Origin of the sequence: Nonomuraea sp. NPDC049625 (assembly GCF_040675285.1) — a bacterium.
GTDB lineage: Bacteria > Actinomycetota > Actinomycetes > Streptosporangiales > Streptosporangiaceae > Nonomuraea > Nonomuraea angiospora_A.
Window position 1 is genome coordinate 282,805 of sequence record NZ_JBFAOQ010000007.1, and the last position, 225,372, is coordinate 508,176.

207 protein-coding genes, 2 tRNA genes and 1 pseudogene (2 of these 210 cut by a window edge) are annotated in these 225,372 nt (G+C 70.5%); 113 read left to right on the top strand and 97 right to left on the bottom strand.

Features of this window, described 5'->3' with window-relative positions:
- Nucleotides 1-297: the 5' end (the start) of a carbohydrate-binding protein gene (locus tag AB0J87_RS30385; protein WP_363970573.1), read on the bottom strand. 1,260 nt of this gene lie to the left of the window's left edge; only the first 297 of its 1,557 coding nucleotides appear in the window; the start codon lies at nt 295-297; its stop codon lies beyond the left edge, outside the window.
- A 303-nt stretch (nt 298-600) separates the two neighbouring features.
- Here AB0J87_RS30385 and AB0J87_RS30390 point away from each other — a divergent pair, with 303 nt between their 5' ends.
- Complete coding sequence (locus AB0J87_RS30390; RefSeq protein ID WP_363970575.1) at nt 601-1,821, top strand: MFS transporter; 1,221 nt, start codon at nt 601-603, stop codon at nt 1,819-1,821.
- A 12-nt stretch (nt 1,822-1,833) separates the two neighbouring features.
- Here AB0J87_RS30390 and AB0J87_RS30395 read toward each other — a convergent pair whose 3' ends face one another.
- Nucleotides 1,834-2,238 (bottom strand): hypothetical protein, encoded by a 405-nt coding sequence (locus AB0J87_RS30395; RefSeq protein WP_363970577.1) that lies wholly within the window; start codon nt 2,236-2,238, stop codon nt 1,834-1,836.
- Between the two features lie 112 nt (nt 2,239-2,350).
- Between AB0J87_RS30395 and AB0J87_RS30400 the strand changes: the two genes are divergently transcribed.
- Nucleotides 2,351-3,196, top strand: coding sequence for an NAD(P)H-binding protein (locus tag AB0J87_RS30400; protein ID WP_363970578.1), 846 nt, complete (start codon nt 2,351-2,353; stop codon nt 3,194-3,196).
- A 261-nt stretch (nt 3,197-3,457) separates the two neighbouring features.
- Here the strand turns inward: AB0J87_RS30400 and AB0J87_RS30405 are convergent, their stop codons facing one another.
- Nucleotides 3,458-4,078: a hypothetical protein gene (locus AB0J87_RS30405; RefSeq protein WP_363970581.1), complete on the bottom strand. Its 621-nt coding sequence runs from the start codon at nt 4,076-4,078 to the stop codon at nt 3,458-3,460.
- A 118-nt stretch (nt 4,079-4,196) separates the two neighbouring features.
- Between AB0J87_RS30405 and AB0J87_RS30410 the strand changes: the two genes are divergently transcribed.
- Nucleotides 4,197-4,979, top strand: a complete 783-nt coding sequence (locus AB0J87_RS30410) for a neutral zinc metallopeptidase (RefSeq protein ID WP_363970583.1) — start codon at nt 4,197-4,199, stop codon at nt 4,977-4,979.
- 57 nt (nt 4,980-5,036) lie between these two features.
- Complete coding sequence (gene pip, locus AB0J87_RS30415) at nt 5,037-5,996, top strand: prolyl aminopeptidase (RefSeq protein WP_363970585.1); 960 nt, start codon at nt 5,037-5,039, stop codon at nt 5,994-5,996.
- Nucleotides 5,997-6,264: 268 nt separating this feature from the next.
- Here pip and AB0J87_RS30420 read toward each other — a convergent pair whose 3' ends face one another.
- Entirely contained in the window at nt 6,265-6,975 is a 711-nt protein-coding gene (locus AB0J87_RS30420) for a TetR family transcriptional regulator (protein WP_363970587.1), read from the bottom strand.
- Between the two features lie 81 nt (nt 6,976-7,056).
- Here AB0J87_RS30420 and AB0J87_RS30425 point away from each other — a divergent pair, with 81 nt between their 5' ends.
- The gene (locus AB0J87_RS30425) at nt 7,057-8,166 is read left to right on the top strand and encodes an FAD-dependent monooxygenase (protein WP_363970589.1); all 1,110 of its coding nucleotides are present in this window, start codon (nt 7,057-7,059) and stop codon (nt 8,164-8,166) included.
- Nucleotides 8,167-8,172: 6 nt separating this feature from the next.
- On the opposite strand, the gene AB0J87_RS30430 is transcribed toward AB0J87_RS30425, so the two are convergent.
- Both AB0J87_RS30430 and AB0J87_RS30435 read right to left on the bottom strand, forming a co-directional pair.
- Complete coding sequence (locus AB0J87_RS30430) at nt 8,173-8,973, bottom strand: maleylpyruvate isomerase family mycothiol-dependent enzyme (protein WP_363970591.1); 801 nt, start codon at nt 8,971-8,973, stop codon at nt 8,173-8,175.
- Between the two features lie 5 nt (nt 8,974-8,978).
- Nucleotides 8,979-10,169, bottom strand: coding sequence for a Cmx/CmrA family chloramphenicol efflux MFS transporter (locus tag AB0J87_RS30435; RefSeq protein WP_363970593.1), 1,191 nt, complete (start codon nt 10,167-10,169; stop codon nt 8,979-8,981).
- A 272-nt stretch (nt 10,170-10,441) separates the two neighbouring features.
- On the opposite strand from AB0J87_RS30435, the gene AB0J87_RS30440 reads away from it, so the two are divergent.
- Nucleotides 10,442-11,029, top strand: coding sequence for a TetR family transcriptional regulator (locus AB0J87_RS30440; RefSeq protein WP_363970595.1), 588 nt, complete (start codon nt 10,442-10,444; stop codon nt 11,027-11,029).
- Nucleotides 11,026-11,673 carry a haloacid dehalogenase type II gene (locus AB0J87_RS30445; protein WP_363970597.1) on the top strand — a complete coding sequence of 216 codons (648 nt, stop codon included), beginning with the start codon at nt 11,026-11,028 and terminating at the stop codon, nt 11,671-11,673. The genes AB0J87_RS30440 and AB0J87_RS30445 overlap by 4 nt, the downstream gene beginning before the upstream one ends.
- On the opposite strand, the gene AB0J87_RS30450 is transcribed toward AB0J87_RS30445, so the two are convergent.
- From AB0J87_RS30450 to AB0J87_RS30460, 3 genes are read right to left on the bottom strand one after another with little or no spacing between them, the layout of a single operon-like run.
- The gene (locus tag AB0J87_RS30450; protein ID WP_363970599.1) at nt 11,663-12,136 is read right to left on the bottom strand and encodes a VOC family protein; all 474 of its coding nucleotides are present in this window, start codon (nt 12,134-12,136) and stop codon (nt 11,663-11,665) included. The genes AB0J87_RS30445 and AB0J87_RS30450 overlap by 11 nt on opposite strands.
- A 30-nt stretch (nt 12,137-12,166) precedes the next feature.
- Nucleotides 12,167-12,958 carry an alpha/beta fold hydrolase gene (locus AB0J87_RS30455; protein ID WP_363970601.1) on the bottom strand — a complete coding sequence of 264 codons (792 nt, stop codon included), beginning with the start codon at nt 12,956-12,958 and terminating at the stop codon, nt 12,167-12,169.
- 37 nt (nt 12,959-12,995) lie between these two features.
- The gene (locus AB0J87_RS30460) at nt 12,996-13,748 is read right to left on the bottom strand and encodes a PIG-L family deacetylase (protein ID WP_363970603.1); all 753 of its coding nucleotides are present in this window, start codon (nt 13,746-13,748) and stop codon (nt 12,996-12,998) included.
- A gap of 58 nt (nt 13,749-13,806) precedes the next feature.
- Here AB0J87_RS30460 and AB0J87_RS30465 point away from each other — a divergent pair, with 58 nt between their 5' ends.
- Together AB0J87_RS30465 and AB0J87_RS30470 are read left to right on the top strand one after the other, a co-directional pair.
- Complete coding sequence (locus AB0J87_RS30465) at nt 13,807-14,538, top strand: TetR/AcrR family transcriptional regulator (protein WP_363970605.1); 732 nt, start codon at nt 13,807-13,809, stop codon at nt 14,536-14,538.
- On the top strand, nt 14,535-15,947 hold the full coding sequence (locus tag AB0J87_RS30470; RefSeq protein WP_363970607.1) for an MFS transporter: 1,413 nt from the start codon (nt 14,535-14,537) through the stop codon (nt 15,945-15,947). The genes AB0J87_RS30465 and AB0J87_RS30470 overlap by 4 nt, the downstream gene beginning before the upstream one ends.
- A gap of 298 nt (nt 15,948-16,245) precedes the next feature.
- Here the strand turns inward: AB0J87_RS30470 and AB0J87_RS30475 are convergent, their stop codons facing one another.
- A complete protein-coding gene (locus AB0J87_RS30475) occupies nt 16,246-17,178 on the bottom strand; it encodes a DUF5996 family protein (RefSeq protein WP_363970609.1) in 933 nt (310 codons plus the stop codon).
- A 14-nt stretch (nt 17,179-17,192) separates the two neighbouring features.
- Nucleotides 17,193-17,954: an MBL fold metallo-hydrolase gene (locus AB0J87_RS30480; RefSeq protein ID WP_363970611.1), complete on the bottom strand. Its 762-nt coding sequence runs from the start codon at nt 17,952-17,954 to the stop codon at nt 17,193-17,195.
- A 79-nt stretch (nt 17,955-18,033) separates the two neighbouring features.
- Here AB0J87_RS30480 and AB0J87_RS30485 point away from each other — a divergent pair, with 79 nt between their 5' ends.
- Entirely contained in the window at nt 18,034-18,432 is a 399-nt protein-coding gene (locus AB0J87_RS30485) for a MerR family transcriptional regulator (protein WP_363970613.1), read from the top strand.
- 9 nt (nt 18,433-18,441) lie between these two features.
- Here AB0J87_RS30485 and AB0J87_RS30490 read toward each other — a convergent pair whose 3' ends face one another.
- Nucleotides 18,442-19,626 (bottom strand): hypothetical protein, encoded by a 1,185-nt coding sequence (locus AB0J87_RS30490; RefSeq protein WP_350725879.1) that lies wholly within the window; start codon nt 19,624-19,626, stop codon nt 18,442-18,444.
- A 113-nt stretch (nt 19,627-19,739) separates the two neighbouring features.
- A complete protein-coding gene (locus AB0J87_RS30495) occupies nt 19,740-21,374 on the bottom strand; it encodes a phospholipid carrier-dependent glycosyltransferase (protein ID WP_363970615.1) in 1,635 nt (544 codons plus the stop codon).
- Nucleotides 21,375-21,451: 77 nt separating this feature from the next.
- Between AB0J87_RS30495 and rsmI the strand changes: the two genes are divergently transcribed.
- A complete protein-coding gene (rsmI, locus tag AB0J87_RS30500; protein ID WP_363970617.1) occupies nt 21,452-22,300 on the top strand; it encodes a 16S rRNA (cytidine(1402)-2'-O)-methyltransferase in 849 nt (282 codons plus the stop codon).
- A 52-nt stretch (nt 22,301-22,352) separates the two neighbouring features.
- Complete coding sequence (locus AB0J87_RS30505) at nt 22,353-23,897, top strand: phospholipid carrier-dependent glycosyltransferase (protein ID WP_363970619.1); 1,545 nt, start codon at nt 22,353-22,355, stop codon at nt 23,895-23,897.
- Here AB0J87_RS30505 and AB0J87_RS30510 read toward each other — a convergent pair.
- Nucleotides 23,833-25,308: a hypothetical protein gene (locus AB0J87_RS30510; RefSeq protein ID WP_363970621.1), complete on the bottom strand. Its 1,476-nt coding sequence runs from the start codon at nt 25,306-25,308 to the stop codon at nt 23,833-23,835. The genes AB0J87_RS30505 and AB0J87_RS30510 overlap by 65 nt on opposite strands.
- A 171-nt stretch (nt 25,309-25,479) precedes the next feature.
- Here AB0J87_RS30510 and AB0J87_RS30515 point away from each other — a divergent pair, with 171 nt between their 5' ends.
- Together AB0J87_RS30515 and metG are read left to right on the top strand one after the other, a co-directional pair.
- Complete coding sequence (locus tag AB0J87_RS30515; RefSeq protein ID WP_363970623.1) at nt 25,480-26,700, top strand: glycosyltransferase family 2 protein; 1,221 nt, start codon at nt 25,480-25,482, stop codon at nt 26,698-26,700.
- A gap of 87 nt (nt 26,701-26,787) precedes the next feature.
- Nucleotides 26,788-28,569, top strand: coding sequence for a methionine--tRNA ligase (gene metG / locus AB0J87_RS30520; protein ID WP_350725869.1), 1,782 nt, complete (start codon nt 26,788-26,790; stop codon nt 28,567-28,569).
- On the opposite strand, the gene AB0J87_RS30525 is transcribed toward metG, so the two are convergent.
- Both AB0J87_RS30525 and AB0J87_RS30530 read right to left on the bottom strand, forming a co-directional pair.
- The gene (locus tag AB0J87_RS30525) at nt 28,514-29,749 is read right to left on the bottom strand and encodes an FAD-dependent monooxygenase (RefSeq protein WP_363970625.1); all 1,236 of its coding nucleotides are present in this window, start codon (nt 29,747-29,749) and stop codon (nt 28,514-28,516) included. The two genes, metG and AB0J87_RS30525, sit on opposite strands and share 56 nt — an antisense overlap.
- 46 nt (nt 29,750-29,795) lie before the next feature.
- On the bottom strand, nt 29,796-32,999 hold the full coding sequence (locus tag AB0J87_RS30530; protein ID WP_363970627.1) for a BTAD domain-containing putative transcriptional regulator: 3,204 nt from the start codon (nt 32,997-32,999) through the stop codon (nt 29,796-29,798).
- Between AB0J87_RS30530 and AB0J87_RS30535 the strand changes: the two genes are divergently transcribed.
- Both AB0J87_RS30535 and AB0J87_RS30540 read left to right on the top strand, forming a co-directional pair.
- Nucleotides 32,998-33,873: a TatD family hydrolase gene (locus AB0J87_RS30535; protein ID WP_363970629.1), complete on the top strand. Its 876-nt coding sequence runs from the start codon at nt 32,998-33,000 to the stop codon at nt 33,871-33,873. The two genes, AB0J87_RS30530 and AB0J87_RS30535, sit on opposite strands and share 2 nt — an antisense overlap.
- A gap of 109 nt (nt 33,874-33,982) precedes the next feature.
- Nucleotides 33,983-34,900 (top strand): ubiquitin-like domain-containing protein, encoded by a 918-nt coding sequence (locus AB0J87_RS30540; RefSeq protein ID WP_363970631.1) that lies wholly within the window; start codon nt 33,983-33,985, stop codon nt 34,898-34,900.
- Between the two features lie 3 nt (nt 34,901-34,903).
- Here the strand turns inward: AB0J87_RS30540 and AB0J87_RS30545 are convergent, their stop codons facing one another.
- Nucleotides 34,904-36,091: a hypothetical protein gene (locus tag AB0J87_RS30545; RefSeq protein ID WP_363970634.1), complete on the bottom strand. Its 1,188-nt coding sequence runs from the start codon at nt 36,089-36,091 to the stop codon at nt 34,904-34,906.
- Entirely contained in the window at nt 36,091-37,950 is a 1,860-nt protein-coding gene (locus AB0J87_RS30550) for a protein kinase (RefSeq protein ID WP_363971082.1), read from the bottom strand. Before AB0J87_RS30550 ends, AB0J87_RS30545 begins: the two co-directional genes overlap by 1 nt.
- 70 nt (nt 37,951-38,020) lie before the next feature.
- Here AB0J87_RS30550 and rsmA point away from each other — a divergent pair, with 70 nt between their 5' ends.
- Both rsmA and AB0J87_RS30560 read left to right on the top strand, forming a co-directional pair.
- Nucleotides 38,021-38,881 (top strand): 16S rRNA (adenine(1518)-N(6)/adenine(1519)-N(6))-dimethyltransferase RsmA, encoded by an 861-nt coding sequence (gene rsmA / locus AB0J87_RS30555; protein WP_363970637.1) that lies wholly within the window; start codon nt 38,021-38,023, stop codon nt 38,879-38,881.
- Nucleotides 38,882-39,464: 583 nt separating this feature from the next.
- Complete coding sequence (locus AB0J87_RS30560) at nt 39,465-40,244, top strand: NlpC/P60 family protein (RefSeq protein WP_363970639.1); 780 nt, start codon at nt 39,465-39,467, stop codon at nt 40,242-40,244.
- On the opposite strand, the gene AB0J87_RS30565 is transcribed toward AB0J87_RS30560, so the two are convergent.
- Nucleotides 40,217-40,975, bottom strand: coding sequence for an arginase family protein (locus AB0J87_RS30565; RefSeq protein WP_363970641.1), 759 nt, complete (start codon nt 40,973-40,975; stop codon nt 40,217-40,219). The genes AB0J87_RS30560 and AB0J87_RS30565 overlap by 28 nt on opposite strands.
- A gap of 429 nt (nt 40,976-41,404) precedes the next feature.
- Nucleotides 41,405-42,307 carry a 4-(cytidine 5'-diphospho)-2-C-methyl-D-erythritol kinase gene (locus AB0J87_RS30570; RefSeq protein ID WP_363970643.1) on the bottom strand — a complete coding sequence of 301 codons (903 nt, stop codon included), beginning with the start codon at nt 42,305-42,307 and terminating at the stop codon, nt 41,405-41,407.
- A gap of 805 nt (nt 42,308-43,112) precedes the next feature.
- On the opposite strand from AB0J87_RS30570, the gene AB0J87_RS30575 reads away from it, so the two are divergent.
- On the top strand, nt 43,113-44,945 hold the full coding sequence (locus AB0J87_RS30575) for an ABC-F family ATP-binding cassette domain-containing protein (RefSeq protein WP_363970645.1): 1,833 nt from the start codon (nt 43,113-43,115) through the stop codon (nt 44,943-44,945).
- A gap of 609 nt (nt 44,946-45,554) precedes the next feature.
- Here AB0J87_RS30575 and AB0J87_RS30580 read toward each other — a convergent pair.
- Nucleotides 45,555-46,061, bottom strand: a complete 507-nt coding sequence (locus AB0J87_RS30580) for a MarR family transcriptional regulator (protein ID WP_363970647.1) — start codon at nt 46,059-46,061, stop codon at nt 45,555-45,557.
- Nucleotides 46,062-46,118: 57 nt separating this feature from the next.
- Here AB0J87_RS30580 and AB0J87_RS30585 point away from each other — a divergent pair, with 57 nt between their 5' ends.
- The 4 genes from AB0J87_RS30585 to AB0J87_RS30600 are packed head-to-tail and all read left to right on the top strand — an operon-like array spanning nt 46,119 to nt 49,927.
- Nucleotides 46,119-46,889, top strand: a complete 771-nt coding sequence (locus AB0J87_RS30585; RefSeq protein WP_363970649.1) for a trans-aconitate 2-methyltransferase — start codon at nt 46,119-46,121, stop codon at nt 46,887-46,889.
- Nucleotides 46,886-47,224, top strand: a complete 339-nt coding sequence (locus AB0J87_RS30590) for a glyoxalase (RefSeq protein ID WP_350725844.1) — start codon at nt 46,886-46,888, stop codon at nt 47,222-47,224. Before AB0J87_RS30585 ends, AB0J87_RS30590 begins: the two co-directional genes overlap by 4 nt.
- 52 nt (nt 47,225-47,276) lie before the next feature.
- The gene (locus AB0J87_RS30595; protein ID WP_363970651.1) at nt 47,277-48,755 is read left to right on the top strand and encodes a CYTH and CHAD domain-containing protein; all 1,479 of its coding nucleotides are present in this window, start codon (nt 47,277-47,279) and stop codon (nt 48,753-48,755) included.
- On the top strand, nt 48,752-49,927 hold the full coding sequence (locus tag AB0J87_RS30600; RefSeq protein ID WP_363970653.1) for a cytochrome P450: 1,176 nt from the start codon (nt 48,752-48,754) through the stop codon (nt 49,925-49,927). The genes AB0J87_RS30595 and AB0J87_RS30600 overlap by 4 nt, the downstream gene beginning before the upstream one ends.
- Before the next feature lie 24 nt (nt 49,928-49,951).
- Here AB0J87_RS30600 and AB0J87_RS30605 read toward each other — a convergent pair whose 3' ends face one another.
- The 4 genes from AB0J87_RS30605 to AB0J87_RS30620 form a co-directional block, all read right to left on the bottom strand.
- Nucleotides 49,952-50,782, bottom strand: coding sequence for an NUDIX hydrolase (locus AB0J87_RS30605; RefSeq protein WP_363970655.1), 831 nt, complete (start codon nt 50,780-50,782; stop codon nt 49,952-49,954).
- Nucleotides 50,775-52,835, bottom strand: a complete 2,061-nt coding sequence (locus tag AB0J87_RS30610; RefSeq protein WP_363970657.1) for an RNA degradosome polyphosphate kinase — start codon at nt 52,833-52,835, stop codon at nt 50,775-50,777. The genes AB0J87_RS30605 and AB0J87_RS30610 overlap by 8 nt, the downstream gene beginning before the upstream one ends.
- 188 nt (nt 52,836-53,023) lie before the next feature.
- Entirely contained in the window at nt 53,024-53,974 is a 951-nt protein-coding gene (locus AB0J87_RS30615) for a TetR family transcriptional regulator (RefSeq protein ID WP_363970659.1), read from the bottom strand.
- Between the two features lie 52 nt (nt 53,975-54,026).
- Nucleotides 54,027-54,965 carry a fatty acid desaturase gene (locus tag AB0J87_RS30620; RefSeq protein ID WP_363970661.1) on the bottom strand — a complete coding sequence of 313 codons (939 nt, stop codon included), beginning with the start codon at nt 54,963-54,965 and terminating at the stop codon, nt 54,027-54,029.
- Nucleotides 54,966-55,265: 300 nt separating this feature from the next.
- On the opposite strand from AB0J87_RS30620, the gene AB0J87_RS30625 reads away from it, so the two are divergent.
- The 12 genes from AB0J87_RS30625 (at nt 55,266) to AB0J87_RS30680 (ending at nt 66,651) form a co-directional block, all read left to right on the top strand.
- A tRNA-Gln gene (locus AB0J87_RS30625) sits at nt 55,266-55,337 on the top strand.
- Between the two features lie 126 nt (nt 55,338-55,463).
- Nucleotides 55,464-56,915 (top strand): bifunctional UDP-N-acetylglucosamine diphosphorylase/glucosamine-1-phosphate N-acetyltransferase GlmU, encoded by a 1,452-nt coding sequence (gene glmU / locus AB0J87_RS30630; RefSeq protein ID WP_363970664.1) that lies wholly within the window; start codon nt 55,464-55,466, stop codon nt 56,913-56,915.
- Between the two features lie 64 nt (nt 56,916-56,979).
- Entirely contained in the window at nt 56,980-57,957 is a 978-nt protein-coding gene (locus AB0J87_RS30635) for a ribose-phosphate diphosphokinase (RefSeq protein WP_350725830.1), read from the top strand.
- Between the two features lie 167 nt (nt 57,958-58,124).
- Nucleotides 58,125-58,739 carry a 50S ribosomal protein L25/general stress protein Ctc gene (locus AB0J87_RS30640; protein ID WP_363970667.1) on the top strand — a complete coding sequence of 205 codons (615 nt, stop codon included), beginning with the start codon at nt 58,125-58,127 and terminating at the stop codon, nt 58,737-58,739.
- 63 nt (nt 58,740-58,802) lie between these two features.
- Complete coding sequence (pth, locus tag AB0J87_RS30645) at nt 58,803-59,387, top strand: aminoacyl-tRNA hydrolase (protein ID WP_350725826.1); 585 nt, start codon at nt 58,803-58,805, stop codon at nt 59,385-59,387.
- Between the two features lie 108 nt (nt 59,388-59,495).
- Entirely contained in the window at nt 59,496-60,935 is a 1,440-nt protein-coding gene (locus AB0J87_RS30650; protein WP_350725824.1) for a sugar transferase, read from the top strand.
- On the top strand, nt 60,935-61,699 hold the full coding sequence (locus AB0J87_RS30655; protein WP_363970670.1) for a 3'(2'),5'-bisphosphate nucleotidase CysQ: 765 nt from the start codon (nt 60,935-60,937) through the stop codon (nt 61,697-61,699). Before AB0J87_RS30650 ends, AB0J87_RS30655 begins: the two co-directional genes overlap by 1 nt.
- Before the next feature lie 20 nt (nt 61,700-61,719).
- Entirely contained in the window at nt 61,720-62,634 is a 915-nt protein-coding gene (cysD, locus tag AB0J87_RS30660; protein WP_350725820.1) for a sulfate adenylyltransferase subunit CysD, read from the top strand.
- Complete coding sequence (cysN, locus tag AB0J87_RS30665; protein WP_363970672.1) at nt 62,634-63,896, top strand: sulfate adenylyltransferase subunit CysN; 1,263 nt, start codon at nt 62,634-62,636, stop codon at nt 63,894-63,896. Before cysD ends, cysN begins: the two co-directional genes overlap by 1 nt.
- A gap of 87 nt (nt 63,897-63,983) precedes the next feature.
- A complete protein-coding gene (locus AB0J87_RS30670; RefSeq protein WP_355197432.1) occupies nt 63,984-64,880 on the top strand; it encodes a sulfotransferase in 897 nt (298 codons plus the stop codon).
- Nucleotides 64,877-65,758, top strand: coding sequence for a glycosyltransferase family A protein (locus AB0J87_RS30675; RefSeq protein WP_363970675.1), 882 nt, complete (start codon nt 64,877-64,879; stop codon nt 65,756-65,758). Before AB0J87_RS30670 ends, AB0J87_RS30675 begins: the two co-directional genes overlap by 4 nt.
- Nucleotides 65,755-66,651 carry a WecB/TagA/CpsF family glycosyltransferase gene (locus AB0J87_RS30680; RefSeq protein WP_363970677.1) on the top strand — a complete coding sequence of 299 codons (897 nt, stop codon included), beginning with the start codon at nt 65,755-65,757 and terminating at the stop codon, nt 66,649-66,651. The genes AB0J87_RS30675 and AB0J87_RS30680 overlap by 4 nt, the downstream gene beginning before the upstream one ends.
- Here AB0J87_RS30680 and AB0J87_RS30685 read toward each other — a convergent pair.
- The 6 genes from AB0J87_RS30685 to AB0J87_RS30710 are packed head-to-tail and all read right to left on the bottom strand — an operon-like array spanning nt 66,641 to nt 73,067.
- The gene (locus tag AB0J87_RS30685) at nt 66,641-67,525 is read right to left on the bottom strand and encodes a sulfotransferase (RefSeq protein WP_363970679.1); all 885 of its coding nucleotides are present in this window, start codon (nt 67,523-67,525) and stop codon (nt 66,641-66,643) included. The two genes, AB0J87_RS30680 and AB0J87_RS30685, sit on opposite strands and share 11 nt — an antisense overlap.
- The gene (locus AB0J87_RS30690; RefSeq protein WP_363970681.1) at nt 67,522-68,787 is read right to left on the bottom strand and encodes a polysaccharide biosynthesis C-terminal domain-containing protein; all 1,266 of its coding nucleotides are present in this window, start codon (nt 68,785-68,787) and stop codon (nt 67,522-67,524) included. Before AB0J87_RS30690 ends, AB0J87_RS30685 begins: the two co-directional genes overlap by 4 nt.
- Entirely contained in the window at nt 68,775-69,620 is an 846-nt protein-coding gene (locus tag AB0J87_RS30695) for a sulfotransferase domain-containing protein (protein ID WP_363971084.1), read from the bottom strand. The genes AB0J87_RS30690 and AB0J87_RS30695 overlap by 13 nt, the downstream gene beginning before the upstream one ends.
- Before the next feature lie 5 nt (nt 69,621-69,625).
- Entirely contained in the window at nt 69,626-70,522 is an 897-nt protein-coding gene (locus tag AB0J87_RS30700) for a hypothetical protein (protein WP_363970683.1), read from the bottom strand.
- Nucleotides 70,519-71,799, bottom strand: coding sequence for a hypothetical protein (locus AB0J87_RS30705; protein ID WP_363970684.1), 1,281 nt, complete (start codon nt 71,797-71,799; stop codon nt 70,519-70,521). The genes AB0J87_RS30700 and AB0J87_RS30705 overlap by 4 nt, the downstream gene beginning before the upstream one ends.
- Complete coding sequence (locus AB0J87_RS30710) at nt 71,796-73,067, bottom strand: Wzz/FepE/Etk N-terminal domain-containing protein (protein WP_363970686.1); 1,272 nt, start codon at nt 73,065-73,067, stop codon at nt 71,796-71,798. Before AB0J87_RS30710 ends, AB0J87_RS30705 begins: the two co-directional genes overlap by 4 nt.
- Nucleotides 73,068-73,390: 323 nt before the next feature.
- Here AB0J87_RS30710 and AB0J87_RS30715 point away from each other — a divergent pair, with 323 nt between their 5' ends.
- The gene (locus tag AB0J87_RS30715; protein ID WP_363971086.1) at nt 73,391-74,401 is read left to right on the top strand and encodes a hypothetical protein; all 1,011 of its coding nucleotides are present in this window, start codon (nt 73,391-73,393) and stop codon (nt 74,399-74,401) included.
- Here AB0J87_RS30715 and AB0J87_RS30720 read toward each other — a convergent pair.
- The 3 genes from AB0J87_RS30720 to AB0J87_RS30730 all read right to left on the bottom strand — a co-directional run bounded on the left by AB0J87_RS30720 (nt 74,346) and on the right by AB0J87_RS30730 (nt 77,222).
- Nucleotides 74,346-75,221, bottom strand: coding sequence for a sulfite exporter TauE/SafE family protein (locus AB0J87_RS30720; protein WP_363970688.1), 876 nt, complete (start codon nt 75,219-75,221; stop codon nt 74,346-74,348). The genes AB0J87_RS30715 and AB0J87_RS30720 overlap by 56 nt on opposite strands.
- Nucleotides 75,218-76,432 (bottom strand): adenylyl-sulfate kinase, encoded by a 1,215-nt coding sequence (cysC, locus tag AB0J87_RS30725; protein ID WP_363970690.1) that lies wholly within the window; start codon nt 76,430-76,432, stop codon nt 75,218-75,220. Before cysC ends, AB0J87_RS30720 begins: the two co-directional genes overlap by 4 nt.
- 70 nt (nt 76,433-76,502) lie before the next feature.
- Nucleotides 76,503-77,222 carry a methyltransferase domain-containing protein gene (locus tag AB0J87_RS30730; RefSeq protein WP_363970692.1) on the bottom strand — a complete coding sequence of 240 codons (720 nt, stop codon included), beginning with the start codon at nt 77,220-77,222 and terminating at the stop codon, nt 76,503-76,505.
- Nucleotides 77,223-77,392: 170 nt separating this feature from the next.
- Here AB0J87_RS30730 and AB0J87_RS30735 point away from each other — a divergent pair, with 170 nt between their 5' ends.
- From AB0J87_RS30735 to AB0J87_RS30825, 19 genes are all read left to right on the top strand, one after another.
- On the top strand, nt 77,393-77,647 hold the full coding sequence (locus tag AB0J87_RS30735) for a signal peptidase I (RefSeq protein WP_350725795.1): 255 nt from the start codon (nt 77,393-77,395) through the stop codon (nt 77,645-77,647).
- A 92-nt stretch (nt 77,648-77,739) separates the two neighbouring features.
- Nucleotides 77,740-81,228, top strand: coding sequence for a transcription-repair coupling factor (gene mfd / locus AB0J87_RS30740; protein WP_363970694.1), 3,489 nt, complete (start codon nt 77,740-77,742; stop codon nt 81,226-81,228).
- 29 nt (nt 81,229-81,257) lie between these two features.
- Entirely contained in the window at nt 81,258-81,860 is a 603-nt protein-coding gene (locus AB0J87_RS30745) for a SurA N-terminal domain-containing protein (RefSeq protein ID WP_363970696.1), read from the top strand.
- A 3-nt stretch (nt 81,861-81,863) separates the two neighbouring features.
- Nucleotides 81,864-82,802 carry a MazG family protein gene (locus AB0J87_RS30750; RefSeq protein WP_355197407.1) on the top strand — a complete coding sequence of 313 codons (939 nt, stop codon included), beginning with the start codon at nt 81,864-81,866 and terminating at the stop codon, nt 82,800-82,802.
- 103 nt (nt 82,803-82,905) lie between these two features.
- Nucleotides 82,906-84,183: a phosphopyruvate hydratase gene (gene eno / locus AB0J87_RS30755; protein WP_363970698.1), complete on the top strand. Its 1,278-nt coding sequence runs from the start codon at nt 82,906-82,908 to the stop codon at nt 84,181-84,183.
- A gap of 83 nt (nt 84,184-84,266) precedes the next feature.
- Nucleotides 84,267-84,683, top strand: a complete 417-nt coding sequence (locus AB0J87_RS30760) for a septum formation initiator family protein (protein ID WP_350725786.1) — start codon at nt 84,267-84,269, stop codon at nt 84,681-84,683.
- Nucleotides 84,673-85,161, top strand: a complete 489-nt coding sequence (locus tag AB0J87_RS30765) for a DUF501 domain-containing protein (protein WP_355197405.1) — start codon at nt 84,673-84,675, stop codon at nt 85,159-85,161. Before AB0J87_RS30760 ends, AB0J87_RS30765 begins: the two co-directional genes overlap by 11 nt.
- Nucleotides 85,152-86,099, top strand: coding sequence for a Ppx/GppA phosphatase family protein (locus AB0J87_RS30770; RefSeq protein WP_350725782.1), 948 nt, complete (start codon nt 85,152-85,154; stop codon nt 86,097-86,099). The genes AB0J87_RS30765 and AB0J87_RS30770 overlap by 10 nt, the downstream gene beginning before the upstream one ends.
- Before the next feature lie 173 nt (nt 86,100-86,272).
- The gene (locus AB0J87_RS30775) at nt 86,273-87,385 is read left to right on the top strand and encodes a hypothetical protein (protein ID WP_363970700.1); all 1,113 of its coding nucleotides are present in this window, start codon (nt 86,273-86,275) and stop codon (nt 87,383-87,385) included.
- Between the two features lie 98 nt (nt 87,386-87,483).
- Nucleotides 87,484-87,810 (top strand): PadR family transcriptional regulator, encoded by a 327-nt coding sequence (locus AB0J87_RS30780; RefSeq protein WP_355197401.1) that lies wholly within the window; start codon nt 87,484-87,486, stop codon nt 87,808-87,810.
- Nucleotides 87,807-88,697 carry a hypothetical protein gene (locus tag AB0J87_RS30785; RefSeq protein ID WP_363970702.1) on the top strand — a complete coding sequence of 297 codons (891 nt, stop codon included), beginning with the start codon at nt 87,807-87,809 and terminating at the stop codon, nt 88,695-88,697. Before AB0J87_RS30780 ends, AB0J87_RS30785 begins: the two co-directional genes overlap by 4 nt.
- An 18-nt stretch (nt 88,698-88,715) precedes the next feature.
- Nucleotides 88,716-89,510 carry a uracil-DNA glycosylase gene (locus AB0J87_RS30790; protein WP_355197397.1) on the top strand — a complete coding sequence of 265 codons (795 nt, stop codon included), beginning with the start codon at nt 88,716-88,718 and terminating at the stop codon, nt 89,508-89,510.
- A 95-nt stretch (nt 89,511-89,605) separates the two neighbouring features.
- Nucleotides 89,606-90,922: an NAD(P)/FAD-dependent oxidoreductase gene (locus tag AB0J87_RS30795; protein WP_363970704.1), complete on the top strand. Its 1,317-nt coding sequence runs from the start codon at nt 89,606-89,608 to the stop codon at nt 90,920-90,922.
- A gap of 80 nt (nt 90,923-91,002) precedes the next feature.
- Nucleotides 91,003-91,515, top strand: coding sequence for an ACT domain-containing protein (locus tag AB0J87_RS30800; protein ID WP_350725772.1), 513 nt, complete (start codon nt 91,003-91,005; stop codon nt 91,513-91,515).
- A gap of 16 nt (nt 91,516-91,531) precedes the next feature.
- Nucleotides 91,532-92,107 carry a peptide deformylase gene (locus tag AB0J87_RS30805; protein ID WP_363970707.1) on the top strand — a complete coding sequence of 192 codons (576 nt, stop codon included), beginning with the start codon at nt 91,532-91,534 and terminating at the stop codon, nt 92,105-92,107.
- A gap of 49 nt (nt 92,108-92,156) precedes the next feature.
- Nucleotides 92,157-92,229, top strand: a tRNA-Leu gene (locus AB0J87_RS30810).
- A 519-nt stretch (nt 92,230-92,748) separates the two neighbouring features.
- On the top strand, nt 92,749-93,540 hold the full coding sequence (locus tag AB0J87_RS30815) for a Bax inhibitor-1/YccA family protein (RefSeq protein WP_350725768.1): 792 nt from the start codon (nt 92,749-92,751) through the stop codon (nt 93,538-93,540).
- Between the two features lie 168 nt (nt 93,541-93,708).
- Entirely contained in the window at nt 93,709-93,942 is a 234-nt protein-coding gene (locus AB0J87_RS30820) for a DUF4287 domain-containing protein (RefSeq protein ID WP_185068609.1), read from the top strand.
- 65 nt (nt 93,943-94,007) lie between these two features.
- On the top strand, nt 94,008-94,415 hold the full coding sequence (locus tag AB0J87_RS30825) for a PPOX class F420-dependent oxidoreductase (RefSeq protein ID WP_363970710.1): 408 nt from the start codon (nt 94,008-94,010) through the stop codon (nt 94,413-94,415).
- Nucleotides 94,416-94,722: 307 nt separating this feature from the next.
- On the opposite strand, the gene AB0J87_RS30830 is transcribed toward AB0J87_RS30825, so the two are convergent.
- The 3 genes from AB0J87_RS30830 to AB0J87_RS30840 form a co-directional block, all read right to left on the bottom strand.
- Nucleotides 94,723-95,937, bottom strand: a complete 1,215-nt coding sequence (locus AB0J87_RS30830; RefSeq protein ID WP_363970712.1) for an acetyl-CoA C-acetyltransferase — start codon at nt 95,935-95,937, stop codon at nt 94,723-94,725.
- 45 nt (nt 95,938-95,982) lie between these two features.
- Nucleotides 95,983-97,341, bottom strand: coding sequence for a PQQ-binding-like beta-propeller repeat protein (locus tag AB0J87_RS30835; RefSeq protein ID WP_363970714.1), 1,359 nt, complete (start codon nt 97,339-97,341; stop codon nt 95,983-95,985).
- 89 nt (nt 97,342-97,430) lie between these two features.
- The gene (locus tag AB0J87_RS30840; protein WP_363970716.1) at nt 97,431-98,438 is read right to left on the bottom strand and encodes an SGNH/GDSL hydrolase family protein; all 1,008 of its coding nucleotides are present in this window, start codon (nt 98,436-98,438) and stop codon (nt 97,431-97,433) included.
- Nucleotides 98,439-98,584: 146 nt separating this feature from the next.
- Here AB0J87_RS30840 and AB0J87_RS30845 point away from each other — a divergent pair, with 146 nt between their 5' ends.
- The gene (locus tag AB0J87_RS30845) at nt 98,585-99,955 is read left to right on the top strand and encodes a cystathionine beta-synthase (protein WP_363970718.1); all 1,371 of its coding nucleotides are present in this window, start codon (nt 98,585-98,587) and stop codon (nt 99,953-99,955) included.
- Here AB0J87_RS30845 and AB0J87_RS30850 read toward each other — a convergent pair.
- Complete coding sequence (locus tag AB0J87_RS30850) at nt 99,952-100,809, bottom strand: NAD(P)-binding domain-containing protein (protein ID WP_363970720.1); 858 nt, start codon at nt 100,807-100,809, stop codon at nt 99,952-99,954. The two genes, AB0J87_RS30845 and AB0J87_RS30850, sit on opposite strands and share 4 nt — an antisense overlap.
- Before the next feature lie 64 nt (nt 100,810-100,873).
- On the opposite strand from AB0J87_RS30850, the gene AB0J87_RS30855 reads away from it, so the two are divergent.
- Nucleotides 100,874-103,972 carry a BTAD domain-containing putative transcriptional regulator gene (locus tag AB0J87_RS30855; RefSeq protein ID WP_363970722.1) on the top strand — a complete coding sequence of 1,033 codons (3,099 nt, stop codon included), beginning with the start codon at nt 100,874-100,876 and terminating at the stop codon, nt 103,970-103,972.
- On the opposite strand, the pseudogene AB0J87_RS30860 reads toward AB0J87_RS30855, so the two are convergent.
- A pseudogene (locus AB0J87_RS30860) lies at nt 103,895-105,001 on the bottom strand (histidine kinase); the annotation flags it as partial. The gene AB0J87_RS30855 and the pseudogene AB0J87_RS30860 overlap by 78 nt on opposite strands.
- A 108-nt stretch (nt 105,002-105,109) precedes the next feature.
- Here AB0J87_RS30860 and AB0J87_RS30865 point away from each other — a divergent pair.
- Together AB0J87_RS30865 and AB0J87_RS30870 are read left to right on the top strand one after the other, a co-directional pair.
- On the top strand, nt 105,110-105,298 hold the full coding sequence (locus tag AB0J87_RS30865) for a hypothetical protein (protein ID WP_350725753.1): 189 nt from the start codon (nt 105,110-105,112) through the stop codon (nt 105,296-105,298).
- A gap of 123 nt (nt 105,299-105,421) precedes the next feature.
- The gene (locus AB0J87_RS30870) at nt 105,422-106,561 is read left to right on the top strand and encodes a cystathionine gamma-synthase (RefSeq protein ID WP_363970724.1); all 1,140 of its coding nucleotides are present in this window, start codon (nt 105,422-105,424) and stop codon (nt 106,559-106,561) included.
- 55 nt (nt 106,562-106,616) lie between these two features.
- Here the strand turns inward: AB0J87_RS30870 and AB0J87_RS30875 are convergent, their stop codons facing one another.
- Both AB0J87_RS30875 and AB0J87_RS30880 read right to left on the bottom strand, forming a co-directional pair.
- The gene (locus tag AB0J87_RS30875) at nt 106,617-107,048 is read right to left on the bottom strand and encodes a hypothetical protein (RefSeq protein WP_350725749.1); all 432 of its coding nucleotides are present in this window, start codon (nt 107,046-107,048) and stop codon (nt 106,617-106,619) included.
- 10 nt (nt 107,049-107,058) lie between these two features.
- Nucleotides 107,059-107,286 carry a hypothetical protein gene (locus AB0J87_RS30880; protein ID WP_363970727.1) on the bottom strand — a complete coding sequence of 76 codons (228 nt, stop codon included), beginning with the start codon at nt 107,284-107,286 and terminating at the stop codon, nt 107,059-107,061.
- Nucleotides 107,287-107,322: 36 nt separating this feature from the next.
- On the opposite strand from AB0J87_RS30880, the gene AB0J87_RS30885 reads away from it, so the two are divergent.
- Nucleotides 107,323-107,745 (top strand): DUF6292 family protein, encoded by a 423-nt coding sequence (locus AB0J87_RS30885; protein ID WP_363970729.1) that lies wholly within the window; start codon nt 107,323-107,325, stop codon nt 107,743-107,745.
- 307 nt (nt 107,746-108,052) lie between these two features.
- Here the strand turns inward: AB0J87_RS30885 and AB0J87_RS30890 are convergent, their stop codons facing one another.
- On the bottom strand, nt 108,053-108,532 hold the full coding sequence (locus AB0J87_RS30890; RefSeq protein ID WP_363970731.1) for a YcxB family protein: 480 nt from the start codon (nt 108,530-108,532) through the stop codon (nt 108,053-108,055).
- A 324-nt stretch (nt 108,533-108,856) separates the two neighbouring features.
- Between AB0J87_RS30890 and AB0J87_RS30895 the strand changes: the two genes are divergently transcribed.
- Nucleotides 108,857-112,102: a BTAD domain-containing putative transcriptional regulator gene (locus AB0J87_RS30895; RefSeq protein WP_363970733.1), complete on the top strand. Its 3,246-nt coding sequence runs from the start codon at nt 108,857-108,859 to the stop codon at nt 112,100-112,102.
- Here AB0J87_RS30895 and AB0J87_RS30900 read toward each other — a convergent pair.
- Nucleotides 112,087-112,788 carry a hemerythrin domain-containing protein gene (locus tag AB0J87_RS30900; protein ID WP_363970735.1) on the bottom strand — a complete coding sequence of 234 codons (702 nt, stop codon included), beginning with the start codon at nt 112,786-112,788 and terminating at the stop codon, nt 112,087-112,089. The two genes, AB0J87_RS30895 and AB0J87_RS30900, sit on opposite strands and share 16 nt — an antisense overlap.
- Nucleotides 112,789-112,903: 115 nt before the next feature.
- Between AB0J87_RS30900 and AB0J87_RS30905 the strand changes: the two genes are divergently transcribed.
- The gene (locus AB0J87_RS30905; RefSeq protein WP_363970737.1) at nt 112,904-113,857 is read left to right on the top strand and encodes a hypothetical protein; all 954 of its coding nucleotides are present in this window, start codon (nt 112,904-112,906) and stop codon (nt 113,855-113,857) included.
- A gap of 304 nt (nt 113,858-114,161) precedes the next feature.
- Nucleotides 114,162-114,785 (top strand): hypothetical protein, encoded by a 624-nt coding sequence (locus tag AB0J87_RS30910; RefSeq protein WP_363970739.1) that lies wholly within the window; start codon nt 114,162-114,164, stop codon nt 114,783-114,785.
- A gap of 32 nt (nt 114,786-114,817) precedes the next feature.
- On the opposite strand, the gene AB0J87_RS30915 is transcribed toward AB0J87_RS30910, so the two are convergent.
- The 4 genes from AB0J87_RS30915 to AB0J87_RS30930 form a co-directional block, all read right to left on the bottom strand.
- The gene (locus AB0J87_RS30915) at nt 114,818-115,285 is read right to left on the bottom strand and encodes a GNAT family protein (RefSeq protein ID WP_363970741.1); all 468 of its coding nucleotides are present in this window, start codon (nt 115,283-115,285) and stop codon (nt 114,818-114,820) included.
- 72 nt (nt 115,286-115,357) lie between these two features.
- Entirely contained in the window at nt 115,358-117,334 is a 1,977-nt protein-coding gene (locus AB0J87_RS30920) for a hypothetical protein (protein ID WP_363970743.1), read from the bottom strand.
- A gap of 30 nt (nt 117,335-117,364) precedes the next feature.
- Nucleotides 117,365-118,078 (bottom strand): hypothetical protein, encoded by a 714-nt coding sequence (locus AB0J87_RS30925; protein ID WP_363970745.1) that lies wholly within the window; start codon nt 118,076-118,078, stop codon nt 117,365-117,367.
- A gap of 94 nt (nt 118,079-118,172) precedes the next feature.
- Nucleotides 118,173-119,564 carry a sigma 54-interacting transcriptional regulator gene (locus AB0J87_RS30930; protein WP_363970747.1) on the bottom strand — a complete coding sequence of 464 codons (1,392 nt, stop codon included), beginning with the start codon at nt 119,562-119,564 and terminating at the stop codon, nt 118,173-118,175.
- A gap of 171 nt (nt 119,565-119,735) precedes the next feature.
- Here AB0J87_RS30930 and AB0J87_RS30935 point away from each other — a divergent pair, with 171 nt between their 5' ends.
- A complete protein-coding gene (locus AB0J87_RS30935) occupies nt 119,736-120,905 on the top strand; it encodes an FIST N-terminal domain-containing protein (protein WP_192793806.1) in 1,170 nt (389 codons plus the stop codon).
- A 134-nt stretch (nt 120,906-121,039) separates the two neighbouring features.
- Here the strand turns inward: AB0J87_RS30935 and AB0J87_RS30940 are convergent, their stop codons facing one another.
- The 5 genes from AB0J87_RS30940 to hppD all read right to left on the bottom strand — a co-directional run bounded on the left by AB0J87_RS30940 (nt 121,040) and on the right by hppD (nt 125,364).
- On the bottom strand, nt 121,040-121,705 hold the full coding sequence (locus AB0J87_RS30940) for a hypothetical protein (RefSeq protein ID WP_363970749.1): 666 nt from the start codon (nt 121,703-121,705) through the stop codon (nt 121,040-121,042).
- On the bottom strand, nt 121,702-122,250 hold the full coding sequence (locus AB0J87_RS30945) for an RNA polymerase sigma factor (protein ID WP_363970751.1): 549 nt from the start codon (nt 122,248-122,250) through the stop codon (nt 121,702-121,704). The genes AB0J87_RS30940 and AB0J87_RS30945 overlap by 4 nt, the downstream gene beginning before the upstream one ends.
- 72 nt (nt 122,251-122,322) lie before the next feature.
- The gene (locus tag AB0J87_RS30950; RefSeq protein ID WP_363970753.1) at nt 122,323-123,735 is read right to left on the bottom strand and encodes a M1 family metallopeptidase; all 1,413 of its coding nucleotides are present in this window, start codon (nt 123,733-123,735) and stop codon (nt 122,323-122,325) included.
- Nucleotides 123,736-123,779: 44 nt separating this feature from the next.
- Nucleotides 123,780-124,220, bottom strand: a complete 441-nt coding sequence (locus AB0J87_RS30955) for an RDD family protein (protein WP_363970755.1) — start codon at nt 124,218-124,220, stop codon at nt 123,780-123,782.
- A 34-nt stretch (nt 124,221-124,254) separates the two neighbouring features.
- Nucleotides 124,255-125,364 carry a 4-hydroxyphenylpyruvate dioxygenase gene (gene hppD, locus AB0J87_RS30960; protein WP_363970757.1) on the bottom strand — a complete coding sequence of 370 codons (1,110 nt, stop codon included), beginning with the start codon at nt 125,362-125,364 and terminating at the stop codon, nt 124,255-124,257.
- A gap of 103 nt (nt 125,365-125,467) precedes the next feature.
- On the opposite strand from hppD, the gene AB0J87_RS30965 reads away from it, so the two are divergent.
- Both AB0J87_RS30965 and AB0J87_RS30970 read left to right on the top strand, forming a co-directional pair.
- Nucleotides 125,468-125,947: an Lrp/AsnC family transcriptional regulator gene (locus AB0J87_RS30965; protein WP_350725715.1), complete on the top strand. Its 480-nt coding sequence runs from the start codon at nt 125,468-125,470 to the stop codon at nt 125,945-125,947.
- 256 nt (nt 125,948-126,203) lie between these two features.
- The gene (locus AB0J87_RS30970) at nt 126,204-128,201 is read left to right on the top strand and encodes a transglycosylase domain-containing protein (protein WP_363970759.1); all 1,998 of its coding nucleotides are present in this window, start codon (nt 126,204-126,206) and stop codon (nt 128,199-128,201) included.
- Here the strand turns inward: AB0J87_RS30970 and AB0J87_RS30975 are convergent.
- A complete protein-coding gene (locus tag AB0J87_RS30975) occupies nt 128,198-130,150 on the bottom strand; it encodes a thioredoxin domain-containing protein (protein ID WP_363970761.1) in 1,953 nt (650 codons plus the stop codon). The genes AB0J87_RS30970 and AB0J87_RS30975 overlap by 4 nt on opposite strands.
- A gap of 158 nt (nt 130,151-130,308) precedes the next feature.
- Between AB0J87_RS30975 and AB0J87_RS30980 the strand changes: the two genes are divergently transcribed.
- Complete coding sequence (locus tag AB0J87_RS30980) at nt 130,309-131,457, top strand: hypothetical protein (protein ID WP_363971089.1); 1,149 nt, start codon at nt 130,309-130,311, stop codon at nt 131,455-131,457.
- On the opposite strand, the gene AB0J87_RS30985 is transcribed toward AB0J87_RS30980, so the two are convergent.
- From AB0J87_RS30985 to mca, 3 genes are read right to left on the bottom strand one after another with little or no spacing between them, the layout of a single operon-like run.
- Nucleotides 131,440-131,736, bottom strand: coding sequence for a GNAT family N-acetyltransferase (locus AB0J87_RS30985; RefSeq protein WP_350725709.1), 297 nt, complete (start codon nt 131,734-131,736; stop codon nt 131,440-131,442). The two genes, AB0J87_RS30980 and AB0J87_RS30985, sit on opposite strands and share 18 nt — an antisense overlap.
- Nucleotides 131,737-131,901 (bottom strand): hypothetical protein, encoded by a 165-nt coding sequence (locus AB0J87_RS30990; RefSeq protein WP_192788033.1) that lies wholly within the window; start codon nt 131,899-131,901, stop codon nt 131,737-131,739. It abuts the gene before it with no gap.
- Between the two features lie 34 nt (nt 131,902-131,935).
- Nucleotides 131,936-132,820 carry a mycothiol conjugate amidase Mca gene (gene mca, locus AB0J87_RS30995; protein ID WP_350725707.1) on the bottom strand — a complete coding sequence of 295 codons (885 nt, stop codon included), beginning with the start codon at nt 132,818-132,820 and terminating at the stop codon, nt 131,936-131,938.
- Between the two features lie 135 nt (nt 132,821-132,955).
- On the opposite strand from mca, the gene AB0J87_RS31000 reads away from it, so the two are divergent.
- From AB0J87_RS31000 to AB0J87_RS31010, 3 genes are all read left to right on the top strand, one after another.
- Nucleotides 132,956-133,375: a DUF4307 domain-containing protein gene (locus AB0J87_RS31000; protein WP_355197352.1), complete on the top strand. Its 420-nt coding sequence runs from the start codon at nt 132,956-132,958 to the stop codon at nt 133,373-133,375.
- A 108-nt stretch (nt 133,376-133,483) separates the two neighbouring features.
- Nucleotides 133,484-133,984, top strand: a complete 501-nt coding sequence (greA, locus tag AB0J87_RS31005; RefSeq protein WP_148437100.1) for a transcription elongation factor GreA — start codon at nt 133,484-133,486, stop codon at nt 133,982-133,984.
- A 122-nt stretch (nt 133,985-134,106) separates the two neighbouring features.
- On the top strand, nt 134,107-135,264 hold the full coding sequence (locus AB0J87_RS31010; protein WP_363970764.1) for a C40 family peptidase: 1,158 nt from the start codon (nt 134,107-134,109) through the stop codon (nt 135,262-135,264).
- Here AB0J87_RS31010 and AB0J87_RS31015 read toward each other — a convergent pair.
- A complete protein-coding gene (locus tag AB0J87_RS31015; RefSeq protein WP_363970765.1) occupies nt 135,261-135,437 on the bottom strand; it encodes a hypothetical protein in 177 nt (58 codons plus the stop codon). The two genes, AB0J87_RS31010 and AB0J87_RS31015, sit on opposite strands and share 4 nt — an antisense overlap.
- A 358-nt stretch (nt 135,438-135,795) precedes the next feature.
- Here AB0J87_RS31015 and AB0J87_RS31020 point away from each other — a divergent pair, with 358 nt between their 5' ends.
- From AB0J87_RS31020 to AB0J87_RS31055, 8 genes are all read left to right on the top strand, one after another.
- Nucleotides 135,796-136,317: a hypothetical protein gene (locus AB0J87_RS31020; protein WP_363970766.1), complete on the top strand. Its 522-nt coding sequence runs from the start codon at nt 135,796-135,798 to the stop codon at nt 136,315-136,317.
- A gap of 248 nt (nt 136,318-136,565) precedes the next feature.
- Complete coding sequence (locus AB0J87_RS31025) at nt 136,566-138,359, top strand: phosphoenolpyruvate carboxykinase (GTP) (RefSeq protein WP_363970768.1); 1,794 nt, start codon at nt 136,566-136,568, stop codon at nt 138,357-138,359.
- A 148-nt stretch (nt 138,360-138,507) separates the two neighbouring features.
- A complete protein-coding gene (locus tag AB0J87_RS31030) occupies nt 138,508-139,404 on the top strand; it encodes a TIGR04222 domain-containing membrane protein (RefSeq protein WP_363970770.1) in 897 nt (298 codons plus the stop codon).
- Between the two features lies 1 nt (nt 139,405).
- Entirely contained in the window at nt 139,406-140,251 is an 846-nt protein-coding gene (locus AB0J87_RS31035; protein ID WP_363970772.1) for a DUF692 domain-containing protein, read from the top strand.
- Nucleotides 140,248-140,679 carry a hypothetical protein gene (locus AB0J87_RS31040; protein ID WP_363970774.1) on the top strand — a complete coding sequence of 144 codons (432 nt, stop codon included), beginning with the start codon at nt 140,248-140,250 and terminating at the stop codon, nt 140,677-140,679. Before AB0J87_RS31035 ends, AB0J87_RS31040 begins: the two co-directional genes overlap by 4 nt.
- Nucleotides 140,680-140,801: 122 nt before the next feature.
- The gene (locus tag AB0J87_RS31045) at nt 140,802-141,302 is read left to right on the top strand and encodes a hypothetical protein (RefSeq protein WP_350725691.1); all 501 of its coding nucleotides are present in this window, start codon (nt 140,802-140,804) and stop codon (nt 141,300-141,302) included.
- A 51-nt stretch (nt 141,303-141,353) separates the two neighbouring features.
- Nucleotides 141,354-142,115: an isoprenyl transferase gene (locus AB0J87_RS31050; RefSeq protein WP_350725689.1), complete on the top strand. Its 762-nt coding sequence runs from the start codon at nt 141,354-141,356 to the stop codon at nt 142,113-142,115.
- Nucleotides 142,116-142,321: 206 nt separating this feature from the next.
- Nucleotides 142,322-143,641 (top strand): PhoH family protein, encoded by a 1,320-nt coding sequence (locus AB0J87_RS31055; RefSeq protein WP_357733111.1) that lies wholly within the window; start codon nt 142,322-142,324, stop codon nt 143,639-143,641.
- On the opposite strand, the gene AB0J87_RS31060 is transcribed toward AB0J87_RS31055, so the two are convergent.
- The 3 genes from AB0J87_RS31060 to AB0J87_RS31070 are packed head-to-tail and all read right to left on the bottom strand — an operon-like array spanning nt 143,642 to nt 146,222.
- The gene (locus tag AB0J87_RS31060; protein WP_363970777.1) at nt 143,642-144,142 is read right to left on the bottom strand and encodes a hypothetical protein; all 501 of its coding nucleotides are present in this window, start codon (nt 144,140-144,142) and stop codon (nt 143,642-143,644) included. It lies immediately after the preceding gene.
- Nucleotides 144,139-145,551, bottom strand: a complete 1,413-nt coding sequence (locus AB0J87_RS31065; protein WP_363970779.1) for a HAMP domain-containing sensor histidine kinase — start codon at nt 145,549-145,551, stop codon at nt 144,139-144,141. Before AB0J87_RS31065 ends, AB0J87_RS31060 begins: the two co-directional genes overlap by 4 nt.
- A complete protein-coding gene (locus AB0J87_RS31070) occupies nt 145,548-146,222 on the bottom strand; it encodes a response regulator transcription factor (protein WP_355197335.1) in 675 nt (224 codons plus the stop codon). Before AB0J87_RS31070 ends, AB0J87_RS31065 begins: the two co-directional genes overlap by 4 nt.
- A 347-nt stretch (nt 146,223-146,569) precedes the next feature.
- Here AB0J87_RS31070 and AB0J87_RS31075 point away from each other — a divergent pair, with 347 nt between their 5' ends.
- A complete protein-coding gene (locus tag AB0J87_RS31075; protein ID WP_363970782.1) occupies nt 146,570-147,208 on the top strand; it encodes a lytic transglycosylase domain-containing protein in 639 nt (212 codons plus the stop codon).
- 70 nt (nt 147,209-147,278) lie between these two features.
- On the top strand, nt 147,279-149,276 hold the full coding sequence (locus AB0J87_RS31080; RefSeq protein ID WP_363970784.1) for a glycosyltransferase family 2 protein: 1,998 nt from the start codon (nt 147,279-147,281) through the stop codon (nt 149,274-149,276).
- Here AB0J87_RS31080 and AB0J87_RS31085 read toward each other — a convergent pair.
- The 5 genes from AB0J87_RS31085 to AB0J87_RS31105 are packed head-to-tail and all read right to left on the bottom strand — an operon-like array spanning nt 149,266 to nt 155,433.
- Nucleotides 149,266-150,411: a tannase/feruloyl esterase family alpha/beta hydrolase gene (locus AB0J87_RS31085; protein ID WP_363970786.1), complete on the bottom strand. Its 1,146-nt coding sequence runs from the start codon at nt 150,409-150,411 to the stop codon at nt 149,266-149,268. The genes AB0J87_RS31080 and AB0J87_RS31085 overlap by 11 nt on opposite strands.
- Nucleotides 150,411-151,412: an alpha/beta hydrolase gene (locus AB0J87_RS31090; RefSeq protein ID WP_363970788.1), complete on the bottom strand. Its 1,002-nt coding sequence runs from the start codon at nt 151,410-151,412 to the stop codon at nt 150,411-150,413. The genes AB0J87_RS31085 and AB0J87_RS31090 overlap by 1 nt, the downstream gene beginning before the upstream one ends.
- Nucleotides 151,409-152,683, bottom strand: coding sequence for an MFS transporter (locus AB0J87_RS31095; RefSeq protein WP_350725671.1), 1,275 nt, complete (start codon nt 152,681-152,683; stop codon nt 151,409-151,411). Before AB0J87_RS31095 ends, AB0J87_RS31090 begins: the two co-directional genes overlap by 4 nt.
- Before the next feature lie 31 nt (nt 152,684-152,714).
- A complete protein-coding gene (locus tag AB0J87_RS31100; protein ID WP_363970791.1) occupies nt 152,715-154,637 on the bottom strand; it encodes a GAF domain-containing protein in 1,923 nt (640 codons plus the stop codon).
- A 43-nt stretch (nt 154,638-154,680) separates the two neighbouring features.
- Nucleotides 154,681-155,433 carry a 3-hydroxybutyrate dehydrogenase gene (locus tag AB0J87_RS31105; RefSeq protein WP_363970793.1) on the bottom strand — a complete coding sequence of 251 codons (753 nt, stop codon included), beginning with the start codon at nt 155,431-155,433 and terminating at the stop codon, nt 154,681-154,683.
- Nucleotides 155,434-155,670: 237 nt separating this feature from the next.
- On the opposite strand from AB0J87_RS31105, the gene trpD reads away from it, so the two are divergent.
- Entirely contained in the window at nt 155,671-156,723 is a 1,053-nt protein-coding gene (gene trpD / locus AB0J87_RS31110) for an anthranilate phosphoribosyltransferase (protein ID WP_363970795.1), read from the top strand.
- Here the strand turns inward: trpD and AB0J87_RS31115 are convergent.
- From AB0J87_RS31115 to AB0J87_RS31125, 3 genes are read right to left on the bottom strand one after another with little or no spacing between them, the layout of a single operon-like run.
- Nucleotides 156,717-158,105, bottom strand: coding sequence for a class II fumarate hydratase (locus AB0J87_RS31115; protein WP_363970797.1), 1,389 nt, complete (start codon nt 158,103-158,105; stop codon nt 156,717-156,719). The genes trpD and AB0J87_RS31115 overlap by 7 nt on opposite strands.
- A 44-nt stretch (nt 158,106-158,149) precedes the next feature.
- Complete coding sequence (locus tag AB0J87_RS31120; protein WP_363970799.1) at nt 158,150-159,874, bottom strand: protein kinase; 1,725 nt, start codon at nt 159,872-159,874, stop codon at nt 158,150-158,152.
- A 35-nt stretch (nt 159,875-159,909) separates the two neighbouring features.
- Nucleotides 159,910-161,019: a serine/threonine-protein kinase gene (locus tag AB0J87_RS31125; RefSeq protein WP_363970801.1), complete on the bottom strand. Its 1,110-nt coding sequence runs from the start codon at nt 161,017-161,019 to the stop codon at nt 159,910-159,912.
- A 747-nt stretch (nt 161,020-161,766) separates the two neighbouring features.
- Between AB0J87_RS31125 and AB0J87_RS31130 the strand changes: the two genes are divergently transcribed.
- Nucleotides 161,767-161,955: a DUF5999 family protein gene (locus AB0J87_RS31130; RefSeq protein WP_350725658.1), complete on the top strand. Its 189-nt coding sequence runs from the start codon at nt 161,767-161,769 to the stop codon at nt 161,953-161,955.
- A 204-nt stretch (nt 161,956-162,159) separates the two neighbouring features.
- On the opposite strand, the gene AB0J87_RS31135 is transcribed toward AB0J87_RS31130, so the two are convergent.
- Both AB0J87_RS31135 and AB0J87_RS31140 read right to left on the bottom strand, forming a co-directional pair.
- Nucleotides 162,160-163,812 (bottom strand): fumarate hydratase, encoded by a 1,653-nt coding sequence (locus tag AB0J87_RS31135; protein WP_350725656.1) that lies wholly within the window; start codon nt 163,810-163,812, stop codon nt 162,160-162,162.
- Nucleotides 163,813-163,838: 26 nt separating this feature from the next.
- Complete coding sequence (locus AB0J87_RS31140) at nt 163,839-164,717, bottom strand: DMT family transporter (RefSeq protein WP_363970806.1); 879 nt, start codon at nt 164,715-164,717, stop codon at nt 163,839-163,841.
- A 68-nt stretch (nt 164,718-164,785) separates the two neighbouring features.
- Between AB0J87_RS31140 and AB0J87_RS31145 the strand changes: the two genes are divergently transcribed.
- Entirely contained in the window at nt 164,786-166,192 is a 1,407-nt protein-coding gene (locus AB0J87_RS31145) for a PLP-dependent aminotransferase family protein (RefSeq protein WP_363970808.1), read from the top strand.
- 49 nt (nt 166,193-166,241) lie between these two features.
- The gene (locus AB0J87_RS31150) at nt 166,242-167,180 is read left to right on the top strand and encodes a Gfo/Idh/MocA family oxidoreductase (RefSeq protein WP_363970810.1); all 939 of its coding nucleotides are present in this window, start codon (nt 166,242-166,244) and stop codon (nt 167,178-167,180) included.
- A gap of 5 nt (nt 167,181-167,185) precedes the next feature.
- Here AB0J87_RS31150 and AB0J87_RS31155 read toward each other — a convergent pair whose 3' ends face one another.
- Genes AB0J87_RS31155 through AB0J87_RS31165 form a run of 3 tightly spaced genes read right to left on the bottom strand, consistent with a single transcriptional unit; the run spans nt 167,186 to nt 169,866 of the window.
- A complete protein-coding gene (locus AB0J87_RS31155; protein WP_363970812.1) occupies nt 167,186-168,358 on the bottom strand; it encodes an MFS transporter in 1,173 nt (390 codons plus the stop codon).
- 40 nt (nt 168,359-168,398) lie between these two features.
- The gene (locus AB0J87_RS31160; RefSeq protein ID WP_363970814.1) at nt 168,399-169,106 is read right to left on the bottom strand and encodes a DUF998 domain-containing protein; all 708 of its coding nucleotides are present in this window, start codon (nt 169,104-169,106) and stop codon (nt 168,399-168,401) included.
- 52 nt (nt 169,107-169,158) lie between these two features.
- Nucleotides 169,159-169,866, bottom strand: a complete 708-nt coding sequence (locus tag AB0J87_RS31165) for an SDR family oxidoreductase (protein ID WP_363970816.1) — start codon at nt 169,864-169,866, stop codon at nt 169,159-169,161.
- 75 nt (nt 169,867-169,941) lie between these two features.
- Here AB0J87_RS31165 and AB0J87_RS31170 point away from each other — a divergent pair, with 75 nt between their 5' ends.
- A complete protein-coding gene (locus AB0J87_RS31170; protein WP_363970818.1) occupies nt 169,942-170,493 on the top strand; it encodes a TetR/AcrR family transcriptional regulator in 552 nt (183 codons plus the stop codon).
- 74 nt (nt 170,494-170,567) lie between these two features.
- A complete protein-coding gene (locus AB0J87_RS31175) occupies nt 170,568-171,218 on the top strand; it encodes a DUF1707 domain-containing protein (RefSeq protein WP_350725641.1) in 651 nt (216 codons plus the stop codon).
- Nucleotides 171,219-171,222: 4 nt separating this feature from the next.
- Here AB0J87_RS31175 and glpX read toward each other — a convergent pair whose 3' ends face one another.
- A complete protein-coding gene (gene glpX, locus AB0J87_RS31180; protein WP_350725639.1) occupies nt 171,223-172,257 on the bottom strand; it encodes a class II fructose-bisphosphatase in 1,035 nt (344 codons plus the stop codon).
- Nucleotides 172,258-172,496: 239 nt separating this feature from the next.
- Between glpX and AB0J87_RS31185 the strand changes: the two genes are divergently transcribed.
- The 3 genes from AB0J87_RS31185 to AB0J87_RS31195 are packed head-to-tail and all read left to right on the top strand — an operon-like array spanning nt 172,497 to nt 173,934.
- Entirely contained in the window at nt 172,497-173,105 is a 609-nt protein-coding gene (locus AB0J87_RS31185) for a TetR/AcrR family transcriptional regulator (RefSeq protein WP_363970821.1), read from the top strand.
- Nucleotides 173,106-173,116: 11 nt separating this feature from the next.
- Nucleotides 173,117-173,644, top strand: coding sequence for a DUF4245 domain-containing protein (locus AB0J87_RS31190; protein ID WP_350725635.1), 528 nt, complete (start codon nt 173,117-173,119; stop codon nt 173,642-173,644).
- Nucleotides 173,645-173,664: 20 nt separating this feature from the next.
- Nucleotides 173,665-173,934: an exodeoxyribonuclease VII small subunit gene (locus tag AB0J87_RS31195; protein WP_350725634.1), complete on the top strand. Its 270-nt coding sequence runs from the start codon at nt 173,665-173,667 to the stop codon at nt 173,932-173,934.
- Between the two features lie 14 nt (nt 173,935-173,948).
- On the opposite strand, the gene AB0J87_RS31200 is transcribed toward AB0J87_RS31195, so the two are convergent.
- The 4 genes from AB0J87_RS31200 to AB0J87_RS31215 are packed head-to-tail and all read right to left on the bottom strand — an operon-like array spanning nt 173,949 to nt 177,273.
- The gene (locus tag AB0J87_RS31200; RefSeq protein ID WP_363970824.1) at nt 173,949-174,545 is read right to left on the bottom strand and encodes an MBL fold metallo-hydrolase; all 597 of its coding nucleotides are present in this window, start codon (nt 174,543-174,545) and stop codon (nt 173,949-173,951) included.
- 9 nt (nt 174,546-174,554) lie between these two features.
- Nucleotides 174,555-174,911, bottom strand: coding sequence for a VOC family protein (locus AB0J87_RS31205; protein ID WP_350725630.1), 357 nt, complete (start codon nt 174,909-174,911; stop codon nt 174,555-174,557).
- Between the two features lie 25 nt (nt 174,912-174,936).
- Nucleotides 174,937-176,160: an exodeoxyribonuclease VII large subunit gene (gene xseA, locus AB0J87_RS31210; RefSeq protein WP_363970826.1), complete on the bottom strand. Its 1,224-nt coding sequence runs from the start codon at nt 176,158-176,160 to the stop codon at nt 174,937-174,939.
- Between the two features lie 27 nt (nt 176,161-176,187).
- Nucleotides 176,188-177,273: a hypothetical protein gene (locus AB0J87_RS31215; protein WP_363970828.1), complete on the bottom strand. Its 1,086-nt coding sequence runs from the start codon at nt 177,271-177,273 to the stop codon at nt 176,188-176,190.
- 100 nt (nt 177,274-177,373) lie between these two features.
- Here AB0J87_RS31215 and AB0J87_RS31220 point away from each other — a divergent pair, with 100 nt between their 5' ends.
- Nucleotides 177,374-178,339, top strand: coding sequence for a 4-hydroxy-3-methylbut-2-enyl diphosphate reductase (locus AB0J87_RS31220; RefSeq protein ID WP_363970830.1), 966 nt, complete (start codon nt 177,374-177,376; stop codon nt 178,337-178,339).
- Here the strand turns inward: AB0J87_RS31220 and AB0J87_RS31225 are convergent.
- The gene (locus AB0J87_RS31225) at nt 178,336-178,842 is read right to left on the bottom strand and encodes a DUF6542 domain-containing protein (RefSeq protein WP_350725623.1); all 507 of its coding nucleotides are present in this window, start codon (nt 178,840-178,842) and stop codon (nt 178,336-178,338) included. The genes AB0J87_RS31220 and AB0J87_RS31225 overlap by 4 nt on opposite strands.
- 15 nt (nt 178,843-178,857) lie before the next feature.
- On the bottom strand, nt 178,858-180,123 hold the full coding sequence (gene rmuC, locus AB0J87_RS31230; protein ID WP_363971091.1) for a DNA recombination protein RmuC: 1,266 nt from the start codon (nt 180,121-180,123) through the stop codon (nt 178,858-178,860).
- A gap of 69 nt (nt 180,124-180,192) precedes the next feature.
- Between rmuC and ychF the strand changes: the two genes are divergently transcribed.
- The 12 genes from ychF (at nt 180,193) to AB0J87_RS31290 (ending at nt 196,917) form a co-directional block, all read left to right on the top strand.
- Nucleotides 180,193-181,269 carry a redox-regulated ATPase YchF gene (gene ychF, locus AB0J87_RS31235; RefSeq protein ID WP_350725621.1) on the top strand — a complete coding sequence of 359 codons (1,077 nt, stop codon included), beginning with the start codon at nt 180,193-180,195 and terminating at the stop codon, nt 181,267-181,269.
- 212 nt (nt 181,270-181,481) lie between these two features.
- The gene (locus tag AB0J87_RS31240) at nt 181,482-181,814 is read left to right on the top strand and encodes a hypothetical protein (RefSeq protein WP_350725620.1); all 333 of its coding nucleotides are present in this window, start codon (nt 181,482-181,484) and stop codon (nt 181,812-181,814) included.
- A 623-nt stretch (nt 181,815-182,437) separates the two neighbouring features.
- Entirely contained in the window at nt 182,438-183,157 is a 720-nt protein-coding gene (locus AB0J87_RS31245) for a conjugal transfer protein (protein ID WP_246554195.1), read from the top strand.
- Between the two features lie 51 nt (nt 183,158-183,208).
- The gene (locus tag AB0J87_RS31250) at nt 183,209-183,484 is read left to right on the top strand and encodes a hypothetical protein (protein ID WP_225963718.1); all 276 of its coding nucleotides are present in this window, start codon (nt 183,209-183,211) and stop codon (nt 183,482-183,484) included.
- Between the two features lie 56 nt (nt 183,485-183,540).
- On the top strand, nt 183,541-187,005 hold the full coding sequence (locus tag AB0J87_RS31255) for a TcpE family conjugal transfer membrane protein (protein WP_363970833.1): 3,465 nt from the start codon (nt 183,541-183,543) through the stop codon (nt 187,003-187,005).
- Nucleotides 187,006-187,052: 47 nt separating this feature from the next.
- A complete protein-coding gene (locus tag AB0J87_RS31260; protein WP_350725616.1) occupies nt 187,053-189,530 on the top strand; it encodes an ATP-binding protein in 2,478 nt (825 codons plus the stop codon).
- Nucleotides 189,527-191,842 carry a type IV secretion system protein gene (locus tag AB0J87_RS31265; RefSeq protein WP_363970836.1) on the top strand — a complete coding sequence of 772 codons (2,316 nt, stop codon included), beginning with the start codon at nt 189,527-189,529 and terminating at the stop codon, nt 191,840-191,842. The genes AB0J87_RS31260 and AB0J87_RS31265 overlap by 4 nt, the downstream gene beginning before the upstream one ends.
- 6 nt (nt 191,843-191,848) lie before the next feature.
- A complete protein-coding gene (locus AB0J87_RS31270) occupies nt 191,849-192,475 on the top strand; it encodes a hypothetical protein (RefSeq protein ID WP_363970838.1) in 627 nt (208 codons plus the stop codon).
- Nucleotides 192,472-193,566 (top strand): NlpC/P60 family protein, encoded by a 1,095-nt coding sequence (locus AB0J87_RS31275; protein WP_355197288.1) that lies wholly within the window; start codon nt 192,472-192,474, stop codon nt 193,564-193,566. The genes AB0J87_RS31270 and AB0J87_RS31275 overlap by 4 nt, the downstream gene beginning before the upstream one ends.
- Complete coding sequence (locus AB0J87_RS31280; RefSeq protein WP_350725608.1) at nt 193,563-193,967, top strand: (deoxy)nucleoside triphosphate pyrophosphohydrolase; 405 nt, start codon at nt 193,563-193,565, stop codon at nt 193,965-193,967. The genes AB0J87_RS31275 and AB0J87_RS31280 overlap by 4 nt, the downstream gene beginning before the upstream one ends.
- Before the next feature lie 112 nt (nt 193,968-194,079).
- Nucleotides 194,080-195,534 (top strand): hypothetical protein, encoded by a 1,455-nt coding sequence (locus tag AB0J87_RS31285; protein ID WP_363970841.1) that lies wholly within the window; start codon nt 194,080-194,082, stop codon nt 195,532-195,534.
- Between the two features lie 78 nt (nt 195,535-195,612).
- Nucleotides 195,613-196,917, top strand: a complete 1,305-nt coding sequence (locus tag AB0J87_RS31290; RefSeq protein ID WP_363970843.1) for a hypothetical protein — start codon at nt 195,613-195,615, stop codon at nt 196,915-196,917.
- Between the two features lie 54 nt (nt 196,918-196,971).
- On the opposite strand, the gene AB0J87_RS31295 is transcribed toward AB0J87_RS31290, so the two are convergent.
- From AB0J87_RS31295 to AB0J87_RS31325, 7 genes are all read right to left on the bottom strand, one after another.
- Entirely contained in the window at nt 196,972-197,724 is a 753-nt protein-coding gene (locus AB0J87_RS31295) for a succinate dehydrogenase/fumarate reductase iron-sulfur subunit (RefSeq protein WP_350725602.1), read from the bottom strand.
- Nucleotides 197,721-199,619: a fumarate reductase/succinate dehydrogenase flavoprotein subunit gene (locus tag AB0J87_RS31300; RefSeq protein ID WP_363970845.1), complete on the bottom strand. Its 1,899-nt coding sequence runs from the start codon at nt 199,617-199,619 to the stop codon at nt 197,721-197,723. The genes AB0J87_RS31295 and AB0J87_RS31300 overlap by 4 nt, the downstream gene beginning before the upstream one ends.
- Before the next feature lie 12 nt (nt 199,620-199,631).
- On the bottom strand, nt 199,632-200,417 hold the full coding sequence (locus AB0J87_RS31305) for a hypothetical protein (protein ID WP_350725598.1): 786 nt from the start codon (nt 200,415-200,417) through the stop codon (nt 199,632-199,634).
- 195 nt (nt 200,418-200,612) lie between these two features.
- Nucleotides 200,613-201,062 carry a response regulator gene (locus AB0J87_RS31310; RefSeq protein WP_350725597.1) on the bottom strand — a complete coding sequence of 150 codons (450 nt, stop codon included), beginning with the start codon at nt 201,060-201,062 and terminating at the stop codon, nt 200,613-200,615.
- Nucleotides 201,055-202,200, bottom strand: coding sequence for an ATP-binding protein (locus AB0J87_RS31315; protein WP_363970848.1), 1,146 nt, complete (start codon nt 202,198-202,200; stop codon nt 201,055-201,057). Before AB0J87_RS31315 ends, AB0J87_RS31310 begins: the two co-directional genes overlap by 8 nt.
- Entirely contained in the window at nt 202,197-203,330 is a 1,134-nt protein-coding gene (locus AB0J87_RS31320) for a fused response regulator/phosphatase (protein WP_363970850.1), read from the bottom strand. The genes AB0J87_RS31315 and AB0J87_RS31320 overlap by 4 nt, the downstream gene beginning before the upstream one ends.
- Before the next feature lie 32 nt (nt 203,331-203,362).
- Nucleotides 203,363-204,292, bottom strand: a complete 930-nt coding sequence (locus AB0J87_RS31325; RefSeq protein ID WP_363970852.1) for a LysR substrate-binding domain-containing protein — start codon at nt 204,290-204,292, stop codon at nt 203,363-203,365.
- Between the two features lie 134 nt (nt 204,293-204,426).
- On the opposite strand from AB0J87_RS31325, the gene AB0J87_RS31330 reads away from it, so the two are divergent.
- From AB0J87_RS31330 to AB0J87_RS31345, 4 genes are all read left to right on the top strand, one after another.
- Complete coding sequence (locus tag AB0J87_RS31330) at nt 204,427-205,176, top strand: succinate dehydrogenase cytochrome b subunit (RefSeq protein WP_350725590.1); 750 nt, start codon at nt 204,427-204,429, stop codon at nt 205,174-205,176.
- Nucleotides 205,176-207,098 (top strand): fumarate reductase/succinate dehydrogenase flavoprotein subunit, encoded by a 1,923-nt coding sequence (locus tag AB0J87_RS31335; protein WP_350725588.1) that lies wholly within the window; start codon nt 205,176-205,178, stop codon nt 207,096-207,098. The genes AB0J87_RS31330 and AB0J87_RS31335 overlap by 1 nt, the downstream gene beginning before the upstream one ends.
- Nucleotides 207,095-207,835 (top strand): succinate dehydrogenase/fumarate reductase iron-sulfur subunit, encoded by a 741-nt coding sequence (locus AB0J87_RS31340; protein ID WP_350725586.1) that lies wholly within the window; start codon nt 207,095-207,097, stop codon nt 207,833-207,835. The genes AB0J87_RS31335 and AB0J87_RS31340 overlap by 4 nt, the downstream gene beginning before the upstream one ends.
- 380 nt (nt 207,836-208,215) lie before the next feature.
- On the top strand, nt 208,216-209,685 hold the full coding sequence (locus AB0J87_RS31345; protein ID WP_363970855.1) for an ATP-binding protein: 1,470 nt from the start codon (nt 208,216-208,218) through the stop codon (nt 209,683-209,685).
- Between the two features lie 55 nt (nt 209,686-209,740).
- On the opposite strand, the gene AB0J87_RS31350 is transcribed toward AB0J87_RS31345, so the two are convergent.
- Complete coding sequence (locus AB0J87_RS31350; protein ID WP_363970856.1) at nt 209,741-210,388, bottom strand: helix-turn-helix domain-containing protein; 648 nt, start codon at nt 210,386-210,388, stop codon at nt 209,741-209,743.
- 94 nt (nt 210,389-210,482) lie between these two features.
- On the opposite strand from AB0J87_RS31350, the gene AB0J87_RS31355 reads away from it, so the two are divergent.
- Together AB0J87_RS31355 and AB0J87_RS31360 are read left to right on the top strand one after the other, a co-directional pair.
- Nucleotides 210,483-210,770, top strand: a complete 288-nt coding sequence (locus AB0J87_RS31355; protein WP_355197268.1) for a DUF4287 domain-containing protein — start codon at nt 210,483-210,485, stop codon at nt 210,768-210,770.
- Between the two features lie 151 nt (nt 210,771-210,921).
- On the top strand, nt 210,922-213,039 hold the full coding sequence (locus tag AB0J87_RS31360; protein ID WP_363970858.1) for an RtcB family protein: 2,118 nt from the start codon (nt 210,922-210,924) through the stop codon (nt 213,037-213,039).
- Here the strand turns inward: AB0J87_RS31360 and AB0J87_RS31365 are convergent.
- On the bottom strand, nt 213,027-213,821 hold the full coding sequence (locus tag AB0J87_RS31365) for an SDR family NAD(P)-dependent oxidoreductase (RefSeq protein WP_363970860.1): 795 nt from the start codon (nt 213,819-213,821) through the stop codon (nt 213,027-213,029). The genes AB0J87_RS31360 and AB0J87_RS31365 overlap by 13 nt on opposite strands.
- The gene (locus tag AB0J87_RS31370) at nt 213,818-215,245 is read right to left on the bottom strand and encodes a DHA2 family efflux MFS transporter permease subunit (RefSeq protein ID WP_363970862.1); all 1,428 of its coding nucleotides are present in this window, start codon (nt 215,243-215,245) and stop codon (nt 213,818-213,820) included. The genes AB0J87_RS31365 and AB0J87_RS31370 overlap by 4 nt, the downstream gene beginning before the upstream one ends.
- An 80-nt stretch (nt 215,246-215,325) precedes the next feature.
- On the opposite strand from AB0J87_RS31370, the gene AB0J87_RS31375 reads away from it, so the two are divergent.
- From AB0J87_RS31375 to AB0J87_RS31385, 3 genes are read left to right on the top strand one after another with little or no spacing between them, the layout of a single operon-like run.
- Complete coding sequence (locus tag AB0J87_RS31375) at nt 215,326-215,949, top strand: TetR/AcrR family transcriptional regulator (protein ID WP_363970864.1); 624 nt, start codon at nt 215,326-215,328, stop codon at nt 215,947-215,949.
- Between the two features lie 54 nt (nt 215,950-216,003).
- Nucleotides 216,004-216,252 (top strand): hypothetical protein, encoded by a 249-nt coding sequence (locus tag AB0J87_RS31380; RefSeq protein WP_185068507.1) that lies wholly within the window; start codon nt 216,004-216,006, stop codon nt 216,250-216,252.
- Nucleotides 216,249-216,656: a hypothetical protein gene (locus AB0J87_RS31385; RefSeq protein WP_350725575.1), complete on the top strand. Its 408-nt coding sequence runs from the start codon at nt 216,249-216,251 to the stop codon at nt 216,654-216,656. The genes AB0J87_RS31380 and AB0J87_RS31385 overlap by 4 nt, the downstream gene beginning before the upstream one ends.
- Nucleotides 216,657-216,719: 63 nt before the next feature.
- On the opposite strand, the gene AB0J87_RS31390 is transcribed toward AB0J87_RS31385, so the two are convergent.
- Together AB0J87_RS31390 and AB0J87_RS31395 are read right to left on the bottom strand one after the other, a co-directional pair.
- Nucleotides 216,720-216,935 (bottom strand): hypothetical protein, encoded by a 216-nt coding sequence (locus tag AB0J87_RS31390; protein WP_363970866.1) that lies wholly within the window; start codon nt 216,933-216,935, stop codon nt 216,720-216,722.
- Between the two features lie 85 nt (nt 216,936-217,020).
- On the bottom strand, nt 217,021-218,100 hold the full coding sequence (locus AB0J87_RS31395; RefSeq protein WP_363970868.1) for a serine hydrolase domain-containing protein: 1,080 nt from the start codon (nt 218,098-218,100) through the stop codon (nt 217,021-217,023).
- Nucleotides 218,101-218,161: 61 nt separating this feature from the next.
- Between AB0J87_RS31395 and AB0J87_RS31400 the strand changes: the two genes are divergently transcribed.
- The gene (locus AB0J87_RS31400; protein ID WP_350725569.1) at nt 218,162-218,662 is read left to right on the top strand and encodes a GNAT family N-acetyltransferase; all 501 of its coding nucleotides are present in this window, start codon (nt 218,162-218,164) and stop codon (nt 218,660-218,662) included.
- Nucleotides 218,663-218,672: 10 nt separating this feature from the next.
- Nucleotides 218,673-219,338, top strand: a complete 666-nt coding sequence (locus tag AB0J87_RS31405) for a phosphotransferase (RefSeq protein WP_363970870.1) — start codon at nt 218,673-218,675, stop codon at nt 219,336-219,338.
- Nucleotides 219,339-219,345: 7 nt separating this feature from the next.
- On the opposite strand, the gene AB0J87_RS31410 is transcribed toward AB0J87_RS31405, so the two are convergent.
- The 5 genes in view from AB0J87_RS31410 to AB0J87_RS31430 are tightly spaced (at most 48 nt apart) and all read right to left on the bottom strand, a layout consistent with a single transcriptional unit that may run on beyond the window.
- Nucleotides 219,346-219,966 (bottom strand): phosphotransferase, encoded by a 621-nt coding sequence (locus AB0J87_RS31410; RefSeq protein ID WP_363970872.1) that lies wholly within the window; start codon nt 219,964-219,966, stop codon nt 219,346-219,348.
- A gap of 48 nt (nt 219,967-220,014) precedes the next feature.
- Nucleotides 220,015-220,695, bottom strand: coding sequence for a respiratory nitrate reductase subunit gamma (gene narI, locus AB0J87_RS31415; RefSeq protein WP_363970874.1), 681 nt, complete (start codon nt 220,693-220,695; stop codon nt 220,015-220,017).
- Nucleotides 220,692-221,258: a nitrate reductase molybdenum cofactor assembly chaperone gene (narJ, locus tag AB0J87_RS31420; RefSeq protein WP_355197250.1), complete on the bottom strand. Its 567-nt coding sequence runs from the start codon at nt 221,256-221,258 to the stop codon at nt 220,692-220,694. Before narJ ends, narI begins: the two co-directional genes overlap by 4 nt.
- Nucleotides 221,255-222,862: a nitrate reductase subunit beta gene (gene narH, locus AB0J87_RS31425; RefSeq protein ID WP_363970877.1), complete on the bottom strand. Its 1,608-nt coding sequence runs from the start codon at nt 222,860-222,862 to the stop codon at nt 221,255-221,257. The genes narJ and narH overlap by 4 nt, the downstream gene beginning before the upstream one ends.
- On the bottom strand, nt 222,862-225,372 hold the 3' portion of the coding sequence (locus AB0J87_RS31430) for a nitrate reductase subunit alpha (protein WP_363970879.1). 984 nt of this gene lie beyond the right edge of the window; the window shows 2,511 of its 3,495 coding nt (coding positions 985-3,495); the start codon falls outside the window, past its right edge; it ends in the stop codon at nt 222,862-222,864. The genes narH and AB0J87_RS31430 overlap by 1 nt, the downstream gene beginning before the upstream one ends.

Sequence of the window (225,372 nt, forward strand, 5' to 3'; positions counted from 1 at the left end):
CAGGTCGGCGGGGCGGGCGGTCGTGGTCCCGTTCGCGAACCGCACGCTCAGCGTCGCCGTCCCGGCCGCGCCGGCGTTGACGGTGAACTGGGCGGAGGCGCCGGTGGCGTTGTTGCCGTTGCAGAATCCGCTGCCGGAGTAGCCGGACCAGTTGCTGTCGATGGTGCCGGTGCAGACCGCGGGCGAGGTCTCCGCCTCGTACCGCGTCGGCGCGGCCTGTGCGGCGGTCGGTGACAGTGCGACGAACGCGCCGGCTAACAGGCCGGCGCACGTGAGGATGGCTTTCAGGCGCATCATCGTTCTCCAAGGTGTCGGGTACGGAGGCGCGGGCGAAACGTCGCCACAGTAGGAAAGCGCTTTCCTCGGCGTCAATGCGCCACTGCAAACGCGTCAACCCCGAAACCATCGCCGCTGGCCAGGGATTTACCGCCGGCTCAACCGCCGGTGAAACTTTCATTCAGCCCGAGAAGCGAGGCCCTGCGGCAGGAACAGGCACTACCATGCTGCCATGCAGCACCTTTGTGCCTGACCAGCGGATGCGCCGACGACGTCATCCCTTTCCGGTCCTTCTCCGGAAGGACGCACCGCTGGAGTCACCGAGTGTTCCCTGCATGGCGCCGATCTTCCGGCGACCTCTTCACACTGCTGCGCGGCAACGCCGATTTCCGACGCCTCATCGGCGCCTGCGCGCTGAGCCTGACCGGCGACTGGTTCGCCTTCGTCGCATTGAGCGGTTTCGTCTACCACAGCACCGGCTCGCCGGGGTGGACGGCGCTGCTGTTCGCGATCAACTCCCTTCCCGGGGTGCTGCTGTTCCCGTTGATCGGCCCGCTCACCGACCGGTTCGACCGGCGACGTCTTCGGATCCTCTGCGACCTGGGCTCGGTGGTCCCGGTGGGCGGGCTGCTGGTCGCCTTCCACACCGGCTCGGTACCGCTGGCCCTGGGATGCCTGGCCGTCCTGTCGGTGCTCGCCGCGATGGCCGGTCCCATCCCCGAGGCCGCGCTGCCCAACCTCGTCACCGGCCGAGAGCTCTCACTGGCCCAGACCGTGCTCGGCAGCCTGTACTCGGCCGGCCTGCTCGTCGGAGCCGGACTGGGAGGCCTGGTCACCGCCGCCTGGGGCACCTCGGCCACGCTCCTCCTCGACGGCGCCTCGTTCATCGTCTCCGCGCTGCTCGTCGCGCGGATCGAGCGGCCCTTCTCCAGCGCCGTGTCGACGCGCCGGATCCGGATACGCGCTGACACCGCCGAACTCTGGCAATTCCTGCGAACCACCCCCGTGGCCGCGGCCCTGCTGTGGCTGACCGCGGGGCTGCGTCTCTGCTACGGAATGGTCGGACTCCTGCCCGTCTACGCCCTCGATCGCTTCCACGTCGGCGACGCGGGAGTCGGCGCCCTGTACCTGGCGCAGGGCCTCGGCGCCGTGCTCGGCCCCTTCGCGGGCAGGCGGCTCGCCGGCGGCTCGACACGTCGGCGGCTGTACGTGGCGGCGGCGGCCCTGGCCCTCTTCGGCTTCGGATACCTGGTCCTCGCCCACGTCTCCGGACTCGGCCCGGGAATGGCCGCGGCGTTCGTCGGCCACCTCGGGGTGGGCACGTGCGCGATCCTCGCCCTCAACGGCCTGCAACTGGCGACGCCTGACCATGTCCGGGGACGCGTGATGGTGCTGGTCTTCAGCCTCTCGGCGGCGTTCCAAGGCGTGTCGACACTCGCGGTCGCGCCCATGACCGCGGCCATCGGCATGGCCGACACCACCCGTCTCCTCGGGCTCCTGGCCGTCGCGTACGCGATCGTCTGGGCGGCACGCGTCCGGCGCTGACGCCGGTCCTGCTCAGGCCTGGGAGCCGGGTGGCAGGGCGAAGGGATCTTCGGGGAGGAAGCAGCCGTAGTCCTGCAGCGGCATCGGATCCTCGAGCACGATCCGCTGGAGCTCGCCTGCCGGCGACAGGCCGTCCGGACGGTCCGGCACGCGCCGGCCCGGCCGCAGCCCGCCGCGGCCGAGCGACGTCTCCGGCGCGTCCGCCGCGAGCTGCCCGAACCGGTCCAGCAGAACGTGTACGGCGTCATAGACGTCGCGGACGTTCTCGGCGGCGTCATCCTCGCCCGCCTCGGGGCAGAGGTCACGGTACGCGGCGCGGGCCGCGGCCAGGAAACGCTCCGGATCCACGATCACCACGTCCCGGCGCGTCCGTACGCTGATCGTCATGCCGGCCGCCGGAAGCGTCTGCTCATCCACCGTCCGACGGTATCCCGCCGCCCGGCCCCGGAGACTGGAAAAGGCCGGCGAGGTGTCCTGGACCTTCGGGTGCGGCCGGAATATCGCCGTCCGCGCCCGGGCTGATCCGGTCATGACCGAGATTCTGGTGACCGGGGCGACCGGGAACGTGGGCCGGCAGGTGGTGGCCGGGCTGGTGTCCGCCGGTGGTTCCGTGCGGGCGTTGGTGAGGGATGCGCGGGCGGCGCGGCTTCCAGGGGGAGTGGCGGCCGTGGAGGGGGACCTGGGTGTGCCCGGCACGCTGGAGCGGGCGCTGGCGGGTGTGGAGACGGTGTTCCTGGTCTGGCCCTTCCTCACCGCCGACGGCGCCTCCGCCATTCTGGAGGTGATCAAGAGCCGGGCCCGCCGGGTCGTCTACCTCTCGTCGTCGGGGGTGGACGACGAGGTGCAGCGGCAGGGTGACCCGATCAACCAGCTGCACGCCGACATGGAGGGCCTGATCGAGAGGTCCGGGCTGCGGTGGACCATCCTGCGGTCGAACACCATCGCCTCCAACACCCGGGGGTGGGCGGCGCAGATCCGTGCCACCGGTGCCGTACGCGGGCCGGAGATCGCCGCCACCGCGGTGATCGACCCGCGCGATGTCGCGGAGGTGGCGGTACGGGTGCTGGCCGGCGACGGGCACGACGGCGCGACGTACGTGCTGACCGGGCCGCAGGTGGTGGGCCGGGCCGAGCAGGTGCGCGCGATCGGGGAGGCCATCGGGCGCCCGCTGCGGTTCGAGAAGGTGGCCGTACAGGCCGCGCGTGAGCAGATGCTCGCGGACGGGAGGCCGCCGGCCCTGGTGGAGGCCCTGCTGGCCAGCGCGGAGGCGCGGCCGAAGTCGGAGCTGATCACCTCGACGGTGGAGGAGATCACAGGGGCGCCGGCGCGTACGTTCGGGCGATGGGCCGCCGACCACGCGGACGAATTCCGCTGACCGCAGGCCGCTTCAGCGGCACCCGCTGTACGCCGCGCGTGTCGGCGTACAGCATCGTGAACTCCCAGGAACGCGTCCACGGGGGACGGCTCGGCATCGGTGTGCGCCGGCAGAGGAAATGGTGTCCTCCTGCCGGGCGCATTCGGTTCACGCGATGCCGAGGCCGTCCGTCTTCGGTTGAGCCGGGCCGGTGCGGGGTGCTCGCCGTTCCATGTCGAAGTCCCTTCGCCCCGTCCCTCTGACGATGAGGCCAGAGGCGCGTCAGTTGCCGAGGATCTGGTTGACCAGCGACGAGACCCCGGTGGTGTCCAGGAGCGTCACGGGCTGCTCCACCGTGAGATCGCCCGGCGACTCGAACGTCCAGGTCCCGGTGGCCGGGGACCAGGTCGGGAACCAGCTGGTCGGGGACCAGGTGGTCGGGGACCAGGTGCTCGTCGTGGCGCAGGGCACCGCGCCCAGCCAGAGCGAGTCGACGACCTGCGTGAGTCCCAGGGCGGCCAGCAGCGACGAGGACGACGTGCTCGTCGTCGTCGTGCACGGCGCCGCGGGTGCGGGGCCGAGCAGCCCGTCGACCAGGCCGACGACGCCGCCGGCCTTGTACGTGGGGATGCTCTGGCTGCACGTCGTCGTCCGGTTGACCCAGGTCAGGCCGTCGACGGGGCTCGGGCGCCCGGACCACGGCGGCCCCAGCGGCGACTCGTTGAAGACCGATTCGGCCAGGGCCTGGAAGTCCTCGGTCCAGGACGACTGCCCGTTGTAGCTGACGACGTTGTTGTTGCCGCACAGGGCCGTGTCCACGGCCCCCTCTTCTGCGGCGGCCGGCCCGGCGGCCAGCAGCAGGCCGGAAGTCGCGGCGAATGCGGCAATGGCGTGCTTGTACATGGTGCTCCCTGCGGATGGTAATCCGGTTATCCGCAGAGATCATTACCCTTAGTGGTGGTTGAATTACTTCATAGTTGTATCTAGCCCTCTTTACCGGGAGGTCCTATTCTCACGACTCGTGAAACTTCTCATGTTCGCGGCGCTTACGGGCGCCCTCATGATGCCCTTAGCGGGTACCGCTACCGCCCAGGCAGCTGCATACCCCGTCAAATCCTCCCAACTAACCGCCAATCCGCTCTATAAGGCAGGCGCACTGCCGACGACCACCTGTGCGGAGCCGTCGCTCGAGCCGAACAATCGCCAGCAGGCCCGCGCCTACCTCGACGCGGTCATCGCCTGCCTGGAAACCACCTGGGAACAGCACCTCACGAACGCCGGCCTGACCTACAGGCCGGTCAAGGTGCGGCACATGGACCGGATTCCGAAGAAGTGGTGTGGCTATGACATCGAGAAACTGAATTCCCAGACCTGGTACTGCGACCGCACCGAGACACTGGTCTTCCAGCTCGGCAAGGACTGGCTCGACGAAGCCGACGACCTCTGGCTGTTCGAGACGGCGGCCTCCATGTACGGCTACCATGTGCAGAAATTGGTCGGTATCGCCAAGGCCTACGACAAATTGCCCTATGACAAAAAGACGGAGCTGTATGAGCAGCAGCGCCGCATGAGTCTCCAGAACGAATGCTTCGCCGCCGCCTTCATCAAGAGCGTCTGGCCGATCGAGGGCAGGAACCTGAGCGACTGGAACGAGCTCGTCAATTTCCGGTGGAGCGAGGACCCCGCCGAGGTGCGTGAATTCGGCAGCCGGGCCGCGGTGCGCCACTGGCTCAAGCGCGGCTTCACCTCCGGCGACCCCGGCTCGTGCAACACCTGGTCGGCCCCCTCGTCCAAGGTCGCCTGACGGTACGGCCGCGGTGGTCCACCGGGTCCACCGCGGCCGTCTCGATACGATCGTTCCATGTATCCCCCCATCGAGCCGTACGACCACGGCCTGCTCGACACCGGTGACGGCAACCTCGTCTACTGGGAGGTCTGCGGCAACCCGGAGGGGAAGCCCGCGCTCGTCGTCCACGGCGGCCCCGGATCGGGGTGCAAGACGGGGGTGCGCCGGCTCTTCGACCCGGAGCGTTACCGGATCGTCCTGTTCGACCAGCGAAACTGCGGCCGCAGCCGCCCGCACGCCAGTGACCCGTCCGTCGACCTGAGCACCAACACGACCCACCACCTCGTCGCCGACATGGAGCGGCTGCGCGAGCACCTCGGCATCGACCGCTGGCTGCTCTACGGCGGCTCGTGGGGCTCGACGCTGATGCTGGCCTACGCCGAGGCCCATCCGGCGCGGGTGTCGGAGATGGTCATCGTGGCCGTCACGACCACGCGCCGCTCCGAGATCGACTGGCTCTACCGCGGCGTCGGGCGGTTCTTCCCGGAGGAGTGGGAGCGCTTCAGGCAGGGCGTCCCCGAGGCCGACCGCGACGGTGACACCTTCGCGCTGCTGGCGGCGTACTCGCGGCTCCTGGCCGACCCCGATCCCGAGGTCCGCGCGAAGGCGGCCAGTGACTGGGTCACCTGGGAGGACGCGGTGATCTCCATGGAGCCCAACGGCAAGCCCAACGCCTACAGCGACCGCCCGGCCGAGGCGGTGATGGCGCTCGTCCGGATCTGCTCCCACTACTTCTCCAACGCCGCCTGGCTGGAGGAGGGCGTGCTGCTACGGGAGGCGGGGCGGCTGGCCGGGATCCCCGGCGTGCTGATCCACGGCCGTCTCGATCTGGGCGGCCCGCTGGAGACGGCCTGGGAGCTGGCGAAGGCCTGGCCGGACGCCAAGCTGGTCGTCGTGGACGACTCCGGGCACACCGGCAGCGGCACGCTCTCCAAGGAGTTGTCCGCCGCCCTCGACGGCTTCGCCGGGCGGTGAGGGGGCGGGACCCGCGGCTCGCGATCGTCTGGGGCGTTAGGACGGCGCCAGTGGTGACCATCGCCTCGCCGTCGGTCGATTCCGTACGGGTGAGCCGCGGGTCCGCAGGGGACAGCGCGCTGACAACCGCGTGCCCACTCGCTGACCTGCAGCAACAGTAGCTTCGCCGACTGTCCGGACACCACCGAATTAAACGCCCGTGCGCGGAGGATTCCCCCGCCGGCCACCCTGACACTGTCTCGAAAACGTCTCACATAGTGTCTCAATATTATGCGGACAGGTGGCGGTAGAGGGTGGCGCGGGAGACGCCGAGGGCTCGGGCGATCTCGGCGGCGGTGTGCCGGCCCGAGGCGTGCATGCGCCTGGCCCGCTCGATGGCCTCCGGCGTCATCGCCCCCGGCCTGCCGCGCCGGCGCGCCTCCTGCGCCGGAGGCTCGGGACGGTCCTCCAGCAGGCGTTCCACCCCGGACAGCACGGCCGGGCGGAGCATCTCCGCCGGCAGGTCGGCGAACATCACGACGGGGTCGCTGAGCATGCCGAACGCCTGCGCCGCCCGGATGCGGTCCACGTGGTCGGCGAGCGGCCCGGCGATGAGGTGCTGGGCCAGGTAGGCGGCGTCTCGAAAACGGTCGAAGACCGATCCCTCCGCGGCCAGCGCGAGGTCGCGCATCTGCAGCCTCAGCAGGTCGCGGTGCGTCAGCCAGACGTCGAGCAGGCCCTCGATCACCGCCCACCGCTTCTGGCGCTCGTCGCTCCCCGGCGCGCGGTTGGCCGCGTCGATCGCCGCCTCCATGTCGGCCAGCAGCGGCTCGGCCAGGGCCGCGATGATCTCCTTCTTGCTGGGGAAGTGGTAGAGGACCGCCGTCTTGGTCAGCTCGAGCCGCTCCGCGATCTCGCGGATCGAGGTGGCGTGATAGCCCTGCGCGGCGAACAGGTCCTGCGCCACCTGGAGGATCCGCGAGCGAGTGTCGTCCGTCACGCCGCCGATTCTAGACCTTGTCTGACCGTTGGTCGGGAGCCTATAGTCCTGAACTGACCAACGGTCAGGAGAGGCGGAGGCATGACTGAGGTTCTGGTGGTCGGGGCGAGCATCGCCGGGCAGACGCTGGCGTACTGGCTGGCCCGGCACGGGATGCGGGCCACGCTGGTCGAGCGGGCGCCGCGGCTGCGCACGGGTGGCAACGGGGTGGACCTGCGGGACGAGGCGACCGAGGTGGCCGAGCGGATGGGGATCATGCCGCGGGTCAGGGCCGTGGCGGCGGACGTGCGGGGCATGAAGTTCGTGGACGCGGCGGACCGGGCCGTGGCACGCGTGAACATGAGCAGGAACGGCGAGATCGAGATCATGCGGGGTGACCTGGTGGCGCTGCTGCACGAGGTGACCGGGCCGGAGGTGGAGTACGTCTTCGGCGACTCCGTCCGGTCGATGGAGGAGGACGGCGGCGGCGTGACGGTGTCGTTCGAGTCGGGCGCGACGCGGCGGTTCGACCTGGTCGTCGGGGCCGACGGGCTGCACTCTTCGGTGCGGCGGCTGGCCTTCGGGCCCGAGGAGGGGGCCCTGCGGCACATGGGGCACTACTTCGCGTTCGCGAACGCGGACTCCGCGCTGGGGGAGGACCGGTGGGTGACGATGTACAACCTTCCGGGCAAGATGGCGGGGCTCTACCGGTCGGGCAACCACGCCCAGGCGAAGGCGTACTTCATCTTCAGGTCGGAGCCGCTGGCCTATGACCATCGCGACGTCGGGCAGCACAGGACGCTGCTGACGGAGGCGTTCGGCGGCGAGACGTCCTGGCGGGTGCGCGAACTGCTCGACGGGGCCCTCGCCGACCCCGACTTCTACTTCGACGCGCTCAGTCAGGTGCGCCTGCCCTCGTGGTCGTCGGGGCGGGTGGCGCTCGTGGGGGACGCCGCCTACTGCGCCTCCCCGGCGTCGGGAGCCGGGGCGGAGCTGGCCGTCGTGGGGGCGTACCGGCTGGCCGAGGAGCTCGCGGGCACCTCGGACCACCGGGTCGCCTTCCGGCGGTACGAGGAGGGGCACCGCGAGCTGGTCAAGCGCAAGCAGCAGATCGGGCCGAACGTCCGCATGATGGTGCCGAAGACCCACCTGGGCATGTGGGCGCGCAACGGGCTGGCCCTGGGGATGGGCCTCGTCGCCCGGAGCTCGTAGGAGGGGTCATACGGGAGGCGCCAGGACGAAGTAGCGGTCGAGCCGGCTCTTGTCGCCGCGCACGTCGAGGCCGTCGGCCGGGATGCGGTTCCAGAGGAACAGCATGAGGTCCGACGCGCTCCCGGCCAGCTCGACGTCGAAATCGCCGCCGTCCGCCCCGGAGGACAGCCGTACGTCCGGGCCGTCGAAGTGGACCGCCCAGTCGCCCTCGCCGTCCGTGCGACGGAAGCGAAAGCGCTCGCCCGCTCCGGCGGGCGCCTGCGTCCACTCCCGCCGGGCGGGCACCATGACCTCGAACGTCTGCGTGACCGCGTCGGCCGCCACGTCCTCGTGGATCGGGCGCGGGACGCCGAGGGCGTTCTCGGCGTCCCAGCGGTGCACGGCGGCCTCGATGGTCTGCACCCGCACCCAGAACCCGACGGTCTGCTCCTTCGACCACGTCCACGCCGGATCGCCGGCGTCGCGCTCGTCGAACAGCGCCGCCAGCCGGGCCGCCCCTTCCTCGAACCAGTCGAGCACCCCGTCCGGGATCGGCCCGAGGTTGGGTGCGTGCTGCGGATCGGGCCACCCCGTGAGGTCCTGCGGCAGCCCGGCGAAGGACAGGTCGGAGCCGTCCGGCGGCCCGTCGCGCCGGTCGTCGATGATGCTGAACACGCCCCGGTGCACGGAGCCCAGGTGGATCAGCAGATCGGCGACCGACCAGCCGGGACAGGACGGCACCGGCGGCGCGGCGCCGGTCTCCGCCGCCTGCCGGGCGGCGTCCTGGAATGCTCGGACCTCTCGGTGAAAGCGCGAAGCGGGTTCCATTCCCCTCACTGTGCCCCAGCCGGCTGGTCCCGCTCCACCGACTTCGCCGATGCCGGCCGCCCGACGGCGTGGGCGACGGCGGCGGTGACCAGGGCGGCGGCCACCAGCAGGGCGCTCACCCACAGCGGCGAGCGCAGCCCGAGCCCGGCCCCGATGGTCAGGCCGCCGAGCCACGGGCCGAGCGTCGCGCCCACGTTGAGCGCCGCCGTGGCGAACCCGCCGGCCAGGGTGGGGGCGCCGGTGGCCGCGTACAGCACCTGCGAGATCAGCGTGGAGCCCACGGCGAACGAGAGCGTCCCCTGGACGAAGACGAGCACGACCGCGGGCACCGGCGCGCCGGCTGTCAGCGCGAAGAGGGCCCACCCGGCGGCCAGCGCCGGCCCGCAGATCGCCAGGAGCCGGATCGGCCGCCGGTCGGCCACCCGCCCGCTGACGGTCACTCCCACGAACGAGCCCAGCCCGAACAGGGCCAGCATCAGGGGCATCCAGGAGGACCCGATCCCGGTGTCCCCGGTGAGCAGGGGTGCGAGGTAGGTGAACGTGCAGAAGGTGCCGCCGTTCACCAGACCGCCCAGCACGAGGAAGACCAGCAGCCGCGGCCGGCGCAGCGCCCGCAGCTCCCCGCGGGCCCGCGGACCGGCCGGGCCGGGGGCGCCGGACGGCACGGACTTGAGCACCGCGACGATGGCCGGGACCAGCGCGACGGCCACCGCCCAGAACGCCGAGCGCCACCCCCACACCTCGCCCAGCAGCGCGCCGCCCGGCACGCCCGCGACGCAGGCGATCGTGACGCCGCCGAGGAGCACGGAGGTGGCGCGCCCCTTGGCGTCGGGAGGCGCGAGCGCGACGGCGGTCGCCATGGCCACCGCCAGGAACCCGGCGTTGGCCAGCGCCGCGATCACCCGCGTGCCGAGCAGCACGCCGTAGCTGGTGGTGAGCGCGCCCACCACGTGCACGACCAGGAACGTGACCAGGAAGGCCAGCAGCGCGAACCGCCGGGACCAGCGCAGGCTGAGCACCGCCATGAGCGGCGCCCCCACCACCATCCCGACGGCGAAGGCCGAGGTGAGCAGCCCCGCGGCGGGGATGGACACCTGCAGGTCCCGCGCGATGCCCGGGATGAGCCCGGACAGCATGAACTCGGACGTCCCCTGGGCGAAAACCGCCAGTCCGAGCAGGTAGACAGCGAAAGGCATGAGAGAACTCCGCGACCGTATCGAGGATCGACAAGGAAGCGGGCAGGCCGGAGGAAGGTCCTGCCCCGCTGGGGAAGTCGGCCGCATCACGAAGAACCGCACGGCTCGCGGAGAGCCCGGCGTCAGCGCGAGACAGCCACCGGATGACCGGTGGCTAGCGTTTTGACGCCTCGGGGCTGGACATGAGGGCGAACGTAGCAAGGCCGCGGAGACCTACGCAAATGATTTGCTATCTTGGACTAGTCGTTCCAAGATAGGCCGCGGAGGTGCCGATGCCGGACGTGAAGCATTTCGATCCCGACGCGGTGCTGGAGCAGGTGGAGCGCCTGTTCTGGCAGCGCGGCGCCGCCACGGGCATCGCGGAAGTGGTCGCGGCGACCGGCCTCAGCCGCTCCAGCCTGTACGCGACCTACGGCGGCAAGCAGGACCTGTACGTGCGGGCGCTGCGCCGCTACGTCGAGGAACGCTCGCAGCCGATGTTCCAGACCCTGGCCGACGACGGGCGCGGCCTGCCCGCCGTCGAGGCGTTCTTCGACCGCCTGATCCGGATCAGGTGCGTGGGCGAGCACGCGCGCTGGGGCTGCATGGCGACCAACGCCAACGCCGAAGGTGCGGACCCGGCCGTGCGCCAGGTGCTGGACCAGCACCACGACCGGCTCCGCACGGCGATGCGCGCGGCCCTGGAGGCGGCCAGGGCCCAGGGGCAGCTCGCCGACGGCCTCGACCTCGACGCGACCGCGGAGTCCCTGACCCTGCTGGCCTACGGGGTCAACCTCCGCTCGCGCGCCGGCGCGGACCCGGCAGCCCTGCGCAGGGGCGCGTCCGCCGCACTCGACTCTCTCAGAAGGGACCGGTCATGAAGCCGCAGGTAGTGATCTTCGACGTGAACGAGACGCTGACCGACATGGAGCCGATGCGGGGCAGGTTCGAGGAGGTGGGGCTGTCCGGCGAGCAGATGGGGACGTGGTTCGCGAGCGTGCTGCGCGACGGGTTCGCGCTCACGGCTGCGGGCGGTTTCGCCGAGTTCGGCCGGATCGCCGACGACGTGCTCAGGGAGATGGGCGCCGGGGACGAGGCGGTGCGCCACGTGCTGAGGGGGTTCGCCGAGCTGCGGGTGTATCCCGACGTCCCCGAGGGCATGCGGCTCCTGCGCGAGGGCGGCATCCGCCTGTTCACCATGACGAACGGGGCGGCGGCCATGACCGAGGGGATCCTGCGCCGCGAAGGGCTGTCGGACCTGGTGGAGGCCACGCTGGACGTGAGCGGCCCCCGCGCGTGGAAGCCCGCCCGCGCGGCCTACGAGTACGCGGCCGGCCAGGCCGGAGTGCGGCCCGACCAGGCGGTCCTGGTCGCGGTGCACCCGTGGGACATCGACGGGGCCCAGCGGGCCGGGCTGTCGGGGGCCTGGCTGGAGCGGCGCGGCACGCCGTACCCGAGCGTGATGAGCGCCCCGCGCCTGTCTGCCCCCGACCTGGTCTCGCTGGCGAGGCTTGTCACTGTTTAGGGAAGAAGTCCGCGCCCTGGACGTACTCCATCGCCTTCGTGAAGACGGGGTCGGTCATGCGGCGCTCCATCTCCTCGGGAGAGAGCTCCTCGACGCGCGCCTGGATCCACCACAGGTTGCCGAACGGGTCGCGCACCCGCCCGACCCGGTCGCCCCAGAACAGGTGGGTGATCTCCGTCACCGACGTCCCGCCCGCCTCGATGGCCCGGCGGTAGATGGCGTCGGCGTCGGGGACGTACAGGCGCAGGAAGGCAGGCGTGGGCGGCCAGCCGGGAGCCGAGTCGAACATCATCACCACGGCGTCCCCGATCCGCACCTCCGCGTGCCCGATGCGGCCCTCGTCGTCGGTCACCCGGGACAGCTCGACGGCGTCGAAGGCGGCCGTGAGGTAGTCGATGAGGCCCGCGGTGTCGGGCCCGATGATCCACGGCGTGACGGTGGTGTATCCCTCAGGAATGTTCATGCCCGCAGGCTATTCGGCAAGTAGGCCAGATCATGTCCTACTTGCGTTCGCGAGCAGGAAATCCAGCACCAGAGGGCTCGCGACCTCCCTGAACTCCTCGAAGTACGCGTGCCGCGCCCCGTCGATCATCCGCAGCTCCGCCCCGGGGATGCGGCCGGCCAGCAGCGGGGCGTTGGCCGCCGGGTTGAACACGTCGTCGGTGCCGTGCACCACCAGCGTGGGCGCGGCGATGGAGGGCAGCGCGGCCCAGCTGTCGTGCCCGGCGCTGGCGGCCAGGTGGCGGCGGCGCGCGTACGCGGGCATGGCCGGGTCGCCGACCGTGTGGTGGGGGCCCGGGTGGGTGGCCAGCCAGGCGGGCGTGTACATGAGCTCCAGCAGCGCCCGCTCGGCGGCCGCCCGGTCCGGCTGGGCCAGCGACCTGCGCACGTCGTTGTCCCGTTCGAGGCCGTGGACGCCGCCCGGCGAGCTGCAGCCGAGCACCAGCGACCCGACCCGCTCGGGATGGTCGGCCGCCAGCCACTGGGCCACCCGCCCGCCCATCGACGTCCCGTAGACGTGCGCCTTCTCCACGCCGAGCTCGTCGAGGACGGCCAGCACGTCGGCGGCGAACCCGCGGGTGGTGTACGGCTCGTCGGGTTTGTCGCTGCCGCCCGTGCCGCGGTAGTCGAAGGTGACGGTGCGGAACTCCCGCTCGAAGTCCGGGCGTACGGGGTCCCACCAGCGGTGCTCGTTGGCCTGCCCCTGCAGGAGGACGAGGGGTTGCCCGCCGCCGCGGACCTGGTAGGACAGCTTGACGCCGTCCACGGCTGTCGCAAATGGCATGTCTGGCATCGTAGGGGGCCGGTGAGCGGGTGCGGGTCTAGCCTGTTTTCGCCTCGACGTACCATTCGCGGCCGAGCAGCAGGCCGAAGACGGGCGCCGGGAGCCGCATGAGCACTCTCGCGACGGCGGACAACCTGCCACCACCGCTGATCTGGGAGTGGTGGGCGGCCAGCGCCCGCTGCTTCTGCCCGGCGTAGCGGCGCACGTCGATCCTGTGGGTGATGGCCTTGCCGGGGCTGTACGCCTTCGCCAGCTCGCGTTCGTCGTAGCGGAGCGGGATCCGGAGCAGGTGGATCAGGCGTACCAGCCGGACGGCGGCGTCGCGCGGGACCGTGGCCTCCAGCACGCGGGGCACCCCGGCCAGCTCGGCGGCCCGCTTGCCGACCTCGTGCACCTTGACGTGGTCGCGGTGGCCGTACCCGCCGTTGGGGTCGTAGCTGAGCAGGAGGTCCACCTTCTCCTCGCGCAGGATCGCGGCGAGCCTGGCCGCGGCCTCCTCCGTGCTCGCGCGCACGAACCGCATCCGGTCCGGCGGGTCGGGATACAGGTCCTTGCCGTGCCCGCTGTCGGCGTAGCCCAGGTGCTCGACGCGCGCCACGCCCAGCTCGGCGGTGGCGGCGCGCAGCTCGTTCATCCTGGTCGTGCCGCCCTCCGCGACGGACTTCATGACACCGTCGGTCGCGACCACGACGATCACGCGGTGGCCCTCGGCGGCGGCGCGGGCGAGCGTGCCGCCGGTCAGGAGCACCTCGTCGTCCGGATGCGCGTGAAAAGCCAGGAGTGTCGCCATAGGCGGTCACCCTATATTCCATTGACGGAGTGAGTACTCACTCCGTACCGTGATGGCCATGACGAACCCGACAGGCCGGCGACGCGCGCCGGCGATGAGCCCGGAACAGCGCCGCGAGATGATCGTCCGGGCGGCGCTTCCCCTGGTGGTGGAGTACGGCACCTCCGTGACCACCGCCCAGGTCGCCCGCGCCGCGGGCATCGGCGAAGGCACGATCTTCCGGGCCTTCGGCGACAAGGAGACCCTGCTCGCCGCCTGCATGGCGGAGGCGGCGCGGCCGGACGACACGCTCGCGCACGTGGCGGCGATCGCGCTGGACGTGCCGCTGGAGGAGCGGCTGATCGAGGCCGCGGAGACGCTGCGCGGCTACCTGGCCCGGATGGGCGCCGTGGCCGGTGCCCTGGCCGCCTCGGGCGGCCTCCGCCGCGACCCCCGCCTCCTGGGCGCACCCTCCGAAGCCTCCGGGCAGGGGAGCGGCGCGCCCTCCGACGCCCCTGGAGACGCGCCCTCCGGCGCCTCGGAAGAGGGGGGTGGCGCCTCCGAAAGGCCGCAGGAGGGCCCAGGGCGGGCCCTCTCGGGGCGGGAGGCGTCGATGGCGGCCACCCGCGAGGTGCTGTCCGGGCTGTTCGAGCCCGAGCGCGACGACCTCAGGCTGCCCCCGGAGCGGCTGGCCGAGGCGTTCCAGTTCCTGATCCTGGCGTCCGGGCGGGGCGGGTCGTCCCCGCTCACGTCCGAGGAACTGGTCGACCTGTTCCTGCACGGCGCGCTGAAGGGCGGTGAGGCCGGGTGACGGACCTCTACGAGGACCTCCCGGCCGGCAGCCGCACGGCGGTGACGTACGCCCTGCTCGGTTGCGCCTTCCTGAGCATGCTGGACGGCACCGTGGTCGGCACCGCCCTGCCGCGCATCGTCGAGCAATTAGGCGGGTCGGGCTCGTGGTACGTGTGGCTGGTCACCGCGTACCTGCTCACCTCCTCGGTGACCGTGCCCGTCTACGGCCGCCTGTCCGACCTGTACGGCCGCCGCCGGCTCCTGCTCGCCGGCCTGGCCGTCTTCCTGGCGGGATCCCTGGCCTGCGGCGTGGCGGGCTCGATGCCGTTCCTGATCGCCAGCCGGGCGTTTCAGGGCCTGGGCGCGGGCGCGCTGCTCACCCTGGGCATGGCCATGATCCGCGACCTGCACCCGCCCTCCCGCGCGGAGGGCATGATCCGCATGCAGACCCTGCTGGCCGCCATGATGATCGTCGGCATGGTGGGCGGCCCGCTGCTCGGCGGCCTGCTGGCCGACCACGCGAGCTGGCGCTGGGCGTTCCTGATCAACCTGCCCCTCGGCGCGGCCGGAGCCGCCATGATCGCCATGCTGCTGCCCGAGCGCCGGCTCCCCGGCGCCGCGCCCGGCAGGCTCGACGTGGCCGGGATCGTCCTGCTCTCCACCGGCCTGTCGCTGGTCCTGGTGGGGCTCAGCCTCAAGGGCAACACCGCCCTGGGGTGGGCCGACCCCGCCGTGCTCGGCACCCTGCTGGCCGGTCTGGCCCTGCTGACCGCCCTGGTGCGCGTCGAACGCCGGGCCGCCACCCCGGTGCTCCCGCTCCGCCTGCTGCGTCGCCGCACGTACGCCGCCCTGCTCGCCGGCGGGTTCTTCATGCAGTTCGCGGTCCTGCCCGTCGGCGTGCTCCTGCCGCTCTACCTCCAGCACGTACGCGGCTACTCGGCCACGGCCTCCGGGCTGGTCCTGCTCCCGTTCCTGATCGGGATGACCGTGGGCAACCGGATGACGGCGGTGCTGATCCTGCGTTCAGGGCATCCGAAGCCCGCGCTGCTGACGGGCGCGGCGCTGGTCACGATCGGCACGGGCGCGTTCTTCGCCCTCGGGCCGGACACCCCGCCGATCCTGACCGGGGCGTGGCTGCTGCTCGCCGGCCTCGGCACGGGTCCCGCCATGGGCGGGATCACGATCGCCACGCAGAGCAGCGTCCCGCACGCGGACATGGGCACCGCCACGGCCGGATCGGCGCTCACCAAGCAGCTCGGTGGCACCTTGAGCCTGGCCTGCACGCAATCCCTGCTCGCCGGGCCCAGGGTCACGGCCGGTGGGGTGGGGGCGACGGTGGCGTGGATCGGTGGGGTGGCGGGGGTGCTGGCGTTCGCGGCCCTCCTCGCCATGCGCGACACCGCCGTCACGGCCCCGGCCCGCTCGTAGCGACCCGCCGTACTTCGGCTGGGATCCTTCGGAGGGGAACGGGCGCGGCGGGGGAGGGAGGGGCGGCCATCTCCTGGTGGCCGGAAATTCGTGTCGGGGTGGGAATGTTCGGGGGGCAGGTGTGGTTACATAGATCGTGGCCGGTGTGTCCAGTGTCCCCGGGCCTCACCTATTGCCTTCGCGGAATACCGTTCGGCTGGAGCCGCGTTGTGCCTTTCGCCGAGAGGCGACCTGCACACCGGTTCGCATACGTTGAGCGCCCGCCCTCCTCGGAGGGCGGGCGCTCAATACTTTCCGCTCAGTACTTCCCGTAGTACGGGTCCGTGACGCCCCCAGGCGAGCTCAGCGCCTCCATGTCGACCCCGGTCAGCCGGGCCCCCGCCTGGTAGGCGCTGTCCAGGAACTCCAGCACGGACGCGACCGGATCACCCATCGCGCGCACGTCGTCGTACCGGAGGATGGCCAGGTGGCTGCCCCGGGCGGGCAGCCACTCGGCCTCGACGGGCCGCAGCGGCTCGAGTTCCAGGCCCTTGGGCTCCGGCGCGGTGTAGGAGTAGAACGCCGGCCACGGCCGCTCCTTGTCGCCGAACCAGAACCCCGCGCTGATGACCTCCCAGCTGTACGCCTCCCGCGTGACCGGGTCGGCGTCGGGCGAGACCCGGACCACGCGGCCGGTGAAGCGCGTCACGGCGATGTCGAACGTGTGCCAGAAGTGGTGCACCGGCGAGGTCTTGCCGGCGAAGTCGGCGGCGAAGCGGTCGAGCAGCTGCACCACCTGCGACAGGATCCGCCAGTAGCGGTTGATCAGGATGGGGTCGTACCGGGCGTGCAGGGTGTCGTCGGCGAACGGCGTGTCGTCGCCCAGGTCGAACGGCACGGCCCAGATCTCCGGCCGGATCCCCAGCCCCGCGAGCGTCTCGAAGAGCCGGTCGTGGAACGACGCCACCGACCGCCCGATCAGGGTGAACTCCGCGCTGCGCCCGTCGAGCACGTCCACCACCAGCCGGTGGCGCACCAGGTCGAAGTCGATGCTGAACAGCGGTTGCTCGCCCAGCCCGCCCATCGGGCGCGTGGTGAGCCCGCGCCCGGTCGGGTGGAAGGGCACCTGCCACCAGTGGTTGCGCCGGTTGCTCGACGACAACCGGATCTTCCCCACGATCTGCGCGAACCTGTGAAAGGTCTCCTTGGCCTCCGCCCACTCCGCGAGCGGCATTGCTGGGAACAGCTCCATGAGACCTATGGTAACTACCGTATGTAATGGGACAGTTCCCAAGGGTCATGCGCGGAGAAGACTGTGACGCCGTGGTCGTGTACGAGCGACCTCAGGCGTTCCTGGCTGGACAGGCGGCGCTCGGCGTCGACCTGGGCGCTGACCTGCACGAGGTCCATCAGCGGGTGCGGTTGGGGCTCGCGGTCCAGTTCGCCGTGGTAGAAGTACGCGTCCCCGGCGTGCAGCAGCCAGCGCTCGCCGTCGTTGACCGCCACCCCGGCGTGCCCGCGGGTGTGCCCGTCCAGCGGCACGAGCAGGAAGTCCTCGCCAAGCCCCGTCAGCGGCCGCACCCCGTCCACGCCCAGCCACCGGGTGCCCGTGTCCGGATAAGTCACCCATTTGGGTGAGTGAGCCCAGTGGCCCGGGCGGTAGCGGCGGTTCGGGGCCTGGGCGATGGCGTCCTCCAGCTCGACCTCCATGACGTGCACCTGGGCGTGCGGGAAGTCGGGCAGGCCGCCGCTGTGGTCCACGTCCAGGTGGGTCAGCACGATGTGCCGTACGTCGAGCGGGTCGTAGCCGAGCGCGGCGACCTGCCGCACGGCCGTCTCGTCGGGCGAGAGCAGCGGCTCGACGAGCTCCGCCCACTCGCGCTCCAGCATCTCCTCGGGCTTGGCCACGTCGTCGAGGCCCAGCCCGGCCTCGACCAGGACGAGCCCGGAGGCGGGCGTCTCGATCAGCAGCGCGTGGCACACCGCGGGCGCCGCCGGCTGCCCGTCCGGGGATTCGATCTCGCGCATGGAGCCGAGATTCAGGTGGTGAATTCGCATGCGCACTAGACTGCGACTTGAAGCGCGGTTCAAGTCAAGGGGCAAGGTCGTGGAAGACACGTTGATCGACATAGGCGAGGTGGCCAGGCAGAGCGGGCTGGCCGCGTCGGCGCTGCGGTTCTACGAGCGCAAGGGGCTCATCCAGGCGGACGGACGCAACGGCCTGCGCCGCGCGTACCGTCCCGAGACGCTGGAGCGCCTGGCGCTGATCACGTGCGCCCGGGACGCGGGGTTCACGCTGTCGGAGATCGCCGAGTTCCTGCGCGCCAGGCCGTCCGACGCGAGGTTGCGCGAGCGCATGGCGGCCAAGGAGCGCGAGGTGTCCGAGCGGGTCGCGCAGCTCACCCGGCTGCGCGACAGCCTGCGGCACGCGGTGACCTGCGACCACGACCCGCTTGTGGAATGTCCTGAGTTCAAGCAGGCCGTGGGCCGCGTGCCGCTGGGCTGAGCACGTTCGTCAGCTCGGGTTGACGTACTTTCTCGGTCGCAGGGCGTGGGCGCGCAGGGCCGCCAGGGCGGCGAGCTGGCCGGAGCGGTCCATCCGCACCGCCAGCTCGTCGCTGAAGGCCAGCCCCAGCGCGGTGAGCTGTGAGATCAGGTCGGCCACCGGCGCGGCGACGTCCTCCACGGTCGTGGTGGGATGCCAGCCCTCGCCGCCGACCACTTCCGCCACCCGCTCGCGCAACTCGGTGGGTGACATCAGCGTGCCGTCGGCGATCAGCATCAGCGCGGCCTCCCGCGCCGACACCTCGAACTCGTGCTTCCCCCTGGCCAGCAGCAGCCTCGTGACCGCCGACCACATGGCCGACTTGGACTTGAGCAGCCGCCGGCCGTAGTCGGTGATGGCCAGCTTCGTGCCGTCGCGGCTGATCGCGCCGAGCTCCCGCTCGGCCAGCTCGCGCAGCCTGAGCGCCTCGGGCGAGGGTGCCAGCCGCAGCGGCAGGCTCTCCTCCGAGGCGGCCAGGGTGAGGAGACGGTGCAACGGGGGCAGGGGCTGCGGGGTGATGGGCGCGTGCAGGCGCACCTCGAACGGCTGGGCCAGCTCGCGCCTGGCCGGGCCGCGGCCCAGCACCCAGCGGTTGAGGCGTTCGCCGTGCACCCGGTTGAGCCAGCTGTCGCCGCCCAGCTCGGAGCGGGGCTCGGTGAGCCAGCGGCGGGTCAGGGCGGTGCGGTCGACGGTCTCACCGGCGACGATCGCCAGTTCGAGGGCGGCGGAGCAGGCGAGGTGCGCGCCCAGCTCCTCGGGCCCCATGATCATGCTCCACTGCAGTTCGGGGACGTCGGGCGGGAGCACGCCCGTGGCCTCGAGCGCCTGCTGGTAGGCGCTGGTGCCGGCGTCCTCGCCCTCGCGGGCGTAGGTACGGAGGATCTGGAGGGTCGTGGGTGACACGCACAGAGCGGCGTAGCGCTCCATCCCGCCGAGCTGGAGCAGCCGGCCCAGCGAACGTGCCAGTCGTTCGTGGTCGCCGCCCACCTTGAGCGGCAACGTGTACCAGAGGAACTCGCAGACGTCGAGCTGGGTCACCGTTTCCAGCGGCTCTCCACCCGTCAGCCATTCGACGGCGGTCCTGGCCTCCTCGGCCAGCTCCGGCTGAGAGCGCTCCAACTCGGCGAGCAGGGCGGTGACATCCGGTGCACTCATGCCTCGAAGTTTGCCGTATCGACCCCGGGCCTGACGATGGCCGAATCCGGTGCGTATTGGGTCTTGCACAGCGATAACCCTAAGAAACCACTATGGGGCGGATGGTAAGCAGATCATATCCACCGTTTCTCGAACAACATGCGGGCCTTCCACTCGGTGTACGGGATGAGTTCGGCGGACAGGATCGGGTGCAGCCACCAGAAGTTGATGAGCGCGAGCAGCGTGAACGCGCCGACCACGGCGGCCCCGACGGTGCGCCGTACCGGCATCGCCCCCGTGACCGTCGGTTTCGACGACCCGATCAGCAGCCCGGCGCACAGCGTGATGGCCAGCACCATGAACGGCACCATCGGGATGGCATAGAACAGGAACATCGTACGGTTGTCGGCGACGGCGAAGTAGATCCACGGCACCAGGCCCATGGCGTACGACAGCAGCACGGCCCCCGCCCGCCAGTCGCGCGAGGAGACGTACCACGCGATCAGGGCCACCAGCGCGGCCACCGCCCCGAACCAGATCACCGGCGTGCCCACGCCCAGCACGGCCTCGGAGCAGTCCTTGACGCCGCACGTGTTCTGCTTGCCCTCGTAGTAGAAGGCGACCGGACGCAGCAGCAGCGGCCACTGCCAGGGCTCCGACATGTACGGGTGCGAGGTCTCCAGCCCGCTGTGGAACGTGTAGACCTGCCACTGGTACTTGATCCACGACCGCATCGAGTCGACCACGAAGAAGATCGGGTTGCCCGCGGAGGTGGCCTGATTCCAGTCGCGCCCGTAGCCGGTCGCGTTGGCGAACCAGCCGATCCAGGTGGCCATGTAGGTGACGAACGGCACCACGGCGAACGCCAGGAACGCCTGCGGCACGTCCTTGTTGAACGCCCCGACGTACGGATGCCGCAGCCCGACGGCCCGGCGGGCGCCGAAGTCCCACATCACGGACATGATCGCGAACGCCACGGCGAACGCCAGCCCCGACCACTTGACCGACATCGCGAAGGCCAGGCAGACCCCGGCGGCGATCCGCCACCACCTGATCCCCAGCGAGGGGCCGTGCGGCGAGAGCGGCGAGTTCTCGTACCAGGTCGCGAGCCGTTCGCGGGCCTGGTCGCGATCGACCACCAGGCAGGCGAACGCGGCCAGCACCCAGAACATCAGGAAGATGTCCAGCAGCGCCGTGCGCGAGAGGACGTAGTGCAGGCCGTCGAGGGCCAGCAGCAGGCCGGCGAAGCAGCCCAGCAGCGTCGACCGCGTCATCCTGCGGGCCACCCTGGCCAGGATGAGGATCGACAGCGACCCGATCAGCGCGGCGGCGAAGCGCCAGCCGAACGGGTTGAGCCCGAACAGCCACTCGCCCGCGCCGATCATCCACTTGCCCAGCGGCGGGTGGACGACGTAGGAGGCGCACTTGTCGAGGGTCTCGGACGTGCACGACTGCCAGATGTCGGTGTTGCCGGCGATGATCGCCTTGTCGGCGTCCTTGATGGTGGTCCGCTCGACACCCCAGGTGATCAGCGAGAACGCGTCCTTCATGTAGTACGTCTCGTCGAACACCACGGCCTTGGGATGGCCCAGGTTGATGAAGCGCAGGACGGCGCCGAAAAGGGTGACCAGCAGCGGGCCGATCCAGCCCCACAGGATGCTGCCGTGCATGGGAGGCACGAGCCGTTCGCGTACGGACATCGTCTTGGGAAGGCTGTCGCCGACCTCCGAGCTCTCGTTGGCCTGGTATGGGGAATCGGTCACCGCCATTCGGACATCGTACGGGCCCCAAGCCGATCGCAAACGCAGAAACACGGTTATTTGGGATGCCCTGCCACAATGGTCAGGTGACTGGAGACGGCAGGTTGGTGCTGGCAGGAGCCCCCATCGGCCAGGCGGGTGATGTCTCGCCGCGGCTGCGCGAGGTGCTCGGGAGCGCCGACGTGGTGGCCGCCGAGGACACCAGGCGGCTGCGCAGGCTCGCGACCGAGCTGGGCGTGGAGATCGCGGGCCGGGTGGTGTCCTACTACGACCAGAACGAGGTGGCGCGGGCCAAGGAGCTCCTGGAGACCCTGAAAGAGGGCCGCACGGTCGTGGTCATCACGGACGCGGGCATGCCGGGCGTCTCCGACCCCGGCTACCGCCTGACGCGCCTGGCGGTGGAGGAGGGCATCACGGTCACCGCGCTGCCGGGGCCGAGCGCCGTCACGACCGCGCTGGCCGTGTCCGGGCTGGCCAGCGACCGGTTCTGCTTCGAGGGCTTCCCGCCGCGCAAGCCGGGCGAGCGGGCCCGCCGCCTGGCCTCCCTGGCGGCCGAGGAGCGCACGATGGTCTTCTTCGAGTCGCCGCGCCGGCTGGCGAGCTCCCTGGAGGCCATGGCCGAGGCGTTCGGCCCCGACCGGCAGGCCGCCGTGTGCCGCGAGCTGACCAAGACGTACGAGGAGGTACGGCGGGGCGGGCTCGGCGAGCTGGCCGAATGGGCGGCGAAGGACGTCAAGGGCGAGATCACGCTCGTGGTCGCCGGATATGCGCCGGGGGAGGGCGAGCCGGACCTGGACGAGCTGGTCGCCGAGGTGGACCGCAGGGTCGCCGAGGGCGTCCAGCGCAAGCTCGCCGTCGCCGAGGTGGCCAGGCAGGCGGGCATCCCCAAACGTGAGCTGTATGACCTGGTTCACAGGAGATCCCCTACGCCATAGGGTGCGCATGGTGAGGAACTGGGGGGTTTCCGCTCAGCGACTGGTCCCGCCGATGCCGGGGACACCCATGCTGGGCTGGGCCGGGCCGATCCTGGTCGCGCTGTTCGGCGGCCTCCTGCGGTTCATCAGGCTCGACGAGCCCAAGGCCGTGGTCTTCGACGAGACGTACTACGCCAAGGACGCGTACTCGCTGATCACGCACGGCGTCGAGCGGACCATGCTCGGCGACGCCAAGGACCCGATCGCCGACAGACGCCTCATCACCGGCAACCTGGACATCTTCAAGCAATGTCCGCAGCCCGACGACTGCGCCTCGTTCGTGGCGCACCCGCCGCTGGGCAAGTGGATGATCGGCGCAGGCGAGTGGCTGTTCGGGATGGACCCGTTCGGCTGGCGCTTCGCGGCGGCGCTGATCGGCACGCTGTCCATCCTCATCATGGCCAGGGTGGCGCGCAGGATGACGCGGTCGACGCTGCTGGGCTGCCTGGCCGGGCTGCTGCTCTCGCTCGACGGCCTGCACCTGGTGCTGTCGCGCACGGCGCTGCTGGACATCTTCCTGATGTTCTGGGTGCTGGCCGGGTTCGCCTGCCTGGTGACCGACCGGGACTGGGCACGGCGACGGCTGGCGGACTGGCACGAGCGCGGCCCGATCGGCGAGCTGGGGCCGCGCCTGGGGCTGCGGCCGTGGCGGCTCGCGGCCGGGCTCTGCCTGGGGGCGGCGTGCGCGGTGAAGTGGTCGGGGATCTTCTTCCTGATCGCGTTCGCGGTCATGAGCCTCATGTGGGACCTGGGGGCCAGGCGGGCGCTGGGGCTGCGGCAGCCGTACCGGGGGGCGTTCTCGTACGACCTGCCGGGCGCGTTCGCGGCCATGGCGCTCGTACCCGCGGTCACCTTCGTGGCCTCGTGGACCGGGTGGTTCGCCACCTCCGGCGGCTGGGGGCGCAACTGGACGCAGGCCACCTCGTCCGGGCCGGGGTTCTTCGTGGTCGACTCGGTGCGGTCGTGGCTTCAGTACCAGGTGCAGGTGCTGGGCTATCACAGCAACCTGCACGAATACCACCCGTACATGTCGGAGCCGTGGCAGTGGCCGCTGCTGATCAGGCCCGTCTCGTTCCACTACCCGTCGGACATCCCGCCGTCGGCGTGCGGGGCCGACAAGTGCTCACAGGCCGTGCTCGGGGTCGGCACTCCCGCCCTCTGGTACGCCGCCGTGCTGGCGCTGGTCGGCCTCGTCGCCTGGTACGTGGCCACGCGCGACTGGCGGGCGGGGGCGGCGCTGCTGGGCGTCGCGGCCGGCTGGCTGCCGTGGTTCTACTACGCCCTCGCCGACAACCGGACGATGTACCTGTTCTACATGATCCCCGTCGTGCCGTTCATGGTGCTGGCGCTCGTGCTGGTGGCGGGGCTGGTGCTGGGCAGGCAGGACGCCCCCGCGCCACGGCGGGCGACCGGGGCCGCGCTGGTGGGGGCGTTCGCGCTCATCGTGCTGATCAACTTCTGGTGGCTCTATCCGGTGCTGACCGCCGAGACGATCACACACGCAGAGTGGTGGGCTCGGATGCTGATGCGTTCTTGGGTGACCGCCGCGCCCAAGTGACGCCGCGGCGCAGCGTGATCGCCGCGGCGACGCAGGCCAGCGGGACGGCCGGGAGCACGTACCGGTAGTCGAACTCCGCCGTCGCCGCCGGGGCCAGCAGCAGCCCCACCGCGCCGAGCCACGGCAGCGCCACCGGGCCGCCGAACTTGCGCCACCTGACCGCGACGCCGTACAGGCCGATCAGCAGGATGCCGCCGAGCATGATGCCGCGCAGGTAGAACACCTTCTGGTAGCCGCTCATGATGTCGGCCCACGGGTGCACGATGCGCGTCTCCGGCGGGCCCTGCTCGTAGCTGAACGCGTCGGTGTCGGTGCGGCCGCCCGCGTACGACGACCACTTCGGCAGCCGCTTGGGCTGGCCGCTCTCGTCCGGCTCGACGTACGGCTTGAACTCGTACATGCCGTATGTGGACGGATCGGGGAACATCGGCCGGCCCCAGTGGAACGAGCGGAAGAAGTCGCGCGTGACCACCTTGAGGTAGTCGCCGGGCTGCGACAGGATCGCCCGCGTGGCGAACGCGCTGGCCGCGTCGTTGGTGATCTCGCTCCACTTCTTGTTGATGCCCCACCGGTGCAGCACCTCGCCGGTGCCCGTGCCGTCGCCGTTGCCCTGGCCCCACAGGTACCACTGCGCGTAGTCCTTGCGCTGGCTGACCGGGTCGTTGATGCACAGCAGGAGGAGCTGGACCTCCTTGTACTTGTCGATCTTCATCTTGTTGCAGTCGGCGAAGATGGCCGTGCGCATGTAGAGGATGAGACCGTCGCTGTTGGTCATCGCGAACTTGCCGTACGCGGAGGCGAACCAGCCCATGTACGCCATCACCGGCACCGCGCAGGCCGTGATCACGGCGACGATCGGGCGCCAGCCGGTCCGCTTGACCAGCAGGTAGAGCACCACCAGCGCCAGGATCGGCAGGCCGATCGAGCGGGTCAGCCACGTCACCGCCAGCAGCAGGCCGACGACCGCGCCCGCCTGCCACGACAGCCGCCGCTTCCACAGCACCAGCGTGATGACGCCCACCACGAGCAGCGTGAACATGCTGTCGGACATCACCAGCTGCTCAAGCTGGATCTGGTACGCGTCCAGCAGCACCGGCGCCGCCGCCAGCGTGGCGCCCCACTTCGGCAGCCGGAACTTGATCCGCAGCAACGCGTAGATCAGGCAGGCCGTGGCCAGGCCCATCAGGTGCTGCGTGAAGATCACCAGTGCGAAGCTGTGGAACGGCTTGAGCAGCATGAGCCAGAAGCTGTAACCGTCGGGCCTGATCGGGTGCGGCCGCGGGTGCAGCGCCACCGAGACGTACTCGTAGGAGTCGTTGAACCACATGGCCGGGCCGTAGCCGAGCATGGTGATGAGCCGCAGCACGGCGCCAACGCCGAAAACCGCGGCGAACACTCGATGCCGGCGCACGAACGACAGCCAACGAGCTGCCCGGCCAGGAGCGGAGTGGTCCACAGGGGTAATCTCCGCGACGCTCACCATGCTGTAAAGAATGCCAGTCGTTTTTGGGTCTTGACCCGAGCACGGTTGGGCACAGGGCATGATGGTTCACTGGAAGAGTCTTAACTGAAGGGTAGACACGTGGAACTGACGGTGGTCATGCCCTGCCTCAATGAGGCGGAGACCGTGGAAGTCTGTGTACGCAAGGCGCTGGCGTGCATGGAGGAGCACGGCATCGAGGGCGAGGTCCTGATCGCCGACAACGGCAGCACGGACGGCTCACAACAGCTTGCCCGCGACGCCGGAGCCCGCGTGGTCCACGTCGACGAGAAGGGCTATGGCAACGCCCTCATGGGCGGGATCAGGGCGGCGCGCGGCAAATACGTCATCATGGGCGACGCCGACGACTCCTATGACTTCACCGCGCTGCTGCCGTTCGTCGAGCAGCTGCGCGACGGCGCCGACCTGGTGATGGGAAACCGCTTCAAGGGCGGCATCGCCCCGGGCGCCATGCCCCCGCTCCACCGCTACCTCGGCAACCCCGTGCTGTCGTTCGTCGGCCGGCTGTTCTTCCCCTCGGCCATCGGTGACTTCCACTGCGGGCTGCGCGGGTTCCGGCGCGACTCGATCCTCAAGCTGCAGCTGCAGACGGGCGGCATGGAGTTCGCGTCCGAGATGGTGGTCCGCTCCACGCTGTCGGGCCTCGACGTGCGCGAGGTGCCCACCACGCTCTCGCCCGACGGCCGCTCCCGCCCGCCGCACCTGCGCTCCTGGCGCGACGGCTGGCGCCACCTGCGCTTCCTGCTCCTCTACAGCCCGAAGTGGCTGTTCTTCTACCCCGGCGTGCTGATGATGATCATCGGCCTCGTCGCCGGGACGGCGCTGACGTTCGGCCCGGTGGAGATCGGTGAGCTGGCCTTCGACGTCGACACCCTCGTCGGGTCGTCCGCCCTGGTCGTGATCGGCTTCCAGGCGGCCCTGTTCGCCGTGTTCACCAAGGTCTACGCGGCCGAGGAGGGCTTCCTGCCCGAGTCGCCGCGCATCCGGCGGCTGATCGACATCGTGAGCCTGGAGAAGGGGCTCGTGGTCGGCGGCCTGCTGGCGCTGGCCGGTCTGATCGGCCTGGTGATGTCGCTGGTCCACTGGCAGGTGCGCAGCTTCGGCGAGCTTGACCCGCGCGAGTCGCTGCGTATCGTCGTGCCTTCCGCGACCGCTCTGGTCATGAGCTTCCAGACGATCTTCGCGGCGCTGTTCATCAGCATCCTCGGCATCCGCCGCACGCGCGAGACCTCCATCGACGTGGCCGCCAAGGCCGCGGAGGAAGCCGCGGAGGCGGTTTCCCTGGAGGAGTCCAAGCGATAGCCGTCCTCTACGGCGGGGTCCTGACGGGCCCCGCCGACACGGGGGATTCGGTCCGAGACGGACAGGGAGCCCCGTAGGCTAAGGACTATGTCCCAGCACATCTTGACCGCCGTCGCGTGGCCGTACGCAAACGGCCCCCGCCACATCGGGCACGTCTCCGGGTTCGGCGTGCCGTCCGACGTCTTCAGCCGCTACCAGCGGATGGCGGGCAACAAGGTGCTGATGGTGTCAGGCACCGACGAGCACGGCACGCCCATCCAGGTGCAGGCCGACAAGGAAGGCGTGACCGCCAGGGAGCTGGCCGACCGCTACAACCGCGTCATCGCCGAGGACCTCACCGGGCTCGGGCTCTCCTACGACCTGTTCACCAGGACCACGACGAAAAACCACTACGCCGTCACACAAGAGATCTTCAAGGGCCTCTTCGACAACGGCTATATCTTCCCCAAGACCACGATGGGGGCGATCTCCCCCTCGACCGGCCGCACCCTGCCCGACCGCTACATCGAGGGCACCTGCCCCATCTGCGGCTACGACGGCGCGCGCGGCGACCAGTGCGACAACTGCGGCAACCAGCTCGACCCGATCCAGCTGATCAACCCCAAGAGCCGCATCAACGGCGAGACGCCCACGTTCGTCGAGACCGAGCACTTCATGCTCGACCTGCCCGCCTTCACCGAGGTCCTCGGCTCCTACCTGCAGTCCAAGCAGGGCGAGTGGCGGCCCAACGTGCTGAAGTTCGCGCTCAACCTGCTCGGCGACCTGCAGCCGCGCGCGATCAGCCGCGACCTCGACTGGGGCGTGCCGATCCCGCTCGACGGTTGGCGCGACCAGCCCAACAAGCGGCTCTACGTGTGGTTCGACGCGGTGATCGGCTACCTGTCGGCGTCCATCGAGTGGGCCAGGCGCTCGGGCGACCCCGACGCGTGGCGCCAGTGGTGGCAGAACCCCGACGCCCGCGGCTACTACTTCATGGGCAAGGACAACATCGTCTTCCACGCCGAGATCTGGCCGGCGATGCTGTACGGCTACAGCGGGCAGGGCGACCGCGCCGGCACGCCGGGCTCGCTCGGCGGGCTCCAGGTGCCGTCCGAGGTGGTCTCCAGCGAGTTCCTGACGATGGAGGGCAAGAAGTTCTCCTCGTCCAGGCAAGTAGTAATTTACGTGAGAGATTTCCTGGCGCGTTACGACGCCGACGCCCTTCGCTACTACATCGCGGTGGCCGGACCGGAAAACCAGGACACCGATTTCACCTGGCAGGAGTTCGTCAACCGCAACAACGGCGAGCTGGTCGCGGCCTGGGGAAACCTGGTCAACCGGTCGATCTCGATGGCGGCCAAGAACTTCGGGGCCGTGCCCGAGCCGGGCGACCTCACCGACGCCGACCGGGCCCTGCTGGAGCGCTCGCGCAAGGCGTTCGCGCCGGTGGGCGAGGAGCTGAGCAGGTCGCGCTTCAAGAACGGGATCAACGAGGCGTTCGACGTGGTCCGCGAGGCCAACAAATACCTGGCCGAGCAGGAGCCGTGGAAGCTCAAGGAGGACCCGGAGCGGCAGAAGTCGATCCTGCACGTCGCGCTCCAGGTCGTCGACGACGCCAAGACGATGCTCACGCCGTTCCTGCCCAGCTCGTCCAACAAGGTCTTCACCATGCTCGGCGGCGAGGGCGTGTGGTCGGGCATGCCGGAGATCCGCGAGGTCGACGAGGACGGTGGCACCCCCTACCCGGTGATCACCGGCGAGTACGACGGGGCGGCCCGGTGGGAGCACCGGCCGATCAAGCCGGGCACGCCGCTCGCGCCGCCCGTGCCGCTGTTCAAGAAGCTCGACCCGAAGGTCGTGGACGAGGAGCTGGCCCGGCTGGGCGAGTGACCTCGTAGGCCCCGTAGTCCTTGAGGCTGATGGCGCCGGCGGTCTTCCTGACCGACTTCGCCATCAGCCCCTTCCACGGCAGATACGGCAGGAGCCGGTAGTTCTGGTTCATGAACCAGGCCATGAACCTGTTCTCCGGGACCATGAACTTGCTGACACCCACGGCCGACCGCTGGCACCCCTCGGCGTAGGCGCGCACCTCCCGCTCGTAGCCGGCGAAGGCGGCGCGGTGGTCGCCGCCTGCCGCGGCCAGCTCGCCCGCCAGCACGTACGCGCTCACCATCGCCAGTCCGGTGCCCATGCCGGACAGCGGCGAGGCGCAGCACGCGGCGTCGCCCAGCAGCGCCACCCGGCCGCGTGACCAGGAGTCCAGGCGGATCTGGCCGACCGAGTCGAAGTAGAAGTCGTCCGTCCGCCGCATCCTGCGCATCAGCTCCGGGACCTCCCAGCCGACGCCCTCGTACGCCCGCTCCACGAGCTCCTGCTGGCGGGCGACGTCGTGCCGGTCGTGGTCGAGTGGCGGCGAGCCGAACCAGAACACGGCCTTGGCCTCGGCGTTCCCCCTCGCGCTGTAGATCGCGGCCATCTTGCCCGGGACGTTGTAGGCGTGACCGCTGTGGTCGAGCCCGAGGTAGTTGTCGATCGTGAACACCGCCGAGTAGAGCCCCAGGTACGACAGGTAGTCCCGCTCGGGACCGAAGGCCAGGGATCGCACGTTCGAGTGCAGGCCGTCCGCGCCCACCACGAGGTCGAAGCGCCTGGCCGGGCTCCGTTCGAAGGTGACCGTCACCCCGTCCGCGTCCTGGTCGACGGCCGTGATGGAGTCGCCGAAGACGTACTCGGTGTGGGCCTGGGTGGCGTCGTACAGGATGCGGGCCAGGTCGCCGCGGAGGATCTCGATGTCGCCCGCGAACAGGTCTTCGGGCATGGCCACGAGCTTCCTGCCTGCCTCGTTGACGTTCCACATGGCGCCCATGTGGGTCTGCTCGCGTTCGACGGCGTCCAGGATGCCCATCTTGCGAAGGACGGTCAGGTGTGCCTCGCCGCGGAAGTCCACGGCGTAGCCGCCCTCACGGAGGGCGGGGGCGCGTTCGACGACGGTGGTGCGGTGGCCGTACCGGGTGAGCCAGAGGGCGAGCGCGGGGCCGGCGACGCTCGCGCCGGAGATCAGGATGTCCATGCCCCTGACCCTGCCGATCCGGTCTCACCGCGCCCTCACCGGACTCTCACCACGGGGTCGGCTGATCGGTGACGGCGGCGATGGCGCTCAGCGGTGAGCGGTCGACGACCTCGTCGGGCACCCCGGCGAGCGCCAGCGCCTCCCGGTGGGAGAGCCGGGCGCCCGCCCGCCGGGCCCGCGCGTAGGCCTGGTCGCCCAGCGCCGCCCGCACCCGCTGCGCGACCTCGGGCTCCTGGGGCAGCTCGATGCCCCGCATGGCGACGGCGGCCCCCAGCAGCGTGGCCGCCCGCTCGGCGTCGTCGTCAAGGAACGCCAGCGCGGCGAGCGCCTCGAACGCCCGGGCGGTCTCGGGCAGCGCGCCCGACTCGATCGCGCCCGCCACCGCCCGCTCGTAGGACTCTCTGGCCGTCTTCCGATCCCCTTCGGCCTCGGCCACCCGGCCCAGGCCGACGTGGAGCCGGGCCAGGTTCCCCGCCGATTTGACCCATGCGGGGTCCGACTGCCGCAGCGCCCGCTCGTACAGCTCCCGCGCCCGTGCCAGGTCGCCTTTCGCGGCGGCCACGTCACCGAGCCCGCGAAGCGCCGAGGCCAGGTACGTCGGCAGGCCCACCCGCCCCGCCAGCTCGGCGGCCCGTTCGTAGTCGGCCCGCGCCCCGGCAGGGTCGGTCGCGATGCGGTGATCGCCGCGGTTGCACAGCAGGTCGGGCAGATCCTCCTCGGCCCCGAGCTGCTCGGCCAGCGCGATCGCCTCCTCCACGCGCGCCACGGCCGTCGCGTCGTCGCCGCAGGTGCCCGCCAGCCACGAGAGCCCGTCCAGGGCCAGCGCCATGCCCCAGCGGTCGCCGAGCACCCTGAACTGGTCGAGCGCCGCCGTCAGATCGGCCTCCGCCGAGGCGAACTCCCCGGCGGTCATCTGCGGATAGGCCCAGATGAACCGGGCTATCGCCCGCTCCCACGGGTCTCCGTCCCGCGCGGCCCGCCGCAGCACCGTGAGCGCCACCGTCGGATCGATCGAACCCGCCGTGATCATCGGCCACAGGAACGTGACGAGCGGGTACCGCCGCGCCCCGGAGCCGTCGGTGACCATCGTCTCGGCGAGGTTCTTGTGGCTCTCCCAGGCGTCCCTGCCGGTGCTCCCGGCCAGCGCGGACAGCAGGCACAGCACGTACGCCTCGCCCAGCTCCGGATCCGGCGCGGGACCCGCCGCCTCCAGCAGCGCCACCGCCGGGGCGGTCGCGGCGGCCCGCATGCCGCGCATCCACAGGTACGACGACTGGGCCGCCAGCAGCCGCATGCCGAGCGCCACCTCCCCGGATTCCGCCGCCCAGCGCAGCGCCGCCTGCAGGTTGTCGTGCTCCGCGGCGAGCAGGTCAAGGTGGTGGAGCTGGTCGGCGCCGCGCAGGTGCGGGTCGGAGCGCTCGGCCAGGTCGAGGAAGTACGCGGCGTGTGCTTTCCGTACGGTGTGCGCCTCGCCGGCCAGTTGCTCGGCGCAGAACGCGCGGATGGTCTCCAGCATGCGATAACGGCCGCCGCCCGGCTGGAGGAGCGATTTGTCGGCCAGGGAAACCAGGAGGTCCTCGGCGTCCGCCAGCCCGCACACCTCGGCGGCGGCCGTGGCCGTGGCGCTGCCGGAGAAGACGGTCAGGCGCCCGGCCATGGCCTTCTCCCGGTCGGTGAGCAGCTCCCAGCTCCACGCGACGACCGCGCGCAGGGTCTGGTGCCGGGGGTCGGCCGTCCGGCTGCCGCGCGACAGCAGGCTGAACCGATCCTGGTCCGCCAGCCGTACGGCCAGCTCGTGGGCCCCGTGCGTACGCAGGCGGGCGGCGGCGAGCTCGATGGCCAGGGGGAGCCCGTCGAGTGCCGCGCAGATGCGCTCGACCGACTCGTCCGGGGTGAAACCCGGGCGCGCGGCGGCGGCCCGGTCGGTGAAGAGCCGGACGGCGTCGGCGGGGGCGAGCGGGTGCACCGGCCAGACGTGCTCGGCCGTGATGGCCAGCGGCTCGCGGCTGGTGGCGAGGACGCGAAGGTCGGGGCAGGCGGAGAGCAGGCGTTCGGCGAGCTCGGCGGCGTCGTGGACGACGTGCTCGCAGTTGTCGAGGACCAGCAGCATCGGCCGCCCGGCCAGCGCCGCGACCAGCCGGTCCGTCGGCGCGGACCGCTCTCCCGGCCCGATGGCGCGGCCGCCCAGCAGGCCGCTCTCCCGCACGCCGAGCGCGCCGAGCACGACCTGCGCGAGATCCACGCCTACCCCCGCCGCCTCTGGCCCCGCTGTGTTCGTCCTCGACGCGCCGGCGCGCGCTGAGGCCAGCTCGACCAGCACCACCTCGACCGGCTCCCGGGTATCGCCCAGCGGCGGCTCGGCGAGCGACCGGGCGACCTCGACCGACAGCCGGGTCTTGCCCGCGCCGCCCGGCCCCAGCAGGGTCACCAGGCGCGCGGAGCCGAGCAGCGCGGACACCGCCGCCACGTCGGCCTCCCGTCCGACGAAGCTCGTCAGCCTGGCCGGCAGCGCGCGCCGCACCGGCGCGACAGGATCGGCCGCCCCGCGCAGCAGGCGGCCGTGCAGGTCGGCCAGCTCGGACGACGGATCCGCGCCCAGCTCGTCCGCCAGCAGCCGCCGGGTGTCCTCGAACACCACCAGCGCCTCCGCGGGCCGCCCGTCCGCCTGGAGGGCACGCATGAGCTGGCCGCGCAGCCGTTCCCGCAGCGGGTGCCGCTCGATCAGCTCGCCCAGCTCCGCCACGACCTCCCGGTGGGTGCCGCGCCGCAGGTCTGCCTCGATCCGGTCTTCGAGCGCGGCCAGCCGCCGCTCCTCCAGGAAGGCCCCGTGCTCGGGGTCCAGGTCCGCGACCGCCGAGCCCCGCCACAGCGCCATAGATTCGCGCAGCAGCCCCGCTGCCCGGACGGGGTCCCCGCCATCTTCCAAGGCGTCCCGGCCCGCGTCGGCGAGGCGCAGGAAACGGTGGGCGTCGATGTCGTCGGGCGCGGCGAGCAGCCGGTAGCCGAGCTCGGTCAGCTCGATCGCGACCCCGTCCCGCCGCAGCCGGGACACCTGCGAGTGCAGCGCGTGTACCGCGTCGCCGTGGGCCCGGTCCCCGTAGAGGACGTCGACGAGCCGATCCCGGGTGACCACCTCCCCGGGGCGGAGCAGCAGCAGCGCCAGCAGCGCCCGCCGCGCGGGACCGCCGAGCGGCACCTCGCCCCCGTCCGCGCGCCAGGCCATGGTGCTGCCGAGGATGCCGAACCGCATGGACGCTACTTTAGAACTCGTGACCAAGCTTCCCGCCGCTCCCGAGCCGCTTTCCGCACCGGTGTTCGACAGCCACTGCCATCTCGACATCATGGTCGGCAACAGGCAGGCGTCATCCGGCGATCCGGTGGCGCAGGCCGCGCAGGCGTCGGAGGCCAGCGTTCGGAGCATCCTGGAGGACTCCAGGGCGGTCGGCGTGACGCGGCTGGTCACCATCGGCTACGACCTGAGATCCTCCAGGTGGAACGCCGACGTGGCGGCCGAGCAGGAGGGTGTGTACGCCGGGGTCGCCATCCACCCGAACGAGGCCCACGAGGCCACGGCGGAGGTCCTGGCGGAGATCGAGAGCCTCGCGCGGCGGCCGGAGGTGCGGGCGGTGGGGGAGACCGGGCTCGACTACTTCCGTGACTGGGCGAGCAAGGAGGACCAGCACGCGAGCTTCCGCGCGCACATCGAGATCGCCAAGCGCACCGGCAAGGCGCTGGTCATCCACGATCGCGACGCGCATGACGATGTGCTGAGGGTGCTGGCGGAGGAGGGCGCGCCGGACAAGGTCGTCTTCCACAGCTTCTCGGGCGACGCCGAAATGGCGAAAAAGTGTGTCGAAGCAGGATATTTCATGTCTTTTTCCGGGCCTGTGACGTACAAGAACGCCGCCTACCTCCGCGAGGCCGCCCAGACCGCCCCGCAGGAGCTCATGCTGGTCGAAACCGACGCCCCCTACCTGCCGCCGGTCCCGCACCGCGGCAAGCCCAACGCTCCCTACCTCATCCCCCTCACTTTGCGCTGCCTGGCGGAGGTCAAAGGGGTCCATCCGGATCAGTTGTGCGAGGCGATCAGTGCCAACGGAGTCATGGTCTTCGGCGAGTGGTGACCATCTTTTGATGAACCCGCGGCTGCGGGGACGAGCGCGACGCTAACGTTCGGGCGGTCCTGACCGTTACCGGAATCGGGCGGCCCGTGGCCGCACCCGGAGGTGCTTCGTGCGAGGTAAGAGGCGCGCGCCTCGTCCCCCGATCCCGTGGCGTTCGCCGTGGACGCCGGTGGTGTGCCTGGCGGGCATGGTGGCGCTGGGGGCGCTCGTGTCGGTGTCGTCCCTGGTCAAAGAGGTCGTCGTGATCGTCGACGGCAGGCAGTCGCAGGTCCGCGCGTTCGCGGGGACCGTGCACGACGTGCTCGCGGAGGCGGGGGTCTCGGTGGGGTACGGCGACCTCGTACGACCTCCCGCCCACGAGGACGTCACCGACGGATCCACCATCGAGGTTCGCCACGCCCGCCCGATCACCCTGACCCTGGACGGCCGCACCAGCCGGCACCTGGTCACCGCCACGAACGTCGGCGACGCCCTCGCCGAACTCGACCTCACCCCGGCCGCCGGCAAGCTCTCCGCGCCGCCGGACGGCGCGGTGCCGCTGTCGGGGATGGAGCTGACCGTCTACACCCGGCGCAGGGTGTACGTGGTCGCCGGCACGAGCCGGATCGCCTCGCGCACCACCGCCAGGACGGTACGCGAGGTGCTCAGGCAGAAGCGCATCCCGCTGCGCCGCGGCTACGTGGTGAACCCGCCGCTCGGCAGCTTCCCCAAGGACGGGACGGTCATCACGGTCACACCATCGCACACCGTACCGATCCGCCCGGAGGTCCTGCGGCTCAACTGGCAGGCCCTGGCCGTGTGCGCGGCTCAGGGCGACCCCCAGGCCTACAACCCGGACGGACCGTACTACGGGATGTACCAGTTCAGCCTGCCCGTGTGGCAGGCCGCAGGCGGGATGGGGATCCCCAGCACGTGGCCTGCGGAGGAGCAGACGTACCGGGCGCAGGTCCTCTACCAGCAGATGGGCAGCCGCTGGCAGACCCAGTGGCCGAACTGCGCCGACCGCCTCTTCGACCCGGTCCAGTAGGGGTCATCCCGACAGGGACACCCCGAAATCCGCGCCCTTGGTCGGCTGGATCGGCTGGAGCGTCTCGGCGTTCCGCCCGGCCACCGCCACCTTCCCGTACGGCCGCGCGTCCGGCTGCCCCACGAACAGCTTGTTGCCGCTGAACGCCACCGACCACCCGGACAGCCCGTCGCCGGTCGCCAGCTGCCGATCCTCGGCCGCGTTCTTCCAGGAGACCACCCGGACACCGCCCCCGTACGGGGCGCCGATGGCCAGCCTGCCGTCCGCCGACGCCGCCATCGAGAACCCGAACGCCTGCTTGCCCCCCTGCGTCACTCTCCGCGTCGGTTTCCTGCCGGGGTCGAGCAGCTGCACGTACCCGGGGCCGGGGGAGCTCACCGCGTACCCGGAGCCCTCGCCGTACACCACCGAGTAGCCGAACCTGTCGCCGGAGACGTCGGTCGGCGAGTCCAGCTTGAACGAGGTGATCTTGGGTGCCAGCACGTCGTCGATGAAGACCACGGACCCCGAGTCGATCTTGCCGGTCTCGACCTGGCGGCCGGCGCCGTCGTCGTTCTCGTACGGGACGCCGACGACCAGCTCGTTCTTCGGCCCGAACGCCATCGACCAGCCGAACTGGTCGCCGACCTCGCTGTTGCCCCGCACGTCGTCGGACTCCTGGCTGATCCTGCGCAACTGGCCGGTGCCCTGGCGTACGTAGATCGCGCCCACGTCGGGGAGCCGTCCCTCGTCCTCGTACGGCGCGCTGATCGCCAGCAGGTCGCCGCGCGCGGCCAGCGACCAGCCGAAGTGCGCGAACCGCTGGGGCTGGGCCGCGGTCAGCCGCTGGGGAGGCGTGGCGCCGCCGCCGTAGACGACGTACGCGGCGCCGGCGTCCTCGGTGCCGTCCACGTCCGCGTACGGCGCGCCGATCACCAGGTCGGCACAGGCGTCGGCGTCGACCTTGGCCAGCCGTACGGACCAGCCGAAGGCGTCGCCCCTGGCCAGGTCGGGAACGGTGACGGGGACGACCTTGTCGCCCGACAGCACGCTCACCGAGCCCTTCTGGTCGTCCGCGAACGGGTCGCCCACGGCGACGTCGTCCACGCCGTCACCGTCGAAGTCGGCGGCTCCGGCGCAGGCCGCCGCGCCGGTGTGCATGAGCGGTGTCCCCGTCGCGAGCATGAGCGCGATGAGCGCGGATCGGATCATCACAGCGCGACCTCGATCTGCTTGCCGTTCTCGAGCATGGTCGCCGTCAGCTTCACGGGTTTGCGGTACATCGCCAGGTCGAACACGAACGCGCTGTCCACCCGCCCGCCCGGCAGAATGGCCGGGGGCAGGGTGAGGGCGGCCGGGTCGTGTTCGCCGCCCCGGTCGTCGACCATGGTGACGACGGGCTGGATCAGCTGCCTGCGCTCGCCGCCGGGGTTGAGCATCGTCCAGCGGATCACGCAGAGCTGGCCCTGGGTGGCGGTCTTGCCCTCGTACTCCTTCAGCCCGCACTCCGGCGCCGACGCGACGATCGCGACGGGGTCGTCGAAGTTGGCGCCCAGCGCGAAGCGGCGGCCCACGTCGTTCGGGCCGGCGGTGCCGGTCGTCTGGGACGGGGTGCCGGGGGTGGCGGTGGTGGGCGTGTTGCGGGCGGAGGTGACGATCAGTACGGCCACCGTCACGACGATGGCCAGCACGGCGGCCGCGGCGGCGATGAGCCACCGGGTGCCCGTCGTCCTAGAGCCGCCGAGGGTGTCGGGTTCGTCGTTGCCCGCCAGGGTTTCGGGCGGCCGGGTGTTGTCGCCGGGCAGGCTGCCCTGACGCAGCTGCACCTGGGCTTCCGGTCCACCCGAGCGGGCCTGCTCCTTCTTCTTGGCCAGGGCTTCGGCCTGAGCCTGCTCCCGCTGCCGCGCCTGCGCCTCCCAGCGCGCGAACTCCTCCTTGGCGGCCTCTTCCTCCCTGCGCGCCAGCTCCTCGACCGACGGCTGAGGGGGCGCGCCCGCGTTCCCGAACGAGCCCGGCACACTGGGCGCACCCGAGACACCGGAGGCGCCAGGGATGCTCGGGTTGGGAGGGCTGACCGGGTTGGCCGCGTTGCCCGGGATGCTCGGGGTTCTACCAGTGGCATCGCTCGGCGGCGGTGTCGTGAAAGTAGCCGTGATATCCGGCTCATCCACGACATTCTGCGGCGGCTGCCATTCGTTGAGCATCTCGGTCGCGACCAAGGTGGGCGGATCGGCGGGGCGCGCCGGCGTACTGCCTCCCACGAGGGCGATCAGGAGATCCTGCGCCGACGGGCGCACGGTGGGGTCCATGGAGGTGGCCCGCCGTACTAACTCGTTGAGCGGCGCGGGCAGCACGCCCAGCTCGGGCGGGGCGTTCAGCACGCGCGTGGCCAGCGTGATGGGGTCGCCGCGGCCGAACGGGTGCCGTCCGTTGCCCGCGTACGCCACCAGGCAGCCCCAGGCGAAGATGTCGGCCGCCGGGCTGACCACCTCGCCGCGCACCTGCTCCGGGGCCCACCATCCGGGGCTGCCCAGCAGTTCGCCGGAGAGCGTGAACCCGGTCTCCCGGTCGAGCGCCCTGGCGATGCCGAAGTCGATCACTCTGGGCCCCGACAACGAAAGGATCACGTTCGCCGGTTTGAGGTCTCTGTGCACGAGACCGGCCACGTGGATCGCCGCCAGCGCCGCCGCGACCCCCAGTGCGACGCCGTGCAGCGGCCCCGGTTCGAGGGAGCCGTATTTCGCGATCTGCTCCGAGAGCGGGGTGCCCGCGATGTACTCGGTCACCATGTACGGACGTCCGTCCCCAGTGTTGCCGTTGTCCAGCACCTGGGCAGTGCAGAACGACGCCACCCGGCGAGCGTTCTCGACCTCCGCATGGAACCTGGCCGCGAAACCCTCCTGGTTGGCGAACTCCGCCTTGACGACCTTGAGCGCGACGAATCGACCCGTCGGTGCCCGCGCGAGGAACACGGTTCCCATCCCGCCCTCGCCGAGCCGGCCGAGCAGCCGGTACGGTCCGATTTCCCGCAAGTCCGTCGGGCGGAGCGGCGCGGCGCCCGTTGGCTCCATGAGGGACGTCCCTTCCTGTTCCACGCCATCCTCTCCTTTGGTCTCCCCAAGCGCCATCGATGGTTCTTCGATGCGAGAGACTGGTTGGATGATGAGGCTGTTGGGCCCTGCAGAAATACGTATTTTGGCGGACAAGCTAGATCTTCGTCCGACAAAAAAGCTAGGCCAGAACTTCGTGATCGACGCAGGAACCGTCCGGCGCATTGTCCGCGTGGCCGAGCTTTCGGAGAACGACGTGGTCATCGAGGTGGGGCCGGGCCTCGGCTCGCTCACCCTCGCCCTCCTGCCCTCCGCCGCGCACGTGGTGGCGGTCGAGATCGACCCGGTGCTGGCGGGCCAGCTCCCCATCACGGTGGCAGACCGCGGCGGGCTCGACAAGCTCACGGTCGTGAACGCGGACGCCATGAGGATCACCCCGGACGATCTGTCCGGGTTCGCCCCCACCGCCCTCGTCGCCAACCTCCCCTACAACGTGGCCGTCCCGGTGGTGCTCCACCTTCTCGAGGTCCTGCCGTCCCTGCGCAAGGGCCTGGTCATGGTCCAGTCGGAGGTCGCCGACCGCCTCGCCGCCGGCCCCGGCTCGAAGGTGTACGGGATTCCGTCGATCAAGGCCGCCTGGTACGCGGACGTACGCCGCGCCGGCCCGGTCGGCCGTACCGTCTTCTGGCCCATCCCCAACGTCGATTCCGGCCTCGTCTCCATGGTGCGCCGCGAGCCGCCCACGACGAGCGCGTCGCGCGAGGAGGTGTTCGCGGTGGTGGACGCCGCCTTCGCCCAGCGCAGAAAGACCCTGCGCGCGGCCCTGGCAGGCTGGGCGGGCAGCGCGGCCCAGGCGGAGGCGGCACTGAGGGCGGCCGGCGTGGACCCCTCGGCCCGCGGGGAGCAACTGGACATCACATCCTTCGCCCGCATAGCCGAACTCAAGCCCTAACCCCCTCCGCGTCCCCTCCCCACGTCCCGCGTCCCCCACCCATCCGTCACCCTGCCCACCCCCCCGTGCCGTCACCCCGTGCCGCCACCCCGTGCCGCCGCCCACCTCACCCTCCGGCCCGGCACCTCCGGCCCGGCACCTCCGGCCCGGCACCTCCGGCCCGGCACTTCCCACCTCGCCCTCTCGCCCGATACCCTGCCCCGCCCTCCGGCCCGGCACCTCACCTCACCCTTCCACCCGGGTGCCCTGACCCACCGTCCCGGCAGGTGCCCAACCAGCCGTTCTGGGATGCCCCACGGCGCCCCTTCCGTCCGGTGCCCAACCCTGCGCTTCCCTCCGGCGCCTCAACCGACTCTCCGGGTCGGCGCCCAACCAGTCCTCCCGACCGGTGCCCGACCCACCCCGCCCGGTACCCCCTCCCGGCCGGCACCCCATTCACGCGCGGTGCACAGATCCGATGCCGTCGTCCACAGCCCCACCCACCCAGCCTCCCGTTTTCCACAGAATCACGCTCGGCCCAACCCCATCTCCCGCCACCGAATGATCCTGGCCTCCACACCCACCACACGGTCAGGAGGCCACCATGATCACCCTCCCCACCTTCCTCAGGCTCACCCTCGGCGGCGTCCTCTTCGGCGGGCTCATCGCAGTCCTGACCCCCCTCCCGACCTCCGCCCAAGCAGCGGCGACCCGGTCCCGGTCCCGGCCCCAACCCAGGACCCTGACCCTCCTCCCGACCTCGGCCCAAACCACAGCGACCCGGCCCCAACCCAGGACTCTGGCCACCGTCCCCACCTCCGCCCAAACCGCAGCGACCCCACCCCAACGCAGGATCCTGACCATCAACCCCGAAGCCGTGCCCCTTCAACGCACCTCAGACGGGAGGGCCACGGATCCCGCAACCGGGCTCGATTCACTCCTACGCACCCCCGGCGGCAGGATCACCACCCTCACAAGGGGCCAGATCGCCGTCTCGGCCGCCCTGGACCAATTGGGAGTCTCCTTCTCCTGGGGCGGCGGCTCAGCGAAAGGCCCCACCATCGGCATCGGAAGGGGCGCCGGCACAAGAGGCTTCGACTGCAGCGGCCTGACCCTCTACGCCTGGTCGAAAGCCGGCATCGCCCTCACCCACTACACCGGCGCCCAGTTCCGCCAGGGCCGCAGGATCCCGTTCCGCGCGCGACGCGCAGGCGACCTGCTCTTCTTCGGCGGCGGCACGGGCGACCCGACCCATGTGGCCCTGTTCCTCCGGGATGGCCTCATGATCCACGCCCCCAGAACCGGCGACGTGGTCAGAAAGACCAACTTCCTGGCCTCGCCGTATTTCCGCTCCGCCTACCGCGGCGTCGTACGTCCAGGCTGAGCACAGACCTTCACCAGCTCGCCGACCAACCCGGAGAGCAACTCCTGATCTTCCTGTCTGGACGGCTCGTACTCCGTGAGCCCCAACCCCGCCACCTCGAACCGCTCGGCAACGGCGGCGACGAGCGAGAGCAACTGTTCAGGCTGCAGCCCACCCGGCGTAGGACACCCCACACTCCGGAAGACCAGAGGATCGAGTACATCGAGATCGATATGAACGTAGACGACAGGCTCGCACCCCTCAGGGCCGTCATCCCCGAGCGCCCCAACACCACAGCCCTCGATCGCCGCGACCAGCCCCGCGCCGTCCACCATCGGAAGATGGCGGACCCCGTGCTCCTCGACAAAGGTGGCCTCACCCGAATCGAGGTCCCGCACCCCCACAAGCACGATCCGCCCAGGCGCCACCGGCTCCCGAGCCACCAGCCCCTTGGGCCCTTCCCCGGTGAGCGCCCGCAGCACCATCCCGTGATAGGCCCCGGAAGGCGACGACTCAGGCGTGTTCAGATCCCCGTGGGCATCGAACCAGACCACCACGAGCCGATCCCCGTACCGCTCCCGAGCCGCCGCAACCGGCTCGAGCTCAACCCCGCAATCCCCGCCAACGGTGACCAGGAGCCCACCTTGAGCCTGCCCGACCGCCGCACGAACCTTCACAGCCGTCGAGCGAAGATCGTCATCAACTTCGACACAAACCCGCTGATCCGCCGCCCCCACCATCTCGGCCAGCAACCGCGCCCCTTCCCGCAGGCGCTCAGCCGTGGGAGCCCCGGACCCCCGCCACTGCCCCACCTCAACCACCGTCACCCCGGCCATCGCGGCCCCCCTCGTCACCTCAGCCTCATTGGTCACTCACGGCGGACCGGCTGCTCAGGCCGATACCCCGCAAACCAACGCTACGCGGGAGGACGAGAGTGCCACCAGGGCGGCATCCTGGACCAGGGCGTGGGCGCCAACGTTGTGTGGGTGGCCGGGGATCAGGCCAAGTTGGCGTCCTGGACCGGCCCGTGGGCGCCAACGCTACGTGGGAGGACGAGAGCCAGACCAGGGCTGCATCCAAGACCGGAGCGTGGGCGCCAACGCTATGCGAGAGGCCGAGTGCCAGACCAGGGCGACGTCCTAGACCGGGGCGTGGGCGCGCGCTATACGAGAGGCCGGGGATCAGACCAAGGTGGCGCCCTGGACCGGGCCGTGAGCAGCCACGGCCGTGTGTGCGGCGCCGGTGGTGGTCAGGCTGAGGGCCAGGTCGCGGGCGTGGAGGGCGTCGATGGCCAGGAAGGCGCACGTCGGGCCCGACCCCGAGACGATCGCGCCCAGGGCCCCGTGCTGGCGGCCGGCGTCCAGCGTGGGCGCGAGTTCCGGCCTCAGACTGAGCGCGGCCGGCTGGAGGTCGTTGCTCAGGTGGGCGCCCAGGGAGTACGCGTCGCCCGTGCCCAGAGCCTCCATCAGGGAGTCGTCCAGCTGAGGCCACGGTACCTCGGCCCCTTCGGCCGCCCTGAGCCGGTCGCACTCGGCGTAGACGCTGGGCGTGGAGAGCCCGCCGTCCGCCAGCGCGAACACCCAGTGGAACGTCCCCCCGGTGGGCAGCTCGCTCAGCTGCTCACCGCGACCGGTGCCGACCGCCGTGCCCCCGAGCAGGGAGAACGGGACGTCGCTGCCGAGGTCGCCGGCGATCTCCATGAGGTCTTCGAACGGCAGCCCCAGACCCCACAGCTCGTTGCACGCCACCAGCGCACCGGCGGCGTCGGCGCTGCCGCCCGCCATCCCGCCCGCCACGGGGATGTCCTTCTGGATGATCAGATCGACGCCGTACGTACGACCCGCGTGCTTGGCAAGCGCCCGAGCGGCCCGGATCGCCAGGTTGCTCTCGTCTGTCGGCACCTGGTCGGACCACTTCCCGTTCACCGCCACGGTGATCGACTCGGACTCCTTGGCTACCACCTCATCGAAGATCGATACTGCGTGGAAGACGTTCACCAGGTCGTGGTAGCCATCTTCCCTGAGCGGGCCGACAGAAAGCTGTACGTTGACCTTCGCGGGCACACGTACGGTCACCGAACTCATCGATCTTCTGCCACTCTCATCACTTGCCGGGGTCAAGGACACTCGATGTTATCGAGGCCCGCCGCCCTGACATGCGGTTCTCGAAAGATGACCTCGGGAACGCCCAACTCATCAACACGCAGAGTCAAGTTCATAGACATTTGCCCCAGATCCTCACTGGAGCATGGGCGTTCCCGCGATGGACGTCTCCTGTGACGAGGACGGCCCTACGACGCACGCTTCCAGCAACGGCCGCCCGATCGCGGCCTGGGCGTCTCTTGCGATGAGCGCCTCATCGCGGCGTGGACTCCTGCGACGCACGTCCCCTTCGGTGACGGATGCCCCCTGTTGGATGTGAACGCTTCCCGCGGTGGCGATGCCTCATGGGATGTGGGCGTCTCCTGCGATGTGGGTGCTTCGTGGTGGCGTGAGCGCTTTCTGCGGTGGCGATGCCTCATGGGATGTGGGCGTCTCCTGCGATGCGGGTGCTTCGTCGTGGTGTGAACGCTTCCTGCGGTGGCGATGCCTCATGGGACGTGGATGTCTCCTGCGATGGGGGTGCTTCCTCGTGACGTGAGCGCCTCCTGCGATGGCGATGCCTCATGGGACGTGGGCGTCTCCTGCGGTGACGGGTACCGACAGAGACGTGGACTTTCCCCGGGATGGACGTCTCTACGACGACCGGGACGTCTTCTACGACGTGCGTCTCGTGAGCAGGTCACGCGTGTGTACGGCTGGCCGGAAGTGCTGCCGGGCGTTACGAGGGGAGGAGGTGGGCGAATCGTCGGGCGTCGGGTGGGCGGGGAGCCGATACCCTGGGGAGGTCATGAATCTGGTCAATCTTGAGTCGGTTTCCCATGCGTACGGGCCCAAGCCGCTCCTCAGCGACGTATCCCTGGGTGTCGAGGCAGGCGAGCGCATCGGTGTCGTCGGTCGTAACGGGGGCGGGAAGACGACCCTCCTGTCCGTGATCGCGGGAGCGGTACAGCCTGACAAGGGGCGGGTCACGCATAACCGGGGCCTGCGGGTCGGGTTCCTGTCGCAGCAGGACACGCTCGACGCCGGCACCGCCGTGCGCGAGATCGTCCTCGGCGAGCGGGCCGAGCACGAGTGGGCGGGGGATCAGCGCGTACGCGAGATCCTCGCCAACCTGATCGGCGATCTCGACCTTGACGCCAGGGCCGGCGATCTGTCCGGTGGGGAGCGCAGGCGTACGGCGCTGGCGCAGCTGCTCATCGATGACCATGACCTGATCATGCTGGACGAGCCCACGAACCACCTCGACATCGAGGCCATCGCCTGGCTGGCCGGGCATCTGGCGGCGAGCAAGAGCGCGCTGGTGGCCGTGACGCACGACCGGTGGTTCCTCGACGCCGTGTCGAGCCGTACGTGGGAGGTCGTGGACGGGCGGGTCGAGCGGTATGAGGGTGGCTATGCCGCTTACGTGCTCGCGAAGGCCGAACGGGCGCGGATCGCGCAGGCCGCCGAGGAGCGCCGCCAGAACCTCATGCGCAAGGAGATCGCCTGGCTGCGCCGTGGTCCGCCTGCCCGCACGTCCAAGCCGAAGTTCCGCATCGAGGCCGCCCAGGCTCTGATCGCGAACGAGCCTCCGGCGCGCGAGACGGTCGAGCTGATGAAGTTCGCCGCGGCGCGCCTCGGCAGGACCGTTTACGACCTCGAGGACGTCACGCTGCACGCCGGCGGGCCGGACAGCGGGCCGCTGGTGCTCGACGATCTCACGTGGCAGTTCGGCCCGGGAGACCGCATCGGGCTGATCGGGGTGAACGGCTCCGGCAAGTCGTCGGTGCTGCGCCTGCTCGCCGGCACGGTGGTGCCCGACTCCGGGCGCGTGATCAAGGGCAAGACGGTACGCCTCGCGCACCTGTCCCAGGAGCTGGCCGAGCTGGATCCGGCGCGGCGGGTGCTGGAGTCGGTGGAGGAGGTACGCAAGTACCTCCAGGTCGGCAAGCGGGAGTGGACGGCCTCTCAGCTGCTCGAACGCCTGGGGTTCAAGGGCGAGGCGCAGTGGAAGGTCGTCGGCGATCTGTCCGGCGGTGAGCGGCGGCGGCTGCAGCTGCTCAGGCTCCTCATGGACGACCCCAACGTCCTGCTGCTCGACGAGCCCACCAACGACCTCGACATCGAGACGCTCAACGAGCTCGAGGACCTGCTGGACGCCTGGCCCGGCACGCTGGTCCTGGTGAGCCACGACCGCTACTTCCTGGAGCGGGTTACCGATCGCTGCGTGGCGCTGCTCGGTGACGGCAAGCTCTCGCTGCTGCCCGGCGGGGTGGACGAATACCTCGAACGCCGCGCGGCCGGCACGGCCCTGACCGCCCGCCTCGGCACCTCGGCCAACGCCACTATCGCGCAGGCACCCAGTGCCGCCGCCGCGTCGGGGGGCGTCGCGGGTACGTCCACGCCCGATGAGGGGCTGTCGGCCAAGGAGGAGCGCGAGCTGCGCAAGGAGCTCAACCGCCTGGAACGCCAGCTCGACAAGCTGAGCGACCAGGAGTCCCGCCTCCACGCGGCCATGGCCGACGCGGCCAGCGACTACGAGAAGCTGGGCTCCCTCGATGCCCAGCTGCGCGAGATCAACACCCAGAAGGACACGATCGAAGCGGAGTGGCTCGAGGTGGCCGACCGCCTGGGCGACTGAGGCTTCCCGTCACACGGGGGCGGAGTGGCTTGGGGCTGTCGATCGTGTGGGCGGCTGGGGCTTCGTGTCGCCCGACGTGGAGTGGCTCGAGGTGGTCGATCGTGTGGTTGGCTGGGGCTTCGTGTCGCCCGAGATGGAGCGGCTTGGGTTGGTCGATTGTTCGGGTGGCCGAGGCTTCGTGTCGCACGGGGCGGAGTGCCGTGGGGTGGCAGACCGCTTGGGCGACCGCCGCTTTGCGTCGCCCGAGGTGGAGTGACTCGAAGGACTGATCGCTTGGGGCGGCTGAGGCTTCGTGTCGCACGGGGCGGAGCGGCTTGGGTCGGCAGACCGCCTGGGCGACCGCCGCTTTGCGTCACCCGAGGTGGAGGCGCTTGGGGTGGTCGATCGCGTGGGTGGTTGAGGCTTTGCGTCACCCGAGGTGGAGTGGGCTCGACGTGGCTGACCGCTTGGGGTGGCTGAGGCTTGGCGTCGCCCGGGGTGAAGCGGCTGGGGTGGTCGATCGGTTGGGTGACGGACGCGCCGCAGCACACCCGCCCGATGGGCGGGCTGGAGGGCGGGTTGGGGTCGTATGAGAAAGGCCCGATGCCTGCCGGGCATAGAGCTGGTGGGCTATTGGGGAGAGTCGAAGGGGGCGAGGAGGGTGCGGAGGAGGCCTGAGAGAGCGCGCTGATCGTCGGAGCCGAGGCCGGACAGGAGCTCGTGTTCCCGCCGCAACAAGTCAGCGAAGGCCGCGTCCACGCGGGCGAGGCCCGGGTCCGTCAAGGACACCAGGACGCCGCGCCGGTCCTCGGGGTCGGGCCGGCGGCGCACCAGGCCCGCCTGGGCGAGCCGGTCGATGCGGTTCGTCATCGTCCCCGAGGTGACGAGCGTGGCCCGCAGCAGGGCGCCGGGGCTGAGCTCGTACGGCTTGCCGGCCCGCCGCAGCGCCGTCAGCACGTCGAACTCCCAGGGCTCCAGGTCGTGCTCGGCGAACGCCGCCCGCCTGGCCCGGTCGAGATGCTTCGCCAGCCGTGACACCCTAGAGAGAACCTGGAGCGGCTCGACGTCGAGGTCGGGGCGCTCCGCGCGCCAAGCCGCGACGAGGCGGTCCACCTCGTCTCTAGCATCCTCCGTCATGACACAAGAGTGTACTGTCTTGACATCGAGATATCTCTCTCGATATCAATTATCTTCATGTCAAGAGATATTTGGGACCCGGTAACGTACGCGGTCTACGCCGACGAGCGGTCGCGGCCGTTCATCGAGCTGATCTCCAGAGTGGGGGCGGTCGACCCCGATTATGTCGTGGACGCGGGCTGCGGCAGTGGTGAACTCACCGTTGAGCTGGCCAATCGCTGGCCCCGCGCTACCGTGGAGGGCTACGACTCCTCGCCCGCGATGATCACCAAGGCCCGCGGGCTGGGGTCCAGGGTGCGGTTCGCGGTGGCGGACGTGGCCACGTGGCGTCCCGACCGGCCGATGGACGTGATCGTCTCGAACGCCGTCCTGCAGTGGGTGCCGGAGCATCGCGAGGTACTGGAGCACTGGGTCGAGGATCTGGCCCCGGGGGGCTGGCTGGCGTTCCAGGTGCCGGGCAACTTCGGCGCCCCCAGCCACGTCGCCATCCACGAGCTGTGCGCCTCCCGCGCCTGGTCCGACAGGCTCGACGGCGTCCTCAGGGCGCACCCGGTCGACGACCCGATCGACTATCTGGACCTGCTCAACCACGGCGGCGCGCAGGTGGACGCGTGGGAGACGACCTACATGCACGTGCTCCAGGGTGAGAACCCGGTGCTCGACTGGGTCTCCGGCACCGCCCTGCGCCCGGTCTTCGACCGGCTCGACCCGGCCGAGCAGCGGCGGTTCAAGCAGGACCTCGCCAAGTCGCTCGCCGAGGTCTACCCGGTCAGGAGCTACGGGACCCCCTTCCCGTTCCGGCGGATCTTCGTGGTGATGCAGAAATGATCCAGGCGCTGCACCACGTCCAGCTCGCCGCGCCCAGGGGCAGCGAACCGGAGCTGAGGCGCTTCTACGAGGGCGTGCTGGGACTTCGGGAGGTGCCCAAGCCGCCTGAGCTGGCCAAACGCGGTGGGGTATGGTTCAAGGGCGAGGGTGTGGAGGTCCACCTCGGCATCGAGGACGACTTCAGGCCCGCGCGCAAGGCACATCCTGCCTTCCTGGTGGACGACCTCGACGCGTACGCCCCCGGCATGGAGCCCGACCTGCTCTTCCCCGGCTACCGGCGGATCTATCTCTCGGACCCCGTCGGCAACAGAATCGAGCTCCTGCAGGTCGTGTGATGTTCACCTCAAAGTGGCATGATGTTCCGAAATCGGACTCTTGCGAGGTGTAGTGGGCATCGAGATCGAGGACAAATTTGACGTTCCTCCCGACTACGCGATTCCGGACCTGAGCCGAGTGGCCGAGGTCGTGGGGCCGAAGAGCTACCAGCTGGTGGCTCTCTATTACGACACCGCCGACCTGCGGCTGGCCGCGCGAGGCGTCACGCTCAGGCGGCGACGAGGCGGCGACGACGCCGGCTGGCACCTGAAGCTGCCCAAAGCCAAGGGGGTACGGCAGGAGATCACCCGTCCCCTCACCCGCAGCGCCAAGGTCGTGCCCGCGGAACTGGCCGAGCTCGTCCGCGCCTACACCCGCGGTGCCCCGCTCGTGCCGGTCGCCGAGCTGGACACCCGCAGGAGCGTCACCGTCCTGCTCGACGGCGACGTCAAGCTCGTCGAGGTCGCCGACGACCGCGTCAAGGGCACGGTGTACGGGGATGAGCCCACGATCGTACGGTGGCGCGAGGTCGAGGCCGAGCTGCTCGCCCCCGATCGCCAGGGCGTTCTCGCCAAGGTCGGCAAGCGCCTCAGGAAGGCCGGCGCGACACCCTCGGCGGCCGCCAGCAAACTCGCCAAACTGCTCGAACCCGCCCCGCTCCCCAAAGCCCCCACCGAGCCGGACACGGCGGGCGAGATCGTCGTCGCCTACCTGGCCGGGCAGGTCAACGCCCTCCTCGCGCAGGATCCGCGGGTCCGCAGGGCCGAGGACGACGCCGTGCACCAGATGCGCGTGGCCGCCCGCAGGATGCGCAGCGCGCTCAAGGCGTTCAAGAGCGTCATCGCGGACACCGCCCAGGTGCAGGACGAGCTGCGCTGGCTCGGCAACGTGCTCGGCGAGGCCCGCGACCTGGAGGTGATCAGGGCCAGGTTCGCCAAGGAGCTGGCAGGGCTGGAGCCCGAGCTGGTTCACGGCCCCATCCAGACCCGACTCGGTACGGATCTGTACGAACGCGAGCAGGAGGCGTACGGCCGCATCAAGGAGGCACTCAGCGGCGACCGCTACTACACCCTCCTCAACGCGCTCGATCAGCTCGTCTCCGTCCCGAAGCTGGAGAAGGCGGCGGCCAAGCCCGCCCAGAAGAAGCTCAGCGCCATCGCGGTGGCCGGCTGGAACCGGGTGACGAAGGCCTACGAAACCGCTCAGGCCATAGAAGACCCGGAACGTCGTGAAATAGCCATGCACGACGTACGCAAGGCCGCCAAACGCGCTCGCTACACCGCCGAAGCGCTCCAACCCACTCTCGGCGCGAACATGGGCAAGCTGGCCAAACTATCCGAGAACGTCCAGGAGATCCTGGGCACGCACCAGGACGGCGTGGTGGCGCAGGAGACGCTGGCGAAGGAGGCCGAGAGCGCCCGCCAGGCAGGCGAGGACACGTTCACGTACGGAGTGCTCATCGGCATCGAGCGCAGCGCGGCCGAGCGGGCGTACGCGGAGTTCCCCAGAGTCTGGGCAGAGACGGTCGGGGCGGTTATGAAGGTTCTATGAGGAACCTTCCCACCATCCCCTTCGAACGCGGCAACCTGCTGGAGGTGCCCGCCGCGTACCGCGACCTGCGGGCCGAAGCGGGCATCGCGAAGGTACGCACCCAGACGGGCGACGAGGTCTGGCTGGTCAGCGGCTACGAGGACGCGCGCAGTCTGTTCAACGACCCCAGGCTCGGGCGCTCGCATCCCGAGCCGGACAAGGCCGCCAGGCTGTCGGGATCGGCCATACTCGGCGGCCCCCAGGGCGACATCGCCACGGAGAAGGCCGAGCACGACCGCATGCGCAAGCTGTTCATGCCGTCCTTCTCGGCCCGCAGGATGAAGGCGCTCAGCGACCACGTCGGCTCGCTCGTGGACGAGCGGCTCGACCACCTGGCCAAGCTGACGCCGCCGGTCGACCTGCACGCCGAGCTCTCCTTCCCGCTGCCCGTGCTGGTCATCTGCCGGCTTCTCGGGGTGCCGTACGAGGACAGGGAGTACTTCGGGGGCGTGTCGTTCCGCCTGGGCGACATGCTGGACCTGGAGAAGGGCCAGGCGGCGCGCGATGAGCTGAGCGCGTACATGGCCGGGCTCATCGAGCGCAAGCGGCGCGAGCCGGCCGAGGACGTGCTGTCCGACCTGGCGAACGAGCTGGACGACGACGGGAAGATCGCCGAGCTCGCCGGCGGGCTGCTGTTCGCCGGCCACGAGACCACGGTCAACCGCATCGACTTCGGCGTGCTGCTCCTGCTCGCCAACCCCGCTCAGCGCGACCTGCTCATCGCCGACCCGGGGCTGGCGCCCGGCGCGGTCGAGGAGATCCTGCGGATGGCCACGCCGAGCCTGCACGGCCTGCCCAGGTACGCCCACGAGGACATCGAGATCGGCGGCCACACGATCCGCCGGGGCGAGGCCGTGGTGCTCACCCCGGGTGCGGCCAACCGGGATGAGCGGATCTATCCGGATCCGGATGTGTTCGATATCCGCCGTCCGCCGTCCGACCCGCATCTGAGCTTCGGGTACGGCCCGCGCTTCTGCATCGGCGCCAGCCTGGCCAGGGTCGAGCTGGTGGCGGTGTTCGGCAGGCTGTTCCAGCGCTTCCCCACCCTGCGGACGGCCGTACCCGTCGAGGAACTGCCACGCAGCGAGGGGAGGATCGCCGACGGCTTCGCGAAGCTGGAGGTCACCTGGTGAGCGGCGCGGCTGCCAGGCGCTCGGTCAGGCCGCGTAGCGCTCGACGCTGACGACGTGCCCGCCCGCCCGCTGCAGCACGGCGAACGCGCCCTTGCGCAGGTGCAGGTCCTTTCCGCTCAACGTCCTGATCAGGTCGGGGAGCACCTTGCGGTGGCTGCACACGGCCGCGGGCACGGTGATCTCCCTGACCATGGCGGGTGTCTTCTGCGGGTCCTGCCCCTCCTCGCTGAGGAGGGGCTCCAGCTTGAGTTCGGCCCCGTACGGCTCCAGGGTCTGGACGCATCGGGCGCTGGGGGAGCTGATCAGCAGCTCGGGCCGGTAGGCGGGCAGCGCGGTGGCCAGGTGCGCCGCCTGCGACCGGCCGTCGGTGTCGAGCGGGCGCAGCTCGTCGTCGCCCTGCCACTCGTTCCTGGAGCCGGCCGAGCCGTGCCGTACGAGGACGAGGGGCACGGTCTCGAGCGGCGCGGCCTTCAGCGCGCGCAGCAGCCCCACATCCCATTCGTACGTCAGCAGCCGCCTGGCCTCCTCTAACGGCAGCCAGCGCAGTTCGTCCACCTCGTCATCGGGGGAGAAGCCGTCGTCGGCGGCCACCCGCGCCGTCCAGTAGTCGACCCGCTTGAGCCGCCCGGAGCTGAGGTAGTGGACCGGTGGCAGCGCGCGGCCGAGCAGCACGGTCAGCCCGGTCTCCTCCCACACCTCGCGCAGGGCGGCGGCGATCACGTGCTCGCCGGACTTCAGCTTGCCCTTGGGGAAGGTCCAGTCGTCGTAGTTGGGACGGTGGATGACGGCGACCTCGGGGCGGCTCTCCTCGCCCCTCCAGACCACGGCTCCGGCGGCGCGGAGCAGGTCAGTCATCAACGGTCCTCCAGCGGCGCGTGCTGATGAGATGGCTCTGCGGGTCCTCGCCCGGGTGGCGGGCCCACGTGCCGTCGGAGTGCAGCACCCACGCGTTCGTGGTCTCGGCCATGGCCAGGTCCATCAGCTCGATGAGGTAGGCCTTGTGCTGCGGTGAGGTCACCTTGACCAGGGCCTCGACGCGGCGGTCGAGGTTCCTGCGCATGAGGTCGGCGCTGCCGATCCAGATCTCGGGCCGGCGGCCCAGGCCGAACTCGTACACCCGGGAGTGCTCAAGGAAGCGCCCCAAGACCGACCTTACGCGGATATTTTCGGACAAATCTGGAATGCCTGGGCGGAGGCTGCAGATGCCCCGCACCCACAGGTCCACCGGGACGCCCGCCCTGGACGCCCGGTACAGGGCGTCGATGATCGGCTCGTCCACCAGGGAGTTCGTCTTGATCCTGATCCGTGCCGGGCGCCCCGCCTCCTGGTGGGCGATCTCCCGCTCGATCCTGGCCAGCAGCCCGCTGCGCATCGAGTGGGGCGCGACCAGCAGCCGCCGGTAGGCGGAGTGGTTGGAGTAGCCGGTCAGGTGGATGAACAGGTCCGTCACGTCCTCGCCGACCAGCGGGTCGGCCGTGAGCAGGCCGAAGTCCTCGTACTGCCGGGCGGTCTTGGGGTTGTAGTTGCCGGTGCCGATGTGGCAGTAGCGGCGCAGCTCGCCCGAGGGCTCCTGGCGGACCACGAGCGCGAGCTTGCAGTGGGTCTTCAGCCCGACCACGCCGTAGACGACGTGGCAGCCGGCCCGCTCCAGCTTGCGCGCCCAGGAGATGTTGGCGTGCTCGTCGAAGCGGGCCTTGATCTCCACGACCACGACGACCTGCTTGCCCGCCTCGGCCGCGTCGATCAGCGCGTCCACGATGCGGGACTCGCCGCTGGTGCGGTAGAGAGTCTGCTTGATCGCCAGGACCCTGGGGTCGGCCGCGGCCACCTCGATGAAGCGCTGCACGCTGGTGGCGAACGAGTCGTACGGGTGGTGCAGCAGCACGTCGCGCTCGCGCAGGATCGAGAAGAGGTCGTCCTCGGCGCTGATCACCTCGGCGGGCACGAACGGCCGGTAGCTCAGCTCGCCCCGGTCCAGGTCGGCGATGGCGTGCAGGCCCGACAGGTCGAGCGGCCCCTGCAGCCGGTAGATCTCGTGCGGCGCCAGCTCCAGCTCCTCGATCAGCGGTGCCAGCACCTCCGGGGTGATCGTGTCCTCGACCTCGAGCCGCACGGGCGGGCCGAACCGCCGCTTGAGCAGCTCCTTCTCCAGAGCCTGCATGAGGTTCTCGGTGACGTCCTCGTCGACGTCGAGATCCTCGTTCCTGGTGACGCGGAAGACGTGGTGCTGGAGGATCTCCATGCCCTTGAAGAGCTGCCCCAGATGGGCCGCGATGACATCCTCAAGAGGGACGAACCGGTCCTTCGAGGCCTGCACGAACCGCGGCAACTGCGACGGCACCTTGACCCGTGCGAACACCGTGTGATCGGTGGCCGGATTCCGCACCAGGACCGCGAGGTTCAGGCTGAGCCCGGAGATGTAGGGGAAGGGGTGCGCGGGGTCCACGGCCAGCGGCGTCAGCACGGGCCTGATCCGCTCCCTGAACAGCTTGCGCAGCTCCGTACGCTCCTCGCGGCCCAGCTCGTCCCACCGGACGATCTCGATGCCCTCGGCGGCCAGCTGAGGGGAGATGTGGTGGTGGAAGGCCGCGGCGTGCCGGATGGCCAGATCGTCCGCGATCGTGGCGATCCTGGCCAGCTCCTCGCGCGGCTTCAGCCCGCTCTTGGTACGCAGCAGCAGGCCCGTGGCCATGCGCCGTTTCAGGCCCGCGACCCGTACGCGGAAGAACTCGTCGAGGTTGCTGGCGAAGATCGCCAGGAAGCGCACCCGCTCAAGGAGGGGGGTCGATGGATCTTCGGCCAGATCGAGCACGCGCTCGTTGAACTGGAGCCAGCTCTCTTCGCGATTGAGAAACCGCTCCTGAGGCAGGGGCAGGTCGTTGGCGGGTTGGAACGGTTCCGCGGACATATGGCCTATATTGCCCCGTTTGGTTGAACAGAACGTTAACGCGGTCGCAACGGCTTATCCCGGAAAGTCAACCACGCTCTACCCAATCGTCACTCAAGACATCCCCCCTGTTCAAGCCCACCGCCGGACCGTCTTCCCGCATCCGTCCCTCCCGCCGACGCCTTTCGGCCCGGGGTCCTGACGGCGGATTACTCCTGGTGGTCCGCCTGTTCGAGGCGGGCGGTGCGTTCGGCGAGGCGGGCCTCGCGCTGGCGGATCTTCTCCTCGCGCTCCCGCGCCTTCTCCGCCTCCTTCAGCACCCGCTCGCGCTCCTTCTCGGCCTCCTTGAGCAGCCGTTCCCGCTCCTTGAGGTCCCGGACCCGCGCCTTCTCCGCCTCCTTGAACTCCCGCACCCGTGCCTTCTCGGCCTCCCTGAGCTCCTTGTCCCGCGCCTTCTCCAGCTCGCGCAGCTCCTTCTCGCTCGTGCGCGGCTTGGCGGGGACGGGGGCCGGGGCGGGGACGGAGACGGGCTGGTCGCGGGTCGCCGCGGTGATCGCCGGGTCGGGGTTGAGCCCGGTCAGGCCGTTCCAGGCCAGGTTGACGAGGTGGGCGGCGACCTCCTCGCGACCCGGCTTGCGTACGTCGAGCCACCACTGCCCGGTCAGCGCGACCATGCCGACCAGCATCTGGGCGTACATCGGCGCGAGCTTGGGGTCGTAGCCGCGGGCCGCGAACTCGTCGGCGAGGACGTCCTCGACCTGGCTGGCGATCTCGCTGATCAGGCTCGCGAACGTGCCGGTGCCCGAGGCGGCGTGGGAGTCGCGCACCAGGATGCGGAAGCCCTCGCTGCTCTCCTCGATGTACTGGAGCAGCGCCAGCGCGGCCCGCTCCAGTTTGATCAGTGAATGGGACGCGGCCAGCGCCTCGGTGATCATGGTGAGGAGCTTCTGCATCTCGCGGTCCACGACGACCGCGTAGACGCCTTCCTTGCCGCCGAAATGCTCGTAGACCACGGGTTTCGACACCTGTGCGGTAGCGGCGATCTCCTCGATAGAGGTCCCGTCGAACCCCTTCTCCGCGAAGAGGGTGCGGCTGATGCTGATCAGCTGCTCTCTGCGCTCGCTACCGGACATGCGCCTGCGAGATCGGGGTTCGGTCACGGTCTCCATAATGACGGCCACGGGTGCGCGGCCGTTCACCGGCTGATCTACGTCAGGCAATGCGCTTCGCCGCCAGGCGTTCGGGGGTAGGCCAGCGGACGTCGTACGCCCAGCCCAGCTTCTCGAAGATCCGGATGGACCCGGCGCTCAGGTCGATCTGGCCCTTGAGCGCACCGTGCCGGGCGCAGGTCGGGTCGGAGTGGTGCAGGTTGTGCCAGGACTCGCCGAAGGACGGGATGGCCAGCCACCAGACGTTGCGCGACTTGTCGCGTACCTGGAACTCCTCCTCGCCGAAGACGTGGCAGATGGAGTTGATCGACCAGGTCACGTGGTGCAGCAGGCCGATGCGGATGAGCGAGCCCCAGAACAGCGCGGTCAGCGCGCCCTGCCAGGACCAGGTGACGAGCCCGCCGATCACGCCGGGGAGCACGATGGAGGTGAGGGCGATCGTGCCGAACCACTTGTGCAGCTTCATGACGTCGGGGTCCTTGACGAGGTCGGGAGCGTACTTCTCGCGGTTGGTCCGCTCGCTCTCGAACAGCCAGCCCATGTGGGCGTACAGGAGGCCCTTGGACAGGGACTTGAAGCCGGGGCCGAACCGCCACGGCGAGTGCGGGTCGCCCTCCTTGTCGGAGAACTTGTGGTGCTTGCGGTGCGTGGCCACCCAGTCGAGCACGGACATCTCCAGCGACAGGCTGCCCGCGATGCCCAGCGCGATCTTCAGCGGCCGCTTGGCCTTGAACGAGCCGTGGGTGAAGTAGCGGTGCAGCCCCACGGTCACCCCGAGCCCGGAGATCACGTAGAAGACGAAGGAGATGACGATGTCCGACCAGCCGAGTCCCCATCCCCACGCGAACGGCACCGCGGCCGCGATCGCGATCAGCGGCAGTCCGACGACGAGCGTGAAGGTGACCAGTTCTGCCTTGGATCTGGGCTCGGGTTCGAATTCGGGCTTCGGTGTCGGGGCTGAACGCTCGGCGACAACGGTCATGGACGACCTCCAACGGCATGTATGAGGATGTATGTCCGGACTACGCAACCGTAACCTACGCTAGCGTAAGTAAGGAAGCCCTAAGCCGTTAATGGGGGGAACGTGACGCTCTGCAGAACAAGGTGGGTGGGGTTCGCGCCTTGCGCCTTTTAGGGCGGTCTGTTATACGGTCAGCGTGCCGCGTACCTGCCGTTACCTGGGACTTCACGCCCGAGCCGGGTGTGGGACGCAATTACGGGCGCGCGCCGGGGTTCGGGATCGGTATCGTAGGGATGTGTCGGACGCCACGTGTCCGATCTGTCCCGGATCGTCTAATCGGCAGGACAAGTGGTTTTGGTCCACTTTGTAGGGGTTCGAGTCCTCTTCCGGGAGCTGTGACCTGCTCCCCCGGCGAGAATGTTCGGGGTGCGTCCAGGTATCCTCACGGTGTCGGGAGGGTAGCGGTGCGGTAGACGTACCAAATGCCCTGATCCGTCCAGTCACAGGGAGCCTCAGTCCGTGAGTGTGCCGCGCCCGGCAGCCGTCATCGTCCTCGCCGCGGGCGAGGGTACCCGGATGAAGAGTCAGACCCCCAAGGTCCTGCATGAGCTATGTGGCCGTTCGCTGGTCAACCACATGCTCGCAGCCGCCCGCGACCTCGATCCGCAACAGCTGATCGTCGTCATCGGCCACGCGCTGGAGCAGGTCGGCGGCCACCTGGCCGCCACCAGCCCCGACGCGCGCGCCGTCGTCCAGCATGAGCAGCGTGGCACCGGCCACGCGGTCCGCACCGTGCTCGAAGAGGTCGGCGTGATCTCCGGCACCGTGCTGGTCACGTACGGGGACGTGCCGCTCATGCGCCCGCGAACCCTCGCCGAGCTGCTCGAACGGCACGAGGCCGAAGGCAACGCGGTCACCGTGCTGACGGCCAACGTGCCCGATCCGACCGGCTACGGGCGGATCATCCGCGACGAGAGCGGCGCCGTGCTGGAGATCGTCGAGGAGAAGGACGCCAGCCCGGAGCAGCGCGCGATCAAGGAGATGAACTCCGGCATCTACGCCTTCGACGGCTCGCTGCTCGCCGACGCCGTCAAGCGCGTGTCCACCGACAACGCCCAGGGTGAGGAATACCTCACCGACGTCCTGGCCATCCTGCGCGGCGACGGCCACCGGGTCGGCGCCTGCGTCGCGGGCGACTTCGTCGAGGTCGAGGGCGTCAACGACCGCGTGCAGCTCGCCGCCGCCCGCAAGGTGCTCAACCTGCGCCTGCTCGAGGACCACATGCGCGCCGGGGTGACGATCATCGACCCCGGCAGCACCTGGATCGACGTCGGTGTGCGGATCGCGCCCGACGTGGTCATCCACCCCGGCACCCAGCTCCACGGCGACACCGTGATCGAGACCGGCGCCGAGGTCGGCCCCGCCACCACGCTGACCGACACCCGCGTCGGCGAAGGCGCCGTCGTCCGCAACGCCGTCTGCGACAGCGCCGACATCGGCCCCGAGGTCAGCGTCGGCCCCTACGCCTACCTCCGCCCCGGCACGGTGCTCGGCCGCAAGTCCAAGGCCGGCACGTTCGTCGAGATGAAGAACACCAAGGTCGGCGAGCGCTCCAAGGTGCCGCACCTGTCCTACGCGGGGGACGCCACGATCGGCGACGACGTCAACATCGGCGCCTCCACCGTCTTCGTCAACTACGACGGGGTCAACAAGCACCAGACGACCATTCGCGACGGGGTGTTCGTCGGCTGCGACACCATGCTCGTCGCCCCGGTGACGGTCAATGACGGCGCCTACACGGCGGCGGGCTCGGTGATCGTCGACGACGTGCCTCCCGGCGCCATCGGCGTGGCGCGTGCGCGGCAGCGCAACATCGAGAAATGGGTCTTGCGCAGGCGCGCGGGCACGAAGTCGGCCGCGGCCGCCCAGCGGGCGCTGGCCGAGCAAGAGCAGCAGGAGAGTGGCAAATGACCGAGCTTGTTGAGGTCATCAGTAAGCACAGCAGCACGGTCATGAGACCGACGAAGGAGGTCTCATGAGCAGTATCAAACAGCCGGGCGAGAAGAACCTCATGCTCTTCTCGGGCCGGGCCTACCCTGAGCTCGCCGACGAGGTGGCTCATCACGTCGGCGTCTCCCTCACCCCCACCAAGCTGATCGACTTCGCCAACGGCGAGATCTACGCGCGCTATCTGGAGTCCGTACGCGGCTGCGACGCGTTCGTCATCCAGAGCCACACCGCGCCCATCAACAAGTGGATCATGGAACAGCTGATCATGGTCGACGCGCTGAAGCGGGCCTCCGCCAAGCGCATCACCGTGGTCATGCCGTTCTTCGGCTATGCCCGCCAGGACAAGAAGGGCCGGGGCCGCGAGCCCATCACGGCCCGGCTGATGGCCGACATGTTCAAGACCGCGGGCGCCGACCGGCTCATGTCGATCGACCTGCACACCTCGCAGATCCAGGGCTTCTTCGACGGCCCGGTCGACCACCTGTTCGCGATGCCGGTGCTGGAGAGCTACCTCAAGAACAAGCTCGACCTGGAGAACACCACCGTCGTCTCGCCCGACACCGGCCGCGTCCGGCTGTCGGAGCGCTGGGCCGACACGCTCGGCACGCCGCTGGCGTTCATCCACAAGCGCCGTGACCTCGACGTGGCCAATCAGGTGAAGGTCAGCGAGGTCGTCGGACGGGTCCGCGGCCGCACCTGCGTGCTGATCGACGACATGATCGACACCGCGGGCACCATCTGCAAGGCCGCCGACGCCCTCTACGAGCAGGGCGCCACCAACGTGATCACCGCCGCCACCCACGCGGTCTTCTCCGACCCGGCCGTCGACCGGCTGAAGAACTCCCGGATCTCCGAGGTCATCGTCACCAACACGCTGCCGCTGGCGGAGGCCAACAGGTTCGACAAGCTGACGGTGCTGTCGATCGCGCCGCTCATCGGCCGCGCGATCACCGAGGTCTTCCAGGACGGCTCGGTCACGAGCTTGTTCGAGGGTGACACCTGAGCTGTGATGGATCCGCAGCGAAGTGAGGACATCCATCACAGCCTTCCGAGCGGAGCTCGGCAGACAGCGCTGTAGACTGGCCCGGTTGCGCTCGTAACGCCTTCCGCTAGGGCGGGTGAGGGAGAGCGCCGACACCCACCAGACTCCAAGCATCCCTAGGAGATGTCATGTCCGAAGTACGTATCGCCGCCGAGCCGCGCAGCGAGTTCGGCAAGGGCGCCGCTCGCAAGATCCGCCGCGCCGACAAGGTGCCCGCGGTTCTCTACGGGCACGGCATCGACCCCAAGCACCTGACCCTGCCCGGCCACGAGGTGCTCCTCGCGCTCCGCACGCCCAACGTGCTGATCCACCTCAAGGGTGAGGGCGTCGACGAGCTGGCCCTGCCCAAGGGCGTGCAGCGCGACCCGATCAAGGGCTTCGTCGAGCACGTCGACCTGCTGCTGGTCAAGCGCGGCGAGAAGGTCACGGTCGAGATCCCGGTCAACACGGTCGGCGACGTCCACACCGACGGCCTGCTCGACCTGCAGCTCGTCGCCGTCGCCGTCGAGGCCGAGGCCACCCACATCCCGACCGGCGTCGAGGTCGACGTCGAGGGCCTGGAGGTCGGCACCGCCATCACGGCCGCGCAGCTCGCGCTGCCGAAGGGCGCCACGCTGGCCGCCGACCCCGAGTCCGTCGTGCTCCAGGTGATCGCCAAGCCGGTCGAGGCGCCGGAGGAGGCCGAGGAGGCCGCCGAGGGTGTGGTCGCCGAGGGCGAGACCGCAGAGGCTTCCGCCGAGTAACGGTCCGATTCGTGAACGGGGCGGCCGGACTCGAGCCGCCCCGTTCCGCTGTTAGGGGTGCAGATGGATCGCTGGCTGATCGCCGGCCTGGGCAATCCCGGGCCCGAATACGCGGGCAACAGGCACAACGCGGGCTTCATGGTGCTCGACGAGCTCGCCGCCAGGGCCGGCGGGCGGTTCAAGGCGCACAAGAGCAGGGCTGAGGTGTGCGAGACCAGCACCGCGATCCTGGCCAAGCCCCTCACCTACATGAACCTCTCCGGCGGGCCCGTCAAGGCGCTCTCCGACTTCTACAAGATCGGCCCGGAGCGGCTGATCGTCGTCCACGACGAGCTCGACGTGCCTTACGGCGCGCTCAGGGCCAAGCTCGGCGGCGGCGACAACGGCCACAACGGCCTCAAGTCGATCACCAAGGTCCTCGGCACCCGCGACTACCTGCGGGTCCGCTTCGGCATCGGGCGCCCGCCCGGGCGCATGGACGCGGCCTCCTTCGTGCTTCGGGACTTCGCCACCATGGAGCGCAAGGACCTGCCCTTCCTCGTGGACCGGGCGGCCGACGTCGTGGAGTCGCTGATGTCCCGCGGCCTCGAAGTCACCCAGAACGACTTCCACCGGTCTGATCTGCATATTTCGGGCCCTCCACGCTGATCGCCACATAGGTCCGTTCGCCGGTCCCCTGCCTCTCCTGCAGCTACCATCTGTGACTGTCCGTTCAGGAATGGTCACCTGGAGGCATGCGTGCGGGGTGAGGGCTTCATGGCCGTCGTCGGACCGGGCCATGTGGCCTCCTGGCGAGTCAGCCCGCGCACGCCCACCTGGGTCCGCTCCTACCGCTTCCGCGCGGTGCTGGGCGACCTCTGCGGGGCCTGGGTGGGGTCCGGGCTCGCCTTCTACGTTCGCTTCGGCGAGCTCACGCCGTACGTGCTGCCGTACCTGCTGGTCAGCCTGGCCCTGCCGGTGGTGTGGGCGTTCGCGGTGGCGCTCAACCGCGCGTACGAGCCGCGCATGCTCGGCGTCGGCTCCGAGGAGTTCCGCCGGGTCGTGCAGTCGGGCGTCGCGCTGACCGCGGGCACCGCCATCGGCTCCTACCTGACCAAGACCGACGTCGCCCGGGGCTACGTCGTGCTCGCGCTGCCGCTGGTGACGTTGCTCACGCTGCTCCTCAGGTACGCCCTGCGCCGCTCCCTGCACCGGCGCAGGGCGGCGGGGGAGTGCATGCGCAAGGTGGTCGCCGTCGGGCACGAGACGTCCGTCGAGGAGCTGGTGCGGCTGTTCCAGAAGGAGCGCTACCACGGCATGGACGTCGTGGCCGCCTGCCTGCCGGGGGGCGTGCCGGGCGACTTCGTGGGCGAGGTGCCGGTCGCCGGCGACCTCAGCGACGTGCCGATCGTGGTCGACCAGTTCCGCGCCGACACCGTGGCCGTGCTGGCCTGTCCCGAGATGGACGGGCAGGCGCTGCGGCGGCTGGCCTGGCGGCTGGAGCGCACCCACACCGATCTGGTGGTCGCCCCGGCGCTGATGGACGTGGCGGGCCCGCGCACCATGATCAGACCGGCCGCCGGGCTGCCGCTCCTGCACGTGGAGCACCCCGAGCTGGGCGGGGCCAGGAAACTGGTCAAGAACATCTTCGACCGGCTGGTCGCCACCGCGCTGCTGGTGCTGCTCGCGCCGCTGCTGGTGGGACTGGCGGTGGCCGTACGCGTGACGAGTCCGGGGCCCGCGCTGTTCAGGCAGACCAGGGTCGGCAGGGACGGGCGGCTGTTCACGATCCTGAAGTTCCGCACCATGCGGCGCGGCTCCGAGCAGCAGAAGATCACCTTGGTCAGCGACCGCGACGGCGTGCTCTTCAAGATCAGGAACGATCCCCGGGTCACGCCGCTGGGCACGCGGATGCGCCGCACCTCGCTGGACGAGCTGCCACAGCTCATCAACGTCGTACGCGGCCACATGTCGCTCGTCGGCCCCCGGCCGCCCCTGCCGGAGGAGGTGGCGCGCTACGGCGACGACGTGCGCAGACGGCTCCTCGTACGCCCCGGGATGACGGGCCTGTGGCAGGTCAGTGGTAGATCTGACCTATCGTGGGAGGAATCCGTCCGCCTCGATCTGCGTTACGTGGAGAACTGGTCCCTCACGCTCGACCTCCAGATCCTGTGGAAGACTTGGTCGGCCGTCGCCCGCGGGCAAGGAGCTTATTGATGACGATTCGCGACGACCACGCACTCGCCGCTGATCTGGCCACCGAGGCGGGCGAGCGGCTGCTGCGCATTCGCGAGCGCACCGGGTTCGGCGACTCCTCGGCCCTGCGCGCGGAGGGTGACCGGGCCTCCCACGTCTTCCTCATGGAGTCGCTGGCCAGGCTCCGTCCCAGTGACAGTGTGCTGTCGGAGGAGGCCACCCGCGAGGAGCGGCTCGACCCGCGCCGGCTCAGCGCGTCCCGGGTGTGGATCGTGGACCCGCTCGACGGCACGCGCGAGTTCGCCGAGGAGGGGCGGTCCGACTGGGCCGTGCACGTGGCGCTGTGGGAGGGCGGCAGGCTGACCGCGGGCGCCGTGGCGCTGCCCGCCCAGGGCCGCACGCTGACCACCGCGGAGCCGCCCGGGTCGCGCTCCTTCGACGGGGGGCGGTTCCGCATCGCGGTGAGCCGCACGCGCCCGCCGGAGTTCGTGCAGAAGCTGGCCTACCTCCTCGGAGCCGACCTGGTCCCCATCGGGTCCGCCGGGGCGAAGATCTCGGCGGTGCTCACCGGCGAGGTCGAGGCGTACGTACACGCCGGGGGCCAGTACGAGTGGGATTCCGCCGCGCCGGTCGCCGTCGCCCAGGCCGCCGGGGCCCACGCGAGCCGGATCGACGGCTCCGAGCTGACCTACAACCAAGCCGACCCGTCACTACCGGATATCCTGGTTTCCCTACCTGAGCTAGCGACATCGCTGCTCAGCGGGATTCGGGACCTGCACCGCTAAAACCGCCGGAGGAAGCTCCCATGCTCCAGCGCGACTACACGACGTCGCAGCTCGACGTGCTCGAAGCCGAAGCCATTCACATCATGCGCGAGGTTGCGGCCGAGTTCGAGCGTCCCTGTCTGCTCTTCTCCGGAGGCAAGGACTCGATCGTCATGCTCCGCATCGCGGAGAAGGCGTTCTGGCCCGCGGCCATCCCGTTCCCGCTCATGCACGTCGACACGGGCCACAACTTCGACGAGGTCATCGACTTCCGCGACCGCCGCTCCACCGAGCTCGGCGCGCGGCTGATCGTGGCCAGCGTGCAGGACTCCATCGACGCCGGCCGCGTGGTCGAGGAGACCGGGCGGCGCGCCTCGCGCAACCGCCTGCAGACCACCACGCTGCTCGACGGGATCGAGGAGCACGAGTTCGACGCGGTCTTCGGCGGCGCTCGCCGCGACGAGGAGAAGGCCCGCGCCAAGGAGCGGGTCTTCTCCTTCCGCGACGACTTCGGCCAGTGGGACCCGAAGAACCAGCGCCCCGAGCTGTGGAACCTCTACAACTCGCGCATCCGCAAGGGCGAGCACATCCGCGTCTTCCCGCTGTCCAACTGGACCGAGCTCGACGTCTGGGACTACATCAGGCGCGAGGGCATCGAGATCCCCTCCATCTACTTCGCCCACACCCGCAAGGTGTTCGAGCGCGACGGCATGCTGCTGCCCGACTCCGAGGTCGTGCAGCGGGGTGACGACGAGCCGCTGTTCGAGGCCGTGGTGCGCTACCGCACCGTGGGCGACATGACGTGCACGGGCGCCGTGCAGTCCACGGCCGCCACGGTCGAGGAGATCATCGAGGAGATCGCGGCCACCCGGATCACCGAGCGCGGGGCCACCAGGGCCGACGACCGCGCGTCGGAGGCCGCGATGGAGGACAGGAAGAGGGAAGGCTACTTCTAATGGACATTCTTCGCTTTGCCACAGCGGGAAGTGTCGATGACGGTAAGTCCACCCTCATCGGACGGTTGCTCTTCGACTCCAAGGCGATCTTCGAGGACCAGCTGGAGGCGGTGGAGCGCACCTCGCGCGACCGGGGCACCGAATACACCGATCTGTCGCTGCTGACCGACGGCCTGCGGGCCGAGCGGGAGCAGGGCATCACGATCGACGTGGCGTACCGCTACTTCGCGACGCCCCGGCGGAAGTTCATCATCGCCGACACGCCCGGCCACATCCAGTACACCCGGAACATGGTCACCGGCGCCTCCACGGCCGACCTGGCGATCATCCTCATCGACGCCCGCAAGGGCGTGCTGGAGCAGTCGCGGCGGCACGCGTTCCTGACCACGCTGCTGCGGGTGCCCCACCTGGTGCTGGCCGTCAACAAGATGGACCTGGTGGGCTACTCGCAGGAGCGGTTCGACGAGATCAAGGAGGAGTTCACGGCGTTCGCGTCCAAGCTGAACGTCGCCGACCTCACCTTCATCCCGATCTCCGCGCTCAACGGCGACAACGTGGTCTCGCGCTCCGAGAACATGCCGTGGTACCTCGGCACGTCGCTGCTGCACCACCTGGAGAACGTCCACATCGCCTCCGACCGCAACCTGGTCGACGTGCGCTTCCCCGTTCAGTACGTGATCCGCCCGCAGCGGGCCACCGAGCAGGCCTTCCACGACTACCGCGGCTACGCGGGCCAGGTCGCGGGCGGCGTGCTGAAGCCCGGCGACGAGGTGGTGCACCTGCCCTCGGGCCTCACGACCCGCATCGCCTCGATCGACACCTTCGACGGGCCGGTGGAGGAGGCGTTCCCGCCCATGTCGGTGACGCTGCGCTTCGAGGACGACCTCGACATCTCGCGCGGCGACATGATCGCCCGGCCCAACAACCAGCCGCAGGTGGCGCAGGAGCTGGAGGCGATGATCTGCTGGATGGCCGACGGGCTCAAGCTGACGCCGCGCTCCAAGCTGACGATCAAGCACACCACCCGTACGGCCCGTGCCATGGTGCGCGACCTGCACTACCGGCTCGACGTCAACACCCTGCACCGCGACGAGGAGGCGGCCTCCCTCGGCCTCAACGAGATCGGGCGGGTGTCGCTGCGGATCACCCAGCCGCTGTTCGTGGACGACTACGCGCGTAACAGGCTCACCGGCGGCTTCATCCTGGTTGACGAGGCCACGAACGGCACCGTCGGCGCCGGCATGGTCATCGACGCCCGTTAGGTAGATCTTTCCGGGTTCCCCGACCCTCGGTTACTCTCCGCGATAGGGTCTTCGCGTTCCGTGTTCACGACGTGAAGGCCCTTTTTCGTGACCGACCGCGAAAGCACCACCCGGGTCATCTACCTGGGCGGCCTCGGGCGCAGTGGCACCACACTGCTCGAGCGGCTCCTGGGCGAGCTGCCGGGAGTGGTCGCGCTCGGTGAGGTCGTGCACCTCTGGGAGCGGAGCGTGCTCGCGGGGGAGCTGTGCGGGTGCGGTGTGGCCTTTCCTGACTGCCCCTTCTGGCGGCAGGTGGGGGAGCGGGCGTTCGGCGGATGGAGCCCGGCGCTGGCCGGGAAGGTCCTGACGCTGCGGAGCCGGGTCGACCGCACGCGCAGGATCGCGCGGATCGCGCATCCCGACCTGGCCGAGTACGTGCAGGCCTACCGGCTCCTGTACGAGGCCGCGGGCGCGCCGGTCGTGATCGACTCCAGCAAGCACGCGTCGCTGGCCTGCTGCCTGGTGGCCGCCGGGGTGGACGTACGGATCGTCCACGTGGTCAGGGACCCGCGCGCCGTCGCCCACTCCTGGGCCAGGACGGTGCGGCGCCCCGAGGACGGGCGGCCCATGACCCGGTGGCGGCCCGCCCACACGGCCGTCCACTGGACGGCCCAGAACGCCGCGCTGGAGCTCCTGCCGGGACGCGGGGCCCGCGTCACCAGGGTCCGCTACGAGGACCTCCTCGCCGCGCCCGGGCCCACGCTCAGCTCCCTGGCGCTCGGGCTCGGCCTGGCGGAGCCGGAGCTGCCGTTCCTGGACGGCCGCACGGCCTGGCTCGGGCCCTCCCACACCGCGTCCGGCAACCCGATGCGCTTCCACGTGGGGCGGATCGAGCTGCGCCGGGACGACGCGTGGGTGACGGGCCTGCAGGACGGCGACCGCCGGGTGGTCAACGCCCTCACGTGGCCGCTCAGGGCCCGCTACGGCTATCGGGGGTTCGCATGACTCCCTCCGTAGGCGTGGTGATCCCCACCCGGGGCGACCGCCCGGCGCAGTTGCGCGAGGCGGTGGAGTCGGCGCTGGCCCAGGACCACCCCGGGCGCCTGTCCGTGATCGTGGTCGCCGACGGCGCCGCCCCTGGGGACGTCGAGGTGCCGTCCTCTGTCCCGGTCCTGCCGAACACGCTCACCCCGGGCCTCCCCGGCGCCCGCAACACCGGCATCGCGGCCTGCGACACCGACCTCGTCGCCTTCTGCGACGACGACGACGTGTGGCTGCCCGGCAAGCTCGCCGCCCAGACGCGGGCGCTCGCCGAGCGCGGCGGCGAGTTCGCGAGCTGCGGCATCGAGGTGGAGTACGGGCACCGCCGCGTGGCCCGCCTGGCCGGCTGCGACACGGTGACGGCGCACGACCTGGTCCGCTCGCGCATGGTGATGGTGCACTCGTCGACGTTCCTGTTCGAGCGCGGCGCGCTGCGGGTGGACGAGAGCGCCCCGGGCGGCCAGAACGAGGACTGGGACCTGGCCCTGCGCGCCGCCGGACGCCGGCCGATCACCCATGTGGACCGCCCGCTCGTCCGGGTGCGCTGGGGTGGATCCCACTATGTCGCCCGATGGGCGGATCGCATTGCCGGGCTCGACTGGATGCTCGCCCGGCACCCCGAACTGGCCGTGGACCCGCGCGGCGCGGCACGGGTCTACGGCCAGCTGGCCTTCGGCCACGCGGCGCTCGGCCACCGCCGCGAGGCCGTCCGCTGGGCCGTGCGCGCCATGGGGGCCCGGGCCGGGGAGCCGCGCGCCCCGATCGCCCTGGCGGTGGCGGCCGGCCTCATCTCCGCGCCGGCGGTTCTTTCCGCACTTCACCGTAGGGGGCACGGCATTTGACTCGCACCGAGACCACCACCCCGCACGTCCCGCTCCAGCGCCTCCCCGAGGCCCTGCGCCAGGACGCCACCCCGTCTCCACCCACCCACCCCGACGGGCCGCCGCGCGCGCGGGCGGCGGCGTCCGTCCGCTGGTGGGATCGGGTTCGGTTGGGCGGGATCGGGGTGGACGCGCTCACCGAGGACGAGGTGGTCCGGTGGGTGGAGGCCGAGCTGGAGGCCGGCAGGGGCGGCCGGATCGTCACCCCGAACGTCGACATCTGCCGCGCCGCCGCCACCGACCCCGCGCTCCGGGAGCTCGTGTGCACCGCCGAGCTGGTGGTGCCCGACGGGATGCCGCTGGTGTGGGCGGCCAGGCTGCTCGGCACCCCGGTGCCCGAGCGAGTCACGGGCGCGGACCTCATCTGGTCGCTCAGCAAGCTCGCCGCCCGCCGGGGCTGGCCCGTCTACCTGCTGGGCGGCCCTCCCGGCGTGGCGCGCAGGGCCGGCAAGGAGCTCACGAGCTGTCATCCCCGGCTGCAGGTGTGCGGGGTGCACGCGCCGCCGTACCACTTCGACACGACCCCCGAGGGGAGCGCGCGCGTCCGGAGGATGGTGGCCGCGGCCCGGCCGAGGGTGGTGTTCGTCGGGCTCGGGTTCCCCCGGCAGGACCGGCTCATCGCCGACCTGAGGGAGGAGCTGCCGGAGGCGTGGTTCGTGGGGTGCGGGGCGGCGATCGCGTTCGCCGCCGGCACGGTCTCCAGGGCGCCGCAATGGATGCGCAGGGCCGGGCTGGAGTGGGCGTACCGGCTGGGCTGCGAGCCGGGGCGGCTGGCGCACCGCTATCTGGTCGACGACCTGCCGTTCGCGGTACGGCTGCTGGGAGGCAGCCTGGTCACCCGCCTCACGAGGTGAGGGCGCGGACCCGGGCCGCGTCCCGCGGGCTGAGCCCCCGGGCGGCGTCGTCGAGCGCGCGGCGGGAGTCCATGGGGCGGTAGGCCGTGCGGGACAGGCCCGACCAGGCGAACCCCGTGCCCGCCCCGGACGGGCCCGTGCAGGCCCGCGTGATGCGGCGTTCGGCCGCGGGCGTCCATGGCAGGCCGGCGTAGGCGTACAGGCCGCGGAAGCCGGTCAGCGGGTCGGCGGCCAGCGACTCGTACGAGGTGACGCGGACGCCGGGCGTGCGGTCCAGGATCGCGCGGGTCGCCCGCCACAGCGCGGCCGCCTTGGCGAGGCGGTCCTGGGAGCCGACGAGCGCGCGCAGCTCCAGCAGCTCGGGGTGGTCGCGGACCAGGAGCGGCTGTTCGAGCAGCTCGTGGAAGTAGACCGTCCAGCCGAGCCGCTGCCAGCTCGCCACGAACGACACCGGATCCCGCACCAGCGCGATCACCCGGCAGCCCAGGGAGGCGGCGAACCAGCCCGCGCTCAGCACCGCGAACGGGTCGTCCAGCAGCGCCCGGCGGCCCGTCAGGCGGCCGACGGCGAAGGCGGTGCCGTAGCGGAGCAGGCGGGCCAGGTCGTACGGGGAGCGGTTCGCGCGCAGCTCGGAGAGCCAGCGGTAGCGCAGGGCCACCGTGTCGCGGAAGGCGGGCAGCCAGTCGGCGGCGTTGTCGTCGCAGATGTACTGGAACCGGTGGGTCACGGTGGCCCTGAGCACCCCCGGGCAGCGGCCGGGCGGGTGCTGCGGGTTGAGCGGCTCGTTGACGTAGACCAGGTCGCCGCCGGCGGCGAGCATCTTGCCGGTCCAGCTCGTACCGCTCCTCGGCAACCCCGTGACCAAAACCGTCATACGACTCTCCGGTGAAGGAGAGCGGGCAGGGTGTGGCGGCCGAAGGGGTGGAGGCCGTAGCGGCGGTGCAGTTGCCACAGCGGGAGGAGGTTCTTGACGAGCACGCCGCCCGACCAGCCGATGACCGCCCCGAACGCGCCGTGGACGGGGATCAGGGCCACGTCCAGCGCCACCGTGCAGGTGATCGCCACCACCAGGTTGAGCAGGCTCGTGCCCGTGTGCCCGGCGGCCGTCAGCACGACGTCCACCATCCCGCAGGCCGTCGCCACCATCATCGTCCCCGCCAGCACGAGCGCCACCGGGACCGCGGACCCGTACGTGGGGCCGAAGAGCCGCAGCAGCCACGGCGCCAGCGCCGCGTACGCCAGCCACACCGGCCACGTCAGCAGCACCAGCCAGATCGTGGCGGTCTGGTACAGCTCACCGGCCCGCGCCCGCTCGCCGTCCGCGAGCGCGCTCACCAGCCGAGCCTGTACGGCCTGCGCCAGCCCCTGGCTCGCGAGCTGCCCGACCACCTTGAACCGGGTGGCGGCCGTGTAGACGGCGGCTTGCGCGGGCCCGCCGAGCAGCGCGACGACCACGATGTCCAGCCGCTGGAACACCGCCTGGATCGCCCCCGCGACCGACCGGGGGGCCGTGTGCCGCCACAGGTCGCGGGTCGTCCCCGGCAGGTACGGGCTCCGCGGCACCCGCCCCCGCAGCTCCGCCCAGGCGATGACCGCCACCAGCGCGTACGGCGCCCCCCACGCCACCGGCAGCCACGAGACCGCCCCCGCCAGCGCGGCGCAGGTGACCAGCGCGAGCTGCGAGAAGGGCACCAGCAGCCCGTCCACGAGCACGGTGGGCCGCATGGCCCCGAACCCCCGGGTGGCGGCCAGCAGCACGTCCCCCACCACCATGACGGGCAGGATCGCGGCGAGCGGGCCCAGCCGCGGGTAGAGCACGACCGCCGCGACGCAGGAGGCCACCACACAGGGCACGAGCGCCGCCCGGATATATCCGGATATGCCGAGATAGTCGTACGTCTTCGCCCGCGCGATGAAGAACACGAGCCCGTTCCCCGCGTCCAGCTTGGCGATCCCCGCCGCCATGAGGGCCATCGCGGTGACCGTGAAGAACGCCCCGGCGTCGGCCGGACTGAACGCCCTGGTCACGACCATCACGAGCACGAACTGCGCGACCGCCCCGCAGCCCGCCCCCAGCACGCCCGCGATCCCGCCACGCCGCAGCCGCCGGTCCGCGACCGCGGTCAGCGCCGCCACGAAGGCTCCCCGCCCAGCCACCGCACCAGCCGGGCGTCGTACGGCTCGAAGTGGTCGCGCAGCTCCCGCGCCAGCGCCCGCGGCACCGGCCGTGGCAGGGGGCGGCCGTTGTGCCGCTCGAACAGCGGATAACCGAGATGCGGCACGCCCAGGAACGCCAGCACCCGGTCGTACGCGGTCTCCGGCTCGGCGAAGAACCGATGGCTGTCGAGCACCAGGATCCGTTCGCGGCCGACCAGGGCCTCCAGCCGGTCGAGCTGGTCGGCGTAGCGCCCGCGGGCCACATAGGCGTGGTGGCGGTGGGAGTGGTGCAGGGAGAAGGGCGACTCGCGCAGCGCCTCCTCGGCCCCCGCCAGCCGCTCGGGCTCCAGCTCGATCGCGTGCTCGAGCAGCGACTCCGTCTCGTAGCCCCTGGCCAGCTCGTGGGCGTGGGCCGAGCAGGCGCGCTCGACCGGATCGCGTACCAGCACGATCAGCCGCACCTCGGGCAGGTCGGCCGCGATCCGCTCACCGGCCAGCGGATGGAACAGGTAATAAGGGGACGACTCGAACGCCAGCGCCCGCGAGCCGTACCGGTGCTCGACCAGCCCGGCGCTCATCCGCAGCGGGAAGTGCGCCTGATACCAGTGCTGTCCCCGCGCGTAGCCGACGTCGAAATAGTGCACCCCCTTGTGCAGCACCGGCTTGAGCAGCAGCGGATGCTGGGCCAGCGCCCGGTACAGCGAGGTGGTGCCGCACCGCTGCGCCCCCGCGATCAGGAACGACGGCAGCACCCGCACCCCCGACGTGATCCTCCCCGTGGCGCGTGACAGCGACAGCACCGACCGTTTCATGGTCTTCACGTGAGCAGCTCCTCGTGGTCGACGACCGGGTTGAGCCAGGTGTCCGGCGGCCCGAGCGGCGCGTGCCCGTCGGCGGCGTGCCGGTCGGCCAGCGTGATGAGATAGCGCAGCGCGGTCTGCCTGGCCACCACGGCCGACACCCCCAGGGGCGCCAGCTCGCGGAAGGCCCGCGCCACGCACGCCCGCGCCGCGACCCGGGGGGACATCCTGCGCAGGGCCCGCTGGAAGAAGTGGTGCACGGCGTCGAAGCCGTAGGGCACGCCGAGCTCGTACCGCTCCCAGTCCCACACCAGCAGCCGGCCGTCGGGGGACGGGCACATGTTCCACGGCGAGAGATCCCCGTGCCAGGCCGCGCGCGGCCCGCCGGTGGCCGCGATCTCCCTGACCGCGTCGAGCAGCAGCGGCCGCGGCACCCGGCCGCGCCGCACCGGCAGCGGCGACAGCGCCAGCACCGCCAGCCCCCGCCAGCTGCCGTGGTGCAGCACGGCGGGCGGCACCACCGTGTCCAGCTCCAGGCCGGCCAGCCTGCGCAGGGCCGCCGCCTCGGCGGTGATCAGCGCGCGCGCCCGCGCGCTGTCGCCGATCTTCACGAACGCCAGCAGCCGCCCGCCCGAGCGGGCCTCCAGGACGGGCTTGCGGTTGGCCCGCGCGGCCGGCCGCACGTGCAGGACGGTCTCGACGGGCTGCCCGAAGACCTCGCCCAGGTACGTGGCGATGGACCCCTCACCCGGCACGACGACCGGGGACCAGGGATGCCACCAGCGGCGCGGCACCATGCGGCGGGGCACGGCGGGGTGCGGCAGCACGGTGTACGCCCGGGGCGACCCCGGCCCCGGATACAGCAGCCGCACGGTCTTCTCGAGATAGTCGAGCCGGATGGCGGCGTCGCTCACGTGACTTCCCCTCGGCTGTTGCGCCACAGCAGGGCGAAAGAGATGAGATAGAGGCTGAGCGGGGTGACCAGGCCGTCGTAGACGAACATGTAGAGCAGCACCAGCCCCATCACCAGCACCCCGGCCAGCCCGATCGGGCTGCGGTCGGCCCAGTGGCGCCGGATCGCGCCCGCGAAGAACGCCACGTAGAGCACGGCCCCGGTGAACCCCTGCGTGATGATCAGCAGCCAGAGCTGGCCGTCGCTGCCCAGCGGCGGGTGCCCGCAGCCCTCGCACCACTCGGTGCGGCCCGTGGTGATCGTGCGATGGTTGCCCGTGGCGTTGCGCGTGTTGCCGTACCCGATGAGCGGCGAGTGGCCGGCGGCCGCGACGGTGGCCGTCACGGTGAAGGCCCTGATGTCGTTGGAGTGCGGCCGGTCCAGCCGCTGCGCGACCAGCGGCGCGAGCGGGCTCAGCGCGAACGCCACCGCCGCCACCGCGACGGCCCCGCAGAGCGCTGCCCTGGTCCGGCCGCGCACCCGGACGATCAGGTAGGCCACGGCCAGGCCGAGCCCGATCCACAGGCCGCGGTTGAGCGAGTAGACGACGGGGATGGCGGCCAGGGCGACCACGACGGCCACGAAGGCCTTCCGCCGCCGCCCCCCGTACACCCACCACCCGACCACGAACCACACCAGCAGCACCGACACGTTGCTGCCCCACGCGTTGGCCCACTCGAACGGCGCCTCCGGCCTGGGGGAGGCGAAGCCCAGCACCTTCTGCGTCTGGGCGGCGGTGGGGTGGATGAGGTTCTGCACGAACGAGTTGGAGGCCACCCAGTCGGGCAGCAGCAGCTCCACCGGCGAGGTGAACGCGAACGACGGGACGAACACGCCGAGCAGCCCGCCCGCGACCGTCGTGACGAACAGCACGCCGAGCATCCGCACCAGGCGCAGCTGCGGCAGCTCGCGCTCGGTGAGGTTGCCCAGGTAGAGCACCATGATCAGGATGGCGGTGTAGAGCGCCAGCCGCATGGCGTAGCCGACGATCCGGCCGGGCCCGATCTCGCCGTACGTGCCCGGTGGCATCTCCGACAGCATGAGCCCGCTCACCAGGTAGCCGGCGATCAGCAGCAGCCACAGCCCGAACCCGCGCGGCACCCTGATCGGCCGGCGCCGCCACAGGATCACCGCCATCGGCACCGCCATCACGATCACCGACAGCCCGCCGAACCCCAGCGCCCACCACACCGGATAGCCGACGAGCAGCGCCGCGATCGGCCACGCGGGCCCTCTCACGTCGGCTGGCCGGGGCGCCGCGGGTGCATGGGCATGGGGGTGGTCTCGCCCAGGTCCAGCTCGCCCGTGGCGACGAGCTTGCCGAGCGGGGTGTGCGTGCGCGGCTCCAGCAGCGGCACGAACGACGGCAGCGCGTCGGTCACCGTCACCACGCCGATGACGGGTACGTCGTGCCTGGCGAGCCGCCGTACGGCGGCCGCGACGTGGACCGAGGTGGCCCGGCCGAGCCCCACCAGCAGCAGTGCCGCGTCGGCCCTGGACAGGTCGCGTACGTCGCAGCCGTCGAGCACCGTCAGGGGGATGCTGACGGCCACCGGGTCGGCGGACTCCTCCAGGTCGGGCGGCAGGATCCGGACCAGCAGCCGCTTGCCGGGACACGCGGCCACCGCGGCGCAGGCCAGCTCGTGGGCCACGCCGGGCTCGCGCGGGCTCGACAGGTCGCCCAGCACGGGCAGGCCGGTCAGCCGTTCGACGTCGGCGACCGTGCGCAGCCGGCGGTCGAGCCGGTCACGGGCGTAGGCGGCGGCCGAGCCCGCGAGCAGGCCCGCCATGAGCCCGGTGCCGAGGTAGAGGGGCAGGCTGGGCGAGCTGGGCGCGGTCGGCGGGGCGGCCTGGCTGATGATCGTGCCGGGGGTCACCGCGACCGTCCTGAGCCCGTCGTACCTCAGCGCGAGCCCGGCGGCCTGCCGGTTGAGCACGCTCTCCCGCTGCGTGGCGATCGTGTGCTCGGGAGTGCCTTTGGACAACCCGGCGAGCTGCTTGATCACCGCGTCGAGCGCGGTGTTGACCTGCTTGAGCTTGCCCAGCACCACCTGCTGCTGGGCGGTCAGCGCGGCCAGCGCGCTCTCGCGGCGATTGGCCAGGTACGCCTGGGCGTACGCGCGGGACTGGGCCGCGGCGACGCCGGCGTCGGCGGCCGTCACCGAGATCCACAGCACCGCCGAGTTGGGCGGCACCGAGACCTCGACGGGCTCCGGGGTCTCGACCCGCAGCGTCCTGGCCGCCCGCGCCGCGACCACGGCGGACTGCGCGACCTGGGCCTCGGTGTCGAGGTTGAGCGCCTCGCGCTGGCGGCTGGTCACCTGGTTGGCCGGCTCCTGCGGGCCTACCGGCATGACGAGCACCTGCGTGGTCGCGGTGTAGGCGGACGGCGTGAGCCGCATGAGCGCGAGGCCGGCGGTGCCGCCGAACACGACGCAGCCCACCAGCAGCAACCATCGCCTGCGCAGCAGCGAGAGATGCTCGTCCAGGTCCGTGCCGGAGCTCATTGGGGAGGGTCTCCTGGAATTGCGTCGAGATGTGCGCCCACTATAGGGCGGACGATTATCAGCCAAGCCTAATACCCAAGATTTTCTGCAGAACGGCACAAGGTAAAGGCAGCTATAAAAGGAAATGTCCGGAAAATTCCTTGGGTCATATACCCATCGCGAGCTGCCGAGACACGGCACACTTGCTGAAGTTCCCGGAACGGCATGGCAAGGATCCGGTTTGATAGGCGGGGGTCGTTCGACGAGGGGGTTGAAAGGCTTTGCAGCTACGGGGAATTTCTCATAACACCACCAACGCGGCGCTTATTCTGGCCGTGATCGTGATGCTGTCCGCCTGTTCCACGGCGGAGGGCTCCAATGCGCGCGCGCCCGTGGCGATCAAGGAAGCCTCGGGCTCGCCCTCCTGCACGGCCACCTCCAGGCTCATCCCGTCCTGCGGCGCCTGGTGGGGCCTCGCGCCGGAGGTCTTCAGCGGCGCCCCGCTGGATCAGGCCCTGCACAGCGCCGAGTCGCGCATGGGCGCCGCCGCCGACGTGGTGCACGTCTACCACCGGGGCAGCGAGCTGTTCCCCACGCCCGCCGAGATCAGGCTGGCCCGCGACCCGGCCAGGCCCCGGCTGCTCATGGTCAACTGGAAGCCCTCGCTCGACCACACCTGGGCCGAGATAGCCGACGGGGCGCTCGACGCCCGGATCGACCGGCTGGCCGGATACCTCAGGCGCACCTTCCCCGAGCGGTTCTTCCTCACCCTCCACCACGAGCCGGAGAACGACGTGGACGAGTCGTCGGGCTCGGGCATGCAGGCCACCGACTACGCGGCCATGTTCCGGCACGTCGTGGCCAGGCTGCGGGCCGAGGGGGTGAAGAACGCCGTCATGGTCATGACGTACATGGGGGCGCCCAACTGGGCGGCCGAGCCGTGGTTCGAGGACCTCTACCCGGGTGACGACGTGGTCGACTGGGTGGCCATGGACCCGTACGCCGACGGCAAGGTCGAGGACTTCGAGGGGCTGGTGAACAAGACCCGCAAGGAATATCCGGACTGGCCGGGGTTCTACCGGTGGATGCAGGCCCGCTTCCCCGGCAAGCCGGTCATGGTGGCCGAGTGGGGGGTGTTCGAGCGGAGCGACGACCGGGGGTTCAAGCGGGCGTTCTACGAGTCGGTGCGGCGGCAGATCAAGCGATATCCGCAGATCAAGGCGCTGCTGTACTTCGACTCGCCGCAGGCGCCGCGCGGCGACACCAGCTTCGACACCGGCTCGGGGGCCGACCGGGCGTTCACCGAACTGGCTCGGGATCCTTACTTCCGCTCGACACCCGTCCCGAGGCCGTGATCCGCCACCCCACGACCGTGACCGCGGTGGCGGCGACGAGGGCGCAGACGGTGAGGGTGTTGCTCACGTTGAGCAGCTTGAGCGCGGAGGCGAGCAGGACGATGGCCAGCAGCGCCCGGATCAGGCCGCCGGGGGCGCGCGAGGAGATCCGGGCGCCGAGGTAGACGCCCGGGATCGAGCCGATGAGCAGCGACAGCGTGAGGTCCAGCTGGAAGTCGCCGAACAGCAGGTGCCCGAGCGCGGCGGAGGCCACCAGCGGCACGGCCTGGACGAGGTCCGTGCCGACGAGCTGGTTGGCCTTGAGCGCCGGGTAGAGGACGAGCAGGGCCACGATGATCAGCGATCCGGATCCGACGGAGGAGACTCCCACGACCAGTCCGCCCACCGTACCGACCAGTAGGGTCGGAATTGGGCGCACGACGATCTCATGGGCGCTCGACGTGCCTCCCCGCGCGCCGAGCCAGCTCTTGAGCGCCATGCCGGCCACGGCCAGCAGGAGCGCCACGCCGAGCGCGTACTTGACCGCGTCGGTGACCGCGAACGCGCGGGCCAGGAACACCCCGCAGAAGGCGGCCGGCACCGAGCCCGCGCACAGCCAGCCGACCAGGCGCAGGTTGACCGTGCCCCGGCGCAGGTGCACGGCGCTGCCGACCGGCTTCATGACGGCCGAGGCGACCAGGTCGCTGGAGACCGCGGCCAGCGGCGAGACGTTGAAGAACAGCATCATCATCGGCGTCATGAGCGCCCCGCCGCCCATCCCGGTCAGCCCGACCACGATCGCGACGAAAAAGGACCCGAGGATCAGGGGGAAGTCGATCACCGAACCCAGCCTCCAGACCGCAGCGTCCCCAGGACCTGGGAGACGGCCGCGTCGATCGAAATGTGCGTGGTGTCGATCACCAGTTCGGCGTCGTCCGGCTCCTCGTAGGGGTCGGAGACGCCGGTGAACTCGGGGATGAGGCCGGCGCGCGCCTTGGCGTACAGGCCCTTGCGGTCGCGCCGCTCGCACTCCTCCAGCGGCGTCGCGACGTGCACGAGCAGGAAGTCGGCCCCGACCGACTCGACCATCTCGCGCACCTCCTCGCGGGTGGCCGCGTAGGGGGCGATGGGGGCGCAGATGGCCAGGCCGCCGTGGCGGGCGGTCTCGGCGGCGACGAAGCCGATGCGGCGGATGTTCAGGTCGCGGTCGGCCTTGGAGAACGTCAGGCCCTTGGACAGCAGGTGGCGTACGACGTCGCCGTCGAGGTAGGTCACCGTGCGGCTGCCGAGCTCAAGCAGCGCGTCGCGCAGGCCGCGGGCGATCGTGGACTTGCCGGAGCCGGACAGGCCGGTGAAGAAGACCACGAGGCCGCGGCGGTGCGGCGGGCCGGGGATGTGCACGGGGTCGGGGCCGGCCAGGTGCTCGGCGGCGCCGTAGGCGGTGGCGACGTGCTCGCGCAGCTCCAGGTCGATCTCGGGCTCCTCGCGGGGCGCCAGGGGCACGGAGACGACCATCGTGTCCTCCGGCAGCTTCTCCTTGGCCCGGAGCGCGGCGCGTACGACCGCGGGGCCCGGCTCGCCGTACGAGAGGGGGAGCAGCATGATCAGCGCGTCGAGCTCCTTGGCGGTGGCGACGATCTCGGAGAGGTCGTCGAGGGGCCCACGCATGGTGACGGCGAGCGCGGGACGCCCGCCGAGCTCCGCCCTGACCTCGGCCGGGGTGCGCCGCAGGCGCGCGAACGGGCCGTGTTCGGGCGTGCCGAGGCCCTTGACCGGCCCCGAGGTCAGTCCGTCGGGCTCCTGGGCGGCCACCGTGAGGGCGGCCAGCGGCAGGCCCTCGGGGTCGAGCAGCGTGACCTCGTCGCCGGGTGAGAGATCGGCGGACACGTGGAGCGTGACGGATGCGGGCCACGGCGTGCCGTCCGCGAGAGTGCCCCGCTCGTGCACCGCGTGCAGGTCATCGTGGCCCAGGAACCCGGTCAGCGGCTCGAAGGCGCCGGAGAGCAGCAGCTCGAGGTCGGCCAGCTCGCGCGCATCGGGGGTCCACTCCACGGCTCCAACATCCCAACTATTCCGATTGAATTGGTAGGGATGGAGTCTACCGATTGATGCAAGTGTGCCGCTAGAGGACCCGGGCGAAGTGGTGTTGCGGCTTCCTGATCACCATGGTGATCTCGTCATGGGTGGCAGGGTAGCGGCCGTTGCTCAGCTTGGAGGCCAGCGCGACCGCGGCGACGGTGAGCTTGCGCCGGCGGGCCGGGCCGCTGGTGTTGCGCTGGTCGTCGGTGATCATGAGGCCCCGGCTGAGGCAGAAGGCGTAGATGCCGTCGCTCGACGCCAGCGGCTCGTACACGCTGGGCAGCGGGCCCGGGGTGCCCGGCGTGACGAGCATGCGCCAGAACACGCGGCGCAGCAGCGACGGCGTGATCCGGTCGAGCAGCCCGTAGGCCGACTTGCGGTCGCGCATCCGCAGCAGCACCAGGCCGCCCGGGCGCAGGGACTGCAGCAGCCGGTCGAAGACCAGCTCCGAATGCTTGATGCGCTCCAGCAGGAAGGACAGCTGGATCACGTCGTACGACCTGGGCGGCAGCGGCACGGAGCGCAGGTCGCCCAGCGACCACGACACCAGGTCGGCCCGCTCCCCGAGCACCGCCCGGATGGCGGGGATCTCCTCGTCGGCCCCGGTGGCCCTGGTCTCGATCTCTTCCAGGTTGAGCGGTTCGTCGTGCGCGCACCCGGCGACCAGCACGTCGAGCCGCCTGCCTGGCAGCCCGGACCAGTGCTCGCGGACCCGTTGACCGAAGACGTCGCCCCGCTGGGCGACCGATCGCACCTCAGACATGTCACCTACAGTAATCACTCGAACGGTTTCAGTGAGCCATTTCCTCGCTAGCATCCTTCCCCGTGAACGGCGAGGTTTACGTAGGAAATGCGGGCGTAGATGCGGCCATGGACCGGGGCTGGTTGCTGGGTCATTTCAAACCCCTCGGCGACCCAAGGCACAGTGACGACGTGGAGATCAAATGGGGGGTGCACGCGCCCGGTGAGGAGCGCGCGGAGTGGGTCAAGGGGGAGGCGCGCACGGCCCTGCTGGTCCTGATCAGCGGCCGGTTCCGGGTGGAGCTGCCGGGCCGCAGCGTGCTGCTGGCCGAGCCGGGTGACTACGTGGTCTGGGGCAAGGGCGTCGACCATTCGTGGCGCGCGGAGGAGGCCTCGACCGTGCTCACCGTCCGCTGGCCGTCCGTGGCCGGTTACCGGGTCGGCTGAGCTGCGCCTGCGAGTACCCTTGGAGAGAACCCCCGCGACCTGACCCGGCCGGGGGTAGTCGTGTTGCCGTCGTGGGGCTGTGGGCGTATCTGATGAGTCTTTCCGGGCTACTTGACCTTGTTCGCGCCGACCCGAAACTGACCGCCGCTCTCGAAGAGGGCGGCGATGTCGCGCTGGTCGCGCCCGTCGCGCTGCGGCCGTTCGGCGTGGCCGCGCTGGCCACGCACGACCAGCGGGCCGTGCTGGCGGTCACCGCGACGGGCCGCGAGGCGGAAGACCTCGCCGCCGCGCTGACCAGCCTCATCGAGCCCAGCTCGGTGGCCGTGTTCCCGGCCTGGGAGACGCTGCCGCACGAGCGGCTCTCGCCGCGCAGCGACACCGTGGGGCAGCGGCTGGCGGTGCTGCGGCGGCTGGCGCACCCGATCAAGGGTGACAGCGCGGCCGGGCCGCTCAGCGTGATCGTGGCGCCGATCAGGGCGCTGCTGCAGCCCATCGTGAAGGGGCTCGGCGACCTGGAGCCCATCAGGCTGCGCGCGGGCGACGACGCCGACCTCGACGAGGTCGTCGACCGCCTGGTGACCAACGGCTACCACCGGGTCGACATGGTGGAGAAGCGCGGCGAGGTGGCCGTGCGCGGCGGGCTGCTCGACGTGTTCCCGCCGACCGAGGAGCACCCGCTGCGGCTGGAGTTCTGGGGCGACACGGTCGAGGAGATCCGCTGGTTCAAGGTGGCCGACCAGCGCTCGCTGGAGGCGGCCGAGGAAGGGCTGTTCGCGCCGCCGTGCCGCGAGCTGCTGCTGACCGACGAGGTCAGGGCCCGGGCGGCGGAGCTGGCCGAGGAGCACCCGGCGCTGGCCGAGGTGCTCGACCAGCTCGCCGAGGGCTCGCCGGTCGAGGGCATGGAGGCGTTCGCGCCCGTGCTGGCCGGCGAGATGGACCTGCTGCTCGACCACCTGCCGGTCAGGTCCGCGGTGTTCGTGTGCGACCCCGAGCGGATCAGGGGGCGGGCCGAGGAGCTCGTACGCACGTCGCAGGAGTTCCTGGAGGCCTCCTGGATCAACGCGGCGGCCGGCGGCGAGGCGCCGATCGACCTGGGCGCGGCGGCCTTCCGCACCCTGGAGGAGATCCGCGACCACGCCGACGCGCTGGGCCAGCCGTGGTGGACGATGGCGCCGTTCGGCGGCGGGGTCGAGCTCGACGCGCAGGACTCCGAGGCCTACCGGGGCGACACCGCCAAGGCGCTGGCCGACATCAAGGGCTGGCTGGCCGAGGACAAGGCAGTCGTGCTGCTCAGCGAGGGCCACGGGCCGGCCGAGCGGATGGTCGAGCTGCTCAAGGGCGTCGACGTGCCCGCCAGGCTGCGGCAGTTCCTGGACAAGGCGCCCGAGCCCAAGGTCGTCCACGTCAGCACGGGCCTGATCGAGCACGGCTTCATCACGTCCAACCTGGCCGTGCTCACCCACCTCGACCTGGTCGGGCAGAAGGCGTCCACCAAGGACATGCGGCGCCTGCCGTCGCGCCGCCGCAACATGGTCGACCCCCTCCAGCTCAAGGTCGGCGACCACGTGGTGCACGAGCAGCACGGCGTGGGCCGCTACATCGAGATGGTCCAGCGCACGGTCCAGGGCGCCACCCGCGAATACCTGGTCATCGAATACGCCAAGGGCGACCGGCTCTACGTGCCGACCGACCAGCTCGACGAGGTCACCCGCTACGTCGGCGGCGAGGCGCCCACGCTCAACCGCATGGGCGGCGCCGACTGGGCCAAGGCCAAGTCCCGCGCGAAGAAGGCGGTCAAGGAGATCGCGGGGGAGCTGATCAGGCTCTACTCCGCCCGCATGGCCTCGCCGGGCCACGCGTTCGGGGACGACACGCCGTGGCAGCGGGAGATGGAGGACGCCTTCCCGTACGCCGAGACCGGCGACCAGCTGGAGGCCATCGACGAGGTCAAGCGCGACATGGAGCGCGGCGTCCCGATGGACCGGCTGATCTGCGGCGACGTCGGCTACGGCAAGACCGAGATCGCGGTGCGGGCGGCGTTCAAGGCGGTGCAGGACGGCAAGCAGGTGGCCGTGCTGGTGCCGACGACGCTGCTGGTCCAGCAGCACATGTCCACCTTCACCGAGCGGTTCTCCAGCTTCCCCGTCACGCTCAAGCCGGTCTCCCGGTTCCAGACCGACGGCGAGGTCAAGGGCACGCTCGAAGGGCTCAGGTCGGGCGCCGTCGACGTCGTGATCGGCACCCACCGGCTGCTCAGCCCCGAGGTCCGCTTCAAGGACCTGGGGCTGATCATCATCGACGAGGAGCAGCGGTTCGGCGTCGAGCACAAGGAGGCGATGAAGCACCTGCGCACGCAGGTCGACGTGCTGGCCATGTCGGCCACGCCGATCCCGCGCACGCTGGAGATGGGCCTGACCGGCATCCGCGAGATGTCCACGATCCTCACGCCGCCGGAGGAGCGGCACCCGATCCTCACGTTCGTGGGGCCGTACGAGGAGAAGCAGATCGGGGCGGCGATCCGGCGCGAGCTGATGCGCGACGGGCAGATCTTCTTCGTGCACAACCGGGTGGCCTCGATCAACCGCGTGGCCGCGCGGCTGCGCGAGCTGGTGCCCGAGGCGCGCATCGCGGTGGCCCACGGGCAGATGAACGAGCACCAGCTCGAGAAGATCATGGTGGGCTTCTGGGAGCGGGAGTACGACCTGCTGGTCTCCACCACGATCGTCGAGTCCGGGCTCGACGTGCCCAACGCCAACACGCTGATCGTCGACCGGGCCGACAACTACGGCCTGTCGCAGCTGCACCAGCTCCGCGGGCGCGTCGGGCGGGGCAGGGAGCGCGGTTACGCGTACTTCCTCTACCCGCCGGAGAAGCCGCTGACCGAGACCGCCCACGAGCGGCTGGCCACGATCTCGCAGCACACCGAGATGGGCGCGGGCATGTACGTCGCCATGAAGGACCTGGAGATCCGCGGCGCGGGCAACGTGCTCGGGGCCGAGCAGTCCGGGTTCATCGCGGGCGTCGGCTTCGACCTGTACGTACGGCTGATGGCCGAGGCCGTGCAGGAGCAGAAGGCCAAGCTCGAAGGCGGCGAGGCGCAGGAGGAGCAGCAGGACGTCAAGGTCGAGCTGCCGATCAACGCCCACATTCCGCACGACTACGTCACCTCCGAGCGGCTGCGGCTGGAGGCGTACAAGCGGATCGCGGCCATCGCGTCCCCCGCCGACATCGACGAGGTGCGCGCCGAGCTGACCGACCGCTACGGCAAGCCGCCCGCGGAGGTGGACAACCTGCTGGAGGTGGCCAAGTTCCGGATCAAGGCGCGCCAGGCCGGGCTCACGGACGTGACGCTGCAGGGCCAGAACATCAAGTTCGGCCCGGCCAGGCTGAGGGAGTCGCAGCAGGTCCGGCTCGACCGGCTGTACAAGAAGGCGATATACAAGCAGGCGGCCGAGACGCTGCTGGTGCCGGTGCCCAAGACCAAGCCGCTCGGTGGGCAGCCGCTTCGGGATCTCGACCTGCTCAAATGGTGCGGTGACCTGGTCGAGGCGATGTTCCTCGAGCCAGCGCGGGTAAGCTAGCGGCGGTTTTCGGTCGGAAAGGGACGCACGTGAAGTCGATACGAGTGGCTGTGGCCGCTGCCGCGGTGGGCATCGCGCTTACCGCCTGCTCTTCCCCCATGCAGGCCGGCGCCGCGGCCGTGGTGGGCAAGGAGCGCATCTCGACGGGTCAGCTCAACAGGGACGCGGAGGCCTACAAGGCCGCACTGAAGCAGAACAAGCTGGACGAGACGGCGCTCGGCGTGCCGGTCAGCCAGTACGTGCTCCAGCGGCTGGCCGACATCAGCGCCGCCAAGCAGCTGATGGCGCGCAACAACGTCCAGGTGACCGACAAGGAGATCGACGCCAAGCTCCAGGACCCCGGCCAGTACCAGTCGCCCCAGATCAACCTGCTGGCCCTGGGCGTCGCGCCCAGCTACGCCCGCGAGTACGCGCGCACGGCGGTCGGGATGGCCAAGCTGCAGCAGCAGGCCGGCCAGGGCGGGCTCGACAAGCTCCGCCAGGACTTCGCCTCGATCAAGACGATCTTCAACCCCCGCTTCGGTGTGGTCAACGCCAACCCGTCGCAGGAGAACCCGTCGCTGTTCGTGGACGCCGGCAGGTTCGGCAAGGCCACCCCGCAGCAGGCGCCTCAGCAGCAGCCGCAGGGCTGAGCCGTGCCGCTGACCGTCGTCACCACCTCGCCCAGGGTCCCGCCGGGCCTGCTGAGCCATCAGGCCTGGCAGGTGCTGCGCTCTGGCCCGGTGCTGACCGGGTCCGCCGCGCATCCGCAGCTGCCCTACCTGGCGGAGGCGGGGGTGACGGTCGAGGTCGTGGAGCCCGACCCGCGCGGGCTGGCCGCGCGGGCCGTCGGCGAGAGCGTGGTGTGGCTCGCCTCGGCCTCCGAGAAGGAGGACGAGGAGTTCATGCGCGCGGTCGGGCACGCCGCGATCGCGCTGGAGGAGCCGCCGCTGATCGAGGTGGTGCCGGGCTCGTACGACCTGCCGGGGGCGCGGGTGCTCGACCTGGTCGCCGTGATGGACCGGCTGCGGACCGAGTGCCCGTGGGACCGCAAGCAGACGCACGAGTCGCTGGTGCCGTACCTGCTCGAAGAGGCGTACGAGGTGCTGGAGACCATCGAGCAGGGCGACTACCCGGCACTCCGCGAGGAGCTGGGCGACCTGCTGCTCCAGGTGGTCTTCCACGCGCGGGTGGCCGCGGACTTCGACATGGACGACGTGGCGGCCGGGATCGTCGAGAAGCTGGTGCGCCGCCATCCGCACGTCTTCGGCTCGGTACGCGCGGAGAGCGCCGACGAGGTCAACGACAACTGGGACGCGATCAAGGCGGCCGAGCGGGCCGCCAAGGGCCGGGAGTCGGTGCTCGACGGCGTGCCCATGGGGCAGCCCGCGCTGTCGCTGGCCGCCCAGCTGGTGCGCCGGGCCGAGCGGGCCGGGGCGCCCGACGCGCTCGCGGCGGCCGTCGGGCAGGGGGTGGCCCGGGAGCTGTTCGACCTGGTCCGCCGGGCCGCGGAGGCCGGTCTCGACGCCGAGGCCGAGCTGCGGGCGGCCGCCCGTACGTACCGGGACCGGGTGCGCGCCTGGGAATCGGCCTGACCCTGCGGTGCGCGGTTCGGTGTCCGGTGACCGTGCGGTCCCGCGTCCGGGTGTACCGATAGGCTCTGATGGCATATCGCCTTTCACTTAGGAGCGCAATCCCGTGGCTACCATCGAGGTCGTATACGCCCGCGAGATCCTCGACTCCCGAGGCAACCCCACGGTCGAGGTCGAGATCGTGCTCGACGACGGCAGCACCGGCCGCGCGGCCGTGCCGAGCGGGGCGTCCACCGGCCAGTTCGAGGCGGTCGAGCTGCGTGACGGCGGCAAGCGTTACGGCGGCAAGGGCGTGGAGAAGGCCGTCCTCGCCGTGACCGACGAGATCTTCGAGGAGATCAACGGCATCGAGGCCGAGGACCAGCGCATCATCGACCAGATCATGATCGACCTGGACCGCACGCCCAACAAGGCCAAGCTCGGCGCCAACGCCATCCTGGGCGTCTCGCTGGCCGTCGCGAAGGCCGCCGCCGACAGCGCCGACCTGCCGCTCTTCCGCTACGTCGGCGGCCCCAACGCCCACGTGCTGCCCGTGCCGATGATGAACATCCTCAACGGCGGCGCCCACGCCGACACCAACGTGGACATCCAGGAGTTCATGATCGCGCCGATCGGGGCGGAGACGTTCCGCGAGGCCGTGCGCATGGGCACGGAGGTCTACCACGCGCTCAAGGGCGTGCTCAAGGAGAAGGGCTACGCCACGGGCCTGGGCGACGAGGGCGGCTTCGCGCCCAACCTGCCGTCCAACCGCGACGCGCTCGACCTGATCCTGGTCGCCATCGAGCGGGCCGGCTACGTGCCGGGCGAGGACGTGGCGCTGGCGCTCGACGTGGCCGCCTCCGAGTTCCACAAGGACGGCGTCTACACGATCGACGGCAAGGGCCTGTCGGCGCAGGAGCTGATCGAGTTCTACGCGGACCTGGTCGCCAACTACCCGCTCGTCTCCATCGAGGACCCGCTCGACGAGGAGGACTGGGCCGGCTGGAAGGCCATCACCGAGGCGCTCGGCGACAAGGTGCAGCTCGTGGGCGACGACCTGTTCGTCACCAACCCCGAGCGGCTGGAGCGCGGCATCAAGGAGGGCACCGCCAACGCCCTGCTGGTCAAGGTCAACCAGATCGGCACGCTGTCGGAGACCCTCGACGCCGTGGACCTGGCCCACCGCAACGGCTACAAGTGCATGATGAGCCACCGCTCCGGCGAGACCGAGGACACGACGATCGCCGACCTCGCGGTCGCGGTCAACTGCGGCCAGATCAAGACCGGCGCCCCGGCCCGTTCGGACCGGGTGGCCAAGTACAACCAGCTGCTGCGCATCGAGGAGCTCCTCGACGACGCCGCCCGCTACGCGGGTCGCGCCGCCTTCCCGCGCTTCCGGCGCTAGTTTCGAATACGGCCGCGAGGCGGCGGCTCCGAAGTGACCACGCCGCCTCCGGGCCGTATAGGCCATAAGCAGGGGGTGTCCAAATGGCTAAGAGGCCGCAGCTGACCGGGCGGGCCGCCATCCTGGCCGTCGTGGTGTGCGCGATCGCGATGAGCCTGGCCTACCCTGTCCGCGAGTACATCAGCCTGCGCCGCAGCATCGCCGAGCATCGGGCGGAGAAGGCCAGGGTCGAGGCGGAGAAGCAGACGCTGCTGGAGCGCGACCGGCAGAGCGACGATCCCAACTGGATCAAGAAGACGGCCAAGGAACGGCTGCACTACTGCGGGCCCGGCGAGAAGTGCTACGTGGTGATGGACCAGCAGCAGATCAAGGAGCCGGCGACCGTGCAGCAGGCGCCGGCGCCGCCGCCGTGGTACCAGACGCTCTGGGAGTCGGTGGAGGCCGCCGACAAGGGCACCGGCCGCCGGGCCGTGACGGGGAAGGAAAGTGTTGGACGGTAAAGACGTCGAGACGGTGCGACTGCAGCTCGGGCGGCCGCCCAGGGGGCTGCGCGGGGTGGCGCACCGCTGCCCGTGCGGCAACCCCGACGTGGTGGAGACCGCGCCGAGGCTGCCCGACGGCTCGCCCTTCCCGACTCTCTACTACCTGACCTGCCCCAAGGCGGCCTCGGCCATCGGCACGCTCGAAGGCTCGGGGCTGATGCGGGAGATGCAGGCCCGGCTGGCCACCGATCCCGAGCTGGCCGCCGCCTACCGCGCCGCGCACGACGACTACGTCGCCAGGCGCGACGAGGCGGCGAAGGAGGAGGGCATGGAGCCGCTCCCGCGCGACATGCAGAGCACGGGCGGCATGCCGCTGCGGGTCAAGTGCCTGCACGCGCTCGTGGCGCACGAGCTGGCGGCGCCCGGGAGCAACCCGTTCGGCAGGGAGGCGCTCGACGCCCTCCCCGACTGGTGGAGTGACGGACCATGCGTGTAGCCGCCGTCGACTGCGGCACCAATTCCGTACGCCTGCTCATCGCCGACGTGGGCGACGATCTCATCGACGACGTCGAGCGGCGGATGGAGATCGTCCGCCTCGGCCAGGGCGTCGACAGGACGGGCAGGCTGGCCCCTGACGCCCTTGAGCGCACGTTCAAGGCCATGAGGGTCTACCGGGAGCTGATCGACCGGCACGGCGCCGTCAGGACCCGTGTGGTGGCCACCAGCGCGACCCGGGACGCGGCCAACAGGCAGGAGTTCGTGGACGGGGTCCGCGAGATCTTCGGGGTGGAGCCGGAGGTCGTGTCGGGGGCGGAGGAGGCCGAGCTCTCGTTCGTGGGGGCGACCAAGGGGCTGGTCCGGCTGTCGCCGGAGACCGAGATGCCGCAGGGGCCGCTGCCGCCGTACCTGGTGGTGGACATCGGCGGCGGGTCCACCGAGTTCGTGGTCGGCTCCGAGCACGCCGAGGCGGCGCTGTCGGTGGACATCGGCTGCGTGCGCCTGACCGAGCGGCACCTGAAGGACGCCGGCGACCCGCCCTCCGCGCCCGCGCTGGAGGCAGTGGTGGCCGACATCGAGGCGGCGCTCGACAGGGTCGAGGCGGAGGTGCCCGTGCAGCGGGCCCGCACGCTGGTGGGGCTGGCGGGTTCGGTGACGACGGTCGCGGGGATGGTGCTCGATCTGCCGGCTTACGACTCGGCCAGAATTCACCACTCGCGGATTTCGGCCGGGCAGGTACATGAAGTGACGCGGCGGCTGCTGGCGATGACCCATGGTGAGCGTGCCGAGGTTCCGGTGATGCACCCGGGAAGGGTCGACGTGATTGGCGCCGGCGCGCTAATTCTTGACCGGATCGTCCGTCGTTTCGCGTTTTCGCAGGTCGTGGTCAGTGAACACGACATCCTTGACGGTATCGCCTGGTCTATCGCCCGATAGCTGAAGAAATCCGGACATTTCAGGTCTATGGCCTGTGTTGAGCGTGCAATCAGTATTGTGGTTAGGTAAAGGGGCATTACGGGGGCTTTGCCATATTGCTGTGCACGGAAGGTGCCGGCGTGGCGACCGTTCCCGAGCGCGTCTCTTCCCTCAAAGGAATGGAGCACTCTCACATGAAGTCTGTTGGGTTAGCACGTAAGGCGGCGGCGTTCGGCGCGTCCGCCGCGGTGCTGGCCGCCCTGGCCGCGGGCCTGGTCGCCAGCCCCGCCCAGGCGGCGACGGCCGCCACCACCAAGGCCGCTCCCAAGGTCTCGGTGTCGACGCCCGCGGTGTCCGCGGGCGACTACGAGGGAGCCTGCCCGGTCAAGGTCAACTTCTCGGCCAAGATCAAGGTTCCCGTCCGGGGCAAGACGGAGCTGGCCTACCGCTGGCTCCACGGCGACGGGTCCAAGGGCAAGGTCAAGGTGCTCAAGCTCTCGGGCAAGGGCACCAAGTCGGTGACGGTCAGGCAGTCCATCACCTTCAAGGAGAACGTCAAGGGCTGGGAGGCCGTCCAGGTCCTCGGTCCGAAGAAGGTCACCTCGAAGAAGGGCTACTTCTCCGTCTCCTGCGAGGAGCCGAAGGACGTGGGGCGCACGCAGCTCGACGTGTCGGTGTCCGCCCGCGCATGGGCCAGCCCCGACTCGTACTCCGGTGTCTGCACCCCTGGCGACAAGATCGACTTTGTCGGCCTGATCGAGGCCAACCGCCCGACGTGGGTTCGCTACCGCTGGATTCTCAACGGTGAAGTGGCCGACTACGGCAGGGTCAAGGTCTACGACACGCGCAAGGTCGGCTTCGGCATCTCCCCGCGTCACAGCCAGCGCGGCTGGGCGCAGCTCGAGATCCTGAGCCCCGAGGGCGCCTCCTCCAACCGGGCCTACTACAAGGTCTGGTGCAAGGACGAGGCTCCGACTCCGGCTCCCGCCAAGGTCTCGGTTTCGAGTGCGTCGGTCACCGGTACCCGGACCGACATGTGCGCCGACAACCGTGGCCCCGGGGTGGACTTCAAGGCCACGCTGACCAGCACCGGCCCCACCACCGTGCAGTACTACTGGGTCGTCAACGGCGTCCGTGACCACAACACGCTCGAGCGTACGGTCAACGGCAGCCTCGACGTGACCTGGGGCATCGGCGGAGCGCAGAACTCCACCAAGACGGAGGGCACCGTAGAGCTCGTCGTCACCAGCCCGAACGCCGCGTCCTCGGGCGTCGCCTCTTACTCGGCGACCTGCCCGCCCAAGTAGGCCGCAGCCTAGGCTGATCGGACCGGGTGGCAGCCCTCGCGGGCGCCACCCGGTTTTCTCGTTGCCACTACTCCGCTTTGCACAGTAGTGTGCATTACGTGGATAGCAGCCAGCTCCTCAAGGGCGTGCTCGACCTGGCCGTGCTCGCCGTGCTCAACGAGCGCGACGGCTACGGCTACGACGTCGTGCGCCGGCTGAGGGAGGCCGGCCTGGAGGAGGTGGGCGACGCCTCGGTCTACGGCACGCTGCGCCGCCTGTTCAAGGCCGGGGCGCTGACGTCGTACGTGGTCGCCTCGGACGAAGGGCCGCACCGCAAGTACTACGGACTCAACGAGGTCGGCCGGAGCATGTACGCCACCTCGGCCAAGACCTGGACCTCGTTCTCGGCGACCATGGCATCCCTGCTCAAGGAGGGACAAGCATGACCCCCGAACAGTACGCACAGGCCGTACGGGATGCCCTGGCAGACCATCCCGAGCGCGGCGAGTTACTCGAAGACCTCGACGACCACCTGGCCGAGATCGCGGCAGAGTCGGAGCTCCCGCTGGAGGACCGGCTGGGCCCGCCCGAGGTCTACGCCGAGGAGCTGGCGGCCGCGTACGGAGACCGCCCCGAAAGCGGCGGGAAGCGCCGCATCGACCCGCGGGCGTGGGCGCTGGGCGCGCACACCCGGCTGATGGGCCAGGGGCCGTACCGGAGCTTCGTGGGCTTCCTGCCGGAGCTGCGCCCCGGGTGGTGGGTGCTGCGGGGTTACCTGCTGGCCCTGCTGCTGCTGGCGCTGACCGGCGAAGGTGGCCTCGTCCCGTCCGACCTGGCCGGCTGGGCGCTGGTCGCGGCGGGCGTCTGGATCTCGGTCTGGATCGGCAGGCGGCGCAGGGGAGGGCTGGCCGCGGGGCTCGTAGGGGCACTCAACCTGGTCGCGGCGCTGACGTTGTTCGCCGGGATGGTGGAGGCCGCGTCGCACGGTTCCGACGGGGCGCGCGTCGCCATGGCGACCCCGGAGCCGGTGTGGGTGGACGCGGCGTCGTCCAACAACGACGTCTACAACATCAAGCCGTACGCCAAGGACGGCACCCCGCTGAGCGACGTCTACCTCTACGACCAGGACGGCAAGCCACTGACCACCAACCCCGAGGACTTCGGATACACGGTCGACAGGTCGTGCGGGGAGCCCATACTCAACCGCTACCCGCTGCCGCTGATCCAGCAGGACGGGATGGCCGATCCGGACGCCGCCACCACGACGAGGTCCGCCTGCCCGACCCCGCCGCCCACTCCCACGCCCACTCCCACGCCGAAGCCCGCCAAGTGATCGGGCACCATCGGTGTCATGAGCTTCGTACCTCCTGGCACCGGCTGGCCGGAAGACCCGGCGACCGCTGACACCCCGGTCGCCCACGACCCCGCGGACGTGCGCCGCCTCGCCGCCACCAGTGACACCCTCGCGGAGCTCACGGCCGGACAGTCCGTCTGCCGTGCCTGTCCCCGCCTGGTGGAGTGGCGCGAGCAGGTCGCCGAGGCGAAGCGGCGCGCGTTCGCGGACGAGACGTACTGGGGCCGCCCGGTCCCCGGCTGGGGCGCCGAGCGCCCGCGGATCCTGCTGGTCGGCCTGGCCCCGGCGGCCCACGGGGGCAACCGCACCGGGCGGATCTTCACCGGCGACCGCAGCGGCGACTGGCTGTTCGCCTCGCTGCACCGCACCGGCCTGGCCGCGCAGGAGACCAGCACCCACGCCGGGGACGGGCAGCGGCTCATCGACACGCGGGTGGTGGCCTCGGTGCGCTGCGCGCCGCCCGCGAACAAGCCGCTGCCCTCGGAGAAGGCCGCCTGCTTCCCGTGGATGGCCAGGGAGGTGGCGCTGGTGGCGCCGTACGTACGGGTGGTCGTGGCGCTCGGCGGGTACGCCTGGCAGGCCGTGTGGCCCGCGCTCAAGGACGCCGGCTACGAGCTGCCGCGCTCCAGGCCGCCGTTCGGGCACGGGGCCGAGGTGGAGGTCCGCCACGCCGGCGCACCCGTCACGCTGATCGGCTGCTACCACCCCAGCCAGCAGAACACGTTCACCGGCCGCGTGACCGCCCAGATGCTCGACGACGTCTTCACCAGGGCCAGGTCACTGGCTGTGTGACGCGTTCCACCACCCCCGGGTTGGATTCATCAAGCGCGCTTGACGTAAGCTTGTGAATGCTTTCACAAGCACTCCACGAGGGATGGGGCCTCAGGATGAACAAGCACATCTTGATCGTCGGCGGTGGATACGTCGGCCTGTACACAGCGCTTCGGCTGCAGCGCAAACTCCAGCGTGAGCTGCGCGGCGGCGAGGCACGCATCACGATCATCGACCCCCAGTCCTACATGACCTACCAGCCCTTCTTGCCTGAGGCGGCGGCGGGTAACCTCTCGCCCCGGCACGTGGTGGCGCCGCTGCGGCGGATCCTGCCCAAGGTGCGGATCCTCAACGGCAGGGTCACCGAGGTCGACCACGCCGAGCGCACCGTCACGTTCCAGCCGCCCGAGGGCGCGCCGCGCCAGGTGGCCTACGACGTGATCGTGATGGCCGCCGGATCGATCTCGCGCACGCTGCCCATCCCCGGCCTCACCGACATCGGCATCGGCTTCAAGGCCGTGGGCGAGGCCATCGCCCTGCGCAACCGCGTGCTGCACCTGCTCGACGTGGCCGAGTCGACCGACGACCCGGAGGTGCGGCGCAAGGCGCTCACGTTCGTCGTGGTCGGCGCCGGGTTCGCGGGCGTCGAGGCGCTCGCGGAGCTCGAGGACATGGCCAAGGACTCGACGCGCTACTACCGCAACATCAAGCCGTCGGACCTCCGCTGGGTGCTCGTGGAGGCCTCGAACCGGGTGCTGCCCGAGGTCGGCCCCGAGATGGGCAAGTGGACCCTGGAGCAGCTGCGCGAGCGCGGCATCGACGTCAAGCTCGAGACCCGCCTGGAGTCCTGCACCGACGGGCACGTGATCCTCTCGGACGGCTCGGAGTTCGACGCGGAGACCCTCGTGTGGACCGCGGGCGTCAAGCCCAGCCCCGTGGTCAACGACAGCGGCCTGCCGCTCGACGAGCGTGGCCGGATCAAGTGCACCGCCATGCTCACCATCGCCGGCACGAACGACGCCTTCGCGGCGGGAGACGCCGCGGGGGTGCCCGACGTCACGAACCCCGGCCAGTACTGCGCCCCGAACGCCCAGCACGCCGTCCGCCAGGCCAAGGTGCTGGCCGACAACATCGTCCGCCACCTGCGTGGCCAGCAACTGGTCGAATACCGCCACAAGTATGTCGGATCGGTTGCCGGTTTGGGCCTGCATCAGGGCGTCGCCAATGTCTATGGCGTCAAGCTTCGCGGATTCCCTGCGTGGTTCATGCACCGGACCTACCATCTGTCGCGGGTGCCGACGCTGAACCGCAAGGTCCGTGTCGTCGTCGACTGGACCCTGGCCCTGTTCTTCAAGCGCGAGACGATCTCGCTGGGTGAGATGGAGCACCCGCGTGAGGACTTCAGGGCCGCAGTCGCGACGACCCGTCGCTAGCCCAGGAACGGCAAGCGCCCCGGCGAACCTCGCCGGGGCGTATTCGGCACCCCTGGTCGCAAGCGGAAGGGGTAGCACGGATGGGGCTCTCAGCGGTGACCGTGCTCGGCGTCGACCGGCCCGGCGTGATCGCCGCGGTCACCGGTTCGCTCGCCGATTGCGGAGCGAACATCCAGGACTCGACGATGACGTTGCTCGGCGGTCACGTGGCGATGATGCTGCTGGTGTCGGGCGATCTGGACTCGGCCGAGCTGCTGAAGCGTCTGTGCGCGCCCGATCTCGTGGTGACCGCCTCCGCCATCGAGGCCCAGCGGCACTTCTGCGAGGAGGGCGGCGGTCTCGGTTACGTACTGACCGTGCACGGGCCCGATCGGCCCGGGATCATCTCGGCCATCAGCGCCGTGCTCGCCGCTGACCGAGGCAACATCACCGGGATGAGCACCAGGCTCACCGGCCGTCTCTACGTTCTGATCGCGGACGTCGAGCTACCGAAGGAGGTGGACGTGGCGGCGCTCATGCGCAGGCTGGCGGCCGTCGGCGCCGGACTCGACTCGGAGATCACCTTCCGCCCCGTCGAACCGGACCTGCTGTGAACGGGCAGGAGGACAGATGAACGGATGGGGCGGCGAGCCTTGGGGGGCGCCCGGCGGCCGTGATGTGCTCGGCGGCCGCGTGGGAACCCCGCGCGAGGTCCTCGGCGCCCCGCACCCGCTCCTGTCCGCCGCCACCGAACCGGTCGACCCCACCGCCCCCGAGGTCGTGGCCGCCGCCGCCGATCTCCTGGCCACCCTCCGCCAGCAGACCGCCACGACCGGGCTGGCCGCCCCTCAGATCGGCCTGAGCTGGCGCCTGATCGCCTTTGACGCCGGACTCCACCCCAGGAGCCGTTCGTGGGCCGGAGAGCTCGTTCTGGCCAATCCACGCCTCGCCAGAGCGTCCCACTGGGACCCGGGGCGCGAGGGCTGCACGTCCATCACGGGGCTCACGGCAGATGTCCTCCGCGCCACCCGTATCACCGTACGTGGGCATTTGCCAGGTACGGGGGAGCCCGTCACCATCGAAGCGGACGCCTTCGAAGCCCGCTGCATTCAGCACCAACTCGACCATCTGGACGGTCTACTCTTCTTGGACAGAGTGCCTGGAGCCCTCTCACTTCACCGCAGACTTCACAGTTGTGACGCCTGATGCGAAGTTGTGCTCCTCTTAACCATGGTCTGTTTCGTATGATTGCGGCGCCCCCGTAGCCCAATGGCAGAGGCAAACCCCTTAAAAGGGTTGACGTGCGGGTTCGAATCCCGCCGGGGGCACTTGCCGTCTTCATCGCCTTTGGGTTCCTGACCTGGAGGTTTACCGCGATCGTCGGACGGGCCTGTTGCGGCCGATGTCGAGTTGTTACGGTGTCGCGCCGCCTCCGGGCGCTTCGCCCCTGCTGGAAGGGCCTCTGGGCGCCGACGCCGGACCGGTTGAGGCCGACGTGGAGCGGCCGAGTAAGCTCAGGTGGGCGTCGTTTACTTTTCGCCTTCGGCATATTGACAACGGGCTGTCTTTCTGCCTCTCCGGGCTTCTCCCGAACGTTTCTTTCTGTGAATGCTTGACTACGCCATTACTGCCGGTCTTTTCTCGTGGACGCACAGTAAATAGGACGCGCCGAGGCCCTGGGGCCGGGGCTGCGGATGATCTTGAACGGCGAGCTCGATGACCTTGGGAACTCTGGGCCGGGCACGTTCGTTGGGAAGCTGCCGAAGTCCCGAATGAACATCGATCTAACACGTCAGTTGACCAAGGTGTCGCCGCGCCCCGTAGGCTCGGCGTCACAGGAGGCAGCGATGGAGAGCAAGAACCCCGTTTTCAGCAGGTCGCGGCAGCAGTCCGCGGGCTGGGCCGGACCGTCCCCGTCCCCAGACCAGCTGCAGAACATGTACGACGCGCCGTCGTACGCGCAACCCACTCGGCCCGCGTACCGCACCATGACGCTAGACGACGTCGTCGTGCGCGGGTTTCTCACCCTCGGGGCTCTCGTCGCGGCCGCCGCCGCGGCCTGGGTCCTCAACGTCCCGCCAGTGGTCGCCATCGGCGCCGCGGTCGTCGCGCTGATCCTGGGGCTGATCGCCTCGTTCACGCAGAGCACCAACCCGGCGCTCATCCTGGGGTACGCCGTCTTCGAGGGCGTGTTCCTGGGCAAGATCAGCTCCGTCTTCGAGGGCATGATCAGCGGCATCGTGCTGCAGGCCGTGCTCGGCACGGCGTTCGCGTTCGGCGCGGTGCTGACGGTCTACTCGTTGCGGATCATCCGCGTCACACCCAAGCTCGTGAAGTTCGGCCTCGCGGCCGGCATCGCGGCGCTCGGGCTGCTGCTCGTCAACCTGATCCTCGGCTTCTTCGTCGACGGCGGCCTCGGCCTGCGCACCGACAGCCCGATCGGCTGGGCGTTCAGCATCGTCATGATCCTGATCGGCTGCTTCTTCCTGCTGCTCGACTTCGACTCGATCGAGCAGGGCGTGCGGGAGGGGGCGCCGGAGAAGTTCGCCTGGCAGTGCGCGTTCGGTCTGACGCTGAGCCTCGTCTGGATCTACCTCGAGGTGCTGCGGTTCGTCAGCTATTTCACCAGTAGTGACTGATCGTTAACGTCTGCGTCACCCCCGAGGGCTCCGCCGTTCAGGCGGGGCCCTCTCCTTGTGTGACCGAAAATCTACGTGCCGTCACAAAATGATGCCTGGTTGGGGGCTTGCCATTCGGACGCTGGTGTTGCAGGGTCGAGCAAAGGACCCTTATTCGCGGAGGTGCCCATGTCCTTGAACCACTCACCGGAGACGCAGACAAAGCTGATCGCAAGAGTCCCGTCCATAACGGGGCGCGAACTCCCAGAGTGGTTTCAAGCCATCGACAACGGCCCGGCTTTCCTGAGGTGTGACGAGCGGGCCAACTGGCTTGCCGACGAGCACGGGCTATCCCACGGCTACGCTGCCGCGATCGTGCACGAACACGAGCGGCACCGCCGTAACCGCATGGGCTTCATCTAAGCCCATCCATCCTCGCGCCCGTGCCCCAGGCGCGGGCGCGTCCTCATGGCCGTCATCATGAGGAGATGGACCTCGACAAGGCACTCGCCTTCCTCCGCACCCACCACCGCGCCGTCCTGCTCACCAAGCATCGCGACGGGCGCCCGCAGATGTCCCCGGTGACCGCCGGCGTCTCGGGCGGCCAGGTCATCGTCAGCACCCGCGAAACGGCCGCCAAGGTCCGCAACGCCCGCCGCGACCCGCACGTCTCGCTGTGCGTCTTCACGGACGGCTTCTACGGCGAATGGATCCAGGTGGACGGGACGGCCGACATCCAGTCGCTCCCGGACGCCATGGAGGGCCTGGTCTCGTACTATCGCGACATCTCCGGCGAGCACCCGGACTGGGACGACTACCGCGCCGCCATGACCCGCGAACGCCGCGTCCTCCTCCGCATCACCCCCCACCACGCCGGCCCGGACACCCACGGCTGACCCGCCTCCCCCGCCGATCGGGCGCCCGGCCGGCGGGGCGGGGTGCGGCGGTGCTCGGCGCTCAGAACGCGATGGCGGCCCACCGGATGCGTACGGCGACTGCGCGCCGGGGCGGCATGCGCGGGCGCTGCGGCATGCGCGGCGCGTGGCGTGCGGTGGGCAAGGTGGGGGAGCGTAGCCGGGCAACCATGGGCTCGCGTAGCGGCGCTCAGCCGGTGAAGGGTCAGAGGCCGTTTCCTGGAGGGCCCTCAGCCGGAGTGCGGCGGGTGGTTGCCCGGGCAGCGCGTAAAAAATGGATGGGAAGTGGTCAGAGGCGTTCGAGGATCATGGCCATGCCCTGGCCGCCGCCCACGCACATGGTTTCGAGCCCGATGCTCTTGTCGTGGTGCTGCAGGCTGTTGATCAGCGTGGACGTGATCCGCGCCCCCGTCATCCCGAACGGGTGCCCCACCGCGATCGCCCCGCCGTTGACGTTGAGCCGGTCCAGCGGGATCCCCAGATCCCGGTAGGACGGGATCACCTGGGCGGCGAACGCCTCGTTGATCTCCACGAGGTCGACGTCCTCGATCGCCATCCCCGCCCGCGCGAGCGCCTGCTTCGAGGCCTCCACCGGCCCCAGTCCCATGATCTCGGGGGACAGCCCGGTGACCCCGGTCGAGACGATCCGGGCCAGCGGCGTGATCCCGAGTTCGGCGGCCTTGACGTCGCTCATCACGATCACGGCCGCCGCCCCGTCGTTCAGCGGGCAGCAGTTGCCGGCGGTCACGGTCCCGTCGGGCCGGAAGACCGGCTGGAGGGTGGAGACCTTCTCGTACGTCGTCCCCGCCCGAGGCCCGTCGTCCTTCTCCACCACCGTCCCGTCCGGCAGCGTCACCGGCGTGATGTCCTTGGCCCAGAACCCGTCGGCCAGCGCCTTCTCGGCCAGGTTCTGCGAGCGCACCCCGAACTCGTCCTGCTCCTGGCGGGTGACCCCCTTGAGCTGGGCGAGGTTCTCGGCGGTCTGCCCCATCGCGATGTAGATGTCAGGGACGACGCCGTCCTCACGCGGGTCGTGCCACACCTTCCCGCCCTCGGCGAAGGACTTGGTGCGTGTCAGAGCGTCCAGGAAGACGGGGTTGTGCGTGTCGGGCAGCGAGTCGGAGTTGCCCTTCGTGAACCGGGACACCATCTCCACCCCGGCCGACACGAACACGTCCCCCTCACCCGCCTTGATCGCGTGGAAGGCCATCCGCGTGGTCTGCAGCGACGAGGAGCAGTAGCGCGTCACGGTCGTGCCGGGCACGTTGTCCAGCCCGAGCATCACCGACACCACCCGGGCCATGTTGAACCCCTGCTCGCCCCCGGGCAGCCCGCACCCCAGCATGATGTCGTCGATGGACGAGGGATCGAGCTGGGGCACCTTGGCCAGCGCCGCCTGGATCATCTGCACGGTCAGGTCGTCGGGGCGGATCTCCTGGAGCGAGCCCTTGAAGGCCCGGCCGATCGGGGAACGCGCGGTCGCGACGATGACTGCCTCGGGCATGGCCCCTCCTTTGTCGGGTGCTACAGATAGAACTATATTCCGGTCCTATCCGTACATGCCGGGTGCGGTGGAGGTTTGGTCGTTGATGGCGTGGATGGCCCCCTTCTCGTCGCGCCACAGCCGCCACCCGTCCTGGCTGCCGGTGAACCAGGGAGGCGGCACGACCGCACCCTTGACCTGCTTGCCGGTGGCGAGGTCGTACTCGCAGACGGCGGCCGTCGAGTAGAAGCCCGGCGCCTGCCCGCGCAGCGGCAGCGGCTTGGGGTCGGTCACGCAGAAGGACCAGCCGTGCTGCTCCTCCACCGGCACCGGCTTGCCCGAGACCAGGTCGAACGCCGTGCCCTTGGCGTCGTGCTTGAGGAAGCCCAGCTTGTCCATCCGGTCGGGGAAGGCCAGCCACCAGCCGGACCCGGGCACGTCGGCCGCGGTGACCTGCCCGACCACCCTGCCGCTCTCCGAGTCGAGCCGGGCGAAGCCGCCGTAGGCCCCCTGGCGGTCGACGGGGCGTACGACAGGGGCGTAGCCGGGGCTGCCGCTCGGATAGACGCGTACGACCGAGGGCCGCATCCAGTTGATCGTCCCGTTGGCGATCTTGACGGAGAAGAGGCCGAAGGCGGAGACCTTCTTCGTCTGGGGGTTCGTGTAGGGGGCGACGTAGCCGACCAGATTGTCGCCGGTCGCCCCGAACGCCCACCCGCCCGACATGTCGATCCCCGGGCCGAGCGCCTGCTCGATCGGCTGCTGCCACTGCAGCTTGCCGGTCTTGAGCTCGTACGACTCGATCATGGGGCTGGCGGCCAGCCTGAGCAGCAGGACCCGGCTCGGGTCCGACCACTCCACCTCGGAGATCCCCGGCAGCTTCCACAGGGTCTTCCCGGTGGCCGGGTCGAGCACCACCATGCGGGCCTTGGCCAGGGCCGTGTGCTCCGACACGCAGACGTACGGCCCGCACCGCTGCGGCCCGAACGTCGAGTGCACCGGCCTGCTCCACTTCTGCGCCCCCGAGCGGGCGTCGCGGGCGATGAGCGTGGCGTTCCAGTGGCCGCTCTTGGCCGGGTCGAGCGCGACGACCACGCCCTGGCCCGGGGACGTCTCGACGACCGCCGGGGCCGAGACGCCCATGCCGGGCAGGCGGCCGGCGATCGTGGCCGGGTAGGACCACAGCCGCTTGCCGTCCCGCAGGCCGACGGCGACGGTCTCCAGCGAGCCGTCGGGCTTCATGGAGGTGGCGGCGACGACCCCGCCCGCCACCGCCATCCGGCTGACGGCGTTGACCTGGGTGTTCTGCCAGGTCGGGAAGTTCGGGGTGGTGGCCGCGTCGCTGCCGGAGCAGGCGGCCGCGGAGAGGACTCCGACGAGGGTTCCGGCGAGGGCGACGGTCGGTTTCCAGAGGGGTCGCTGCACGGGCAATCCACTCCAAAGGGGACGAAGAGTGGCGACGCGGGCGCGCAGAGTAACCGACACTGGCACTCGTCGGGCCTTGACGGGGGACGTCAGGCGTCGTCGAGCATCTCGCCGAGCCGGGACGTCAGACGCCGGGCGTCGTTGAACGTCTCGCCGAGCCGCCGGCGGAACAACGTCGCCCACTTTCCGTGCAGGCCCGTCGCCCGTCCGTCGACCCGGGTCGCGGTGACCTCGGTGCCGGGCTCCTCCGCGGCCGTAGCCGCCGCAAGGTAGATCGGTTGTAGTGCTTCGCCGCGTGCGGGGCGCGGCTCAGGCCACAGCCCCAACGCAGCGCACACTGACGGTAGCACCGCGTAAGCGGCCTGCGCGTAACCTCGGGCAGATGGATGGAAACGATCCGGTCCGAACATTTCTGCCGGATTTGTTGCGAACTCGGGCCCCAGGAGGTCGGCGAACGCCACCGTACGGCCGCCCGCGTCCACCACCGCCACCGTCTGCGCCGCGGCGAGCTGGCGGCTCCACCGCCGCGCCACCCAGCGCAGCGGCTGCCCGATCGGCCGCACCGTGCCGAGGTCGGGACAGGTGCCCACGACCACCTCGACCCCCGCGTCGCGCAAGCGCCGCACGGCTTTGGCCAGATGGCGTACGGCGACGGCGGGCGGCGTCTGCGTGATGATGTCGTTGGCCCCCACGAAGATCACCGCGATGTCGGACTCCATGGCCAGGGCCTTGTCCACCTGGTCGCCCAGCTCGGACGAGGGCGAGCCCGACTTGCCGACGACGAGCAGGCGTACCGGGCGTTCGGCGACCGAGGCCAGGCCGTGCGCGAGCAGCGCGCCGGGGGTCTGGGCGGGGTCGGTCATGCCGAGCCCGACCGACGTGGAGTCGCCGAGCATGGCGATCTTGAGCGGCTCGCCGGGAAAGTCGCCGTACGTGCCGTCGGAAGGCGGCCCGTCCAGGCCGTGCGGCTGCCCGATGGCCCGGCGCGCGAGCAGTCCTTCGGCGACCAGCAGCCCGTACGCCGTCGCGCCGAGGGCCGTAAGCCCGCCACCTCCGAGCGCCGCGGCCGTGGCGATCTTGCGTGCCGCGCGCGCCATACCAGCTGGCCAGACCACCGTACGTGCCCTCCTAGTCGAACTCAGCGGTAGCGTTTGCTTGAAAACTAGCCGAGTGCCGGCCACCCCCACTGGATCTCGGCCACTGGCAAGCTGACCAAGCTTCGGTAAAGAAGGTGAACACCGCGGTGCGCGTTTACGATTCCCTGGTTGATCTCATGGGGAACACTCCGCTCGTCCGGCTGCACAAAGTCAACGCGGGGTTGTCCGCACAGGTGCTGGCCAAGGTCGAGTACTTCAACCCGGGCGGCTCGGTCAAGGACCGCATCGCCGTACGGATGATCGAGGCCGCGGAGGCGTCCGGCGAGCTGCGTCCGGGAAGCGTGATCGTCGAGCCGACCTCCGGCAACACGGGGGTGGGCCTGGCGATCGTGGCCCAGCAGAAGGGTTACCGGTGCCTGTTCGTGGTGCCGGACAAGGTGGCCCAGGACAAGATCTCGGTCCTGCGGGCATATGGGGCCGAGGTCGTGGTCTGCCCGACCGCCGTCTCGCCCGACCATCCCGACTCGTACTACTCGGTCTCCGACCGGCTGGCCCGCGAGGTGCCGAACGCCTGGAAGCCCGACCAGTACTCCAACGTCAACAACCCCGACTCCCACTACCACTCGACGGGTCCGGAGATCTGGGAGCAGACCGACGGCCGGATCACCCACTTCGTCGCGGGCATCGGCACCGGCGGCACCATCAGCGGCACCGGCCGCTATCTCAAGGAGGTCTCCGGCGGCCGCGTGAAGATCATCGGAGCCGACCCGGAGGGCTCGGTCTACTCCGGCGGCACCGGCCGGCCGTACCTGGTGGAAGGGGTGGGCGAGGACATCTGGCCCGCCACGTACGACACCAAGATCTGCGACGAGATCATCGCGGTGTCCGACAAGGACTCCTTCACCATGACCCGCAGGCTCGCCCGCGAGGAGGGGCTGCTGGTCGGCGGCTCCTGCGGGATGGCGGTCGTGGCGGCGCTGCGGGTGGCGGCCACGGCCGCGCCCGACGACGTGATCGTCGTGCTGCTTCCCGACGGCGGGCGCGGCTACCTGTCCAAGATCTTCAACGACGACTGGATGGCCGACTACGGCTTCCTGACCACGTCGTCCGAGGAGGGGCTGGTCGCCGACGTGCTGGCGCGGAAGGGAGCGGGGCTGCCGGAGTTCGTGCACGCGCATCCGCACGAGTCGGTGGGCACGGCCATCTCGATCATGCGGGAATACTCGGTGTCCCAGCTCCCGGTGATGAAGGAGGAGCCGCCGGTCATGGCGGCCGAGGTGGTCGGCTCCATCGTCGAACGCGATCTCCTCGAAGCCCTCTACCACGGCAGACTCTCCTCAGACGACCAGATCGGTGATCACATGTCGGCGCCACTACCCATGATCGGCAGTGGTGAACCTGTGGCCCGTGCGGTCGAAGCGCTGGAGAAGGCCGATGCGGCCGTTGTGCTGGAAGACGGCAAGCCCTCGGGCATGATCACCCGCCAGGACCTGCTCGCCTTCCTCGCGAATCACTAGGGCTTTCTGATCGACTCGATCACGGTGCCGAGCCCCTCGTGGCCCCGGCCCTCGGCGTCGGCGCGCTCGAACAACGCCTTGAGCGCGCCCGGGACCGTGGTCTCCAGCCCGGCGTCGGCCAGCGCCTCCACGGCGTGGCCGATGCCGACGGCCTGCATGTGCAGGGAGTTGAGCTCGCCCGGATACTTCCCGGCCGCGAACTCCTCGGCCAGGATCTTGGCGTACCCCATGGGCCCGTCACCGCCCAGCTGGGTGAACAGGTCCCGGGCGAACGGCAGGAACTCCGCCGGCGCGGTCCCCGCCGTGCGCAGCATCGCCATGGCGTGCATGAAGCTGGTCAGGCTCGACCAGAAGATCAGGAGCTGGGCCTGGTAGTACATCATCGCCAGGGCCCGGTCCGCCCCGACGTAGGTGACCTCGCTCAGCGCCTCCAGCGTCCCGGCGTACCGGTCGAGGACGTCCTTGGGGCCGCTGTAGAAGGTGTACGCGCCCGGCTGCCCGATCCCCGGCGGCGGCACCATGATGCCCGCCGTGATCAGCGTGCCGCCGCGCTCCTCCACCCACCGGGCCGCTCGGCGCAGCGCCTCCGGGGTGTCGGAGCTGAGGTTGACCACCACCTTCCCGTCCAGCCTGGCGTCGCCGAAGCTGTCGTACATCGCCTGGTAGCTGATCTGGCTGACCACCAGCAGCTCGCCGTCCGCCGCGCTCGCCGCCTGCCTGGCGCCCTGGGCGACCAGCGGTGCCGTCCTGCTCGCCGTACGGTTCCAGACCGCCACCTCGTGTCCGGCGGCCAGGAACGTCTCGGCCATCTTCGAGCCCATCGGGCCCATTCCCACGACTGTCACTTGACTCATGCCCGACACCCTCGGACACGCCGCTACGGAAATCCTTCGGCCCCGCCACGGGTTGAGTACTGACGTGGTGCGATTCGGGGTGCTGGGACCGCTGGAGGTCCGGGCCGAGGACGGCAGGCCCGTCCCGGTGGCCGAGCCCAAAGTACGCGCGCTCCTGGCCGACCTGCTGGCGCACGGGGGCGGGCCGGTCTCGGCGGACCGGCTGATCGACGACCTCTGGGGCGCCGCGACCGGCCGCAACCCGGTCGGCACCCTCCAGGCCCGCGTCTCCCAGCTGCGCCGGGCCCTCGGCGACCCCGGCCTGGTCGTGCACGGGCCCGCCGGATACCGGCTGGCCGCCCACGATTGCGACGCCGGGCGATTCCGCTCCCTCGTGGAGCGCCGGTCCCCTGATCCGCGCACGCGCGCGGCCGAGCTGGAGCAGGCGCTGGCGCTGTGGCGCGGGCCCGCGTACGCCGACTTCGCCGACGCCGCCTTCGCGCTCCCGGAGGCCGCGCGCCTGGAGGAGACGCGCCTCGCGGCCCTGGAGGAGCAGGCGGAGGTACGCCTGGAGCTGGGCCGGCCCGTGGACCTGGGCGACCTGGTGGCCCGCCACCCGCTGCGCGAACGGCTGGTCGCCGGCCACATGACGGCGCTCTACCGGGGCGGGCGGCAGAGCGAGGCCCTGGCCGCGTACGAGGGCCTGCGCAGGCGGCTGGGGGAGGACCTGGGGCTCGACCCGTCACCCGCGCTGGCCGACCTCCACCAGGCCATCCTGCGCCAGGACCCCGGCCTGACGCCGGCCTCCTCGGTGGCGCCCGCCACCAACCTGCCCGCGCCGCTCACCGACCTGGTCGGCCGGGAGGGGGAGCTGGCCGACGTCCGTGCGCTGCTGGCCGCCTCCCGCCTGGTGACCCTCACCGGGCCGGGCGGCGTCGGCAAGACCAGGCTCGCCCTGGCCGCCGCCGCCGACGCGGGGCCGGACTTCCCCGACGGGGTGTGGCTGGCCGAGCTGGCGGGGGCGGCCGAGCCCGCCGAGGCGGTCGCGGCCGTGCTCGGCGTGCGGGACGACGACGCCGCCCCGCTCGCGCCCAGGCTGGCAGGAGCGCTGGCGGGCAAGCGCATGCTGCTCGTCCTCGACAACTGCGAGCACCTGGTGGAGCAGGCGGCCGAGCTCGCCGCCGCCCTCCTGCGCACCGCCCCGGGGCTGCGCGTGCTGGCCACGAGCCAGGAGCCGCTGGGTGTGACGGGCGAGTCCGTACGCGTGGTGCCGCCCCTGCCCGAACCCGAGGCCGTACGGCTCTTCACGGTCCGGGCGAACGTCCCGCCGAGCGAGACCGTGGCCACCATCTGCCGGCGCCTCGACGGCATCCCGCTGGCGCTCGAACTGGCCGCCACCCGCGTACGCGCCCTCGGGGTACGGGAGCTGGCCGACCGGCTGGACGACCGGTTCAGGCTGCTCAGCGCGGGCATGCGGGACGCGCCGGCGCGGCAGCGCACGCTCCGGGCGATGATCGACTGGAGCTGGGAGCTGCTGAGCGAACCCGAGCGCATCGTGCTGCGGCGGCTGGCCGTGCACGCCGACGGGTGCACGCTGGACGCGGCCGAGGAGGTGTGCGCCGAGCCCGGCGTGGACGTGCTCGACACCGTGGCCAGGCTGGTCGACCGGTCGCTGGTGGTGCGCGTGGCCGGGCCGCGCTACCGACTGCTGGAGTCCGTGACGGCGTACTGCGTGGAGCGGCTGCGCGAGGCGGGCGAGTACGACGCGATCAGGGAGCGCCACGCCCGCCACTACACGGCCCTGGCCGAACGGGCAGACCTCAAGGGGCCCGGGCAGCGGGAATGGCTCGCCCGGCTCGACGCCGAGAGCGCCAACCTCCGGCTCGCCCTCGCGGGACCGGAGCCGCTGCGCCTGGCCAACGCCCTGGCCTGGTACTGGTTCCTGCGCGGGCGCCTGCGCGAGGCCCGCCGCTCCCTGTCGGCGGCCCTGGGGAAGCACGCCGCCTCCGGGGCGGAGGCGGCGCGGGCGTCGGTCTGGCTGGCCGGGATCGAGCTGCTGATCGGCGAGCCCGCCTCGCCGGTCCGGCGGGCCGAGCTCGACCCGGCGGGCGCGGCGCTGGCCGACTGGTTCCTGAGCCACGTCCGGTGGGCCTACGGCGACCGGCGGGCGCACGAGGTGGCGGCGGAGCGAGCGCTGGCGGCCTACCGGGAGCTGGGCGACCGGTGGGGTGTGGCGGCGGCGCTCTGCCTGCGCGGGAAGCTCGCCGTCGGCCGGGCCGACCTGGCGGCGATGGAACGCGACGGCGAGCGGGGCCTGGCGCTCTTCAGGGAGCTCGGGGATGAGTGGGGGCAGATCGAGGCCATGGACGTGCTCGACCGGGCGGCGGAGATCCGCGGCGACTACGCCAGGGCCGCCCGGCTGCGGGAGGAGGCGCTGCGGCTGGCGGAGGAGCTGGGGTTCGAGGTGTCGTTCAGGGTGGCCGCGCTGGGCCGGATCGCGATGCTGTCCGGCGACTACGGGCGGGCCGACGACCACCACGAGCGCGCCAGGCGGCTGGCGGTCGAGCAGTCGTACAAGTCCGCCGAGGAGAACGCCGTGCTCGGCCTGGCCCTGAGCGCCCGGCGGCAGGGCAGGTACGAGGAGGCGGAGTCGTACCTGCTGTCCCTGCTCGACTGGCTGCGGCAGGTGCGGGGGACGCCCGGGATCGCGTTCGTCATGGCGGAGCTGGGCTTCGCGGCCGAGCAGCGCGGAGCCGCCGCGCTCGCGCTGGCCAGGCACCGCGAGGGGTACGAGGCCGCGCGGGCGAGCGGCGATCCCCGGGCGGTCGCGCTGGCGCTCGAGGGCCTGGCGGGAGCCCTGTCGCTCGACCTGTCGCTCGACCAAGGGGGCAGGCCCGTGGAGGCGGCCAGGCTGATCGGGGCGGCCACGGCCATGCGGGCGGCGGCGGGGGCGCCCCTGCCGGCGGGCGAGCGGCTGGACGTGGAGCGGATCGGCGGGCGGCTGCGGGCCGTCCTGGGCGGCGAGGCGTTCGAGCAGGCCCTACGGGAGGGGGAACTCGGCGACCACCTCCCAGGCGCCCTCGGCGGACGGGCCCGCGTAGAGCCTGCCGCCCAGCGCCTCCACCCGCTCGGCCATCCCGACCAGCCCGAACCCGCCGCCGAGGCGCGACACCTTCGGATCTGACCCCGACCCGAAGTTCCGCACCCGCAGCACCACCACCCTCTCGAAGCGCCGCAGACCCGCCTCGACCCAGGCGGTACGGGAGGCGTGCTTGCGGATGTTCGTCAGCGACTCCTGGAGCACCCGGTGCAGGGTCGTCATGACCTCGGGCGGCAGCGTGCGATCGTCCAGCCCCTGCCCGATCTCGAACGCCACCTTCGGCCCTTCGGCGGAGAACCGCTCGGTCAGCATCCGCAGGTCGGCCAGCGTGACGCCGGGTTTGCGGGCCGCGTCGTCCTCGGTGCGCAGCACCGTGACCATGCGCCGCATCGAGGTCAGCGCCTCCGACCCGGCTGTGGCGATCGCGTCGAGCGCGGGCGCCACCGCCTCCGGCTTGGTCTCGGCGACCGTACGCGCGGCCTGGGCCTGGACCACGATGCCCGTGATGTAGTGGGCGACCAGGTCGTGCAGCTCCCTGGCGAGTTCGAGGCGTTCGGCCCGCCGTACCGAATAGACGGCCTCCGTGCGGCGCTCCTGCTGGAAGCGGAGGTAACCACCGACCCCGGCCGCCGTCGACCACCCCGCGAACAGCAGGAACGAGAACGCCAGCCCCGAATTGTGGTAATCGCGCCCGACGGCCTCGGCCAGCAGCACGATCAGGCCCACGCACGCGAGCACCGCCGCCCGCCGCACCGGCTCCACGTGCCGCAGCACGCCGATGATCAGGATGAGCAGCGATCCCGTCTCCGCCATGCCGGGCGCGCCCAACAGTTCGGTGCTGCCGATGACGATCGACGTGCTGAACGACAGGGCCAGCATGATGCTGAACCCCTCGATCCGGTAGCGGCGCCGCAGCACCACGGCCGCGATGCCGGCCGCGCCGCAGAAGGGCACGAGCCACTGGACGCCTCCGGTGAGGCCGGCCAGCACGAGGTCAAGCAGCAGCATCATGCCCAGCCAGCCGAGCATCGCGATCTCGCTCAGCCGCCGGATCCAGTACACGATGCGCTTGCTCTCCACCACGGCCTCGAGCCTAGGCCGGAAGTCGGACATCTCGTATCAGCCGTTCGGCCGAGACGGGTGGCCGGAGACCAGTCCTTCAGCGGAGGCGGGAGCCATGGGGTGTCGCCGATGCTGGGAGATGTCGGAAGGGGACAGGAAATGGTTGCCATCGGATTCGTGCTGCTGGGTCTCGGGCTGCTGGTGGGGGTGCTGCTCGCGCTGGCCGACCCGGTGCTGCTCTCCCGCATCAACGGGGAGCCCGCGGAAGGCGGCAGCGGCCGGTTCATCGAGGCGGATGTCGTACGGCTCCGGCCTCGCTCAGAGGGCCACGAGTCCAGGGCGGCCTGAGGACCCGGCTCGCGCGGGCATGGTGCGCGAGCCATCGCGGGGGCCGTTGGGGGACGGTGCCCGTGAGCGGCCCGCGATCCGGAGGGGACGGATCGCGGGCCGACTTCCATTAACGTGGCGGGTATGAGCAACGGTTTTGAGACGCTGGCCATCCACGCAGGTCAGGAGCCCGACCCCACGACGGGTGCGGTGGTGCCCCCGATTTACGCGACCTCCACCTACAAGCAGGACGGCGTGGGCGGTCTGCGTTCCGGATATGAGTACAGCCGTTCGGCCAACCCCACCAGGACCGCGCTCGAAGAGGCGCTGGCGGCGGTGGAGAGCGGCGTACGCGGGCTCGCGTTCGCGTCGGGGCTGGCCGCCGAGGACACCCTGCTGCGCACGGTGTGCAAGCCGCAGGATCACGTCGTCATCCCGAACGACGCGTACGGCGGGACGTACCGGCTGTTCGCCAAGGTTCACCAGCGCTGGGACCTGCACTACGACCCGGTCCCGCTGCACGACCTCGACGCCGTCGCCGCGGCGATGACGCAGAAGACCAAGATCGTATGGGTCGAGACGCCCACCAACCCGCTGCTCGGCATCGCCGACATCGCCGGGCTGGCCCAGCTGGCCCATGACAACGGGTCGCTGCTGGTGGTGGACAACACGTTCGCGTCACCGTACCTGCAGCAGCCGCTCCAGCTGGGCGCGGACGTCGTCGTGCACTCGACCACCAAGTACGTGGGCGGCCACTCCGACGTGGTCGGCGGGGCACTGGTGACCGTCGACCGCGGCCTCGGGGAGGAGCTGGCCTACCACCAGAACGCGATGGGCGCGGTGGCCGGGCCGTTCGACGCGTGGCTGACGCTGCGCGGGCTCAAGACCCTGGGCGTACGCATGGACCGCCACTGCGACAACGCCGAACGCGTCGTCGACCTGCTGCTCGCGCACCCGCGGGTGACCCAGGTCCTCTACCCGGGGCTGTCCGAGCACACGGGGCACGAGGTGGCGGCCAAGCAGATGCGGCGGTTCGGGGGCATGGTGTCGTTCCGCGTCGCCGGGGGCGAGGCGGAGGCCGTGGAGGTGTGCAACCGGGCGAAGCTCTTCACGCTCGGGGAGTCCCTGGGCGGGGTGGAGTCGCTGATCGAGCACCCGGGCAGGATGACGCACGCCTCGGTGGCCGGATCGGCGCTGGAGGTGCCCGCCGACTTGGTGCGGCTGTCGGTCGGCATCGAGACCATCGACGACCTGCTCGCCGACCTCACCCAGGCGCTCGCCTGAGCGGCTGCCCGGGCCTCTGGCCAGACACCCGCTCGCCTGAACGGCTGCCCGGCCTCTAGCCAGGCACCACCATCAGGAACAGGATCACCAGCCAGATCACGGACACGAGCCCGCTGATCGCGGCGATCCTCCCGATCTGCACCTTCGCGTCGTCCTCGGGGCTCTCGCTGGAGAGCGCCCGCAGGGCGGTGCGCAGGTCGCGGTCGATGATGACGAGCAGCACGGCGGCCACGATGAACAGCGTCATCGAGGCCGTCATGTACCACTTGCCGAGCAGTCCGCCGCCGAGCACCGCGCCGAGCGCCACCCCGAACGCGAACACGCCCAGGGTGCCGAGGCTGTAGATCCTCGTCATGCGCTGGATGATCTGCAGCGCGGGCACGTTCTTGTTGCGGATGACACGCGGCGCGGTCATCGTCGCGGCGGTGACCGGGCCGATGGTGAAGATCGCGAAGGCGATGTGCAGCCAGAGAAGCAGGGACGACATGCCCGAGAGACTAGTCCCCGGTGATCTCGGCAGTGGACTCGACACTCTCTTTGCTCTTTTCGGAGCACCACATGATCATTTCTGTGGCCGCGACGGCGACGACCATCAGGACGATGAGCAGAACCGTGGCTATCATGGGCACCCCTCCTTCCCCGTATCTGACGTAAATATCGTCCGTAATGACTAGACGGCTGTGCAACGGAATAAGTTCGGCGCGGGTATGGTTGGTCACTGTCATTTTTTCTTACTGTTAGGGCACAAGGGGGTGCCGTCCGTGGCCATCAGGCACGTCAAGCCGTACTCCGACGAGTGGCTGCAGCAGCCGACGAGCTATGTGCGGCAGGTCATCGGCGTACTGGGACCTGAGGTGGCGGACTGGTGGGAGGGCCCCTGCGATCCGCGTGACGCGACGCTGAAGCTCGCGGACGGGGCCGTCCTGGTCTGGGACGAGGAGAGCGGCTGGCGGCTGGGCACGTTCGTCTCGGGCGGCCGTGGGGCCCACACCGAGCTGACCGGCATCCGCTACCTGGGCCACGGCCTCCTCCCCAAACCGGAACGCGTCCCCTCGGCCCTCAGCGACGCCAGGGCGGGAGTCGGCGCCAGCTCGGCCTGGCGGCCCTGCTACCGATCCCACCGCAACTGCCACGACGGCTTCGACGTGGCCCTCGACTTCTACACCCGCCTCATCGACGCCTGATCTCCAACTGCACGGGCCTTCGCGCGGATGCGGCTAGGGGCTCCTCTTGCGGGGAGCCAAGCTCCCCCGGGCCCCCTTGCCGGGGGTCTCCCGACCCCCGGACCCCCGGCGGTCGGCCGGTTACCGTCGGGTCGTGGCGTCATCCTGGAAGCGCGCCACGCTCGATGCCGGCCTGGTGGGTAAGGCAGGTTAACCTGCTGGAGCCCGCCCTAGCGGCTGAGCAGGCACGTCGCCGGCCGTCTGGACAACGGCGAGGTCGGATTGCGGACCGGCTCGTCCATCCGTGCACCGTCGGGCGATAGCCGGCTCAAGAGGCTCCCGCATTCTGCCGTGCGGCCAGGAAGTCAATGAGTTCGGCCTGTTGCTCGCTGTTGAAGGCACGTTTGGGGAGGAATGCCGCGAGCTGCCTGTTCACGAAGAACAGCCAGAACTCTGGAGTTGTCACGACTTGTCCGAACATAGACCACTGCATCGTGGTGCTGTACTGCTCGGTTCGGCACTCGTACCCTTCGCTGGTCACCCGAATCGTCGTAGGCACGCACATGTAGGCGAGCTGCCGCGCGGCGAGCCGGCGGATCGCCAGGGTCGCCGCGAAGGGAGCCACGACCGCTGCGACGAGCATGCCCACACCCACGAAGACGGCATCGGCCCAGATGCAAGCGAGTCCTGCCACGACCAGGACCGAGGGAAGGAACCGATAGACCGCGGTGAGTTGCCGTTTGAGACCTCGGCGTAGCGCCCGCGCCACTTCGTCGGGAGCGGGTTCATATCTGATCGTGAAGTCCACCAGTACTCCTTCGCCTGAGCTGCCGATCATCATTCACTGACCAGCACCACGTCGCAAACGATCGGCATGCAGCCGGTCAACCTGGTCGGCCCCAGCCTCAGCGCGGTCGTTACCGCCGTCGTGGTCGATCGGCACCTGCGTCGCCACTGTGCCGGATCGGGAGCCAAGGACACGTGCCGTTCCCGGGCCTGGGCGCGCCACGGTGGAGCCGCCTCCCGGGACCCACGGCGGAGCCGCCCGCCGGGGCGGAGGCAGCGCCGTGGTCTACCACACCAGCCTCCCCCTTGTCGTAAGATCAGGCGACTTCATGAGGGTGGTAGGGCTGTGGACTTCCGTGTGCTGGGCCCGCTGGAGGTCGTCGGCGACGACGGGCGGTCGTGTCAGATCGGCTCGCTGAAGATGCGGGCGCTGGTGTGCGGGCTGGTGCTGGCGGAGGGCCGGCCGGTGGCCCCGAGTGCGTTGATCGACCGGTTGTGGGGCGAGGAGCCGCCGGCCGAGGCGATGGCGTCGCTGCACTCGTACGTGTCCAACCTGCGCCGCCTGCTGGAGCCCGGACGCCGGGCCAGGGCGCAGAGCCGGTTGCTGACGTTCGGGCCGGTGGGTTACACGCTGGCGATCGATCCGGAGCAGGTGGACTCGACGCGGTTCCTGCGCCTGGTCGGGCAGGCCGAGCAGGCGGCCGAGCCCGCCGAGGCGGAGCGGCTGGCGGGCGAGGCGCTGGCGCTGTGGCGCGGCGAGCCGTACCAGGAGCTGGACGACCAGGCGTATGTGACCGCCGTCAGGGCGCGGCTCACCGAGGCCCGGGAGCGGGCCCGCGAGCTGCGGGTGAGCGCGGTCATCCAGCAGGACCGCCACGGCGAGTTGCTGGGCGAGCTGGAGGCCCTGACCTACGAGCACCCGCTGCGCGAACGGCTGTGGGCGTTACGGGCGCTGGCGCTCTACCGGAGCGGCCGCCAGGGCGAGGCCCTGGAGACGTTGCGCACGGCCCGCCGGATCCTGGCCGAGGAGCTCGGCATCGACCCGGGCGAGGAGTTGCGCGCGCTGGAACGCGACATCCTCGACCAAGCCCCGGCCCTGTTCCCTCACCGGCCGCCGCAGCCGCCCGAGCCGCGGGTGGCCGAGAGAGGGATCACAGGCCGGCAGGAGGAGCTGGCCGCGCTGGACGGGCTGCTGGAAGCGGCGGCGGCGGGCCGGACGGGGTTCTCGCTGATCACCGGGGAGCCGGGGATCGGCAAGACACGGCTGGCCGAAGAGCTGGTGAGCCGGGCCCGTGCCAGGGGTTTCACGGTCGCGGTGGGGCGGTGCGCGGCGACGGAGGGTGCGCCGGCGTTCTGGCCGTGGGTGACGGTGCTGGAGCGGCTGGCCGACACGCTGCCGCCACTGCCCGCCGACGTACGCGCGAACCTGCCCGGAGTCGGCTCAGCGACCGGGACCGATCCCGAGGGCGCGAGGTTCCGCACCTACGGGGCGGCGGCACAGGCGCTGACCGCGGGCCGGCGGCCGGTGCTGGTGGTGCTGGACGACCTGCACTGGGCGGACCGGTCCTCGCTGCGGCTGCTGAGCTACCTGGCCGAGTACGTGCTGGACGGCAGGCTGGTCGTGGTGGGCACTGCACGCGACTGGCCGCCGCCGGAGGGCGCGCTGGCCGAGGCGTTCGAGGCGCTGGCGCGGCGGCAGGCGGTGCGGCTGCCGCTGTCCGGCCTTTCGCCGTCCGACCTGGCCGAGCTGACCCCGGCGGGCACGGACGTGTGGGCGATCAGGGACCGTACGAACGGCAACCCGTTCTTCGTCACGGAGCTGATGCGTTACCTCGAAGCCGGATCGGCGGGCCGCGGCACGCTGCCGCTGGGCGTGCGGGACGTCGTGCTCGGCCGGGTGAACCGGCTGCCCGAGCCGTCCGCCGAGTTGTTGCGGGTGGCGGCGGTGGCCGGGCGGGAGTTCGACGTGACGATCGTGGCCGAGGCCGCGGGGCTCGACCTGGACGCGGCGCTGGACCGGCTGGAGCCCGCCATGGCCGCCGCCCTGGTCGCGGAGGGGCGGCCCGGGCGGTTCCGGTTCGTGCACGCGCTGGTGCAGGAGGCGCTCACCGAGGTGGTGCCGGTGCTGCGGCGGGCCCGGCTGCACGCCGCCGTGGCCGCCGCGATCGAGACGCGTACCGGCGGCTCCGCCTCCGACCGGCTGGCCGCCGCCGCCCACCACTGGTTCCAGGCGATTCCCGCGGGCCACACCGCGCGTGCCTGGCGGGCGGCGTGGCGGGCGGCGGAGGAGGCCAAACGGCTGCGCGCGTACGACGTGGCCGTCGAGCTGCTGGAGCGGGCCGGCCAGGTGGCCGAGGACGACCCCGAGCTGGGCCCGGCCGAGCGGATGGACCTGCTGTTCGCGCTGGCCGAGGCCAGGTTCGGGGCGGGCGACTCGATGGGGCAGGAGGCCGAGCTGACGCGGCTGCGCCGCCTGGCCAAGCAGGAGGGCGACCGGCGGCGCTGGATCGAGGCCACGACCGGGTACGGCGGCCGCATCCTGCAACCCTGGAAGGTCTACGGCGACTACGACGCCGATCTGCTGGCGGACCTGACGGAGCTGGCCGCCGACGAAGGGCTGGAACCGTCGGCCCGGGCCCGGGTGCTGGCCTGCCTGGCGCTCCAGGCGTACTACCAGCCGGGGTGCGACCCCGTGGAGCGGGACCGGTTGAGCGCCGAGGCGGCGCGGCTGGCCCGCCAGGAGAACGACGCGACGCTGCTGGGCCGGGTGCTGTTCGCCCGCTACTACGCGCTGCTCGACCCGGACTCGGTGCGTCAGCGGCTGGAGGCGGGGGAGGAGATGGCCCGCGCCGGGCTGGAGGCGGGCGACGATGAGCTGCGTACGATCGGGCTCACCTGCCAGGGCGGCACGCTGCTGGAGCTGTGCCGGGTGCCGGAGGCCCTGGACGTGCTGGCCGAGGCGGAGCGGCTGATCGGCCGTACGCACATGCCGTATCTGCGGATCATCCTGGCCTGGCTGCGGCTGGGCCTCCTCGTCAACCGTGGCGACCTGGAGGCGGCCGAGTCGCTGCTCGCGGCCACCGCCGCCGAGCAGCGCGCCACCTCGATGTGGGGTGAGGAGACCACCACGGCCGGCGCCACGTACCAGGTCGCGTTCATGCGCCTGCGCCGCGGGGCGGCGGACGCGGTGCCGCCGCCGCAGGACATCTCGCACGAGCAGCTCGACCAGTTCAACCGGGACGGGCTGGCCCACTACCTGATGGTCAGCGGCCGGCTGGAGGAGGCGCGCCAGGTGCTCGGGCCGTGGGAGCGGCAACCGCCGATCCCACGCACGTTCGTCTACCTGTTCTGGCTGGTCGTCCGCTGCGAGACCTGGGCGGGGCTGGGCGACCGGCAGGCCTGCGCCGACCTGTACGAAGAGGCGTCCCCGTACGCCGACCGCATGGGGATCGCCGGGCTGAGCATGCTGATGTGGCCGGTCAGCCGGTCGCTGGCACAACTGGCCGAGGCGCTGGGCGACTCCGGGGCGGCGCGGCGGCACGCCGAGCACGCCGAGAGCGTGGAGCGCGAGCTGGCTCACCCCCACAGGTAGGCCGCGCGCCGCCGGTAGCGGCCGCCGGCCAGGGTGTTGAGCAGCACCATCGGCCGGGGCGAGGTCCTGCGCAGATGGGCCTCGACATCGGGCGGCAGCTCGGAGGTGATCCAGCCGACCAGCGTGATCAGCTTGCGGAAACCGTACTGCTTCATGATCGTCTTGTGCCCCTCCGCGTCCTCCTCCGGGGTGATGTGGGCCATCATCAGCGGGATCCCGTCGGTCTCCTCGTGCGCCAGGTGCGCGCCGAGCGTGTCGGCCAGCGCGCGCAGGGCGGTCATGAGCCGCTCGCGCCGCTCCTCGGACGGGCCGGCGTCGAACGCCTGGAAGGCGTCGGTGCTCTCGCGGATCCAGTGGTCGCAGGCCTCATGCTCGGCCTCCAGCGCGTCGATCGTGCCGACCGCCTGCGGCGCCCGCTCCCGCAGCCGCGGCCAGACCGTCTCGTCCTCGGCGGTGTGGTGGTGGTGCAGCACGAACAGCACCCACGCGTGGTGCTCGCGGAGGGCGGTGATGCGCCGGCGGTCGCCGAGGCGGACCCGGCCGATCGCGGTGATCAGGTGGCCGAGGTCGCGGCGGAAGCCGTAGTGCGCCAGGTACATGTTGGTCATGTCGAGCGGCCCCGGCGCGGCGGCGGCCTGACCGGGCAGCGTGATCTGCGGCACGTTCGGGTGTGCGGCGGTGCGCATTGTCGTGCTCCTTCTGGTTTGTCAGGGTGCCGTCATCGTGGCCTCCCGGTCTTGTGCGGCTCTTGAGAACCGACTCCAAGAACGGCCCAAGACACCGTCATTAGCGTGCGCGGGCATGACCCTCACGCTCCCCACCACGACGTTCCGGAGCTCCGTGGTGTGCGCCTACACCTCGCTCACCCGCGACGAGCGGCCCATCACCTGGCCCGTCACCCCGTACACCGGGTCCCGCGGCACCATCGACGTCAGCACCGGCCTGACCTATCCCGGCAAAGCCGAGCGGGCGCGCCGCGATCCGCGTGTCGCGCTGCTGTTCGAGGGCGATCCGGTGGTGCTGGTGCAGGGCCGCGCCACCGTCCGCGACGCCGACCTGCAGGCCAACACCGACCGGTACGTCCGCGAGTCCCAGGCCAAGATCCCGGACGCCTTCGCTGGGCTGCCGTGGTTCCTGGTCAAGCGCCTGACCTGGTACTTCGCGCGGATCTACATCGAGGTGACCCCTGAGCGGATCACCTGGTGGCCGGGCGGCGACCTGACCCGCGACCCGCTGACCTGGACCTGCCCGCCCGGCACCACGGCCCCCGCCTCGGACCCGGCCCCATCGGGTTCCCGCCTGCCCGGCCGCTCCGCGCCGCCCGCCGACTGGCGCCCGTACGCCCGCCGGGCCCGCGACCTGGGCCGGCCGATCGTGTCCACGGTGGCGGACGGCCGGCCCGTGACCGTGCCCGCGCGCGCCTTCACCCGCACCACGACCGGGTACGAGCTGGATCTGCCCGCCGGCGTGGCCGCCGTGCCCGGGCCGGTCTGCCTGACCTTCCACCGGCACGATCCCGGCATGCGCTGGCAGGAGAACGTCGTGCTGCTCGGCACCGCCGCCGTCCACGGCGACGGCCGGCTCACCGTCGCGATCGACCGCGCGCTGCCCGACTGGAGCCTGCCCGAGGACCGCCGCCTGCGGACCCGTTCCTTTCTCGGCCGCGGCAAGCAGCTGCGGCGCCGGCTCCGGGCCGAGGCCGCCCGCCGCGCCCAGCCGGTGCCGAAAGTCCGCCTGCGGGCGGATCATTCGTAGCGCGCCCGGCGGGCGTACCCCGGGCGGTCGGCGCATCGCCGGCCTTGGACGGCTTGCGACGGTGGCGGTGCCGCGGGCGTCAATCAGCAGCCGGGGATCGCCCCGCTGGAGATCAGCCGGCGAGGGCCATGGCCGTGGTGCGTGGCCAAGCTGCCACCAAGCCTTCGCCAAGGCCGGGGTCAAGCGCTCTCCAAGAGCGAATTCCTAGGTTCGTCATGCGACCACGACGGACGACGTGCCGTTTCGAACGGAACGCGTCGCGCCGGCAACTCGGCGCAGAGACTCGACCACGGCAAGGAGAAACATGCGAATCGCTAGATCCGCGCAGATCGTCGCGGCGGTCACGCTGGCCACGGCGGGATTGGTGAGCGTCACCGGTCCGGCCTGGGCCGGCGCGGCCTACGAAGAGTTCCAGAGCGGTAAGAGCCTCGGCGCGCAGACCAGTGGGTACGTGCCGGTGAAGTGCCCGTCCACGCTGCCGTACATCGTCGGTGTCGCCGGCGAGACGACGATCAGCTCAGAGGCGGACGCGCAGCACACGAGCCTCACCAAATTCGAGATCGACGACGCCAACCGGTCGGTGAAGGTCTACTTCTCCAATACGCAGTCATTCGAGGATGCGGCCCACCATCCGATCGATGTCTCGCTCACGGTCACCCTGGCCTGCTCGAACGAGAAACCGGCGCAGCCGCCTGTACCGATGATCAAGCACCGGGTGGATGTGAATCCGCTCGGAACAATGGGAACCTTCATCCTGTGCCCGAAGAGCCATCCCAAGCTCAGGAACGCCATAGAGATCCACGAGCCCGAGCTGGTGAATGTGGGACTCTCGGACACTCCGGGAAGTCCTGGTGCCTCTGCCAGCTGGCGCAACGATGACGCCCTCTTCTACAGGCGAGGTGTGCTTCACGCGTACTGCACGACGTGACGAGGCGGTCGGCGCGGGCACGCCGGCGCCCCTCAGGTCGTGGGAGAGAGCGGGGCCGGGGCGTGGAGGGTCAGCATGATGTGCTGGTCCTCGCCGTGCCGCACCGTGCCGGACCGCTGGAAGCCGACCTTCTCCAGGAGCCGGACCGAGCCGGTGTTGCCTTCGTACGGGTCGGCGTAGAGGGGACGGGCCTTCTCCTGCTGGAGGAAGAGCGTCAGGGCCCGGGTGCCGACGCCGCGGCCCCAGAACTCGCGGCCGAACCAGTAGCCGATGAAGCGCCGCTCCTCCTCCCACCAGGCCACGATGTTTCCGGCCAGCTCGCCGTCGACGAGGACCGCCTGCACGAAGACGGTGGGGTCGGCCAGGATCCGGGTGGCCCAGTGGTGGAGGAAGCGCTCCCGGGGGCGGGGCGGGAACCTGGACCTCCGGGCCGCCTCCGGGTCGTGCTCCTGCGCCAGGAAGACCTCCAGATCGGCCTCCACGACGTCTCTCAACCGCACGTCATCGCCTGTGGTTGGTCGCTCGCTTCGCTCGCTCATGGCGAGCGAGTCTGGCATACGGCACCGACAAACTCAGCGGGCGCGGCGCAGGCGGAGGAAGTCGCTGACCACGTACTCGCCCAGGCGCTCGGCGCTCGGCGAGAAGACGCGGCCGCCGTTCCTGCGGGCCACCTCGTCCACGAACTCCTTCAGCCGGTCGTCGGCGGCCAGCATGAAGACGTTGATCGTCGCCCGCCGCCGGGTCATCTTGTCGACCTCGGCCAGCGTGAGCTCCAGCGTCTCGTGCGACGGCGGCCACTCGAACGCCGATCTGCCGTTGCGCATGAGGTGGGCCGTGGGCTCGCCGTCCGTGACCACCAGCACCACCGGCTCGAAGTCGGGGTGGCGGTCGAGGTGGCGGCCGGCGATCAGGAGGGCGTGGTGCAGGTTGGTGCCCTGGACCATGTCCCAGTCGAGGCCCGCCAGCTCGTCGGGCTGCAGCACCCTGGCGTAGTTGGAGAAGCCGATGATCTGGACCGCGTCCTGCGGGAACTTGGACGCCACCAGCGCCTGGAGCGCCAGCGCCGTCTGCTTGGCGGCGGCCCAGGTGCCCCGCAGGGCCATCGAGTACGACAGGTCCACCAGGAGGCAGACGGCCGCGGCGGTGCGGCGCTCGGTCTCGGCCACCTCGAAGTCGTCCACCGAGAGGCGGACCCCGACACGCCCACCGGAACGGCCGGTGCCCGGGGTGGCGACGCCGCCGCTGCGCACGCCGTTCACCAGCGTGCGGACCACGTCGATGGGCTGTTCGTCACCGAAGCGCCACGGCCGGGTCGAACCCGTCAGCTCCCCGGCCGAACCCGCGTCGTGCTGGTCGTGGTCGCCGCGGCGGCCCGCGTCGAGGGAGGAGAACACGCGGCGCAGCGCCGTCTCGCCCAGGCGGCGGACCGCCTTGGGGGTGAGCTCCAGCTTGCCCCGGCGGCGCAGGAGGTAGCCCTGCTCCTCCAGCTCGCGTTCGATGCGCTTGAGCGCCTCCAGGTCGTCCACGGCCGAGCGGCCGAGCGCACGGCGTACGGCGGACTCGTCGATGTCGTCCAGCCTGGCGCCCGGGTAGTCCTGCCGCAGGGCGGTCTCCAGCTGGGTGAGGTCGGCCAGCTCCTCCAGGGCCGTGACCGCGTCGCCCATGCCCAGGGGCTCCTCGCCGGTGAGGCGTTCGGGGGCGTTCCACGCCAGGTCGGGGCGGCGGGCGTAGAGGGCCTCGCCGAGGCGGCGCATCTCGTCGGAGAGCCCGGCCTGGTCGAGGGTCTGGTTGATCAGGCCGGCGAGCTCCTCGCGCTGGCGCGGGGTCATCGAGGCCAGCATGCGCTGCGTGGCGGCGGCGCGGCGGGCCAGGATGTCGACGAGCTCCTCGAGGTTGCGCGGCTTTTCGGGGAACAAATCGCCATATTTCCCCATAAAGTCGTCAAAATCGGCCTGGGTGTGCTGGCCGCGGGAGTCCTTGTCCAGCATCTCGTTCAGGTCCGCCATCATCTGGCGGACGCGTTCCATCGCCTCGGGGTCGGGGTTGGCGAGGGCGTCCCGCAGGCCCCTGAACTGGCTGTCCAGGACCTCGCGCCGCAGCAGGTCGCGCAGCTCCTCGAACGTCTGGCGCGCCGCCGACGAGCGCCACTCGTACGTGCTCAGCTCCTGGATCGCGCTGGCCGTGTCCTCGGGCAGCCCGTCGAGCTCGGCCTCCCGCAGCCGCGCGTCGTCGGACGGGTCGGGGAACAGCTCGGCCCGCTCCTGCCCGATGGCCTTGTCGAGCAGCGCCCGCGCCTTCTCCAGCGTGCCGTCGAGCCGTCCGCGCTCGCGCAGGTCGCGCCGGCGCCGGCGCACCTCCCTGAGCATGTCGTCCAGCCCGCGGCGGTCCTGCGCGCCGGGCAGGCCGCGCTTGAGCAGGTCGCGCAGTGCGTGGACCGGCGTCGAACCGGACAGGATCGCGTCGCCCATCTCGTCGAGGGCCGCCCGCACGTCGTAGGGCGGGGCGAGGGGATCGGGGCCGTCGTGGTACTCACCATAGCGAAAGGCCATCACGCACCCACGCTAACCCGATCCGCCCGTTTACGCGTCCCCGAAGACCTCCCACACCTCGTTGACGCCGCCGGCCTCGGGGGTGTAGTCGATCTTCACCAGTACGGGGTGCTCGACCGTCTTGAGCGCCTTGGTCAGGTCCGCCGAGGTACACGACTTCTTGCCGAGCCCCTGCTTGTCGGCGTTGACCGGCTTGCCCGCCAGCCACCCGTCCCGGCAGCGCGCGGTGGCCCGGTAGAAGCTCGTGGCGTGCGTGTACCCGAGCTTGACCGTCTTTCCGCCGGTCGTGAACAGGACCGTCGTGTCGTTGACGCGCTTGAGCGTGCCGCGGGCGGTACGCGCGCCCGGCCACTCGGTGACCAGGAACTCGTTGATCTTGACGGCGTCCGTGCCCCGGTATTCGACGCGGAGCGGAACGGGCCCGCGGGCCAGCCCGTCGGTCAGATCCCCGGGTTCGCAGGCCGTCCGGCCCAGCCCCTTGGCGTCGAGGGCCACCTGGCCCTCGGTCTCCTTCAGGTCGCACGCCACCGTGACCCGGCCGAAGGAGGCGCCGGTGTAGTCGAGCCGCACCTCCTGTGCCCCGGCCACCGGCTTGAGCCGGTAGCTCCGGAACTCGCCCTTCCGCACGAAAGTGGCTGTCTTGGGGACGATCCGCAGGTGCCCCTTCCCGTCGGCCCAGGCGTACCCGTACACGACCTTGGCCGCCGTGGCCTCGGCGGAGGCGGGCACGGCGACGAAACCCATGGCAAGAGCGGTGGCACAGGCAAGCAGGCGCATGGGCGGCCTCCCGGTCGGCGTGATCAGCTATCCACTATGACGCGGAAGACCGCCGATATGTTCATGTGCGGTAGACGCTCACTCCGTCAAGGTCTTCCTTGGACAGGCGCCGCATGAGGTAAAGACCCTCCAGCGCGAACTCCAGGGCTGCTGCCGCGTGCCCCGGCGACTCCTCGCCCGCGCCCATGCCGAGCTTGGACATGACCTTCGCCAGGCCCGTGACCGGGCCCATCCGGTGGAGCAGCTCGCCGGCGGGGACCAGCTCGCCCGACTCCACCTGGGTGCCCTCGGAGAACTTGTCGATGATCGCCGACAGGTCCATGCCGCCCAGCCGGGTCCTGAACGTCTCCGCCGTGGCCCGGCGCAGCAGGTGGGCGAGGATCTCGGTCTCCCTGCCCTCCTCGCTCACCTCGAACTCCACCTTGCCCCGCAGGCTGTGGACCACCGAGGCCAGGTCGACCACGCGCGTGACGGCCTGCTCCTCGCCCTGCAGCGCCGCCCTGCGCACGGCCGAGGCCGCGGCGGTCTCGGCGGCGGCGATCGAGAAGCGCGCCGACACGCCGGAACGGGCGTCCACCGCCGTGGACTCGCGTACGAGCCGGGTGAACCTGGCGATGACCTCGATCAGGTGTTCGGGGACGTCGGCCCCGATGTCCGGCACGGACTCCTGGCGGATGAGCGTCAGCTCGTCCTCGACGGTCAGCGGGTAGTGGGTGCGGATCTCGGCGCCGAAGCGGTCCTTCAGCGGGGTGATGATCCGGCCCCTGTTGGTGTAGTCCTCGGGGTTGGCGCTGGCGATGAGCAGGATGTCGAGCGGGAGCCGCAGGTTGTAGCCGCGTACCTGGATGTCGCGCTCCTCCAGCACGTTGAGCAGCGACACCTGGATGCGCTCGGCCAGGTCGGGCAGCTCGTTGACGGAGAAGACACCGCGGTTGGTACGGGGGACGAGGCCGTAGTGGACGGTCTCGGGGTCACCCAGGGTGCGACCCTCGGCGATCTTGATCGGGTCGACGTCGCCGATCAGGTCGCCCACGGAGGTGTCGGGCGTGGCGAGTTTCTCGCCGTAGCGCTCGTCGCGGTGCTTCCACGCGACCGGCAGCTCGTCCCCCAGCTCCCGCGCGAGGGCCTGACAGCGCGTGCAGGCCGGCGCGTACGGATGGTCGTTGATCTCGCAACCTTCGACGACTGGGGTCCATTCGTCCAGCAGACCGGTGATGGTGCGGATGAGCCGGGTCTTGCCCTGGCCGCGCTCACCGAGGAGGACCAGGTCGTGCCCGGCGAGCAGGGCCCGCTCCAGGTGTGGCAGGACGGAGTCGTCGAAGCCCACGATGCCGGGGAATCGTGGCTCGCCTGCCCGCAGCTTGGCCAGCAGGTTCTCCCGGACTTCGGCTTTGACGGTGCGATGAACGTGGCCGCTCTCTCGCAACTCGCGGAGAATACGTGGCTGATGCACGGGAACGAGACTACGTCCCCCGCGAGCAATGCGGCAGAGAGTTTCGCATCTGGCGCAGATTTCGGATCTCGACCATTGCGTGACGTTTCGTGCGCGTGCTTGTCCTTTTAGTGGGGAGAATCGGGCCTAGGGAACTTTGACATGTCGAGGGAGGCGAGACTCGTGGCCGTTATGACTAGCCGCTTCGCCGACGGCCTCGCCGTGGGTTCCGACCTGGTGGGGGCCGCGGAGACCGCCGTGGGCCAGGCCCTGTCGAGGCTCAGTGGCCGGGCCGACCTGGTCTGTTTCTTCATCTGCGGCGATGATCCCGAGGACGTCGCGCGGGCCGGTGAGGCCGCTATGAGGCTCGCGCCCGACGCGCACGTGGTCGGATGCAGTGCCACGGGGGTGATCGGCGACGGACAAGGGGTCGAACTGCTGCCCGCGGTGAGCGCGTGGGCGGCGACCTTGGACGGCGCCCGGCTGACGACCTTCCAGCTGGAGACGCTGGCGGCCGAGGACAGGTTCGTGGTGGTCGGGCTGCCCGAGCGGGGCGCCGATGATCATGTGGCGATCCTGCTGGCCGACCCGTACACGTTTCCGACCGACGCCTTCGTCGAGCGCTCCGTCGATGTGCTCGGCGACCTGCCGTTGATCGGCGGGCTGGCCAACGGGTTGCAGGGACGGGGCTCCGTACGGCTGTTCGCCGACGGCGAGGTCTACACCGAGGGCGCGATCGGCGTGCTGATCAGCGGCCCGGTCAGGATCAGCACCGTCGTCAGCCAGGGCTGCCGCCCGATCGGCCCCAGCATGGTCGTCACCGCGTCGGAGGACAACCTGCTGCTGGAGCTGGCCGGGCAGCCCGCGCTGGCCCGGCTGGAGGACATCGTCAGCGAGCTGGACGAGGACGACCGCGAGCTGGTCGCCTCCGGCCTGCAGATCGGTGTGGCCATGGACGAGTACGCCGAGCGCCACGAACGCGGCGACTTCCTCATCAGGGGAGTCATCGGCATCGATCCCGAACGCGAGGCCGTGGCCATCGGCGACATCGTGGAGATCGGCAGGACCGTGCGCTTCCAGGTACGCGACGCGGCCACCGCCGACGAGGACCTGTACGACCTGCTGGACGCCCATCGGGAGCAGCTCGGCAAGGTGGACGGGGCGCTGCTGTTCTCGTGCAACGGACGGGGCTCGGCCATGTTCGGCACGGCCGACCACGACCCGGTCGCCCTGCGTGACACGCTGGGGCCCATCGGCATGGCCGGTTTCTTCGCCGCCGGCGAGGTCGGGCCGGTGGCGGGTCACAACCATGTGCACGGGTTCACGGCGTCCGTCCTGGTTTTCTCCAGCCCAGGCCCGTGACACGCGCCTGAAGGCCCGGCGACCCCGTCTGCTCGGGAGGGCCACCGGGCCTCAAGCCGCCCGGGGCGGCCTCGGGGAGGCTCCGGGCCTGCCCAGGGTCGCGCCAGGGCCGGGCCGGCCCTGGCGCGGGTGGGTTACTCGGTCGCCGAGTCGGTGCTGGGACCCTGGCCCTCGTCTCCGGTGTTGGTGTGCAAGCCACCCCCGCCGTCCTGGGCGTCGGGATCGGGCATCGCGGTCGGCTCGCAGGGCGAGACCGGCCCCTTCACTATGGTGAGCGACATCCCGAACGGCGGCTGGTCGTCGCCGGCCTTGCTCTTCGAGACGGCCATCACCAGCGTCGAACCCTCCGGCACCTCCCCCTTCTCGATCATGAACGAGGTCACGCCGCTCGACCGGCCGAAGCTCACCGCGAACTCGCCCGGACCGTTCCCGTTCGCGCCACGCGGCATCTTGCAGGTCTGCCCCTCGGGCAGGTAGTCGACGATCGCCTTGACCCCGGCGTCGGCCAGGTCCGCCTGCAGCCCCTCCGGGTCGTTGAACTTGTTGATCTGCACGGTGATCACCCCGTTGGCCCCCGTGGTCACCGCGTACGCCGGGCTGCCGCCGAGCCCGGACAGCACCACCACCGTCGCGGTGGCGGCCGCCGCCACCCCCGCCAGCGCGGCGGCCAGCCCCACGTAGCGCCGCCGGGAGCCGCCGCGCCTGGCCGGTGTCACAGTCGTCGTCACGTCGTCCTCCGCCGTTCTCGTCGTGATCTCTTCCTTGAGTGCACTGAGAAGGCGCTCCTCGAAATTGCTCATGCCTGTCCCTCCACGTACACAGGTGCCGACGGCGAAGCGACGCGTTCAAGAGCCCGTCTTGCCCGGTGCAACCTGACTCGTACGGTCACCTGCCGGATCCCCAGGACCTCGGCGACCTCGGCGACGGTGAGCTGGTCGATCGCGACGAGCTCCAGCACCGCGCGCTCGCCCTCCGGCAGGCCGCGCATGGCCTCCAGGGAGCCGCGCATCCGGCGCTCGGCGTCGATCCGCTCCTCCATCCGGACGAGGTCGTCGTCGTCCATCAGCCGCCGGCCGGCGACGCGGCCGGTCGCCCGCGCCTCCCGGGCGGCCTGCCGATGCCGGGCCGACACGACGTTGCGCGCGACGCCGTACAGCCAGGCGATCTCGGTGCCCCGGCCGGGCACGTAGGTGTGCGCCGAGTCAAGCACCGCCAGGAAGATGTCCGCCGTCAGGTCGGCGGCGAGGTGAGGGTCGCTCACCCGCCGGACCACGAAACGCATGACGGCATCGACGTGGCGGCGATAGAAGGCCTCAAAGGCCGCAGGGTCTTCGTTGAGGCGCACTGGCCTCGCTCCCTTCGTCGTTCGCCTTACATCAGTACTTGGACCGAGCGACGAGAAGCGTTTCCCCGCAGGTCAGCTGGGGCGGCGGGGCTGGAAGAGCCAGGCGTCGAAGAGTGGGCGGAGGTTTTTGCCCGACAACTGCTCGGAGAGGGCGATGAACTCCTCCGTCGTGACGTGACCGTAGCGGTGGTCGGCGGTCCACGTCTTGAGCAGCCTGAAGAAGGTGTCGTCCCCGATCGCGTCGCGCAGGGCCTGCAGCGTCATGGCGCCGCGCGTGTAGACCGACGCGTTGAACAGGTCGGAGGGCTTGGCCCGCCCCGGCGGGTAGGCCCACATCGGGTCATCGGTCGGGCGGGCGTGGAGGTCCTTGAAGATGGCCTCCGCGGTCTTCGTGCCCTTGTGCTCCTGCCACAGCCACTCCGCGTACGTGGCGAAGCCCTCGTTGAGCCAGAGGTCCTTCCAGCGCTTGAGGGTGAGGCTGTCGCCGAACCACTGGTGGGCCAGCTCGTGCGCGATGATGGTCGCGTCGGGCTCGAAGCCCCCGTAGAGCGGCTTGGTCTGGTTTTCCAGCGCGTAGCCGGCCATGTAGTCGTCGATGACGCCGCCGGTCGAGGAGAACGGGTAGGGGCCGAAGACCGTCGACCAGTAGTCGGTGATCTCGCCGGAGAGCTGGTAGAGCTTGTCGAGCGAGCTCTTGAACTTGGGATCGACGGCGGCGAACTCCGGGATGCCGCCGGGGGTGCGGCCCTGGCGCAGGTCGAACTTGCCGAGCGTGGCGGTCGCCAGGTAGGTCGCCATCGGGTGGAGCTCGCGCCACCGGTAGGTGGTCTTGTCGCCGGCGGTCGTGGGCCGGCCCTGGAGCTCCCCGTTGGACACGGCGGTCAGCCCGGCGGGCACGGTGATCGCGAAGTCGAACGTGGCCTTGTCGGCCGGGTGGTCGTTGTTGGGGAACCAGGTCTTGGAGCCGTTGGGCTCGGAGGCCACGAACGCGCCGTCCGGGGTCGGGATGAACCCGTACGTGCCCAGGTTGTCGCTGTCCTCGGCGGCCTTGGGACGCCCCGCGTAGACGACCTTGACGGTGAAGCGGGACCGGTTGCCGAGCGGGCGGGAGGGGGTCACGGTGAGCTCGTCGCCCTTCCGCCTGAACCTCGCCGCCGCGTTGTCGACGGTGACCTGGCGCACGTCGTAGCCGGCCAGGTCGAGGTTGAAGCTCGACAGGTTTTGAGTGGCGGCGGCCTGGATGGTGGTCCGCCCTTCGAGCTGTTTGGTCTTCGGGGTGTAGTCGACGGCCAGGTCGTAGTGGGAAACGTCGTAGCCGCCGTTGCCGTCCTCGGGGAAGTCGGGGTCGCCGATGCCGGCGGCGCCCGGTCGGTAGTCGGTGACGGCGGGCGGGTCGTCCGCGCTCGCCGCTCGGCCGTCGGTGGGCGCACAGGCCAGCACACTCAGCGTGGCCAGCAGTGCCACCCCGCGTCTGTCGAAACGCATTGGCAACACGCCCCTTCGGATCGTGACCAAAATCTTACGCTGAGTCAGGCATTCACCACGACCGTCCTGGCGGCCTTGTCATGGACCGCCTGTTTGCGAGCGTCGAAGAGGATCCAGCCGAGGTCTATGAGCGAGCCTACGCAGCAGACCCAGGCGAGCGCGGTCTCGACGATCTGTCTCACCGCGGCCTGCGCCACGGTGATCCGCGCGCCGTTCTCCTGCACGACCCGCATGCCGAACAGCCTTTTGCCGAGGGTCTGGCCGTTCCAGAAGGCGTGCAGGAGCCAGAAGTACAGGAAGGCCACGAGTCCGGCCAGGAAGGTGTGCTCCACCGGGTAGCGGTCCCAGGCCCCTCTGCTCCGGTCCCAGGCGTACTCCCAGCTCGACCAGGTGAAGGGGGCGGAGATGACGTTGACTATGAGCCAGTCGAGGACGCCGGCGAACAACCGTCGCCAGCGTCCCGCCAGCCCCGGTGGTGATCCCATGATGTCCTGATGACCACCACTAAGTCGGGACAAACTAAAGGTTGCCCCTTCGTTCCTGTTCCCGCTCGATCGCTTCGAACAGCGCCTTGAAGTTGCCCTTACCGAATCCCAGCGAGCCGTGCCGTTCGATCAACTCGAAGAAGACCGTGGGCCTGTCCTGCACCGGCTTGGTGAAGATCTGCAGCAGGTAGCCGTCCTCGTCGCGGTCCACGAGGATCTTCCGCCGCTTCAGCTCCTCGATCGGCGCCCGCACCTTGCCGATGCGCTCGCGCAGCTCGGGGTCGTCGTAGTACGAGTCGGGCGTGTCCAGGAACTGGACGCCGGCCGCCCGCATGTGGTCGACCGTGGTCAGGATGTCGTTGGTGGCCAGGGCGATGTGCTGCACCCCGGGGCCGCCGTAGAACTCCAGGAACTCGTCGATCTGCGACTTCCTGCGGCTGACGGCCGGCTCGTTCAGCGGGAACTTGACCTTGCGCGTGCCGTCGGCGACGACCTTGGACATGAGCGCCGAGTACTCGGTGGCGATGTCGTCACCGACGAACTCCGCCATGTTCGTGAAGCCCATCACCTTCCGGTAGAACTCCACCCACTCGTCCATCTTGCCCAGCTCGACGTTGCCGACGCAGTGGTCGATCGCCTGGAAGAGCCGCCCGCCCTTCGTCGCCGGCGGCGCCACCAGCGGCTCGGCGGCCACGTAACCGGGCAGGTGGGGGCCGCCGTAGTTGGACCTGTCGACCAGCGTGTGGCGCGTCTCACCGTAGGTGGCGATGGCCGCGATCTGCACCTTGCCGTGCTCGTCCTCCATCGTGTACGGCTCCGCCAGCCCCTCGGCCCCGTGGGCGACCGCGTACGCGTACGCCGCCTCCACGTCGGGCACCTGGATCGCCAGGTCGATCACCCCGTCGCCGTGCTCGGCCACGTGCCTGGCCAGGTCCGTGCCCGGGCGGACCGCGGCCCGGAACTCGAACGTGGCACCGCCCGAGACCAGCACGTACGCGACCTCGTCCCGGCTGCCGTTCTCGGGCCCGCGGTAGGCCACCAACCTCATGCCGAACGCGGTCGAGTAGTAGTGGGCGGCCTGCTTGGCATTGCCCACGGCGAACACGACGGCGTCCATGCCGTTGACCGGAAAGACATCATTCATATTGGCAACTCTCGATATCCCTGAGCTCAGTGCGCAAGAGTTACTTCAATCGGTGGACAATCTGCCTAGCGGCGCTCCGAGATATCCGGTAAATCTGTACAGTATGACGATCGATGAGCTGGACGCCAGGTTGATCACCCTCATGACGGAGGAGCCCCGCCTGGGGGTGCTCGAGTTCTCGCGCCGGCTCGGCGTGGCCCGCGGCACCGTTCAGGCCCGGATGGACCGGTTGATCGCCAGGGGAGTGATCACCGGGTTCGGGCCGGACGTGTCGCCGGAGGCGCTCGGCTATGACGTCACCGCGTTTGTCAGCATGGAGATTAGACAGGTCGCCGGGCACGACCCGGTGGCCGACCGGCTGGCCGCCATCCCGGAGGTGCTGGAGGTGTACACGATCACCGGCGACAGCGATCTTCTCTGCCGCGTGGTGGCGCGGACAAATGCCGATTTGCAGCGAGTTATCGATCGAATCGTTGATGTACAGGGTGTGCTCCGGACTAATTCGATCATCGCCCTGGACACCCCGGTTCCCTATCGAGTGCTGCCGTTGGTCGCCGATGTTCCGCGCCGCGGTGACCGGTAGCCGTACTATCGCTAGGGGACGAGGCACCGTTATCGATCGTTTAGCCTTGACATTCGCCCAGCGCATGAGGGGTGGACAAGGGGGGTCGAGGGTGCGGAGCGGCGGTGGCAACGGGATGCGAAAACGACGAGTACTCCGACTTCTACTGATTTCATTTGGCGCGGGAATCCTCGTACTCGTCGGGCTTTTCGCGGTCGCATGGGCGCTGACGCCTATTCCCGATTCCACGCAGAAGCAGGCCACCGCGCAGGGTTCGGTGATCTATTACCGCGACGGCAAGACCGTGCTCGCCCGCCAGGGCATCGACCGCAAGAGCGTCGAGCTGGCCAAGGTTCCCAAGCACGTGCAACAGGCGGTCATCGCGGCCGAGAACCGCTCCTTCTACGACGACGGCGGCGTCTCGGTCAAGGGCACCGCGCGGGCCGTCTGGTCCACCGTCACCGGGCAGCAGCTCCAGGGCGGTTCGACGATCACCCAGCAGCTCGTGCGCAACTACTACAGCGGCCTCAGCCAGGAACGTTCCGTCACCCGGAAGTTCAAAGAGATCCTCATCGCGATCAAGGTCGACCAGTCCAAGTCGAAGGACTGGGTGCTCGAGCAGTATCTCAACACGATCTACTTCGGCCGCGGCGCCAACGGCGTCCAGTCGGCCGCCCGCGCCTACTTCGGCAAGGACGTCGGCCAGCTCAGCGTGGCCGAGGGCGCCTACCTCGCGGCGGTGATCCAGCAGCCCAGCCGCTTCGCCGACCCCAAGGGCCCCGACCTGGCGGCGGCCCAGGAGCGCTGGAAGTCCGTGATCGACGCGATGGGCCAGACCGGCATGCTGACGCCCGCCCAGGTCGCCGCCCAGCGCTTCCCCAAGCTCGCGGCGCCGAAGAAGCCGTTCGAGCTCAAGGGGCAGGCCCAGTACATGCTGGAGCAGGTGACGGCCGAGCTCAACCGGCGCGGCTACTCCGACGAGGACATCAACGGCGGCGGGCTGAAGATCGTCACGACGTTCGACAAGAAGCTCATGCAGGCCGCCCAGCGGGCCGTCAAGGACGTGCTGCCCGACGCCACGCCCAAGAAGGTCCACACGGGGCTGGCGGCCGTCGATCCGGCCACCGGTGAGATCGTCGCGTTCTACGGCGGCAGCCCCGCGCAGTCCCAGTACGACAGCGCGTTCTCGGCCAAGGTCCAGGCCGGCTCGACGTTCAAGCCGTACACGCTGGCGGCGGCGCTCGACAACGGCTTCGACCTGTCCACCAGGGTCGACGGCAACTCGCCGATGCGCGTGGCGTCCGACCCGAAGCCGATCCCCAACGACAGCGACCGCTCCTACGGCGAGATCGACCTGGTGCAGGCCACCCAGAACTCGGTCAACACCGCGTTCGTGGACCTCGGCCAGAAGGTCGGCCTGGACAAGGTCGCCGCCGTCGCCGAGAAGGCGGGCATCCCCAAGACGCAGCTCGAGAAGCAGCAGAGCTACGCGTCCTTCCCGCTCGGCGTCTCCTCGGTCAGCGCCGTCCAGAACGCCTCGGGCTTCTCCACGTTCGCCAACAAGGGCGTGCACATGGAGGCCCACGTGGTGATGTCGGTCACAGACGCCGAGGGCAAGAAGAAGACCGTCGAGCCGGTCTCGACGCGGGTGGTCAGCGAGCAGGCAGCCGGGGACGCCACGTACGCGATGCAGCAGGTCGTCAAGTACGGCACCGGCACCGGCGCCCGGCTCTACGACCGCCCGGTGGCCGGCAAGACGGGCACCACGGACAAGTCGAAGAGCGTCTGGTTCAACGGGTTCACGCCGCAGCTCGCCGTCGCCGTCGACATGTTCAGGGAGGACAACGCCACCGTCACGATCCCCGGGTACGGCACGCAGTTCGGCGGCCAGCTCCCGGCGCAGATCTGGCGGGCGTTCATGACCGAGGCCATGGCGGGCAAGCCGGTCGAGGAGTTCCCCGAGCCGTCCGACTACGGCTGGGGCCCCGACTACTCGTCGCCCGACCAGAACCAGGACGGTCCCCAGCAGGAGTACACGCCGCCGTCCGACCCGAACGACTGGTTCGACAACACGCCCGAGCCCGACATCACCGCGCCCCCGTCCACAGACCCGCCGGTGACGGATCAGCCGAGCGACAACGGGCCGCAGCAGGACCAGCAGCAGCCCGACGAGCAGACCGGCCCGCCGTCCACGCAGCAGCAGGCGCCCGACCAGCCCACGACCGGGGGCGACACGATCAACGACGCCACCACGGGCCGCCCGCAGTCGGGTTAGCGCGCCGCGCCCAGCTCCGCCCGCAGGTCATCGACAGTCGTCACAGGCAGGCGGCAGGTGAACCCCTTGCACACGTACGCGGCAGGCGCCCCGCCGACCAGCCCGCGCCCCTCCAGCAGCTCCGGGAAGTCGCCGGGGCCGCGGGCGACCACCAGCCCCGGCACGTCGGCCAGCAGCGCCTCTCTGTGCAGCTCCGCCGTGCGCGGGTCGTCGGCCGGGCCGATCACGGCCACCTCCACGGGCCCGTCCAGCGCCGCCCGCGCCACGGCGAGGCCCCAGCCCGCGAACCTGGCGTGCCCCGTGGCCAGCACGGACACCGCGCCGAGCGCGGCCTGGGCGGCCTCCCTGTGCCGCGTGGAGCCGGTCAGGGCGCCGTAGGAGAGCAGCGCGCCCGCGGCCGCGAACTGGCCCGACGGGGTGGCGTTGTCCGTGGGGTCCTGCGGCCGCTGGAAGAGCCGTTCGGAGTCGTCGGCCGTGTCGTAGAAGCCGCCCGTGTCGTCGGCGAACCTGTCGAGCACCGTGTCCAGCAGCGAGCCCGCCAGCCGGAGCCACCTGGGCTCGCCGGTCACGCCGTACAGGGAGATCAGGCCCTCGGCCAGGTTGGCGTAGTCCTCGAGCACCCCGGCGTTGGTGCCCGCCCTGCCGTCCTTGGACGTCCGCAGCAGCCTGCCGTCCGCCACGTGCGTGCTCGCGAGCAGGCCGGCCGCGGCCGTGGCCGCCGCCACGAGGTCGGGGCGTTCGAACACCACGCCGGTCTCCGCCAGGGCCGCGATGGCCAGGCCGTTCCACGAGGCCACGACCTTGTCGTCGCGTCCCGGGCGTACGCGCTGCTCCCTGGCGGCCAGCAGCCGCTCGCGGACGCTCGCGTAGCGCGCCGGGTCGTCGGGATCGCGCGGGAGCTGCAGCACGGACGTGCCGTGCTCGAACGTGCCGGTCACCTCGAAGAGCTCCTGCGCCCAGCGCCCGTCGTCCTCGCCGAGCACCTCGCGCAGCTCCTCGGGCGTCCATACGTAGAACTTGCCCTCCACACCCTCGCTGTCGGCGTCGAGCGCGGAGGCGAACCCGCCCTCCTCGGTGCGCATCTCCCGCAGCAGCCAGTCGGCCGTCTCCAGCGCCACCCGCCGCGCGAGCTCGCCGCCGCCCGCCTTCCACCAGTGCGTGTAGACGCGCAGCAGGAGCGCGTTGTCGTAGAGCATCTTCTCGAAGTGCGGCACGACCCATTCCGCGTCGACGCTGTAGCGGGCGAACCCGCCGCCGAGCTGGTCGTACAGGCCGCCGCGGGCCATCGACCCGAGCGTCTCGCCGCTCATCTCGCGCTCGCCCGAGCGCAGCAGGAACTCCAGCACCATGGACGGCGGGAACTTCGGCGCCCTGCCGAAGCCGCCGTTGACGCCGTCGAACTCCTGGCCCAGGTTGCGCATGGCGAGCGCCAGCGTCTCCTCCTTGGGCACGGCCCCGCTGGGCAGCGTGGTGTTCGTGGTGAGCGCCTCCACCACCTTGGCGCCCTGCTGCAGCACGGACTGCCGGTCGCCGACCCACACGTTGTGCACCTCGGTGAGCAGGCGCTGGAAGTGGGGGCGCGGGAAGTAGGTGCCGCAGTAGAACGGGTGGCCCTCGGGAGTGGCGAACACCGTCATCGGCCAGCCGCCCTGGCGCGTCATCGCCTGGGTGGCCCCCATGTAGACGGCGTCCACGTCCGGCCGCTCCTCGCGGTCGACCTTGATGTTGACGAAGTGCTCGTTCATCAGGCGCGCGGTGCCGGGGTCCTCGAAGCTCTCGTGTGCCATCACGTGACACCAGTGACACGCTGAGTAACCGACGCTGATCAGCAGCGGCACGTCCCGCCGCCTGGCCTCCGCGAACGCCTCCTCACCCCAGGGGTGCCAGTCCACGGGGTTGTCCGCGTGCTGCAGCAGGTAGGGGCTCGTGGCGTCTTTCAAGCGGTTCATCAGGACCTCCACTGATCAGCCTAGTCCGCCCCCGGCCCGGGCCTCTCCCGCCGCACGGCCCGCCCGCTGCCCCGGTGCTCGGACGGGGCGCTCGCCGAACGAGAGCCGGGGGCGGCTGACTGGGGAGGCCGGGACGGGCTAGGTTACGGGGCGTGGATATGGACTTCGTCTGCGCACACGCCGGCCGCCCGGTCGGCGCCGTCACCCGCAGGGACGTGGCACGCGCCCTGCTGGCCGTTCCCTCAGGGGTGGCGCTGGTGGCGCTGCCCGACCTGCGGCGCGCGATGATGGCGGCGGGCAACCCGCTCTCCCGCCCGTTCTGGGAGTCCGCCAAGACCACGCTCAGCTCGATCGAGGCGGGTGTCGCCACGGTCGGCGACGTGCAGCGCTGGGTCGAGTCCACCGGCACCGAGCCGATCCTCATGACGCCCAGCTACTTCGTCTGGCCGGAGGAGGACGAGCGCGGGCCCGTGGCGGTGGAGATGTTCGGCCGGCTGGTCGCGTACCTGGAGGAACGGGTCGAGGCCGGTGAGATCGACCCCGACGCGCTGGCGGAAGGCGATCGGGCGGCCCGCGGCGCGTACGAGGAGCTGCAGGAGCGCTGGCTCGGCACGCCGCTGGCGGACGGCAGGGTGCCCGGGTTCGCGGTGAGCGACGAGCTGGACGAGGAGTCGTTCGCGATCTGGGACGAGGAGGAGGCGTTCGCCCTGTCGGAGCTGCGGCGGATCCTCGCCGGCCTGCCCGCGCAGCCCGAGCTGCCCGCCGGCGAGCTGGATGCGGCGGCGGCGCGCCTGCGCACGCTGCTCGCCCTGCCCGGCTACCCGGCCAACGTGCTGCGGGCCTGCGCCGGGTTCGAGGAAGGCCCGATGCCGGACGACGACGGTGAGCTGTGGCTGGCGGTGGCGGCGGGCATCGCGGGGCCGATCTCGGACCTGTCGGAGAGCGGGGACCTGCTGGAGGAGTTCGTCGACCTGGACGGGGAGCTCACCCTGGAGGACGCGACGCTGGCCAACCTCTGCGCGATCCAGCACGCCGACTGGCTGGCCGGGGTGGCGGCGCTGGCGAGGCTGGGCCCGGGGGTGCTGGCCTCGCCCGAGCGGATGGCGCGGCTCATCGCCGAGTCGGAGGACATCGACGTCGACGAGCAGGACACCGACGATCTCAACGCGACCGAGAGCCTGTTCGGCTCGGTGGTGAGCCTGTGGGGCTATCTCGGCATCGTGGACAAGGACGAGGTGCTCACTCCGCTGGGCTGGTGGGGCCTGCCCAAGGCGCTGGAACGAGCCTGGTCACGCGCTGCCGAATGAGCTGTCGACCAGGTGCTGGAACTCGGGGTGACGCTTGATGTACTTCGCCACGTAGGGGCAGAGCGGCACGACGCGCAGGCCGGTGTCGGCGCTCGCCTGGAGCGCGAACGCGACCAGCCTGCTCGCCAGCCCCTGCCCCTCGTACGCGGGCAGGACCTCGGTGTGCGTGAAGACGATCTTGGTGGGCAGCAGGCGATAGTCGGCGAATCCGGCGACCTTGCCGTCCACGAGCACCTCGAACCGGCTCTCCGTCGAGTTGTCGACAACTTCGATCGGCATCTACTCGGCCTTCTTGTCGTCCACGTCGCCCTCGTGGGGGACCTGGATCTTCGACATCTGCTTGTTCATCGACTTGACCAGGAAGTACAGGGCAAAGCCGAGGAAAGCCACGACGAGGAAGCCGAGCAGGCCCGGACTCACATCACCTGCTGCTAGAACGTTCACAGTTCCAGTCTGCCACTGGGGGAGCGTGGTCCCGTCAGTGGCAGGCGGGGGAGACGTCCTCGGCGTGGATGCCCGCGAACAGGTCGTCCTCCGGCAGCTCCGTGTCCACCAGCGAGCGCGCCAGGTGGTAGTCCTCGGTCGGCCAGATCTCCTGCTGCAGCTCGCGCGGGCAGACGAACCACCAGCTGTCGGGGTCGATCTGGGTGGCGTGGGCGATCAGGGCCTGGTCGCGGATCTCGAAGTAGTCGCCGCACGGCACCCGCGTGGTGACCGGCCACTTGGCCGGGCGGTCCTCCCAGCGGGAGATCCAGTCGGCGTACGGGGAGCCGAGGCCACGCTCGGTCATCGCCTCGTGCAGCGCCTCGAACCGCTCCTTGGTGAAGCCCATCTGGTAGTAGAGCTTCAGCGGCTGCCACGGGTCGCCCGTGCCCGGGTAGCGGTCGGGGTCGCCGGCGGCCTCGAAGGCCTCCACCGAGACCTTGTTGGTCATGATGTGGTCGGGGTGGGGGTAGCCGCCGTCGTCGTCGTACGTGATGATCACGTGCGGCCTGAACTCCCGCACGGCCGCCACCAGCGGCGCCGAGGCGTCCTCCAGCTTCTGCGTGGCGAAGGAGCCCTCGGGCAGCGCCTCGTCCTCGTTCTCCGGCAGCCCGGAGTCGACGAAGCCCATGAAACGCTGCTGCACGCCAAGGATCTCGCGGGCCCGGTCCATCTCGGCCTTGCGCACCGCGGCGATGTTCGCCACGATCTCGGGCCGATCCATCTTCGGATTGAGCACGGAGCCCCGCTCACCACCCGTGAGCGTACAGACCAGCACTTCCACACCTTCGCGCACGTAACGCGCCATCGTGGCGGCGCCCTTGCTCGACTCGTCATCGGGGTGGGCGTGGACGGCCATCAGCCTCAGCGGTGCACTCACGGGCTCGATGTCTCCTCAGTAGGGACCGGTCACTCGCCCAGAGAGGTTAGTTTCTGCTGGGCGGTCGCGAGGGCACACCCCCCGCGGGCGACAATTGTCTCGGATAACGCTCAGGGAGTGCAGGGAGATTCCGCCATGGCGACCAGAGATGTCGAGAACCAACCAGTTCTCGGCACACCCGACGACTTCCCCGACCGCCCCAAACGAGGCGGGCGGCTGGTCGTCCACGTCGTGATCGGCGTGCTGGTGGCCATCATCGCGGGTGGCTGGGGTTACGTGATGTGGTCGATGACGGCGGGCGGTTCGGAGGCGCCGTCGCAGGTGGTGACGTTCAACGTCGTCAGCGCGAATCGCGCGGAGATCACCTTTGAGGTGTACAAGCCAGACGATAGGGTGGCTGTCTGCCGGATCAGGGCGCTGGACGTCTATCACGCGGAAGTGGGCAGCAAGGAAGTAAGAATCCCGGCTGGCGGGGGTAGTAAGCAGATCAAGGAAAGCCTCGACACCAGTGGTGAGGCCACTTCCGTCCACATCCAGTACTGCAATCTCGTATAGTGAGACGTTTGGGGAAGCGTTGGAGCGGTTGACTTGTTAGCCTTTCGCAATTCAACCACACGTAACCTCAAGTGATCTCAGGGCCCCCTAGGCAAGCAAGGAGAACCCGTGGCCGACTCTCGCGATGAGAACGTCACATGGCTGACGCAGGAGGCGTACGACCGCCTGAAGGCGGAGTACGAATATCTCTCTGGCCCCGGGCGCGTCGACATCGCCAAGAAGATCGAAGCCGCCCGCGAAGAGGGCGACCTGCGTGAGAACGGTGGCTACCACGCCGCCAAGGACGAGCAGGGCAAGATGGAAGCCCGGATCTTCCACCTCCGGCAGATCCTCGACAACGCCCAGGTGGGAGAGGCCCCCAAGGCCGAGGGCGTGGTGGGCCCCGGCATGACCGTGACCATCCGGTTCGTTGGCGACGACGACGAGGTCACCTTCTTGCTCGCCTCCCGCGAAGAGAGCGGAGCGCCGATCGACGTCTACTCGCCGAAGTCCCCGCTGGGGGCGGCGATCAACGGCAAGAAGATCGGGGAGAAGGCGACCTACTCCATGCCCAACGGCCGCCAGAACACGGTCGAGATCCTTGAGGCAGTGCCGTACATCGGCAACTGACACCCCCGCAGGACGACCGCCGGGCCCACGCTGGCCCGGCGGATTTTTCGCGTGCGTCAGGGATCCGGCAGGATCTCAGCTTCCTGGTCAACTCTCGTAAGCGGAGCAACACGTACAAGCTGGTGCCGTTCATCGTGGTGGCGCTGGTCGCGGTGCTGACCGCCGACGTGCTGCTGCTCGCGCGATCCGGGCAGGACGTCGGTCCCGTACGCGCGCAGGCCACGCTCAAGCAGACGCCGCTGGCGCAGCGCCGGCCGCAACAGCAGCAGGGGCAGCAGCAACCGCCACCCGTCACCACCGTCCAGCCGGTGGAGCCGCTGAAGAAGCTGCACAAGCCCAACCTGTTCGTGCTGACCAGCAAGCCGTTCACCAACGAGCTGTTACGGAAGGTGGCCAAGCTGCGCGGGGTGCGGGCCCTGGAGCTGGCCGACGCGGCATCCGTCATGCTCGACGACAAGCGGGTGCAGACGTTGGCGGTCAATCCGTCCACGTTCCGCTCGTACACGCCGAAGGTGACCGCTTCGTCCGACGCGCTCTGGCAGAACGTCGCGGCGGGTGACGTGGCGGTCTCGTTCGTGCTCGGCAACGACGGCGGGCTCGCGCTGCACCGGCGCGTGGCCAGCCCGGCCGGGACGCTGCGGATCGGCGCGTACGCCACCACCGGGTTCGGCGCGGTGGACGCCGTCGTGTCCAAGAACGTGGGGCGGACCTTAGGACTCCCGCACGACAACGCCCTCATCGTGAGCGCCCCCGAGACCAACTCCGAGACGCTGCGCAGGGCCATCCTCAAGCGGCTGCCCAAGGGCACGCAGGTGGCCATGGTCAACCCGGTCCTCCCGCAGCCGCAGACCCCGACCCGTAGCTGGCCTTCCGGGTCGTTCATGACGGGCGAGCAGATCACCGTGGCGCTGAAGGCCGCCGCCTCCAAGCTCGGCCGGCCGTACGTGTGGGGCGCCGAGGGGCCCGACACCTTCGACTGCTCCGGCCTGGTCCAGTGGGCCTTCGCCCAGGCGGGGGTACGGATGCCCCGGGTGACGCACCAGCAGTGGGTGACCGGGCCGCAGGTTCCGCTGTCGCAGGCGCAGCCGGGCGATCTGATCTTCTGGCGCCTTGACCCGACCAATCCCGACTACATCTCCCATGTAGCGATTTATTGGGGTAACGGGAAGATGATCCAGGCGCCGCGCACCGGCGATGTCGTCAAGATCTCGCCCGTGCACACCCGCAACCTGGCAGGCGTCGTCCGCATAAGCCCAGTCGCCGCCGCCAAGGTCCGCTAACCCCCCACCCGTCCCCCGACCAGCCCGGCTCCGACCAGCCCACCCCCGTACCCGACCAGCCCGGCCCCGTCCCTGGCCAGCCCGGCCCCGTCCCTGGCCAGCCCCGGCTCCGGCCAGCCCGGCCCCGGCTGCCCGGCGCCGCACGCCGCCGACGCGCGCGCACAGCGTCCCACCTGGGCCGCGCCACGATGCTGCGGGCGGGTGGTGGCACGGCGCGCTCGGGCAACGACCGACGGCCCGCCCCCGGTGCGCGCACCCGCGCCGTGCCGTGCCGTGCCGCGCATCCCTAGGCCCACCCGCGAGGCCCGCAAGACGACGGTCCGCCCGCGCCGTGCCCCCGCGCCGTGCCCCCGCGCCCGTCGCTGGGGTGCGCGTGATCAGGCCCCCCGTGAGCACCTCGCGGCGTGGCCCTTCCGGGGCCGGTGGGGCGGGTGGGGCGGGAGGTTGGCATGAGGGGGGAGGGGGCGGTGGGGTGCGTAAACGCGGTCCCGGAGGCGTGCATTTCGCGTGCAATTGTGTAATGGTGATTACATGGCAACAGACGACGACACCGCGCAGATTCACGGCTGGTTCACCGGACGGCTGCCCGAGGGCTGGTTCACCGGAGCGCCCGAGATCGTCAGGGACCGCGAGGAGATCGCGGTGCTCGGCACCCTCCCCGACCCCCCGGACGACGTGCCGGAGGCCGAGCGGGCCGCTCTGGTCGAAGGGCTGGCCAGGAGGTTCAGGGAGGAGACGCGCGAGCGGCGGATCGAGATCGCCCGGGAGGCCGAGCGCAAGTTCCGGCAGAAGGTGTCCTGGGGTGTGGTCTGCGGCGGCGAGACTGTGATGTTCACCACACTCTCCGTGCCCGTGATGACCCGGCTGCGTCAGACGGAGCGGCAGGTTCTGGACACGCTCGTGGCCGCGGGAGTGGCCAGGAGTCGCAGCGACGCGCTCGCCTGGTGCGTACGTCTGGTCGGCAAGCACACCGACACCTGGCTCGCCGACCTGCGGGACGCGCTCCAGCACGTCGACCGCGTTCGCTCCGAGGGGCCCGACGTCAATTCCTGAGACCACGCAGCGGAAACGGGCGCGGAAATGGACTAAACCACTGGGGAAATTGGTTTAGACCATCGGAATTGGACTGGACCACTGCATGTTAATTCTCTTTTAAATCTGCTCGGGCTGGGTAGGCTCCCCCAATCGTCAGGGCCGCTGCCTGCGGCGACGGTCAAGCCAACAGGTCTATGCCAATTGGCTTTCATGCCGCTTCGTCGTTAATGATGACTGGGCCCTGAGACAGTGGAGGAGTCGCAGTCGTGTCCGTTTCCGTGGAAGTGCCCGCACCGACCAGCAATGGCGAATTGGCCGCGTGGGTGAACGAGATCGCCGCCCTGACCCAGCCGGACCGGATCGAGTGGTGCGACGGGTCCGAAGAGGAGTGGACGCGCCTGACCAACCTGCTCGTGGATCAGGGGACGTTCACGCGACTCGCCGCCCGGCCCAACAGCTTCTACGCCAAGTCCGACCCCAGCGACGTGGCCAGGGTCGAGGACCGTACCTTCATCTGCTCCGAGCGCGAGGAGGACGCGGGCCCGACCAACAACTGGATCGCGCCCGACGAGATGCGCCGGACGTTCCGGCAGCTCTTCAAGGGCTGCATGCGCGGCCGGACGATGTACGTCGTGCCGTTCTGCATGGGCCCGCTCGGCGGCGAGATCTCGCAGCTCGGCGTCGAGATCACCGACTCCCCGTACGTCGCCGTCTCCATGCGGATCATGACCAGGATGGGGGACAGGGCGCTCCGACTGATCGAGCAGAGGGGCGAGTTCGTCAAGGCGGTCCACTCCGTCGGGGCGCCGCTGGAGCACGGTCGGCAGGACGTGCCCTGGCCGTGCAGCTCGACGAAGTACATCAGCCACTTCCCCGAGACCCGCGAGATCTGGTCGTACGGGTCCGGCTACGGCGGCAACGCCCTGCTCGGCAAGAAGTGCTACGCCCTGCGCATCGCCAGCGCCATGGCCCGCGACGAGGGCTGGATGGCCGAGCACATGCTGATCCTCAAGCTCACGCCGCCGTCCGGCGAGACCCGCTACGTCGCGGCCGCCTTCCCGAGCGCCTGCGGCAAGACCAACCTCGCCATGCTCCAGCCCACGATCCCGGGCTGGAAGGTCGAGACGATCGGCGACGACATCGCCTGGATGCGCTTCGGCGACGACGGCCGCCTCTACGCGATCAACCCGGAGGCCGGCTTCTTCGGCGTCGCGCCCGGCACCGGCCAGGTGACCAACGCCAACGCGATCAAGACGCTCTGGGGCAACAGCATCTTCACCAACGTCGCGCTCACCGACGACGGCGACGTGTGGTGGGAGGGGCTGACCGAGGAGCCGCCGGCGCACCTGACCGACTGGAAGGGCCGGTCCTGGACGCCCGGCGGCGACGAGCCGGCCGCCCACCCGAACGCCCGCTTCACCACTCCCGCCGCCCAGTGTCCGACCATCGCGCCCGAATGGCAGGACCCCAAGGGTGTGCCCATCTCAGCGATCTTGTTCGGCGGTCGCCGCGCCACCGCCGTGCCTCTGGTCACAGAGTCGCTGAGCTGGGAGCACGGCGTCTTCCTCGGAGCCAACGTCGCCTCCGAGAAGACCGCCGCGGCCGAGGGCAAGGTCGGCGAGCTGCGCCACGACCCGTTCGCCATGCTGCCGTTCTGCGGCTACAACATGGGCGACTACTTCGACCACTGGCTGGAGATCGGCCGCCGCAAGGGCGCCAAGCTGCCGCGGATCTACTACGTCAACTGGTTCCGCAAGAACGCCGAGGGCAAGTTCATCTGGCCGGGCTTCGGCGAGAACAGCCGCGTGCTCAAGTGGATCGTCGACCGGCTCAACGGTGAGGCCAAGGCCGTGCCGACGGCGATCGGCCTGCTGCCGGCCGACCTCGACACCAAGGGCCTGGACCTGACCGAGGAGGACCTGCGCACGCTCCTGTCGGTCGACAAGGAAGTGTGGCGCGAGGAGGCATCGCTGATCCCGGCCCACTTCGACAAGTTCGGCTCGCATCTGCCGAAGGAACTGTGGGACGAGTACAACGCCCTGCTGGACCGCCTCGGCTGATCCCTCGTGCGGTACGGCGGCTCCGTCCGACTCGACGGAGCCGCCGACGAAATTCGAATAATCTAAATGAGCAGAACGAAACCTTTACCGCTGCCTTACGCGTCCTTCCGATAACCAGCCTTATTCGGCTGTACGGAGGGAGGCCTAAATGGACCTGTTCCTGCTGATCCTTTCGGTGGCTCTGGCCGCGACAGCCTTAACCACCGCCTCCGCATTCAAACGCGAGCAAGCCGTCTCGACGACGTCCCGTACTCGCGCCATGGGTCAGAAACTGAGCCACTACGAGATCGCCTATCTGGCGGGCGGCCCGGGGCAGGTGGCCGGCACTGCCATCGCTCTCCTGACCGGCTCGGGAGATCTGCGCGTGGCACGCGGGGGGCACGTGCACAGCGTCCACGCGCGGTCGGTGTCGCGGGACCCCGTCGAGCAGGTGGTGCTGGCCACCGTCGCCGACCGTTCCGGACTCACGGCGTCCGCGCTCAAGACCGAGGTGCGCAGGAGCCTGGCGATGGACGAGCTCAAGCGCCAGCTCACGGACGCCGGCCTGGTCCTGCCCGGCGACCGCGCCAGGCGGCTCGACCGGCTGGCCGCCGGCCTCCAGGTGGTGTCGGCGCTGGCCTTCGCGGGGGTCGTGGCGGCCGTGGTCACCGTGCTCACCGAGGGCACGAAGCCGCTCCTGGCGTTCTCGCTGATCGCCCTGGCGATCACCGGCGCCGGCGCGGCCGCCGCGATCGCCAACCGCCGGAAGTCCCGTCGGCACAAGCTGACCGCCCACGGGGTGGAGCGGCTCGGCAACGCCAGGAAGACGCACCCGCTGGGCTCGGGCGGCGGGCGGGTGCACACCGCGCTGTACGGTCCGGGCGCGCAGGTGAAGGCCGACCTGCGCGCGGCCAGGGCGGCCCGCCGGCCCAGGCGGCGGGCGACGTACGGTGGCGGATACAGCGGATCCAGTGGATGCGGCAGCGGCGGAGGAGGCTGCGGCAGCTCGTCGAGCTGCGGTGGCGCGAGCGGCTGCGGCGGCGGTTGCGGGGGAGGAGGGAGCTGACATGGCCGAGCCGGGAGCACGGCAGCGTACCGGGGTCGAGCTGGGGGTGGGGATCGGCTGGCGGGCCGAGCTGGACCTGTCCATCGAGCGGATGCCCGGCGTCGACTTCCTCGAGGTCGTCGCCGAGAACCTCAAGCCCGCCGACCTCCCCGAGTCGTTACGCGTGCTGCGCACCAGGGGGCTGCCGGTGGTCCCGCACGGGGTGTCGCTCGGCGTCGGCGGCGCCGAGCCGCCCTCCCCGGCCCGGCTCGCCCACCTGGCCGCCTGCGCGGAGGCGCTGGACGCGCCGCTGGTCAGCGAGCATCTGGCGTTCGTACGGGGCGGCGGCATCGAGGCTGGGCACCTGCTGCCCGTGCCGCGCACCCGCGAATCCCTGCGGGTCATCACCGCGAACGTGCGCAGAGCCCAGGACGCGCTGCCGGTGCCGCTCGCCCTGGAGAACGTCGCCGCCATCTTCGGCTGGCCGGACGACGAGCTGACCGAGGCCCAGTTCCTCGCCGAACTGGTCGAGCGCACCGGGGTCGGGCTGCTGATCGACGTGGCCAACCTCTACACCAACCAGTTCAACCTGGGGTTGTCGGCCACGGACGCGCTCGACGCGCTGCCGCTGGAGCACCTCGCGTACGTCCACGTGGCCGGCGGGTACGAGCACCACGGCATCTGGCACGACACGCACACCACCTCCGCGCCGGAGCCGGTGCTCGACCTGCTCACGGAGCTGTGCGCCCGCGCCACCCCGCCGGGGGTGCTGCTGGAGTGGGACGACGAGTACCCGAGCGACGCCGCCCTGGGGAACGAGCTGGCCAGGATCCGCACGGCGATGTCCGCGGCCGGGGAGCCCGGATGACGGACCGGCGCCGCTCCCCGGCCCCCGAAGCCCCGGCCGCGGTGACGGCTGACGTCCCCTCGGCGGTGGCGGGCGCCGAGGGGCTGGGGGCGGCGCGGCGGCGGCTGGCCGAGGCGCAGGGGCAGGTCGTGGCGGCACTCGTCGCCGGCGCGGAGCTGCCCCAGGGGTTCGACCAGGAGCGGATGCGGGTGCAGGCGTCGAGCCTGGTCGCCAAGCGGCGCGGCATCGTGGCCAGGATCCGGCCCGACGCCGCCGCCGCGGCCGGCTCCGACCTGCCCGCGGAGTTCGCCGCCTACGCGCGGTCCCGCAGCGAGCCGCCGCCCAGCTACCGCACCGACGCGGACGACTTCGCCGCCTGGCTGCGCGAGCGCGGCCGCATGCCCGATCCGCCGCCCAAACCCCATTGGTGGTCGCGATTCCTGCCCTGAGCGTGGCCGCAACCGGCCAGGGGTGGATCAGGGATAGCCGGTTTAGCAGGCATTCGTCCGGAAACCGTCAGAGAATGGGGGGATTGCGTTGTGTCGACGGCTCTTATCTGACCGTCACGCCAGTGGCATGCAAGGACAGCATCGGCACGCCGTACGAGGTCACCCTCGAACTGCGTCGCGACGGCACGCCGTACGGGAGCGTCGGAGAGCGGTGCGGCTGGCTGCTCGCGCGCCTGGCGCGCGGGGTGGACGAGGCCAGGCAGGGACGCGGAGCGGCCAGGCGGTGGACCGACCCCGACGACAGGTTCCCTGACGAGGACCCGGACAGCGAGCTGTTCTCCTTCCGCTACCGCACCAGAGCGGGCCTGGTGGGCGGCGGGGAGCTGCGCTGCCAGCTCAGGACCATCCCCGTGTGGCAGGCCACCAAGGGCGAGTGGCGGCTGACCAGAAGGGCGTACGTGGAGGCGTGGGGCTCGACGGGCGTGGGCATGCGGGCGGTGCTGACGTCGTCGGAGCTGTCGGTGTTCGTCCGGAGCCTCGTGGATGAGGCGGAAGGATGTCTGGAAGGTAGAGATCTGGCGAGGAATCCGCTAGACGGAGCAGGCACGGGCGATTCGCGGTGATAATTGCCTGTTGGGTCATGCGACCGAAGGCAACCGCTGGGGAGGCACTCCGTGGGCCTGCGCGATCTGGTCTACCGGCTGTATGAGCACAGGCTGGAGTCCAAGCTGTCGAAGGACATCATCCCCCGGCACGTCGGGGTGATCATCGACGGCAACCGCCGCTGGGCACGCGCGATGGGCATGCGTGACGTCGCCAGCGGCCACCGCAAGGGCGCGGACAAGATCTCGGAGCTGCTCAACTGGTGCCGTGAGACGGGCGTCGAGGTCGTCACGGTCTGGATGCTGTCCAACGACAACCTCAACCGGCCGAAGGAGGAGCTGGAGCCGCTGCTGCGCATCATCGAGGACGTGACGCAGGAGCTGGTGGACGAGGGCTGGCGGATCAGCCCGGTCGGCGCGCTGGATCTGCTGCCGGACCGGACGGCGAATGTCCTGAAAAACGCAAAGGAAGCATCATCACACCGTCCAGGCCTGATTGTGAACGTTGCAGTTGGGTATGGAGGAAGGCGTGAGATTGCCGATGCGGTGCGCTCACTGCTCCAGGAGCAAGCGAGCAAAGGGGCGAGCATCGAGGACCTCGTCGAGGTGCTCGATGTGGAGCACATCGCGGAGCATCTCTACACTCGCGGCCAACCCGACCCGGACCTTCTCATCCGGACCTCGGGCGAGCAGCGCCTGTCCGGCTTCATGCTCTGGCAGAGCGCTCACTCTGAGTTCTACTTCCACGAGGCCTACTGGCCTGACTTCCGCAGGGTGGATTTCCTGCGGGCGCTGCGCGACTACGCTGCGAGACACCGACGTTACGGTTCATGACGCGACAACGGGGCATTCAGAACGTAACGTAGTAAATGTCCGACCGCAGGCCGGACATTTCGGAGAGGGCCCGCCTTTGCACCAAGATCTGCCGAGGGGGCCGGTACCCGGCGCCGACGGCAGCTCGCGGTCGGGGATGTGGGTCCGGTCCGATTCCCGCCTCGTCTGCAGGGCGCTCGCGCTTATGGGCGCCCGGGGGAGAACGTGTGGCAGTGTCCTCGAGCAACCCTACTCACCTGTCGGCCAAGCGCACGTATGTGCTGGACACGTCGGTCCTGCTGGCCGACCCGGCGGCAATGACACGCTTCGCCGAGCACGACGTGGTTCTTCCGATCGTGGTCATCACCGAGCTGGAGGGGAAGCGCCATCATCCCGAGCTCGGCTACTTCGCCAGGAAGGCCCTGCGCTACCTCGACGACCTGCGCGTCCAGTACGGCAGGCTCGATGAGGCGATGCCCACGGGGGACGGCACGATCAGGGTTGAGCTCAATCACAGCGATCCGTCGATTCTGCCCGTCGGGTTCCGCCTGGGCGACAACGACACCCGCATCCTGACCGTGGCCCGCTCGCTGGCCGCCGAGGGCTGCGACGTGGTCCTGGTGTCCAAGGACCTGCCGTTGCGGGTCAAGGCGGCCTCGATCGGCCTGGCGGCCGAGGAATACCGCGCCGAGCTCGTACACGAGTCGGGCTGGACGGGGATGGCCGAGGTCCAGGTGACCGCGGAGGACGTCGAGGTGCTCTTCGACCAGGGCAGCGCCGACCTCGAGGAGGCCAGGGACCTGCCGGCGCACACCGGCCTGCGGCTGCTGTCGGCCAAGGGCTCGGCGCTCGGCAGGGTGCAGCCGGACAAGTCGGTGAAGCTCGTACGCGGTGACCGCGAGGTGTTCGGCCTGCACGGCCGCTCCGCCGAGCAGCGCATCGCGCTCGACCTGCTGATGGACCCGGAGATCGGCATCGTCTCGCTGGGCGGCCGGGCCGGCACCGGCAAGTCGGCGCTCGCGCTCTGCGCGGGCCTGGAGGCGGTCCTGGAGCGCCGCCAGCACCGCAAGGTGGTCGTCTTCCGCCCCCTGTACGCCGTGGGCGGCCAGGAGCTCGGCTACCTGCCGGGCACCGAGGGCGAGAAGATGGGCCCGTGGGCGCAGGCGGTCTACGACACGCTCGGCGCGATCACCTCGCCCGAGGTTATCGAGGAGGTGCTCGACAGGGGCATGCTGGAGGTGCTCCCGCTGACGCACATCCGAGGCCGGTCGCTGCACGACGCGTTCGTGATCGTGGACGAGGCCCAGTCGCTGGAGCGCGGGGTGCTGCTGACCGTGCTGAGCCGGATCGGCGCCAACTCGCGGGTCGTGCTCACCCACGACGTGGCCCAGCGCGACAACCTCCGCGTCGGCCGGCACGACGGCGTGGTCGCGGTGGTGGAGAAGCTGAAGGGCCACCCGCTCTTCGCACACGTCACGCTGACCAGGTCGGAGCGCTCTCCGATCGCGGCGCTGGTGACGGAGATGCTCGAGGACATCACGATGTGATCACTTGAGCTCGCCGCAGGTGTGCTGCCCCTCCGACCTGGAGGGGCGGTTCACGTTCTCCCGGACGATCTTCACCATCTCGTACGCCGCGTCCTGCTGGGCCGTGCAGACGATCTGCGCCATGCCGAGCCTGGTGAGCGTGCCGTCGCCCCTGACGTAGACGGTCAGCGTCGAGGTGCGGGGCAGCTGGATCTCGTCGCGCTGCACGGGGTTCAGCGAGTCCTTGATCCCCAGGTACGTGAACCCGCGCAGCGCGGTGTCCCGGCCGCCGTCCAGAGGTTGCGAGGAGGCCGCGAAGAGCGCGCCGAGCAGGCTGGCGACGGTGTCGTTCTCGACGTCGGCCGCCTCCAGGGCGAGCTTGCCGTTCCTGATCAGGAAGATCGTCTTGGACGGCGGCGGGATCTTGATGGTGGGCGCGTTCCCCCGGTCCTGGACGTCCGTGGGCGAGATGCCGCAGGCCGTCAGGGCGAGCAGGAGAGCGAGGACGAGAGCGCGGGTCATGAGTGCGGTAGCCAGACCGTGAAGAGCGTGCCGGGATTCTGCAGGCGTACGGAGATCGTGCCGCCGTGGAGGTGGACGTTCGCCCTGGCGATCGCGAGGCCGAGGCCGCTGCCCTGGCTGCGGGCCCGGCCCGCGCCGGCCTTGAAGAAGCGGTCGAAGACGTGCGCCAGCGCCTCGCGCGGGATGCCCTTGCCGTGGTCGCGCACCTTCACCTCCAGGCCGTTCTCCGTGCCTCTGGCGCTCACCATGACAGGTCGCTGCCCGTGCTTGAGCGCGTTGCCGACCAGGTTGGCCACGATGACGTCGAACCTCCTCGGGTCGAGGTTCACCGTCAAGCCCTGGGACGCCTTCACCTCCACCTGATCGGTCCAGCCGCGCACCTCCAGGCAGTCGGCGATGGCGTCGGCCACGTTCACCGGCTCGACGTTGAGCGTGGCCGTGCCCGCGTCGAAGCGGCTGATCTCGATGAGGTGCTCGACCAGCTCGCGCAGGCGCTCGATCTCCCTGAGGACCAGCCGGACGGCCTCCGCCGGCGCATCCGGCAGCCGGCCCGCCTCCTCGGAGAGCATGTCGGCCACGGCGGTCATGGCGGTCAGGGGCGTGCGCAGCTCGTGCGAGACGTCCGCCACGAACCTGCGTGACATGGCCTCCAGCGAGCGCAGCTCGGACACGCTCAGCTCCAGCGCCGCGGCCGCGTCGTTGAACCTGGAGGTCAGCTCGGCCAGCTCGTCCTGCCCGTGGACGGGCAGGCGCGTGTCCAGCCTGCCCTGGCCGAGCGCCTGCGCGGCCGCGCTCAGCCGCCTGACCGGCAGCAGCACCTGCCTGGCCGACAGCAGCGCCACGACCAGCGCGATCAGCACGATGGCGGCGCCGGCCTGGGCGAGCGTGGCCCTGAGCGTGTTGAGCTGGTTCTCGTCGCCCCGCATCGGGAAGAACGCGAACGCGCGCAGCCCGGTGGCCTGGGGAGCGCCGTCGACGTCGCGGTAGACCTCGGCGCCGACGATGAGCCAGAGCTGGTTGCGGATGACCTTGCGCTGGGTGACCACGCTCTGCTTGGCCCGGCCGTAGAGCTCGTTGGGCACGTCGCTCAGGGTCATGGGCCCCTCGGTGGAGACCAGCGTGCCGTACTCGACGATCACGCTGCGGCCCGGCCCGCTCAGCGCGGCGGCGACCCGGTCCAGCTCCTTGATGGTCGGCGCGGCCTCGCCGGGCGCGAGCTTGCCGATGGGGAACGTGATGCTGCCCAGCTCTCTGATCACGAGGTCGAGAGAGGTGTTCTCCTCGCGGGTCACGAGCGCCGTCTTGGCCAGCTCGAAGCCGATGGTGGCGACCAGCAGCGAGGCGGTGACGGCGACGAGGGTGAACGTGATGACGAGGCGGGCGCGCAGTCCCGTGGGCAGGGGGATCACGGAGGGCTGAAGCGGTAGCCGAACCCGCGCACCGTGTGGATGAACACGGGCTCGGCCGGCCTCGGCTCGATCTTGGCCCGGATCCGCTGCACGCAGGCGTCCACCAGCCGCGAGTCGGCGATGTGCGTGTGGTCCCAGACCTCGCGCAGCAGATAGCGGCGGTTGAGCACCTGGCCCGGGTGCCGTACGAGCTCCAGCAGCAGCCGCAGCTCGGTCGGCGTCAGGTGGATCTCCTTGTTGGCCAGCATGACCTTGAGCGCGCCCCGGTCGATCACGAGGTCGCCGAAGGTGATGCGATCGGAGGCGGCGGACTCGGCCCTGCGCAGGATGGCGCGGATGCGCGCGTCCAGGACCCGGGGCTCGACCGGCTTGACCACGTAGTCGTCCGCGCCGGCCTCCAGCCCGACCACCACGTCCAGGTCGTCGCCGCGGGCCGTGAGCAGGATGACGGGGAGCTGGTCGAGCTTGCGTACGCGGCGGCAGACCTCGATCCCGTCGATCCCGGGGAGCATCACGTCGAGGATCGCGATCTCCGGGCGGCGGGCCCTGATGTGGTCGAGTGCCTCCTCGCCGGTCGCGTAGGAGGTGACGGAATGCCCCTGCCGGGTCAGCGCCAGCTCGAGAGCCGTACGCACCGAGGGGTCGTCTTCAACCAGGAGGATGCCTGCCACGCACAAATTATTATTCCATGTCCCGAATGCCCGAACTAAGTCACCAAACTGTGACGTGTCACAGATGGGACACGGAAGTGGCCGAGGCAGCCTGGAAGCGGCCCCCTTCGGTTTGCGGGCCTCCGAGGGCGAGCTGTCTTTTGTGTGAGCAATATCACACTATTTCGGAAACGCCACGGTTACCAGCAAGTTAGCCAACGGGGCCCCAAGCGATTCCCGCGTTTCGGTTGCGAACCACCCCCCAGTACAGGGCAAGCTCATGGTTCGTGAGCCCTGGTCCGCAGTTGAGTGAGCGCCCGCCGAAGGAAGACCTTCCCCCGGCGCGCCGGCCCAAGAAGCGCCTGAGCGTGAAAGCGGTGGTGATCACCACCGTCTCGCTGGTGGTCGTGGTCGGCGGTGGCGGTTTCGTCGCCTACCGCGCCATGGAGAACGCCAAGAGGCCGGCCGTCACGCCGTTCACGCCCGAGCAGCTGGGCGCCATCGCGAGCGGCAGCTTCTACACGCCCGACCCCCAGAACGACGCGCTCAAGAACGCCGCCGAGCAGGCGTACAAGGCGGACAAGCTCAAGGACGGCCGGACCTCCGCGGGCAAGAACCCCGACATCGACTGGGTGGTGCCGAAGAAGGCGCCGGGCGGTGACGGGTTCCCCTCCATGAACTTCCCGCCGGGCAGCATCCCCTCGCCGGGCAGCAGCAAGGCCACCGCCAAGGCCATGCTCGCCTCCATGGGCTGGGGCGACGACCAGTGGGGTTGCCTGGAGCGGCTCTGGCAGAAGGAGAGCGGCTGGAACTCGCGGGCGATGAACCGCTACTCAGGCGCGTACGGCATCCCGCAGTCCCTTCCCGGCAGCAAGATGGCCAGCGCGGGCGCCGACTGGCAGACCAACCCCGCGACCCAGATCAAGTGGGGCCTCGGCTACATCAAGGGCCGCTACGGCACGCCCTGTGGCGCCTGGGGACACTCACAGTCGGTGGGTTGGTATTAGAGGGTCAACTTTCCCTCTTTAATCGGCAAGCCGCCGCGCCCGAACGTGCATGCGGGCCCACTCTGGCCGCATGGGTGTCAAGGTCAGCGTGATCGTCAATGTCCACAATCCGGGGGCCACCGCCGACGCGTGCATCCGCTCCGCCCTGGAGCAGACGATGCCCCCGGACGCGTACGAAGTGATCTTCGTGGACGACGGCTCCACGGACGGGATCGGCGAGCGCCTCGACACCATCGCCACGACCCGTGACAACGTGAGCGTCCTGCACCTGCCGCACACCGGGACGCCCATGCGCGGCCGCAACGTGGGCCTGGCGGCCGCCGCCGGCGACTACGTCTACTTCCTCGACCAGGGCGACCGCCTGGAGAAGGACGCGGTCGCCCGCATGTACGAGCGTGCCGTGGAGACCGACGCCGACGTGCTGGTCGGCCGCCTGATCCGCGACTTCGGGCCGCCGATGGCCGCCTTCGAGCGCGGCACGGCCCGCGCCGACATCCTGCGCGACCGCCTGCTCCAGCTGCTCGTGCCGCAGCAGCTCTACCGCCGCGCCTTCCTGGAGGAGCACGAGCTGGGGTTCACCGTGCCCGGCGGCAGGATGGCCGAGCAGGCGTTCGTGATGCGGGCCTACCTGCACGCCAAGGTCATCGCCGTGCTGGCCGAGCACGTCTGCTGCCACCTCGGCGACCGGCTCGGGGCCGAGGACGAGCCGCGGGCCATGGTCAAGGAGCTCGACGGGCTGCTCACCGACATCGAGACCTGCGTGGGCGAGGGCCGCCAGCGCGACCGCATGCAGGCCCACTGGTTCCGGTACGCCGTCCTGCGCCCGCTGCTGACCGCCCGCTTCGCCGACTCGTCGGTGGACCGGGGCCTGCACTTCCGGGTGGTGCAGGAGCTGGTCGAGCAGCGGTTCCCGGAGCGGCTCGACCGCTACCTGCCCGTCCAGCTGCGCGTGGTGGCCGCGTACGTGCGCATGGGACGCCTGGACCAGATCGTGCTCCTGTCGAACTCCTCCAAGCGCGCCGGGCTCCGCGCCGACCTGACCGAGATGCGCTGGGACGCCCACGTACTGGTGCTCGCGCTGACCGTGGAGGTCCTTTCGGGCGACGGCACGCCCGACCGGTACCGGGAGGACGGCGAGCGCCTGCACTGGATCCCGCCGCGCTCGCTGGAGACCAAGGCCCTGGACGAGAGCGTCACCGACGTCACCGAGGCGGTCGAGCGGGCCCGCGTCGAGCTGTACGTGCGCCACGCCGAGACGGGAGTGATCCACTTCCTGCCCCTGACCCAGCACGTGGAGCGCATCCAGGACGGCCGCCGCCGGATGCGCGTGCAGATCAGGGGCGAGGCCCAGCTGGACGTGACCGCCGCCGCGGTCGGCGAGCCGCTCAGGCCGGGCCAGTGGGAGGTGCACGTACGCATGTTCGGCGGCGCCAACCAGGCCAGGAGCCGGGTCGGCAGCTCGGCGGGCCCGCTCAACTGCCTGGGCGTGCTGGCCCAGCGGCCCAGGACGCGCCTGGTGGTGCCGTGCTGGACCGACCACGGCGACCTGGGCCTGGCGGTCGAGCCGCGCTCGTTCTCCGAGTCGATCGCCCTGGTGTCGCGCGGGGTGGAGGTCAAGCGGCTCGACGGGCACGCGTACGTCGTGCTGCCGGTGCCGTACGTGCCGCCGAGCGGGGGACCCCCGCTGGAGCTGGTGCTGCGCAGCACCGGGCGGCGCGGCCGCGAGGTGTGCGCGCCCGCCCTGGTCGAGGCCGGGGTGCCGGGCCGGCTCGCGGGACAGCTCGTGGCCAAGGTGCCGGTCAAGCGGATGATGCCGCCACCCGACCAGCTCGGCCCCGGTGCCTGGCTGACGTCGCTGCGCACGGCGGAGGAGGAGATCGGGCTCAGGTTCGCGCTGGAGGTGCGCAGGGGCAAGATCCTGGTGCGGCCCGCCGCCGCGGTCGATCCGGGGCGGCGCTCGCCCATGGGCAGGGACACCGTCCTGTACCGCATCGGCAGGCGGCTGCCCGGCGCGCGTCACATGGTGCGCCTGGCGCGCGCGGGCAGGCACCGCTACCTCAAGGACTGACCCAGCCCTCCAGCTCCTCGAAGGCGCTCCTGAAGGCCGGCAGCATGGGCTTGAGGCGGTCGGGGTAGACGTCCACCAGGCTGTCCAGGTGGTTGCCGCCTTCGACGCGGTGGTAGCGGAACGGCCGGTGCGGGCCGACCATCTTCGCGTAGACGTCGGAGTCGCGGGAGATCGGCAGCAGCGTGTCGAGCGTCCCGTGGATCGTGATCAGCGGCTTGGTGATCCGGCCGGTCAGCGCGATCTTCGCCACGGCCGCGTACGGCTTGCGCCGGTCGTAGTCGTAGTCCGCCGCCGCGCCCTGGTAGGACGGGTCCAGCTCCTTTTGGTAGAGCTGCTGGGTGAGCTCCCAGTAGTACTGCCGGTGGAACGGCCACAGGAACTCCGAGCCCGCCGCGAACCCGGCCGCCCGCACCCCGGCCTCGTCCGGGTACGCCTTCAGCGCGGGCGGCAGGAAGTTCAGCAGGTTGTCGCCCTTGACCCGCCAGAGCGTGCCCTCCCAGTCCACGCCGCCGTCGTAGAGCCAGCCGCGGTTCTCCAGCTGCCATCTGACCAGGTAGCCGCCGTTGGAGATGCCCGCCACGAACGTGCGCTGGGGCTTCCTGCCGTACCGCTGCCTGACGACGGCCTTGGCGGCCACCGTGAGCTGGGTGACCCGGTGGTTCCACTCGGCGATGGCGTCGCCGGGATCGCGGCCGTCCTCGTGGAAGTTCACGCCGACGTTGCCCTTGTCGGTGGCGGCGAACGCGTAGCCCTTGGCCAGCACCCAGTCGGAGATCGTGTAGTCGTTGGCGTACTGCTCCCTGTTGCCCGGGGTGCCGCCGACGACCAGGCCGCCGTTCCAGCGCTCGGGGAGCCTGATCACGAACTGGGAGTCGTGGTTCCAGCCGTGGGTGGCGTTGGTGGTGGAGGTGTCGGGGAAGTAGCCGTCGATCTGGGTGCCGGGCACGCCCGTCGGGTTGACCGTGGCGGCCGAGTGCAGCCCGGCCCAGTCGGCCGGGTCGGTGTGGCCGGTCTTCGCGGTGCCCGCCGTGGTCAGGTCGTCCAGCGTGGCCACCACGGCCTGCTCCGCGCCCGGCACCGTGAGCTGCGGGGCCGGGGTGAGCAGGCTCGCGACCAAGGTGAGCGCGACGAGCATCACGCCTCCCCGAGGTGAGCGGTCAGCAGGCGCAGGAACTCTTCGGGGTGCTCCAGGTGCGGGCTGTGGCCGCAGTCGTCGATGACGGCCTCGCGGTACGGGCCGTAGCGCTCCAGCACGGCCCTGGTCTGGGCCACCATGGGCTGGGCCGGGGTGCCGGGGGAGCCGGGCACGACGCCGAGCGCGCCCAGGTGGGCCAGGTCGAAGAACGACGTGTCGGAGACGATCACGTCGTCGGCGCCCCTGATCCACAGGACGGGCGGCTTGGGGTCGATCTCGTGGAGGTCGTCCAGACGGAAGTGGGTGGGGGCGATGGCGTTGAGGATGCCGAGCTTGCCGGGGGCCACGCCGGGCCACTGCTCCGAGGCGGCGGCGTCGCCCGGGTAGTTGGCCTCGCCGACGCGGGTGGTGAGCATCGAGCGTACGTAGAAGTCCTCGTCGGCGACCTCGGGGTGCTTGACGTACGAGGAGCGGAAGACGCTGCGCGGCGACGTGGGGGATTCGTCCGACATGTCGCCCGCTTTGAGCCGGGCCACGAAGTCGGGGTTGGCAGCGCCGGCGCCCGCTCCCGTGCCGTCGGGGTGCGTCAGGCGGCCGTCCGGGCCCTCCGTGCCGCCGAAGCCGTACGGGGAGATCGGGTTGACCAGGGTGACGCTCCTGACGATGGCCGGCCGGTCGCGCAGGACCTGCAGCACGATGCCGCCGCCCAGGCTCCAGCCGACCAGGTGCACCCCGTCCAGGCCCAGCGCCTCGACCAGCTCGATCAGGTCGTCGGACCAGTCGCGCAGGCCCCTCGTGGCGTCCACGGGCGCGGGGTCGCTGTCGCCGAAGCCGCGCAGGTCGACCGCGAGCGGGCGGTAGCCGCCGGGCAGCGCCGCCATGCTGTCGCGCCAGAAGGCGGCCGAGGAGACGTTCCCGTGCACGAACAGCACCGGCTCGCCGGTGTCCCTGCCCTCGACGGTCAGGACGTTCTGGGTGAGTCTGGGCGTGGTGACCTTCATCGCGCGTGGATCCTTTCGGCCAGGTCGCTGCCCTGGGTCTCGCGGGCGGCGTAGACCGCGCCCAGCGTGAGCAGCGCCGCCAGACCAAGGTAGACCGAGATGGGCAGGCTGCTCGAGTACGACTTCAGCAGCGCGACCGCGATGATCGGGGCCAGCGCGCCGGCCACGATCGCCGACAGCTGCGCGCCGATGGAGACGCCGGTGTAGCGCATCCTCGTGCCGAAGAGCTCGGAGAAGAAGGCCGCCTGCGGGCCGTACATCATGCCGTGGAAGAGCAGGCCGACGGTGATGGCGAGGGTGATCACCAGGAAGTTGCCGGTGTCCACGAGCGGGAAGAACGCGAAGATCCACACTCCGATGCCGGCGGCGCCCGCCAGGTAGATCGGGCGGCGGCCGATCCGGTCCGACAGCGCGCCCCACATGGGGATCGTGACGAAGTGGATGGCCGAGGCGATCAGCACCGCGTTCAGCACGGTGGAGTTCTCGATCTTGACTGACTTGGCGTACGTGATGACGAAGACGGTGAGCAGGTAGAAGGAGATGTTCTCCGCGAGGCGCGCGCCGATCGCGGTGAGCACGTCCTTCCAGTGGTGCCGAAGCACGCCCACGATGGGCGGCGCCTTCTCCGGCGGCGCCTCCTGGAACACCGGCGACTCGGTGATCGTCAGGCGGATCCAGAGGCCGATCAGCACCAGCACGCCCGACAGCAGGAACGGCACCCGCCAGCCCCACGCCAGGAACGCCTCGTCCGACTGCCAGGCGGCCAGGGCCGCCAGCACGCCGGTGGCCAGCAGGTTGCCGCCGGGAGCGCCGGCCTGCGGCCAGGAGGCCCAGAAGCCGCGGCGGGCCGTGTCGCCGTGCTCGGAGACGATCAGCACCGCGCCGCCCCACTCGCCGCCGAGCGCGAAGCCCTGCACGAGCCGGAGCGAGGTCAGCAGCAGCGCCGCGGACGGACCCAGGGTCTCGTACGTCGGCAGGCAGCCGATCAGGAACGTGGCCGCGCCCATCGTCAGCAGGCTGACGACCAGCAGCGTCTTGCGGCCGATCCGGTCGCCGAAGTGGCCGAAGACCAGGCCGCCGAGCGGACGGGCGACGAATCCGACGGCGTAGGTGAGGAACGCCAGCAGCGTGCCGGTGAGCGGGTCGGACTCGGGGAAGAAGAGCTTGTTGAAGACGAGTGCGGCTGCCGAGCCGTACAGGAAGAAGTCGTACCACTCGATGGTGGTGCCGATCAGGCTCGCGGCGACGATCTTCTTGATGGAAGTGGCCATGCCGGTCACGGTAAGGAGTGACCGGCGTCACTCATATGGGGTCGGGGCCCACAGTCTGTGGGGTGGATGTGTGGCCGAGCCGGTGCAGGCGGAGCGCGAGCTGGATCTCGAGCGCGCGTTCCGGCTCCAGCCAGCCGTCGCCGAGCAGCTTGCCGATCCGGTCGAGCCGCTGCGTGACGGTGTTGACGTGGATGTGCATGGCCTCCGCCGTACGGGAGGGCGAGCCGCCCGAGCCGAAGTAGGCGGCCAGCGTGTCGGCCAGCGCGGTGCCCCTGCGGGCGTCGTAGTCGATCACGGCGCCGAGCACCCGCCCGACGAAGCCGCGCACGTCACGGCCGTCGCCCACGAGCAGCCCGACGAACCCCAGCTCGGCCGCGCTCGCGCCGTCGCCCGCCCGTCCGAGGGCGATCAGCGCCTCGGCGCACCTGCGTGCCTCCTGGTAGGCCACCGCCACGTCGCCCGCCACGGCGCCCGCCCCGGGCTCGCCGCCGCCCGGCGGCCGGGCCGGCGCACCGGGGAGGCACACTTTCGACGCGCCCGCCGTCGCGGGCACCTGCAGCGACGCGCTCAACTCGGCGGCGACGCGCTGCGCGATGCCGCCCGCGTTGGCCCCCGGCAGCAGCAGCACCACCTCGCCCGCCCGGCCGGCCGCGAGCCCGTGCCGCAGCGTGGCCTGCGACGAGGCCCAGAACGCGGCCCGTTCCCGCTGGCCCTCATGCCGCACCACGACCACGACGTGCGGCGCCGAGAGATCGACGCCCAGCCGCCGGGCCCGGTCGGCCAGGCCGGGGGAGCCGGGCCGCGAGATCAGGTCGTCGAGCAGCTCGCCCCTGACCCGGCCCTCGGCCTCCGCCACGCTCCGGCGGAACAGCAGCAGCAGCGCGCACACCAGCGCCGCCCGCTCCAGGATGCGCCCGTCGGCGTCGTCGCTGCGCAGGATCAGCGTGCACAGCGGCTCCCCGCCGACGTCCACAGACGCGATCAGCAGGTCGCCCCGCCGCACGGTCCGCCCCAGCGCCCTGGACGCCTGCGCCGACTCGAACACCCCGGCGTCCAGCTCGCCCACGTCACCCGTGAGCGGCCGCCCCAGATCGTCCAGCACGGCCAGTGAGCCGCCGAGCACGTCGGTCACCACGGCCGCCACGTCCTCGATCCCGCCGCCGCGCAGCACCAGCGAGGTCATCCGGTCGTGGGCCAGCGCGGCCCGCTCCACGGCCTCCCCGTGCGCCCTGGCGGTCCTGTGGGCCTGGGAGAGCTCCTCCAGCGCGTTCCTGGTCTCCTGCAGCAGCCTGGCGTTGTCGATCGCGACGGCGGCGTGCGCGGCCAGGCTGGCCAGCAGCGACACCTCCTCCTGGTGGAACGGCCGCGCGCTGCGGTTGGCCGCCATCAGCACGCCGATCACCCGCTGCCCCAGCCGCAGCGGCACGCCCAGGATCGCGACCAGGCCCTCCTCCGTGACGGCCTCGTCGATGTGGTGCTTGTGCCGGAACCTGGCGTCGGCGAAGTAGTCGGCCGTCGAGTACGGGGTGGCCGTCTGCGCGACCAGGCCGCCCAGCCCCGCCCCCATGGCCAGCCGCAACGCCCTGAACTTGGCCGAGATCGACCCGTCGGTGACCCGCATGTACGTGTCGCCCTGCTCGGGGTCGTGCAGCGTCATGTACGCGACGTCGGTGGCCAGCAGCTGCCTGGCCCGGTGCACGATGGCCTCCAGCACGGCGTCGAGGTCGCGCAGCGCGGCCAGGTCGCCGGCCGTGTCGTAGAGGGCCGACAGCTCGGCCTCGCGCCTGGCGCGCCGCTTGAGCAGGTCACGCACCTTGAGCGCCTCGACCTTGGCCTGCTCCAGCTCCTCGATCGTGGCCGGGTCCGCGCCCCGCGCCCTGGCCTCGATGATCGGCCCCTCGAACTCGACCGCCGACGCCTCCCGCGCGAGCAACTCCAGGAACTGCGTGCTCATGGCCTCACTCCGCTCGGCGGCTCGGCCGCTGGGATCCGTAGCACTAGTGCGCCGTCCAGCCGCCGTCCATCGGAAGGGAGACGCCGGTGATGAACGACCCGGCGGGGCCGCAGAGGTAGGCGACCAGCTCGGCCACCTCCTCGGGCTCGATCAGCCGCTTGATCGCGGCGGGCTGCAGCATGATGTTCTCGACGACCTCGTCCGGCTCGATGCCGTGCACTTTAGCCTGGTCGGCGATCTGCGCCTCGACCAGCCCCGTCCGTACGTAGGCGGGGCAGACGCAGGTGGAGGTGACCCCGTGCGGCGCCCCTTCGAGCGCGACGACCTTGGAGAAGCCCTCCAGCCCGTGCTTGGCCGTCGTGTACGCCGACTTGAACGGCGAGGCACGCAGCCCGTGCACGGACGAGATGTTCACGAACCGCCCCCAGCCCCTGGCGTACATGCCGGGCAGCACCTGCCGCGCGATCAGGAACGGCGCCTCGACCATCACCCGCAGGATCGCCGAGAACACCTCGGGCGGGAAGTCCTCGATCGGCGCGACGTGCTGGAAACCGGCGTTGTTCACCACGATGTCGACCGGCTCGTCAGGCAGCGCCGCCACGAAACCGGGATCGCTCAGATCGGCCACCACCGCCACCCCGCCGATCTCGGCGGCGATCTTCTCGGCCGGCTCGGCCCGCAGGTCGACGACCAGTACTTTCGCCCCGTCGGCGGCCAGGCGCCGGGCGCAGGCCGCCCCGATGCCGCCCCCCGCCCCCGTCACAAGCGCGGTCCGCCCCGTCAGCTCCTTCGCCATACCCCGAACCCTAGGCGGTGGCCGCGCCACGACGCATGGGTGCCGGCGACATAGATCCGCGCCGCCCTATGTGGATCACGGCGTCTGCTATCTTGAACGCATGACCGCGTATTCGTCCCAGTGGTGGCCCGCCTCCTAGGCGGACCTCCCAGCGCATACGCACCGGCCGCCTCGACGAGGCGGCCGATCGCATGTCGTACGCGCCCCCGTCGAGCACTGACGAAAGGGGCGCTCACCATGACCACCACCTGGCCAGCACTGCTCACCACGCTGCTCGACGGCAGGTCCCTCACCTCCCTCCAGGCCAAATGGGCCATGGAGCAGATCATCGGTGAGACGGCCACGGACGCCCAGATCGCCGCGTTCGCGATCGCGCTCCGGGCCAAGGGCGAGAGCGTGGCCGAGGTGTCCGGGCTGGCCGACGGCATGCTCCTGAAATCGGCCGCGATCAGGGTCTCCGGCGACCCCGTGGACCTGGTCGGCACCGGCGGCGACCGCGCCCACACCGTGAACATCTCCACCATGGCCGCCATCGTCGCCGCCGCCGCGGGCGTCAAGGTCGTCAAGCACGGCGGCCGGGCCGCCTCCTCGCTGGCGGGCGCGGCGGACGTGCTGGAGGAGCTGGGCGTGGTCATCGACCTGCCGCCGGCCGCGGTGGTCAGGGTCGCGGACGAGGTCGGCATCACGTTCTGCTTCGCGCCCGCGTTCAACTCCGGGCTGAGACGCACCGCCGGGCCGCGCCGCGAGCTGGGCGTGCCCACGGTCTTCAACTTCCTGGGCCCGCTCACCAACCCGGCCCTGCCGGCCGCCCAGGCGGTCGGCGTCTTCCACCAGGGGATGGCGCCGGTCATCGCGGGCGTGCTGGCCCAGCGCGGCTGCTCCTCGCTGGTCTTCAGGGGCGACGACGGGCTCGACGAGCTCACCACCACGGGCCCCTCCACGATCTGGGTCGTACGCCGGGGCACGGTCACGCCCACAGCCTTCGACCCGGCCGACCTGTCGATCCCGCGGTCGCGCCAGGACGACCTGCGCGGCGGCGACGCCCGGCACAACGCGGCCGTGGCACGGGCCGTGCTCGCGGGCGAGCGGGGCCCGGTGCGGGACGTCGTCCTGCTCAACGCGGCCGCCGCCGTGGTGGCCGCCGAGGGAACGCCGCCCGCACCCGACCTCACGCCCGCCCTGGGCATGGCCTACAAGCGGGCCGCGGAGGCGGTCGACTCCGGCGCCGCGCTGTCCCTGCTCACGCTGTGGGCGCACGCCACGCAGGCCCAGGCGTCAGCGGGTCACTGAGGCCGGGTCATCGACAACACATCGAGCGCGGCGTCGAGCTGCTCCTCAGTGAGGGTGCCGTCGGCCACGTGGCCGCGCTCGATGACCACCTCGCGGATGGTCTTGCGCTCCGCCAGGGCCTGCTTGGCGATCTTCGCGGCCTCCTCGTAGCCGACGTACCTGTTCAGCGGGGTGACGATCGACGGGGACGACTCGGCGTACTCGCGCAGGCGCTCGACGTTCGCCGTGATGCCGGCGACGCAGCGGTCGGCGAGCAGCCGCGACACGTTCGCCAGCAGCCTGATCGACTCCAGGATGTTGCGCGCGATGATCGGCAGCTGCACGTTCAGCTCGAAGTTGCCGGACGCGCCGGCGAACGTGATAGCCGTGTCGTTGCCGATGACCTGGGCCGCGACCATGGCCGTGGCCTCGGGGAGCACCGGGTTGACCTTGCCGGGCATGATGGACGAGCCGGGCTGCAGGTCGGGCAGGTTGATCTCGGCCAGCCCGGCGCGCGGGCCCGAGCCCATCCAGCGGAGGTCGTTGGCGATCTTGGTCAGCGAGACGGCCACCACCTTGAGCTGGCCCGACAGCTCGACGATCGAGTCCTGCGCGCCCTGGGCCTCGAAATGGTCACCGGCCTCGACGAACGGGATGCCGGTGGCCTCTGCCAGCTTGGCGATGGTCGCCTGAGCGAAGCCCGGCGGGGTGTTGATGCCGGTGCCCACGGCCGTGCCGCCCAGGGGCAGCTCGAGCACGCGCTCAAGGGCCGTCGCGACCCGCAGGACGCCGTTCTCGACCTGGGTGGCGTACCCGCCGAACTCCTGGCCGAGCCTCACCGGGGTCGCGTCCATCAGATGGGTGCGCCCCGACTTCACCACCCCGTCGAACTCGACCGCCTTCTCCCGCAGCACCGCCGCCAGATGCCTGAGCGAGGGCAGCAGGTGGAAGGTCACCTCCGTCGCCGCCGCCACATGGATCGAGGTGGGGAAGACGTCGTTGGACGACTGGGAGGCGTTCACGTGGTCGTTCGGGTGCACGGGACGGCCGAGGCGCTCCTCGGCCAGCGTCGCGATCACCTCGTTGGCGTTCATGTTGGACGAGGTGCCGGAGCCGGTCTGGAAGACGTCGATCGGGAAGTGGGCGTCGTGCTCGTTCTCGGCGACGTCGGCCGCCGCCTGGGCGACGGCCTCGGCCAGGTCCTTGTCGATCACGCCCAGCTCGCCGTTCACCTCGGCGGCCACCGCCTTGATCAGGCCGAGCGCGGCTATGTGGGACGGCTCGAGAGGGCGTCCGGAAACCGGGAAATTCTCCACTGCCCGCTGGGTCTGCGCGCGCCACCTGGCGCCTGCGGGCACGCGCACCTCGCCCATCGAGTCATGCTCGATTCTGAACTCGCTCATGACTTCCAGTCTGACCCACGACCGCCTTACCGCCGCGGCGCGGGTCAGCTGGAGAAGAGCGCGACGATGAGTACGGCGATCACCACGGCGGCCGCGGCGGCCACCGCCATGAGCACCAGCATGCCGTTGCGGTTGCCCGAGGGCTGCTCCGGCTGCCCGGCGATGGCGAACAGGTCGGTCCCCAGGCCCTTGCCCTGCCGCGGGACCTGCTGGCCTCCAGGCGGGGGCGGCGGCTGCTGGGGCCCTGGCTGCCGGGGGGCGGGATGCCGGCCCGCGGGTGGTGTGGTGGGCGGATAGACCTGCTGGCCGGGCGCGGGCGGGAGCTGGATGCGCGTGGTGACGACCGCGCCCTCGTCGCCGGGCCCCTGCGGCGGCCTGCTCTGCTCCGGAGCCGGCGGGAACGGGCCCTTGGGACGCTGGACGCTGACCGTCCGCTCGGGGTCGAACCCCGCTTCAGGAGAGGCTGCGGCTCCTTGAGGGCCGGACTGCGGCTGGCGCTGAGGCGCGGCGTTGCGCGGCACGGTGGGCGTGCCGGGGCTCGTCATCGGCCCGTGCGGCCCCGACGCCGGCCCACGGCCCGGGCCGCCCGGGCCACCGGGCACCTGGCCGCCTGGCGCGCCGACAGGCCCTCTGGGGGCCTGCGCGCCCGGGCCCTGACCTGGGCCCTGGCCTGGGCCCTGACCCCGGCCGGCGGGACCCGGGCCCCAGGGAGCCTGGCCGCCGGGAGCGCCCGCGCCTCCGGGTCCGTACGGCGCGGGGCCGGCGGGCCCGGCCTGGGGGACCGGGGGCTTCTGCACAGGGTTCGTCTGGGCCTGGCCCGGATTCTGCTGGCCCGGATTCTGCTGGGCCGGATTCTTTTGGGCTGGGTTCTTGCCGGCGAACGGGTCGGGCAAAGCGGCCTCCTGCGCCATGAGAGCCTCAGCCGTGATCGCCGGCATGTCGCTCGTGGGGGTGTCGGCGACCATGCGCAGCAGGGTCTCCGCCTTGGCAGCGTTGAGGCGCTGCCGGTAGTCCTTGTTCAGCAGCCCGTTCAGCACGGGCCGCAGCTGACCTGCCTGCGTGGGCGGGTCGGCGCTCTCGGTGAGCAGCGCCGCCAGCGTCTCCGCGATCGTGGCCCGCTCGTACGCCGGGCGCCCCTCGACGGCGAAGTAGAGCGTCGCCCCGAGCGACCAGATGTCCGACTCGGGGCCGGTGTACTCGCCCCTGGCACGTTCCGGGGCCGTGTAGCCGGGCGAACCGATCACCATGCCCGTTTTCGTCAGCCGCGAGTCGCCCTCGGCCTTGGCGATGCCGAAGTCGGTGAGCACCACGCGCCCGCTCTCGGTGATGAGCACGTTGCCCGGCTTGACGTCGCGGTGGGTGATCCCCTGGGCGTGCGCGGCGCGCAGCGCCCCGAGCAGGTCCACGCCGATCTCCGCCACGAGCCGTGGTGGCAGCGGCCCCTCCTCGTCGATCACCTGCTCCAGCGATCGGGCCTCGATGAGCTCCATGATGATCCACGGGCTGTCGTCCTGGATCAGGACGTCGTGGATGGACGCCACCGAGGGATGGTTGATCCGCGCGGCGATGCGGCCCTCGCGGACCATGCGTTCGCGCAGCTCGGCCCGCTGGTCGTCGGTGAGTCCCGGGTCCTGGCGGATTTCCTTGACCGCCACCTCGCGCCCGAGCGCGCGGTCGCGGGCGCGCCACACGGTGCCCATCGTGCCCCGGCCGAGCGGGGCTATGAGCTCGTAGCGCTCCGCGAGCAGGCGTGTCTGCTGTTCCGGCATGAGAAGAAGATATCGATTCTCGCTTGGGAAGTGCTTTACCCTCGCTTGCGAAGTTCTCTTGGCCAGAACCGTCGAGGAAGGCACAACTTTATCACCGTCGCTTTGAAACGGGCATAAGCGGACGGCGTCGGCCGCGCTTCGACGCGCTTCCTGTGCACGCCCTCACCGGGCTTGCGCTCCTGCCTGGGCACCGGGACAGACAGCGCTGTCGTGGAGACGTCGGCCCTGTGAAGCCCACGATGCGTGGGCCTGCGTGTGAAAGACGGCGGGTTGATGGCCGGCCCGGAACGTACGGGCTTGCGCGGGGCCAGCGGCTCCTCGGCCGAGCCTCCGGCGGCCACCCTGGCCAGCATGAGCGAGGCCCGCACGGAGTCGAGCCTGGTCGCGGGGTCGATCCTGAGCAGCGCGTCAAGCACGGGGGCCAGCGGCCCGGCCTTGGTCATCGGGATCGGCTCGCCACTGGTCAGCGCCGCGAGCGCGGCGGCGGCCGTACGGCGCCCGTGCAGGCCTCTGCCTTCGACGGCGGTGTAGAGGGTCGCGCCGAGCGACCACAGATCGCCCGCCGGGCTGGCCTTCGAGCCCAGCACCCGCTCTGGAGCGATGTATCCCGCGGACCCCAAGACGATGCCCGCCTGGGTGATGGAAACGTCACCTTCCAGTGCGGCCAGACCGAAGTCGGTGAGCACCGCGCGGTCCTCGGTCACCAGCACGTTGCTCGGCTTGACGTCGCGGTGGAGGATCCCCTTGGCGTGCACGGCGCGCAGCGCCCCGAGGATCTGCCGGCCGATCTCGGCGGCCCTGCGCGGGTGGAGCGGTCCCTGCTCCTGGATGAGCTGCTCCAGGGACTTGGCCCGCAGCAGCTCCATCACGATCCACGGCCGGTCGTCCTCGGTGACCACGTCGAAGACGGTGATGACCGAGGGGTGCGCGACCATCGCGGTCGCCCGGCCCTCGCGCTCGGTGCGCGCGCACAGCTCGGCACGCAGCTCCTCGTCGAGCACGTTGGGCAGGCGCACTTCCTTGACCGCCACGTCGCGGTCGAGCAACTCGTCATGTGCCCGCCAAACGGTGCCCATGCCGCCGCGTCCGACCGGCTCCATAAGCCGGTAGCGCGCGGCGAGTAGGTAACCGGAGGGCGCACGCATGCCTGGCAGCTTACCTATTTGTGTAAACCGACCAGTAGAGGCGCGGCCGATAAATTGTTGCGAACTTAAGTCAACCCGCCTGACTCGTGACGTCAGCAAACCTCCTGGCCAGATCGGCCCAGTTGATGAGGCCCTGCGGATTCTCGGCGCAGTCCGGGCGCGCGTTCCGATACAGAGGGTAGCCGGGGAGGCTCCCGGACAGGCGCCGGCGAGGCGTGGCCGCGGGGTCCTGCCGTCTCTTGGCAATGTCGAGGGAGTCAGATTGGTCCAGCCTCGCGGACGGCCTTACCCACGGCCCGCACGGGCCTGCCGTACCGGCTTTCCTGAACGCGTTTGCGCAGCTCGGCGGCGATGTGTGTCGTGCGGCACACTCGCGGGCCCGTTAAATGTGCATGATGCAAGGCAGGGGACTTTCAGGTGTACGGCAGGCTGACGGACAGGAACTGAGGGGCCCCGTCAGCGAGTTGTAAGGGTCCCGTAAGGGGGCGGGGGCATGGTACAGCCATGAGAGAGGGAGTTCTCCCACAGGCCCGCAAAGTGTCGGTGCCCGGCGTCAGAATGAGGGCGAACACCAAGGTGCCACCACTAACGACAGGTCGTTGAAGGACGTGATGAAGATGCGCCAGACCCAGGTTCGCACCCGGCCGAAGAAACCGAGCGGGATCGCTCTGGACCTTCGCACGCCGTCGGGGCGCAAGCTGCCCTTTTGAAAGCCATGAATCAGGAGCGCAATCTGAGAGGTGCGCGATGTGCTGTCACTACCCCGCTTGCCCGAGTGCCGACTCACCCGACCGTGAGGCCTCGCACGTGATCGCGGCCCACCCCGACCAGGGCTGGAGCCTGCTCTGCAACGGCGTCGTGCTGTTCGACGACACCGGTCTGCTGCTGCCCGACGGCACCGTCGTGGCGCCGCACCGGGCCCCGGTGGCCGCCTGAGCCGCACCTCGCCCGCGCCAGGGGCGTATCCGGCTCACTCGCCGCCACCCTCAGCTCACCGCCTCCGCGGCGATCCGGCCTTCCGGGGTGACACCGCCCCCCGGGGCCGGCGACTCTCGCGCCTGGCTCGCCCGTCCGCCGCCATGGCCCCGCCCCACCGGCGGTCGGCCGCGCCGGTGGGTGGAGCCTCAAGGGATCAGGCGGTCAGCGGCGGCCGATCGTCAGCACGGGGCCGGTGCGGTCGGTGAAGAAGTCGTCGCCCTTGTCGTCCACCACGATGAACGCCGGGAAGTCCACGACCTCGATCTTCCACACCGCCTCCATCCCCAGCTCGGGATACTCCAGCACCTCGACCTTCTTGATGCAGTCCTGCGCCAGCCGGGCCGCGGGCCCGCCGATGGAGCCGAGATAGAACCCGCCGTGCTGCTGGCAGGCCTCCGTGACCTGCTTCGACCGGTTGCCCTTGGCCAGCATGACCATGGAGCCGCCGGCCGCCTGGAAGCGCCCCACGTACGAGTCCATCCGCCCGGCGGTCGTCGGCCCGAACGAGCCCGACGCGTACCCCGAAGGGGTCTTGGCCGGCCCGGCGTAGTAGACGGCGTGGTCCTTCAGGTACTGAGGCATCTCGCCGCCGTTGTCGAGCAGCTCGGCGATCTTGGCGTGGGCGATGTCGCGGGCGACCACGAGGGGGCCGGTCAGGGAGAGGCGGGTCTTGACGGGGTATTTCGTGAGCTCGGCGAGGATCTCGGGCATGGGGCGGTTGAGGTTGATCTGGACGACGTCGTCCGAGAGATGCTCGTCCGTCGTCTCCGGGAGGAACCGCGCCGGGTCCGTCTCCAGCTTCTCGAGGAAGACGCCCTCAGGGGTGATCTTGGCCAGCGCCTGGCGGTCGGCCGAGCAGGAGACCGCGATGGCCACCGGGCAGGAGGCCCCGTGCCGGGGCAGGCGGATGACGCGTACGTCGTGGCAGAAGTACTTGCCGCCGAACTGCGCCCCGATCCCCAGCTTCTGCGTCAGCTCGAAGACCTTGGCCTCCATCTCCAGGTCGCGGAACCCGTGCCCGGACGCCGACCCCTCCGTGGGGATCGAGTCGAGGTAGCGGGCGCTGGCGTACTTGGCGGTCTTCAGCGCGTACTCGGCGGAGGTGCCGCCCACCACGACGGCCAGGTGGTACGGCGGGCAGGCCGCGGTGCCGAGCGAGCGGATCTTCTCCTCCAGGAAGGCCATCATGCGCTTCTCGTTGAGCACGGCCTTGGTCTCCTGGTACAGGAACGACTTGTTGGCCGAGCCGCCGCCCTTGGCCATGAACAGCAGCTTGTACTCGTCCGGGTGGCCGTGCGGGTCCTCGGCATACAGCTCGATCTGGGCGGGGAGGTTGTTGCCGGTGTTCTTCTCGTCCCACATGTTCAGGGGCGCCATCTGCGAGTAACGCAGGTTGAGCTTGGTGTACGCGTCGTACACGCCCCGGGAGATGTGCTCGGAGTCGAGCCCGTCGGTCAGCACGTGACGCCCGCGCTTGCCCATGACGATCGCGGTGCCGGTGTCCTGGCACATGGGCAGGACGCCACCGGCGGAGATGGAGGCGTTCTTGAGCAGGTCGAGCGCCACGAAGCGGTCGTTGCCGCTCGACTCGGGGTCGTCGACGATCTTCCGGAGCTGGGCGAGGTGCGAGGCCCGCAGGAAGTGGGAGATGTCGTGGATGGCCGTCTCGGTCAGCAGCCGCAGCGCCTCCGGCTCGACCTCGAGGAACGTACGCCCGGCCGCCTCGACCTTCCGCACCCCCTCCGACGTGATCAGCCGATACTCGGTCTCATCGGCTCCCAGCGGCAGCAGGTCGGTGTAGTCGAACTCGCCCATGTCCATCCTTTCGGTCCCCCAAGAGATTACGCGCCTCCGGGAGATCCCACTTCGCTGACCGCCTGCGACCGCCCGGCGGTCAGGCCGACCAGGATGCCGGCGATCACCAGGCCCGCCCCCAGCAGGTCGTACGCGGTCGGCATCGCCACGCCGAGCACCGCCCCCGTCACGATCGCGCCCACCGGGATGATCCCCGCGAAGAGCCCGGCCCGGCCGGGGCCCAGCTTGGGCAGCGAGCTGTACCAGAGGAAGAACGCCACCACGGTGACCACGGTCGCCAGGTACGCGAACCCGAGCGCCTCCGCCCACGTAGGCGGCCGGAACATCCCGGCGCCCTCGTGCGCCAGCCCGATCACGGCCAGCAGCGGCACGGCCAGCGCCGTCGAGTAGGCCGACACCCTGATCGCCCCCAGCCGTGGCAGCACCGGAATGGCCAGCATGGAGAAGCACACCTCGCCCACGAGCGCCCCCAGCGCCCACAGCAGGCCGGTCAGGTTGCCGCTGCCGAGCCCCGTGGCCAGCGTCGCCCCGGCCACCACCACGCAGGCCCCGGCCAGCAGCCGCGGCGCGGGCCGCCCGCCGGCCAGCGCGAGGGCCAGCGGCACGGTGCCGAGCACGGTCCCGACCAGGGCCGGCCCGGCGGCGCTGGTCGACTCGATCACGCAGACGTTGAAGATGACCAGGCCGAACAGGGTGAGCCCGGCGAGGCAGAGCAGCTCGCGCGGCGTGAGGCGGACGAACCGCAGGCCGAGCGCTCGCGTTATGACAAGCAGGATGACCGACGCCACGAGATACCGAACGGCCTGTCCGCCGTATATGGGATAGCCGTCCACCAGTCCCGACACCCCGGCCAGCGTCCCGACGAGGAACATGGCCGAGGCCGCACCCACGATGCCGTTTCTCATGCGAAGGATGCTAGGGAGACAATGGTTCGCGTAAACAGTCCAATGTCCCGCCGGAAGACAGGACCAATATGGCTGACCTCCATATCCAGATAAATCGCGATAAGGGGGGAATCGCCGGGCAGATCGCCTCCGAGCTGCGCGACTCCATCAGGGGCGGCCGGCTGACGCCGGGCACCCGCCTGCCCGCGACCCGCGACCTCGCCACCGACCTCCAGGTCTCCAGGGGCGTGGTGGTGGAGGCGTACGAGCAGCTCGTCGCCGAGGGCTTCCTGGTCTCCCGGGTGGGCGTCGGCACCCAGGTCACCCCCAAGGCCGCACCCCGGGCCGCCCCGCGGCAGAAGACGCCTCCCCGGCCCAAGCCGGTGCGCCGCGCGTCGAGCGCCCCCGTGTGCGCGCCGTACTACGGTCATCGCCCCACCTCTCCCGACCTCAGCCACTTCCCCCGCGAGCGCTGGCTCGCCGCCGTCAGGCACGTCCTGACCACCGTACCCTCGGAAGCCTTCGATTACGGGGACCCTGGCGGGGTGCCTGAGCTGCGAGAAGAGCTGGCCGGCTATCTCCGGCGGGTCAGGGCTGCGGACGTGCGCCCCCAGAATCTCGTCATCGTCGGCGGCGTGGCGCAGGGCCTGAGCCTGGTGCTGCACGTGCTGAGCCGGCAGCGGCCGATCCGCCTCGCCGTCGAGGACCCGACGAGCCACCGCCAGGCCCCGCTGCTGCGGCGCGCGGGCGCGCACCTGGTGCCGGTGCCCGTGGACGAGGAAGGCCTGGACGTGCGGAAACTGAGCGGCGACGCCGTCCTCGTCACCCCGGCGCACCAATATCCGACCGGCGTGGTGCTCTCGCCGCCGCGCCGGGCCGCCCTCATGGAGTGGGCGTACGCGGGCAACCGGGTGATCCTGGAGGACGACTACGACGCCGAGTTCCGCTTCGACCGCGACCCCGTCGGCTGCCTCCAGGGCCTGGCCCCCGACCGGGTGGTCCTCTCGGGCAGCGTCAGCAAGGCCCTGGCGCCGGGGCTGCGGCTCGGCTGGGTGGCCGCGCCTCCCGACCTGGCGGAGGCCGTCCGCCGGGCGCGGGGCGAGCTGGACCTGGGCTCGCCGGTCGTCGAGCAGTACGCGCTGGCGCACTTCCTGCGTACCGGCGGCTACGACAAGCACCTGCGCAGGATGCGCCGCGAATACCGCCGCCGCAGGGACGCCCTGGTCAGGGCGCTGGCCGAGGAGCTGCCGGAGGTGCGGGTCAAGGGCATCGACGCGGGCCTGCACGTCTACCTGGAGCTGCCGGCCGGCTGGGACGAGCTGAGGGCCGCGCGCGTCGCGCAGGAGCTCGGCCTGTCCGCCGAGCCCGTGGGGCCGATGCGCGAGTCGGCGGGGCCCGCGGCCGTGGTGGTGGGGTTCGCGCGGCTGCCGGCGCACAAGGCGCTGGACGCCGTTCGGGGCTTGAAGGTCAGAATGTCAGGACAAAATGTTGACTGAGGCAGAAGGGCTCGCTTAGAAAGAAAGCCTGGTCCTGATTGGAGGCGTCATGCGTGTGGGACTGCTGGGTCTGGGCAGGATCGGAGCCTTTCACGCCGCGACCCTGGCCGCGCATCCGCTGGTGGACGAGCTGATCGTGGCCGATCCCGTGCGCACGTCGCCGTACGGCAGGCCGGGGGACCCGTTCGAGTCGGACGCCGTGGTCATCGCGACCCCGACCGGCACCCACGCCGAGCTCATCATCAAGGCGTGCGAGAAGGGCATCCCGGTCTTCTGCGAGAAGCCGGTCGCGGGCACCGTGGACGAGACCGTCAAGGTGCTGGAGGCGAGCGCGGGCAACCGGGTGCAGATCGGGTTCCAGCGCAGGTTCGACCCCGGTTACGCGGCGGCGGCGGTTGCGCTGCGCGCCGGTGAGCTGGGGGAGCTGCATCGCGTTCACCTCATCACCGCCGATCCCGCGCCGCCGCCCGCCGCGTACATCGCGACCTCCGGCGGCATCTTCCGCGACTGCCACATCCACGACTTCGACATCCTGCGCTGGGTGACCGGCCGCGAGGTGACCTCCGTGTACGCGACTGGGGCCAACCGCGGCGCCGCGTTCTTCACGGAGGCGGGCGACGTGGACAACAGCGCCGCGCTGCTCACCCTGGACGACGGCACGCTGGCCACCCTGCAGGGCTCCCGCTACAACGGCGGCGGGTACGACGTGCGCATGGAGCTGGCCGGCACCAGGCGCACCCAGGCCGTCGGCCTGAGCCCGCGCGCCCCGCTGCACTCGGCCGAGGGCACGCCGAGTCCGCAAGATCCCTGGCCCGATTTCGTCACCCGTTTCGAGACGGCCTACCGCAACGAGATCGACGGCTTCCTGACCAGCGAGCAGAGCCTCTGCACGATCGAGGACGCCCTGGAGGCGCTGTACGTGGCCGAGGCCGCCGATCTGTCGCTCCGCGAGCGCCGTACCGTCGAGGTCGCCGAAGTGCGGCGCTGAAGCCCTCAGGCGGCGGAGGGGTTGGGGGTCTGGCGCCTGGGCTCGAAGCCCGGGGCGAGGGCGATGATGACGGCGGCCAGCACGAGCGGCGCGGCGAACGCCCACCGCAGGCCCGCCGCGTCGGCGATCCCGCCCACCAGGGCCGTGCCCACGACGAAGCCGATGTAGTTGAAGAGGTTCACCCGGGCGATGGCCACCCCGGTCCCGGCCGGGTCGAGCTTGCCCGCCGCCGAGAACGACTGCGGCGCCACCACCGACAGCCCCACCCCGGTCAGGCCGAACGCGACGATGGCCAGCGGCTGGGTCGGGGCCGCGACGACGCCGAGGAAGCCCAGGGTGGCGATCAGGCCGCCGATCCTGACGATGGCCGCGGGCCCGTACCGCCGGACCGCGAGGTCGCCGCCGAGCCGGACGGCCAGCGTGGTCGCCTGGTACGCGGCGTAGGCCAGCGGGACCACCTGCGGACCCGCCGAGAGCACGTTCTTCATGAACAGGGTGTTGAAGCTCGACACGGCGGAGTCGCCGATGTACAGGAACCCCATGGCCAGGCAGAGCGGGATGATCGGCCGCCAGGGGAATCCGCCCGCGGCGGCGTCGGCAGGGGCGTCCTCGACCTTCTCCTCCTCCGGCGAGCACAGACCGCGTCCGAACACGAGCGAGCCCGCCAGCGCGAACACCATCGGGACCGACATGATCATCGGGAGCGGCAGGGTGGCGGCCACCGACGCCCATCCCGCCGCGAGCATGCTGAACACGCTCCACAGGCAGTGGAAGCCGTTCAGGACCTGCACGCCGTACCTGCGCTCGACCGCCACGCCCTGCATGTTCATGCCCGCGTCCACCGCGCCCAACGCCACGCCGAACACCAGGAGCACCGGCACCAGCAGTGGCACGCTGGGCGCGAGCCCGACGAGCACCACGGCGAGCGCGACCACGGGCTGGGCGACGCGCAGGAGCAGCCTGCTGCCGAACCGGGCGGCGAACGTGCCCGCCGCCACGCTGCCGACCCCCGCGAACACGGGCACGATCAGCAGCAGGAGTGTCAGCGCGCCCTCGTCGAGGCCGTGCTTGGCCTGCAGGTTCGCGACCTGGACGAGCAGCGAGGCGAAGGACAGGCCCTGTACGGCATAGACGACGTACGTGGCGATGCGGGCCTGACGATCACGCGAGGACGGCACGACGGCCTCCTGATGGGGGGGAATCAAACGTGAGGCTGGGTCAGGTTAGCGGCCCGCCACTCCGTTCCGCCAGCCCACAGACCCTGGCATTGACCTGCTTTTCGAGCAGGCGTCCGGTTTGCTCCGTCGTGTCCAGCCGCTTCGCGGCGGCCCAGACGCCGAGCGCGAGCAGGGCGCCCACCTCCGTGACGGCCATCCCGCGCTCCACCAGGCCGAGCGGCATGACGCGCCACCACGCCAGCCCGTTGCGCGCCCCGATGAACATGGCCGCCGCGATGCCCGCCACCCACAGCACCGAGCAGATCCCGAGCCCGAAGGCCACCAGCGTGGCCCGCGACCGCTCGCGGTGCCGCCAGGGCCTGGCGATGATCACCGCGGCCAGCGGCAGGCTGAGGAAGGCGACGAAGCTGCCCACCCGGTGGATGCTCCCGCTCAGGCTGGGGCCGACCGACCAGTCGTGCTTCTCGAACCACGCCGTCATGAACAGCCCCACGCTCCACCCCATGAGCGCGACGGTGCCGAAGACCCCCGCCAGCCGCTGGCGTGCCAGCGACACCCCGATGGCCGCCGATCCGACCGCGAGCAGCCCCACCGCCAGCCCGAAGATCCAGCCGTCGGGGCCGAGGCCGTGCTCGCTGATGGTCCGCCTGATCGGGTTCATCTCGTCGAGGCTGGTCAGCTCCAGGCCCAGGATGACCACTATGCCCGCGCCCGCCACACCGAGACCCCATCGCGCCGGTTGATGCACGCACACACCTCCCTTTTGCCGGGATCAACGGCGTGGAAGGGCTTGGGATTCCTCAGGCCTTGAGCCGCGCCCCTCCGTCGACGGTCAGGACGATGCCGGTCGTGTACGCGTTGCGCACCACGTACTCGATCGTGGCCGCCACGTCCTCGGGCCGGCCCACGCGCCGGACCGGCAGGCTCTCGGCGGCGCCCTCCATGAACGCGGCCCGCGCCTCGTCGCCGATCTCCGACCACCAGTCGGTGTCGATCACGCCGGGGGAGACTGCGTTCACCCTGATGGGGGCCAGCTCGACGGCCAGGCCGGGCACCGCGGCCTCGATCGCCCCGTTCACCGCCGCCAGCGTGGCGATGCCGGGCAGGGCCGCGCCGGCTGAGGCCGCGGTCACGAAGGTGATCGAGCCCTCCGGGTTGAGCACGTCCAGCGCGGCCTGTGCGGTCAGCAGGTGCGGGACCAGCTTGTTCCGCACCGCCTCGGTCAGCCCGTCGCCGGTCAGCGAGCTCAGCGGGCCCGCGCCGCCGCGGCCCGTCACGGTGACGATCAGGTGGTCGACGGTGCCCAGCCCCTCGAACAGCGCCCGCATCGCCCCGGTGTCGCGCGCGTCCACGACCTCACCTCGCGCCTGGTCGCCGAGCTGCTTCAACGCCGAACGCAGACGCTCCTCCGAGCGGCCCGCGACGACCACCTCGGCGCCGCCCGCGGCCAGTCGGGCCGCCGCCGCCAGACCGATGCCGGACGTGCCGCCGACGATCACTACTCGCATCTTCGTCGTCCTCTCATTACGAGACATCTTGCCTCGAATATAAAACGAGGCACCGTGTCTTGTAAAGTGGGCGCCATGGTTGGCAGACCACGCAGCGAAGCGGCCAGGAAGGCGATCCTCCGGGCGGCCCTCGACCTGTGCGCCCGCGACGGATACCAGAACGTGACCATGAAGGGCATCGCCCAGATCGCGGGCAGCGGCAGGCAGACCGTCTACCGCTGGTGGCAGACCAGGGCGCAGGTCCTGCTGGAGGCCCTGACCGACGTCCTGGCCGAGGAGGTGCAGGGGCTGCCGGACACCGGGGACGCGCGGGCCGACCTGGTGACGTTCCTGGAGCAGACGTTCGCGCTGGCGCGGGGGGTCGCGGGGCAGGTCGTCGTGGGGCTGATGGCCGACGCCCAGTCCGACGCGGAGCTGGCCGCCGAGCTGCGGGCGAAGCTCATCGATCCCCGCCGCGCCGCCCTGCGCGCGGTCCTGGCGCGCGGCGCCGTGCCGGATGACGTGGACCTGGAACTGGCCGTCGATCTCGTCTTCGGCGCGATGTGGTACCGGCTGCTCAACCGCCACGCCGAAGTGAATCAGGAACTGGCCGAGGAAATCGCCGGACTTCTGGCGCGCATCAACTGATTCTTGCGACTTACGGAGTGCATCTGCTGATTTGGCACGAGCGATCATCGCGAGCGCCGGTTATCGTCGGATGTGTGAACGAACGCGCGCAATCGTGGCTGCCGAAACTGCAGGAAGTCGGAGAGCGGCTGGCCGAGGAGTGGGTGTCGGCCCGGCGGCCGCACGCGGCGAGCGACGCGCCGCAGCCCCACGAGCTCCGCGCGTCCGACGCCGATCGCGAACGCATCGCCCAGGTGCTGCAGGACGCGCATGCCGATGGCCGGATCACCCTCGACGAGCTCGAGGAACGGCTCGGCGTGCTCTACTCCGCGCGCACGCTGGGCGAGCTGGCCGCGCTCACCGAGGACCTGCTGCCCGCCGACCAGCAGCCGCTCAATCTGGACGGCCGCCCCGTGTCGGCCATCTTCAAGCAGGAGCAGCGCGGCGGGCGCTGGGTCGTGCCCGCCGAGCTGGACGTGACGGCCATGTTCGGCACCACCAAGCTGGACTTCCGCGACGCGATCCTGCAGAACCGCCAGATCATCATCAACGCCACCCTCGTCTTCGGCGGGCTGGAGATCCACGTGCCGGAGGGGCTCGAGGTGATCAGGGTCGCCAAGGGCAAGTCCGTACGGCTGACCAAGCAGCCGACCGAGCCCGGCGCGCCCGTCGTCGAGGTGCGCACCACGAACTTCGCGGGAGACGTGAAGGTCAAGGAGCCACCCCGCCGCAAGCGCCGCCGCTGAGTCCTCAGCCGGCCGTGTAGAAGTTGATCGCGCTGTACGCGCGCAGCTTCCAGAGCTGGTGCTCGCTCTCGATCTTGCGGATGGTGCCCGACCGGCCGCGCATCACCAGCGACTCCGTCACCGCCGCGCCGGCGCGGAACCGTACGCCCTGCATGAGCTCACCGTGCGTGATGCCGGTCGCCGCGAAGAACACGTCGTCGGACCTGACCAGGTCGTTCGTCGTGAGCACCTGGTCGAGGTCGTGCCCGGCGTTCACGGCCTTGGAGCGCTCGGCGTCGTCGCGCGGCCAGAGCTTGCCCTGGATCACGCCGCCCAGGCACTTGAGCGCGCACGCGGCCACGATGCCCTCGGGCGTGCCGCCGATGCCCAGCAGCAGGTCGATGCCGGTGCCCCCGCGGGCCGCCATGATCGCGCCGGCCACGTCGCCGTCCGTGATGAACTTGATCCGCGCGCCCGCCTCGCGGATCTCCTTGACCAGCCCCTCGTGCCTGGGCCGGTCCAGCACGACCACGGTCACGTCGGAGGGCGAGCAGTGCTTGGCCCTGGCGACCGCGTTGATGTTCGCGGACACGGGGGCCTCGATGTCGACCACGTCGGCCGCCTCGGGGCCCGTGACCAGCTTCTCCATGTAGAACACGGCCGACGGGTCGTACATAGAGCCGCGCTCGCTCACCGCGATCACCGACACCGCGTCCGGCATGCCCAAAGCCGTCAGCCGGGTGCCGTCGATGGGGTCCACGGCCACGTCGCAGTCGGGGCCGCTGCCGTCGCCCACCTGCTCACCGTTGAACAGCATCGGGGCGTGGTCCTTCTCGCCCTCGCCGATGACCACCACGCCGTTCATAGAAACCGTGTTGATCAGCTGGCGCATGGCGTTCACCGCCGCGCCGTCGGCGCCGTTCTTGTCGCCCCGGCCGACCCACCGGGCCGCCGCCATCGCGGCCGCCTCCGTGACGCGCACCAGTTCCAACGCCAGGTTGCGGTCGGGGGCGTGCTCGCCCGTGGCGAGCGCGGGCGGTACGGATGTCTGATCGGACATGATGGCAGCCTCCTAAGGGGAATCTACGTCGATCGTAGTTGTCCCCCTCTTCCCGCCCAGAGGCGGATAATCTGCCCATCTCCTGCCCGAGATGACCGCTTCCTCGCAGCAGGGACGGGTCGGGGGTGACATCGGTAAGCTTCGACAGGGTTGCCCTGCCATCACGGAGAACGGATTTTGCGCCATACGCTGTGCGCGCCAAAGATCTTGCCTCCACCATGGAGCCTGGAGGAGATCGCATGAGCGAAGTGGAAAACGTGGCCGCCCAGCCGCGGACGTCCGAGCGCGGCGCCGCCACCCGCAGCTCGCTGCTCGCCGCCGCGAGGGAGGTCTTCGTCTCCAACGGGTTCGCCGAGGCGGGCGTGACCGACGTGGTGGCCAGGGCCGACGCCAGCGTGGGCAGCCTCTACCACCACTTCTCCGGCAAGGCCGACCTCTACCTGACGCTGTTCGAGGAGTTCCAGGCCAGGCAGACCCAGCGGACGAAGCAGGCCGCCCGCTCGGCCCGCGCCGCCGGGGAGAGCGACCCGATGCGCGTGTTCATCAGCGCCGCCCGCGCCTACCTCGACGGGTGCCTGGAGGAGCGGGAGCTGGCCGACCTGTTCCTGCGCGGCGACGGGCCGCCCGGCTTCGACGTGGTCATGCGCGACCGGCTGCGCAAGTGGGCGCAGCTCAACGCGGCGCTGTTCGAGGACGAGAGCGCGCTGGTCGTCGTCGTCACGGGCGCTCTGGCCGCGGCCGTGTCCGAGGTCGTCCGCACGGGTGATCGCGGCCTGGCCGAGGAGGTGCTGGCGATCATCGGCCAGATCCACCCGGCCACGTCGGCGACCGCCTCCTCCAGCGGGTAACCTCGCCAAGTGTGCGGTTCACCCAGGGTTTCTACGGTTACGCGGTAGCGCTGTTCGTCTGCCTCGCGGCGGTCGGGCTGTTCCTGCTGGTCGCCCCGCAGAGCCGGGAGCAGCACATACCGCGGCTCGAATACTCGATCACCGTCGCCAACTTCGGCCACTCGGTGCCGTACGGCGTGTGGGCGCCGCAGAAGGACCCGGCGGGCTGGATCCCCAACAGCAACAAGATCGCCAAGGGTGAGAACGGCGCCCAGGTCCTCTTCCTCGGCTACGCCACCGCCAAGCGCGAGCACGCGATGTTCACGCAGAGCAACGAGCAGCCGGCGGCCGGGTTCGCCAGCCGTATGGCCAACTCCGACAAGGCCGTCGGCACGCAGCAGGTGGACGGGGTGCAGTGGGAGCAGCGCTTCCGCGAGGACAAGAAGCAGCGCTCGCTCGTCCGCGTGCTGCCGGAGGTGACGCTCGTGATCTCCGGCACCGCCGACTGGCCGGAGCTCGCCGAACTCGCCTCCGTCCTGCAGCAGCGCCCCAAGGGCTGACAGGGCCGCCTGGTCTGCGGATGTCGGTCGCCCCGTCTAGGGTGGTGGTCGTGGCAGGAGACGAGAAGGCACCCTCATACGAGCAGGCCCGCGAGGAGCTGACCGAGGTGGTGCGCCGGCTGGAGACCGGCGGGCTCACCCTGGAGCAGTCCATCGAGCTGTGGGAGCGCGGCGAGAAGCTGGCTGCGGTCTGCGAGGAGTGGCTCCAGGGGGCCAGGGTCAAGCTCGCCGCCGCCATGGCGCGCCGCTCCGAGCCCTCGGGGGGCAACTCCGACGACGCCCCCTTCTGACACCCCTGGAGGGGTCAGGCGGTCTCGCGGGGGGCCAGCCAGCGGTAGCCGTGGTCGGTCGTCCTCGCCAGCCAGGCGTTGGTGGTGCTCAGCCCGCGATCGTTGAGCTGCGCGTCGTGGATCCCGTACGCCCGCCGTGGCCCCACCGCCCGTACGAAGTCGATCGCCTCGACGGTCTTCAGCCACGACCCCTGCAGCGGCACCAGCAGCGTCTCCACCGGCTCGTCCGGCACGTGCACCGAGTCGCCCGGGTGGTAGAGGGCGCCGTCGACCAGATAGCCGAGGTTCGGGCAGTCCGGCTCGCCCCTGTAGATCAGCGCGTGCCGCCCGCCGTGCGCGCGCACCCGGAAGCCCGCCGCCGAGAACTCGTCGCCGGCGCTCACCGGCGTGTACGGCAGCCCGTCCAGCCCCGCCCCCGCCGGCGCGAACACCGGGACCCCGGCCCCGAGCAGCCGTAGCACGTCCACGTGGTCGCTGTGTTCGTGGGTGACGAGCACCGCGTCGGCCCCGTCCAGCGCGGACGGCTCGCTCCAGATCCCCGGGTCGATGACCAGCACGCGGCCGTCGAGTTCCACCCTTACGCAGGCATGCGTGAACTTTGTTAGCTTCACACCCCCACGCTAGGTCATCAGGCAGAGCAGGTTCCCCTCGGAGTCCCTGAACGCGGCCATCCGGATCTCCCGGCCCCGTGCGCCGAACGTGCCGTCGTCGGTGAAGATCAGATGCGGCTCCTCGACCATCGCCACGCCGTGCGAACGCAGCCGGGCCACGTCCGCCTCCAGGTCTTCGGAGGCCAGGTAGAGCACCGTGGAGGGCGCGCCTTGCTCGATCAGCAGGCGGACGCCGTCGAGGTCGAAGAAGGCCAGGCCGGGCGGCCGGTAGGTGGCGATGTGCCGCAGGCCCAGCACGTCGCGGTAGAAGGCGGTGGCCCTGTCGAGGTCATCGGCGTGCTGGGCGACCTGCACGAGTCCTCTCATGTGCCGAACGTAGACCCCGGATCGCTCACGCGTCCCCGGTTTCGTCCGGCTCCTCCGCGCGCACGGTCAGGCGGTCGTCGCTCAGGCGGATCGTCAGCAGCGAGCCGGGGGAGACGTCCTTGGCCAGGCGTACGACCTCGCCCGACGGGTGCTGGACGATGGCGTACCCGCGCTCCAGCGTGGCCGCGGGGGACAGCGTGATCAGGCGGGCCCGCAGGTGGGTCAGGTCGTCGGAGGCTCGGTCGAGCGAGCCGGACAGCGAGCGCCTGGTCCGGTCGCGCAGCGAGTCGACCTGCTCGGCCCGGCGCTCCAGCTCGCGCACCGGGTCGGCCAGCGATGGGCGCGAGCGCACCGACGTCAGCCAGGACATCTCGCGGTCGAGCCAGCCGCTCACCACCCTGCGGCCCCGGTCGCGGAGCTGGCGCACCATCGAGAGCTGCTCGCCGACGTCGGGCACGACCTTCTTGGCCGCGTCGGTCGGGGTGGACGCGCGCACGTCGGCCACCAGGTCGAGCAGCGGGCTGTCCTGCTCGTGGCCGATCGCGCTCACCACGGGGGTGCGGCAGGCGGCCACCGAGCGTACGAGCGTCTCGTCGGAGAACGGCAGGAGGTCCTCCAGAGAGCCGCCGCCGCGGGCGATGACGATCACGTCGACCGAGGAGTCGGCGTCGAGCTTGCGCAGCGCCTCGGTCACCTCGCCCACCGCGTAGGGCCCCTGGACGGCCACTTCCTCGACCTTGAACCGCACGGCCGGCCAGCGCCTGCGGGAGTTTTCCAGCACGTCGCGCTCGGCCGCGGAGTCGCGGCCGCAGATGAGCCCGATCGTGCCGGGCAGGAACGGCAGCCGCCGCTTCCTGTCGGCGTTGAACAGCCCCTCGGTGGCCAGCAGCTGCCTGAGCCGCTCCAGCCGGGCCAGCAGCTCGCCCACGCCGACCGGGCGGATCTCCAGCGCGGTGAAGGCGAACGAGCCCCTGTTGACCCAGAAGTCGGGCTTGACCTGCATCACGACCCTGGCGCCGTCGGCCGGCCTCGGCACGGCGGCCTCGTAGACCCCGCGCGGGGTGGTGACCTTGGCCGACACGTTGGCGACCGGGTCGCGCAGGGTCATGAACACCGTGCCGCCACGAGCGCTCAGGTCGGTGATCTGGCCCTCGACCCAGACCGTGCCGAGTCTGCCGATCCAACCGCCCACCATCTGCAGGACCGTACGGATCGGCAGGGGAGACTCGGGTGAGGTCTTCTCGCTCATGCCGGAAGACTACGGGGTCGGTACGACCTACTCTCCGGCCTGCAGCTTCGCCAGGCGGTTCTCGAACATCTTGATCACCTCGGGCCGGGACTTCGTGGCCTTCTCGAAGGTGAGGAAGTCGCTGATCTGCTCGGCGGTCTTGCCGCGCATCCTGGCACGCAGGGACGCGACGGTGAGCTCGGAGTAGCCGGGCAGCGGCTCGGCCAGGTCCACGGGGGCGGCGGCGACCGGCTCGGGCGCGGCGGCGGGCTCGGGGGCGCGGGCGGGCTCCGGCGCGGCCGCGGGCTCCGGGGCCACGGTCGCCTCGGGGGCCGCGGCGGGCTTCTTGGTGGTCCTGCGGGTGCGCTTCGGCTTGGCCGCGACGGCCTCCTCCGCGACAGCCTCCACCTTGGCGGCCTCGTCCTTGACGACCTCTTCCTTGACGGCTTCCTCCGCGACGGCCTTGTCCGCGACGGCCTCCGCGACGGCGGCCTTCGGCTCGGCGACCGCGGCGGGCTCCTCCACGACGGCGGCCTTGGGCTCGATCTCCTCCGCGACCGCCGCCTTCGGCTCGGCGACCTCGGCGGGCTCGTCCGTGACGGTGGCCTTGGGCTCGGGCTCGGCGGGCTTCTCCGCGACGGCGGGCTCGGCGGCCTTCGAGGTCGCGGCGGGCTCCTCCGTGACCACGGGCTTGGGCGTCTCAGCCGCGGCGGGCTTGGGCTCGGCGGCCGGGGCGGCGGTCTCGGGGTTGGCGGTGGCCGCCGACTCGGACTTGCCCGCCGGAGCGAAGATGACGGGGTCGGGCTTGGTCTTGGCGACACCGTTGGGCTCGGCGGCGCTGGGCCGCGGCGCGAAGATCACCGGCTCCTTGCGGGCCGGCTTCTCCTCCTCCGCGGCCGGAGCCGCGGCCACCTGCTCGGCGGCGGAGGGGAGCGAGTCGTTCGACTCCTCTTCCTCCTTGTTGCCAAGGCCCTTGATGGAGTTCTTCACCCGGTCGACGACCAGCAGGGCCTGCCCGGCCGCGCTGAGTGTGGTCTGGATGAACAGGAGCGGAAGGTCCTTGGCCTTCTCCTTCAGCTCGTCCTTGTTGGTGACGGTCTTGGCGATGTTGCGTATCACGTCGCTGAGGGACATGACGTCTCCCTGGGAGGTCAGTAATGGACGGCCAGTTTGGCAAACCGCGGGCAACCACGCACGCGCAGGCCTGATGGCCGCTCCACGTAGCATAGAAAGTATGGAGCCGCAGACCCCCACTTCCCGCCGAGTACTCGTAGCCAAGCCACGCGGCTACTGTGCCGGAGTCGATCGAGCCGTGGTAGCGGTCGAGAAGGCTTTGGAGCAGTACGGTGCGCCGATCTACGTACGCAAGCAGATCGTTCACAACACCCACGTCGTCAAGACTCTGGAGGCCAGGGGCGCCATCTTCGTCGACGAGACCGAGGAGGTGCCCGAGGGCGAGATCGTGGTGTTCTCGGCCCACGGGGTGTCCCCGGCGGTGCACGACGAGGCGCGCCGGCGCAGCCTGCGCACCATCGACGCCACCTGCCCGCTGGTCACCAAGGTGCACAACGAGGCCAGGCGGTTCGCGACCCAGGACTACGACATCCTCCTGATCGGGCACGAGGGTCACGAGGAGGTCGAGGGCACCTCCGGTGAGGCCCCCGACCACATCCAGCTCGTGGACGGGCTCGACGCGGTCGACAAAGTGCAGGTCAAGGATCCGAGCAAGCTGGTCTGGCTGTCGCAGACCACGCTGTCGGTCGACGAGACCACCGAGACGGTCACCCGGCTCAAGGAGCGCTTCCCGACGCTGATCGACCCGCCGAGCGACGACATCTGCTACGCCACGCAAAACCGGCAGGTCGCGGTCAAGGAGATCGCCGCCGAGGCGCAGCTGGTCATCGTGGTCGGCTCGGAAAACTCCTCCAACTCCAAGCGCCTGGTCGAGGTGGCCAAGGACTACGGGGCCGAGGCTTCTTACCTCGTCGACAACGCCACCTTCATCCGCGACGAGTGGCTCGAGGGCGTCACCACGGTCGGCGTGACCAGCGGCGCGTCCGTTCCGGAGGAGCTGGTCGACGAGGTGCTGGAGCGGCTGGCCAAGCATGGGTTCGACGACGTGACCCAGGTCGAGTCGGTGCAGGAGAGCATGCGCTTCGCCCTGCCCCACGAGCTGCGCAAGGATCTGCGGGTCTCCTAGTCGTCCCCGCGCGGCGTCCCGTAGACCTTGGGCTCGAAGTAGCCCTCCGGCTCGGGCACGAACGGCTGGCGCGGGCGCGGCATCTCCGCGCCCGCCTTCAGCTCCTCCCGCAGCTCGCGTACGTTGTCGCGGAGCCCGCGCCGCCACGCGACGCCCAGCACGACGGCCGAGCCCGCGAACAGCCACGGTGCGCCCTGCGTCAGCGACGTGTAGAGCCCCAGCGCCAGCGACTGCACGATGGACACCGAGCCGAACGCGCGCCCCAGCTCGACGAAGAGCGTGGCGCAGAAGAACACCAGCGGCGGCGTCACCACCAGCGACAGCAGCTCGCGCCGGTTGACCAGGAGCACGCCCAGCAGGCTCGACAGCACGAAGGTCGCGCCCACGACGTACTGGATGTCGAGCAGGGTCGCCAGCACGTAGCCCGCCAAGGTGGCGACCAGGGCGAGCGCGATGGCGCCGCGAGCGGTCAGCCTGACCGCGGAACGCCTCTTCTCACCCAATGCCCCACCCCCGATTTATTGCGACCCGTTGGCCAACTTACCGTTCGAGTGGGAAAGCAGAGGCGAGGTTTCCAGCAGTTCGGGGGATGCCAGGGGTCTGGGCAGGCCTTCGAGCATCTCAGGAGAGTCGAGATCGCCGTCCACGACGCCCAGATCGTGCAGCTTGCGCGCGGTGACCAGGACGCGGCTTTCGAGCGATCCGACCGACTTGTTGTACGCCTCCACGGCCCGCGTCAGCGCCCTGCCGAGCGAGTCGACGTTCCTGCCGAGGGACGAGAGCCGTTCGTACAGCTCCTTGCCCAGCTCGAACACCGCCCGCGCGTTCTCGCTCAGCGCGGCCTGCTGCCAGGCGTAGTGCGCGGTGCGCAGCATCGTGATCAGCGTCGTCGGCGTGGCGATGTGGACCCGCCGCGTCATCGCGTATTCGAGCAGCCCGGGATCGCGCTCCAGCGCCGGGGCCAGGAACGCCTCGCCCGGGATGAACAGCACCACGAACTCCGGCGACGGGTTGAACCCCTGCCAGTAGGACTTGGCCGCCAGCCGGTCGATGTGCTCGCGGACGTGCCGGGCGTGAGCGTCGAGCCGGACCGTGGCGAGGCTCTCGTCGGACGCCTCCGCGGCCTCCAGATAGGCCGCCAGCGAGACTTTGGAGTCGACCACGATGTTCTTGCCGCCGGCGAGCCTGACGACCATGTCGGGGCGCATGGGGCCCTCGGTGACCTGCTCGTCGAAGTCGCAGTGGTGCTGCATGCCGGCGATCTCGGCGACCCTGCGCAGCTGGAGCTCGCCCCACCTGCCCCGCGCCTCGGGCCGCTGCAGGGCCCTGACCAGGGCCGTGGTCTGGGAGCGCAGCTGCTCGTTGCTCTGCCGTACGAACTCCATCTGCTTGGCCAGCTCGGCGCGCGCCGCGCGCTGGCCGGACTCGGTGTCGCGCAGCTGCGACTCGACGCGGGCGAGCGCGTCCTTCAGCGGCTCCACCAGGTGCTCGACGGCCTGCTTGCGCTGGTCCAGATCGCCCGTGGCCTCGGCGCGGCTGGCGGCCAGCCTGGTCTCGGCCAGCTCGAGGAAGCGGATGTTGTTGACGTCGAGGGCGCGCGTGGACAGGGCCTGGAAGCGCTCGGCGAGCTGCTCCTCGACGTAGACCAGCTTGTCGGCGGCCGACTTGGCCCGCGCGTCCGCCTCGGCCACCCGCACCGCGGCCCGCGTCCTGGCCACCAGGAACCCGATGACGAGCCCGGCGGCCAGACCTACGAGAAGCGAGACGACATCCACTTGATCGATGATGCAGGACTCCGGCGCGCCGATCCGCCCCGACACGCTCGTTACGCTCAGCACGTAAACTTGGCGTCCGTGAGTCTCTCTATCGGTATCGTCGGTCTGCCCAACGTCGGCAAGTCCACGCTCTTCAACGCGCTGACGAAGTCCGGCAACGCGCTCGCCGCGAACTACCCGTTCGCCACCATCGAGCCCAACGTGGGCATCGTGGGCGTGCCCGACGACCGGCTGCCCAAGCTGGCCGAGATCTTCAGTTCGGCCCGCATCCTGCCTGCCAAGGTCGAGTTCGTCGACGTCGCGGGCCTGGTCAAGGGGGCCTCGGAGGGGCAGGGCAGGGGCAACCAGTTCCTCGCCAACATCCGCGACACCGACGCGATCTGCCAGGTGGTCCGCGTCTTCAGCGACCCCGACGTCACGCACGTGGACGGCGACATCTCGCCCAAGCGCGACATCGAGACCATCAACACCGAGCTGATCATGGCCGACCTGCAGACGGTCGAGAAGGCCATCCCGCGCCTGCAGAAGGAGGCGCGCAACAACAAGGACAAGAAATCCGCGCTGGAGGCCGCCGAGGCCGCGCTGAGCGTCCTGGAGACCGGCAAGACCATCTTCGAGAGCGGTCTCGACCGCGAGGAGCTGCGCGAGCTCCACCTGCTGACGGCCAAGCCGTTCCTGTACGTGTTCAACCTCGACGCCGACGAGCTGGGCGACTCCGCGCTCCGGGAGCAGCTGGCGACGCTGGTCGCGCCCGCCGAGGCGGTCTTCATGGACGCCAAGATCGAGTCGGAGCTGGTCGAGCTCGACGAGGAGGAGGCGCTGGAGCTCCTCCAGTCGGTCGGCCAGGAGGAGTCGGGGCTGCGGCAGCTCGCCAGGGTCGGCTTCGACACGCTCGGCCTGCAGACGTACCTCACGGCCGGGCCGAAGGAGACCAGGGCCTGGACGATCCCCAAGGGCGCCACCGCGCCCGAGGCGGCCGGCGTGATCCACACCGACTTCCAGCGCGGCTTCATCAAGGCCGAGGTCGTCTCCTTCGACGACCTGGTCGAGGTCGGCTCCATCGCCAACGCCCGCGCGGCGGGCAAGGCCCGCGTCGAGGGCAAGGAATACATCATGCGCGACGGCGACGTGGTGGAGTTCCGCTTCAACGTCTGAGCACGGCTCTGGCCGGGGTGTCCCGTGGGAAATCACGGAAAGCCGCCGTTCGTTACGGTACGTTACCGATGGTGACGGCGGCGATGCCCCCTCAGACGTCTCATCCCGGGAATCGGTAGGACGTCTGATCCCGGGACAACTGATGCGTCAACCACTTTGGGCCCCCGCGCGTCGAATCGTCACGGCGTTCACGCTGACTCGGGAGGCCCTCAATGATCCGCCGCATCATCCGGAAACGACGTCCCACGCCCACTCTGGCCGGCATCAGCCTTGAGGAGGAGCTCGCCCTGATCAGGGTCGAGCTCATGTACGGCCTGCGCGTCAACCGCGAGGCGTACCTCCGCAGGAAGGTCGACGAGCGCAACGAGATGGCGACGCGGATGCGCGAGCGGGACGCCGCCGAGATGCTGGCGGACCTGCGCGGCTCCCTGGAGCGGGCGGTGCAGCCGACGGTCGTGTCCCTGGACCGGTCGGCCCAGCAGACGGTCGTGGACCTGCACAGCAGGCGTCAGCCGCGCCCCACCCAGGATCCGGAGCCCGCCTGACGGCCCTGACTCCGCTCCGCGATCCATACCGAATCCGCCTGGCGAGAGTCCATGCCCGGTAGGACAGGAATCCGTGGCTGTCGCGCTATGCCAATTTAGGTATCTGGGCTGGTCAAAAGCTGTTTCCACCGGGAAGTCTCAGGAATCGGCAATGAGGCCTGCCCGCCGACCCGGTTTGCCGTCAGGACGGTCATGCCGCAGCATGGGCGTGGCTTTCCTGGAACAATGGCGGAGACCGGATAGGGTGACTACTTCACCGCGGATGATGGGGATCGGCAACGGACGACACCGCGCCAGCCGGGGGGATCGGCGCGAGCGGAGGCGTGATGGCTCGTAGGTCTACCGTCCAGCACGATCCTCGGATCGCTGGCGACCCCGAGCTTTCCGCGCGCCTTGACACGGCTGACTTCGACGCGCCGCCGCCTCGCAGGCCGCGGCGCGGCGGCTGGTCGGGCGGAGGCGGGCGGTGGCTCGTATGGACCGGCCGTGTCATTCTCTGGGCAGTTATCGTGGTTGTCGTCGTGAATGGGGTTCGTGCCCCATTTGAGCGATTTACCCAACAAACGAGCGCGACGCCCAATAGCGTCGCGCCTGCTCACCATGGTTTTCCGGCCGACCGGGGCATGGCTTTCGCCGCCCAGTTCGCCGGGGTCTATCTCAATTTCAGCCCGGACGACGCCGCGAGCAGGTCGCGCAAGCTGGGCGCTTTCCTGGCCGAGGGCATGGATCCGCAAATGGGCTGGGACGGCTACGGCAAGTTCGCGGCCGTCGCCATCCAGCCGTACGACATCGAGGCGAGCGACGCCCACAACGCCCTGGTCAGCGTGGCCTTCCAGTCAGGCCCGCGCAGGTTGATGCTGTCGGTCCCGCTCTACTACTCGGGCGACGAGGCCGGCGGCAGGTTCGCCGTGGTCGGCCGTCCCGCGGTGCTGCCCGCCCCGGGCCCGGCCGACGTGCCGCAGGTCGCCGCGCCGGAGACCGACGAGGCCACCGCGAGCGAGCTCAAAGAGCAACTGAAGGGTTTCTTCACCGACTACGCCTCCGGAGACGCGGCCGGGCTGCAGCGTTACGTCGCCGCGGGCCGGACGCTGCCGAGCTTCGGCGGCACGTTCACGTTCAGGGAGCTGAAGAAGGTCGTGGTGCCTGTGGGGGGTGCCACCCGAGAGATCCAGGCGGTCGTGGTGTGGGTCGTGCCGAACAGCGAGACACCCGCCACCCCCGACGCCACCGATCCCGCGGCTGTGGGCGGCACGCTGGAGATGGCCTACCGGCTGACCGTCGAGAAGCAGGGCGACAAGTGGTTCGTCGCCGACATTCGCGGCGCCGGCCGGGTCGTTGGATAGAGGCACGGCCACGCCGCTCATCGGTACCCCCCGGGAGGACAAGAAGTGACCCTGAAGACCGTTCTGCTCCACCTGATCGAACTGACGCCGACGCCCCCGGCGACCGGCCCGGACACCGGAGGGCTCGCCAACTTCCTGCGCGGGTTCTTCGCCCCGCTGTTCCTCGTCGTCGTCTCGGTGGTCGCGCTCTTCTTCCTCTTCACCCGCGAGATCACACGTTTCGTGCAGTTCTTGATACTGGCTGTGGCCATCGGCGTGATCTTCTACGTTCCCAACATCATCGAGGTGACGGCGAAGGCGATCGCGGGCGCTCTGGGCATCAAGTAAAGGGTTGAGACCGCTCCGCGGCGGTCATGTACGAGCGGGTGGAGAGGAGGACCGGCGTGGACCTGCCCACATATACGAACATCTGGCGGATCGAGAAGCGGCTCTACAAGCTGTACGACCTACGGCTGCCGATGCCGCTGCCGATCGTCTGGATCGGCGTTTTCGTCGGGGTGTTCGTTCCGTGGTCGCTCCTGCTGGTCCTGGTGGGCGTGCCGGTGGAGATGCCGTGGCACGTGCTGTACCTCGTGCCGCCCGGGATCGTGACGTGGTTGTCCACCCGTCCCGTCATCGAGGGCAAGCGGCTCACCGAGCTCCTCGAGTCCCAGCTCCGCTACCTGGGCCAGCCGAAGGCGTGGTACCGCCTCGCGCCCATGTCGGAGCCCGAGACGATCACGTTCTCCGGCCGCGTCTGGCGCACCACCCCCGCGCGGGCCAAGTCGAAGGCGCCCCGCAAGGCCCGCCAGCCGCAGCGGCGGCGCGAGGGCCAGCGGATCGCCGGGCCGCGCCAGGTCCGCCCGGCCGTCGCGGCCGCTGCCGCCGCCGCTTCCCAGGCTCCCGTGGCGGAGCCGACCACCGGCCGCTGGGGCACCCGCCGCGGCACCGCGCCCGCCCTCAAGGCCCGGGTACGCGAGACGGCCCCGCCTTCGGCACCGAGGTCCGGGGTCGGTGCGTTGCGGCGCGAGGAGGCCCTTCCAGGCGGCCCTGGACGCCGCCAGGACGCCCTGCCGCCCGGCGGCCATGAGAGCTCCGAGCCTCCCACCCGGGAATTCGTGGACGCGCGGGATGCCGCGACTCGGGATCGCGGGGACGCCAGGGATATTGCGGCTTGGGATCGTGAGGACGCCCGGGACGCTGCGGCTTGGGATCGTGGGGACGCGCGGGATGCCGCCGGCCGTGAACGCAGAGGGCGGGGAGAGGCCGCCGCCGCTCTGGCCGACGTCGGGACCCAGGAGTCCGCTGTCGAGACGCGGGGCCGCGAAGCCGCCGCCGGGGTCCGGGGCCAGGAGGCCGCGGGCCGGAACGGGGACGTTCAGGGGCTCGGCTCCGGATCGCCCGGCGAGTCGCGTGCCGACCGCGAGGCGGCCGGGGCGGTCAGCGAGGCGGAGACCCACAAGCCTGCCGCGGGGAAGCCCATCGACACCGAGGCGCTGCGGCGGCTGCGCCGGCTCGCGGCGAGCGCCGACGCCCCCGCCGAACTTTCGGGTCCCGCGGAGGGCGAGCGGCGGGACCAGGAGCGGGACGAGGAACGACGCGGGGAAGTCCGCGGGGAGGGTCGCGGGGAACGGCGCGAGGAAGGACGTGGGGAAGGCCGCGAGGAACGGCGCGGGGAACGGCGCGAGGACGAGGTCGCGCGGGACCAGCACCGGAAGGGGCAGCCGCCGCGGCTGGGCCCGTCGCTGGTGCTGTCCGGCCCGCAGCGCGTCTGGCCGCCGCTCAACCCCGATGCCAAGCCGTTGCCCCGCCCCGCCGCCACCAGGCCCGGCACAGAGTCCCCCGACAGCACATCCACCGCCCCGCCCCAGCAGGACACGGCACCGATCACAAGGGCCGACACGCCGGGTGCACCGAGCGATGAGCCCAGCACGACGACCGACGCTCCGGGTGCGCCGAGCGCGACGGCCGGAACTTCGGGTGCGCTGAGCACGGCGGCGGGAACTTCGGGTCTGAGCACGACGGCCGACGCTCCGGGTGCGCTGAGCACGGCGGCTGACGTGCCCGACGCGTCGGGCGACATGCCGGGTGCGGTCGGTGACGCGCCGGACGCGGGCGTGCCGCAGCCGGTGGCCGAGGTCACGGATGCGCGCGGTGGCGTGGACGCGCCGGCTACGGCGGATGACGGGCTGAAGGGCGACGCACCGAAGAAGGCCGACGCACCGAAGAAGGCCGACGCACCGAAGAAGGCCGGCGCACGGGAGAAGGCCGACGACGTTACGGCCGGCGATGCTGCCGAGATGCGCGACGGCGTAAGTGCGCCGAGTGCGCGGGTCGCGGCGCCGAAGGGCGATACGCCGCAGCCGGTCGCTGAGGCCGCCGAAGTGCCCGGCGCTGCCGATACGCAGGCGCCCGATGCGCAGGAGCCGGGTGCGGCCGATGAGCGGCCCGAGCGGTCCACGGCTGACCGGCCCGAGCGGTCCACGGCTGACCGGCCCGAGCGGTCGACGGTGCGGCGACTCGCGGCGAAGGGCGATGCGCCCGGCTCGGGCGTGCCCGGTACGCGTGGCGACCGAGGTGCGGCGATCCCTGGCACACGTGGTGACCGGAGCGGGTCCTTCCCCGGCACGCGTGGCGACCGGGGTGCGGGAGTGCCCGACGCGCGCGGTCCGGCGGCCGGTGATCGGCGGGTGGCGGCGAGCGCCGAGGACGGTCGGGTTGCGGCGGCGAATGCCGGTGACTCCCGGGGTGCGGCGGCGAAGGCCGGAGATGGCCGGGGTGCGGCGGCGAAGGCCGGAGATGGCCGGGGTGCGGCGAGTGCCGGTGACGGTCGGGGTGTCGGGGCGTCGCAGGAGCGTGGGGGCGAGTTCGTCGCTCCCGTGCCCGTCCCCCGCCCAGGTGAAGGCCGGGTGCGGCGGGTCGAGTCCGTGGTGGGGCGGGACTCCGGCGGGTGGCGGAGGATCGCGCAGGTGGTCGTCGGCGGAGGCGGGGTCCGGACCGACGGGTCCGAGATCGACGAGGCCAGGGCCAGGGGCGTGTTCGGCGGCAGCCGCAGGATCGTGGTCCTGGGCTGCACCGGCGGCGCCGGTCAGAGCACGACGGCGCTCATGCTGGGCCACACCTTCGCCAGATACCGCGATGACAGGGTAGTGGCCGTCGACGCCAACACCGGCGGCGGCACCCTGACGAGCAAGATCCAGCCGGAGACGCCCGAAACTCTCACCTCGCTGCTGTCCGGGCTCGACCGCGTCAGCGGGTATCTCACCATGCGTGGGTACACCACGAGGACCGCCTCGGGGCTCGAGGTGATCAGCGCGGACAGCGACGCGGGCGCCGAACAGCGGCTGGCGGACCGGTCGTTCTTCTCCGACCATCGGTTGGGCGAGTCCATGCGCCTTCTGGACCGCCACTACAAGCTCGCCGTCATCGACCCGGCCGCCGCGCTGGCGGCCAGGCTCCTGCCGTACGCGGACCAGCTCGTCCTGGTGGTCCCCGCGAGCGAGGAGGCGTCGGAGGCGGTGGCGATGACGTACGAGTGGCTCGACGGGCACGGCTGCGCGGAGTTGCGCAGGCGTGCGGTCATGGTGGTCAACGGCGTGAGCAGGCGTTCGATGGCCGACGTCGAGCAGGCGGAGTCGGTGGCCAGGGGCAGGTGCCGGGCCATCGTCAGGGTCCCCTGGGAGGACGGTCTGGCGCCCGAGGGCGCGGAGGTCGTCGACCCGGGGCAGTTGCGCACGGCCGGCAAACGGGCCTATCTCGCCCTCGCCGGCGTCGTGATCGCGGGCTTCGCGGCACAGGCACAGACCGTCCGACCGAGCGAAGAGGAGTTGGCGAGTGACCCCCCGGGCACGAGAATCGGTGAGCGATAAGTGAACAAGCGAGCAGGTCTGGCCCGTTCATGCGCCGAGGGGGCGGCATGAGCAGGGCGGCACGAGCGCACCAGCGCCTGGCGGTCCGGTATTTCGACGACCGCATCCTGCTCACGGACACCTCCGCATGGGCGTACTTCCGCCTTCCGACGGTCAGCTACGAGTTCGTCACACCCGACGAACGCGAGGCCCTGGCCACCAACATCACGATCGCGCTGGCCGCGATCAGGATGCCCGACGCCGAGGTCCACCTGAGGGTCGCGCACCGCACGTACCCCGCCGCCGAGTGGGCCATGGCGCTCAACGCCACCTCCGACGAGGGGCCCGGCTGGCGCGACTACCTGGAGGAGATGTACCGGCACGTCTGGGCGAAGGACTTCTGGTCCAAGGAGGTCTTCCTCGGCGTGCGGCTCGGCCCGCGCGGCAAGCAGCTCGGCGCAGGCGTGCTGTCCCAGCTCTTCGGCTTCTACCAGAAGACCGAGAAGGCGCTCGGGATGGAGGACGACCACGTCCCCGACAGCGAGATCGGGCGCTGGACCGAGCAGGCCGAACGCCTCGGCAGGGCGCTCACGTCGAGTGCCCTCTACGCCAGGCACGCCACCTCCGTCGAGGTGGCGTGGCTGTTCCAGCACGCGGCCTCCGGCGCGCTCGGCGACCCGCCGCCGTCGGCCAGCCCGAAGCGGCGCTGGGGCAAGGGCGAGATCGAGTCGCTGGTCGAGGGGGAGATCCACAACGGCAGGTCGCTGCTGCGCATCGTGCAGCCGCAGGGCGACTCGTACGTGGCCTACCTGTCGTTCGCGAGGTTCCCCGACCTCATGCCGTTCCCGGACGGCGAGCCGTGGATGCACTTCGCGGACCAGCTCGCCTTCCCCGTGGAGATCTCGTCGCGGATGCGGCTGATCCCGCCGGTCAAGGCGTCCAAGGACGTCGCGCGCAAGCTCGCGCACGCCCGCGACATGGACCACCACATCCGCGAGGCCGGCGCGGAGGCGCCGCTGGCGCTGGCCGAGCAGATCGACGCGGCCCGCATGCTGGAGCACGGCATCACGAAGGAACGGCTGCCCTTCGTGTACGGCTGGCACCGCCTGATCGTGTCGGCCCCCACCGAGGACATCTGCGTGCAGCGCGTCGAGGCGGTCGTCGAGCACTACCGCGACATGGGCATCGACGTGGTCAACTCGACGGGCGACCAGTTCTCGCTGTTCTGCGAGACGCTGCCGGGCGAGAAGGTACGCGTCAACGCCTACGCGCAGCGGCAGCCCCTGCGTACCATCGCGGGCGGCATGGCCACCGCCACCGTCGACCTCGGCGACCGGCTGGGCGACGGCACCGAGGGCTGGCTCGGCCCGTACATCGGCGAGACCGTCGGCAGGGCCCGCAGCATCGTGCACTTCGACCCGCTGCTGGCGGCCTCCCGCAACCGGCCGACCGCCATCGCGATCACCGGCGAGCCCGGCGGCGGCAAGACCACGCTCGCGCTGCTGATGATCTACCAGATGGCGCTCAGGGGCGTGACGGTCGCGGTGATCGACCCGAAGGGCGACGCCGAGTCGCTGGTGCGGCTGCTGGAGAAGCGGGGCCGCAAGGCCCGCATCATCCCGCTGGGGTCGGCGGCGCCGGGGCTGCTCGACCCGTTCTCGTTCGGCGACGACATCGCGGCGAAGAAGACCATGGCCACCGAGACGTTGAGGCTGCTGCTGCCCCGCATGTCGGAGGAGCGCGAGTCGGCCATGATCCAGGCGGTGGCCGCGGTCTCCAACGCGCCCGACCCGTCGCTGGGCAAGGTCGTCGACTTCCTGGAGCAGGCCGACGACCCCGCCTCGAAGAACCTGGGCGCGGTGCTGCGCTCCATGTCGGAGATGCACCTGGCCAGGCTCTGCTTCGACCCCTCGGGCGGCGACCAGATCGACAGCGAGGGGTGGACGACCGTGTTCACGCTGGGCGGGCTGACCCTGCCCGACGTGGCCACGACCAGGGACGACTACTCCTATGAGCAGCGGCTGTCGGTGGCGCTGCTCTACCTGGTCTCCCAGTTCGCGCGCAGGCTGATGAACGGCCTCGACCGGCGCGCCCCCAAGGCGATCTTCCTGGACGAGGCGTGGGCGATCACCTCCACGCCCGAGGGCGCCAAGCTGGTGCCCGAGGTCAGCCGGATGGGCCGCTCCCGCAACACCGCCCTCGTGCTGGTCTCCCAGAACGCGGGCGACCTGCTCAACGAGCAGGTGACCAACTGCCTGTCGTCCGTCTTCGCGTTCAGGTCCACCGAACGGGTGGAGGTGGACCACGTCATGTCCCTGCTCGGGGTGGAGCCGTCGGAGGAGCACAAGGCCGTGCTGCGCTCGCTCGGCAACGGCGAATGCGTATTCCGTGATCTGGATGGCAGGGCGGGGCGGATCGGAGTAGACCTGATCTCCGAGGATCTTCTCCGTTGGCTCGACACGAACCCGACGCACGACAAACCCGACGGCAGCGGGCATGATGATCTTCAGGGGGGCGTGGGCAGGGCGCAGGAGGTACGGTCATGAAGATCCGGCTGTCTCGACGGCTCGCACTGGCACTGGCGCTCGTCACGAGCATTCTCGTGATGCCGATCGTGGTGGGCGGGCTGTCGGCCCCGGCCGCCGCGGCGCCCTGTGACCTGTCGGGCCCGCTCAACCCGGAGATGGTCGGCGGCGGCACCGACGGCCTGATCCAGGCGCCGGCCGTCGAAGGCGCGCCGCAGACGCCGACCACCAACTACTCCCAGTTCGGCATGAGCGGCCAGTTCTGGCACACCCACGACCTGGGCTGCTCCGACTACGTGGCCGTGCTCGGCAACATGTGGGCCAACGGCATCTTCACCGCGGCCAAGGCCATCGACCGGCTGACGATCACCACGTACCAGGCGGCGGCGACGGAGGGACCGCTCCAGGCGATCAAGGACGTGGTCGACGACATCATCACGAACCTCTCCAAGGCCATGTACTGGCCCTTCCTCCAGCCGATCGTCATCCTCGGCGCCATCTGGCTGGCCTGGTACGGGCTGATCCGCAAGCGCGCCACCACGACCGCCGAGGGCGTGATCTGGATGGTGCTCGCGGTCACCGTGGCGGTCTGGTTCCTCAGCCGTCCCGGCGACTTCACGGGCCTGGGCAAGGTCGTGACCGACAAGACCGGCGAGGTCGTCAACTCGGCCTTCTCCGGCCTGCCGGGCGCGGGCGGCGCCTCCTGCCTGCCGCCGCCCGGCGGCGCCGACGCGAAGGTCCAGGCCGGCGGCTACGCCCAGACCGGCACGCCGGGCGTCGACCAGAACGCCGACGCGCTGTGGTCCACGCTGGTCTGCAAGCCGTGGCTGGTGGGCCTGTTCGGCACCGCCGACCCGCAGCAGCCGATCGTGCGCGACTGGGGCCGCAAGGTGCTGGAGATGCAGTCGGTCCCACGGGCCGTGGCCGGCCAGCCGGCGCCCGACGTGGGCGCCCGCCAGTCGGAGTACGCCTCGCTGGCCGACAAGCTCAAGAACGACCCCGTCTACACCGTCTTCTCCGGCCGTGACTGGTCCAACCGGCTCGGCGTGGCGGTCGGCGCGTTCATCGCGGCGATCGTGGCCGGCCTGCTCATCTTCCTGGTGGCGGTCTCGCTGCTGGTGCTGAAGGTGGGCTTCCTGCTGCTGCTGATCCTCGGGCCCGTGTTCCTGCTGATCGGCGTCCATCCGGGCAGCGGCCGGATCGTCGCCATGCGCTGGGTGGAGATGCTCGTCGGCACGCTGCTCAGGCAGGCCGTGCTCACGCTCGTGCTCAGCGTCCTCGTCTACGGGTACGCGCTGATCATCTCCACGGCCATGCCATGGGGTCTGCAGGTGCTGTTCATGGCCCTGCTGACGATCGCGGTGTTCTTCTACCGCAGGCCGTTCCAGCACCTGTTCGCCTCGATGAACGGCCACACGGTCACCACCCGCATGCTGGGCGAGGCGGCGAGCTCGTCGGTCCTCGAGCGTTCCGCGGGCGCGCTGCCGCCGGTCGCCTCGGCCAGGATCGGCCGCTGGGGGCTGCGCAAGGCCGAGCCGATCATCAGGGCGGCCGGGGCGGCCAACGCGGCGGGCGCCGCGGCCACGGCGGCGGCCACCGCGGGGCAGGCCCGGGTACGCGCCGAGGAGGGCGAGGGCGTTCCCTTGGGCACCCGCGTACCGGCCACGGCAGCGCCGCTGGACACCGACCAGCAGGGCGGCAAGGCGGGCGCCAGGGCTCCGATGGAGCCGCGCAGGGGTACGGCGCCGCCGCTCAACCTGGGCGCGACGCCCACGCGCACGCGCGGTCCCGCAGGGGGCGGCCCCCGGGTGGCCGGCGCGGCCGGTGGCACGGCCTCCGGCGGCTCCAGTGGCTCAGGTGGCTCGGGCGGCGGCTGGTTCGGCGGCCGGTCCGGCGGCGGCTGGGCGTCCCGCGGCGGTTCGGCGTCGGGGTCGCGTAGTTCGTCCGGCGGGTCGCGCGGCTCCCGGTTCGGCGGCTCGGGCGGCACGCGTTCGCGCGGGAGCGGCGGCGGGCTGTTCGGCGGCGGCTCAGGTGGCTCCGGTGGTTCCGGCGGCGGATCGCGTGGCGGTTCGGGCGGTGGTTCGCGTGGCGGTTCGGGTGGCGGGCTTTTCGGCGGCGGCGGTTCGAGGTCCAACGGCGCCACCCGGTCGGGCGGCGGCTCCAGGCCGTCCGGCGGCTCGTCCGGCTCCCGGATCTTCGGCTCGGACGAGCCCTCGTCCCGCACCTCCGAGGCTCCTCCGCTCTGGCTGCGCGGCAGCCGCAACGGCGGCTCCGGAGGCGACAGCCCGGATGTGCCGTTCTGGCTCAAGCCGAACAACCCGGACAAGGACTGAGCGAACATGGTGCAGGGAGGTGACAGGCGGGGGGTGGCCTTCGCCGTCGTCGTCGTGGTCATCGCCGCGGTCGGCATCTACCTGACCATGTGGCCCGACCCGGAGGAGCAGGCCGGGCCCGGTCAGGAGCCGGCGAGGGTCGTCAGCGCGCCGGCTCCGTCGAGCACGCCGCTGGCGACCGCGAGCGCCGCCCCGTTCGACATCTACTCGTTCCTGCCGATGAAGAAGGAGCAGCTGGCCGCGACGGCGGACCTGGCCGAGCGGTTCACCGCCGACTACGGCACCTTCAGGTACGACGAGGACCCGGCGGCGTACGCGACCCGCGTGAAGGCGTACACGACGGCCGAGCTCGGCAACGAGCTGACCAGGACCATGACCTCGGCGGGCACCGTCGAGCAGAACCGCAACGACCAGATCGTCTCCAAGGCCACGGCCAGGCTGAAGGAGATCAGGCAGATCGAGAAGAACTCCATCATCTTCGTGGTCGCCTCGGCCAGGCAGGTCACCGCCAAGAGCGGTAACCAGACGGCTCAGGAGGAGTACGCGGTCACGGTGACCCAGTCGGGAGCCGACTGGCGGATCTTCGACATCCGGCCTGCCACGGAGGGCCAGGAGGGGGACACCTCGGGGTGAAGCTCTCACGTACCCGGCTGGCGCTGATCATCGGTGCCGCCGGCGTGCTGCTCCTGGTGGCGGTCGTCGTGTCGCCGATGCTGCTGATCTCGATGCCGTCGTTCCTCAGCGACGGCGGCACCTCGCCCGACTGCAACGACAACACGCAGGTGGAGGAGGTGTCCGACTCGGCGACGTCGGACATCCCCTCCGAATACCTGGAGTTCTACAAGCAGTACGGCAAGAAGATCGGCGTCCAGTGGAACATCCTGGCCGCCGTGGGCAAGCGCGAGACCGACCACGGCCGCTCCAACCTGCCGGGCGTCAAGAGCGGCACCAACTACGCGGGCGCGGCCGGGCCGATGCAGTTCCTGATCTCCACGTGGGGCGGCAAGGCCAGGGTCGCGATGTCGTCGAAGTTCACCGGGTACGCCTCCGACGGTGACGGCGACGGGGTCGGCGACATCTACAACCCGGCCGACGCGATTCTCGGTGCCGCGCGGATGCTCAAGCGCAACGGAGCCCCGGAGAACGTACGGCAGGCGCTGTTCGTCTACAACCGGGCCTGGTGGTACGTGGACCAGGTCGAGGCGATCGCCAGGAAGTACGCCAAGTCGGGCGACGTCAAGGTGCCGCCGCAGGCTTCGGAGGAATGCGACGACTCGCTGGTGGAGGCCGCGCCGAGCGACATCGTGGCCAAGATTTTGGAATACGCGCTGGCGCAGCGCGGCAAGCCGTATCTGTGGGGCGGGACGGGGCCCGACGCGTTCGACTGCTCGGGCGTCATCTTCGCGGCGTATCGGGAGGCGGGGCTGATGATCCCGCGTACGACGTTCGGGCAGTGGCCGTTCGGCGTGAAGGTTTTAGACGGTCAGGAACAGCCCGGTGACCTGGTGTTCTTCAACGCCGGTCCGGGCACGTCCGCCGACAACCCCGGCCACGTCGGGCTCGTCGTGTCGAAGGGCAAGATGCTGGAGGCCCGGTGCCGGCTGTGCGGGCCGATCAAGGTCACCAGTTACAAGGCCCGGGACAACCGCCTCGGTTTCACCCGCCCCCTGCAGAACCCCGACGTGCTCGAGCAGTTGAAGAAGCTGCAGAATCCTACCCTGTGAATGATTTCGACACGGTCGTGGTGGCCGCGGTGATCGTCGCGCCGGGCGCTCGGGTGCTGGCCGCCCAGCGCGCCGAGCCTCCGGCGCTCGCGGGTGGCTGGGAGTTCCCTGGTGGGAAGGTGGATCCCGGCGAGAGCGAGACGGCGGCGCTCGTCCGCGAGTGCCGCGAGGAGCTCGGCGTGGAGGTCACGGTGGGTGAGCAGGTGGGCGGGGACTGGGAGCTTTCCGAGGGGTACGTGCTGCGCGTCTGGCTGTGCTCGCTGCCCTCGGGGGTCCCGGAGGCCCGGGAGCACCTGGCGCTGCGGTGGCTGGGGCCCGGCGAGTACTACTCGGTCGAGTGGCTCGGGGCGGATCTGCCCGTTATGAAGACTGTGGAGAATCTGCTCCTTTCGCGGGATTAGGTGCCTCCTCTGTGTGACAGAATGACTACCAAGAGTGACATCTGTCGCAACGGGGGAGTTGGGAGTGATGCGGCGTGGCTGGATCATTGCGGGTGCACTGATCCTTGCGGCTGTGCCCTCCGTGCCTTTGGCGGCCTCCCGGGTGTCGCTGGTGCTGGAGCGCGTGAGCACGCCCGGGGTGTGGATCAGGACGGGCGACGTCCAGCGGTTCCGGGTGCGGCTGAACGGGATGGCCGACGGGGTCAAGGTGGCGATCGCGGCCAGCCCGGCGGCGGCGCTGACGCAGGTGTCCTGCGCCCCGGCGGCGCCGGGCACGCCCTTCGCGCCCGCCGCGGAGGCGAGCCTGGGGGCGGCCCGGGGCGGCGTGCGGGCCGCGCGGGCGCTGGCGGCCCAGGCGCTGAGCGTCACGGGCGGCTCGGTGCTGCCGAGCGCGGTCCCGCCCGGGACGCGGGTGTGCGAGCTGGGCGACCTCGCCGGCGAGCGGGAAGTGGACGTGACGCTCACCACGCCGTCGGGGGCGAAGCAGGTGGTGCTCGCGGCGGTGGCCGGGATGCGGGCCGACGCGGGCGGCCCGCTGACGACCAAGACCAAGACGGCCGCAACGCGCGTCATGGACGAGGAGCCGGGCTTCAGCGGCCCGGCGGTCCGCGTGAGCCCGGAAGAGCCTCTGCCCGGCGTGCCCGGCGCGGCTCCGGGGAAGAGCCGCGAGTACGCCCAGGCGAAGGAACGACTCCTCGCTCAACTGCAACAGCCCGCCCCGCCCGCACGGGCCTGGGCGAAGGTGCAAGCCGACGCGGAGGCGCCAGAGGTCGCCGGGGCGCAGGCCAGACGCCGGTTGCTGGCCGGGGCCGGCGTGCTGCTCGAGGGGCAGTGGCCCGCCGAAGCGGCCGCGCCGCGGCGTGAGGCGGCCGGAGGGACCGCGCGCCGGCTGAAGGGCGGCGTGCCGCAGGCGCCCCGGCAGCCCCGGATGATGCCGCAGTGGCCTCAGGGCGTGCCGGGCCTTGAGCTGCCCCAGGCTGTGCCGCAGGCGCCCGGGCTGGCTCAGGCCGTGCCGCAACTGCCCCAGGGCCTGCAGCGGCTTCCTCAGGCCGCGCCGCAGTTGCCCCAGGGCCTGCAGCGGCCTCAGGCCGCCCCCCAGCTACCTCAAGGCCTTCCGCAGCTGCCTCAGGGGCTGCCGCAGGTGCCGCAGTTGCCCCAAGGTCTGCCGCAGGCTCCTCAGGCCCTGCAGCGGCTGCCGGAGGCCGTGCCGCAGCCGGTGCCCGGCGCTCCGCCCGCGCTGGTCCTGCCTGGCGCGTCGCCCCCGCTGGGGGCCGCGCCTCTCCTGCCCGGCATGGCGGCGCCGCAAGCCGCTCCAGGAGCGGCCGGGCAGCCCGCGCGCGGCGCCGAAGGCGTGGTCCCGCTGCCGTGGAATGTGGCCGCGGCGCGGAAGCACGCCCGCCCTGTCGCATGGGCGAGCCCGCTGGACGGTCCGAAGGGGCTGCCGGTCGTCGCCGGAGGCATCGGAGCGCTGCTGGGTGCCCTGTGGTTGATTGGCACGGTGCAAAGACGCCGAAAAAGCAAAACGTAGGTTAATTCGGGCTTTACTGTTACTTTGACCCGACTAGTATTCCCTTGACCAAGGTTCCGGGATACGCGGAGGGCACCGGTGGCACGCACGCGAGCGACGGCCGCGTCCGCTGTCGTCCTGGCGCTGGGCCTGGCCGGCGTCGGAGCGACACCGTTCATCGTACAGAGCGCGAGTGCGTCCGTGTCGGCGTACCAGCCGGTCGAGCCCTGTGACATCGGCGAGGTGTGCGACACCACGCCGGAGACCACCGTCACGGTCACCGAGACGGCGGGCACGCCGGAGCCCGAGGAGCCGGAGACGACGATCACCAAGACCGTCACCTCGACTCCGACGAAGGCCAGCAAGACCCCCAAGCCGACCAAGAGCACGACGCCGCCGGCGACCACCAGCGCCCCGCCGCAGCAGAACCAGAACCCCCAGCCGCTGCCCACCCAGTCGATCGAGACGCCCCCGACGACCCCCTCGCAGACCGCCTCCGAGCCGTCCATCGACATCCCGGAAGTCGCGTCCTCCGAGCCGGTCACGGCGCCGTCGGTGCAGCCGAGCGACACGCAGCCCGCCTCCTCCGAGGAGGTGCCGCTGGAGCTGCGGAACGCGGCGCCGGAGTTCGACCAGAAGTCGCTGACGCAGAAGCTCAGCATCCCCGCGCTGGTGCTGGTCCTGCTCGCGCTCTTCGCGGTCCTGATCTTCGAGGGACGCCTCCGCCGGATGGCCCACGCGGCCGCCGTGCGCAAGGCCGGGCCGCCGATGGGCCGGCCGGACATGCCTCCGCCTCCTCCGGGCGGCGGCTACCCCGCGGGCCCCGGTTACTACACCACGGCGGGCTTCCCCGCGCCCGGCTACCCGGGCGGCACGGCGTACGCGCCGATCATCAGCTTCGTCCCCGTGCAGACGTATCCGAGCGGCCCGGTCCCCGGCTACGAGGAGCACCAATACCCGCCCCAGGGCTACGCGCAGGAGCCCCCGCCGCCGCCGGTGGCGGAGCCCATGGTGCTGCACCCGGACGAGTTCGACTCCTTCAACCACGAGCCGCCCAAGCCCAAGGAGTTCCGCGACCCGTTCGAGCCGCTGGTCCCGGCGGACCCGCCGCCGGCGGACATCCCGCCGGGCGGCGGCGACCCGTACGAGGTCCCCGGTCAGGAGCGCCCGCTCGGACCGGTCTCGGCGTCGGAGTCCGGCGACTCGGAGCCGTGGCAGGGCGGCCAGTCCCTGTTCGACCCGCCGGACCGGAACCAGGAGCAGCAGGCGTACGACCCGCCGCCCTACCTGGCGCCCGACGCGGAGGCGACCGTCGTCCAGCCGCTGCCGCCGGAGCCCGGGCAGCCGGAGCAGACCAAGGAGATGCCGGACCCCAAGCGCAGGCGCTGGGGCCGCAAGAAGTAGCCGGGAAACGAAATGAGGGGGGCTGGAGATCCAGCCCCCCTCATTCGTGCGTGCCTACTTGGCGCGCTTGAAGATCTTGTTGCCGAGCCACACCAGCGGGTCGTACTTGCGGTCCGCCACACGCTCCTTCATCGGGATCAGCGCGTTGTCGGTGATCTTGATGTGTTCGGGGCAGACCTCGGTGCAGCACTTGGTGATGTTGCAGTAGCCGAGCCCGTGCTGGTCCTGCGCCGCCTCCTGGCGGTCGGCCACGTCGTACGGGTGCATGTCCAGCTCGGCGATCCGCATGAGGAACCGGGGGCCGGAGAAGTCGGCCTTGTTCTCCTCGTGGTCGCGGATGACGTGGCAGACGTTGTTGCACATGAAGCACTCGATGCACTTGCGGAACTCCTGGGACCGCTCGACATCGACCTGCTGCATCCGGTACTCGCCGGGCCGGACGCCGGCCGGCGGCGTGAAGGACGGGATCTCCCGCGCCTTCTGGTAGTTGAACGACACGTCCGTCACCAGGTCCTTGATGACCGGGAACGTCCGCATCGGCGTGACCGTGATGGTCTCGTCCTCCTCGAAGGTGGACATCCGGGTCATGCAGCCCAGCCGCGGCTTGCCGTTGATCTCCATGCTGCACGAGCCGCACTTGCCGGCCTTGCAGTTCCAGCGCACCGCCAGGTCGGGCGCCTGCGTGGCCTGCAGCCGGTGGATGATGTCGAGGACGACCTCGCCCTCGTTCACCTCGACGGTGAAGTCCTCGAGCTTGCCCTCACCGCCCTCACCGCGCCAGACCTTGAACTTCGCCTTGTAGCTCATTTCGAAATCCCGTCGAACTCGGTCATCTCTTCGTCGGTGAGGTACTTCTTCAGCTCGTCCCGGTCGAACAGGGTGATCAGGTCGTCGCGCATGCTCGACTGGAGCTTCTCCTCGACCTTGACCGTGGAGCCGTCCTCGGTGGAGCAGACGAGCAGCTTGCGGCGCCATTCCGGGTTCATCCCGGGGAAGTCGTCGCGGGTGTGCCCGCCGCGGCTCTCCTCGCGCAGCAGCGCGGCGCGCGCCACGCACTGCGAGACCAGCACCATGTTGCGCAGGTCGATCGCGAGGTGCCAGCCAGGGTTGTAGATGCGGGACCCGGCCGCGCCGACCACCTGGGCGCGCTCCTTGAGCTTCTCCACGACCTGGAGCGCCTCGGCGACCTCCTCGGCCTTGCGGATGATGCCGACCAGGTCGTTCATCGTCCTCTGGAGCTCGTGGTGGACCTCGTACGGGTTCTCGCCATCGCGGCCCAGCGGCTCCAGCGCCTCCTGCCGGGCCTCTTCCACGAGCTCGGGCAGGACCCGGGGCCTGGCCTCCAGCGAGTCCACGTACGCCGCCGCGCCCGCACCCGCCCGGCGCCCGAACACCAGCAGGTCGGACAGCGAGTTGCCGCCCAGCCGGTTGGAGCCGTGCATGCCGCCGGACACCTCGCCCGCGGCGAAGAGCCCCGGCACGGCCGCCGCGCCGGTGTCCGCGTCCACCTCGACGCCGCCCATGATGTAGTGGCAGGTCGGGCCCACCTGCATGGGCTCGGCGGTGATGTCGACGTCGGCCAGTTCCTTGAACTGGTGGTGCATCGACGGCAGCCGCTTCTTGATCTCCTCGGCGGGCAGCCGGGTCGAGACGTCGAGGAAGACGCCGCCCTGGGGTGAGCCGCGGCCGGCCTTCACCTCGGCGTTGATCGCGCGGGCCACCTCGTCACGCGGCAGGAGCTCCGGCGGGCGCCGGTTGTTGGCCTGGTCGGTGTACCAGCGGTCGCCCTCCTCCTCCGTGGTCGCGTACTTGTCCTTGAAGACGTCCGGGATGTAGTCGAACATGAAGCGCTTGCCCTCGGAGTTGCGCAGCACGCCGCCGTCACCGCGGACGGACTCGGTGACGAGGATGCCGCGCACGGAGGGCGGCCAGACCATCCCGGTGGGGTGGAACTGGATGAACTCCATGTTGATCAGGTTCGCGCCGGCGAGCAGGGCCAGCGCGTGGCCGTCGCCGGTGTACTCCCAGGAGTTGGACGTGACGACGTACGACTTGCCGATGCCGCCGGTGGCCAGGACCACGGTGGGCGCATCGAAAAGCACGAAGTTTCCGGTCTCGCGCCAGTAGCCGAACGCGCCCGAGATCCGCTCCTCGTCCTTGAGCAGCCGCGTGATCGTGCACTCGGCGAAGACCTTGATGTAGGCCTCGTAGTCGCCGTGCTTCTCGTAGTCCTCCTGCTGGAGGGCGACGACGCGCTGCTGCAGCGTGCGGATCAGCTCCAGGCCGGTACGGTCGCCCACGTGTGCGAGCCGCGGGTACTCGTGCCCGCCGAAGTTCCGCTGGCTGATCTTGCCGTCCTTGGTGCGGTCGAACAGCGCGCCCCAGGCCTCCAGCTCCCAGACGCGGTCGGGCGCCTCCTTGGCGTGCAGCTCGGCCATCCGCCAGTTGTTGAGGAACTTGCCGCCGCGCATGGTGTCGCGGAAGTGCACCTGCCAGTTGTCGGCCGGGTTGACGTTGCCCATCGCGGCGGCCGCGCCGCCCTCGGCCATGACGGTGTGCGCCTTGCCGAACAGCGACTTGCACACGATCGCCGTCTTCTTGCCCTGCTGGCGGGCCTCGATCGCGGCCCGCAGGCCGGCGCCGCCCGCGCCGATGACGACGACGTCGTATTCGTGACGCTCTGTGTTAAGCGAGTTATCCACTGAAGCTGGTCCTTACGCGTACGGGAAGGCGATGATGCCCTTGGCCACCAGGCGGACGTACAGGTCGGCGCCCATGACGGAGAACATCGAGGCCCACGCGAGGGGTTGGTGCTTGGCGTTGAGCTTGGACACGAACGTCCAGGCCCGGTAGCGCAGCGGGTGGCGAGAGAAGTGGTTGAGCCTGCCCGCGGTGATGTGCCTGCAGGAGTGGCACGACAGCGTGTAGGCGTTGATCAGGACGGCGTTGACGACCAGGATCCAGGTGCCCAGGCCGATCGGCTTGTGGACGAGCGCCAGGACGGCGTCGTAGGCCAGGATGAGGCCGATCACGATGGCCGCGTAGAAGAAGTAGCGGTGCACGTTCTGCAGGATCAGCGGGAAGCGCCGCTCGCCGGTGTACTTGCCGTGCGGCTCCTGGACGGCGCACGCCGGAGGCGAGAGCCAGAAGGAGCGATAGTAGGACTTGCGGTAGTAGTAGCAGGTAAGCCGGAAACCGCCCGGCAGGCCGAGAATGAGCAGCCCCGGCGGCAGTGCGTACCAGTCGCCGAACGGCGCCAGGCCGAACAGCCGGGCCCCCTCGGGACACGACGTCGCCAGACAGGGCGACGAGAACGGCGCTATGTAGGGATCGACGAAATAGCTGTTGTCGATGATCGCCCACACGCCGTAGACAAGGAATGAGCTGAGCCCGAGGAACGTCAGCAGCGGAACAAGCCACCATCTGTCGGTACGCAGGGTGCGCACCTTGACTTGCGCTCGCTGCCTTCTGACCGGAGCGTCGGGCGTAGTCTGGGTCATCGCGGACCTCTCCACCTCCCGCGGACCCGTGTCGCGCAGGGGGTCCGTGGTTTTCGTATTCGCTGGGCGCGCGGCGGCGAGCGACGGCTCAGGCGCGCGTTGGTGGGGGATACGTTACGACGACAGCATGCGAATTTGTGAGCGGGGTCACTCACAATTTCGATGCTTAGCTGTGATTCCTGTCACGTACGCCCGTCAGGGGCGCTGCCCTTGGGCGGGCAACTTAACCACAGTCACGAAAAAATCGTCTATCTGCCGGACAACCCGGATAAATTGCTCAAAATCCACCGGTTTGGACACATACGCGTTGGCATGCAACCGGTAGCTGTGCAGGATGTCCTCCTCCGCCTCAGAGGTTGTCAGGATCACCACCGGGATCGTCCGCAACCCGGCGTCGGCCTTGACCTCGGCCAGCACCTCCATGCCGCTCATCCTCGGCAGGTTGAGGTCGAGCAGGATGAGGTCGGGCCGCGGCGCGTCGGTGTATCCGTCCTCGTTACGCAGGTACGCCATCGCCTGCTCACCGTCGTTGACCACGTTGAGCCGGTTTCGCACCTTGTTGAAGTCGAAGGCCTCCTTGGTGAGCAGGATGTCACCCTGGTCGTCCTCCACCAGAAGCACCTCGATGGGGCGCCCCTCATTCATCGTCGTCTCCCGCGGCCGGCAGTGTCCAGCGGAACGTCGTGCCCTGGCTCTCGGCATCGCCGTCGAGCCAGAGCTGTCCGCCGTGGTACTCGACGATCTTGCGGCAAAGTGCCAGCCCGATGCCAGTACCCGGATACACGTCGCGGGGGTGGAGTCGCTGGAAGATCAGGAAGATGCGGTCGGCGTACTTGGGCTCGACCCCGATGCCGTTGTCGGAACAGCTGAACTCCCACATGTCGCCGGACCTGGTGGCCCCGATGTGGATGCGCGGGGACGCCTCGGAGCGGAACTTGATCGCGTTCTCGATCAGGTTCTGGAACAGCTGCGTGAGCTGCACCCGGTTGCCCCTGACCGCAGGCAGCTCGTCCCTGGTGACCGTGGCCTCGGTGTCCTCGATCGTGGCCGACAGGTTCTCCAGCGCCGTGTCGAGCGCCTTCCCCGCGTCGACCGCGGTCCGCTCGCCGGTCACCCGGCCGACCCTGGAGAAGTCGAGCAGGTCGTTGATCAGCAGCTGCATGCGCTTGGCGCCGTCGACGGCGTAGTGGATGTACTGCTTGGCCCGATCGTCGAGCTGGGAGCCGTAGCGCTGCTCCAGCATCTGCGTGAAGCTGGCGACCTTGCGGAGCGGCTCCTGGAGGTCGTGGCTGGCCACGTACGCGAACTGCTCCAGCTCCCCGTTGGACCGGCGCAGCTCCTCGGCCTGGTCGTCGGCCGTCCGCCAGGCCGACACGATGCGGCCGCGCATGGAGTCGACGTGGCTGGACAGCTCGGCCAGCTCCGCCGGCCTGTCGACGTGCAGGGCGTGGTCGAAGTCGCCGGCCGCCACGGTGCGGACCTGCTGGGTCAGCTGGTCGATGGGCTTCAGCACGACGTACCGGATGATGAAGGCCAGCGCGATGCCGAACGCGAGCATCACCGCGAAGAGCACGATCAGCGCCAGATTGAGCTGGTCGAGCTGCTGCTCGACGGCGGGCACCTGGGCCAGCGCGCGAGCCCGCGCGCCGAACATCATCGCGACCACGATCCCGGCCAGGAGCACGACGCCGGCCACCAGCCCCATGACCAGGAACCAGCGGGCCACGGGCAGCCTGCCCAGCCCGGTCGGCTCCTTGGGGGGAGGCAGCGGGTTGATGCTCATGGTCTCCTCCTCCGGACCAGGACCACGGCGAGGTCGTCGCTCAGCGTGCCCACGTGCTTGATGAGCCGGTCGAGGTCGATGGCGCCGTGCTCGCGTACGAGATCGAGCAGGCCCTCCACGCCGAGCAGCTCCTGGCCCTCGCCCACCACGGCCTCGATGAGGCCGTCGGTGTAGAGCATCATGGACCACTCGTCGCCCAGCGGCACGTCGATCATCGACCACTCCGCGTCCGAGAAGATCCCGAGCGGCGGCCCGGAGGGCGTGCCGTCGACCACCTGGACGGCGCCGTCGCGCACCAGCACCGGCGGCGGGTGCCCGACCACGCGCATCCTGGCGTGCCGCAGGTCGGGGCTGATCGTGGCCATGCACAGCGTGGTGAAGATCTCGGGGGTTTTGCGCTCGGCCCGCAGCACGGCGTCCATCGTGCGCAGCAGCGTGTCGTCCGTCTGACCGGCGAGGACCAGCGTGCGCCAGGCGACGCGCAGCGCCACGCCGAGCGCCGCCTCGTCGGGGCCGTGCCCGCACACGTCGCCGACCACGATGTGCACCGAGCCGTCTGCCGTCTGCACGGTGTCGAAGAAGTCGCCGGCCAGCGTGCCGCCGCTGCCCGGCAGGTAGCGGGTGACGTGCTCGATCGCCTCGGTACGCAGCAGAGGGCCGGGGAGCAGCGCGCCCTGCAGCCTGGCGTTCTCCTTGGCCGTCAGCTCCGCCTGCACGAGGTCGAGATGGGCCAGGTCGGCCCGCTTGCGCTCCATCGAGTATCGGATGGCCCTGGCCAGCAGCCGCTCGTCGATGTCGCCCTTGACCAGGTAGTCCTGCGCGCCGGCCTGGACGGCGGCCACGCCCACGTGCGCGTCCCTGAGCCCGGTGAGCACCAGCACGGCGGTGTGCGGCGCCAGCGCGAGCACCTCCTCCAGGGCCTCCAGGCCGCTCGCGTCGGGCAGCGAGAGATCGACCAGCACGCACTGGATCTGCGACGTCAGCTTGGCCCTGGCCTCCTGCAGGCTGCGTGCCCAGAAGATCTTCGGCGGCGCGGGGGCCTGCTTGAGCAGCTCCTCCACGAGGAAGGCGTCACCGTCGTCGTCCTCGATCAGGAGCAACGTCAGCGTCTCCGAAAGATGTGCCGTCAAAACGCCTCACCAGGGGGGTCGGTCCGTCCAGGTCATTCTGCGATGAGATCCACCCCTTGCGGAAGCGTACCTTCGTGACCGGCCTCCACGACGAACGACAGCAGGGTCTCCCTGAACGCCTGGGCGGCCCTGGTCGGCTCGACGTCCTTGCGCTGGGCCAGCGCGATCGTACGGCTGAGCCCCGGCGGCGCGAGCGGCGTGCCGGACAGCCCGGGGCGCCCGTCGAGGACCATCGAGGGCACCACGGCCACGCCCAGCCCCGCCTCCACGAACCGCAGCACGGCGTCCATCTCGCCGCCCTGCACGGAGAACCTGGGCTCGAACCCGGCCTGCCGGCAGGCCGCCAGCGTGGCCTCCCGCAGGTCGTAGCCGCGCCTGAACATCACCATCTGGCGCCCGCGCAGGGACTCGATCTCCATGTACGGGCCTTTCGGCCGCTCGTGGGAGGGCGCGGCCACCACCAGGTTCTCCCGCAGGATCTCCTCGGTCACCAGCGAGGGGTCGTCGCTCTGCAGCGGCATGATGATCAGCGACAGGTCGAGCTGCCCCCGCGCGAGCGCCCTGACGAGGTCACGCGAGCCGCCCTCCTCCACCAGCAGCTCGATCCCCGGGTACGCGCGGTGGAAGCGCGCCAGCGCGTCGGCCATCAGCCCCGCGCAGAGCGACGGCGTGGCGCCGAGCCGCACCCGGCCCCGGCGGAGCCCGGCGAGCTGGGCCACCTCCTGCCTGGCGGTGTCGGCGTCGGCGAGGATCCTGCGGGCGAGCGGCAGCAGCGCCTCACCGGCCGGCGTCAGCGTGACGTTGCCCCGGGCCCGGGAGAACAGCGGGGCGCCCAGATCGGCCTCCAGGGCCTTGATCTGCTTGCTGAGCGACGGCTGCGCGACCCTCATGCGCTCGGCCGCCTGGGTGAAGTGCCTGGCCTCCGCGACCGCCACGAAGTACGCGAGCTGCTGCAACTGCATGTGATTTTCCTCGCACCGAGCGGCGTCGTTTCCGTGGGGCGACCGTACAAACCAGACATCATAGCCGGTGGCTATCGAAACCAGGCCCGTGATGACTTGGACGGATGATTGCTGGATACCTAGCGTTTGAAGGCGTGACTGCCACGATAGAGCGCGGCGCAGCCACCGCGCCTGTTACCGCTCCCAAGAACGCTCCAACGAGCAGGAGGCCCGGCGGGTTCCTGCGCTCGTCGAACGGCAAGAAAGCCGTCATGGCCGTCACCGGGGCCGTGATGGTGCTCTTCCTCGTCCTCCACATGCTCGGCAACCTCAAGATCTTCCTGGGCAAGGACTCGTTCAACGAGTACGCCCACGCGCTGCGTACGCTCCTGGAGCCGATCGCGCCCTATCGGACGGTGCTGACCATCCTCGAGGTCGGCCTCGTCGTGTCGGTCGTCCTGCACATGTGGGCCGCGATCTCGCTGGCCCGCCGCGCCCGCCAGGCCAGGCCGGTCAAGTACGTCGCCAAGAAGTCGCAGGCGAACGGCTACGCGACGCACATCATGCGGTTCGGCGGCCTCACGATCCTGCTCTTCCTCGTCTGGCACCTGCTGGACCTGACCTTCGGCGTCGTGAACCCCAAGGGTTTCGACTCCGCGCCCGCCGACCGGATGATCGCCGGCTTCGACGCGTCCCGGTGGTGGGTGACCCTGATCTACGTGGTCGCCGTCGTCATGGTCGGCCTGCACCTGCGGCACGGCATCTGGAGCGCCTTCCAGACCCTCGGCTGGGCCAACCGCACGCGGAACAAGGCCCTCCGGCCGGTCGCCGGGCTGGTGTCCGCCGTGCTGGTCATCGGGTTCCTGGCGCCGCCGCTCGCGATCACCTTCGGAGTTGTGAAGTAATGAAGTTCACGGAAGGCCCGGAGATCCGGGACACCAAGGCTCCGGCCGGGCCCATCGAGGAGCGGTGGGAGAAGCGGAAGTTCGGCGCGAAGCTGGTCAACCCCGCCAACAAGCGCAAGCTCAACGTGATCGTGGTCGGCACCGGCCTGGCGGGCGGCTCGGCCGCGGCGACGCTGGGTGAGCTGGGCTACAACGTCACGTCGTTCTGCTACCAGGACACGCCGCGCCGCGCGCACTCCATCGCCGCGCAGGGCGGGATCAACGCCGCCAAGAACTACCGCGGCGACGGCGACAGCATCTACCGGCTCTTCTACGACACGGTCAAGGGCGGCGACTTCCGCGCCCGCGAGTCGAACGTCTACCGCCTGGCCCAGGTCTCGGTGAACATCATCGACCAGGCCGTGGCCCAGGGCGTCCCCTTCGCCCGCGAGTACGGCGGCCTCCTCGACACCCGCTCCTTCGGCGGCGCCCAGGTATCCCGTACGTTCTACGCCCGCGGCCAGACGGGCCAGCAGCTCCTGCTGGGCGCGTACCAGGCGCTGGAGCGGCAGATCGCGGCCGGGACCGTGACCATGCACACCCGGCACGAGATGCTCGACGTGATCGTCTCCGACGGGCGGGCGCGCGGCGTCATCGTGCGCGACATGGTGACCGGCGAGATCGAGCGCCACCTCGCCGACGCCGTGGTGCTGGCCACGGGCGGCTACGGGAACGTGTTCTTCCTGTCCACGAACGCCAAGGGCTGCAACACGACGGCGATCTGGCGGGCGCACGAGCGCGGCGCGTACTTCGCCAACCCCTGCTACACGCAGATCCACCCGACCTGCATCCCCGTCTCCGGCGAGTACCAGTCGAAGCTGACGCTGATGTCGGAGTCGCTGCGCAACGACGGCCGCGTCTGGGTGCCGCTGCGCAAGAACGACACCCGCGCCCCCGGGGACATCCCGGACGAGGAGCGCGACTACTACCTGGAGCGGATCTACCCCGCCTTCGGCAACCTGGTCCCGCGTGACATCGCCTCCCGCGCCGCCAAGAACGTCTGCGACGAGGGCCGCGGCGTCGGTCCCGGCGGCCTGGGCGTCTACCTGGACTTCCGCGACGCCATCGGGCGTCTCGGGCGCGACGCCGTGGAGAAGAAGTACGGCAACCTCTTCGAGATGTACGAGCGCATCACCGGCGAGAACCCGTACGACGTGCCGATGCGCATCTACCCGGCCGTCCACTACACGATGGGCGGGCTGTGGGTGGACTACGACCTGCAGTCCACGATCCCGGGCCTGTTCGTCGTCGGCGAGGCCAACTTCTCCGACCACGGCGCGAACCGCCTCGGCGCCTCGGCGCTGATGCAGGGCCTGGCCGACGGCTACTTCGTCCTGCCGACCACCCTCGGCGACTACCTGGCCGCCGGTCCGTTCGGCGACGTGGACGAGGAGGCCGTGGCGGAGGCCGAGATCAAGGTCCGGAACAAGATCGACCGGCTCCTGGCCGTGAACGGCACCCGTACCCCCGACTCCTTCCACCGCGAGCTGGGCAAGCTCATGTGGGACTACTGCGGCATGGAGCGCACCGAGGAGTCGCTGCGCAAGGCGCTGGAGCGCATCCCCGAGCTGCGCGCGGAGTTCTGGCAGAACGTCAAGGTCAGCGGCACGGCGGAGGAGCTGAACCAGGTCCTGGAGAAGGCCGGCCGCGTCGCCGACTTCTTCGACCTGGCCGAGCTCATGTGCCTGGACGCCCTGGTCCGCACGGAGTCCTGCGGCGGCCACTTCCGCGCCGAGTCCCAGGACGCCGACGGCGAGGCGCTGCGCGACGACGAGCACTTCGCGCACGTGTCGGCCTGGGAGTCCACGCCCGACGGGCCGGTGCTGCACAAGGAAGCGCTCGAGTACGAGTACGTCAAGATGAGCCAGCGGAGCTACAAGTGAACCTGACCCTCAAGGTCTGGCGCCAGAGCGGCCCTACCGATGCCGGCCGGATGGTGACCTACCGAGTCGAGGACGTCTCCCCGGACATGTCCTTCCTGGAGATGCTGGACGTCCTCAACGAGCGTCTCATCCTGGAGGGCGACGACCCGATCGCCTTCGACCACGACTGCCGCGAGGGCATCTGCGGCATGTGCGGCATGGTCATCAACGGCGTCGCGCACGGCGAACAGCGCGCGACGACGACGTGCCAGCTGCACATGCGCCACTTCGAGGACGACGCCACGATCACCATCGAGCCGTGGCGCGCCGCCCCCTTCCCCGTCGTCAAGGACCTGGTCGTGGACCGCAGCGCCTTCGACCGGATCATCCAGGCGGGCGGCTTCGTCTCGGTCCCGGCCGGCTCGGCCCCGGACGCCCACAGCATCCCCGTACGCAAGGAGGACGCGGACTCGGCCTTCGACGCGGCGACCTGCATCGGGTGCGGCGCGTGCGTGGCGGCCTGCCCGAACGGCTCCGCCTCCCTGTTCACCGCCGCCAAGATCACCCACCTGAGCCTGCTGCCCCAGGGCCAGCCGGAGCGCCTGTCCCGCGCCAAGGCCATGGTGGACCAGATGGACGCGGAGGGGTTCGGCGGCTGCACGAACACGGGAGAGTGCACGGCGGTGTGCCCCAAGGGCATCCCTCTGGACACCATCGCCCGCATGAACACCGACTACCTGAAGGCCAACGCCAAGTAGCAGGCTGCACCCCAACTGGACAGTAGGCCGCCCCGAGCAAAAAGGGCTTCCCCAAGGGAGCGCTTCGCGCTCGGGGCTCAGGCTGTTTCCATAAGGCGCCTGTCGGCGCACCCCACGCCTTCGGCGGCTGGTCGGGCCCACCCGTTGCCTGGTTACCGGCTGGGCCTGCCGGAGCCCACCCCGGACCAAGGTCTTCGCCCAGCAGGGGCATACCTTGCAGCGATTCGACAACGCATTGGCCTGGTCTTCGGCTGTACGAGCGGTAGCCGTACGGATATCAGCACTGAGACCGCCTTCGCGGATGTCCCAGCCGTACGCCGAGCTATGATAGTCAGGCCTATCATAGCTGTGACCATGATTACCTGGATGGTGGTGGCGGCATGCTTCGTAAGCCGGAACGCCTGTTCGGGCGTGACACGGAATGGGAGGAACTGGCTGATTTCGCCAGTGCCCCCGCGAACGGTGCCACCTTGGGGCTGGTCTACGGGCGTCGGCGTCAGGGCAAGACTCTCATGCTCGAACTGCTCGCCCAGGAAACCGGCGGCCTGCTTTTCGCCGCCACCCAGCAGACCGAGGCACAGAACCTGGCCGATCTCGGCGCCGCCTACGCCGCCTATCGCGGGCTGCGGCAGCCGGTCTCGTTCGGCAACTGGCGGGAAGGGCTCGACGAACTGCTCCGGCTCGGCGAGGAGCGGGCGATGCCCGTGATCGTCGACGAATTCCCCTACCTGGTCTCCGCGACCCCGGCGCTGCCGTCGTACCTGCAGCAGGCGTTGAGCCCGACGGGATACGCGAAGGAGCACACTCGTACCCGTCTGATCCTCTGTGGCAGCGCGTTGACCACGATGGCTCAGTTGCTGGGTGGAGGTGCGCCACTACGAGGCCGAGCGGTGCTCGAGCTGATCGTGCGGCCTTTCGGGTTTCGCGATGCCGCTGCCTTCTGGGGCCTGACCGGCGACCCGGAGCTGGCTTTCCGGGTGCATGCCCTCGTCGGAGGTACCCCCGCGTATCTGGAGATGTGCGGTGGGTCAGGTCCGGCTGATCTGGACGGGTTCGATCGATGGGTGCAGCGGCGGTTGCTGAATCCCGCCTCGGCGATGTTTCGGGAAGGTGGGCTGCTGCTCCGGGAGGAGCCTTCGATTTCCGACCCAACCTCGTACGCGGCCACGCTGAGCGCCATCAGCGCGGGCAACCAGCGTCGCTCGGAGATCGCCGCCGCCCTCGGCCGCCCCGTGAGCGCGTTGGCACATTTGCTCAACGGGTTGCGGAGCATCGGCCTCGTCGAACAGGTCGACGACGCGTTGCGTGACAAGCGAAGCGTTTTCCGGATCGCCGAGCCGATCGTCCGCCTGCACCAGTTGATCACGCAGCGCCGCGAGCCCGAGCTCGTCAGCGGCCAGGCCGCCCGCGTCTGGCGTGCCAACGCCGACACGGTCGCCTCGAAGATTTACGGTCCCCACTTCGAAGACCTCGCCCGGGAGTGGTGCTTCCTTCATGCCTCCGGCGACACGCTCGGTGGGATGGCCAGTGCCGTACGCCCGAGCGAAATCCCCTGCCCAGCGCACCGCAAAGGACATGAACTCGACATCGTGGTGACCGAGACCAATTCCTTCGCCACCGATCGGATCATCGCGATCGGTGAGGCCAAGGCCACGCTCGCACCTATGGACGTCCCTCAGCTTCAGCGGCTGGATCACCTGCGTGCGCTGCTTCCAGACGCCCGGATTGGCAAGCAGCCCAAACTGCTGTTGTTCGCACGCTCCGGATTCACCAGCGATCTGGTGGAGGGGGCGCGCGGGCGGGCGGACGTTGAGCTCGTGGACCTGAACCGCATGTATTCAGGGGGCTGACGTGCGCGCCGCCATGTGCTTCGCGGGGCGGCCATCCCCCCAGCGGGGGGAGCGATCAGAAGCGGAACATCTCGGCGAATCGATCGAGTAGCGCGGGATTGCCTTCTATGCGCACGCTGCCGTCGTGGAGTACTTCGTCGGGGGTCCTGCTGCCACTCATCAGTTCGCGGATGGGGTGGCCGGTGAGCCGTTCGATGACGAGGTCGGGGGCGGGGTGCGGGCCGATGCCGACCGTGAGCATTCCATCGATGATCTGCAGGCGGAGCGTGAAATCTCCCATGCGGACCTCGTAGCCGACGGTGACTCCCAGGGCTGCTTCCGGCCGGTAAGTGGTGCGGAAGGACATGGCGACCGACTCGGCGGTGACGAGCTCGCCGGGGCGAGGCTCGGTGAGTGTCCGCGCGCCCCAGCGGCCCAGTGCGATCAGCGCCGGTTCGAGGTCGCGTCCGTAGTCGGTGAGCTCGTAGACGACCGCGCGTTCGGGATGCGGTAGCGCGCGACGGGTGGCCAGTCCTGCCTCTTCGAGTTGTTTGAGGCGGGCCGACAGGATGTTGGTCGGGATGGCGGGCAAGCCCCTGTGCAGGTCCGTGAAGCGCTTGGCCCCGGTGAGGAGGTTGCGGATGATCAGCATGCTCCACCGTTCGCCGACCATCTCCATCGCGCGGGCCAGGCCGCAGAACTGTCCGTACTCCCGGGATGCCATGATGCAGATCTTACATCATGATTCAATTGACAAACCGTACTTGCAAAAGACAAGCTTACTGCTCGCAGGGCCTTCCCGTGAAATGGAGAAACGCATGTCGTTCCAGGCGTACCTCGACAACATCGAGGACAAGACCGGACTGACTCCACGTGAGTTCATCGCTCTGGCGAAGGAGCGCGGCTTCGACGAACCGTCCGTGAAAGCCGGCGTGATCATTGACTGGCTGAAGCAGGACTACGACCTTGGACGTGGGCACGCGATGGCGTTGGTGCACGTGATCAAAAAGGGGCCGAAGATCGACGCCAAACACGTCGGCGGCTCGGGTTCCCATCGCGATGAGTCCGACACGCTATGGCTGGACGGCAAGAACAACCGACCCTGACGAGTTGACCCGGTAGCCCGGAGCAAGGGCATGGGCGTCTGGGAGTCGCACCTGCTCGCAACCGCAAAAATCACCCTGTCCTCGATAATGGGTGGGAAATCCTTCCTGGTCACGCCACACTGATCAAGAACCAGTGAGGAGATTTCATCCCATGCCTAACCAGCCCGCACCGAACCTGCTGTCGTGGGCCAGCGAGATCGACGAAGGCGCGATCACGCAGGCCGCGCGCACCGCCCGCCTGCCGTTCGTCTCCGGCCACGTCGCTCTCATGCCCGACGCGCACGTCGGCATCGGTGCGACGGTCGGCTCGGTGATCCCCACGGAAAACGCGATCATCCCGGCCGCCGTCGGCGTGGACATCGGCTGCGGCATGGTGGCCACCGAGACGACGCTCACGGCCGCCGACCTGCCCGAGACCCTCGCCGCCCTGATGCCGATGGTGGAGCACCGCATCCCCGCCGGCGTCGGCAAGGGGCACGAAGACCCGGCGGTCGACCGCGCGCTCAGCGACCTCGGGCTCCCGCACACCGACCTCACCCCCAAGCAGACCAAGAAGGTGAGCGACCAGTTCGGCACGCTCGGCTCGGGCAACCACTTCGTCGAGGTCTGCCTGGACGAGCGGGACCACGTCTGGACGGTGCTGCACTCGGGGTCGCGCGGCATCGGCAACCAGCTCGCCCAGATGCACATCACGGGCGCGAAGAAGCTGATGAAGCAGCAGGCCGCCGGCCTGGAGGACCCGGACCTGGCGTATCTCGTGCAGAGCACGCCGGAGTTCACCGCGTACATCGAGGACATGCTGTGGGCGCAGCACTACGCCATGGCCTCGCGGGCGCGGATGGACCGGGTCCTGATCAACGCCCTGTTCAGGGTCGTCGGCAAGGGCGAGCGGGTCCGTACGATCAATTGCTTCGCCGGCGAAACCGGGGTGATGACGAGCGGAGGCGTGCGGCCCATCGCCGAACTGTCCGGCGGCGTCCATGAGTTGCTCAGTACCGATGGCGAATGGGTCAAGGCTCCCGTCCGATCCTTCGGCCATCAGAAGCTCATGCGCGTACGGCTGTCGCGGAGCGGCGTCGAGAAGGTCGTCTACGCCACCCCTGAGCATCGGTGGCTTCTCCGGGCGCACAGCAGCGGCGGCACCCGGTACTGGGGGAAGCGGCCCGCTGAGGTGACAACGGCCCAGCTGAAGGGAGGCGACCGTCTCGCTTGGACCTTCGCCAAGAGACCAGCTGGCATGGGCGTGGACAGGACAGGTGCGGCCCGGGGTTTCGTCTTCGGTGACGGATCGGTGTCGTCCCCCAACAGGTCCCGTGCGACCTTCTGTGGCGAGAAGGACCTCCACCTGCTGGAACTCTTCGAGGGGATCGGCAGACCGCTGCGGACGTACGACAATATGAAGGTGATCAACGGCTTGCCCGTCGATTGGAAGACGAGCATGCCACCCCTCGACAGCGCACCTTCTTACCTGTACGGCTGGCTGGCCGGATACTTCGCTGCCGATGGCGACGTCGGTAGGACCGGACGGCCCACTCTCGCTTCGGCCTCCCGCAAGCACCTGGAGCAGGTACGCGTAATCTGCAACCTGATTGGTGTCGGCACGTACGGGATCCGCGAGCACAAGCGTGTCGGCTTTGGAACCAAGCCGACCTCGCTCTATCTTCTGGGGCTGATGCGCGGGGACCTCGACCCTTCGTTCTTCCTCATCCCGGAACATCGGGAGCGCTTCGAGGCGGGTCGCGGTGCGGTGGAACGGCGGGGCTGGACCGTGTTGGCCGTCGAGGACACCGACCGGGTCGAAGAGGTGTTCTGTGCCGTGGTGGACGGCACCCACGCCTTCGCGCTGGAAGACAACATCCTTACCCGGAATTGTCACCACAACTTCACCCAGCAGGAGACCCACTACGGCAAGACGTTGTGGATCACCCGCAAGGGCGCGATCAAGGCCGACACCGGTGACGAGGGCGTGATCCCGGGCTCGATGGGCACGCGCTCGTACATCGTGCGCGGTCGCGGTAACCCCGAGTCGTACAACTCGTGCTCCCACGGCGCGGGCCGCCGCATGTCGCGTACCAAGGCGAAGCGGGAGCTGTCCGCGGCTTCGCTCAAGGCGGCGATGGGCGGCCGCACCTGGAACGCGGATCGGGCCGCCGCGCTGGTGGACGAGCACCCCGAGGCGTACAAGTCGATCGACCAGGTGATGGCGGACCAGCAGGATCTCGTGGAGGTCCAGCACACGCTCCGCCAGATCTTCAACTACAAGGGGTAGGACACTCGGTTCCCCGCCGAGCCGATCATCTTCAGCGTGAGCTCGTGGAGTCGTTCCGCGGCGGCCGGGTCGAAGGACCCGGGGTCGAGGGCGATCCGGCGCTCTCGCATGAAGGCGCTGAGCGGCTCGGCGGGCGGGTCGTCGATGCGGGCGACGATCGGTTTGATGCCCTCCTCGACCGGCAGTCCGTGCTTCTTGAGCGCCTCCACGTGCGCGGCGGTCGCCGCGTCGTACTCGCCGGCGACGCTCGTCGAGACGCCTCCGGGATGCATGAGGACGTAGCGGGTACGGCTGCCGTGCCGGGCGGCGAAGGCCACGCCCAGCAGGTCGTTCGCCTTGCCGGCCTGGAACTGGGCGGCCATGCCGTCGTACCCGCGTTCGAGCATGAGGTCGTGCCAGCGGATGAGGCCGGTCGGCTGTCCGGGGCCTGAGACGTTCACGACGAGGCGGGGCGCGGTGAGGCCGTGGCTGAGGAGGAAGCGGCTCAGGTAGTCCAGCGCGAACGTTCCCTCCAGGCCCTCCGCCGTCACGAACCGGTGCGTGCGGAAGTAGCGCGCGCACAGCACGAGCGCGTCCACAGCCGGGAATTCGGCGTTGATTTCGGCGATCACCCGCCGGTTCTCGCTGATCAGGCTCAGGTCCGCCGGGATGAACACCGCTCCGGGCAACGCCTTGGACCTGTCGCGGCCGATGACGGCCACGGTGTCGCCCCGTTCGAGGTAGGTGCGGGCGAGGGCCCGTCCCATGCCGTCCGTGCCGCCGCTGATCACCAGTGTCCTCATGACGCGCTCCTCGCGGGCTCCGCTTCCGGTACAGCCTCCGTACGGGGCCGGCCCGGCAGGAGCGGGACGGCGGCCAGGATGATCACGATCACCGCCACGACGAGCCAGAAGATGCCGTGGAAGCCGGTGATCACGTCTCCGGAGGTCTGGAGGATGAGCGTGACCACGGCGACGCCGAGCGCCGCGCCGAGCTGGTTGAGCATGTAGAGCACCGAGCTGCCCTGCGCCACCATGGACGGTGGCAGGGCCCGGTAGAGGGAGCCCATCGTGGGCGCGCTGAAGCACCCGCTGCCCAGCCCGATCGTGAACGCCGCCAGCGCCGGCCAGATCTCGGCCGTGTCCGCGCCGATCCGGGTGAAGGCCAGCGCGCTGAGCCCGGCCAGGAGCGCGCCGCCGGTGGCCAGGCCGCGGGCGCCGAGGCGGTCCGAGAGCCGACCGGCCAGCGGCATGGCGAGCGCGCCGCCGAGCCCCAGTGGCGCCATCAGCAGCCCGGCGGCGAGCACGCCGTGCCCGTGGGCCTGCTGGTAGTACAGGGGCAGGGCGAACAGGGCGGCGAAGAGGGCCAGCCCGCCGAGGCCCATGATCGCGACGCTGGCGGTGAAGCCCCGGTTGGTGAACAGCCGCAGGTCGATCAGCGGTGGAGTTCGACGGTCACGCAGGGCATGCGCCGCGTAGGCGAGCAGCAGGAGCGCGCCCACGCCCAGGGGGAGCAGCGCCTGCCAGGCGGTGAACGCCCCCTGTTCGGCCGTCTGCGACAGGGCCAGGACGACGGCCGCGAACCCGGGCCCGAGCAGCGCCAGCCCCACGACGTCGAGCCGCGCCGACGACTCCTCGGACGGCTCGTCGGCGGGGATCACGCGCAGCGCCAGCAGCAGCGCCACCAGGCCGACGGGCACGCTGAGCAGGAACATCCACCGCCACGACAGGCCGGCCAGCACGGCGCCGCCCGCGATCGGCCCGAGCACGGGTCCCAGGGACAGGACCACGCCCATCAGGCCCATCACCCGCCCGGCCCGGCGCGGCCCGGCGGCGCGGGCCAGCAGGATCAGCACGAGGGGGTCGAGCAGCCCGGCCCCGAACCCCTGCACCACGCGGAACACGATCAGGGCGCCCACGTCCCAGGCCACCCCGGCCCCGAGCGATCCGGCGAGGAACAGCGCCAGCCCGGCCAGCCACAGCCGCTTGCCGCCGAAGCGGTCGACGGCCCAGGTGGTGAACGGGATGGTGGCCGTCACGGCCAGCAGGAACCCGGTGGACGTCCAGCCGATCGTGCTGAGCGAGGTCTCGAAGGTCGCGGCCAGGGTGTCGATGGCGACGGCGGCCATCGTGCTGTTGAGGATGCCCAGCAGGCCGCCGAGCAGGATCACACCGATCATGCCCAGCAGCCGAGCGTCCAGCCGGTCGTCCGGCTCATTTGAACTCATGGGTTCAAACTAGTTACCTCATTCGTTCGCTCGCAACCCGTACGTCCATGAAGTTGAACTAGCGGGTACAATTCGGAGGCATGGCCACCACCACGCGCGGGCGCATCGACAAGCGGCAGGCGATCCTGGAGGGCGCGTTCGCCGTGTTCGCCCGGCTCGGCTATGCGCAGGCGTGCGTGCAGGACATCGCGGACGAGGCGGGCGTGGCCAAGCCGACGGTCTACAACCACATGACGGACAAGGCCACCCTGTTCAGGAGCGCCGTCGAGGCCGCCGCGCAGATGACGCTGAACGCCCGCCTGGCCGCCCTGGAGCCGCTGGCCGACCCGGGCGAGGACCTGCGTGCCACGCTGGAGGGTGTCGCCGACGAGCTGCTGCGCCTGCACACCGACGGCCGCTCGTGCGCGCTGCGCCGGCTGCTCTACTCGGAGATCCTTCGCTTTCCCGACATTCTCGACATCGTCAAGGAGAGCGGCCCGGACCGCCTCAACCAGGCCCTCGCCGATCGGATGGCCCGGCTCGCGCTCGCGGGGCGCCTGCGCGCCGCCGATCCCGACATCGCGGCCGAGCAGTTCATGGCCCTGCTCGTCGGTCCGCTGGAGGCCCGTTCCCAGATGGGCACCCGCACGATCCCGGAGGGCGAGCTGCGAGAGCTGGCCCGCGCCGCGGTCCGGGCGTTCCTCGACGCCTGGGGTGCTGACTAATCTCGCCGACAAGGTCCCTTGTCGGTAGCGGGCAAGCTATATAGTCTGCCGCGTGTGGTGGAACGAGACGACTATGCGGCCATCCGCGATCGGATCATCGGGCTCTCCCACACCCATGGCTTGCGCTGCGACTGGGCGGAAACGACGAAACGCCAGCGATTCCTCCTGCTGTGGGACGCCGAGGGCCGGGTCGCGGCCCGCGCGATCGTCCCGCTCTACCCTGGGGAGACCCCGCACCTGGTGGACTCCCTCGAACGGGGGCTCGCGCACCTGTTCGGTGACGACTGGCTGGAGGATCCATGACCGCGGACCGCGTTGACGTTCACATCACCCTGGCGGGCAGCCTGTGGCTGGCCCAGGTGGACGGCGTGGCCGGCGGCATGTCCGCCCGCACGTTGAAGGAGCTGCACGGGGACGTCGCCGAAGGGCTGCCGTTCCTCTTCGCCGACCGCCCGCAGGCGCCCAAGCCCGTCTACCACTACGCGCTGCCCGGCCTGTCGGAGCAGGACCTCGACGACTTCGCCGCCCTCCAGCGCCAGGCCGCCGCGATCGCCGAGGACTACACGCGCACGCTCAAGAAGCGCGTCAAGCACATGCACGAGCTCGGCCTGTCGGACGGGGACATCGGCGAGCTGCTCGGCCTGACCAAGCAGCGCATCCAGCAGATCCGCAGCAGCGCGAACGACGAGTCCCGCCAGGTCTCCTAGAGCGGCGTCCCGGCACGCGAACGGCGCCCCCTCTCGCGAGGAGGCGCCGCCGGGAATCGGGGACTACCTGACCCAGAGGTAGTACCAGCCGGTGCCGTTGAGCGTGCACTTGTACTCGTCCCAGCCCTCACGCTGGTACGACTGGCCCATGTCCACACACTTGCTGTAGCTGGTGTATTCGCCGATGTATGTCCAACTGGCGGCCTGGGCGGGGGCGGCGATGCCGATGGCGGCCAGCGCCGCGATGCCCGCGGCGACGATACCTGCACGAACGCGCATGCGTGATCTTCCCTTCCTCCGGGGGTTCCGCATACAACGATCATGGACGGCCCTACAAGACTGCTATAGAGCGGCCACAAATGCGTCAGGAGGACAGCGCCTGGTAGGCGGCCAGCAGGAAACCCATGCCGCGGTCGTCGCCCTGGCTGAGCATCCGGTTCATCACGTACGCCACCGTCATGCGGGCGTCGAGGTCGATCACGACCAGCGAGCCGCCCATCCCGCCCCAGAAGCACGTACGCGGCTCCAGCAGCCCGTAGCCCATGCCGTACCACATCCGCGTGCCCAGGACCCGGTCGAAGCCCCGGAACTGCTCCTCGACGGCCCGCGCGCAGCCCTCCTCCGACAGCAGCCGCACGCCGCGCAGCGTCCCGCCACAGGCCAGGACCGACTGTACGAGGCCGACCGAGCGGGCGTTGCCGTGCCCGTTGCCGGCCGGGATCTCGGCGCGCCGCCAGGGGGTGGTGTTGGCCTCCTCGGGCCGCAGTACGGGATTGGCGGGCAGGTCGGGCGGGGCTTCCATGGGCGTCGGGGGCGGGATGACGGGGGCGACCCTGGGGTCGTGCCCGGCGGCGAGGCCGATGTGGAAGTCCGCCCCCAGCGGCCCGGCCACCTCCTCGGCGAAGAAGGCGCCCAGGCTGCGCCCGGTGACGCGGCGGACGACCTCCCCGACCAGGAAACCCTGGGTGATCGCGTGGTATCCGGCCTCGGCGCCGGGCTCCCAGCGCGGCGCCTGCCCGGCCAGCCGCGTCGTGGCCAGCCGCCAGTCGTAGAGGTCCTCGACCGTCATCGGCTCGTCCCAGCTGGGCAGGCCGGCGGTGTGGGAGAGCAGGTGGCGTACGAGCACCCGCTCCTTGCCCGCGGCGGCGAACTCCGGCCAGTAGGCGGCGACCGGCGCGGCCAGGTCGAGCTCGCCCCGGTCGGCGAGGATCAGCGCGCACAGCGCCGTCATCGGCTTGGTGGTGGACCAGACGTTGGTGATGGTGTCGCGCTCCCAGGGGACGGTACGGGCCGCGTCGGCGTACCCGCCCCAGATGTCCACCACCGCCTCGCCGTCCACGTGGACGGCCACCGAGGCGCCGACGTCGTCCTTGTCCAGGGAGGCGGCCAGCAGCTCGCGCACCTCGCCGAAGCGGTCCTCGCACACACCATGGATCTCGGCCATGGACGGAAAGTAGCCCGGCGCCCCGCGGGCGGGCCACGGATTTTTTGGCATACTCCTGGTCATGGTCGTGCTCGAGACGGAACGACTTGTCATGAGGCCGCTGACGGGCGATGACTTCGACGACTACGCCAGGATGCTCGCCGATCCCGAGGTCGCGGACGGGCTGGCGGAGAGCGTGGGGACCTCCCGGGCCGACGCCTGGCGGAGCCTCGCCACGTTCATCGGGCACAGGGAGATCCGCGGCTACTCGCATTGGGCGCTGGTCGAGAAGGCCACGGGCCGGTTCGCCGGGCGGGCGGGGCCCTGGCGGCCCTACGGCTTCCCGGGGCTGGGAGTCGGCTGGTGCCTGGCCCGCGACCACTGGGGCAAGGGCTATGCCACCGAGGCGGCACGGGCGGCCCTCGACTACTGCTTCGGCACGCTCGGCGCGACGGAAGTGATCTCGCTCATCCTGCCCGGCAACGCGCGGTCCGTCTCCGTCGCCGAACGCATCGGGCACTCCCACCTGCGCGATACCGAGTACCGGGGCCAGCCGGTCCACGTCTACGGCCAGCGTCGGTAGGCTGCGCCGCATGGAGGTCGGCGAGCTGCTGGGGTCCGGGCGCACGGCGGATGTGTACGCGATCGACGACGAGCGGGTCCTGCGCCGCTACCGGATACCGATCGACGCGCGGCGGGAGGCGGCGGTCATCGCGCACGTGGCCGGCCACGGATACCCGGTGCCCGAGCTCTACCCCGACGCGGGGGCGGCCACCGAGCTGGTGATGGGGCGGCTGTCGGGGCCGACGATGTTGCGGGCGCTGTCCGACGGGGAGATCACGGCCGAGGAGGCGGGCGGGATCATCGCGGGGCTGCTGCGGCGGCTGCACGAGATCCCGGCGCTGGCGTCCGCCGACCCCGGTGACCGGGTGCTCCATCTGGACCTGCACCCCGACAACGTCATGCTGACGCCCCGGGGCCCGGTCGTGATCGACTGGTGCAACAGCCAGGACGGGCCGCCCGGGTTCGACTGCGCGATGTCCGCGGTGATCTTCGCGCAGGCGGCCGTGGACGAGGTCGAGTTCGCCGAGGTGGCGCGGCGGGGTCTCGTCGCGCTGGTCGCCGGGCTGGGCGCCGCCATGGACTTCGGTGAAGGGCTCGACCGGGCCGGGGCGCGCCGGGCCGCCGACAAGGCGCTCACCGAGCGGGAGGCCGGGCTGGTGGACGCGGCGGTGGAGCTGATCCGCGGCCTGCGGTGAGGCGCTGCTACTCCGTCCAGGCGGCCGTGGTTTCGAGACGTTCGTACCAGAGCTTCTCGGCTGCCCCGCCGGGCTCCCAGCGGGCGCAGAAGTCGATCAGGTCGCGGCAGCGTGCCACCATGGCCTCCCGGCGCTCCTCCCACGAGGGGACGGGCCCGTCGTAGGCGGCGAAGAAGCGCGAGAGCAGCGGAACGTGCTCCGGGTGGTGGCTGCGGATGATCCACTCGCACCACGCGAGGTCCTCGACCGGGCGCCCGGGGTGGGCCCACTCCCAGTCGAGGATCGCGGTCGTCCGGAACGTGGCCGGGTCGAACAGCATGTTCTGCGGGCCGAAGTCGCCGTGCACGATGCCCAGCCGGTGGATGCCGGACAGGACCCGGCCGCACTCGGCGAGCACCTCGGCGCCGTGCCCCTCGTCGATGAGGTCCTGGCCGTGGGCGCCGGAGACGAAGCGGGTGGTCAGGCTGGTCGAGGTGACCTGGTGAACGCGGGGGACCGGGAGCCGGCCGCGCAGCCGGCGCAGGTATCTGCTCTCCGTGCCCAGCCGGAACGCCGCCTCCGGACCCTGGTAACACTTCACGACCAGGGCGCCGTCGCCGACTGTGCTGTTGGTGTACCCGTGCTTCACAAGGGTCGATTCTGGCCTACTCCCGCCCCTGCCAGACGCTCCGGCACGCTATCGCGTGCGACTCCGATACACGATGTAAGGACGGAACAAATAGCCCAACGGGGCGGAAAGAGCATGCACCAGGCGGCTGAACGGGAAAAGTACGAACAGTGCCATCCCGATGAGCGTGTGCACCTTGTAAAGGACGTCGGCCTGACGCATCGCGGCGGCGTCCGGCTGGAGGATGAAGATGCCGCGGAACCAGGGCGCGACCGTGGTCCGGTAGCTGACGTCGCTCGGCACGTAACCCGTGACCGTCGTCACCACGCCCGCCACGATCGAGGCGGCCAGCACCGCGTACATCACCTTGTCGTTGGCCGTGGTCGCCATGAACACCGGGCCGGTGGCGCGGCGGCGGTAGATCAGCAGGGCCAGCCCCACCAGCGTGACCAGGCCCGCGAGCCCGCCCCAGACCAGGGCGTTCAGGTGGTAGGCGGCGTTGGACACGCCGATGGCGTCGGTCCAGCTCGCCGGGATGAGCAGGCCGGTCACGTGGCCGACGATCACGAAGACCAGGCCGTAGTGGAACAGCGGGCTGGCCACGCGCAGCAGCGGGCTCTCGTAGAGCTGGGACGAGCGGGTCGTCCAGCCGAACTTGTCGTACCGGTGGCGCCAGATCAGCCCGCCCACGAAGACCAGCAGGGTCAGGTACGGCAGGACCACCCAGAGCGTGCTCTCCGCCCAGCTCACAGGTAACCTCCCACGGTCTCGGCCGGCGGCCCGGCCTGGGCCAGGCGCGTGGCCTGGAGCCGCTCGGCGGCGGTGATCGGCGGCAGGGCCGCGCACACCGCGCCGATCACGTACGCGTACGGCGAGTCGCAGTCGGTCAGGGCCGTGAGCAGCAGCTCCAGCCCCAGCCTGTGCTCCCTGAGCAGTTCGGCGCCCGAAGGATCGAGCGCGGCGAACTCCAGCAGCACCGGCAGGAAGTCGGGCAGTTCGTCGTCCATCAGCTCCCACCCGGCCGCCCGGTAGCGCTGTTTCAGCGCGGCCAGCGACCGGCCGCGGCGGCGGGTGTCGCCGTCGGTGTAGTAGGTGAGGTAGAGGCAGCAGCGCCGGTGCAGGTCGAACGTCTCCACGTAGTGCGCGGCCAGCTCGCCGGGCCCGAGGTCGGAGACGCGCGCCAGGAACGTCCCGAAGTGCGGCTCGGCGGCCTCCTTGATGAGCGGGAGCCGGTGCCAGAACCGCTCGTCGGGATAGGCGAGGAGGTGGGCGGCGGCCTGCCAGACGACGGCCCCCACGACGGCGCTGCTCATGGTCTTCTCCTCTTGGTCGGGAACAGGCCGGCGGGGGCGCCGCGGCCGTCCCAGTTGAGCAGGTTCACCCGGTCGTGGGTGACCTCCTCGCTGGTCTGGCGCTGCTTCAGGCTGTGGAAGGTCTCCACCGATACCGGGACGGGCCGGCCCGACGCCTCGCCGAACGGGCCCTGCATCCCGGGCCCGCCGTCGTAGTCGAGGCTGCAGCCGCCCTCCTCCACGATCCCGGGCGGGATGTTCCCGTAGGCGGTCGGGATCACGTACCGCTCGTCGTACTTGGCCAGCGCCAGCAGCCGGTACATGTCGCGTATCTGCTCCTCCGACAGGCCCGTCTCCGCCAGGACGGGCGGCTCGCCCAGGTTGACCGAGCGCATGTACGAGCGCATCGCCGCCAGCCGGCGCAGCGCGGCGGTCACGGGCGCCGGGTCGCCGGCGGAGAACAGTTCGGCCAGGTAGCCGACGGGGATGCGGAGCGACTCGATGGCGGCGAACAGGTTGACCGCGTCCTCGCCGTCGTGGCCGCCTTCGGCGAGCGCGTCCACGACGGGGGAGAGCGGCGGGACGTACCAGACCATCGGGAGGGTGCGGTACTCCGGGTGCAACGGCAGTGCTATCCGATATTTCTTGATCAGGTCGTACACCGGGGATCGCCGCGCGGCCTCCACCCAGTCGGCGGGCAGGTCCGCGGCATCCACCGCCGGGTCGTACGGGTCGACGAACAGGTCCAGCTGGGCCTCGTACAGATCGCGCTCATTGGCCACCGAGGCGGCCGCCGCCACGCGTTCGGCGTCGTACAGCAGGACCCCGAGGTAGCGCAGGCGCCCGACGCAGGTCTCCGAGCAGACCGTCGGCAGCCCGACCTCCACGCGCGGGTAGCAGAACGTGCACTTCTCCGCTTTGCCGGTCTTGTGGTTGAAGTAGATCTTCTTGTACGGGCAGCCCGTCACGCACATGCGCCAGCCCCGGCACTTGTCCTGGTCCACCAGCACGATGCCGTCCTCGGCCCGCTTGTACAGGGCGCCCGACGGGCACGAGGCCACGCACGACGGGTTGAGGCAGTGCTCGCAGATGCGCGGCAGGTAGAACATGAACGCCTGCTCGAAGGAGAGCTTGACCTGGTCCGACACCTTGGCGAGCACGGGGTCGGGCGAGGGGTCGCCGCCGAGGTCGTCGTCCCAGTTGGCGCTCCACTCGATCTTGGTGGGCCGGTTGCTGATGAGCGACCTGGGCGGCGCGACGGGGACGTCCTCGGAGAGGGGCGCCTTGATGAGGTTCTCGTAGTCGTACGTCCAGGGCTCGTAGTAGTCCCGGAGCGCGGGCATGAGGGGATTGGCGAAGATGGTGAGCAGCTTGTGGAGGCGGCCGCCCGCCCTGAGCTTGAGCCTGCCCTTTCTGTCCAGCGTCCAGCCGCCGCGCCAGCGTTCCTGGTCCTCGTAGCGCCTCGGGTAGCCCTGGCCGGGTCGGGTCTCGACGTTGTTGAACCAGACGTACTCGACGCCCGCCCGGTTGGTCCAGGTCTGCTTGCAGGTGACCGAGCAGGTGTGGCAGCCGATGCACTTGTCCAGGTTCATCACCATGGCGATCTGGGCCATGATCGTGGCCATCAGAAGCGCACCTCCTGTGATCTGCGGCGGATGGTGGTGATCTCGTCGCGCTGGTTGCCGGTGGGGCCGAAGTAGTTGAAGCCGTACGAGAGCTGGGCGTAGCCGCCGATCATGTGGGTGGGCTTGATGAGCACCCTCGTCAGCGCGTTGTGGATGCCGCCCCTGCGGCCGGTCGCCTCCGACTTGGGCACGTCGATCAGGCGCTCCTGCGCGTGGTACATGTACACCGTGCCCTTCGGCATGCGGTGCGAGACGATCGCCCTGGCCACGACCACGCCGTTGCGGTTGACCGCCTCGATCCAGTCGTTGTCCGCGATCCCGAGCCCGGCCGCGTCCTCGACCGACATCCAGATCGTCGGGCCGCCCCTCGACAGCGACAGCATGAGCAGGTTGTCCTGGAACTCGGAGTGGATCGACCACTTGCTGTGCGGGGTCAGATAGCGCAGCGTGCCGGCCTCGCCGAACAGCGCGGCCAGGTCCAGCGGCGGGCGGTAGATCGGCAGCGACTCGCCGTACTCGTGCATCCAGTCGTGGTCGAGGAAGAAGTGCATGCGGCCGGTGAGCGTGTGCCAGGGCTTGCCGTTCTCGACGTTGATCGTGAAGGGGGAGTAGCGGCGCTCGTGCGACTCCTTGCCGGACCACTCGGGGCTGGCGGCGACCTGCACCGGTCTGGCCTGGGTGTCGGAGAAGACGATCCGGTGCCACACGTTGACCAGGTCCTCGAAGTCGGTGCCCGTACGCTCGGCGAGCTGCCTGAAGCCCTGCGCGGCCAGCCTGCCGTTGCTGACGCCCGACAGCGCCAGGATCGCCTCGCACGCCTTGGCGTCGGTGTCGAGCTCCGGCCGGCCCTTGGCCGCGCCGCGCGGCACCAGGCCGCACGCCTGGCCCAGCCAGGCCACCTCCTCGTCGGGCATGAACGTCACGCCCTTGACCGGGATCCCCAGCTTCTCCGTGAGGGGGCCGAGCGCCGCCAGCTTCTCGGCGATGGCGCCGTAGTCGCGCTCCACCACCTTGAGCTCGGGCCCGCCGCCCATCGCCAGCTCGCCCGGGGTGTCGTGCTGGTACGCCGTCGCGACCACGTCCCTGCGGATGCCGAGGTGCTTCTCGCCGAGCTTGCTGAAGGTGCGAGCGATGGCATGAAAGGCCGAAAAATCGGTCTTTGTCTCCCAGGGTGGGCTGATCGCCGGGTTGAACGCGTGCACGAACGGGTGCATGTCCGTGGACGACAGGTCGTGCTTCTCGTACCAGGTGGCGGCCGGGAGCACGATGTCGGAGAAGATCGTCGAGGACGTCATCCTGAAGTCGAGCGTGACCAGGAGGTCCAGCTTGCCGCTCGGGGCCCGGTTGTCGGCGTCCTCCAGGTTCGAGATGGCGCCGAGCAGGTGGTGCTGGAAGTACTCGCTGCCCTTGGCGGAGGAGCCGAGGAGGTTCGAGCGCCAGAGCATGAGCACGCGGGGCCAGTTGCGCGGGTCGTCCGGGCGTTCGGCGGCGTAGCCGAGCCGGCCCGAGCGGAGCTCCTCGCGCGTGTACGCGATGGGGTCGTCGGCGTCGCCCAGCTCCAGGGGGTTGCGGTCGAACGTCGGGGCCATCGGCATCCAGCCGTTCCTGACGGCCTCCGCCACCAGGTCCGCGGTGCGCTTGCCGCGGAACGTGCCGGGGCCGAGGGGCGAGGCCAGGTCGCCCGCGTCGAAGTGGTCGTAGCGCCACTGGTCGGTGTGCAGGTACCAGTACGGCGTGCCCGGGACCTGCCGCGGCGGCCGCGCCCAGTCGAGAGCGCCCGCCAGCAGCGCCCAGCCGCCCAGGGGCCGGCACTTCTCCTGGCCCACGTAGTGCGCCCAGCCGCCGCCGTTGCGGCCCTGGCAGCCGGTCAGCAGGAGGAGCGACAGGAACGCCCGGTAGATCGTGTCGCCGTGGAACCACTGCGTGGTGCCCGCCCCGAGGATGATCATGCATCGACCCCGGGTCGACGCGGCCGTCCTCGCGAACTCTCTGGCGATCTTCACCGCCCTCCCGGCGGGCACGCCGGTGATCTCCTCCTGCCAGGCCGGCGTGTACGGCTCCCCGGCGTCCTCGTAGCCCGCCGGCCAGACACCCGGGAGCCCGTCGCGCGCCACCCCGTACTGGGCCAGCAGCAGGTCGAACACCGTGGTCACCAGGTGCTCCCCGACCCTGGTCGCCGGGACGCCCCTGCGTACCGAACCGCCGCCGTCGAAGCGCGGCAGCAGGACCTCGGCCGGCTCGCCCCCGTACAGGGTGAGCTTGGGGTCGGTGCCGAGGTCGAGGTTCCAGCGGCCCTTGCCGGACTCGGTCCAGCGGAAGCCGGCCGAGCCGTTCGGCACGACGGGCTCGCCGGCCTCCGACATGAGCACGGTCTTCCACTCGGCCGCCTCCTCCTGGGAGCCCAGGTCCTTGGCGGTGAGGAACCTGCCGGGCACGTACGCGCCCGCGCGCTCCTCGAGCCGGACGAGGAACGGCAGGTCGGTGAAGCGCTTGACGTAGTCGGTGAAGTA

Excerpts from the sequence above, each read along its gene's own strand:
- AB0J87_RS30815 (WP_350725768.1), top strand. The coding sequence starts at position 92,749 with ATGGAGAGCAAGAACCCCGTTTTCAGCAGGTCGCGGCAGCAGTCCGCG.
- AB0J87_RS31215 (WP_363970828.1), bottom strand. The coding sequence starts at position 177,273 with ATGTCCCTCAGCGACGTGATACGCAACATCGCCAAGACCGTCACCAAC.
- AB0J87_RS30820 (WP_185068609.1), top strand. The coding sequence starts at position 93,709 with ATGTCCTTGAACCACTCACCGGAGACGCAGACAAAGCTGATCGCAAGA.
- AB0J87_RS31315 (WP_363970848.1), bottom strand. The coding sequence starts at position 202,200 with ATGAGCATCAACCCGCTGCCTCCCCCCAAGGAGCCGACCGGGCTGGGC.
- AB0J87_RS31125 (WP_363970801.1), bottom strand. The coding sequence starts at position 161,019 with ATGCGTGCGCCCTCCGGTTACCTACTCGCCGCGCGCTACCGGCTTATG.
- AB0J87_RS30460 (WP_363970603.1), bottom strand. The coding sequence starts at position 13,748 with ATGGCGACACTCCTGGCTTTTCACGCGCATCCGGACGACGAGGTGCTC.
- AB0J87_RS30465 (WP_363970605.1), top strand. The coding sequence starts at position 13,807 with ATGACGAACCCGACAGGCCGGCGACGCGCGCCGGCGATGAGCCCGGAA.
- AB0J87_RS30760 (WP_350725786.1), top strand. The coding sequence starts at position 84,267 with ATGGCTAAGAGGCCGCAGCTGACCGGGCGGGCCGCCATCCTGGCCGTC.
- AB0J87_RS31090 (WP_363970788.1), bottom strand. The coding sequence starts at position 151,412 with ATGAAGGTCACCACGCCCAGACTCACCCAGAACGTCCTGACCGTCGAG.
- AB0J87_RS31375 (WP_363970864.1), top strand. The coding sequence starts at position 215,326 with ATGGCCACCACCACGCGCGGGCGCATCGACAAGCGGCAGGCGATCCTG.
- AB0J87_RS30535 (WP_363970629.1), top strand. The coding sequence starts at position 32,998 with ATGGACGCTACTTTAGAACTCGTGACCAAGCTTCCCGCCGCTCCCGAG.
- AB0J87_RS31205 (WP_350725630.1), bottom strand. The coding sequence starts at position 174,911 with ATGAGAGGACTCGTGCAGGTCGCCCAGCACGCCGATGACCTCGACAGG.
- AB0J87_RS30905 (WP_363970737.1), top strand. The coding sequence starts at position 112,904 with ATGACCCTCACGCTCCCCACCACGACGTTCCGGAGCTCCGTGGTGTGC.
- AB0J87_RS30440 (WP_363970595.1), top strand. The coding sequence starts at position 10,442 with ATGCCGGACGTGAAGCATTTCGATCCCGACGCGGTGCTGGAGCAGGTG.
- AB0J87_RS31165 (WP_363970816.1), bottom strand. The coding sequence starts at position 169,866 with ATGCGAGTAGTGATCGTCGGCGGCACGTCCGGCATCGGTCTGGCGGCG.
- AB0J87_RS30925 (WP_363970745.1), bottom strand. The coding sequence starts at position 118,078 with ATGGGTTTCGTCGCCGTGCCCGCCTCCGCCGAGGCCACGGCGGCCAAG.
- hppD (WP_363970757.1), bottom strand. The coding sequence starts at position 125,364 with ATGAATGATGTCTTTCCGGTCAACGGCATGGACGCCGTCGTGTTCGCC.
- AB0J87_RS30640 (WP_363970667.1), top strand. The coding sequence starts at position 58,125 with ATGTCCGAAGTACGTATCGCCGCCGAGCCGCGCAGCGAGTTCGGCAAG.
- AB0J87_RS30840 (WP_363970716.1), bottom strand. The coding sequence starts at position 98,438 with ATGGCGCGCGCGGCACGCAAGATCGCCACGGCCGCGGCGCTCGGAGGT.
- AB0J87_RS30965 (WP_350725715.1), top strand. The coding sequence starts at position 125,468 with ATGACGATCGATGAGCTGGACGCCAGGTTGATCACCCTCATGACGGAG.
- AB0J87_RS30950 (WP_363970753.1), bottom strand. The coding sequence starts at position 123,735 with ATGCGTTTCGACAGACGCGGGGTGGCACTGCTGGCCACGCTGAGTGTG.
- AB0J87_RS30550 (WP_363971082.1), bottom strand. The coding sequence starts at position 37,950 with ATGGAGCCAACGGGCGCCGCGCCGCTCCGCCCGACGGACTTGCGGGAA.
- AB0J87_RS31325 (WP_363970852.1), bottom strand. The coding sequence starts at position 204,292 with ATGCAGTTGCAGCAGCTCGCGTACTTCGTGGCGGTCGCGGAGGCCAGG.
- AB0J87_RS30400 (WP_363970578.1), top strand. The coding sequence starts at position 2,351 with ATGACCGAGATTCTGGTGACCGGGGCGACCGGGAACGTGGGCCGGCAG.
- AB0J87_RS31305 (WP_350725598.1), bottom strand. The coding sequence starts at position 200,417 with ATGACCCAGACTACGCCCGACGCTCCGGTCAGAAGGCAGCGAGCGCAA.
- cysN (WP_363970672.1), top strand. The coding sequence starts at position 62,634 with ATGGACATTCTTCGCTTTGCCACAGCGGGAAGTGTCGATGACGGTAAG.
- AB0J87_RS30675 (WP_363970675.1), top strand. The coding sequence starts at position 64,877 with ATGACTCCCTCCGTAGGCGTGGTGATCCCCACCCGGGGCGACCGCCCG.
- AB0J87_RS30570 (WP_363970643.1), bottom strand. The coding sequence starts at position 42,307 with ATGAGTTCGGTGACCGTACGTGTGCCCGCGAAGGTCAACGTACAGCTT.
- AB0J87_RS31365 (WP_363970860.1), bottom strand. The coding sequence starts at position 213,821 with ATGAGGACACTGGTGATCAGCGGCGGCACGGACGGCATGGGACGGGCC.
- AB0J87_RS30935 (WP_192793806.1), top strand. The coding sequence starts at position 119,736 with ATGACTAGCCGCTTCGCCGACGGCCTCGCCGTGGGTTCCGACCTGGTG.
- AB0J87_RS30445 (WP_363970597.1), top strand. The coding sequence starts at position 11,026 with ATGAAGCCGCAGGTAGTGATCTTCGACGTGAACGAGACGCTGACCGAC.
- AB0J87_RS30405 (WP_363970581.1), bottom strand. The coding sequence starts at position 4,078 with ATGTACAAGCACGCCATTGCCGCATTCGCCGCGACTTCCGGCCTGCTG.
- AB0J87_RS31345 (WP_363970855.1), top strand. The coding sequence starts at position 208,216 with ATGCTTCGTAAGCCGGAACGCCTGTTCGGGCGTGACACGGAATGGGAG.
- trpD (WP_363970795.1), top strand. The coding sequence starts at position 155,671 with ATGACCACCACCTGGCCAGCACTGCTCACCACGCTGCTCGACGGCAGG.
- AB0J87_RS30475 (WP_363970609.1), bottom strand. The coding sequence starts at position 17,178 with ATGGAGCTGTTCCCAGCAATGCCGCTCGCGGAGTGGGCGGAGGCCAAG.
- AB0J87_RS31170 (WP_363970818.1), top strand. The coding sequence starts at position 169,942 with ATGGTTGGCAGACCACGCAGCGAAGCGGCCAGGAAGGCGATCCTCCGG.
- AB0J87_RS31350 (WP_363970856.1), bottom strand. The coding sequence starts at position 210,388 with ATGGCATCCCGGGAGTACGGACAGTTCTGCGGCCTGGCCCGCGCGATG.
- AB0J87_RS31140 (WP_363970806.1), bottom strand. The coding sequence starts at position 164,717 with ATGAGAAACGGCATCGTGGGTGCGGCCTCGGCCATGTTCCTCGTCGGG.
- AB0J87_RS30435 (WP_363970593.1), bottom strand. The coding sequence starts at position 10,169 with ATGCCTTTCGCTGTCTACCTGCTCGGACTGGCGGTTTTCGCCCAGGGG.
- AB0J87_RS31035 (WP_363970772.1), top strand. The coding sequence starts at position 139,406 with ATGGCCGAGCCGGGAGCACGGCAGCGTACCGGGGTCGAGCTGGGGGTG.
- AB0J87_RS31385 (WP_350725575.1), top strand. The coding sequence starts at position 216,249 with ATGACCGCGGACCGCGTTGACGTTCACATCACCCTGGCGGGCAGCCTG.
- AB0J87_RS30600 (WP_363970653.1), top strand. The coding sequence starts at position 48,752 with ATGAGGAACCTTCCCACCATCCCCTTCGAACGCGGCAACCTGCTGGAG.
- AB0J87_RS31020 (WP_363970766.1), top strand. The coding sequence starts at position 135,796 with ATGGCAACAGACGACGACACCGCGCAGATTCACGGCTGGTTCACCGGA.
- AB0J87_RS31085 (WP_363970786.1), bottom strand. The coding sequence starts at position 150,411 with ATGCTCGTCGCGCTCACCTTGGTCGCGAGCCTGCTCACCCCGGCCCCG.
- AB0J87_RS31150 (WP_363970810.1), top strand. The coding sequence starts at position 166,242 with ATGCGTGTGGGACTGCTGGGTCTGGGCAGGATCGGAGCCTTTCACGCC.
- AB0J87_RS30545 (WP_363970634.1), bottom strand. The coding sequence starts at position 36,091 with ATGATCCGATCCGCGCTCATCGCGCTCATGCTCGCGACGGGGACACCG.
- AB0J87_RS30850 (WP_363970720.1), bottom strand. The coding sequence starts at position 100,809 with ATGAGTCAAGTGACAGTCGTGGGAATGGGCCCGATGGGCTCGAAGATG.
- AB0J87_RS30910 (WP_363970739.1), top strand. The coding sequence starts at position 114,162 with ATGCGAATCGCTAGATCCGCGCAGATCGTCGCGGCGGTCACGCTGGCC.
- AB0J87_RS30580 (WP_363970647.1), bottom strand. The coding sequence starts at position 46,061 with ATGACGGAGGATGCTAGAGACGAGGTGGACCGCCTCGTCGCGGCTTGG.
- AB0J87_RS31195 (WP_350725634.1), top strand. The coding sequence starts at position 173,665 with ATGTCGGTCGCCCCGTCTAGGGTGGTGGTCGTGGCAGGAGACGAGAAG.
- AB0J87_RS30490 (WP_350725879.1), bottom strand. The coding sequence starts at position 19,626 with ATGAGTGCACCGGATGTCACCGCCCTGCTCGCCGAGTTGGAGCGCTCT.
- AB0J87_RS31120 (WP_363970799.1), bottom strand. The coding sequence starts at position 159,874 with ATGCCGGAACAGCAGACACGCCTGCTCGCGGAGCGCTACGAGCTCATA.
- AB0J87_RS31400 (WP_350725569.1), top strand. The coding sequence starts at position 218,162 with ATGGTCGTGCTCGAGACGGAACGACTTGTCATGAGGCCGCTGACGGGC.
- AB0J87_RS30430 (WP_363970591.1), bottom strand. The coding sequence starts at position 8,973 with ATGGAACCCGCTTCGCGCTTTCACCGAGAGGTCCGAGCATTCCAGGAC.
- AB0J87_RS30875 (WP_350725749.1), bottom strand. The coding sequence starts at position 107,048 with ATGTCGTCCCTGCTTCTCTGGCTGCACATCGCCTTCGCGATCTTCACC.
- mfd (WP_363970694.1), top strand. The coding sequence starts at position 77,740 with ATGAGTCTTTCCGGGCTACTTGACCTTGTTCGCGCCGACCCGAAACTG.
- AB0J87_RS30980 (WP_363971089.1), top strand. The coding sequence starts at position 130,309 with ATGGACTTCGTCTGCGCACACGCCGGCCGCCCGGTCGGCGCCGTCACC.
- AB0J87_RS31135 (WP_350725656.1), bottom strand. The coding sequence starts at position 163,812 with ATGGGCGAGTTCGACTACACCGACCTGCTGCCGCTGGGAGCCGATGAG.
- AB0J87_RS30790 (WP_355197397.1), top strand. The coding sequence starts at position 88,716 with ATGAGCTTCGTACCTCCTGGCACCGGCTGGCCGGAAGACCCGGCGACC.
- AB0J87_RS30880 (WP_363970727.1), bottom strand. The coding sequence starts at position 107,286 with ATGACAGTGACCAACCATACCCGCGCCGAACTTATTCCGTTGCACAGC.
- AB0J87_RS30770 (WP_350725782.1), top strand. The coding sequence starts at position 85,152 with ATGCGTGTAGCCGCCGTCGACTGCGGCACCAATTCCGTACGCCTGCTC.
- AB0J87_RS31360 (WP_363970858.1), top strand. The coding sequence starts at position 210,922 with ATGCCTAACCAGCCCGCACCGAACCTGCTGTCGTGGGCCAGCGAGATC.
- cysD (WP_350725820.1), top strand. The coding sequence starts at position 61,720 with ATGCTCCAGCGCGACTACACGACGTCGCAGCTCGACGTGCTCGAAGCC.
- AB0J87_RS31310 (WP_350725597.1), bottom strand. The coding sequence starts at position 201,062 with ATGAATGAGGGGCGCCCCATCGAGGTGCTTCTGGTGGAGGACGACCAG.
- AB0J87_RS31100 (WP_363970791.1), bottom strand. The coding sequence starts at position 154,637 with ATGAGCACGCAGTTCCTGGAGTTGCTCGCGCGGGAGGCGTCGGCGGTC.
- AB0J87_RS30710 (WP_363970686.1), bottom strand. The coding sequence starts at position 73,067 with ATGAGCTCCGGCACGGACCTGGACGAGCATCTCTCGCTGCTGCGCAGG.
- AB0J87_RS30590 (WP_350725844.1), top strand. The coding sequence starts at position 46,886 with ATGATCCAGGCGCTGCACCACGTCCAGCTCGCCGCGCCCAGGGGCAGC.
- AB0J87_RS31185 (WP_363970821.1), top strand. The coding sequence starts at position 172,497 with ATGAGCGAAGTGGAAAACGTGGCCGCCCAGCCGCGGACGTCCGAGCGC.
- AB0J87_RS31355 (WP_355197268.1), top strand. The coding sequence starts at position 210,483 with ATGTCGTTCCAGGCGTACCTCGACAACATCGAGGACAAGACCGGACTG.
- xseA (WP_363970826.1), bottom strand. The coding sequence starts at position 176,160 with ATGAGCGAGAAGACCTCACCCGAGTCTCCCCTGCCGATCCGTACGGTC.
- rsmA (WP_363970637.1), top strand. The coding sequence starts at position 38,021 with ATGCGAGAGACTGGTTGGATGATGAGGCTGTTGGGCCCTGCAGAAATA.
- AB0J87_RS30785 (WP_363970702.1), top strand. The coding sequence starts at position 87,807 with ATGACCCCCGAACAGTACGCACAGGCCGTACGGGATGCCCTGGCAGAC.
- AB0J87_RS30805 (WP_363970707.1), top strand. The coding sequence starts at position 91,532 with ATGAACGGATGGGGCGGCGAGCCTTGGGGGGCGCCCGGCGGCCGTGAT.
- AB0J87_RS31390 (WP_363970866.1), bottom strand. The coding sequence starts at position 216,935 with ATGCGCGTTCGTGCAGGTATCGTCGCCGCGGGCATCGCGGCGCTGGCC.
- AB0J87_RS30900 (WP_363970735.1), bottom strand. The coding sequence starts at position 112,788 with ATGCGCACCGCCGCACACCCGAACGTGCCGCAGATCACGCTGCCCGGT.
- AB0J87_RS30795 (WP_363970704.1), top strand. The coding sequence starts at position 89,606 with ATGAACAAGCACATCTTGATCGTCGGCGGTGGATACGTCGGCCTGTAC.
- AB0J87_RS30825 (WP_363970710.1), top strand. The coding sequence starts at position 94,008 with ATGGACCTCGACAAGGCACTCGCCTTCCTCCGCACCCACCACCGCGCC.
- AB0J87_RS31145 (WP_363970808.1), top strand. The coding sequence starts at position 164,786 with ATGGCTGACCTCCATATCCAGATAAATCGCGATAAGGGGGGAATCGCC.
- pth (WP_350725826.1), top strand. The coding sequence starts at position 58,803 with ATGGATCGCTGGCTGATCGCCGGCCTGGGCAATCCCGGGCCCGAATAC.
- AB0J87_RS30425 (WP_363970589.1), top strand. The coding sequence starts at position 7,057 with ATGACTGAGGTTCTGGTGGTCGGGGCGAGCATCGCCGGGCAGACGCTG.
- AB0J87_RS31095 (WP_350725671.1), bottom strand. The coding sequence starts at position 152,683 with ATGGCCACTTCCATCAAGAAGATCGTCGCCGCGAGCCTGATCGGCACC.
- AB0J87_RS30620 (WP_363970661.1), bottom strand. The coding sequence starts at position 54,965 with ATGACCGTTGTCGCCGAGCGTTCAGCCCCGACACCGAAGCCCGAATTC.
- AB0J87_RS31395 (WP_363970868.1), bottom strand. The coding sequence starts at position 218,100 with ATGGCCGAGATCCATGGTGTGTGCGAGGACCGCTTCGGCGAGGTGCGC.
- AB0J87_RS30495 (WP_363970615.1), bottom strand. The coding sequence starts at position 21,374 with ATGGCGGTGACCGATTCCCCATACCAGGCCAACGAGAGCTCGGAGGTC.
- AB0J87_RS30920 (WP_363970743.1), bottom strand. The coding sequence starts at position 117,334 with ATGGCCTTTCGCTATGGTGAGTACCACGACGGCCCCGATCCCCTCGCC.
- AB0J87_RS30830 (WP_363970712.1), bottom strand. The coding sequence starts at position 95,937 with ATGCCCGAGGCAGTCATCGTCGCGACCGCGCGTTCCCCGATCGGCCGG.
- AB0J87_RS31260 (WP_350725616.1), top strand. The coding sequence starts at position 187,053 with ATGAGCAGGGCGGCACGAGCGCACCAGCGCCTGGCGGTCCGGTATTTC.
- AB0J87_RS30800 (WP_350725772.1), top strand. The coding sequence starts at position 91,003 with ATGGGGCTCTCAGCGGTGACCGTGCTCGGCGTCGACCGGCCCGGCGTG.
- AB0J87_RS30585 (WP_363970649.1), top strand. The coding sequence starts at position 46,119 with ATGTCAAGAGATATTTGGGACCCGGTAACGTACGCGGTCTACGCCGAC.
- AB0J87_RS31295 (WP_350725602.1), bottom strand. The coding sequence starts at position 197,724 with ATGAGCTACAAGGCGAAGTTCAAGGTCTGGCGCGGTGAGGGCGGTGAG.
- AB0J87_RS31370 (WP_363970862.1), bottom strand. The coding sequence starts at position 215,245 with ATGAGTTCAAATGAGCCGGACGACCGGCTGGACGCTCGGCTGCTGGGC.
- AB0J87_RS30650 (WP_350725824.1), top strand. The coding sequence starts at position 59,496 with ATGGCCGTCGTCGGACCGGGCCATGTGGCCTCCTGGCGAGTCAGCCCG.
- metG (WP_350725869.1), top strand. The coding sequence starts at position 26,788 with ATGTCCCAGCACATCTTGACCGCCGTCGCGTGGCCGTACGCAAACGGC.
- AB0J87_RS30715 (WP_363971086.1), top strand. The coding sequence starts at position 73,391 with ATGCTGTCCGCCTGTTCCACGGCGGAGGGCTCCAATGCGCGCGCGCCC.
- AB0J87_RS30955 (WP_363970755.1), bottom strand. The coding sequence starts at position 124,220 with ATGGGATCACCACCGGGGCTGGCGGGACGCTGGCGACGGTTGTTCGCC.
- AB0J87_RS30940 (WP_363970749.1), bottom strand. The coding sequence starts at position 121,705 with ATGAGCAATTTCGAGGAGCGCCTTCTCAGTGCACTCAAGGAAGAGATC.
- AB0J87_RS30730 (WP_363970692.1), bottom strand. The coding sequence starts at position 77,222 with ATGTCTGAGGTGCGATCGGTCGCCCAGCGGGGCGACGTCTTCGGTCAA.
- AB0J87_RS30610 (WP_363970657.1), bottom strand. The coding sequence starts at position 52,835 with ATGTCCGCGGAACCGTTCCAACCCGCCAACGACCTGCCCCTGCCTCAG.
- glpX (WP_350725639.1), bottom strand. The coding sequence starts at position 172,257 with ATGTCCGATCAGACATCCGTACCGCCCGCGCTCGCCACGGGCGAGCAC.
- AB0J87_RS30575 (WP_363970645.1), top strand. The coding sequence starts at position 43,113 with ATGAATCTGGTCAATCTTGAGTCGGTTTCCCATGCGTACGGGCCCAAG.
- narJ (WP_355197250.1), bottom strand. The coding sequence starts at position 221,258 with ATGAGCAGCGCCGTCGTGGGGGCCGTCGTCTGGCAGGCCGCCGCCCAC.
- AB0J87_RS30455 (WP_363970601.1), bottom strand. The coding sequence starts at position 12,958 with ATGCCATTTGCGACAGCCGTGGACGGCGTCAAGCTGTCCTACCAGGTC.
- AB0J87_RS31030 (WP_363970770.1), top strand. The coding sequence starts at position 138,508 with ATGGACCTGTTCCTGCTGATCCTTTCGGTGGCTCTGGCCGCGACAGCC.
- AB0J87_RS30775 (WP_363970700.1), top strand. The coding sequence starts at position 86,273 with ATGAAGTCTGTTGGGTTAGCACGTAAGGCGGCGGCGTTCGGCGCGTCC.
- AB0J87_RS30865 (WP_350725753.1), top strand. The coding sequence starts at position 105,110 with ATGGTTGCCATCGGATTCGTGCTGCTGGGTCTCGGGCTGCTGGTGGGG.
- AB0J87_RS31270 (WP_363970838.1), top strand. The coding sequence starts at position 191,849 with ATGGTGCAGGGAGGTGACAGGCGGGGGGTGGCCTTCGCCGTCGTCGTC.
- AB0J87_RS31130 (WP_350725658.1), top strand. The coding sequence starts at position 161,767 with ATGTGCTGTCACTACCCCGCTTGCCCGAGTGCCGACTCACCCGACCGT.
- AB0J87_RS31060 (WP_363970777.1), bottom strand. The coding sequence starts at position 144,142 with ATGACCCGCGCTCTCGTCCTCGCTCTCCTGCTCGCCCTGACGGCCTGC.
- AB0J87_RS31080 (WP_363970784.1), top strand. The coding sequence starts at position 147,279 with ATGGGTGTCAAGGTCAGCGTGATCGTCAATGTCCACAATCCGGGGGCC.
- AB0J87_RS30655 (WP_363970670.1), top strand. The coding sequence starts at position 60,935 with ATGACGATTCGCGACGACCACGCACTCGCCGCTGATCTGGCCACCGAG.
- AB0J87_RS31105 (WP_363970793.1), bottom strand. The coding sequence starts at position 155,433 with ATGGCGAAGGAGCTGACGGGGCGGACCGCGCTTGTGACGGGGGCGGGG.
- pip (WP_363970585.1), top strand. The coding sequence starts at position 5,037 with ATGTATCCCCCCATCGAGCCGTACGACCACGGCCTGCTCGACACCGGT.
- AB0J87_RS30525 (WP_363970625.1), bottom strand. The coding sequence starts at position 29,749 with ATGGACATCCTGATCTCCGGCGCGAGCGTCGCCGGCCCCGCGCTCGCC.
- AB0J87_RS31115 (WP_363970797.1), bottom strand. The coding sequence starts at position 158,105 with ATGAGCGAGTTCAGAATCGAGCATGACTCGATGGGCGAGGTGCGCGTG.
- AB0J87_RS31000 (WP_355197352.1), top strand. The coding sequence starts at position 132,956 with ATGGCGACCAGAGATGTCGAGAACCAACCAGTTCTCGGCACACCCGAC.
- AB0J87_RS31220 (WP_363970830.1), top strand. The coding sequence starts at position 177,374 with ATGGAGCCGCAGACCCCCACTTCCCGCCGAGTACTCGTAGCCAAGCCA.
- AB0J87_RS31405 (WP_363970870.1), top strand. The coding sequence starts at position 218,673 with ATGGAGGTCGGCGAGCTGCTGGGGTCCGGGCGCACGGCGGATGTGTAC.
- AB0J87_RS30480 (WP_363970611.1), bottom strand. The coding sequence starts at position 17,954 with ATGCGCGAGATCGAATCCCCGGACGGGCAGCCGGCGGCGCCCGCGGTG.
- AB0J87_RS30530 (WP_363970627.1), bottom strand. The coding sequence starts at position 32,999 with ATGCGGTTCGGCATCCTCGGCAGCACCATGGCCTGGCGCGCGGACGGG.
- AB0J87_RS31240 (WP_350725620.1), top strand. The coding sequence starts at position 181,482 with ATGATCCGCCGCATCATCCGGAAACGACGTCCCACGCCCACTCTGGCC.
- AB0J87_RS31265 (WP_363970836.1), top strand. The coding sequence starts at position 189,527 with ATGAAGATCCGGCTGTCTCGACGGCTCGCACTGGCACTGGCGCTCGTC.
- narH (WP_363970877.1), bottom strand. The coding sequence starts at position 222,862 with ATGGCCACGATCATGGCCCAGATCGCCATGGTGATGAACCTGGACAAG.
- AB0J87_RS31245 (WP_246554195.1), top strand. The coding sequence starts at position 182,438 with ATGGCTTTCGCCGCCCAGTTCGCCGGGGTCTATCTCAATTTCAGCCCG.
- AB0J87_RS30695 (WP_363971084.1), bottom strand. The coding sequence starts at position 69,620 with ATGAAACGGTCGGTGCTGTCGCTGTCACGCGCCACGGGGAGGATCACG.
- AB0J87_RS30870 (WP_363970724.1), top strand. The coding sequence starts at position 105,422 with ATGAGCAACGGTTTTGAGACGCTGGCCATCCACGCAGGTCAGGAGCCC.
- AB0J87_RS30685 (WP_363970679.1), bottom strand. The coding sequence starts at position 67,525 with ATGACGGTTTTGGTCACGGGGTTGCCGAGGAGCGGTACGAGCTGGACC.
- AB0J87_RS30450 (WP_363970599.1), bottom strand. The coding sequence starts at position 12,136 with ATGAACATTCCTGAGGGATACACCACCGTCACGCCGTGGATCATCGGG.
- AB0J87_RS30985 (WP_350725709.1), bottom strand. The coding sequence starts at position 131,736 with ATGCCGATCGAAGTTGTCGACAACTCGACGGAGAGCCGGTTCGAGGTG.
- AB0J87_RS30505 (WP_363970619.1), top strand. The coding sequence starts at position 22,353 with ATGCCGGGGACACCCATGCTGGGCTGGGCCGGGCCGATCCTGGTCGCG.
- AB0J87_RS30560 (WP_363970639.1), top strand. The coding sequence starts at position 39,465 with ATGATCACCCTCCCCACCTTCCTCAGGCTCACCCTCGGCGGCGTCCTC.
- AB0J87_RS31040 (WP_363970774.1), top strand. The coding sequence starts at position 140,248 with ATGACGGACCGGCGCCGCTCCCCGGCCCCCGAAGCCCCGGCCGCGGTG.
- AB0J87_RS30605 (WP_363970655.1), bottom strand. The coding sequence starts at position 50,782 with ATGACTGACCTGCTCCGCGCCGCCGGAGCCGTGGTCTGGAGGGGCGAG.
- AB0J87_RS30635 (WP_350725830.1), top strand. The coding sequence starts at position 56,980 with ATGAGCAGTATCAAACAGCCGGGCGAGAAGAACCTCATGCTCTTCTCG.
- AB0J87_RS30975 (WP_363970761.1), bottom strand. The coding sequence starts at position 130,150 with ATGAACCGCTTGAAAGACGCCACGAGCCCCTACCTGCTGCAGCACGCG.
- AB0J87_RS31335 (WP_350725588.1), top strand. The coding sequence starts at position 205,176 with ATGAAGTTCACGGAAGGCCCGGAGATCCGGGACACCAAGGCTCCGGCC.